This is a genomic window from Pseudomonas sp. 3MAES_34.3B, from assembly GCF_058145875.1.
Map to the genome: position 1 here is coordinate 1,485,867 of NZ_CM176960.1, position 227,952 is coordinate 1,713,818.

195 protein-coding genes, 2 tRNA genes and 2 pseudogenes (2 of these 199 running past the window's edge) are annotated in these 227,952 nt (G+C 62.9%); 100 read left to right on the forward strand and 99 right to left on the reverse strand.

All coding sequences use genetic code 11. From position 1 onward, the window contains the following. The 4 genes from AC3Z8Y_RS06630 to AC3Z8Y_RS06645 form a co-directional block, all read left to right on the forward strand. Window positions 1–41: the final stretch of a type II toxin-antitoxin system HigB family toxin gene (locus AC3Z8Y_RS06630; RefSeq protein WP_490088973.1), read on the forward strand. Its footprint begins 268 nt before the window's first position; the window shows 41 of its 309 coding nt (coding positions 269–309); its start codon lies off the left edge, out of view; the stop codon is at window positions 39–41. Continuing rightward, window positions 31–390: a helix-turn-helix domain-containing protein gene (locus tag AC3Z8Y_RS06635; RefSeq protein WP_490088974.1), complete on the forward strand. Its 360-nt coding sequence runs from the start codon at window positions 31–33 to the stop codon at window positions 388–390. The genes AC3Z8Y_RS06630 and AC3Z8Y_RS06635 overlap by 11 nt, the downstream gene beginning before the upstream one ends. Window positions 391–664: 274 nt before the next feature. Then, the gene (gene hepT, locus AC3Z8Y_RS06640) at window positions 665–1,087 is read left to right on the forward strand and encodes a type VII toxin-antitoxin system HepT family RNase toxin (protein ID WP_490088975.1); all 423 of its coding nucleotides are present in this window, start codon (window positions 665–667) and stop codon (window positions 1,085–1,087) included. Between the two features lie 106 nt (window positions 1,088–1,193). Beyond that, window positions 1,194–1,931 carry an RHS repeat-associated core domain-containing protein gene (locus tag AC3Z8Y_RS06645; RefSeq protein WP_490088976.1) on the forward strand — a complete coding sequence of 246 codons (738 nt, stop codon included), beginning with the start codon at window positions 1,194–1,196 and terminating at the stop codon, window positions 1,929–1,931. A 63-nt stretch (window positions 1,932–1,994) separates the two neighbouring features. Here AC3Z8Y_RS06645 and AC3Z8Y_RS06650 read toward each other — a convergent pair whose 3' ends face one another. Next, window positions 1,995–2,612, reverse strand: coding sequence for a biliverdin-producing heme oxygenase (locus tag AC3Z8Y_RS06650; RefSeq protein WP_490089950.1), 618 nt, complete (start codon window positions 2,610–2,612; stop codon window positions 1,995–1,997). Window positions 2,613–2,797: 185 nt separating this feature from the next. Between AC3Z8Y_RS06650 and tig the strand changes: the two genes are divergently transcribed. The 6 genes from tig to AC3Z8Y_RS06680 all read left to right on the forward strand — a co-directional run bounded on the left by tig (window position 2,798) and on the right by AC3Z8Y_RS06680 (window position 11,234). Beyond that, window positions 2,798–4,111: a trigger factor gene (gene tig, locus AC3Z8Y_RS06655; RefSeq protein WP_490088977.1), complete on the forward strand. Its 1,314-nt coding sequence runs from the start codon at window positions 2,798–2,800 to the stop codon at window positions 4,109–4,111. An 88-nt stretch (window positions 4,112–4,199) separates the two neighbouring features. After that, window positions 4,200–4,838 (forward strand): ATP-dependent Clp endopeptidase proteolytic subunit ClpP, encoded by a 639-nt coding sequence (clpP, locus tag AC3Z8Y_RS06660; RefSeq protein ID WP_181114818.1) that lies wholly within the window; start codon window positions 4,200–4,202, stop codon window positions 4,836–4,838. 106 nt (window positions 4,839–4,944) lie between these two features. Continuing rightward, entirely contained in the window at window positions 4,945–6,228 is a 1,284-nt protein-coding gene (gene clpX, locus AC3Z8Y_RS06665; RefSeq protein WP_181114816.1) for an ATP-dependent Clp protease ATP-binding subunit ClpX, read from the forward strand. Window positions 6,229–6,390: 162 nt separating this feature from the next. Then, window positions 6,391–8,787 carry an endopeptidase La gene (lon, locus tag AC3Z8Y_RS06670; protein WP_490088978.1) on the forward strand — a complete coding sequence of 799 codons (2,397 nt, stop codon included), beginning with the start codon at window positions 6,391–6,393 and terminating at the stop codon, window positions 8,785–8,787. A 147-nt stretch (window positions 8,788–8,934) separates the two neighbouring features. Continuing rightward, entirely contained in the window at window positions 8,935–9,207 is a 273-nt protein-coding gene (locus AC3Z8Y_RS06675) for an HU family DNA-binding protein (RefSeq protein WP_490088979.1), read from the forward strand. Between the two features lie 152 nt (window positions 9,208–9,359). Beyond that, complete coding sequence (locus tag AC3Z8Y_RS06680; protein WP_490088980.1) at window positions 9,360–11,234, forward strand: SurA N-terminal domain-containing protein; 1,875 nt, start codon at window positions 9,360–9,362, stop codon at window positions 11,232–11,234. A gap of 65 nt (window positions 11,235–11,299) precedes the next feature. Here the strand turns inward: AC3Z8Y_RS06680 and fabI are convergent, their stop codons facing one another. The 8 genes from fabI to gloB form a co-directional block, all read right to left on the reverse strand. Beyond that, window positions 11,300–12,094, reverse strand: a complete 795-nt coding sequence (fabI, locus tag AC3Z8Y_RS06685) for an enoyl-ACP reductase FabI (RefSeq protein ID WP_181114807.1) — start codon at window positions 12,092–12,094, stop codon at window positions 11,300–11,302. Window positions 12,095–12,113: 19 nt separating this feature from the next. Continuing rightward, entirely contained in the window at window positions 12,114–13,724 is a 1,611-nt protein-coding gene (locus AC3Z8Y_RS06690) for an ABC transporter ATP-binding protein (RefSeq protein ID WP_490088981.1), read from the reverse strand. Between the two features lies 1 nt (window position 13,725). Continuing rightward, a complete protein-coding gene (locus tag AC3Z8Y_RS06695) occupies window positions 13,726–14,745 on the reverse strand; it encodes an ABC transporter permease (RefSeq protein ID WP_181118918.1) in 1,020 nt (339 codons plus the stop codon). Further along, window positions 14,745–15,818 carry a microcin C ABC transporter permease YejB gene (locus AC3Z8Y_RS06700; protein WP_490088982.1) on the reverse strand — a complete coding sequence of 358 codons (1,074 nt, stop codon included), beginning with the start codon at window positions 15,816–15,818 and terminating at the stop codon, window positions 14,745–14,747. The genes AC3Z8Y_RS06695 and AC3Z8Y_RS06700 overlap by 1 nt, the downstream gene beginning before the upstream one ends. Next, window positions 15,818–17,623 carry an extracellular solute-binding protein gene (locus AC3Z8Y_RS06705; protein ID WP_490088983.1) on the reverse strand — a complete coding sequence of 602 codons (1,806 nt, stop codon included), beginning with the start codon at window positions 17,621–17,623 and terminating at the stop codon, window positions 15,818–15,820. Before AC3Z8Y_RS06705 ends, AC3Z8Y_RS06700 begins: the two co-directional genes overlap by 1 nt. Further along, on the reverse strand, window positions 17,620–19,449 hold the full coding sequence (locus AC3Z8Y_RS06710) for an extracellular solute-binding protein (RefSeq protein ID WP_490088984.1): 1,830 nt from the start codon (window positions 19,447–19,449) through the stop codon (window positions 17,620–17,622). Before AC3Z8Y_RS06710 ends, AC3Z8Y_RS06705 begins: the two co-directional genes overlap by 4 nt. An 82-nt stretch (window positions 19,450–19,531) precedes the next feature. Then, complete coding sequence (locus tag AC3Z8Y_RS06715) at window positions 19,532–20,947, reverse strand: transglycosylase SLT domain-containing protein (RefSeq protein WP_490088985.1); 1,416 nt, start codon at window positions 20,945–20,947, stop codon at window positions 19,532–19,534. A gap of 98 nt (window positions 20,948–21,045) precedes the next feature. Further along, window positions 21,046–21,825 carry a hydroxyacylglutathione hydrolase gene (gloB, locus tag AC3Z8Y_RS06720; RefSeq protein ID WP_490088986.1) on the reverse strand — a complete coding sequence of 260 codons (780 nt, stop codon included), beginning with the start codon at window positions 21,823–21,825 and terminating at the stop codon, window positions 21,046–21,048. A gap of 77 nt (window positions 21,826–21,902) precedes the next feature. Here gloB and AC3Z8Y_RS06725 point away from each other — a divergent pair, with 77 nt between their 5' ends. From AC3Z8Y_RS06725 to dnaQ, 3 genes are read left to right on the forward strand one after another with little or no spacing between them, the layout of a single operon-like run. Next, on the forward strand, window positions 21,903–22,661 hold the full coding sequence (locus AC3Z8Y_RS06725; RefSeq protein WP_490088987.1) for a methyltransferase domain-containing protein: 759 nt from the start codon (window positions 21,903–21,905) through the stop codon (window positions 22,659–22,661). A 30-nt stretch (window positions 22,662–22,691) separates the two neighbouring features. Beyond that, window positions 22,692–23,162, forward strand: coding sequence for a ribonuclease HI (rnhA, locus tag AC3Z8Y_RS06730; RefSeq protein WP_490088988.1), 471 nt, complete (start codon window positions 22,692–22,694; stop codon window positions 23,160–23,162). 2 nt (window positions 23,163–23,164) lie between these two features. Beyond that, window positions 23,165–23,902 carry a DNA polymerase III subunit epsilon gene (gene dnaQ / locus AC3Z8Y_RS06735; protein WP_490089951.1) on the forward strand — a complete coding sequence of 246 codons (738 nt, stop codon included), beginning with the start codon at window positions 23,165–23,167 and terminating at the stop codon, window positions 23,900–23,902. 19 nt (window positions 23,903–23,921) lie between these two features. On the opposite strand, the gene AC3Z8Y_RS06740 is transcribed toward dnaQ, so the two are convergent. Further along, window positions 23,922–24,137, reverse strand: coding sequence for a hypothetical protein (locus AC3Z8Y_RS06740; protein ID WP_181114781.1), 216 nt, complete (start codon window positions 24,135–24,137; stop codon window positions 23,922–23,924). 301 nt (window positions 24,138–24,438) lie between these two features. Between AC3Z8Y_RS06740 and brnQ the strand changes: the two genes are divergently transcribed. Further along, window positions 24,439–25,755, forward strand: a complete 1,317-nt coding sequence (gene brnQ / locus AC3Z8Y_RS06745; protein ID WP_490088989.1) for a branched-chain amino acid transport system II carrier protein — start codon at window positions 24,439–24,441, stop codon at window positions 25,753–25,755. A 103-nt stretch (window positions 25,756–25,858) separates the two neighbouring features. Further along, window positions 25,859–26,833 carry a hypothetical protein gene (locus AC3Z8Y_RS06750; RefSeq protein WP_490088990.1) on the forward strand — a complete coding sequence of 325 codons (975 nt, stop codon included), beginning with the start codon at window positions 25,859–25,861 and terminating at the stop codon, window positions 26,831–26,833. Between the two features lie 57 nt (window positions 26,834–26,890). Here AC3Z8Y_RS06750 and AC3Z8Y_RS06755 read toward each other — a convergent pair whose 3' ends face one another. Continuing rightward, window positions 26,891–27,160 (reverse strand): hypothetical protein, encoded by a 270-nt coding sequence (locus tag AC3Z8Y_RS06755; RefSeq protein WP_490088991.1) that lies wholly within the window; start codon window positions 27,158–27,160, stop codon window positions 26,891–26,893. 204 nt (window positions 27,161–27,364) lie between these two features. On the opposite strand from AC3Z8Y_RS06755, the gene htpG reads away from it, so the two are divergent. Together htpG and AC3Z8Y_RS06765 are read left to right on the forward strand one after the other, a co-directional pair. Continuing rightward, window positions 27,365–29,269, forward strand: coding sequence for a molecular chaperone HtpG (htpG, locus tag AC3Z8Y_RS06760; RefSeq protein WP_490088992.1), 1,905 nt, complete (start codon window positions 27,365–27,367; stop codon window positions 29,267–29,269). 74 nt (window positions 29,270–29,343) lie between these two features. Continuing rightward, window positions 29,344–30,078: a dienelactone hydrolase family protein gene (locus tag AC3Z8Y_RS06765; RefSeq protein ID WP_490088993.1), complete on the forward strand. Its 735-nt coding sequence runs from the start codon at window positions 29,344–29,346 to the stop codon at window positions 30,076–30,078. Here AC3Z8Y_RS06765 and AC3Z8Y_RS06770 read toward each other — a convergent pair. The 4 genes from AC3Z8Y_RS06770 to AC3Z8Y_RS06785 all read right to left on the reverse strand — a co-directional run bounded on the left by AC3Z8Y_RS06770 (window position 30,075) and on the right by AC3Z8Y_RS06785 (window position 34,996). After that, on the reverse strand, window positions 30,075–30,953 hold the full coding sequence (locus AC3Z8Y_RS06770; protein ID WP_490088994.1) for a pirin family protein: 879 nt from the start codon (window positions 30,951–30,953) through the stop codon (window positions 30,075–30,077). The genes AC3Z8Y_RS06765 and AC3Z8Y_RS06770 overlap by 4 nt on opposite strands. Window positions 30,954–31,086: 133 nt before the next feature. After that, a complete protein-coding gene (fabB, locus tag AC3Z8Y_RS06775; RefSeq protein ID WP_490088995.1) occupies window positions 31,087–32,307 on the reverse strand; it encodes a beta-ketoacyl-ACP synthase I in 1,221 nt (406 codons plus the stop codon). A gap of 11 nt (window positions 32,308–32,318) precedes the next feature. After that, the gene (fabA, locus tag AC3Z8Y_RS06780) at window positions 32,319–32,834 is read right to left on the reverse strand and encodes a 3-hydroxyacyl-[acyl-carrier-protein] dehydratase FabA (RefSeq protein ID WP_181114762.1); all 516 of its coding nucleotides are present in this window, start codon (window positions 32,832–32,834) and stop codon (window positions 32,319–32,321) included. A gap of 254 nt (window positions 32,835–33,088) precedes the next feature. Further along, window positions 33,089–34,996: a response regulator gene (locus AC3Z8Y_RS06785; protein ID WP_490088996.1), complete on the reverse strand. Its 1,908-nt coding sequence runs from the start codon at window positions 34,994–34,996 to the stop codon at window positions 33,089–33,091. Window positions 34,997–35,224: 228 nt separating this feature from the next. Between AC3Z8Y_RS06785 and AC3Z8Y_RS06790 the strand changes: the two genes are divergently transcribed. The 8 genes from AC3Z8Y_RS06790 to AC3Z8Y_RS06825 all read left to right on the forward strand — a co-directional run bounded on the left by AC3Z8Y_RS06790 (window position 35,225) and on the right by AC3Z8Y_RS06825 (window position 41,223). Further along, a complete protein-coding gene (locus AC3Z8Y_RS06790) occupies window positions 35,225–36,250 on the forward strand; it encodes an NAD(P)H-dependent glycerol-3-phosphate dehydrogenase (RefSeq protein WP_490088997.1) in 1,026 nt (341 codons plus the stop codon). Between the two features lie 9 nt (window positions 36,251–36,259). After that, entirely contained in the window at window positions 36,260–36,610 is a 351-nt protein-coding gene (locus tag AC3Z8Y_RS06795; RefSeq protein WP_490088998.1) for a DUF4389 domain-containing protein, read from the forward strand. Next, window positions 36,607–37,080, forward strand: a complete 474-nt coding sequence (gene sixA, locus AC3Z8Y_RS06800) for a phosphohistidine phosphatase SixA (RefSeq protein ID WP_490088999.1) — start codon at window positions 36,607–36,609, stop codon at window positions 37,078–37,080. The genes AC3Z8Y_RS06795 and sixA overlap by 4 nt, the downstream gene beginning before the upstream one ends. 14 nt (window positions 37,081–37,094) lie before the next feature. Beyond that, window positions 37,095–37,550, forward strand: coding sequence for a hotdog fold thioesterase (locus AC3Z8Y_RS06805; RefSeq protein WP_490089000.1), 456 nt, complete (start codon window positions 37,095–37,097; stop codon window positions 37,548–37,550). Between the two features lie 95 nt (window positions 37,551–37,645). Then, on the forward strand, window positions 37,646–38,440 hold the full coding sequence (locus AC3Z8Y_RS06810; RefSeq protein WP_490089001.1) for an alpha/beta fold hydrolase: 795 nt from the start codon (window positions 37,646–37,648) through the stop codon (window positions 38,438–38,440). Then, complete coding sequence (locus tag AC3Z8Y_RS06815; protein WP_490089002.1) at window positions 38,437–39,291, forward strand: alpha/beta fold hydrolase; 855 nt, start codon at window positions 38,437–38,439, stop codon at window positions 39,289–39,291. The genes AC3Z8Y_RS06810 and AC3Z8Y_RS06815 overlap by 4 nt, the downstream gene beginning before the upstream one ends. A gap of 49 nt (window positions 39,292–39,340) precedes the next feature. Next, window positions 39,341–40,186: a DUF4892 domain-containing protein gene (locus tag AC3Z8Y_RS06820; protein WP_490089003.1), complete on the forward strand. Its 846-nt coding sequence runs from the start codon at window positions 39,341–39,343 to the stop codon at window positions 40,184–40,186. Beyond that, entirely contained in the window at window positions 40,183–41,223 is a 1,041-nt protein-coding gene (locus AC3Z8Y_RS06825; RefSeq protein ID WP_490089004.1) for an AI-2E family transporter, read from the forward strand. Before AC3Z8Y_RS06820 ends, AC3Z8Y_RS06825 begins: the two co-directional genes overlap by 4 nt. A gap of 43 nt (window positions 41,224–41,266) precedes the next feature. Here the strand turns inward: AC3Z8Y_RS06825 and xopAW are convergent, their stop codons facing one another. From xopAW to AC3Z8Y_RS06840, 3 genes are all read right to left on the reverse strand, one after another. Then, window positions 41,267–41,917, reverse strand: coding sequence for a XopAW family type III secretion system calcium-binding effector (xopAW, locus tag AC3Z8Y_RS06830; protein WP_490089005.1), 651 nt, complete (start codon window positions 41,915–41,917; stop codon window positions 41,267–41,269). A 99-nt stretch (window positions 41,918–42,016) separates the two neighbouring features. Next, window positions 42,017–43,132, reverse strand: a complete 1,116-nt coding sequence (locus tag AC3Z8Y_RS06835) for a sensor histidine kinase (protein WP_490089952.1) — start codon at window positions 43,130–43,132, stop codon at window positions 42,017–42,019. Next, a complete protein-coding gene (locus AC3Z8Y_RS06840) occupies window positions 43,129–43,893 on the reverse strand; it encodes a response regulator (RefSeq protein ID WP_490089006.1) in 765 nt (254 codons plus the stop codon). Before AC3Z8Y_RS06840 ends, AC3Z8Y_RS06835 begins: the two co-directional genes overlap by 4 nt. 398 nt (window positions 43,894–44,291) lie before the next feature. Between AC3Z8Y_RS06840 and kdpA the strand changes: the two genes are divergently transcribed. Genes kdpA through AC3Z8Y_RS06865 form a run of 5 tightly spaced genes read left to right on the forward strand, consistent with a single transcriptional unit; the run spans window position 44,292 to window position 52,026 of the window. After that, window positions 44,292–45,986, forward strand: coding sequence for a potassium-transporting ATPase subunit KdpA (kdpA, locus tag AC3Z8Y_RS06845; RefSeq protein WP_490089007.1), 1,695 nt, complete (start codon window positions 44,292–44,294; stop codon window positions 45,984–45,986). A gap of 9 nt (window positions 45,987–45,995) precedes the next feature. Beyond that, complete coding sequence (gene kdpB / locus AC3Z8Y_RS06850; protein ID WP_490089008.1) at window positions 45,996–48,041, forward strand: potassium-transporting ATPase subunit KdpB; 2,046 nt, start codon at window positions 45,996–45,998, stop codon at window positions 48,039–48,041. 21 nt (window positions 48,042–48,062) lie between these two features. Beyond that, the gene (gene kdpC, locus AC3Z8Y_RS06855) at window positions 48,063–48,629 is read left to right on the forward strand and encodes a potassium-transporting ATPase subunit KdpC (RefSeq protein WP_490089009.1); all 567 of its coding nucleotides are present in this window, start codon (window positions 48,063–48,065) and stop codon (window positions 48,627–48,629) included. Window positions 48,630–48,661: 32 nt separating this feature from the next. Further along, window positions 48,662–51,307, forward strand: a complete 2,646-nt coding sequence (locus tag AC3Z8Y_RS06860; RefSeq protein ID WP_490089953.1) for an ATP-binding protein — start codon at window positions 48,662–48,664, stop codon at window positions 51,305–51,307. Between the two features lie 2 nt (window positions 51,308–51,309). Then, window positions 51,310–52,026 (forward strand): response regulator, encoded by a 717-nt coding sequence (locus AC3Z8Y_RS06865; RefSeq protein WP_490089010.1) that lies wholly within the window; start codon window positions 51,310–51,312, stop codon window positions 52,024–52,026. Here AC3Z8Y_RS06865 and AC3Z8Y_RS06870 read toward each other — a convergent pair. Continuing rightward, the gene (locus AC3Z8Y_RS06870; protein WP_490089011.1) at window positions 52,008–53,099 is read right to left on the reverse strand and encodes a patatin-like phospholipase family protein; all 1,092 of its coding nucleotides are present in this window, start codon (window positions 53,097–53,099) and stop codon (window positions 52,008–52,010) included. The two genes, AC3Z8Y_RS06865 and AC3Z8Y_RS06870, sit on opposite strands and share 19 nt — an antisense overlap. Window positions 53,100–53,254: 155 nt before the next feature. Between AC3Z8Y_RS06870 and AC3Z8Y_RS06875 the strand changes: the two genes are divergently transcribed. The 6 genes from AC3Z8Y_RS06875 to AC3Z8Y_RS06900 all read left to right on the forward strand — a co-directional run bounded on the left by AC3Z8Y_RS06875 (window position 53,255) and on the right by AC3Z8Y_RS06900 (window position 59,056). Next, entirely contained in the window at window positions 53,255–53,533 is a 279-nt protein-coding gene (locus AC3Z8Y_RS06875) for a hypothetical protein (protein WP_181118935.1), read from the forward strand. Between the two features lie 79 nt (window positions 53,534–53,612). Then, window positions 53,613–54,530 (forward strand): AAA family ATPase, encoded by a 918-nt coding sequence (locus AC3Z8Y_RS06880; protein WP_490089012.1) that lies wholly within the window; start codon window positions 53,613–53,615, stop codon window positions 54,528–54,530. After that, complete coding sequence (locus AC3Z8Y_RS06885; protein WP_490089013.1) at window positions 54,500–55,483, forward strand: DUF58 domain-containing protein; 984 nt, start codon at window positions 54,500–54,502, stop codon at window positions 55,481–55,483. Before AC3Z8Y_RS06880 ends, AC3Z8Y_RS06885 begins: the two co-directional genes overlap by 31 nt. After that, window positions 55,480–57,477: a transglutaminase TgpA family protein gene (locus AC3Z8Y_RS06890; protein WP_490089014.1), complete on the forward strand. Its 1,998-nt coding sequence runs from the start codon at window positions 55,480–55,482 to the stop codon at window positions 57,475–57,477. Before AC3Z8Y_RS06885 ends, AC3Z8Y_RS06890 begins: the two co-directional genes overlap by 4 nt. Window position 57,478: 1 nt before the next feature. After that, window positions 57,479–58,219: a CHAD domain-containing protein gene (locus AC3Z8Y_RS06895; protein WP_490089015.1), complete on the forward strand. Its 741-nt coding sequence runs from the start codon at window positions 57,479–57,481 to the stop codon at window positions 58,217–58,219. A gap of 27 nt (window positions 58,220–58,246) precedes the next feature. Further along, complete coding sequence (locus AC3Z8Y_RS06900; protein WP_490089016.1) at window positions 58,247–59,056, forward strand: acyl-CoA thioesterase; 810 nt, start codon at window positions 58,247–58,249, stop codon at window positions 59,054–59,056. Between the two features lie 2 nt (window positions 59,057–59,058). Here AC3Z8Y_RS06900 and AC3Z8Y_RS06905 read toward each other — a convergent pair whose 3' ends face one another. Together AC3Z8Y_RS06905 and AC3Z8Y_RS06910 are read right to left on the reverse strand one after the other, a co-directional pair. Beyond that, window positions 59,059–59,280, reverse strand: coding sequence for a hypothetical protein (locus AC3Z8Y_RS06905; protein WP_490089017.1), 222 nt, complete (start codon window positions 59,278–59,280; stop codon window positions 59,059–59,061). A gap of 144 nt (window positions 59,281–59,424) precedes the next feature. After that, window positions 59,425–60,243: a TatD family hydrolase gene (locus AC3Z8Y_RS06910; RefSeq protein ID WP_490089018.1), complete on the reverse strand. Its 819-nt coding sequence runs from the start codon at window positions 60,241–60,243 to the stop codon at window positions 59,425–59,427. Between the two features lie 138 nt (window positions 60,244–60,381). Between AC3Z8Y_RS06910 and AC3Z8Y_RS06915 the strand changes: the two genes are divergently transcribed. After that, window positions 60,382–61,779 (forward strand): MltF family protein, encoded by a 1,398-nt coding sequence (locus AC3Z8Y_RS06915; RefSeq protein WP_490089019.1) that lies wholly within the window; start codon window positions 60,382–60,384, stop codon window positions 61,777–61,779. 225 nt (window positions 61,780–62,004) lie between these two features. Further along, a complete protein-coding gene (locus tag AC3Z8Y_RS06920; protein WP_490089020.1) occupies window positions 62,005–62,316 on the forward strand; it encodes a class I SAM-dependent methyltransferase in 312 nt (103 codons plus the stop codon). Between the two features lie 7 nt (window positions 62,317–62,323). Here AC3Z8Y_RS06920 and greB read toward each other — a convergent pair whose 3' ends face one another. From greB to AC3Z8Y_RS06935, 3 genes are all read right to left on the reverse strand, one after another. Beyond that, window positions 62,324–62,797, reverse strand: a complete 474-nt coding sequence (gene greB / locus AC3Z8Y_RS06925; RefSeq protein ID WP_490089021.1) for a transcription elongation factor GreB — start codon at window positions 62,795–62,797, stop codon at window positions 62,324–62,326. An 81-nt stretch (window positions 62,798–62,878) separates the two neighbouring features. Further along, a complete protein-coding gene (locus AC3Z8Y_RS06930; protein WP_490089022.1) occupies window positions 62,879–65,386 on the reverse strand; it encodes an ABC transporter permease in 2,508 nt (835 codons plus the stop codon). After that, entirely contained in the window at window positions 65,386–66,069 is a 684-nt protein-coding gene (locus AC3Z8Y_RS06935) for an ABC transporter ATP-binding protein (RefSeq protein WP_490089023.1), read from the reverse strand. Before AC3Z8Y_RS06935 ends, AC3Z8Y_RS06930 begins: the two co-directional genes overlap by 1 nt. 10 nt (window positions 66,070–66,079) lie before the next feature. Between AC3Z8Y_RS06935 and AC3Z8Y_RS06940 the strand changes: the two genes are divergently transcribed. The 3 genes from AC3Z8Y_RS06940 to AC3Z8Y_RS06950 all read left to right on the forward strand — a co-directional run bounded on the left by AC3Z8Y_RS06940 (window position 66,080) and on the right by AC3Z8Y_RS06950 (window position 68,094). Then, window positions 66,080–66,685, forward strand: coding sequence for an arylesterase (locus AC3Z8Y_RS06940; protein ID WP_490089024.1), 606 nt, complete (start codon window positions 66,080–66,082; stop codon window positions 66,683–66,685). A gap of 54 nt (window positions 66,686–66,739) precedes the next feature. Beyond that, window positions 66,740–67,036, forward strand: coding sequence for a hypothetical protein (locus AC3Z8Y_RS06945; RefSeq protein WP_181114704.1), 297 nt, complete (start codon window positions 66,740–66,742; stop codon window positions 67,034–67,036). Between the two features lie 95 nt (window positions 67,037–67,131). Beyond that, window positions 67,132–68,094, forward strand: a complete 963-nt coding sequence (locus AC3Z8Y_RS06950) for a L,D-transpeptidase family protein (RefSeq protein WP_490089025.1) — start codon at window positions 67,132–67,134, stop codon at window positions 68,092–68,094. 66 nt (window positions 68,095–68,160) lie between these two features. On the opposite strand, the gene oprI is transcribed toward AC3Z8Y_RS06950, so the two are convergent. Then, window positions 68,161–68,412 carry an outer membrane lipoprotei OprI gene (oprI, locus tag AC3Z8Y_RS06955; RefSeq protein WP_181114699.1) on the reverse strand — a complete coding sequence of 84 codons (252 nt, stop codon included), beginning with the start codon at window positions 68,410–68,412 and terminating at the stop codon, window positions 68,161–68,163. A gap of 453 nt (window positions 68,413–68,865) precedes the next feature. Between oprI and AC3Z8Y_RS06960 the strand changes: the two genes are divergently transcribed. Further along, the gene (locus tag AC3Z8Y_RS06960; RefSeq protein ID WP_181114696.1) at window positions 68,866–69,147 is read left to right on the forward strand and encodes a GNAT family N-acetyltransferase; all 282 of its coding nucleotides are present in this window, start codon (window positions 68,866–68,868) and stop codon (window positions 69,145–69,147) included. A 65-nt stretch (window positions 69,148–69,212) separates the two neighbouring features. Here the strand turns inward: AC3Z8Y_RS06960 and AC3Z8Y_RS06965 are convergent, their stop codons facing one another. Further along, window positions 69,213–70,289, reverse strand: a complete 1,077-nt coding sequence (locus AC3Z8Y_RS06965) for a 3-deoxy-7-phosphoheptulonate synthase (protein WP_490089026.1) — start codon at window positions 70,287–70,289, stop codon at window positions 69,213–69,215. Between the two features lie 210 nt (window positions 70,290–70,499). On the opposite strand from AC3Z8Y_RS06965, the gene AC3Z8Y_RS06970 reads away from it, so the two are divergent. After that, complete coding sequence (locus AC3Z8Y_RS06970; RefSeq protein ID WP_181114691.1) at window positions 70,500–71,000, forward strand: universal stress protein; 501 nt, start codon at window positions 70,500–70,502, stop codon at window positions 70,998–71,000. Between the two features lie 117 nt (window positions 71,001–71,117). Then, window positions 71,118–72,092, forward strand: a complete 975-nt coding sequence (gene cysB, locus AC3Z8Y_RS06975) for an HTH-type transcriptional regulator CysB (RefSeq protein WP_490089027.1) — start codon at window positions 71,118–71,120, stop codon at window positions 72,090–72,092. Window positions 72,093–72,150: 58 nt separating this feature from the next. Here cysB and AC3Z8Y_RS06980 read toward each other — a convergent pair whose 3' ends face one another. Then, window positions 72,151–73,425, reverse strand: coding sequence for an OmpP1/FadL family transporter (locus tag AC3Z8Y_RS06980; protein WP_490089028.1), 1,275 nt, complete (start codon window positions 73,423–73,425; stop codon window positions 72,151–72,153). A gap of 538 nt (window positions 73,426–73,963) precedes the next feature. Next, complete coding sequence (locus AC3Z8Y_RS06985) at window positions 73,964–74,188, reverse strand: hypothetical protein (RefSeq protein ID WP_490089029.1); 225 nt, start codon at window positions 74,186–74,188, stop codon at window positions 73,964–73,966. Between the two features lie 882 nt (window positions 74,189–75,070). Between AC3Z8Y_RS06985 and AC3Z8Y_RS06990 the strand changes: the two genes are divergently transcribed. Continuing rightward, window positions 75,071–76,600 (forward strand): DNA recombination protein RmuC, encoded by a 1,530-nt coding sequence (locus AC3Z8Y_RS06990; protein WP_490089030.1) that lies wholly within the window; start codon window positions 75,071–75,073, stop codon window positions 76,598–76,600. On the opposite strand, the gene AC3Z8Y_RS06995 is transcribed toward AC3Z8Y_RS06990, so the two are convergent. After that, the gene (locus AC3Z8Y_RS06995) at window positions 76,556–80,041 is read right to left on the reverse strand and encodes a hybrid sensor histidine kinase/response regulator (protein ID WP_490089031.1); all 3,486 of its coding nucleotides are present in this window, start codon (window positions 80,039–80,041) and stop codon (window positions 76,556–76,558) included. The genes AC3Z8Y_RS06990 and AC3Z8Y_RS06995 overlap by 45 nt on opposite strands. A 175-nt stretch (window positions 80,042–80,216) precedes the next feature. Here AC3Z8Y_RS06995 and AC3Z8Y_RS07000 point away from each other — a divergent pair, with 175 nt between their 5' ends. Beyond that, window positions 80,217–82,091: an MFS transporter gene (locus AC3Z8Y_RS07000; protein ID WP_490089032.1), complete on the forward strand. Its 1,875-nt coding sequence runs from the start codon at window positions 80,217–80,219 to the stop codon at window positions 82,089–82,091. An 86-nt stretch (window positions 82,092–82,177) separates the two neighbouring features. On the opposite strand, the gene AC3Z8Y_RS07005 is transcribed toward AC3Z8Y_RS07000, so the two are convergent. Next, a complete protein-coding gene (locus AC3Z8Y_RS07005) occupies window positions 82,178–83,110 on the reverse strand; it encodes a bile acid:sodium symporter family protein (RefSeq protein WP_490089033.1) in 933 nt (310 codons plus the stop codon). A 39-nt stretch (window positions 83,111–83,149) separates the two neighbouring features. Next, window positions 83,150–84,070: a recombination-associated protein RdgC gene (rdgC, locus tag AC3Z8Y_RS07010; protein WP_490089034.1), complete on the reverse strand. Its 921-nt coding sequence runs from the start codon at window positions 84,068–84,070 to the stop codon at window positions 83,150–83,152. A 162-nt stretch (window positions 84,071–84,232) separates the two neighbouring features. Here rdgC and AC3Z8Y_RS07015 point away from each other — a divergent pair. Both AC3Z8Y_RS07015 and AC3Z8Y_RS07020 read left to right on the forward strand, forming a co-directional pair. Then, window positions 84,233–84,308 (forward strand) — tRNA-Val (locus tag AC3Z8Y_RS07015). Between the two features lie 14 nt (window positions 84,309–84,322). Further along, window positions 84,323–84,399, forward strand: a tRNA-Asp gene (locus AC3Z8Y_RS07020). 86 nt (window positions 84,400–84,485) lie between these two features. Here the strand turns inward: AC3Z8Y_RS07020 and AC3Z8Y_RS07025 are convergent. Then, window positions 84,486–85,430, reverse strand: coding sequence for an EthD domain-containing protein (locus tag AC3Z8Y_RS07025; RefSeq protein WP_490089035.1), 945 nt, complete (start codon window positions 85,428–85,430; stop codon window positions 84,486–84,488). Window positions 85,431–85,621: 191 nt separating this feature from the next. On the opposite strand from AC3Z8Y_RS07025, the gene AC3Z8Y_RS07030 reads away from it, so the two are divergent. Both AC3Z8Y_RS07030 and AC3Z8Y_RS07035 read left to right on the forward strand, forming a co-directional pair. Beyond that, window positions 85,622–86,380, forward strand: a complete 759-nt coding sequence (locus AC3Z8Y_RS07030; protein ID WP_490089036.1) for a class II aldolase/adducin family protein — start codon at window positions 85,622–85,624, stop codon at window positions 86,378–86,380. After that, window positions 86,377–87,306 (forward strand): 2-hydroxyacid dehydrogenase, encoded by a 930-nt coding sequence (locus AC3Z8Y_RS07035; RefSeq protein WP_490089037.1) that lies wholly within the window; start codon window positions 86,377–86,379, stop codon window positions 87,304–87,306. Before AC3Z8Y_RS07030 ends, AC3Z8Y_RS07035 begins: the two co-directional genes overlap by 4 nt. A 35-nt stretch (window positions 87,307–87,341) precedes the next feature. Here AC3Z8Y_RS07035 and AC3Z8Y_RS07040 read toward each other — a convergent pair whose 3' ends face one another. Then, window positions 87,342–87,584 (reverse strand): hypothetical protein, encoded by a 243-nt coding sequence (locus AC3Z8Y_RS07040; protein WP_181114666.1) that lies wholly within the window; start codon window positions 87,582–87,584, stop codon window positions 87,342–87,344. A gap of 185 nt (window positions 87,585–87,769) precedes the next feature. Between AC3Z8Y_RS07040 and AC3Z8Y_RS07045 the strand changes: the two genes are divergently transcribed. Both AC3Z8Y_RS07045 and AC3Z8Y_RS07050 read left to right on the forward strand, forming a co-directional pair. Then, a complete protein-coding gene (locus AC3Z8Y_RS07045) occupies window positions 87,770–88,360 on the forward strand; it encodes an RHS repeat-associated core domain-containing protein (RefSeq protein ID WP_490089954.1) in 591 nt (196 codons plus the stop codon). A gap of 114 nt (window positions 88,361–88,474) precedes the next feature. After that, window positions 88,475–89,230, forward strand: a complete 756-nt coding sequence (locus AC3Z8Y_RS07050; RefSeq protein ID WP_490089038.1) for a YkgJ family cysteine cluster protein — start codon at window positions 88,475–88,477, stop codon at window positions 89,228–89,230. 76 nt (window positions 89,231–89,306) lie between these two features. On the opposite strand, the gene AC3Z8Y_RS07055 is transcribed toward AC3Z8Y_RS07050, so the two are convergent. Next, window positions 89,307–91,502, reverse strand: coding sequence for a TonB-dependent receptor (locus tag AC3Z8Y_RS07055; RefSeq protein ID WP_490089039.1), 2,196 nt, complete (start codon window positions 91,500–91,502; stop codon window positions 89,307–89,309). 205 nt (window positions 91,503–91,707) lie between these two features. After that, entirely contained in the window at window positions 91,708–92,364 is a 657-nt protein-coding gene (locus AC3Z8Y_RS07060) for a TIGR02466 family protein (protein WP_490089040.1), read from the reverse strand. Window positions 92,365–92,523: 159 nt separating this feature from the next. On the opposite strand from AC3Z8Y_RS07060, the gene AC3Z8Y_RS07065 reads away from it, so the two are divergent. From AC3Z8Y_RS07065 to estP, 3 genes are all read left to right on the forward strand, one after another. Further along, window positions 92,524–93,360 (forward strand): aldo/keto reductase, encoded by an 837-nt coding sequence (locus AC3Z8Y_RS07065; RefSeq protein WP_490089041.1) that lies wholly within the window; start codon window positions 92,524–92,526, stop codon window positions 93,358–93,360. Window positions 93,361–93,383: 23 nt separating this feature from the next. Further along, window positions 93,384–93,926 carry an RNA 2',3'-cyclic phosphodiesterase gene (thpR, locus tag AC3Z8Y_RS07070; protein WP_490089042.1) on the forward strand — a complete coding sequence of 181 codons (543 nt, stop codon included), beginning with the start codon at window positions 93,384–93,386 and terminating at the stop codon, window positions 93,924–93,926. 135 nt (window positions 93,927–94,061) lie between these two features. Further along, window positions 94,062–95,972 (forward strand): esterase EstP, encoded by a 1,911-nt coding sequence (estP, locus tag AC3Z8Y_RS07075; RefSeq protein WP_490089043.1) that lies wholly within the window; start codon window positions 94,062–94,064, stop codon window positions 95,970–95,972. 106 nt (window positions 95,973–96,078) lie between these two features. Here estP and AC3Z8Y_RS07080 read toward each other — a convergent pair whose 3' ends face one another. The 4 genes and pseudogenes from AC3Z8Y_RS07080 to ppnN all read right to left on the reverse strand — a co-directional run bounded on the left by AC3Z8Y_RS07080 (window position 96,079) and on the right by ppnN (window position 99,852). Further along, the gene (locus AC3Z8Y_RS07080; protein ID WP_445674410.1) at window positions 96,079–96,942 is read right to left on the reverse strand and encodes a methyl-accepting chemotaxis protein; all 864 of its coding nucleotides are present in this window, start codon (window positions 96,940–96,942) and stop codon (window positions 96,079–96,081) included. Continuing rightward, a pseudogene (locus AC3Z8Y_RS07085) lies at window positions 96,937–97,722 on the reverse strand (MCP four helix bundle domain-containing protein); the annotation flags it as partial. The gene AC3Z8Y_RS07080 and the pseudogene AC3Z8Y_RS07085, both read right to left, overlap by 6 nt. 135 nt (window positions 97,723–97,857) lie before the next feature. Next, window positions 97,858–98,427 carry a GNAT family N-acetyltransferase gene (locus tag AC3Z8Y_RS07090; protein ID WP_490089044.1) on the reverse strand — a complete coding sequence of 190 codons (570 nt, stop codon included), beginning with the start codon at window positions 98,425–98,427 and terminating at the stop codon, window positions 97,858–97,860. 51 nt (window positions 98,428–98,478) lie between these two features. Next, entirely contained in the window at window positions 98,479–99,852 is a 1,374-nt protein-coding gene (gene ppnN, locus AC3Z8Y_RS07095; protein WP_490089045.1) for a nucleotide 5'-monophosphate nucleosidase PpnN, read from the reverse strand. Between the two features lie 245 nt (window positions 99,853–100,097). Between ppnN and AC3Z8Y_RS07100 the strand changes: the two genes are divergently transcribed. Continuing rightward, entirely contained in the window at window positions 100,098–100,859 is a 762-nt protein-coding gene (locus AC3Z8Y_RS07100) for a substrate-binding periplasmic protein (RefSeq protein ID WP_490089046.1), read from the forward strand. A gap of 100 nt (window positions 100,860–100,959) precedes the next feature. Here AC3Z8Y_RS07100 and AC3Z8Y_RS07105 read toward each other — a convergent pair whose 3' ends face one another. Next, a complete protein-coding gene (locus AC3Z8Y_RS07105; RefSeq protein WP_490089047.1) occupies window positions 100,960–101,358 on the reverse strand; it encodes a helix-turn-helix domain-containing protein in 399 nt (132 codons plus the stop codon). A 250-nt stretch (window positions 101,359–101,608) separates the two neighbouring features. Between AC3Z8Y_RS07105 and AC3Z8Y_RS07110 the strand changes: the two genes are divergently transcribed. Both AC3Z8Y_RS07110 and AC3Z8Y_RS07115 read left to right on the forward strand, forming a co-directional pair. After that, entirely contained in the window at window positions 101,609–102,637 is a 1,029-nt protein-coding gene (locus AC3Z8Y_RS07110; protein WP_490089048.1) for a chemotaxis protein CheB, read from the forward strand. Between the two features lie 170 nt (window positions 102,638–102,807). Next, a complete protein-coding gene (locus tag AC3Z8Y_RS07115) occupies window positions 102,808–103,980 on the forward strand; it encodes a GGDEF domain-containing protein (RefSeq protein WP_490089955.1) in 1,173 nt (390 codons plus the stop codon). 52 nt (window positions 103,981–104,032) lie between these two features. Here AC3Z8Y_RS07115 and AC3Z8Y_RS07120 read toward each other — a convergent pair whose 3' ends face one another. Beyond that, window positions 104,033–106,150, reverse strand: a complete 2,118-nt coding sequence (locus AC3Z8Y_RS07120) for a TonB-dependent siderophore receptor (protein WP_490089049.1) — start codon at window positions 106,148–106,150, stop codon at window positions 104,033–104,035. A 160-nt stretch (window positions 106,151–106,310) separates the two neighbouring features. Continuing rightward, entirely contained in the window at window positions 106,311–107,165 is an 855-nt protein-coding gene (locus AC3Z8Y_RS07125; protein ID WP_490089050.1) for a DMT family transporter, read from the reverse strand. A gap of 538 nt (window positions 107,166–107,703) precedes the next feature. Here AC3Z8Y_RS07125 and AC3Z8Y_RS07130 point away from each other — a divergent pair. Beyond that, window positions 107,704–108,453, forward strand: a complete 750-nt coding sequence (locus AC3Z8Y_RS07130) for a 3-oxoacyl-ACP reductase family protein (protein ID WP_490089051.1) — start codon at window positions 107,704–107,706, stop codon at window positions 108,451–108,453. A gap of 11 nt (window positions 108,454–108,464) precedes the next feature. Here the strand turns inward: AC3Z8Y_RS07130 and AC3Z8Y_RS07135 are convergent, their stop codons facing one another. From AC3Z8Y_RS07135 to AC3Z8Y_RS07145, 3 genes are all read right to left on the reverse strand, one after another. Next, window positions 108,465–108,929 carry a GNAT family N-acetyltransferase gene (locus tag AC3Z8Y_RS07135; RefSeq protein ID WP_490089052.1) on the reverse strand — a complete coding sequence of 155 codons (465 nt, stop codon included), beginning with the start codon at window positions 108,927–108,929 and terminating at the stop codon, window positions 108,465–108,467. A gap of 155 nt (window positions 108,930–109,084) precedes the next feature. After that, window positions 109,085–109,639 (reverse strand): nucleotidyltransferase family protein, encoded by a 555-nt coding sequence (locus AC3Z8Y_RS07140; protein ID WP_490089956.1) that lies wholly within the window; start codon window positions 109,637–109,639, stop codon window positions 109,085–109,087. 61 nt (window positions 109,640–109,700) lie between these two features. Next, entirely contained in the window at window positions 109,701–110,441 is a 741-nt protein-coding gene (locus tag AC3Z8Y_RS07145) for a hypothetical protein (protein WP_490089053.1), read from the reverse strand. Between the two features lie 573 nt (window positions 110,442–111,014). On the opposite strand from AC3Z8Y_RS07145, the gene AC3Z8Y_RS07150 reads away from it, so the two are divergent. Together AC3Z8Y_RS07150 and AC3Z8Y_RS07155 are read left to right on the forward strand one after the other, a co-directional pair. Next, window positions 111,015–111,815 (forward strand): DUF1206 domain-containing protein, encoded by an 801-nt coding sequence (locus AC3Z8Y_RS07150; protein ID WP_490089054.1) that lies wholly within the window; start codon window positions 111,015–111,017, stop codon window positions 111,813–111,815. Window positions 111,816–111,909: 94 nt separating this feature from the next. Next, window positions 111,910–112,803, forward strand: coding sequence for an NAD-dependent epimerase/dehydratase family protein (locus AC3Z8Y_RS07155; protein WP_490089055.1), 894 nt, complete (start codon window positions 111,910–111,912; stop codon window positions 112,801–112,803). Between the two features lie 4 nt (window positions 112,804–112,807). Here AC3Z8Y_RS07155 and AC3Z8Y_RS07160 read toward each other — a convergent pair whose 3' ends face one another. Further along, window positions 112,808–113,326 carry a P-loop nucleotide/nucleoside kinase family protein gene (locus AC3Z8Y_RS07160; protein WP_490089957.1) on the reverse strand — a complete coding sequence of 173 codons (519 nt, stop codon included), beginning with the start codon at window positions 113,324–113,326 and terminating at the stop codon, window positions 112,808–112,810. Window positions 113,327–113,484: 158 nt separating this feature from the next. Then, window positions 113,485–115,467, reverse strand: coding sequence for a M10 family metallopeptidase C-terminal domain-containing protein (locus tag AC3Z8Y_RS07165; protein WP_490089056.1), 1,983 nt, complete (start codon window positions 115,465–115,467; stop codon window positions 113,485–113,487). Window positions 115,468–115,717: 250 nt separating this feature from the next. On the opposite strand from AC3Z8Y_RS07165, the gene AC3Z8Y_RS07170 reads away from it, so the two are divergent. After that, window positions 115,718–116,626, forward strand: coding sequence for a LysR family transcriptional regulator (locus AC3Z8Y_RS07170; RefSeq protein ID WP_490089958.1), 909 nt, complete (start codon window positions 115,718–115,720; stop codon window positions 116,624–116,626). Window positions 116,627–116,677: 51 nt separating this feature from the next. On the opposite strand, the gene AC3Z8Y_RS07175 is transcribed toward AC3Z8Y_RS07170, so the two are convergent. Continuing rightward, the gene (locus AC3Z8Y_RS07175; protein ID WP_490089057.1) at window positions 116,678–117,688 is read right to left on the reverse strand and encodes a zinc-binding alcohol dehydrogenase family protein; all 1,011 of its coding nucleotides are present in this window, start codon (window positions 117,686–117,688) and stop codon (window positions 116,678–116,680) included. 116 nt (window positions 117,689–117,804) lie between these two features. Then, entirely contained in the window at window positions 117,805–118,848 is a 1,044-nt protein-coding gene (locus AC3Z8Y_RS07180; RefSeq protein WP_490089959.1) for a DUF1615 domain-containing protein, read from the reverse strand. A 164-nt stretch (window positions 118,849–119,012) separates the two neighbouring features. Here AC3Z8Y_RS07180 and AC3Z8Y_RS07185 point away from each other — a divergent pair, with 164 nt between their 5' ends. Beyond that, window positions 119,013–119,513 carry a GNAT family N-acetyltransferase gene (locus AC3Z8Y_RS07185; RefSeq protein WP_490089058.1) on the forward strand — a complete coding sequence of 167 codons (501 nt, stop codon included), beginning with the start codon at window positions 119,013–119,015 and terminating at the stop codon, window positions 119,511–119,513. Here AC3Z8Y_RS07185 and AC3Z8Y_RS07190 read toward each other — a convergent pair. The 5 genes from AC3Z8Y_RS07190 to AC3Z8Y_RS07210 all read right to left on the reverse strand — a co-directional run bounded on the left by AC3Z8Y_RS07190 (window position 119,497) and on the right by AC3Z8Y_RS07210 (window position 126,480). Beyond that, window positions 119,497–120,627: a M14 family metallopeptidase gene (locus AC3Z8Y_RS07190; protein WP_490089059.1), complete on the reverse strand. Its 1,131-nt coding sequence runs from the start codon at window positions 120,625–120,627 to the stop codon at window positions 119,497–119,499. The genes AC3Z8Y_RS07185 and AC3Z8Y_RS07190 overlap by 17 nt on opposite strands. A gap of 126 nt (window positions 120,628–120,753) precedes the next feature. After that, window positions 120,754–122,055, reverse strand: a complete 1,302-nt coding sequence (locus AC3Z8Y_RS07195; RefSeq protein WP_490089060.1) for an MFS transporter — start codon at window positions 122,053–122,055, stop codon at window positions 120,754–120,756. Window positions 122,056–122,166: 111 nt separating this feature from the next. After that, complete coding sequence (locus AC3Z8Y_RS07200; protein ID WP_490089061.1) at window positions 122,167–123,114, reverse strand: LysR family transcriptional regulator; 948 nt, start codon at window positions 123,112–123,114, stop codon at window positions 122,167–122,169. 151 nt (window positions 123,115–123,265) lie between these two features. Further along, window positions 123,266–124,627: a DUF1329 domain-containing protein gene (locus AC3Z8Y_RS07205; protein WP_490089062.1), complete on the reverse strand. Its 1,362-nt coding sequence runs from the start codon at window positions 124,625–124,627 to the stop codon at window positions 123,266–123,268. Between the two features lie 23 nt (window positions 124,628–124,650). Beyond that, entirely contained in the window at window positions 124,651–126,480 is a 1,830-nt protein-coding gene (locus AC3Z8Y_RS07210; protein WP_490089063.1) for a DUF1302 domain-containing protein, read from the reverse strand. 412 nt (window positions 126,481–126,892) lie between these two features. Here AC3Z8Y_RS07210 and AC3Z8Y_RS07215 point away from each other — a divergent pair, with 412 nt between their 5' ends. Then, the gene (locus tag AC3Z8Y_RS07215; RefSeq protein WP_490089064.1) at window positions 126,893–127,894 is read left to right on the forward strand and encodes a WD40/YVTN/BNR-like repeat-containing protein; all 1,002 of its coding nucleotides are present in this window, start codon (window positions 126,893–126,895) and stop codon (window positions 127,892–127,894) included. Beyond that, window positions 127,891–130,269: an efflux RND transporter permease subunit gene (locus AC3Z8Y_RS07220; protein WP_490089065.1), complete on the forward strand. Its 2,379-nt coding sequence runs from the start codon at window positions 127,891–127,893 to the stop codon at window positions 130,267–130,269. Before AC3Z8Y_RS07215 ends, AC3Z8Y_RS07220 begins: the two co-directional genes overlap by 4 nt. 53 nt (window positions 130,270–130,322) lie before the next feature. Here AC3Z8Y_RS07220 and AC3Z8Y_RS07225 read toward each other — a convergent pair whose 3' ends face one another. After that, entirely contained in the window at window positions 130,323–131,171 is an 849-nt protein-coding gene (locus AC3Z8Y_RS07225) for a flagellin domain-containing protein (protein WP_490089066.1), read from the reverse strand. A 205-nt stretch (window positions 131,172–131,376) separates the two neighbouring features. Between AC3Z8Y_RS07225 and AC3Z8Y_RS07230 the strand changes: the two genes are divergently transcribed. Then, the gene (locus AC3Z8Y_RS07230; RefSeq protein WP_490089067.1) at window positions 131,377–132,582 is read left to right on the forward strand and encodes an aminotransferase class V-fold PLP-dependent enzyme; all 1,206 of its coding nucleotides are present in this window, start codon (window positions 131,377–131,379) and stop codon (window positions 132,580–132,582) included. Continuing rightward, complete coding sequence (locus tag AC3Z8Y_RS07235) at window positions 132,579–133,274, forward strand: tRNA (adenine(22)-N(1))-methyltransferase (RefSeq protein ID WP_490089068.1); 696 nt, start codon at window positions 132,579–132,581, stop codon at window positions 133,272–133,274. The genes AC3Z8Y_RS07230 and AC3Z8Y_RS07235 overlap by 4 nt, the downstream gene beginning before the upstream one ends. Window positions 133,275–133,365: 91 nt before the next feature. On the opposite strand, the pseudogene AC3Z8Y_RS07240 reads toward AC3Z8Y_RS07235, so the two are convergent. The 3 genes and pseudogenes from AC3Z8Y_RS07240 to AC3Z8Y_RS07250 form a co-directional block, all read right to left on the reverse strand. Beyond that, window positions 133,366–133,911: pseudogene (locus AC3Z8Y_RS07240) on the reverse strand (GNAT family N-acetyltransferase); the annotation flags it as partial. A gap of 105 nt (window positions 133,912–134,016) precedes the next feature. Further along, window positions 134,017–135,423, reverse strand: a complete 1,407-nt coding sequence (locus AC3Z8Y_RS07245) for a heavy metal sensor histidine kinase (protein WP_490089069.1) — start codon at window positions 135,421–135,423, stop codon at window positions 134,017–134,019. After that, on the reverse strand, window positions 135,416–136,090 hold the full coding sequence (locus tag AC3Z8Y_RS07250) for a heavy metal response regulator transcription factor (protein ID WP_490089070.1): 675 nt from the start codon (window positions 136,088–136,090) through the stop codon (window positions 135,416–135,418). Before AC3Z8Y_RS07250 ends, AC3Z8Y_RS07245 begins: the two co-directional genes overlap by 8 nt. A gap of 134 nt (window positions 136,091–136,224) precedes the next feature. Here AC3Z8Y_RS07250 and AC3Z8Y_RS07255 point away from each other — a divergent pair, with 134 nt between their 5' ends. Both AC3Z8Y_RS07255 and uraH read left to right on the forward strand, forming a co-directional pair. Then, window positions 136,225–136,695 (forward strand): GlcG/HbpS family heme-binding protein, encoded by a 471-nt coding sequence (locus tag AC3Z8Y_RS07255; RefSeq protein WP_490089071.1) that lies wholly within the window; start codon window positions 136,225–136,227, stop codon window positions 136,693–136,695. Between the two features lie 37 nt (window positions 136,696–136,732). Then, window positions 136,733–137,140, forward strand: coding sequence for a hydroxyisourate hydrolase (gene uraH, locus AC3Z8Y_RS07260; protein ID WP_490089072.1), 408 nt, complete (start codon window positions 136,733–136,735; stop codon window positions 137,138–137,140). Between the two features lie 36 nt (window positions 137,141–137,176). On the opposite strand, the gene AC3Z8Y_RS07265 is transcribed toward uraH, so the two are convergent. Both AC3Z8Y_RS07265 and AC3Z8Y_RS07270 read right to left on the reverse strand, forming a co-directional pair. After that, on the reverse strand, window positions 137,177–138,280 hold the full coding sequence (locus AC3Z8Y_RS07265) for a Rieske 2Fe-2S domain-containing protein (protein ID WP_490089073.1): 1,104 nt from the start codon (window positions 138,278–138,280) through the stop codon (window positions 137,177–137,179). A gap of 27 nt (window positions 138,281–138,307) precedes the next feature. Then, complete coding sequence (locus tag AC3Z8Y_RS07270) at window positions 138,308–139,261, reverse strand: PDR/VanB family oxidoreductase (RefSeq protein ID WP_490089074.1); 954 nt, start codon at window positions 139,259–139,261, stop codon at window positions 138,308–138,310. Window positions 139,262–139,429: 168 nt separating this feature from the next. Between AC3Z8Y_RS07270 and AC3Z8Y_RS07275 the strand changes: the two genes are divergently transcribed. Further along, entirely contained in the window at window positions 139,430–139,888 is a 459-nt protein-coding gene (locus AC3Z8Y_RS07275; protein WP_490089075.1) for a MarR family winged helix-turn-helix transcriptional regulator, read from the forward strand. A 3-nt stretch (window positions 139,889–139,891) separates the two neighbouring features. Here the strand turns inward: AC3Z8Y_RS07275 and wecB are convergent, their stop codons facing one another. Further along, window positions 139,892–141,016: a non-hydrolyzing UDP-N-acetylglucosamine 2-epimerase gene (gene wecB / locus AC3Z8Y_RS07280; RefSeq protein ID WP_490089076.1), complete on the reverse strand. Its 1,125-nt coding sequence runs from the start codon at window positions 141,014–141,016 to the stop codon at window positions 139,892–139,894. 2 nt (window positions 141,017–141,018) lie between these two features. Then, entirely contained in the window at window positions 141,019–142,230 is a 1,212-nt protein-coding gene (locus tag AC3Z8Y_RS07285; protein WP_490089077.1) for a glycosyltransferase family 4 protein, read from the reverse strand. A gap of 158 nt (window positions 142,231–142,388) precedes the next feature. Here AC3Z8Y_RS07285 and wecC point away from each other — a divergent pair, with 158 nt between their 5' ends. From wecC to AC3Z8Y_RS07315, 6 genes are read left to right on the forward strand one after another with little or no spacing between them, the layout of a single operon-like run. After that, window positions 142,389–143,648, forward strand: coding sequence for a UDP-N-acetyl-D-mannosamine dehydrogenase (wecC, locus tag AC3Z8Y_RS07290; RefSeq protein WP_490089078.1), 1,260 nt, complete (start codon window positions 142,389–142,391; stop codon window positions 143,646–143,648). Further along, the gene (locus tag AC3Z8Y_RS07295; protein WP_490089079.1) at window positions 143,645–144,949 is read left to right on the forward strand and encodes a nucleotide sugar dehydrogenase; all 1,305 of its coding nucleotides are present in this window, start codon (window positions 143,645–143,647) and stop codon (window positions 144,947–144,949) included. Before wecC ends, AC3Z8Y_RS07295 begins: the two co-directional genes overlap by 4 nt. Beyond that, the gene (locus AC3Z8Y_RS07300) at window positions 144,949–146,178 is read left to right on the forward strand and encodes a DUF4136 domain-containing protein (RefSeq protein ID WP_490089080.1); all 1,230 of its coding nucleotides are present in this window, start codon (window positions 144,949–144,951) and stop codon (window positions 146,176–146,178) included. The genes AC3Z8Y_RS07295 and AC3Z8Y_RS07300 overlap by 1 nt, the downstream gene beginning before the upstream one ends. Continuing rightward, the gene (locus AC3Z8Y_RS07305) at window positions 146,175–147,905 is read left to right on the forward strand and encodes a hypothetical protein (RefSeq protein ID WP_490089081.1); all 1,731 of its coding nucleotides are present in this window, start codon (window positions 146,175–146,177) and stop codon (window positions 147,903–147,905) included. The genes AC3Z8Y_RS07300 and AC3Z8Y_RS07305 overlap by 4 nt, the downstream gene beginning before the upstream one ends. Continuing rightward, entirely contained in the window at window positions 147,905–149,089 is a 1,185-nt protein-coding gene (locus tag AC3Z8Y_RS07310; RefSeq protein WP_490089082.1) for a glycosyltransferase, read from the forward strand. The genes AC3Z8Y_RS07305 and AC3Z8Y_RS07310 overlap by 1 nt, the downstream gene beginning before the upstream one ends. Beyond that, the gene (locus AC3Z8Y_RS07315; protein WP_490089083.1) at window positions 149,077–153,273 is read left to right on the forward strand and encodes a glycosyltransferase; all 4,197 of its coding nucleotides are present in this window, start codon (window positions 149,077–149,079) and stop codon (window positions 153,271–153,273) included. The genes AC3Z8Y_RS07310 and AC3Z8Y_RS07315 overlap by 13 nt, the downstream gene beginning before the upstream one ends. Before the next feature lie 81 nt (window positions 153,274–153,354). Here the strand turns inward: AC3Z8Y_RS07315 and AC3Z8Y_RS07320 are convergent, their stop codons facing one another. Together AC3Z8Y_RS07320 and AC3Z8Y_RS07325 are read right to left on the reverse strand one after the other, a co-directional pair. Beyond that, window positions 153,355–154,842, reverse strand: a complete 1,488-nt coding sequence (locus AC3Z8Y_RS07320; RefSeq protein WP_490089084.1) for an NAD-dependent succinate-semialdehyde dehydrogenase — start codon at window positions 154,840–154,842, stop codon at window positions 153,355–153,357. 93 nt (window positions 154,843–154,935) lie between these two features. Then, window positions 154,936–155,541 carry a TetR/AcrR family transcriptional regulator gene (locus tag AC3Z8Y_RS07325; protein ID WP_490089085.1) on the reverse strand — a complete coding sequence of 202 codons (606 nt, stop codon included), beginning with the start codon at window positions 155,539–155,541 and terminating at the stop codon, window positions 154,936–154,938. Between the two features lie 153 nt (window positions 155,542–155,694). On the opposite strand from AC3Z8Y_RS07325, the gene AC3Z8Y_RS07330 reads away from it, so the two are divergent. After that, window positions 155,695–156,759 carry a catalase family peroxidase gene (locus tag AC3Z8Y_RS07330; RefSeq protein ID WP_490089086.1) on the forward strand — a complete coding sequence of 355 codons (1,065 nt, stop codon included), beginning with the start codon at window positions 155,695–155,697 and terminating at the stop codon, window positions 156,757–156,759. Beyond that, on the forward strand, window positions 156,756–157,292 hold the full coding sequence (locus AC3Z8Y_RS07335; protein WP_490089087.1) for a cytochrome b: 537 nt from the start codon (window positions 156,756–156,758) through the stop codon (window positions 157,290–157,292). Before AC3Z8Y_RS07330 ends, AC3Z8Y_RS07335 begins: the two co-directional genes overlap by 4 nt. 35 nt (window positions 157,293–157,327) lie before the next feature. Here the strand turns inward: AC3Z8Y_RS07335 and AC3Z8Y_RS07340 are convergent, their stop codons facing one another. The 5 genes from AC3Z8Y_RS07340 to AC3Z8Y_RS07360 all read right to left on the reverse strand — a co-directional run bounded on the left by AC3Z8Y_RS07340 (window position 157,328) and on the right by AC3Z8Y_RS07360 (window position 163,977). After that, complete coding sequence (locus tag AC3Z8Y_RS07340; protein WP_490089088.1) at window positions 157,328–158,026, reverse strand: SLATT domain-containing protein; 699 nt, start codon at window positions 158,024–158,026, stop codon at window positions 157,328–157,330. Between the two features lie 155 nt (window positions 158,027–158,181). Continuing rightward, window positions 158,182–159,270, reverse strand: coding sequence for a lipocalin-like domain-containing protein (locus AC3Z8Y_RS07345; RefSeq protein WP_490089089.1), 1,089 nt, complete (start codon window positions 159,268–159,270; stop codon window positions 158,182–158,184). Next, entirely contained in the window at window positions 159,260–161,740 is a 2,481-nt protein-coding gene (locus AC3Z8Y_RS07350) for an FtsX-like permease family protein (protein WP_490089090.1), read from the reverse strand. The genes AC3Z8Y_RS07345 and AC3Z8Y_RS07350 overlap by 11 nt, the downstream gene beginning before the upstream one ends. A gap of 1 nt (window position 161,741) precedes the next feature. Beyond that, the gene (locus AC3Z8Y_RS07355; RefSeq protein ID WP_490089091.1) at window positions 161,742–162,410 is read right to left on the reverse strand and encodes an ABC transporter ATP-binding protein; all 669 of its coding nucleotides are present in this window, start codon (window positions 162,408–162,410) and stop codon (window positions 161,742–161,744) included. Window positions 162,411–162,492: 82 nt separating this feature from the next. After that, window positions 162,493–163,977 (reverse strand): calcium-binding protein, encoded by a 1,485-nt coding sequence (locus tag AC3Z8Y_RS07360; RefSeq protein WP_490089092.1) that lies wholly within the window; start codon window positions 163,975–163,977, stop codon window positions 162,493–162,495. 229 nt (window positions 163,978–164,206) lie between these two features. Between AC3Z8Y_RS07360 and AC3Z8Y_RS07365 the strand changes: the two genes are divergently transcribed. The 3 genes from AC3Z8Y_RS07365 to AC3Z8Y_RS07375 all read left to right on the forward strand — a co-directional run bounded on the left by AC3Z8Y_RS07365 (window position 164,207) and on the right by AC3Z8Y_RS07375 (window position 168,148). Next, the gene (locus AC3Z8Y_RS07365; RefSeq protein WP_490089960.1) at window positions 164,207–166,258 is read left to right on the forward strand and encodes a hybrid sensor histidine kinase/response regulator; all 2,052 of its coding nucleotides are present in this window, start codon (window positions 164,207–164,209) and stop codon (window positions 166,256–166,258) included. Between the two features lie 67 nt (window positions 166,259–166,325). Continuing rightward, window positions 166,326–167,849 carry a M10 family metallopeptidase C-terminal domain-containing protein gene (locus tag AC3Z8Y_RS07370; protein ID WP_490089093.1) on the forward strand — a complete coding sequence of 508 codons (1,524 nt, stop codon included), beginning with the start codon at window positions 166,326–166,328 and terminating at the stop codon, window positions 167,847–167,849. 113 nt (window positions 167,850–167,962) lie between these two features. After that, entirely contained in the window at window positions 167,963–168,148 is a 186-nt protein-coding gene (locus tag AC3Z8Y_RS07375) for a hypothetical protein (protein ID WP_181116312.1), read from the forward strand. A gap of 20 nt (window positions 168,149–168,168) precedes the next feature. Here AC3Z8Y_RS07375 and AC3Z8Y_RS07380 read toward each other — a convergent pair whose 3' ends face one another. Beyond that, on the reverse strand, window positions 168,169–169,332 hold the full coding sequence (locus AC3Z8Y_RS07380; RefSeq protein ID WP_490089094.1) for an MFS transporter: 1,164 nt from the start codon (window positions 169,330–169,332) through the stop codon (window positions 168,169–168,171). A 491-nt stretch (window positions 169,333–169,823) separates the two neighbouring features. Between AC3Z8Y_RS07380 and AC3Z8Y_RS07385 the strand changes: the two genes are divergently transcribed. Further along, on the forward strand, window positions 169,824–170,771 hold the full coding sequence (locus AC3Z8Y_RS07385) for an IS110 family transposase (RefSeq protein ID WP_490086267.1): 948 nt from the start codon (window positions 169,824–169,826) through the stop codon (window positions 170,769–170,771). Between the two features lie 366 nt (window positions 170,772–171,137). On the opposite strand, the gene AC3Z8Y_RS07390 is transcribed toward AC3Z8Y_RS07385, so the two are convergent. The 9 genes from AC3Z8Y_RS07390 to AC3Z8Y_RS07430 form a co-directional block, all read right to left on the reverse strand. After that, complete coding sequence (locus AC3Z8Y_RS07390; RefSeq protein WP_490089095.1) at window positions 171,138–171,899, reverse strand: hypothetical protein; 762 nt, start codon at window positions 171,897–171,899, stop codon at window positions 171,138–171,140. Window positions 171,900–172,022: 123 nt separating this feature from the next. Further along, a complete protein-coding gene (locus tag AC3Z8Y_RS07395; RefSeq protein ID WP_490089096.1) occupies window positions 172,023–172,499 on the reverse strand; it encodes a nuclear transport factor 2 family protein in 477 nt (158 codons plus the stop codon). Between the two features lie 23 nt (window positions 172,500–172,522). Next, window positions 172,523–174,568: a pyridoxamine 5'-phosphate oxidase family protein gene (locus tag AC3Z8Y_RS07400; protein WP_490089097.1), complete on the reverse strand. Its 2,046-nt coding sequence runs from the start codon at window positions 174,566–174,568 to the stop codon at window positions 172,523–172,525. A 53-nt stretch (window positions 174,569–174,621) separates the two neighbouring features. Next, window positions 174,622–175,248 (reverse strand): glutathione S-transferase family protein, encoded by a 627-nt coding sequence (locus AC3Z8Y_RS07405; RefSeq protein WP_490089098.1) that lies wholly within the window; start codon window positions 175,246–175,248, stop codon window positions 174,622–174,624. Between the two features lie 169 nt (window positions 175,249–175,417). After that, complete coding sequence (locus AC3Z8Y_RS07410; RefSeq protein ID WP_490089099.1) at window positions 175,418–176,320, reverse strand: LysR family transcriptional regulator; 903 nt, start codon at window positions 176,318–176,320, stop codon at window positions 175,418–175,420. Between the two features lie 3 nt (window positions 176,321–176,323). Next, the gene (locus AC3Z8Y_RS07415) at window positions 176,324–177,238 is read right to left on the reverse strand and encodes a LysR family transcriptional regulator (protein ID WP_490089100.1); all 915 of its coding nucleotides are present in this window, start codon (window positions 177,236–177,238) and stop codon (window positions 176,324–176,326) included. A 115-nt stretch (window positions 177,239–177,353) separates the two neighbouring features. Beyond that, window positions 177,354–178,409 (reverse strand): alpha/beta fold hydrolase, encoded by a 1,056-nt coding sequence (locus tag AC3Z8Y_RS07420; RefSeq protein WP_490089101.1) that lies wholly within the window; start codon window positions 178,407–178,409, stop codon window positions 177,354–177,356. 61 nt (window positions 178,410–178,470) lie between these two features. Continuing rightward, window positions 178,471–179,685 carry a cytochrome c biogenesis protein DipZ gene (locus AC3Z8Y_RS07425; protein ID WP_490089102.1) on the reverse strand — a complete coding sequence of 405 codons (1,215 nt, stop codon included), beginning with the start codon at window positions 179,683–179,685 and terminating at the stop codon, window positions 178,471–178,473. Between the two features lie 71 nt (window positions 179,686–179,756). Then, window positions 179,757–180,020: a DUF2790 domain-containing protein gene (locus AC3Z8Y_RS07430; protein ID WP_490089103.1), complete on the reverse strand. Its 264-nt coding sequence runs from the start codon at window positions 180,018–180,020 to the stop codon at window positions 179,757–179,759. Between the two features lie 221 nt (window positions 180,021–180,241). Between AC3Z8Y_RS07430 and AC3Z8Y_RS07435 the strand changes: the two genes are divergently transcribed. Continuing rightward, window positions 180,242–180,985 carry a response regulator gene (locus AC3Z8Y_RS07435; protein ID WP_490089104.1) on the forward strand — a complete coding sequence of 248 codons (744 nt, stop codon included), beginning with the start codon at window positions 180,242–180,244 and terminating at the stop codon, window positions 180,983–180,985. Next, on the forward strand, window positions 180,982–182,307 hold the full coding sequence (locus tag AC3Z8Y_RS07440) for an ATP-binding protein (RefSeq protein WP_490089105.1): 1,326 nt from the start codon (window positions 180,982–180,984) through the stop codon (window positions 182,305–182,307). Before AC3Z8Y_RS07435 ends, AC3Z8Y_RS07440 begins: the two co-directional genes overlap by 4 nt. A 13-nt stretch (window positions 182,308–182,320) precedes the next feature. Here the strand turns inward: AC3Z8Y_RS07440 and AC3Z8Y_RS07445 are convergent, their stop codons facing one another. The 3 genes from AC3Z8Y_RS07445 to AC3Z8Y_RS07455 all read right to left on the reverse strand — a co-directional run bounded on the left by AC3Z8Y_RS07445 (window position 182,321) and on the right by AC3Z8Y_RS07455 (window position 185,317). Further along, entirely contained in the window at window positions 182,321–182,911 is a 591-nt protein-coding gene (locus AC3Z8Y_RS07445) for an NADPH-dependent FMN reductase (RefSeq protein ID WP_490089106.1), read from the reverse strand. 138 nt (window positions 182,912–183,049) lie between these two features. Beyond that, window positions 183,050–184,222: a zinc-dependent alcohol dehydrogenase gene (locus tag AC3Z8Y_RS07450; protein WP_490089107.1), complete on the reverse strand. Its 1,173-nt coding sequence runs from the start codon at window positions 184,220–184,222 to the stop codon at window positions 183,050–183,052. Window positions 184,223–184,396: 174 nt separating this feature from the next. Next, the gene (locus AC3Z8Y_RS07455) at window positions 184,397–185,317 is read right to left on the reverse strand and encodes a LysR family transcriptional regulator (RefSeq protein WP_490089108.1); all 921 of its coding nucleotides are present in this window, start codon (window positions 185,315–185,317) and stop codon (window positions 184,397–184,399) included. A gap of 108 nt (window positions 185,318–185,425) precedes the next feature. On the opposite strand from AC3Z8Y_RS07455, the gene AC3Z8Y_RS07460 reads away from it, so the two are divergent. The 8 genes from AC3Z8Y_RS07460 (at window position 185,426) to AC3Z8Y_RS07495 (ending at window position 195,058) form a co-directional block, all read left to right on the forward strand. Then, the gene (locus AC3Z8Y_RS07460) at window positions 185,426–186,616 is read left to right on the forward strand and encodes an MFS transporter (protein ID WP_490089109.1); all 1,191 of its coding nucleotides are present in this window, start codon (window positions 185,426–185,428) and stop codon (window positions 186,614–186,616) included. A gap of 130 nt (window positions 186,617–186,746) precedes the next feature. Beyond that, window positions 186,747–188,150, forward strand: a complete 1,404-nt coding sequence (lpdA, locus tag AC3Z8Y_RS07465; protein WP_490089110.1) for a dihydrolipoyl dehydrogenase — start codon at window positions 186,747–186,749, stop codon at window positions 188,148–188,150. 281 nt (window positions 188,151–188,431) lie between these two features. Further along, complete coding sequence (locus tag AC3Z8Y_RS07470; protein WP_490089111.1) at window positions 188,432–189,649, forward strand: hypothetical protein; 1,218 nt, start codon at window positions 188,432–188,434, stop codon at window positions 189,647–189,649. Window positions 189,650–189,708: 59 nt separating this feature from the next. Beyond that, window positions 189,709–190,797 (forward strand): hypothetical protein, encoded by a 1,089-nt coding sequence (locus AC3Z8Y_RS07475; protein WP_490089112.1) that lies wholly within the window; start codon window positions 189,709–189,711, stop codon window positions 190,795–190,797. A 55-nt stretch (window positions 190,798–190,852) separates the two neighbouring features. Then, window positions 190,853–191,560 (forward strand): hypothetical protein, encoded by a 708-nt coding sequence (locus AC3Z8Y_RS07480; RefSeq protein WP_490089113.1) that lies wholly within the window; start codon window positions 190,853–190,855, stop codon window positions 191,558–191,560. A gap of 53 nt (window positions 191,561–191,613) precedes the next feature. Then, on the forward strand, window positions 191,614–192,840 hold the full coding sequence (locus tag AC3Z8Y_RS07485) for a hypothetical protein (protein ID WP_490089114.1): 1,227 nt from the start codon (window positions 191,614–191,616) through the stop codon (window positions 192,838–192,840). A 33-nt stretch (window positions 192,841–192,873) separates the two neighbouring features. Then, a complete protein-coding gene (locus tag AC3Z8Y_RS07490; RefSeq protein ID WP_490089115.1) occupies window positions 192,874–194,181 on the forward strand; it encodes a hypothetical protein in 1,308 nt (435 codons plus the stop codon). Next, window positions 194,171–195,058 carry a hypothetical protein gene (locus AC3Z8Y_RS07495; protein WP_490089116.1) on the forward strand — a complete coding sequence of 296 codons (888 nt, stop codon included), beginning with the start codon at window positions 194,171–194,173 and terminating at the stop codon, window positions 195,056–195,058. The genes AC3Z8Y_RS07490 and AC3Z8Y_RS07495 overlap by 11 nt, the downstream gene beginning before the upstream one ends. On the opposite strand, the gene AC3Z8Y_RS07500 is transcribed toward AC3Z8Y_RS07495, so the two are convergent. Next, window positions 195,039–195,716 carry a DUF3313 domain-containing protein gene (locus AC3Z8Y_RS07500; RefSeq protein ID WP_490089117.1) on the reverse strand — a complete coding sequence of 226 codons (678 nt, stop codon included), beginning with the start codon at window positions 195,714–195,716 and terminating at the stop codon, window positions 195,039–195,041. The genes AC3Z8Y_RS07495 and AC3Z8Y_RS07500 overlap by 20 nt on opposite strands. A gap of 273 nt (window positions 195,717–195,989) precedes the next feature. On the opposite strand from AC3Z8Y_RS07500, the gene AC3Z8Y_RS07505 reads away from it, so the two are divergent. The 4 genes from AC3Z8Y_RS07505 (at window position 195,990) to codA (ending at window position 200,413) form a co-directional block, all read left to right on the forward strand. Beyond that, entirely contained in the window at window positions 195,990–196,433 is a 444-nt protein-coding gene (locus AC3Z8Y_RS07505) for a hemerythrin domain-containing protein (protein ID WP_490089118.1), read from the forward strand. A 253-nt stretch (window positions 196,434–196,686) separates the two neighbouring features. After that, the gene (gene codB / locus AC3Z8Y_RS07510; RefSeq protein ID WP_490089119.1) at window positions 196,687–197,952 is read left to right on the forward strand and encodes a cytosine permease; all 1,266 of its coding nucleotides are present in this window, start codon (window positions 196,687–196,689) and stop codon (window positions 197,950–197,952) included. Then, on the forward strand, window positions 197,949–199,172 hold the full coding sequence (locus AC3Z8Y_RS07515; protein WP_490089120.1) for a PucR family transcriptional regulator: 1,224 nt from the start codon (window positions 197,949–197,951) through the stop codon (window positions 199,170–199,172). Before codB ends, AC3Z8Y_RS07515 begins: the two co-directional genes overlap by 4 nt. Next, the gene (codA, locus tag AC3Z8Y_RS07520; RefSeq protein WP_490089121.1) at window positions 199,169–200,413 is read left to right on the forward strand and encodes a cytosine deaminase; all 1,245 of its coding nucleotides are present in this window, start codon (window positions 199,169–199,171) and stop codon (window positions 200,411–200,413) included. The genes AC3Z8Y_RS07515 and codA overlap by 4 nt, the downstream gene beginning before the upstream one ends. A 95-nt stretch (window positions 200,414–200,508) precedes the next feature. On the opposite strand, the gene AC3Z8Y_RS07525 is transcribed toward codA, so the two are convergent. The 7 genes from AC3Z8Y_RS07525 to AC3Z8Y_RS07555 form a co-directional block, all read right to left on the reverse strand. Next, the gene (locus AC3Z8Y_RS07525; protein WP_490089122.1) at window positions 200,509–201,240 is read right to left on the reverse strand and encodes a GntR family transcriptional regulator; all 732 of its coding nucleotides are present in this window, start codon (window positions 201,238–201,240) and stop codon (window positions 200,509–200,511) included. A gap of 81 nt (window positions 201,241–201,321) precedes the next feature. Beyond that, complete coding sequence (gene frlD, locus AC3Z8Y_RS07530; RefSeq protein ID WP_490089123.1) at window positions 201,322–202,110, reverse strand: fructoselysine 6-kinase; 789 nt, start codon at window positions 202,108–202,110, stop codon at window positions 201,322–201,324. Window positions 202,111–202,163: 53 nt separating this feature from the next. After that, window positions 202,164–203,192, reverse strand: coding sequence for a fructoselysine 6-phosphate deglycase (gene frlB, locus AC3Z8Y_RS07535; RefSeq protein WP_490089124.1), 1,029 nt, complete (start codon window positions 203,190–203,192; stop codon window positions 202,164–202,166). A 20-nt stretch (window positions 203,193–203,212) separates the two neighbouring features. After that, window positions 203,213–204,583, reverse strand: coding sequence for a fructoselysine/psicoselysine transporter FrlA (gene frlA / locus AC3Z8Y_RS07540; protein WP_490089125.1), 1,371 nt, complete (start codon window positions 204,581–204,583; stop codon window positions 203,213–203,215). A 428-nt stretch (window positions 204,584–205,011) separates the two neighbouring features. Further along, complete coding sequence (locus AC3Z8Y_RS07545; protein ID WP_490089126.1) at window positions 205,012–205,179, reverse strand: hypothetical protein; 168 nt, start codon at window positions 205,177–205,179, stop codon at window positions 205,012–205,014. 198 nt (window positions 205,180–205,377) lie between these two features. Beyond that, window positions 205,378–205,749: an FxLYD domain-containing protein gene (locus AC3Z8Y_RS07550; protein ID WP_490089127.1), complete on the reverse strand. Its 372-nt coding sequence runs from the start codon at window positions 205,747–205,749 to the stop codon at window positions 205,378–205,380. Between the two features lie 310 nt (window positions 205,750–206,059). Next, on the reverse strand, window positions 206,060–212,272 hold the full coding sequence (locus tag AC3Z8Y_RS07555) for a putative Ig domain-containing protein (RefSeq protein WP_490089128.1): 6,213 nt from the start codon (window positions 212,270–212,272) through the stop codon (window positions 206,060–206,062). Window positions 212,273–212,780: 508 nt separating this feature from the next. Here AC3Z8Y_RS07555 and AC3Z8Y_RS07560 point away from each other — a divergent pair. The 3 genes from AC3Z8Y_RS07560 to AC3Z8Y_RS07570 are packed head-to-tail and all read left to right on the forward strand — an operon-like array spanning window position 212,781 to window position 217,118. Further along, complete coding sequence (locus tag AC3Z8Y_RS07560) at window positions 212,781–214,079, forward strand: ATP-binding protein (protein ID WP_490089129.1); 1,299 nt, start codon at window positions 212,781–212,783, stop codon at window positions 214,077–214,079. 22 nt (window positions 214,080–214,101) lie between these two features. Further along, window positions 214,102–215,679 carry a tannase/feruloyl esterase family alpha/beta hydrolase gene (locus AC3Z8Y_RS07565; RefSeq protein ID WP_490089130.1) on the forward strand — a complete coding sequence of 526 codons (1,578 nt, stop codon included), beginning with the start codon at window positions 214,102–214,104 and terminating at the stop codon, window positions 215,677–215,679. A gap of 29 nt (window positions 215,680–215,708) precedes the next feature. Continuing rightward, window positions 215,709–217,118, forward strand: a complete 1,410-nt coding sequence (locus AC3Z8Y_RS07570; protein ID WP_490089131.1) for an MFS transporter — start codon at window positions 215,709–215,711, stop codon at window positions 217,116–217,118. A gap of 36 nt (window positions 217,119–217,154) precedes the next feature. Here the strand turns inward: AC3Z8Y_RS07570 and AC3Z8Y_RS07575 are convergent, their stop codons facing one another. The 9 genes from AC3Z8Y_RS07575 to AC3Z8Y_RS07615 form a co-directional block, all read right to left on the reverse strand. Continuing rightward, complete coding sequence (locus AC3Z8Y_RS07575; protein WP_490089132.1) at window positions 217,155–218,066, reverse strand: bestrophin family protein; 912 nt, start codon at window positions 218,064–218,066, stop codon at window positions 217,155–217,157. Window positions 218,067–218,184: 118 nt separating this feature from the next. Then, a complete protein-coding gene (locus AC3Z8Y_RS07580; protein WP_490089133.1) occupies window positions 218,185–219,924 on the reverse strand; it encodes an ABC transporter ATP-binding protein in 1,740 nt (579 codons plus the stop codon). Further along, entirely contained in the window at window positions 219,924–220,871 is a 948-nt protein-coding gene (locus AC3Z8Y_RS07585) for an acetamidase/formamidase family protein (protein ID WP_490089134.1), read from the reverse strand. The genes AC3Z8Y_RS07580 and AC3Z8Y_RS07585 overlap by 1 nt, the downstream gene beginning before the upstream one ends. Before the next feature lie 97 nt (window positions 220,872–220,968). Further along, a complete protein-coding gene (locus AC3Z8Y_RS07590) occupies window positions 220,969–222,576 on the reverse strand; it encodes an ABC transporter substrate-binding protein (RefSeq protein ID WP_490089135.1) in 1,608 nt (535 codons plus the stop codon). 25 nt (window positions 222,577–222,601) lie between these two features. Next, window positions 222,602–223,528 (reverse strand): ABC transporter permease, encoded by a 927-nt coding sequence (locus AC3Z8Y_RS07595; protein WP_490089136.1) that lies wholly within the window; start codon window positions 223,526–223,528, stop codon window positions 222,602–222,604. After that, window positions 223,528–224,376, reverse strand: a complete 849-nt coding sequence (locus AC3Z8Y_RS07600; protein ID WP_490089137.1) for an ABC transporter permease — start codon at window positions 224,374–224,376, stop codon at window positions 223,528–223,530. Before AC3Z8Y_RS07600 ends, AC3Z8Y_RS07595 begins: the two co-directional genes overlap by 1 nt. Then, window positions 224,373–224,957, reverse strand: a complete 585-nt coding sequence (locus AC3Z8Y_RS07605) for an ANTAR domain-containing response regulator (protein WP_490089138.1) — start codon at window positions 224,955–224,957, stop codon at window positions 224,373–224,375. Before AC3Z8Y_RS07605 ends, AC3Z8Y_RS07600 begins: the two co-directional genes overlap by 4 nt. After that, on the reverse strand, window positions 224,954–226,099 hold the full coding sequence (locus tag AC3Z8Y_RS07610; protein WP_490089139.1) for a transporter substrate-binding protein: 1,146 nt from the start codon (window positions 226,097–226,099) through the stop codon (window positions 224,954–224,956). Before AC3Z8Y_RS07610 ends, AC3Z8Y_RS07605 begins: the two co-directional genes overlap by 4 nt. A gap of 226 nt (window positions 226,100–226,325) precedes the next feature. Further along, on the reverse strand, window positions 226,326–227,522 hold the full coding sequence (locus AC3Z8Y_RS07615; RefSeq protein ID WP_490089140.1) for an MFS transporter: 1,197 nt from the start codon (window positions 227,520–227,522) through the stop codon (window positions 226,326–226,328). 94 nt (window positions 227,523–227,616) lie between these two features. Here AC3Z8Y_RS07615 and AC3Z8Y_RS07620 point away from each other — a divergent pair, with 94 nt between their 5' ends. Beyond that, window positions 227,617–227,952, forward strand: the 5' end (the start) of a protein-coding gene (locus AC3Z8Y_RS07620; RefSeq protein WP_490089141.1) for a LysR family transcriptional regulator. Its footprint extends 567 nt past the window's final position; only the first 336 of its 903 coding nucleotides appear in the window; it begins with the start codon at window positions 227,617–227,619; its stop codon lies beyond the right edge, outside the window.

Genomic DNA, 227,952 nt, shown 5'->3' on the forward strand with positions numbered 1-227,952 from the left:
GATACGACGAGATAGACGTGGAGACGATCAATGAATATTAAGCCAATCCGCAGCGATGAAGACCTCCAGGCGGCTTTCGCCCGGCTCGAGCATATCTTCCAAGCCCAACCTGGATCCGCTGAGGCCGATGAGATGGAAGTGTTGGTTACGCTCGTGGAGGCCTACGAAAACAAGCATTACCCCATTCATGTGACCGATCCGGTCGAGGCGATCAAATTTCATATGGATCAGCAAGGGCTGACGCCGCGTGATCTGGAACGTTTTATAGGCCCAAGTGGGCGAGTATCCGAAATCCTAGGTAAAAAACGCCGGCTTAGCCTTGGTATGATCAAGCGTCTGCATGATGGCTTGAAAATCCCTTATGAATCGCTTCTCGCAGGCGTGGCATGAGTATTTCATAAGGGCACGGGCGTAAACCTCCGCCAGGCGCGCTGGATTTAGGTTCCAGCGGCGCAATCTGTAAGAGTTCGAGTCTCTTCGTCCGCACCATGTAACAAAAAAGCCGTCCTTTGGGGCGTTTTTTTGTTTTTGGCTCTTTATAAATGGTCGAAGATCCAGCCGATTGCAGTGATGGTCATCCTGCCAGTTCACTTCTTCATGCGGAGCGGAAGCTTTGGCTTCTGAATCACTTTCGAGCGATCACGCGGCTGGTCGCTTCTTTCTGATGAAAACAGCCTCAATCGAGCGGTGCGTGGCCAGGGCTCTTGAGGAATACACCAAAGGGCCTGATAGCTTTGCCGGTGACGTGACCCGGCAGGATGCGGCTGCGCTGAACATTATTCGCGCCTGCGAAGCAGCGCTCAGCATTGGCCATTACCTGATTCGCCGCGAACGCCTCGGCGTGCCCCAGAGCGCACGGGACGTGTTCGACCTCTTGGCCCGTGGTGGGTGGATAAGCGCCGAGTTAGCGCCTTCCATGAAAAACATGGTCGGCTTCCGGAATATCGCGGTTCACGAATATCAGAAGCTTCAGCTTCCCATCATGGTGGCCATTATTACCCGGCACCTGGATGATTTCGTTGCGTTCAGCTCCGCTGTTCTGCGTAGAGATGGAGGTATATTCGCCGGAGAAAAGCTTGGTGGCTAGCTGGAAAGGTGAATTGGCAAGGCTCTTCAGACCTGGCTGAATATCAGGATGACAGGCAGGGCGAAAGGGGGCAGATTAATGGCCAGTCGATTTGGGGCCCTCTGCTATGACTATCCTGTTTGGCTGTTCCGTAGATGCCACGCCAGTGTTTTCCAAGAGTCGCGCACGTGCCGTGAGCGCTTATGAGCCGTTTGGCTTCACGCTGAGAGTGCAGGCAGCGTCCCGTTACAAGGGGGAATACTGTGAGCCCAAGGCTGGTGTATATGCCTTGGGGTCCGGATATCGGGCTTACCACCCGGAACTCTTACGCTTTTTAAGCCCTGATGGCTTATCGCCGTTCACCATCCTGAACAGCTACTGCTTTTGTAACAATGATCCGATCAATATGTCCGACCCTTCGGGGCAGGCGCCTGTTTCTTCGCTTGCCAAGGCAGCGATGAAAGTGAGCGCGCGCCGTCGCTTGGGAGTCTTCCGGCTCAAAGTGGCTGCGCAAGATAGCAGAGCCCGTAGAGGGTTTAATGTCAAGCCCGAGGAGAACATCCGCTCGCGGGCTATCAACTTGCTACATGGCTATCTCCGCCGCAAGCACCCGGAGGTCAAGGATCTTGATCGTCTGGAGGTGGAGGCTCTGCATCTTGAGCGTCTTGTGTATAGGACAACCTCACCAAGGCCCCAAGATGTTCGAAGGCTGTATGAAAAGTTTGTTCATACAATAAATGAGGTCAAGTCGGATTCCATTTTGAGGTATGAATACATGAAGCCTTTGGAGCAAATCTACGTTGCCCGTCAATACTCGCTTCGTAGACGCGATACTGCATTGTTCGAGGAGTTCACCCGGGCATGATCAGTGCAGTGGCAATGTGACAAGAGCCTTATCCCAGCTGGGCAGGCGCTCTCAATGGTGGTCTCAACGCCCTTCGCTCATCCACCGCTCAAACGTAACAAACCCTTCCCGCGCTGCATTGGCCGCCGCTTCGATGTCCGCGGGCGCGGTGACATCCCGAGCCAGATGGGCCAGAAAGCCTTTCCACATGAGGCCGGTATCGGCCGCGTAGCCGTGCAGCCAGCGCAGCGGCATAGGCGCCAGCTGAGGCGACAGGCGTTTATAGAGGTAGGCGCCGCCCAGGGTTGCGCCTTCGCACACGTAGGCCAGGCCGTACGCTTCGGCGAGGCTGGCAGGGCGGGGCGCGTAGGGGCACTCCGGGTGCTGTGTGTCGCCGCCCAGGTCTTCGGCCAGCCAGGCGCTCTTCTGTGCCCTGGCCGCAGGTGCGAATTCAGCGGGCCACGGTAAATCACCGGCATACAGATGGCGCTCAACCGGGCGCATCCAGCCGATCACCCGAGCGGCATATATAAGGTAGTCGGCGCCCGTGAAGCCTGGCGAACTCAGCGGCGAGGCAGCGTCGAGCGCGGCATGCAGGTCGCGGGTAGCCTCTCGCAGCGCGGCGAGGGCGGGGGAGGTATCCGAGGCGATGATGGTGCTCTCCGGGAACGGGCGAATGCCCAGAGGATAACAGCCTCGCAGGCGCCGGCATACCGCTGCGCGGAAGGGCCCGAAGGCTCTGGCTGGGGCTGCTCGCCAGCGGTTTTGGGACGCTGTGTTTCAGGTGGTGCGGGTGGGGTGACTTCTGCCAGTCGAGTGACTAGAATGCTTGCCCTTGATCTGGGGTCGGGAATCGCCGGCTATCGTCTGTGCAACGAGGAATATCCATGCAAGTTTCTGTTGAAAACACTTCGGCGCTCGAACGCCGCATGACCATCGGCGTGCCTGCCGAGCGCATCGAGACCGAAGTCAACAAGCGTCTGCAACAGACTGCCCGTCGGGCAAAAGTGCCGGGCTTCCGCCCTGGCAAGGTGCCCATGAGCGTGATTCGCCAGCGCTACGAAGCCGCAGCGCGTCAGGAAGCCCTCGGCGACCTGATCCAGGCGACCTTCTACGAAGCCGTGGTAGAGCAGAAGCTCAACCCTGCTGGCCAGCCTTCGGTAGAGCCGAAAGTCTTCGAAAAGGGCAAGGACCTCGAATACGTCGCCACTTTCGAAGTATTCCCTGAGTTCACCGTTGCCGGTTTCGAAAGCATCAACGTCGAGCGCCAAAGCGCCGAAGTGAACGACGCCGACGTCGACAACATGCTGGACATCCTGCGCAAGCAGAACGTTCGCTACGAAACCGTCGAGCGTGAAGCGCAGAACGAAGACCAACTGAACATCGACTTCGTCGGCAAGATCGACGGCGAAGCCTTCTCCGGCGGTTCGGCCACCGGCACTCAGCTGGTGCTGGGCTCCGGCCGCATGATCCCGGGCTTCGAAGATGGCCTGGTGGGCGCCAAGGCCGGCGAAGAGCGCGTATTGAACGTGGCCTTCCCCGAGGACTACCAGAACCTGGACCTGGCCGGCAAGGCCGCCGAGTTCACCGTCAAGGTCAACAGCGTTTCCGCCCCCACCTTGCCTGAGCTGACCAACGAGTTCTTCGCCCAGTTCGGCATCAAGGAAGGCGGCATCGACGGCTTCCGCACCGAAGTTCGCAAGAACATGGAGCGCGAGCTGCGCCAGGCGATCAAGGCCAAGGTGAAGAACCAGGTCATGGACGGTTTGCTGGCCAGCAACCCGATCGAAGCGCCGAAGGCCCTGCTGTCCAACGAAATCGACCGTCTGCGCGTGCAGGCCGTTCAGCAGTTCGGCGGCAACATCAAGCCGGACCAACTGCCCGCCGAGCTGTTCGAAGAGCAAGCCCGCCGTCGCGTGGTGCTCGGCCTGATCGTGGCTGAAGTGGTCAAGCAGTTCGAACTCAAGCCGGACGACGCCCGCGTGCGTGAGCTGATCCAGGAAATGGCATCGGCCTACCAGGAGCCGGAGCAGGTAGTCAGCTGGTACTACAAGAACGACCAGCAGATGAACGAAGTCCGTTCGGTTGTGCTCGAAGAACAAGTTGTGGATACTGTTCTGCAGAAAGCTAGTGTGACTGACAAAGCGGTCTCTTACGAAGAAGCGGTAAAACCGGCCCAGGCGGCGCCTGAAGCCGCGTAAATCGGCCCAGCTTCGGAATAACCATAAGCCAGCCTTCGCGCTGGCTTATGCGTATCTAAGGCATGACTAATTGGGAGTGAGTGCAGGCATGTCCCGCAATTCTTATATTCAGAGCTCTGACATCCAGGCCGCTGGTGGCCTGGTCCCGATGGTTATCGAGCAGTCCGCGCGTGGCGAGCGCGCCTACGACATCTACTCACGCCTCCTCAAGGAGCGGGTGATTTTCCTGATCGGGCCGGTCGAAGACTACATGGCCAACCTGGTGGCAGCGCAATTGCTGTTCCTGGAAGCCGAAAACCCGGACAAGGACATTCACCTTTACATCAACTCACCCGGCGGCTCGGTAACGGCTGGCATGTCGATCTACGACACCATGCAGTTCATCAAGCCGGACGTATCCACCATCTGCATCGGTCAAGCGTGCAGCATGGGTGCGTTTCTGCTGGCTGGCGGTGCGAAGGGCAAGCGTTACTGCCTGCCCAACTCCCGCATGATGATTCACCAGCCGTTGGGCGGCTTCCAGGGCCAGGCGTCGGACATCGACATCCATGCCCGGGAAATCCTGTCCATCCGTGCCCGTTTGAACGAATTGCTGGCCTATCACACCGGCCAAAGCATTGAAACCATCGAGCAGGACACCAACCGCGACAACTTCATGAGCGCCCCGCGCGCGGCCGAGTACGGTCTCGTTGACTCGGTTCTCGACAAGCGGCAAATGCCCGCGTAATAGGCGTGAATCCTGTGTGGCGGGGCGTTCCCGCCATTCGCGGGCTTGAAAAAGCCCGCAATTGCCTTCATCTTGTGTTTCAAGCCTACAGGATTGGATAGATCGAATGACTGACACCCGCAACGGCGAGGACAACGGCAAACTGCTCTATTGCTCCTTCTGCGGCAAAAGCCAGCATGAAGTACGCAAATTGATTGCCGGCCCCTCGGTCTTCATCTGTGACGAGTGCGTCGACCTGTGCAACGACATCATCCGCGAGGAGGTGCAAGAAGCACAGGCAGAGAGCAGCTCTCACAAGTTGCCGTCGCCCAAGGAAATCAGCGGCATTCTCGACCAGTACGTCATTGGTCAGCAGCGTGCCAAGAAGGTCCTGGCGGTCGCGGTGTACAACCACTACAAGCGGTTGAACCAGCGCGACAAGAAAAACGACGACGTCGAGCTCGGCAAGAGCAACATTCTGCTGATCGGGCCCACCGGCTCGGGCAAAACCCTGCTTGCCGAAACCCTGGCTCGCCTGCTCAACGTTCCCTTCACCATCGCCGACGCCACCACGCTGACCGAAGCTGGCTATGTGGGTGAAGACGTCGAGAACATTATTCAGAAACTGTTGCAGAAGTGCGACTACGATGTGGAAAAGGCCCAGATGGGCATTGTCTACATCGACGAAATCGACAAGATTTCCCGCAAGTCGGACAACCCCTCCATCACCCGTGACGTGTCGGGTGAGGGTGTGCAGCAGGCATTGCTCAAGTTGATCGAGGGCACCGTGGCCTCGGTACCGCCGCAGGGCGGGCGCAAGCATCCCCAGCAGGAATTCCTGCAGGTGGACACTCGCAACATCCTCTTCATCTGCGGCGGTGCGTTCTCCGGGCTTGAAAAAGTCATCCAGAACCGCTCCACCAAAGGCGGCATCGGCTTCAACGCCGAGGTTCGCAGCCGTGAAGAAGGCAAGAAGGTTGGCGAGTCCCTGCGTGAAGTAGAGCCGGATGACCTCGTGAAGTTTGGCCTGATTCCCGAGTTCGTAGGTCGCCTGCCGGTGCTGGCGACGCTCGACGAACTCGACGAAGCGGCGCTTGTTCAAATCCTCACCGAACCGAAGAACGCGTTGTCCAAGCAATACGGCAAGCTGTTCGAAATGGAAGGCGTGGACCTCGAGTTCCGTGCCGATGCGCTCAAGTCCGTGGCCCGCAAGGCCCTGGAGCGCAAGACCGGTGCCCGTGGCCTGCGGTCGATCCTCGAAGGCGTGTTGCTCGACACCATGTATGAAATTCCTTCCCAGAAGGATGTCAGCAAGGTGGTAATCGACGAAAGCGTGATCGACGGTACGTCCAAGCCGCTGTTGATCTACGAGAACAGCGAGCCGCCTGCCAAGGCAGCACCCGATGCGTGATTCGCGCATTGCCGGCTTTTTGGGCTGAGCGATAGCAGAAAGGGCCTTCGGGCCCTTTTTTTGTCCGAGTCCGATGCTTGTTTTTTCCCGAGGCTACCCCCAGATTAGCCTCAGGCTTATTTTCATCTGTGAGCGGCTCTGCGCCGCTGAAGAGGCGAAACCATGAAGACGACCATCGAATTGCCTCTCCTGCCATTGCGTGATGTGGTGGTCTATCCGCATATGGTGATCCCACTGTTCGTGGGACGCGAGAAATCCATCGAAGCCCTCGAGGCCGCGATGTCGGGCGAGAAGCAGATCCTTCTGCTGGCCCAGCGCAATCCCGGGGATGACGATCCGGGCGAAGATGCCCTTTATCGAACCGGTACCGTAGCCACCGTATTGCAGCTGCTCAAGTTGCCCGATGGCACCGTGAAGGTGCTGGTGGAAGGTGAGCAGCGCGGCACTGTCGAGAAATTCCTCGAGGTTGACGGGCACGTGCGCGCCCAAGTCAGCCTGATCGAGGAAAGCGCAGCGCCGGATCGCGAAGCCGAAGTGTTCGTGCGCAGCCTCCTGTCGCAGTTCGAGCAATATGTACAGCTGGGCAAAAAGGTCCCGGCTGAAGTGCTGTCTTCGCTCAACAGCATCGACGAGCCCGGGCGCCTGGTAGATACCATGGCCGCGCACATGGCGCTGAAGATCGAACAGAAACAGGAAATCCTCGAGATCATCGAGCTGTCGGCCCGCGTAGAACGCGTGCTGGCTCTGCTGGATGCCGAAATCGACCTCCTGCAGGTCGAGAAACGCATCCGTGGCCGCGTGAAAAAACAAATGGAACGCAGCCAGCGCGAGTACTACCTCAACGAGCAGATGAAAGCCATCCAGAAGGAGCTTGGCGACGGTGAGGAAGGCCATAACGAAGTCGAGGAGCTGAAGAAGCGCATCGAGGCTGCAGGGCTCCCCAGGGACGCCATGGCCAAGGCGACCGCCGAACTCAACAAGCTCAAGCAGATGTCGCCGATGTCTGCCGAGGCCACCGTGGTGCGGTCTTACATCGACTGGCTTGCCCAAGTGCCGTGGAAAGCCCAAAGCAAGGTGCGCCTGGACCTCGCCCGCGCCGAGCAGATCCTCGATGCCGATCATTACGGCCTTGAGGAAGTGAAAGAACGGATCCTCGAATACCTTGCCGTGCAAAAGCGTGTGAAGAAAATTCGCGGCCCGGTACTGTGCCTGGTGGGCCCGCCCGGGGTGGGCAAAACCTCTCTGGCAGAATCCATCGCCAATGCCACCAACCGCAAGTTTGTGCGGATGGCCCTGGGCGGGGTGCGGGACGAAGCGGAAATCCGCGGCCACCGCCGGACCTACATCGGCTCCATGCCCGGCCGGCTTATCCAGAAGATGACCAAGGTGGGCGTGCGCAACCCGCTCTTCCTGCTCGACGAAATCGACAAGATGGGCAGCGACATGCGTGGGGACCCCGCTTCGGCATTGCTCGAAGTGCTGGATCCGGAGCAGAACCACAGCTTCAACGACCATTACCTGGAAGTGGATTACGACCTTTCCGACGTGATGTTCCTGTGTACCTCCAACTCGATGAACATCCCGCCAGCGCTGCTGGACCGCATGGAAGTCATCCGGCTGCCCGGCTACACCGAAGACGAGAAGATCAACATCGCTACCCGGTACCTCACGCCCAAGCAGGTAACTGCCAACGGCCTGAAGAAAACCGAACTGGAAATCGACAACCAGGCGATCCGCGACATCATCCGCTACTACACCCGTGAAGCGGGTGTGCGCAGCCTGGAGCGGCAAATTGCCAAGATCTGCCGCAAGGTGGTCAAGGAACACGCTCAGGCCAAAAACGTGGCCGTGAAGGTGACGCCCGAGTCGCTTGAGCACCTGCTGGGTGTACGCAAGTTCCGTTACGGGCTCGCGGAGCAGCAAGACCAGATCGGCCAGGTCACGGGGCTTGCCTGGACCCAGGTGGGTGGCGAGCTGCTGACCATCGAAGCGGCAGTGGTGCCTGGCAAGGGCCACCTGATCAAGACCGGCTCGCTGGGCGATGTGATGGGTGAATCCATCACCGCGGCGCTTACCGTGGTGCGCAGCCGGGCGAAAAGCCTGGGTATCGCGCTCGATTTCCACGAGAAGCGCGACACGCACATCCACATGCCTGAAGGCGCCACGCCCAAGGATGGTCCAAGCGCGGGTATTGGCATGTGCACCGCAGTCGTGTCGGCGCTTACACAGATCCCGGTGAGGGCTGATGTGGCAATGACAGGGGAGATTACCCTGCGCGGCCAGGTACTGGCGATTGGCGGGCTGAAGGAAAAACTGCTCGCCGCGCACCGCGGGGGAATCAAGACGGTGATCATTCCTGAGGAAAACGTGCGTGACCTCAAGGAAATTCCTGACAACATCAAGCAGGATCTGCAAATCAAGCCTGTCAAATGGATTGACGAGGTCCTTCAAATTGCGCTGCAATACGCGCCGGAGCCCTTGCCCGACGTGGCTCCCGAGATAGTTGCAAAGGATGACAAGCGCGACGCTGACGCGAAGGAAAGGGTCAGCACGCACTAGGCAGGCCATTTGCACGGGAAAGCTCCCGGACAGAATTTCAGAGCCGCCTTGAAAAGCGGCTCGTTTTGTCGGCAGCGTGTCCGGCAACACACAGTATTCAAAAAAAATATCCAGAAATAACTCAAGATAGAGATAAGGGGACTTAGAGTGAACAAGTCGGAACTGATCGATGCCGTCGCTGCATCCGCTGATATCCCGAAAGCCGTTGCAGGTCGCGCGCTGGACGCTGTGATCGAATCCGTTACCGGCGCGCTGAAAAGTGGCGACTCCGTTGTGCTGGTCGGTTTCGGTACCTTCCAGGTCAAGGAGCGCGCGGAGCGCACCGGTCGTAACCCGCAGTCGGGCGCAGCGATCACGATCGCCGCAGCCAAGATCCCGGGCTTCAAGCCTGGCAAAGGCCTGAAAGACGCGGTCAACTGATCACCGAGCGGGCGCGACCGGCCACGGTGGCCAAGGTCGTCCGGCTCCGGTGGCGCTGTTCGGCAAGTGACGAGAAGGCGCATCCTCGGATGCGCCTTTTTCATATCGGTTCTGGGCGGTCGGAGATGTAACTGGCCGTTGCTGGGGGAAGCATGCTTCAAAACATCAGGGACAATTCACAGGGGTGGATTGCCAAGACAATCATCGGCGTTATTGTCGTGCTGATGGCCTTGACGGGTTTCGACGCGATCTTCCGCGCCACCAGTCATAGCCAGGACGCCGCCAAGGTAAACGGCGATACCATTACCCAGGCCGAGCTTGGCCAGGCGGTCGAGATGCAGCGCCGCCAGCTCATGCAGCAACTGGGGCGCGAATTCGACCCGTCCCTGCTCGACGACAAGATGCTGCGCGAGGCCGCCCTCAAGGGCCTGATCGACCGCAAGTTGCTGCTGCAGGGCGCGCACGATGCGGGCTTCGTATTCACCGACGCCGCAGTGGATCAAGTGATCCTGCAGATGCCGGAGTTCCAGCAGGACGGCGCCTTCAGCGCCGAACGCTTCGACCAGTTCATTCGCCAGCTGAGCCTCTCGCGGATGCAGTTCCGTCAGATGCTCGCCGAGGAAATGCTGATCAGCCAGCTGCGCGTCGGCCTGGCGGGCAGCAGCTTTGTGACCGAAGACGAAGTAGCAGCCTATGCGCGCCTGAACAAGCAAACCCGCGACTTCGCCAGCCTGACCTTCAAGGCCGATCCGTCGGCGATCAAGGTCAGTGACGAGGACGTCAAAACCTACTACGGTGCCCATGCCAAAGAGTTCATGAGCCCGGATCAGGTGGTGATCGACTACATCGAGCTGAAGAAGTCTGCCTACTTCGATCAGGTGAAGGTCAGCGATGCCGACCTGCAGGCTCAGTACCAGAAAGAGATTTCGAACCTCGCCGAGCAACGCCGTGCGGCTCACATTCTCGTGGAAGTGAACGACAAGGTAACCGACGAGCAGGCCAAGGCCCGCATCACTGAAATCCAGCAGCGCCTGGAGAAGGGTGAGGACTTCGCCAAGGTCGCCAAGGAAACCTCCCAGGACCCGGGCTCTGCCGCCAATGGTGGCGACCTGGGCTATGCCGGCAAGGGCGTGTACGACGAGGCCTTCGAAACCGCCCTGTACAGCCTCAAGGCGGATCAGGTGTCGGCGCCGGTGCGTACCCAGTTCGGCTATCACCTGATCAAGCTGCTGGGCGTGGAAGCGCCTCAGGTGCCTACCTTCGCCAGCCTGAAGGACAAGCTCACCCGCGAACTGAAAACCTCGCAGGTCGAGCAGCGTTACGTGGAAGCGAGCAAGAAGCTCGAAGACGCCGCTTTCGAAGCTTCCGACCTGGCACAGCCCGCGCAGGACCTGGGCCTTACCGTGCAAACGTCCGAACCGTTCGGCCGTGACGGCGGCGCCCAGGGCATCACCGCCAACCGTGCCGTGATCCAGGCTGCGTTCAGCAAGGAAGTGTTGGAGGAGGGCGCCAACAGCAGCGCCATCGAGCTGGATCCGGACACCACCGTGGTAATTCATGCCAAGGAGCACCGCAAGCCCGCTCAGCTGGCCCTGGAAGCGGTTGCCGAGCCAATTCGCAAGGAGCTGGCCCGCGAGCGTGCCGCAGAGGCGGTGAAAGCCAAGGGTGAAGCGCTGCTCGCAGACCTTCGCAGCGGCAAGGCTGCCCCGACCGCGCCACAGAATGGCCAGGCCTGGAAAACCGTGGAAGCCGCCAGCCGTACCCAAGAAGGTTTCGACGCTGCCGTATTGAATGCGGTATTCCAGATGCCCAAGCCTACCGAAAAGGGTAAGCCAACCTTCGCCAGCGTTGCATTGCGCGATGGAAGCCTCGTGGTACTGCGCCTTAACGGGGTAAACGAAGGCGCGATGCCTACGGATCAGGAGAAGGCCTCCTATCGCCAGGCGCTGGCTTCGCGTCAAGGCCAGATAGACTTCGCCGCGTTCCGCAAGCAGCTTCAGGAAAAAGCCGAGGTGAAGCGCTACTGATAGCGCCCGCCCACAAAAAAGGCCGCAGATCGCGGCCTTTTTTGTGGGCGGGATAAACCAACCGATTACTCGGTGAGGTCACCCATGGCCGTGGTGTTGAAACCACCGTCCACGTACATGATCTCGCCGCTTACGCCAGAGGCCAGGTCCGAGCACAGGAAGGCGCCGGCGTTGCCGACTTCTTCGATGGTCACGTTGCGGCGCAGTGGGGTTTGCGCTTCGTTGGCGTCCAGCATCTTGCGGAAGTTCTTGATGCCCGAGGCCGCCAGGGTGCGGATCGGGCCGGCCGAAATGGCGTTCACGCGGATGCCTTCCGCGCCCAGGCTGCGGGCCAGGTAACGTACGCCGGCTTCCAGGCTGGCCTTGGCCATGCCCATCACGTTGTAGTTGGGCATGGTGCGCTCGGCGCCCAGGTAAGACAGGGTGAGCAGGCTGCCATTGCGGCCCTGCATCAGCTCGCGGCCAGCCTTGGCCAAGGCCACGAAGCTGTAGGCGCTGATGTCGTGGGCAATGCGGAAGCCCTCACGGGTGGTAGCGCTGGTGAAGTCACCATCGAGCTGGTCACCCGGCGCGAAACCGACCGAGTGAACGATGCAGTCCAGGCCGTCCCACTTCTGCGCCAGCGCTTCGAACACCTTGGCGATTTCGTCGTCGTTGGCCACGTCGCACGGGAAGCACAGCTCGGGGCCCGAGCCCCAGCCACTGGCGAATTCTTCGACACGACCCTTGAGTTTGTCGTTCTGATAGGTGAAAGCCAGCTCCGCACCTTCGCGATGCATCGCTGCGGCGATACCGGATGCGATGGACAATTTGCTCGCAACACCGACGATCAGTACGCGCTTACCGGCGAGAAAACCCATGTGTTCGTTCCTCTTCTAATTAATCGACAGCGACCGGGGCCATGAAGGCAGCTTCCAGTAGCTGTTGTGTATAGGGGTGTTGCGGCGCGGCGAATATGGCCGCTGCCTCCCCTTGTTCTACGACCTGGCCCTGCTTCATGACCACCAGTTGATGGCTCAGGGCCTTGACCACGGCCAGGTCATGGCTGATGAACAGGTATGTCAGGCCATGCCTGGCCTGCAACGATCGCAACAGTTCCACCACCTGCCGTTGCACGGTTCGGTCCAGCGCGGAGGTAGGCTCGTCCAGCACGATCAAGGCCGGCTGCAGCACCAGCGCCCGCGCGATGGCGATTCGTTGCCGCTGGCCCCCGGAGAACTCGTGAGGGTAGCGGTGACGGGTGTCCGGGTCCAGCCCGACCTCCCGCAGCACGGCAACAATAGCCGCCTGCTGCTCCTGCGCCGTGCCGATGCCGTGAATGCGCAGCCCCTCTCCGACAATCTGCCCTACGCTCATGCGCGGGCTGAGGCTGCCAAAGGGGTCCTGAAACACCACCTGCATCTCTCTGCGCAGCGGTCGCACTTCGCCGCGGTCAAGCCCTTGCAGCTCCGTGCCGTGGAAGCGAATGCCTCCTTGGCTCTGGATCAGGCGAAGGATCGCCAGGCCCAGCGTGGACTTGCCCGAGCCGCTTTCTCCCACCACGCCGAGCGTTTGCCCGCGGGGCAACGAAAAACCAATGCCGTCTACTGCCTTGATGTGGTCCGTGGCGCGGCGCAACAGGCCTTTACGCACGGGGAACCACACACGCAGGTCCCTCACTTCGAGCAATGGCTCGGCCGCAGGACTCGCAACCGGCTTGCCGGCGGGTTCGGCAGCAAGCAGTTCACGGGTGTACGGATGCTGCGGCTCGCGAAACAATTGTTCACATGCTGCCTGTTCGACGATGCAACCGCGCTGCATGACACATACGCGGTGGGCAATTCTTCTCACCAGGTTCAAATCATGGCTGATCAACAGCATGGCCATACCCAGACGCGCTTGCAAATCCTTGAGCAGATCGAGGATGCGCAGCTGCACCGTCACATCGAGGGCCGTGGTAGGTTCATCGGCAATCAGCAGCTCGGGTTCGTTGGCCAGGGCCATGGCAATCATCACCCGCTGGCGCTGCCCGCCGGACAGTTCATGAGGCAGCGCGCGCAGGCGCCGGGCAGGCTCGGGAATGCCCACTAGGGCCAGGAGTTCGAGGATGCGCTCGCGGGCTGCGGCGCCGGTCAGCCCCTTGTGCAGGGCGAGCACCTCGGCGATCTGCTTCTCGATGGGCTGCAGCGGGTTGAGCGAGGTCATGGGCTCCTGGAAGATCATGGCGATGCGGTTGCCGCGGATGTCCTGCAGGGTTCGCTCGCTGGCGTGCAGAAGGTCCTGGCCGCCGTAGCGGATTTCCCCGCTGGGGTGGCGGGCGAGCGGATAGGGCAGCAGGCGCAGGATGGAATGCGCCGTCACGGATTTGCCCGAGCCGCTTTCCCCCACCAGCGCCAGGGTTTCGCCCTTGCGGATGTCGAAGCTCACGCCGGCCACGGCGCGCTGTACCTGCTCGTTGCCATGGAACTCCACGGCCAGGTCGCGGATTTCGATCAAGGTATCGGTGGTCATGTCATTTCCTTGGATCGAATGCGTCGCGGGCGGCTTCGCCGATGAATACCAGCAGGCTGAGCATCAGGGCCAGCACGCAGAACGCACTGATACCGAGCCAGGGCGCCTGCAGGTTGGCCTTGGCCTGGCCCACCAGCTCGCCCAGCGAAGGCGAGCCTGCGGGCAGCCCGAAGCCGAGAAAGTCCAGCGCGGTCAAAGTACCGATGGCGCCCGTGAGGATAAATGGCAGGTAGGTCATGGTCGACACCATGGCGTTCGGCAGGATGTGATGGAACATGATCGGCCCGTCGCGCATGCCCAGCGCCCGGGCGGCGCGCACGTACTCCAGGTTTCGCCCGCGAAGGAACTCCGCGCGCACCACATCCACAAGGCTCATCCAGGAAAACAGCAACATGATGCCGAGCAGCCACCAGAAGTTGGGCTGTACGAAACTGGCCAGGATGATCAACAGGTAGAGCACTGGTAAGCCGGACCACACCTCCAGAAAACGCTGCCCGGCCAGGTCCACCCAGCCGCCATAAAACCCTTGCAGCGCGCCGGCCAGCACCCCGATCAACGAGCTGAGCAGGGTAAGGGTGAGGGCAAACAGTACCGAGATGCGAAAGCCATAGATCACCCGGGCCAATACGTCGCGCCCCTGGTCATCGGTGCCCAGCCAGTTTTGCGAGGACGGCGGCGCCGGCGCCGGGACCTTCAGGTCATAGTTGATGCTCTGGTAGTTGAAGGGGATAGGCGGCCACAGCGTCCAGGCGCCTTGCCGCTCCAGCAGGTCGCGTACATAGGGGCTTTTGTAGTTAGCTTCCAGCGGAAACTCTCCGCCAAAGGTGGTTTCCGGGTAGCGCTCGAACGCGGGAAAATACCAGGCATCGTTTACATGGATCAGCAGCGGCTTGTCATTGGCGATCAGCTCGGCACCCAGGCTCAGCACGAACAATACGCTGAACAGCCACAGCGACCACCAGCCGCGCTTGTGCGCTTTGAAGCGTTGCAACCGGCGGCGATTCAACGGAGAAAGGGCCATCAGTGCTTCCTGCCTTCGAAGTCGATGCGGGGGTCCACAAACGTATAGGTCAGGTCTCCAATCAGCTTCACCAGCAAGCCCACCAACGTGAAAATGAATAACGTGCCGAATACCACCGGGTAGTCGCGGTTGATTGCCGCCTCAAAGCTCATAAGCCCCAGGCCATCGAGCGAGAAAATCACCTCGATCAACAGCGAGCCGGTAAAGAAAATGCCAATGAATGCCGAAGGAAACCCTGCCACTACCAACAGCATCGCGTTACGGAACACGTGGCCGTACAGCACGCGCCGCTGGTTCAGGCCCTTGGCGCGGGCGGTGATCACATACTGCTTGCCGATCTCGTCCAGGAAGCTGTTTTTCGTGAGCAGGGTCATGGTGGCGAAGTTACCGATGACCAGTGCGGTGACCGGCAACGCCAGATGCCAGAAGTAGTCCAGCACCTTGCCGCCCAGGCTCAGTTGATCGAAATCATTGGACGTGAGCCCGCGCAAGGGGAACCAGTGCAGGTAGCTCCCACCCGCGAACAGCACGATCAGGAGGATCGCGAACAGGAAGGCCGGCACGGCGTAACCGATCACGATCGCCGAACTGGTCCACACGTCGAAGGCAGACCCATGGCGGGTAGCCTTGGCTATCCCCAGCGGAATGGACACCAGGTACATGATCAGGGTGCTCCACAGCCCCAGCGAGATGGACACCGGCATCTTCTCCAGAATCAGGTCGGTGACCTTGGCATCCCGGAAAAAGCTATCGCCGAAGTCCAACCGGGCGTAATTCTTGATCATGATCCACAGGCGCTCCGGCGCCGGCTTGTCGAACCCGTACAGCCGTTCGATTTCAGCGATAAGGGCAGGGTCGAGCCCCTGAGCCCCCCGGTAGGTCGCACCGGCGACTGCAACCTCGGCGCCACCGCCGCCGATACGGCTGGTGGCCCCTTCGAAGCCTTCGAGCTTGGCGATCATCTGCTCCACGGGCCCCCCGGGCGCAGCCTGGATGATCACAAAGTTGATCACCAGGATGCCAAGCAGGGTAGGGACAATCAGCAGCAAGCGCCGCAGCAGGTAAGCAAGCATCAGTTTGCCTCCGTGGCAGGCTTGGCCCACCAAGTGTTCAGCCCGATGTCATACCGTGGCGGGGTAGCTGGGTGAGCAAAGCGGTTCCAGTACGCAACCCGCCAGCTGTCCAGGTGCCAGTTCGGAATGAGTATTGCGTTCCATAGCAGCACACGGTCCAGGGCGCGGGCATGGGTCACCAGGCTGACGCGGGTGTCGGCATTGATCAGTCCGTCCAGCAGGGTGTCCACGGCGGGGTCCTTCAGGCCCATGAAATTACGGCTCCCGGGATTGTCAGCCGCCGCGCTGGACCAGTAGCCCCGCTGTTCGTTGCCAGGCGATGCCGATTGCGGAAAACTGGCAACGATCATGTCGAAGTCTCTGGAACGCAGCCGGTTGACGTACTGCGACACGTCTACCCGGCGCAGCACCAGGTCGATGCCCAGGTCCTTGAGGTTGCGCTTGTAGGGCAGCAACACCCGTTCGAAGTCAGGCTGCATCAACAAAAATTCGATCACCACCGGTTTGCCCTGGGCATCGAGCATGTGGTCCCCCTCGATGTGCCAGCCGGCTGCCTGCAGCAGGCGATACGCTTCGCGCTGTTGGTCGCGAATGATCCCGCTGCCATCGGTCACCGGGTTGCGCCATTGTTCGCTGAACACCTGCGGCGGCACCTGGCTTCGCAAGGGTTTGAGCAGCTTGAGCTCCGCGGCGCTGGGCGGGCCCTCGGCGGCCATCTCGGAATTTTCGAAGAAGCTGCCATTGCGGATGTAGGCGCCGTTGAACAATTGCTTGTTGGTCCATTCGAAGTCCAGCAGTAGCGCCAGCGCGCGACGAACCCGCACGTCGGTGAACAGGGGCCGGCGCTGGTTGAACACGAAGCCTTGCATGCCGCTGGGGCTGCCGTTGGGGATTTCCTCGCGCACCAGGCGGCCGTCTTTCACGGCAGGCACGTCATAGGCCGTAGCCCAGTTCTTCGCGATCATCTCCTGCCAGTAGTCGAACTGCCCGGCCTTGAGCGCTTCCAGGGCAACGGTTGAGTCGCGATAGTAGTCGTACACCAGTGTGTCGAAGTTGTACTGCCCACGGTTCACGGGAAGGTCCTTGGCCCAGTAATCCTTTACCCGCTCATAGCGCACGGAGCGGCCGGCCTGTACCTCAGCCACTCGATACGGCCCGCCGCCCAGCGGAATGTCCAGGTTGCCGCGCTCGAAGTCCCGGCCCTCCCAGGCATGCTTGGGCAATACGGGCAGTTGACCTAGAATCAGGGGGAGTTCGCGGTTGGCGTTGCCCTTGAACTTGAACAGCACCTGCAGCGGCCCTTCGACCACCACCTTGTCCACGTCGGCGTAATAGCTGCGGTAAAACGGGGCGCCGTGAGTGGTCAGCGCCTCGAACGTAAACGCGACATCCTCGGCCCGCAGCGGGTGCCCGTCATGGAAGCGCGCTTCGGGACGAAGGTAGAAGCGCACCCAGGTATGGTCGGGGGCTTTCTCGATCCGTTGCGCCACCAGCCCGTACTCGGTCATCGGCTCGTCAAGGCTTTGCACCGCCAGCGTGTCGTAGATCTGCTCCACGCCCGTGGCCGGCACACCCTTGTTGATGAACGGGTTCAGGCTGTCGAAACCACCGATGGCCGCGCGGCGGAAGGTGCCGCCTTTGGGCGCGTCGGGGTTCACGTAGTCGAAATGGGTGAAACTGGCCGGGTAGTGCGGGGGCTCGTCGTAGAGCGTGATCGCGTGCTCGTTGCCAGCCTGTGCCAGGCTTGCCGTGCTCAGCCAAAGCAGCGCACAGGCCATGCGAGCCATGGCGGGGTAAAACGTCATCGGTCGTTCTCCAGAGGCTTGAGCCACCAGGTGTTCAATGCCAGGGCGTAGGGCGGGGTAGGAAGGTGCTCGAAGCGGTTGCGGTAGGCGAGGCGGTGATAGTCCAGGTACCAATTGGGCACCATGTAATGCTGCCATAGCAGTACCCGGTCCAGTGCCCGGGCGGCGGCTACTTGCTGCTCGCGACTATGCGCCGCCAGCAACTGATCAAGCAGCCGGTCCACCACCGGATCGCCAACACCGGCGTAATTCTTGCTGCCCTTGATGCCCACCTGGCTGGAATGGAAATACTGCCATTGTTCAAGGCCCGGGCTGAGCGTTTGTGGAAGGGTCATCAGGATCATGTCGAAGTCGAACTGGTCCAGCCGCTGTTTGTATTGCGCGCGGTCGACAGTGCGCAGTCGTGCTTCGATGCCCACGCGGGCAAGGTTTTCCACGTACGGCTCGAGGATGCGCTCCAACGCCGGGTTCACCAGCAGCAACTCGAGCTGCAATGGCTGGCCTGCGCGGTTTCTCAGCTGGCCGTCGCGATAACTCCAGCCCGCCTCGGCCAGCAGGGCCATGGCATTGCGCAGGGTATCTCTTGGAATACCATTGCCGTCGGTACGCGGCACCTCGAAGGGCTCGGTGAACAGGCGCGCCGGCAAGCGCTCTCGCCAAGGGGTCAGCAATAACCACTCCTGCCCGGTGGGCAGCCCGCTCGCTGTGAATTCGCTGTTGGGGAAATAACTGGCCGCCCTCTGGTAGGCGCCGCTGAACAGCGCACGGTTGGTCCACTCGAAGTCGAACAGCGTGCCCAAGGCCTGGCGAACCCGCACATCATTGAACCGGGCGCGTCGGGTATTGATGAACAGCCCCTGGGTCTGTGTGGGGATGCGATGGCGTATCTCCTGCTTGACGATGTCGCCATTCGCTACCGCAGGAATGTCATACCCGGTGGCCCAGTTCTTGGCCTGGTGCTCGATGTAAATATCGAATTCACCCGCCTTGAACGCTTCGAACGCCACATTGCTGTCTCGGTAGAACTCCACTTCGACACGGTCGAAATTGTACTTGCCGCGGTTCACCGGGAGGTCTTTGCCCCACCACCGGCGCACCCGCTCGAACACCAGGCGGCGCCCGGGCACTACTTCAGTGATGCGGTAAGGGCCGCTGGTCACCGGCGGTTCGAAGGTGGTGGCCTGGAAGTCCCGGCCCTTCCAGTAGTGACGCGCCAGTACTGGCATCTCCCCCAGGCGAAGGATCAGCAAAGGGTTCCCGCTGCGCTTGAACACGAAACGCACCCGATGCGGGCCCAGTTGGTCTACCCGCTGTACTTCCTGCAGGCTGGTGCGGTATTGGGGGTGGCCTTGCTTGAGCAGGGTGCGATACGAGAAAACGACGTCGGCCGCGGTAATGGGCTCGCCGTCACTGAAGCGCGCTTCCGGTCGCAGGTTGAACACCACCCAGCTACGGTCGTCGGCGTATTCCACCGAGCGGGCAATCAGCCCATAACTGGAGGTGGGTTCATCCCCGGAGGGGTCGTATTGCCCCGTACCCACCATCAACGGCTCGCTCAGCTCGCTCACTCCATATTGCAGAAAGTTGGCAGTGGAGGCTGGGCTAGTGCCCTTGAAGGTATAGGGGTTGAGGGTATCGAAGGTGCCGGATGCCATGATCCGCAGCGTTCCACCCTTGGGCGCGGCCGGGTTCGCCCAGTCGAAGTGGGTAAAGCTGGCAGGGTATTTGAGCGTGCCGAATTGCGCATAGCCATGGCTTTCGATTCGCGTAGCCATGGCCGGGCCAGCGAACGCCAGGCCAAACAGAAGAAGGGGGAGAACGCGCATCAGGTCACAGCTTCGAAGTGGCCAGGCGCGTACATTACCAGACTCGATGCGGCCTCGACAGGTGACCGGCCGAGGCTGGAACTCAGCGATCGATGTAGACGGTAAGCGTTTGGCCTGGGCGCAGCGCCTTGCCCAGGCGTGGGTTCCAGCGCTTGAGGTGCTGCGGTTGAACCTTGAACCGCTTGGCCACGAGCGCGTAGGAGTCGCCCTTGCGAACGGTGTAGCGGGTGCTGCGCTTGTCGCTGGCGGCTGGGGTGGCCGCCTTGGCGCCACCCTGCATGACCAGCATCTGGCCAGCCTTGAGGCGCTTGCCGGTGAGCTTGTTCCAGCGCTGAAGGTCACTCACGCTGACCTTGTTCGCCTTGGCAATGGACGAGAGGTTGTCGCCCGAGCGCACCCGGTAATCCCGGCGCGGCGACGGGGTAGCGCTGGCAACCTGTTCGAACACTTGCTCGCGCGGGCGCAGGGTCAGCAATTCCTCGGGCTTCATCGACGACAGGCTGTCGGCCAGCAGCTGGGCCTTGGCGGTAGGTACCAGCAGGTGCTGTGGCCGATCCAGCGTCATGCGTTTCTTGAAAGCGGGGTTGAGCTGATACAGCTCGTCTTCGTCGATGTCGGCAAGGGCAGCCACGCGGGCCAGATCAAGCCGCTGGTTGATTTCCACCACCTTGAAGTAGGGCTGGTTGGCGATGGGCTCGAGGTCTATCCCGTACGCCTGGGGCGATGACACCACTTCCGAGAGCGCCAGCAGCTTGGGTACGTAGTCCCGGGTTTCCTGCGGCAACGGAAGGTTCCAGTAGTCCGTGGGCAGGCCGAGTTTTTCGTTGCGCTCGATTGCCCGGCTGACCGTGCCTTCACCGGCATTGTAGGCGGCCAGCGCCAGCAGCCAGTCGCCGTTGAACATGTCGTGCAGCTTGGAGAGGTAATCCAGCGCCGCATTGGTGGACGCGGTAACGTCGCGCCGGCCATCGTAGAGGTTGGTCTGGCGCAGGTTGAAATATCGCCCCGTGGACGGGATGAACTGCCACAGCCCTACTGCGTTGGCCCGTGAAAGCGCCATGGGGTTGTAGGCGCTTTCGATGACCGGCAGCAGCGCAAGCTCCAGGGGCATGTTGCGCTCTTCGAGCCGCTCGATGATGTAGTGCAGGTACAGGCTGCCGCGATCGGCGGAGGTGAGGAGGAATTCCGGGTTGCTGACGAACCACAACCGTTGCTGCTCGACCCGTGGGTTTACATCGATGCCGTCTTGCAGCTGGAACCCATCGCGCATGCGTGTCCAGAGGTCCTGCGGCGGCTGCTGCTTGTTTCGCTCCACTTGGAACACCGGCCTGGGCTTGACCCGTTTGGCCAACGAGGCCGATGGCGCGGGTGCCGGGGCGTCCTCCAAGTGCGCCGCGCTCTGGCAGCCCACCAGCGCGGCGGACAGGGCCAGGGCAATGGCCTGACCAAGCCGGGTAAAGGCGCGGGAGGATGGCGTGCGGGGAGTGGAGGGAGACATTGGCGGCGATGTTATCCGGGCAAAAATGTGCGGCGATTCTAGAAAGGGGGGGTAGGGCGGTCAACCTTTCATCCACACGCCGCCTCACGCGATCCTGCTCAGAACGTATCCTTCCAGGCCCTGATCGCCGCGAAAACCGCGGCTTCGCTGGGAAGCGGAGCGCTCGCCCGCTGGTCCATTTTTTCTTTAACGGATGTTTCCCCAGCGCGCAAAAACGGGTTCGTGGCCTTTTCCAGGCCGATGCTGCTGGGCAACGTGATCTCGTTGCGCTCGCGCAGCGCCTGCACCTGAGCGAACCGCTGGGCGAGTGCAACGTTGTCCGGCTCTACTTCCCGGGCAAAGCGCAGATTGCTCAACGTGTATTCATGGGCGCAGTACACCAGCGTGTCGTCCGGGAGTGCCGCCAGGCGACCGAGCGAAACGTGCATCTGCTGCGCAGTGCCTTCGAACAGCCGCCCGCACCCGCCGGCGAACAGCGTATCGCCGGACAGCACGAACGGTTGCGAAGCGCTTCGGTGAACGAATGCGATGTGCCCGGCGGTATGCCCCGGCACGTCGACTACCTGCAGTGTGAGGCCCAGCACGTTGAGCTCGGCCTGATCTTCGAGGGCCAGGTCCAGGGCGGGGATGGTTTCCCTGGCAGGCCCGGCCACTCGGGCGCCTGTACAGGCCTTGAGCGCGGCAACGCCGCCGGTATGATCGTGATGGTGGTGAGTGACCAGGATGTCGCTGAGGGTCCAGGCTGGATGGGCGTCCAGCCAACGCTCCACGGGCCCGGCGTCGCCCGGGTCCACGACCGCGCAGCGGAGGTTGGAATTATCCTGCAACAGCCAGATGTAGTTATCGGAGAACGCGGAGAGAGCTGTGATCTGTATCATGGCGAGATTCGCTACGCTTTGAGATAGGTTGCATAGTAGGCCTGGACGATCCCGGCGAGAACCCGGAGGGAGCGGCAATGACAGACAAGCCATTCGCGCAGGCGGATCAGCAATGGGTCGAGCTTATCGGCCAGGCCAGGGAGTGGTTCGAAGGCCCGCTGGGCCAGCTGTTGTTGCGCGAGGAGCACGCCGTGCTCAGCGCCGAGCTGGGCAAGTTCTTCGGTGGCTACCTGGTTCACTATGGCCCGCACGCCGATGCGCCGCCTGTCGCTGCCCGCATACAGAACCACGTTCGGCTGGGCGCGCCCTGGCCGGGGGTGCACATTGCCTGCGAGGAGCAGGCCTGGCCACTGGGCGAGCATGCGGCCGATCTCGTGGTGCTGCAGCATGGGCTGGATTTTTCCCTCTCGCCCCACGGGCTGCTTCGCGAAGCGGCACGGGCGGTGCGCGCTGGCGGTCACCTGGTGATCGTGGGCATCAATCCTTGGAGCCCCTGGGGCGCCAGGCACCTGTTCGCCAAAGGGGCGCTGCGCAAGGCCCGCTGTATTTCCGCTTCCAGGGTAGGGGATTGGCTGAACCTGCTGGGCTTCGCGCTGGAGAAAAAACGCTTCGGATGCTATTGTCCGCCGCTTGCCTCGCCTGCCTGGCAGGCGCGCATGGCCGGTTGGGAGCGGGTCGCCGGGCGCTGGCAAAGCGCTGGCGGCGGCTTCTATGTGTTGGTGGCGCGCAAGCTGGTAGTCGGCTTGCGCCCACTGCGCCAGGCACGAAGAGAGCCCATGGGCAAGTTGCTCCCCCTGCCGCTGGCCAAGCTCAACCGGCGCGATGGCGGGCAGTGAGCGGTTCACGTTTTCGGTACAGGTCGATCAATGAGCGATGTTGTCGAGGTTTACACCGATGGAGCCTGCAAGGGCAATCCCGGCCCGGGCGGCTGGGGTGCGCTGCTCGTCTACAAAGGTGTGGAAAAAGAGCTGTGGGGCGGTGAAACCTCCACCACCAACAACCGGATGGAGCTCACTGCCGCCATTCGCGCGCTCGAAGAGCTCAAGCGGCCGTGCCAGGTCAACCTGGTAACCGACTCCGAATACGTGATGAAGGGCATCCAGCAATGGATGCCCAACTGGAAGAAACGCGGCTGGAAAACCGCTGCCCGCGAGCCGGTGAAGAATGCCGACCTCTGGCAGGAGCTGGACGCGCAGGTGGCTCGCCACCAGGTCACATGGCAGTGGGTACGCGGCCATAACGGCCATCATGGCAACGAGCGGGCAGACGACCTGGCCAACCGTGGCGTTGACGATGTGCGCAGGCTGCGCCAGGGCCAGCAGGGGGTGGCGCCATGAACATGCCCGTAACCGCGCAGCGGATCATCGTACTCGACACCGAAACCACCGGCATGCCAGTGACCGACGGCCACCGTGTGCTGGAAATCGGCTGTGTCGAGGTGGTGGGGCGTCGGTTGACCGGGCGTAACTTCCACATCTACCTCCAGCCGGACCGCGACAGTGACGAAGGCGCGATCGGGGTTCACGGCATCACGTCCGAGTTCCTGCGCGACAAGCCACGTTTTGCCGAAGTGGCGGACGAGTTCTACGAGTACATCCGGGGCGCCACCCTGGTCATCCACAACGCAGCGTTCGACGTTGGTTTCCTTAATAACGAGTTTGCCCTGCTGGGCCAGGCCGATCGCGCCGACCTGAGCCAATACTGCACCATCGTCGATTCCCTCGGGCTGGCACGCGCGCGCCACCCTGGCCAGCGCAACAGCCTGGACGCGTTATGCAAACGGTATGGCATCGACCTGAGCGAGCGTTCGCTTCACGGCGCGTTGCTGGACGCCGAGTTGCTGGCAGACGTTTATCTGGCAATGACAGGCGGCCAGACCAGCCTGTCATTGGCCGGCAACGGCGACAGCGAAGAGGGTGGGAGTGAACAGGGTAGCCAGGTTCGCCGGTTGCCGGCCAACCGGCCGCTGGGGCGCGTTATCATGGCCACCGAGGCGGAGCTGGCCGCTCATGTAGCGCACCTGGAGCGAATCGCCAAGGCGGCGGGTGGCGCGGCACTGTGGGTAGAAGAGGCCTGAAACCAGCCCCCTTGACCGCTTAGGGAATACGTACGATCTCGATACCGCTCTGCACCAGCATGAAGCGGTCATCACCCAGGTGATTCACGCGGTCGCCAATGGCCAGGCGATACGTAAGTGGCGAGGCTTCGTCCGTGCTTCCATCGGGCAGAAAGGCATTCTGGAAAGCTTGAACAGGGTACACGCGCCCTTCAGCGTCCCTTGCGTGAAACTGGGCCACCATCTGTGCTGCCATGGTTACATCCTCCGAGCGGTGCGGCGCAAGTGTCTGACACCATAGACCCTTGTTTTGCCTTAAGGTTTTACATTCAGTAAAAATTTGCTGCGGCGGAACGCCGCACAATCCCGGTGCGCCGGTCGCGCCGCTGCCCTGAGCGGGTGCATTCATCCCGCATTTTCGCTATCCTTCGCCCCCTTCCAATAGCCCCACAAGGGCCTCTGGAAGCGTCTGCCGAACCCGGTGGCCTCCCTTTCCCTCGACCCTGCGGGAAACCTCCCTATCCTTCGTTCGTTCGTCTGCAGTATGGTCCCGCAAAATGAAAGTGCTTAAAGGCCAGGATATTCTGGCACTCGGTTTCATGACATTCGCCCTCTTCGTGGGCGCTGGCAACATCATTTTCCCTCCTATCGTCGGTTTACAGTCCGGGCCCTATGTGTGGCTTGCCGCGCTGGGCTTTCTGGTTACCGCCGTGGGCCTGCCTGTGCTCACCGTCGTGGCGCTGGCCAAGGTAGGCGGCAGCATCGACGCGCTCAGCAGCCCTCTGGGGCGCGTTGCTGGCGGGTTGCTTGCGGTGGTCTGCTACCTGGCGGTAGGCCCGTTGTTCGCCACCCCGCGCACCGCCACCGTGTCTTTCACCGTGGGCCTGGCCCCGCTGACCGGTGATGGGCCGTTGCCGCTGCTTATCTACAGTGTGGTGTATTTCAGCGTGGTCGCACTGGTTTCGCTGTACCCGGGCCGCCTGCTGGACACGGTGGGTCGTTTTCTCGCTCCGCTCAAGATCCTGGCGCTCGCCGCGCTGGGGATCGTGGCCTTCCTGCATCCGGCCGGCCCGGTTGGGGAAGCCACCGCCGAGTATCAGGCCGCTCCGTTTTCGCTGGGGTTCATCAATGGCTACCTGACCATGGATACCCTGGGCGCGCTGGTGTTCGGCATCGTGATCGTCAATGCCATTCGTTCGCGTGGGATCGAGTCGCCGCGCCTGGTGACTCGCTATGCCGTGATCGCCGGGCTGATTGCCGGCATAGGTCTGGTGCTCGTTTATCTGAGCCTGTTCCGCCTGGGTTCGGGAAGCCACATCATCGCCACTGGCGCGGCTAACGGCGCTGAAGTGCTGCACGCGTACGTGCAACATACCTTTGGTGACCTGGGCAGCACGTTCCTGGCAGTGCTGATATCACTGGCCTGCCTCGTCACCGCGGTTGGCCTTACCTGCGCCTGTGCCGAATACTTCAGCGGCTTGCTGCCGCTGTCCTACCGCACCCTGGTACTGCTGCTGGCGGCGTTCTCGCTGCTGGTGTCCAACCTTGGGCTAACCCGGCTGATTGCTGTGTCCATTCCGATCCTCACGGCAATTTATCCGCCGTGCATCGTGCTGGTAGCGCTGAGTTTCGTACAAAACCTCTGGCGCTCGCCTGTTGGCGTGGTAGCGCCCGTGGCTGTCGTTTCGCTGCTGTTTGGCGGCATTGATGCATTCAAGGCTACGCCATGGGCCGAACACCTGCCGGCGGCACTGGCAAACCTTCCGCTGAGCCAGCAAAACCTGGCCTGGTTGATCCCGTCCGTCGCTACGTTGGCCCTCGCGGCGGTGTGCGATCGGGTGCTTGCCGGCCGCGCCGAGCGCGCCGAGGGCTAACCCCCCCTTACAAGGCCTTGTTTACCGCAAGCCTTACCCTTGGCCGAAGACGAGTGCTACGCTGCTACAGCGAACCGGCAACCGTCGGGCCCAGGGAGGGATCATGAGCGATGCCATCGGTGGTTATTTCGAGCTGGAGGTTCCCTCTGGCGAAGCGTTGTACCCTACGGCGCTGGGGTACAACAGCGCACGTTATGCCTTCGAGGCGCTACTGCTACAAAGCGGCACACGGCGCCTTCATCTCCCCTGGTACACCTGCGGCACCATGGTCGAGGCCGCGCAGCGCAGCGGTGTGGAGCTGCGCCGATACACCCTCGATAACCGGCTGCAGCCCACCGAGCTGCCCTCGCTGGATACAGGCGAAACGCTCCTTTACGTCAATTACTTCGGCTATAAAACCCCCTTTATCGAAGCCGAGCTGGCCCCGCGGTATACGGGGCAGCTGATTGCCGACCATGCCCAGGCCCTGTTCGCAAGCCCTCCCAAAGGGGTGCCTACGCTGTATTCGCCGCGCAAGTTCATGGGTGTGCCTGATGGCGGCTGGCTGCTCAATGGGCCTGCTGCCCTGCAACCGCCTGCAGCTACCCACAGCAAAGGCCGCTTCGGCGCATTGCTCGGCCGGCTCGAAGACGGCCCCGAGCCTTGGTACGGCAGTTATGTTGAAGTGGAGCGAGGTATTCGGGAGGAGGGTATGCGCGGCATGTCTTCGTTGACCGCCCGGCTGCTGCAAGGCGTCGATTATGCAGCCATTGCGGCGCGGCGGCGGGCCAACCTTGGCTGCTTGCACACGGCGTTTGCAAAGGTCAACCGCTACGAAATAGCACTGCATGACGGGCTCGCACCCATGTGTTATCCGCTGCTGCTCGACAGCGCGGCGCAAGCAGATCGGGTGCGTGGCGAACTGGCACGGCAACGGATTTATATCGCGACGTACTGGAAGGATGTGCTGGAAGCAGGCGGGAGTTGCGAGGTAGCCAGGCAGTGGGCTGAATGCATGCTGCCCTTGCCGATTGATCAGCGGTACGGGGAAGGCCACATGGCGCGGCTGATCGACGCAGTGAACCAGGCGCTGGTGTAAAGCCCGGCCGCCTGTGTTGCTTGAGGCGGGCCGGGTTGCAGGGCAGGCCGGAGCGTATTACTGCTTTGGAGCAGCTTCTGGAGCAGGGGCGTTGCCGTTGGCCGGGGTGCTTTCCTCGGTAGCCTTCTGATGGGCTTCGGCGGCGTCCTGGTTGGCCTTGGCGTTTTCCTTGGCCGCGTCGTTCATGTGGTCCTGAGCTTTGTCCATTTGCTGTTGGGCGTTTTCTTTATGGTCCTGAGCGTCCTTGGCTTTGTCGGACGCGTTATCGCAGGCGGCAAGGCCCAAGGTCGCGGCCAGCATCAAGGCATAAGCGAAAGTCTTTTGCATGGGGTGTTTCTCCTTATGGTTAATCATCACGTGCCTTCGAACGCAGCCGGGTCCGTTAAGTTCCTCCTTTACGGGGCATCGGGCATTGCCCTCCTGGCCCTTGAAATCGGCCACGCAGCCCCCATCTGCTGAACATCCCGCCCGTTAGCCGGGCAGTCCGCGCCGCCTGGCGGCTTGTGCCAATCAGCATTGGAGTTCGAACAAATGAGTGTGGAAACTCAAAAGGAAACCCTGGGCTTCCAGACCGAGGTGAAACAACTGTTGCACCTCATGATTCATTCGCTGTATTCCAACAAGGAGATCTTCCTTCGCGAACTGATCTCCAACGCTTCCGACGCAGTGGACAAGTTGCGCTTCGAAGCCCTGGCAAGGCCTGAATTGCTCGAGGGCGGCGCGGAACTGAAAATCCGTGTGACCTTCGACAAGGACGCGAAAACCGTGACCATCAATGACAACGGCATCGGCATGAGCCGTGACGAAGTCATTGCCCACCTCGGTACCATTGCCAAGTCCGGTACTGCAGACTTCATGAAAAACCTCACCGGTGACCAGAAGAAGGACTCGCACCTGATCGGCCAGTTCGGTGTGGGCTTCTACTCGGCCTTTATCGTCGCCGACCAGGTAGAAGTGTTCAGCCGCCGCGCCGGCGCACCCGCCAGCGAGGGCGTGCACTGGTCGTCCAAAGGCGAGGGTGAGTTTGAAGTCGCCACCGTGGAGAAGGCCGAGCGTGGTACCCGTATCGTGCTGCACCTGAAAGCGGACGAAAGCGAGTTCGCCGATGGTTGGCGCCTGCGCAACGTGATCAAGAAGTACTCCGATCACATCGCGCTGCCGATCGAGTTGCCCAAGGAGCAGGCGGCCGCCGAAGGCGAAGAAGCTGCCGAGCCGGCCTGGGAAACCGTGAACCGTGCCAGCGCACTCTGGACCCGCCCTCGCACCGAGATCAAGGACGAGGAGTATCAAGAGTTCTACAAGCACATCTCCCATGACTTCGAGAACCCGCTGAGCTGGAGCCATAACAAGGTTGAAGGCAAGCTGGAATACAACTCGCTGTTGTATGTGCCGGCGCGCGCGCCATTCGACCTGTATCACCGCGAAGCCCCGCGTGGCCTCAAGCTGTATGTGCAACGCGTGTTCATCATGGACCAGGCTGAGTCGTTCCTGCCGCTGTACCTACGCTTCATCAAGGGCGTAGTGGACTCCAACGACCTGTCGCTGAACGTTTCCCGGGAAATCCTGCAGAAAGACCCGATCATCGACTCGATGAAGTCCGCGCTCACCAAGCGCGTGCTGGACATGCTGGACAAGCTGGCCAAGAACGACCCCGAACAGTACAAGGCCTTCTGGAAGAACTTCGGCCAGGTACTGAAGGAAGGCCCTGCCGAAGACTTCGCCAACAAGGAAAAGATCGCCGGCCTGCTGCGCTTCGCGTCCACCCATGACGAGAGCGGGGAGCAATCCGTTTCCCTGGCCGACTACCTGAGCCGGGCCAAGGAAGGGCAGGACAAGATCTACTACCTCACCGGCGACAGCTACGCGCAGGTCAAGAACAGCCCACACCTGGAGGTCTTCCGCAAGAAAGGCATCGAAGTGTTGTTGCTCACCGACCGCATCGACGAATGGCTGATGAGCTACCTGACCGATTTCGACGGCAAGGCGCTGACCGATGTGGCGCGCGGCGACCTCGACCTGGGCAAATTGGACAGCGAAGAAGACAAGCAGGCCCAGGAAGCGGTAGCCAAGGAGAAGGAAGGCCTGGTAGAGCGCCTGAAAACCGCCTTGGGCGACACCGTGAGCGAGGTGCGTGTATCGCACCGCCTGACCGACTCGCCGGCCATCCTGGCCATTGGTGAGCACGACATGGGCTTGCAGATGCGTCAGATCCTCGAGGCGAGCGGGCAGAAGGTTCCGGATTCCAAACCGATCTTCGAGTTCAACCCGTCCCACCCGCTGGTGGAAAAGCTGGACCACGAACCCGATGAAGACCGCTTCGCGGACTTCGCCCACATCCTGTTCGACCAGGCTGCATTGTCTGCCGGCGATAGCCTGAAAGACCCGGCTGCGTACGTGCGGCGCCTGAACAAGCTGTTGATCGAGTTGTCAGCTTAACGCCTGTGTGATGGAAGCCCGCTACGGCGGGCTTCTTTTTTTAGACATACCTTTGGGGCAATCAGGAGCAATCAATGAGCACCATCACCGTTGAGTCGTTGGTTTATCAGGTAGACGGCGCGGCTTACGAAAGCCGGCTGGTTTTCGATGCCGATATCAAATCACCGCGCCCGGGCCTGGTCATGGCACCGAACTGGATGGGCGTTTCCGAAGGTGCGGAGCGCATTGCCCAGGCTGTTGCGTCGCAGGGTTATGTGGTGCTTGTGGCCGACCTGTACGGCCAGGCCGTACGCCCCTCGGATGCCGACGGCGCGCTGGCTGCCATGATGCCGTTGAAAAACGACCGCGGCGTGCTGCGCACTCGCATGCAGGCGGCGCTCAAGCAACTCACCGAGCAAAGCTTCGCGACCGTGGACAGCGCTAACCTGGCCAGCTTCGGCTTCTGTTTCGGCGGTTGCTGTGCGCTTGAACTGGCCCGCGACGGCGCTCCGCTGAAGGCCGCGGTGTCGTTCCACGGTACCCTGGATACCCCGAACCCGGCCGATGCGAGCAATATCAAAGGCGCGGTGCTGGTGATGCACGGGGATGCAGACCCGCTGGTACCCAAGGAGCAGTTGCCGGCGTTCACCGAAGAAATGAATGCGGCCAACGTAGACTGGCAGTTGATCAGCTATGGCGGTGCTTATCACTCGTTCACTGACCCTGAAGCCAACAACCCGGGCAAGCAGATGTACGACAAGAAGATTTCGGACCGCGCGTTCCAGGCGATGCACAACCTGTTCGCTGAAGTGTTCCAGCCCCAGCTTTAATCGCGGCGTGACGGGCTGGGCAGCTCGATGCGCCCGGCCTCGCCTGGTACTTCCGGCCAGTCCCCAACGGCCCAGCGAGCACGAGCCTGTTCTATCAGGGCCGGGTCGCTGGCCACGAAGTTCCAGTTCATGCGGCGAGCGCCATCCAGGGGCGCGCCACCTATCACTGCCAGGCGTGCGCTGCTGGTAGTGCTCAGGCTGGCTTCCACGCCTTCCTCCAGCACCACCAGGGTGTGCGCCTGCAAAGGGTCGGCACCCAGGTAGGCTTCGCCTTCAAGCAGGAACACTGCCCGCTGCGAATGCTCGTCGGGAATCAGCAGCGAGCTGCCCGCCGTCATCTCTACGATCGCATACAGGGTAGGGGAGAGCACCGGCACTGGGGAGATCTGCCTGAACCCGTGGCCCGCCACTAGCGTGATGCGCACGCCGCCTTCCTCATGGGAGGGCAGTTCATCGGCCTCGAAATAGTAATAGGTCGGGCCGTCCTGTTCCTTGGCCTTGGGCATGGCCAGCCACACCTGCAGGCCATGTAACCGGCTGCCGGTTTGCAGCAGGTCGTCAGGGGTGCGCTCGATGTGGGCGATCCCATTACCTGCGGTCATCCAGCTCACCTGACCAGGCGCCACGCGCTCCTCGGAGCCGAGGCTGTCCTTGTGCAGCAGTCCGCCCTCGAACAGGTAGGTGAGGGTAGAGAGGCCGATGTGCGGGTGCTGGTGGATGTTCATGCCCTGCCCGGGCGGGTAGTCATGGGGCAGGATGTAATCGAAGAAGACAAAAGGGCCCACGCTGCGGCATTGCGCGGAGGGCAGGGGGCGCAGGATGGGTTGGCCGCCGACGCTCTCCTGCCGAGGGGTGATCACTAACGCAATGGCCATGATGGCTCCCGATGAAGCCTGCGAGCTGCAAGCTGAAAGTGGCAAGCAGTGTAGCGCACAAACAAACGGCGCCCCCATGGGAGCGCCGTCATCATGCTGCTTTTGCTTTTAGCTTCTACTTGCAGCTTGCCGCTTATTTGCCTTCCCAGCGCTTGAGCACCAGGGTGGCGTTAGTGCCACCAAAGCCGAAGCTGTTGCTCATCACGGTGTTGAGCTGCACGTTCTCGCGGGTTTCCCGCAGGATCGGCATGTCGGCCACGGCAGGGTCCAGCTCGTCGATGTTCGCCGAACCTGCGATGAAGTTGCCTTCCATCATCAGCATGCAGTAGATGGCCTCGTGCACGCCAGCGGCGCCCAGCGAGTGGCCCGACAGGCTCTTGGTAGAGCTGATAGGCGGAGCCTTGTCACCGAATACTTCACGAATGCCCTTGATTTCCGCCACGTCACCTACCGGCGTGGAAGTGCCGTGGGTGTTCAGGTAGTCAATCGGGGTATCGACCGTCGCGAGGGCCTGCTGCATGCAGCGAATCGCGCCTTCGCCGCTCGGGGCTACCATGTCGTAGCCGTCGGAGGTGGCACCGTATCCGACCACTTCGGCGTAGATTTTAGCGCCACGGGCCAGGGCGTGCTCCAGCTCCTCGACAACGACCATGCCGCCGCCGCCAGCGATGACGAAGCCGTCACGCTTGGCGTCGTAGGCGCGGGAGGCTTTTTCCGGTGTTTCGTTGTACTGCGAAGACAGGGCGCCCATGGCGTCGAAGAGGAACGACTGGGTCCAGTGTTCTTCTTCACCGCCGCCGGCGAATACCACGTCCTGCTTGCCGAGCTGGATCTGCTCCATGGCCGCACCGATGCAATGCGCGCTGGTGGCGCATGCCGAAGCGATGGAGTAGTTCAGGCCCTTGATTTTGAAAGGCGTGGCCAGGCAGGCCGATACCGTGCTGCTCATGGTGCGGGTGACCCGATACGGGCCAACGCGCTTCACGCCTTTTTCGCGAAGGATGTCCAGCGCTTCCATCTGGTTGAGCGTGGAGGCGCCCCCGGAACCGGCAATCAAACCGGTACGCGGGTTCGACACTTGATCTTCAGTGAGGCCGGAATCGGCGATGGCCTGCTGCATCGCCAGGTAGGCGTACGCGGCGGCATGGCCAACGAAGCGGTAGACCTTGCGGTCGATCAGTTCTTCGAGGTTCAGGTCTACCGAACCGGAGACTTGGCTACGCAGGCCCATTTCGGCGTATTCCGGGTTGAAGCGGATGCCGGGGCGGTTTGCGCGCAAGTTGGCGGAAACGGTGTCTTTGTCATTGCCCAGGCATGAAACGATGCCTAGACCCGTGATAACGACGCGGCGCATGCGAGTAACCCTTAGAAGTTTTCGGTGGACGTGAACACGCCGACACGCAGGCCGTCGGCGGTATATATCTCGCGGCCGTCAACACTGACCGTGCCATCGGCGATGGCCATGTTCAGCTTGCCCTTGAGCACGCGCTTGATATGAATGTTGTAGGTCACTTTGCGGGCTTCAGGCAACACCTGGCCAAAGAATTTGACCTCGCCCGACCCCAGGGCACGGCCGCGGCCCGGCAGGCCTTGCCAGCCCAGGAAGAAACCGACCAGCTGCCACATGGCATCCAGGCCCAGGCAACCGGGCATGACAGGGTCGCCTTCGAAATGGCAGGCAAAGAACCACAGGTCGGGGTTGATATCCAGTTCGGCGACCAATTCACCCTTGCCGTACTTGCCGCCTTCCTCGCTGATGTGGGTGATGCGATCCACCATCAGCATGTTAGGGGCGGGCAATTGCGCGTTACCTGGGCCGAACAGCTCGCCGCGACTGCAGCGCAGCAGGTCTTCCCGAGTAAAGGCGTGTTGTTTGGTCATGCGAGCTCCTCAATGGTCCCTGCCGGGCAGGGGGCAAATCATCCCGGCCGGCTAAAAAAGGGGCGTGTTTCCCCAGGCCGGCAGCCTAGTCATAGACTAATGCGTTGTGGTTAAAGTCACAGGATGGCGGTCTGATCCCTGCCCATCCGTTCGAATACGTGACCCGCTGACGCAGCGCGCCGTAAGGCGTGCAGTTCAAGGCGCCGCACTGTACCACCGTTGCGCGCCGCTTTGCAGAGGCGATACTGCGCCACTTACGCCAGCCAGCGCTGCAGCAACTGCTGCAGATCAGTACGCTTGAACGGCTTGGCCAGGTAATCGTCCATGCCGGCCTCCAGGCAGGCTTCGCGGTCACCCAGCAGGGCATTGGCAGTAAGCGCAATGATGGGGAGCCCATTGCGCTCTGGCAAGCGCCGAATGCGCCGGGTGCTCTCATAACCATCCACAATGGGTAACCGGCAGTCCATCAATACCGCGTCGAAGGTCTGCTGGCGCACGCTGTCGACCGCCTGCGCTCCATCACCCACCACGCTCACCTCGTAACCCAGGCTGCGCAGCATGGCCTCGATGACTGTCTGGTTGACCGGGTTGTCCTCCACCAGCAATACGTGATGGTTCTGACCCCCTGCCGGGGCATTGGTTCGTGGCACAAGGGTATTGCTCTGCTTGGCCGGGGCCGGCTTGTGGCTCAAGGCCAGCGGCATTTCGAGAGTGAACACCGAGCCGCTGCCTTCGTTGCTTTGGGCACGCAGGGTGCCACCCATGCGTTCGGCGAGGTTGCGTGCAATCGGAAGGCCAAGCCCCGTGCCGCCATAACGCCGGGAAATAGAGCTATCGGCCTGCTGGAACGCCACGAACATACGCTCGAGCGCTTCGGGGTCGATCCCGATGCCGGTATCGGCCACCTGGCAACTGAGCCAGATCAGCCGCTCGTCCAGCACCTGGCAACGCGGTTCCACCTTCACGCTGCCGTGCTCGGTGAACTTCAATGCGTTGCCGATGAGGTTGACCAGGATCTGGCGGATACGGGTTGGATCGCCCAGCACCTGCCATTCATTGAAGCCTGGGTCTGCATCAAGGGTAAGGGCGAGCCCACCTTGTTGCGCACTGTGCTGGAAAGAATGCACGCATTCGCTGAACAACTCGCCGAGGTTGAAAGGGATGTGTTCTAGTTCCAGCCCTGTACGCTCGATGCGCGAGAAATCGAGAATGTCGTTGATCACCTTGAGCAGGTGCTCGGTGGACTGCGTGGCAAGTACGGCGTATTCGTGCTGCTCGTCGTTGAGCGGGGTGGTTTCGAGCAGCTGCAACATGCCTAGCACACCGTTCATGGGGGTGCGCAATTCGTGGCTCATCATTGCCAGGAATTCGGTCTTGGCGTTGTTGGCCCGTTCCGCCTCTTCCCGGGTATGGATCAACTGTTCCATGGCCTCGCGCTGTTCGCGGCTGGCCTGCTCCAGCCCTTGGGCCAGGTCATTGATATGCTGCGCCAGGGCGCCCAGTTCGCTGTTTACCTCCACGGGCAAGGTCGCCTTGAAGTCTCCTTGGCGAATCGCCTTCACTGCCGCGCCCATGTTGCGAATAGGCTGCGACAGCCCGCGGGATAGGCGCCGTGCCATCAGGAACGTCGCGGCCAAGGTGAACAGCGCGAGCACGCCGGCCTTGATAAGAATTTCCTGCTGCCGCTCATTGAAGGCATCGTCGGACATGCCTACCACCACCCGCCCCAGGTAGTCGTCCGCGTGATCAGCGCCGCTCACGCTGCGCTTGAATTCACCACTGGTGGCGTACCGCTGCAGCCGGATAGGGGCCTGGAACACCTGCACAGGGGTCACGGACGCATTGCCGTTGGCGGGTTGCTCCAGGTACACCACGATGTCGTCGTCCCGGTCCTGCACTTCAAGGAAGCGCACGTGCGGAATGCTCAAGGTAGCCCGAAGCAGCCCGTCGAGGACTTCGGTGTTATCGGCCAGTACCCCATACTCCGCCGCCGGTGCCAGCTGATTGGCGATCAGCTGGCCGGTATGGGTCATTTCCTGGCGCAGGTCCTGGATTCGTACGTAGGTAAAGAAGCAGATCAACAGCAACGTCAGCAACAGGGCCGGGCCCAGGCTGATGATCTGTGTTCTGGCGTGAATGTCCCCGCTCCAACGTATGTTCACGGGCGGGCTACTCTGTTGCGAGGGCGTGGCATGCTGATCGCTATTTAATGGCATCGGCTCGGAAGCGGGCATCTTACCCGGGATCCGGAACATTTCCAGAGTTGCCGGCGTCCTTCCAGGTTTCCGGCGATAGTCGGCGCGGCCAGGTCAGCGGCGCCGGGGGGTGGCTCTGCAAGTATCGCTCCGTATAATGACGAACCGTCTACTCAGGTCCCAATGGAAGTCTATATGTCTGAACAGCAACCGATCGCGGTACTCGGCGGAGGCAGCTTCGGCACTGCAGTGGCCAACCTGCTGGGCGAGAACGGCCATCGGGTACGGCAGTGGATGCGTGACCCCGAGCAGGCCGAAGCCATGCGTACCGCGAGGGAAAACCCCCGGTACCTGAAGGGAATAAAGCTCCATCCCGCCGTTGAACCCACCACTGATTTGCCGGGCGTGCTGGAGGGCAGCGAGTTGCTTTTCGTGGCGCTGCCGTCCAGCGCCTTGCGATCGGTGCTGGCCCCCCATGCCGGGGTGTTGGCGGGAAAAATGCTGGTCAGCCTTACCAAGGGTATTGAAGCCAACACCTTCAAGCTGATGAGCGAAATCCTCGAGGAGATCGCACCGGCGGCGCGCCTCGGGGTGATCTCCGGCCCCAACCTGGCGCGCGAGATCGCCGAACACGAGCTCACCGCCACCGTAGTCGCCAGCGCGGACGAAGCCCTGTGCCGGGCCGTCCAGGCAGCACTGCACGGGCGGCGGTTTCGTGTGTACGCCAGCAGTGACCGCTTCGGCGTGGAACTGGGCGGCGCGTTGAAGAACGTGTACGCCATCATCGCCGGGCTGGCGGCCGCCCTGAACATGGGTGAAAACACCCGTAGCATGCTGATCACCCGGGCGCTGGCGGAGATGACCCGGTTTGCCGTGAGCCAGGGCGCCAACCCCATGACGTTCCTGGGCCTGGCCGGGGTGGGCGACCTCATCGTTACCTGTTCATCGCCCAAAAGCCGTAACTACCAGGTAGGCCATGCGCTGGGCGAAGGGCTTACCCTGGAAGCCGCGGTTACCCGCCTTGGGGAAGTGGCCGAAGGGGTGAACACGCTCAAGGTGCTCAAGGCCCGGGCCGACGAGCTGCAGATCTACATGCCGTTGGTCGCGGGCTTGCATGCGATCCTGTTCGAGGGGCGCACCCTTGAACAGGTAATCGGAGCGCTGATGACCGGCGACCCCAAGACCGACGTGGACTTCATCCCCGATAGCGGCTTCGCCTGAGGACTTACCATGACTACGCCCCCCCGTTTCCAGCCCGAGCAGGAATCGATCGCCCTGCGCATTGTGTGGATGCTGCTGTTCCTGTTGGTGTGGCAGGTTGCCCAACTGGTGCTTGGCGCCGTTGTGTTGCTGCAGTTGTTGTATCGCCTCATCTATAGCGCACCCAATGCTGGCCTGATGAGCTTCGGCGACAGCCTCAGCCAATATATGGCCGACATTGGCCGTTTTGGCTGTTTCCACAGCGAACGCAAACCCTGGCCGTTCTCCGAGTGGCCAGCCGCGCGGCCGGCCGAAGGGGAGGTGCAGCATTCGGTGCCGCCAGCGCCCACCGACGTGCGTGACCGGGAGCCTCATCTGTGAGCGAAGCCCGTCTGAAAACCGTATGGATCCTGCGCCATGGTGAAGCGGCCAACACGGCCCCGGATCCGGCCCGGGCGCTTACCCGCACCGGCCGTGAGGAAGTGCTGCGCAGCGCCGCGCACCTGATGGCCGAGCCGTTGCAGAAGATTCTCGCCAGCCCTTACACCCGGGCCCAGGAAACCGCTCGGCTGGTGCAAACTGCATTGGGCCAGAGCGTGGCGCTGCAAACGGTGGATTGGCTTACCCCCGACAGCGACCCCGACCGCGTGGTGGCCGAGCTCGACCGCCTTGGCCTGGATCAGGTGTTGCTGGTGAGCCACCAGCCGCTGGTAGGCATGCTGCTTGGCTTGCTGGACCGAGGCGAGCGTGCAAGCGTGCATGCCATGGGCACCGCAAGCCTGGCCCGGCTGGAAGGCCCCGCGCCCCTGGCCGGCCTGATGACCCTGCGCAGCCTGCGCCATAGTCACTGACAAGGACCTCACCCATGAGCCTGTGGCAAACACTGCCTGACCTGGACGCCCTCAACGCCCGCCAGAAAAACACCATTGGCGAGCTGCTGGATATTCGTTTCGAAGCCATCGGCGAAGATTTCGTGACCGCCAGCATGGCGGTGGACGCGCGCACCCATCAGCCCTTCGGCCTGCTGCACGGCGGCGCCTCGGTGGTGCTGGCCGAAAGCGTCGGCTCCATGGCCAGCATGCTGTGCGTGGACACCAGCCGCTTCTATTGCGTGGGGCTGGAGGTGAACGCCAACCACCTGCGAGGCGTACGCAGTGGCCGGGTCACCGCCACAGCGCGCCCGGTGCACATCGGCCGCACCACCCATGTGTGGGATATCCGCCTGGTGGATGACCAGGGCAAGCCCAGCTGCATCTCACGGCTTACGGTGGCGGTGGTGCCGCTGGGTCAGGTGCCACCGGCGGGGCAAACCCAAGGCTGACCTGTACGCCCTTGCCGATGGCCGATTCGCGCGTTGTAGGCCGAGGCAGGGGCTGGCCACAATCGGCGAGTCATCCGCCCACCGAGCCTGCGTCCATGCCCGAAACGCTATTCTTCGCCCATGCCAACGGCTTTCCTTCGGCCACCTACGGCAAGCTGTTTTCGGCGCTGGCGCCCGAGTTCACCGTCAAGCACCTTGAGCAGCACGGGCACGATCCGCGCTTTCCGGTGCAGGACAACTGGGCTGCACTGGTAGACGAGCTGCTGCACCATCTGGAAGGCGAACCCGAGCCGGTGTGGGGGGTAGGCCATTCGCTGGGCGGGGTGCTGCACTTGCATGCTGCGCTGCGCCAACCCAGCCGTTATCGCGGCGTGATCATGCTGGATTCGCCGCTGCTGGGCAGCAGTGACCAGTGGCTGATCCGCGCCGCCAAGCGCTTTGGGTTGATCGACCGGATCACCCCCGCCGGGCGCACGCTGGGCCGCCGGGAGCGTTTCACCGATCGAGACAGCGCACTGGCGTACTTTCGTAGCAAGGCATTGTTTCGCGGTTTCGATCCCGACTGCCTGGAGGCGTATCTTCAACATGGGCTCAAGCCGGACGGGGAAGGGCTGCGGCTTGCCTTCGATCCCGATACCGAAATTCGCATCTACCGCAGCGTGCCCCACATAAGCCCGGGTCGGCCAAGCCGCCTGGCATTACCGTTGGCGGTTATCGGCGGCGAGGCGAGCCGCGTAGTGTTGCGCCACCACGCCCGCAATGCCCGCCGGCTGCCGCGAGGGGAGTTCCACCTGGTGCCTGGCGGGCATATGTTTCCGCTGGAGCGGCCCCTGGAGACCGCTGAACTGATCCGCGCAGTATTGCGCCGCTGGAAGGCCGAAGCCGCATGACAGACCTTTTCAATGAAATTCGGGTGCGCCTGCCCCACATCGAGTTAGCCGGCAGGCTGCACGGGCCGGAAGACGGCGTACCGGTAATTGCCCTGCATGGCTGGCTGGACAACGCCAATTCCTTCGCCCGCCTGATACCGCGCCTGCCGGGTTTGCGCGTGCTGGCCCTGGACCTGGCCGGCCATGGGCTGTCCGAACACCGCCCTGCCGGCGGGCTGTACCCTCACTGGGAATACGCCCGGGATGTGCTACAAGTCGCCGACCAGCTGGGCTGGGAACGCTTTTCGCTGATTGGCCATTCCATGGGTGCGATCGTGGCCGCACAGCTGGCCGCTGCCATCCCTGAGCGGGTGGAGCGGCTGGTGTTGATCGAAGGCGTGGTTCCCCCCGAAAGCCCTCCCGACCATCCCGCGCAGCGGCTGGGCAAAGCCTTGCGCGAGCAACTGGCGCACGGCACCCGGCGCAAACCGTTCTATGCCAGCGTGGATCAAGCCGTGCGTGCCCGCAGCCTGAGCGGGCTGCCCGTGTCTGAAAGCGCGGCTCGCCTATTGGTAGAGCGTGGCCTGCAACCCGTGGAAGGTGGTTTCACCTGGCGCAGCGACAATCGCCTTACCCTGACCACGCCGCTGCGCCTGGAGCGGGCACAGGCCATGGAAATGGTGCAGCGGATCGAATGCCCGACCCTTTTGCTGCTGGCCGAGGCGGGGTTGTTGACCGGGCTGGGTGATTTGCTGGAACGCCTGCCGTTCGAGCGGGTCCGTTTGCCAGGGGGGCATCATTTGCACCTGGATGATGACGAGGGGGCTGGCCTTGTAGCAGCCTGTATCAATCGTTTCTTTACCCCGCCTTGACTTGATGGCATGGACTGCCGACCCTTGCCCGGTTAACAGGGAGTCCTCAATGCCGTTTCCTTCTACTCGACTTGCCCTTGCCCGCATTCGCAGCGGGCGCCGTTTGCTGTGGTTGCTCTGCCTGCTGCTCTGTGGGGCTACCGCCCACGCCGATGTCGCAGCCAATGCGATGGCAGCCCTCCAGCCCGAAGACGGCCAATTGCTAGACCAGCGAGGCCCCGAGGCCGCCGAACGCTTGTATCCGCTGGGCCCGCTTCGGCGGATCGGCGGGGCGTTGCGCATGGAGGGCCGCTTGCAGGCCCATGGCGAACTCGCCTCGGCCACCTGGGAACTGCCCGCCGAGCGTAACGCCGCAGACGTGTTCAAGGTCGCGCGGCTGGCGCTTCAGGGCGAAGGGAACCGGGCGCTGTTCTGGTGCGAGGGCCGCGAGTGCGGCGAAAGCAACCTCTGGTCCAATGACATTCTCGCCAATACCCGGCTGCTTGGCAGTGACGACCAGCAGGGGTTCCTGCTCGTTCGCCAGGCACGTGAGGGCACCGACACCCTGGTCGCGGTCTACTGTGTACTGCGCGGCAACCGCCGCGTTGCCCTGCATGTCGAAACCTTCGCGCCAGCGGCGCCATTGGGGCAGGTGCTGCCTACCCCCGGCACTGTGTTGCGCGAATTGCGAGAGGCTGGAGAGGTATCTTTCCCTGAATTGGCCCCACCCCCGGCTGCGGACTGGGTCGCGCTGCTGGCACGTGTGCTCAGCCTCGACAGCGCGGTGCGCCTGCGCCTGAGCGGGGTTGCGGCGGATCAGTGGGCAGCTGCTATGGGCAACGCGGGGGTGCGGGCGAATCGCCTCAGTATCGGGGATGCTGCGGGCCAAGGGTTGAAGATGGAGATTGTTCGATGATCAGCACCGATCGGTTGTTGATGCAGATTGCCCTGCTGCTGATGCTGGTGGCGTGCATCTGGGTGATGCTGCCTTTTGTTTCAGCGCTGTTATGGGGGGCGATCCTGGCGTACGCCAGCTGGCCGCTGATGCGCCGGCTCACCGCTGCCCTGGGTGGCCGGCCCACCCTGGCGGCGGCCATCCTCACTGGTGTCTGGATACTGCTGGTATTGCTGCCGCTGGTGTGGCTGGGCTTCAACCTGGCGGATCACGTGCGTGACGCCACCGCATTCGTGCGCGACGTTCAGCTTGAAGGGCTGCCGCCGCCGCCGGACTGGGTCGCCAACCTGCCGTTGGTGGGCGATCGGCTGGGGCGCTTGTGGGCAACCATGGATGCGCAGGGGGCGGCGTTCTTCCAGGGGCTGCGCCCTCACCTTGGCCAGGTGGGCAACTGGTTGCTCGGCCGCAGCGCACGGTTGGGCAGCGGGCTTATCGAGCTGGCCCTGGCCCTGGTTTTCACTTTCTTCTTCTACCGCGACGGGCCGCGCATCTCGACATTTGTGCTGCGCCTGCTGGAGCGGCTGATGGGAGAGCGCGGAAAATATTACCTGGACCTCGTGGCAGACACCGTGCAGCGGGTCGTCAACGGCGTGATCGGTACTGCTGCCGCCCAGGCGCTGCTAGCGCTGATCGGGTTCATGATCGCCGGCGTACCTGGCGCGCTGGTGCTGGCTATCGGCACCTTCCTGCTCAGCCTCATTCCCATGGGCCCGCCGCTGGCGTGGATACCCGCCGTGGGCTGGCTGGTGTGGCAGGAGCACTACGGCATGGCGGTGTTCCTGGGCCTGTGGGGCATGTTCGTGATCAGCGGCGTGGACAACGTGCTAAAGCCCTACCTGATCAGCCGCGGCGGCGACCTGCCAATTGTGATCGTGCTACTGGGGGTGTTTGGCGGGCTGTTGGCGTTCGGCTTTATCGGCCTGTTCCTCGGGCCCACCTTGCTGGCGGTTGGCTACCGCCTGGTGACGGATTGGGCCCGGGAACCAATCAGCGTTTGATAGTTCACGGTCGCGACCAAGGCCGGCTGCTACTCAAGCGCCGTCAGGCGGCGGTGCTGAGGGTGCTGCCCACGCCGCTGGTGCTTTCCAGGCCGTACCGCCGGCTGAGGTTGGCGATCATGCGATTGACGGTGTCGGTGCTGGTCGATGTGCTGGCGCTTTGGGTTGTATCAGTGCTCATGCTCTGCTGCGGGGGCGGCGGGGGCGGGGCCATCGCGGCGGTCAGTTCATCCGTGTCGATTACCCCGTCGCCATCGCTGTCCAGGGCGGAAAACAGTGCGCTACTGTCGCTGTCGGTGCTCATGGCCGCGCTCAATTCGTCGCTGCTGAGCACGCCGTCTTCATCGCTGTCCAGGCTGGACATGAGGTCTTCGGCGTCTTGGCTCGCATTCATGCCGGGCGCCGGCGGGGCCATGGAAGACAGCTCGTCCAGGCTGAGGCTGTCGTCGCTGTCACTGTCCAGGTCGCTGAAGGATTGGCTCAGGCTTACCAGCACGCCGGCCTTGCCTGGGTCGTCGCTGGTTTGAGCGTTGGTCAGCGCGGTCTGTAGCTCGTCAGTGCTGACCTTGCCATCCTCGTCGGTGTCGAGGCTGGTTAGCAATGCCTGCTGGAAGCTGGTTTTGTCACTGCTGCTGCTTTTGCTCGAAGACGAGCTGTAATAGTAACTGGAGGAACTACTGACGCCACTGATCATGGACATGCTCCGCTGTGGTGGGCCGGTGCGGTTCACCGGCGCCTACACAATTGCAACGGATAATGTCTGGGGTATGTGGCCTGTGTATCGCCGCCGATATCAATCCCTTGGCAAGCGCACCACGGCCGTGAGTCCACCGCCGGGCGTTTCGTCCAGCGCCAGGCTGCCACCCAGCCGCTGCGCGGCTTCCCGGGCGATGGTCATGCCCAGGCCTACACCACCGGAGTTGCGGTTGCGCGACCCTTCCAAGCGGAAGAAGGGCTCGAATACCGCTTCGCGCTTCTCGGCGCTGATGCCCGGGCCATGGTCGATCACCCGGATTACCACATGCCCTGGGCTATCGATCAGTTCTACCAACGTGTGCCCGCCATACCGAAGGGCGTTATCCAGCAGGTTGCTCAGGCAGGAGCGCAAGGCCATCGGCTGGGTTTTCAAAGGGGCGCAGATACCGCGCGACTCTGCAGGCAAGCCGTTGTCCTGGGCGTTCTCGCACAGCGACTCCACCAGCGCCTGAACGTCATACCATTGCAGGGCTTCGCTGGTGCGCCGCTCGTGAAGGTACGTCAGGGTGGCGTCCAGCATCCGGATCATATCGTCCAGGTCCTGGCGCATCTGATTTTGCAGTTTTTCATCGTCGATCTGCTCCAGTCGCAGCTTGAGCCGCGACAGCGGTGTGCGCAGATCGTGAGACACGGCGCCCAGCATACGGGCACGCTGCTGCACCTGTTCGCGGATGCGTTGCTGCATCTGGTTGAACGTATACGCCGCCTTTCGCGCTTCGATGGGGCCCGTCTCTTCCATGGGCGGGCTGTCGAGGTTCTCGCTGAGCCGCTCGGCCGCTTCGCTGAAACGGCGGATCGGCCGCGACAGCCAGCGCGCACCCCACCACGCCGCGATCACCAACATGATGATCTGGAACGTCAGTGGCACCACAGGCCCCTCGAAGAATGGCCGCTCGTGAGGAGGCTCGAAGGGGCCCGGGCCGCCAGGGCCAGGGCCGCCGAACTCTTCGGGCCGAGGCGGTTGGTCTGCCATGGGGCCGGGCGCGGTGCCCGGCTGTTGTTGCGTCATCGGCGCTGGCGGACGTGGGCCGCCGGGTGGCCCGGGAAAGCCGTAATAGTGGAACCACATCACCGCAAGGACGTGCGCAAGAATGATGGCAACTACCGAGACGCCGAACAGTCTCGCGAACAGCGTATCGGCCTTGCGCATCAGCCGATTTCCCGGGCGTCGAACAGGTAGCCCTCGCCGCGAACGGTCTTGATCAGCTGGGGCGCCTTGGGATCGTCCCCCAGCTTTTGCCGCAAGCGCGACACCAGCAGGTCGATGCTGCGATCGAACGCTTCGATGGAGCGCCCCCGCGCGGCGTCCAGCAGCTGTTCACGGCTGAGCACCCGCCGTGGCCGCTCGAGGAACACCCACAGCAAGCGGAATTCGGCATTGGACAGCGGTACCACCAGGCCTTCGGCGGAGGTGAGTTGACGCAGCACACTGTTCAGCCGCCAGTTGTCAAAGCGCACGTTGCCGCGTTGCTCGGTACGGTCGTCACGCACCCGGCGCAATACGGTTTGAATGCGTGCCACCAGCTCGCGGGGCTCGAAAGGCTTGGCCATGTAGTCGTCAGCGCCCAGCTCCAGCCCGATGATGCGGTCGGTAGGCTCGCAGCGGGCGGTGAGCATCAGGATCGGAATGTCCGATTCCGCTCGCAGGTGCCGGCACAGGGACAGGCCGTCTTCGCCTGGCAGCATCAGGTCCAGTACCACCACATCGAAGGCCTCGTTCTTCATGGCCTGGCGCATGGCTTCGCCGTCGCTTACCCCATATCCCAGGATGCCGAAGCGGGCGAGGTAGTCGATCAGCAGTTCACGAATCGGCACATCGTCGTCGACGATCAGAGCACGGGTATTCCAGCGCTTTTCGTCGTCCATGGCACTCAGCTTGTCTCGATCAGGGGCGGGGCTCAGGGGTGTGTTCATTCGGGATCGTCTCGGGCCAGGTTGGGCGGCGATAGCTGTAGGGGCCGCGCAACGCGCTCGCCAAAGGTCGGCCAATACGGACCAAAGCGGGGCCGAAGTGGAACCGATGCAGAGCGTGTGCGGGATGGCGGCAGCTTAGGGGCACTGCGTGTCGCCTCGGTTTCTTAAATGTATCGGCCCCGATACAAAAACCTGAACGCCACCGGTCGGTAGCCCGACGCAACGCAAACTTTACGGCGATTTTACGCGGGGGCAGGGCTGTGGGCCTCGTTCCTTTACGCCTTGGCGTCCGACAATGATCACCTCGATCACACATTGGCGAAGGAATTATCAGATGGACGGGAGAGCAGGGTGCTCGTGCCGCGAACTGGGATGGGCAAGCCACCGGGAGCGCCATTATGCACAGTTATGACTATTGGCTCATCCTGGGCGTGGCGGTGTTGGTGTTGGGACCTGCGCCATGGCTGGGGCGGTTCTACTATCGGATCATGGAAGGCGAGCCCACCACGCTGGGGCGGCTGCTGGGCGCGGTCGAGCGGAGCTGTTATCGGCTAGTGGCGATCGACCCCACACGGCAGCAAGGCTGGCAAGCCTACCTGGGCGCGGTGATCGCGTTCAATCTGGCCGGCCTGGTGTTGCTGTTCGGGTTGTTGATGCTCCAAGGGGTGCTGCCACTTAACCCGCAGCAGTTGCCGGGCCTTGAGTGGACGCTGGCGTTCAACACAGCGGTGAGTTTTGTCACCAATACCAACTGGCAGGCCTACAGCGGGGAAGCTTCGCTCAGCTACCTGAGCCAGATGGCCGGCCTTACTGTGCAAAACTTTGTAAGCGCCGCCACGGGCCTGGCCGTGCTGGCCGCGCTGTGTCGCGCAATTGCCCGGCGCAACGCGGCGACCGTCGGTAACTTCTGGGTGGACCTTACCCGCGCCACGCTCTATGGGCTGCTGCCCCTGTGCCTGGTGTTCGCGCTGGTGCTGGTGTGGCAGGGCGTGCCGCAAACCTTTTCCAACTATGTACCCGCGCTCACCGTGCAGGGCGTCGAACAGCTTGTTCCACTCGGCCCGGTCGCGAGCCAGATCGCCATCAAGCAACTGGGCACCAATGGCGGTGGGTTTTTCGGCGTGAACTCGGCACACCCGTTCGAGAACCCCACGGCCTTGAGCAACCTGTTCGAGCTGGCGGCGATCTTGAGTATTCCTGCCGCGCTGGTGTTCATGTTTGGCCATTACGTGAAAGACCTGCGCCAAAGCCGGGCGATTCTGGCCACGATGCTGATTTTGCTAGCGCTTGGCGCCGGCGTGGCGCTATGGGCCGAATACCAGCCCAACCCGCAGCTGCTGTCCCAACTGGCAACCACAGAGCCTTCGCTTGAGGGCAAAGAGGCCCGGTTCGGCACCACGGCGACCACGCTATGGGCCGTGGTCACTACGGCCGCTTCGAACGGCTCGGTGAATGGCATGCATGACAGCCTCAACCCCCTGAGCGGGATGGTAGCGATGGTGAACATGATGCTGGGCGAAGTGATTTTCGGCGGCGTGGGCGCCGGCATCTACGGCATGCTCCTGTTCGTACTCACCGCTGTGTTCCTCGCGGGCTTGATGATCGGCCGCACGCCGGAATACCTGGGCAAGAAGCTCCAGGCCCGGGAAGTGCGCCTGCTGGTGGTCAGTTTGCTGGTGATGCCGCTGGCGGCGTTAGTGCCGGCGGCCGTTGCGGCCTTGCTTCCAGGCACGCCCTCCGCGCTGGCGAACCCAGGCGCCCACGGGTTCAGCGAGCTGTTGTATGGCTACGTATCCGCCGCGGCCAACAACGGTTCGGCGTTCGGCGGCTTCAGCGCCAACACCGCCGTCCATAACCTGCTGCTGGCCGCGGCCATGCTGGTGGGGCGCTTCGGTTACATCGTGCCGGTGATTGCCCTGGCCGGTTGCCTGGCAGCGAAGAAACCCGCGCCGGTTGGCATAGACAGTTTCCCTACCCACGGCCCGCTGTTCGTTACCTTGCTTACCCTCACCATCCTGCTGGTGGGCGGGTTGACCTTCCTCCCTGCGCTCGCGCTGGGCCCGATCGCCGACCAGCTCACCCACGCCTTTTGAGAACCTGCCATGAACATGCCGCTTGAAACCGCCGTGGTGGCTGCAGCGCAGCCGGTCGCGAGCACCCACCTCAAAGGGCTTTGGCTGCCTGCCCTGGGCCAGGCTTTTCTCAAGCTCGACCCACGCCAACTACGCCGGGCGCCAGTGATGCTGGTGGTCGCGCTCACCGCCGTGGCCACTACCGTACTGTGCCTGATGCCGAACGCGGCGGTGAGCACCAGCCTTGGCGCCCAACTGGCGCTGTGGTTGTGGTTTACCGTGCTGTTCGCCAACTTTGCCGAGGCCCTCGCCGAAGGCCGGGGCCGTGCCCGGGCCGACAGCCTGCGCAGCGGCAGCCAGGGCTTGCTGGCCCGCCGCCAGGATGCCGCGGGCGCCTTCCAATCCGTGCCAGCCGGCGTATTGCGCGTGGGTGACATCGTGAGGGTGGACGCTGGGGAAATGATCCCGGCCGACGGCGAAGTCATCGACGGCATCGCTGCGGTAGACGAAGCGGCGATCACGGGTGAATCGGCACCAGTGATCCGTGAATCCGGTGGCGATCGTTCCGCCGTGACCGGCAATACCCGGGTGGTATCGGATTGGCTGCTGGTGCGGGTGTCCAGCAACCCTGGAGAATCCACGGTCGACCGCATGATCGCCCTGGTGGAGGGCGCGCGTCGCCAGAAGACCCCCAACGAGATTGCCTTGGACAGCCTGCTGATCGGCCTCACCCTCATTTTCGTGATGGTGGTCGCCAGCCTGCAGCCCTTCGCGCTGTATGCAGGCGGGGACCTGCCAGCGGTGTACCTGCTGGCGCTGTTGGTCACCCTTATTCCCACCACTATCGGCGGGCTGCTGTCGGCCATCGGCATTGCCGGCATGGATCGCCTGGTGCGCCTTAACGTGATTGCCAAGTCCGGTCGGGCCGTGGAGGCGGCGGGCGACGTGCAGGTGCTGCTGCTGGACAAGACCGGCACCATCACCTTCGGCAACCGCCGCTGTACCGCCCTGTTGCCCGCCCCTGGCGTAAGCCGTGACGCCCTGGCTACCGCCGCTGTGTTTGCCTCGCTGGCCGACAGCACGGCCGAGGGCAAATCCATTCTTCAGTTCGTGGGTGGCCAACCGCCGCTGGCCGCAGGCGGCACAGGCGTGCCGTTCAGCGCCGAAACCCGGCTTTCGGGCATGGACCTCAACGGCATGCGCTATCGCAAGGGCGCGGTGGATGCCGTGCTGGCGTTCGTCGGCAGCAGCCGTAGCGAGCTCGTTGCTCCCCTGGCTCGGGAAGTCGATCGCATTGCTCAACGGGGTGGTACGCCGCTGCTGGTGAGTAGGGACAACAACCTGCTGGGCGTGATTGAGCTGACGGACGTGGTAAAGCCCGGCATTCGCGAGCGTTTTGCGGCCCTGCGCGCGCTGGGTATCCGCACCGTGATGGTGACGGGCGACAACCCGCTGACTGCCGCCGCCATTGCCGCCGAGGCCGGGGTGGATGACGTGATCGCGGAAGCGACGCCGCTGAGAAAGCTCGAACGCATCCGGGCCGAGCAGGAGCAGGGCAGGCTGGTGGCCATGTGTGGTGATGGGGCCAACGATGCGCCGGCTCTGGCCCAGGCCGACGTGGGCGTGGCCATGAACGAAGGGACTCAGGCGGCGCGGGAAGCGGCCAACATGGTGGACCTGGACAGCGACCCCACCAAGCTGCTGGACGTGGTGCGCGTGGGCAAGGAGTTACTGGTCACCCGGGGCGCGCTGACGACCTTTTCGGTGGCCAACGACGTCGCCAAATATTTTGCCATCCTTCCAGCGCTGTTCGCCGGCATCTACCCGCAGTTGAACGTGCTCAACATCATGCAGCTGGCCAGCCCGCAGAGCGCGATCCTGTCCGCCATCGTCTTCAACGCCCTGATCATCATCGTGCTGGTGCCGCTGGCGCTTCGAGGCGTGCGGGTACAAGCCCGCAGCGCGGCGCACCTGCTGCGTCGCAACCTGTTGATCTACGGGGTAGGCGGGCTGGTGGTGCCGTTCGTGGGTATCAAACTGATCGACCTGTGCCTCACCGGGCTGGGCCTGGTGTAACCCGCTATTGGAGGATTCACCATGTTGTCGTTCGTGCGCCCCGCCGTGGGCTTGTTGTTGATCATGACCGCGCTTACCGGTGTGGCTTACCCACTGCTGGTGACCGCAGTGGCCCAGCTCGCTTTTGCGCCCCAGGCGCAAGGCAGCCTGGTGCGCGATAGCCACGGCCAGGTGCGCGGCTCCGCGCTGCTGGGGCAAAAGTTCGAGGGCGCCGGCTGGTTCCGGGCTCGGCCGTCGGCAGGGGATTTTGCGACTGTTTCCAGTTCGGCCAGTAACCTGGCGGCCACCAACCCGGCGCTGGCTACACGCATTGCCGATGCCGCCAAGGCGCTGCATGACCCTTTGGCTGGCCCGGTACCGCTGGCCTTGCTGACTACCTCTGCCAGCGGGCTGGACCCGGACCTGCCGCCCGCGGCTGCGCTGTATCAGGTGCCTGCGGTGGCGCGCGCCCGGGGCCTGGCCGAAAGCGATGTGAACGCGCTGGTGGCGGATCAGGTCCGCCAACCGGTGTTCGGCCCACCGGTGGTGAACGTGTTGGCCTTGAACCTGGCGCTGGATAGGTTAACGTCGCCTTCCCGACAGCCGTGAGCGCCGCCCCGTTATGAAGTGCCGCCATGACCATTAGCGATGCCGCCCGCGCGGACGCCTTGCTGGCTGCGCTCCCGGAGCTTGGCCGGGGGCGCTTGAAAGTGTTCCTGGGCGCCGCCGCTGGCGTGGGTAAAACCTACGCCATGCTACAGGCGGCCCAGGCTCGGCAGCGCCAGGGCGTGAACGTGGTTGCCGGGGTAGTGGTCACCCACGGCCGGGCGCAAACCGAAGCGCTGCTGACCGGTTTGCCTCGGCAGCCGTTGCGTAAGGTGCAGTACCGCGACCGCTGGCTGGAAGCGCTGGACCTGGACGCCCTGCTGCAGGCGCGGCCGCGACTGGCGTTGATCGACGAACTGGCCCACGACAACGCACCGGGCAGCCGCCACGCCAAGCGCTGGCAGGATGTGCAGGAGTTACTGGCAGCCGGCATCGACGTGTATACCACGGTGAACGTTCAGCACCTGGAAAGCCTCAACGACCGCGTACGCGCAATCACCGGCGTGCGTGTGCGCGAAACCGTTCCGGACTGGCTGGTACTGACCGCCAGCGAACTGGTGCTGATCGACCTTCCACCGCATGATTTGCTGGAGCGGCTGCGCGAAGGCAAGGTGTACGTGCCCGAGCAGGCCAGGGCGGCCATCGAAGCGTTTTTCACGCCTCACCACCTGGCCGCCTTGCGTGAGCTGGCCTTGCAAACTGCGGCCGCGCAGGTCGATGCCGCCCTCGACCGCGATGGCGGTGGGCAGTCGCTACGTACCGCAAGCTTGCGCGGCCGCTTGCTGGTAGGCATTGCAGCAGACAACCAGGCCGAGCGCCTGATCCGCCATGCCAGCCTGGTTGCCCAGCGCCGACACTTGCCCTGGAGCGTGGTGCATGTGGAAAGCGGCACCCCTAAGGACGAAGCTTGCCGGCAGCAGCTGGCCCAGGCTCAGCAACTGGCTGAGCGGTTGGGGGGTGAGGTCGTGCTACTGCGCGGTGCCGACCTTGCCCGGACGCTTCTGGAGCATGCCCATGAACGCCACGCCAGCCTGCTGCTGGTAGGGCAATCCGGGGAGCGGCGCCGTTGGCGGCGAGGTGTCGCCGTGCGGTTGTTGCAAGGCGCCCCCGGGCTTGAAATCAGCGTGCTGGAGCGGGACCAGGCCTCGCCCGCCGGCAAAACGCGTGCAACGCTGAACCCCCAGCCGGCAGGGCCTTACCTGCTGGCGATGGCGGCCGCTGCCGTGGCCAGCGTGCTGGCCTATGGCATTGCCGGGTGGCTGGCGTTGCCCAACGTATCGCTCATCTTCCTCACTGCTGTGCTGTTGATAGCCGTACGTAGTGCCACAGGGCCGGCCCTGGTGTGCGCCGTGGCTTCGTTCGTGATGTATGACCTGTTGTTCATTGCGCCGCGCTATTCGCTGATGATCCAGCGCGGGGAGGACGTGCTCACGCTGCTGTTCTTCCTGGTGATGGCGACGTTGACCGGGCAGCTCGCGGGGCGCCAGCGCCGGCAATTGCAAGCGCTGCGCGAAGCCCAGGCTGAAACCGCCGAGTTGCTGGACTTTTCCCGAGGCTTGGCAGCCGCCAGCGATCATCAGGCCGTTGCGGCGGCGGCCACCGGGCATCTGGCGCGCTGGGCCGACGTGCGCGCCAGCCTGCTGGAGCGCGGCATCGATAACGCCTTGCAGGCCAGTGGTGATTTACCGGTAAACCTCAGCGCCACGGAGCGCGCAGCGGCCGACTGGGCCTGGCAGCACGGCCAGGCGGCAGGGGAGGGCAGCGGAACTCTGCCCGGCAGCCGCTGGTGGTGGTGGCCGCTGGTAGCCGACGGCCGCACCCTCGGCGTGGTGGGGTTGGCCGCTGTCGAGGGTGGGAGCATCAGCCGGCAACGGCGCCAGTTGGCCATGGCTCTTGCACAGCCTCTGGCCCAGGCGCTGGCCCGCGCCAGGCTGGCCGAGGAACTGGAAGCGGCGCGGCTGCACGGCGAAACCGAGCAACTGCGCAGCGCCTTGCTGGCATCCGTTTCCCATGACCTGCGCACACCGCTCACGGTCATGCGCGGCAGCATCGAAAGCCTGCAATCGTTGGGGGAGGTGCTGTCCCCTGTGGACAGCGCCGAGCTGCTTGAAACCACTCGGCTGGAATGCGAGCGCCTGGACCGCTATATCCAGAACCTGCTGGACATGACCCGCCTCGGCCATGGCGCGCTGACGCTCGCCAGGGACTGGATCGCCGCCGACGAGCTGATCGGGGCGGCGCTGCAGCGCTTGCGCTCGGTACTGGCGCCGTTCGCAGTCGAGGTTCTGGCCCCAGCGACGCTGCCATTGCTGTGGATACATCCGGCGCTCATAGAGCAGGCTTTGATCAATGTGCTGGAAAACGCCGCACGGTTTTCCCCGCCAGGCGGGCGCATCCTCATCGAAGCACTTCAGGACAATGACCGGCTATGCCTGACGGTGAGCGACCAGGGGCCCGGCATTCCGCCCGAAGAGCGTGAGCGGATCTTCGACATGTTCTACACCGCCGGCCGGGGCGACCGTGGCGGCCAGGGCACGGGCCTGGGGTTGGCAATCTGTCAGGGGATGGTAGGCGCGCACGGGGGGCAGGTGCTGGCAGGCGATGCCGAGGGTGGCCAGGGTACCCGCATCGCCCTATGCTTGCCGCTTCACCCGCCACCTGGCCCGCACAGCGAACCCTGAACATGCCCGACCTCGCCACTGTGCTGATTGTGGATGACGAGCCACAGATCCGTAAATTCCTGCGTATTGCGCTGGGCGCCCAAAATTACAAAGTGCTGGAAGCCGAGACCGGGGCCCAGGGCCTGGAACAGGCCGCGCTCGGCCGCCCCGACCTGATCGTGCTGGACCTGGGCCTGCCCGACATGGACGGCCAGGCGGTGCTGGCGCAACTGCGCGAATGGACGCAAACCCCCGTGCTGGTGTTGTCGGTACGGGCAAGCGAGGCGCAGAAGGTCCAAGCGCTGGACGCTGGCGCGAACGACTACGTTACCAAGCCGTTCGGTATCCAGGAGTTTCTGGCGCGGGTGAGGGCCTTGCTGCGCCAGGCCACGCCCGGGCAAGGCGAGGCGGCGACGGTACGGCTTGGCGAGCTCAACGTAGACCTGGCCGGGCGCCGGGTAACCGTGGCCGGTGCAACATTGAGCCTTACCCGCAAGGAATACGCAGTGCTGGCACAGCTGGCGCGGCACCCAGGGCGGGTTATCACCCAACGGCAGCTGCTGACCGACATCTGGGGGCCGTCACATGCCGAGGACACCCACTACCTGCGCATCGTGATCGGCCATTTGCGCCACAAGCTCGGCGACGACCCGGCCAGCCCCCGCTACATCCAGACCGAGCCCGGGGTGGGCTATCGCCTGCTGGAGGCCACGGCCGCCGATCAGGCCTTGCCTTCGTAGCGGTCGAAGGCGTCCTTGGCCATGCGCCTGCCCAGGGCGATCAATTCCGGCGCCTTGTAGAACTCGAAGAAGCGGCACACACGCTTAGGCACCTCGATCAGTACATCGGGCGGGTACCCGGCGATCTTGTACTGGGACAGTGAGGTTTGCATCACCTCGAAACTCTGGTTGATCAGGTCCAGCAAGGACGCAGGGCCTACGGTGTCCACCACCACTGCGCCGGTGGCCGACGAGGGAACGGTTTCGTCCACGCCGGCCCGGCCGCGGCGGCGTTTGGGGCGGGCTTCCATGACCGGGTCACCCATGCTGTCGGCAAGGCTGGCTGCCAAGTCGTCCGCCAGGCCGCCGGTAAACCACGGCTCGGGCGAGGCGCTCACCGGGGCCAGTACGTTGCGCTCCATCTGCAGCACCGCTTCAGCCTGGCGACGGCGCAGGGGCATGCGCGAACCGAGGGAATCGAGCAGGCGATCGAAACGGTTGCGGAACGCCGGGGGGCGTTCGATCACGGGCATCTCGAACGGCAAGGTTCCCGCGCCGTTGAGGTTGACCGCAACCACCAGGTCGCAATGGCTGGCGACCACGGGCACGATCGGCAGCGGGTTGAGCAGCCCGCCGTCCACCAGCATCCGGTTGCCCATCATCACCGGCGTGAACAGGCTGGGGATGGCCGCCGACGCGCGCATGGCCTGGTGCAGGCAGCCTTCCTGGAACCAGATTTCCTTCTGGTGGGTGAGGTCGGTGGCCACGGCGGTATAGGGAATGCGCAGGTCTTCGATGTTCAGCTCGCCCACAATGCGGCGGATCTGCCCGAATACCTTGTCGCCGCGGATCGCCCCCATCCTGAAGCTCACGTCCACCAGCCGCAGCACGTCGAGGTAGTCCAGGCGCTCGATCCAGTGGCGGTACTCCTCCAGCTTGCCTGCTGCGTAGATACCGCCCACCACCGCGCCCATGGAGCAGCCGGCAATGCAGCTGATGTCATAGCCGCGGCGCTCGATTTCCTCGATGGCGCCAATGTGCGCATAGCCCCGCGCGCCGCCCGAACCCAGTACCAATGCCACGGATTGTTTCATCAAGCCCCCTTTGGATAGGTTTCCCGCGGACGATGTGCTAACAATGCACCGTTCGTCGGCCAGGAACAATCCGCCGGCCCCGCGTGCGGCAGGCACTTTTCAACCGCCGCACCGTCTTATCTGCACGTTGCATGAATTCTGGAGTGTTCGAATCGATGAAAGCCTGGGTCTGTCTGCCTTTGCTCGCTGTACTGTTGACCGGCTGCGCCGCCAAAACCGCCTACCGCGAAAGTTGCGCCACCCAGCTCGACGCCGCCTGGCACGAACTGGACCTGGCCAAGGCCGAAGGGTTTGCCGGGACCGTAAGCTACTCCAAGGCACTGTCGCTGTTGACCGGCGCCAAGACCCAGCAGCAATTCGAAGCATTCGAAGGCTGTAGCACCAAGGCCGAGAAAGCGCGGTTCTACATTCGTGAATCGAGGGCGGGCCGCTAAGCAAGTGCGGGCCGGCCCCTCCTTGCCTGACTGACGTACGCGTTCGGGCCGCCATACCGCCAACGCGAGAGGGGTGACCATGGCTGATCCACTGGAGGCGTGCCTGGGGGCCGTCAATGAAGTACTGCTGGGCAAGCACACTCAGGTACGGCTCGCGCTGGCGTGCCTGATTGCCGATGGTCACCTGTTGATCGAAGACCTGCCCGGCATGGGCAAGACCACGCTCAGCCACACCTTGGCCAAGGTGCTGGGGCTGAGCTTTCAGCGCATTCAATTCACCTCCGACCTGCTGCCGGGTGACATCCTGGGCACCTCAGTGTTCGACAAGGACAGTGGCCGGTTCGCCTTTCATCCCGGGCCCATCTTTGCCGAGCTGGTGCTGGCTGATGAAATCAACCGTGCCACGCCTAAAAGCCAGAGCGCGTTGCTGGAGGCTATGGAGGAAGGCCAGGTCACCATCGAAGGCGCCACGCGGCCCTTGCCGCAGCCGTTTTTCGTGATTGCCACGCAAAACCCCAGCAGCCAGGGCGGCACCTTCCCCCTGCCTGAATCCCAGCTGGACCGCTTTCTGATGCGTCTGTCGCTGGGCTACCCGGCCCATGCTGCGGAGCGGGCGCTGTTACTGGGCGAAGCACGCCGGGACATGTTGCCGCGGCTGGCGCCGGTGCTGGACCACGGGCAATTGGCCCAGGCACAGGCCCGGGCCAAGGCGATCAAGGTCAGTGAGGCGCTGGTCGACTACGTGCTGCGGCTGGTCGAGGCTACGCGTACCCAGCCGCGCTTTGCCGTAGGGCTGTCGCCCCGAGGCAGCCTGGCGCTGCTGTCCGCGGCCCGAGCCTGGGCCTTGCTTGATCATCGTGACTTCGTGATGCCCGAAGACATTCAGGCGGTATTGCCCGCGGTGGCCGGCCACCGCTTGCGGGAGCGAGCCGACCCGGGTGGGCACAGTGGCGGGGCGTTGGTGCAATGGCTGCTCAGCGAGGTGCCGGCGCTGTGATCGAGCGCTGGCACGGGCGCCTGGCGCAATGGCAAGCGCGCCGGTCGCCTGCGGCGCCTCGTGTCACCCTGGACCACCGGCGTATCTACATCCTTCCCAGCTCGGCGGGGTATGGCTACCTGCTCACCACCGGGCTGGTGCTGCTGGCGGCCATCAATTACCAGAACAGCATGGCCTACGCCCTGGCCTTTACCTTGGGCGGATTATTCGTGGTCGCCATCCTTCATACCTACCGCAACCTGGGTGGGCTGGAGCTGTCCGGCGAGCCGCCTGCCTCGGTTTTTGCCGGAGAGCCCGCGTATTTCGGGCTTGCCTTGCAAAGCCACGCGCGCGAGCACCTGGGTATTCAGGTGGGCTGGGGCGCCGGGCGCATGCAGCGGTGCAATATTCCCGCGGAGCAAGGCCAGCGGCTGACCTTGTCGTGGCCAACGGAGCGCCGTGGCTGGTTATCCGCGCCGCGCATCCGCCTGGAAACCGGCTTTCCCCTCGGGCTGATACGGGCGTGGAGTTGGGTCGACCTCGGCCAGCGCGCGTTGGTGTATCCCGCGCCGGTGCCGGGGCCTTTGCCGCCACGCAGCGGGCCGGCGAGCGATGCCGAAGACCATGGCTGGCATGTGCTGGATACCGGTGTGGACGATTTTCAGGGCTTGCAGGAATACCGCCCCGGTGACTCCTGGCGTCGGCTGCACTGGAAGGCCTATTCAAAGAACCAGGCCCTGCTGATCAAGGCCTTCGCCGAGGTGCGCGGCCGCGATCCCGCGCTGGACCTCGACGCCCTCGACGGGCCCCTCGAAGAACGCTTGTCAGTGTTGTGCCATTGGGTGCTGGAGCTGGCGAGAGAAGGTCGGGCATTTTCGCTGCGCCTGCCCGGCATCGCCCTGGCCACCGCCGCCGATGAACCACATCGTGAAGCCAGCCTGCGGGCATTGGCACTGTATGGGGCTGCACCATGAAACACAGCCCGGCCATGAACACGCCAGTGATGTCCTGGCGCGGATTGCTCTGGTTGCTGTGCGCCGAGGCGCTGGTCATGGTGCCGCTCTGGTTGAACGTACCGCCGTGGCTGCTGGGGCTGTGGCTGGGGTGCAGCCTTTGGCGGGCATGGCTCACCCGCCGGCGCAAGGCAAGCCCGGGCTGGTTGGTAAAGGGCGCGCTGCTGGTGGCAACCGTTGCCGGGTTATACGTGTCGGTGGGCACGGTCATCGGGCTGGAGTTCGCCGCGGCCCTGCTGGTGGCCGCATCAGTGCTCAAGCTGCTGGAGGTCAACACCACGCGGGATGCACGGGTGGTGGTGATGCTGGGCTTCTTTTGCCTGGGCGTGGGGTACCTGTTCGACGCCAGCCTGGCCTGGGCCTTGTACAGCCTGCTGCCGCTGAGCGCGCTGCTGGCCACCCTCGTTGCGCTGGAATGCCCCCCGGGCCCGGTACTGATGCCCCTGCGCCGGGCTGGCGGCATGCTGGCCCAGGCGTTGCCACTGCTGGTAGTGCTGTTCGTGTTCTTCCCTCGTATGGGGCCGTTGTGGTCGCTGCCCATGCCGGGTGACCGAGCCCGCACGGGGCTCAGCGACACGGTGGCGCCCGGCGACATCGCAGAGCTCGCCCAGTCGGCGGAGCTGGCCTTTCGCGCGGCATTCGATGGCCCGCTACCGCCGCGCCAGGCGCTGTACTGGCGCGCGCTGACGCTCGACCGCTTCGATGGTACCCGCTGGACCCAAAGTGACCCCGGCGCGGTGCGCCAGCCTGCGGCTTGGCAACCCAAGGGGACGGCGTACCGTTATCGGGTAATCGAGGAAGCCAGCGGCCAGCCTTGGTTGTTCATGCTGGACACCGGCCGGCTGGAGGGGGCGGGCGCGCGCCAGGGGTATGATTTTCGCTGGCAACGGCCGAGAGTGATCGACCAAACCTACAGCTATGAAGCCAGTGGCTGGCCACAGGCTGTGCGCGAGCCAGGCCTTAGCGAGGCGGCCCGCCGCCAGGCCCTCGCGCTACCTGCGGGCGGCAACCCCCGTAGCCGCGAGCTGGCCGCCAGCGTCGCCGCCAGTACCACGGATCCCGCGCAGCGCGTGCGGACAGTGTTGCGGTTGTTCAACCAGCAGGACTATCACTACACCCTGCGTCCGTCCCCGCTGGGCAGCGACAGCATCGACGGCTTTCTTTTCGACACGCGCCGGGGCTTCTGCCTGCACTATGCCGGCGCTCTGACGTTCCTTCTGCGAAGCATGGGCGTGCCTGCGCGCATCGTGATTGGCTACCAGGGTGGGGAATTCAACCCGCGCGGCAATTACCTCAGCGTACGCCAATACGATGCCCATGCGTGGGTGGAGTATTGGGCGCCGGGCACCGGCTGGGAGAGCGCCGATCCCACCGCCGCCGTGGCACCGCAGCGGGTGGAAGCCGGGCTGGCCGAGGCCCTTGCCGCCGATGAACCGTTCCTGGCGGCGTCACCCTTTTCCGCCCTGCGTTACCGCAACTTCGCCTGGCTGAACGAACTGCGGCTGGGCTGGGAGAACCTTAACTACGGCTGGGAGCGCTGGGTGCTGGGTTATCAGGAGAACCAGCAGCGGCAATGGCTCAGCCAATGGTTCGCCGGCGCTGTGGATTGGCTGTTGCCGGTGGGCGGGGGCGCTACGCTATTGATCATGGCCCTGGCCATATTGCGGCCCTGGCAGCAACGCCTCGAGCCCCAGTTACGCCAGTACCGGGCCTTCGAAAAAGCGCTGCGGCGCCATGGCCTCGTTCGCGCGCCAGCGGAGGGGCCTCAGGCGTTCGCCACGCGGGCAAGCCAGGCGCTACCGGAACAGGCGCCCTACATTCAAGCCTTTACTCAAGCCTTCAGCCGGCAGCGCTATGGTGCCGAGCCGCTGGCCGGGCAGGAGGCCCTGGCCACGCTGCGCGCACTCAAGCGCCAACTGCCCCGCTTGCGACACTCACAACATGATCGGAGTTGATATGTCTTCTACCCTGGACCGGGTGATTGCCCGGCTGATTGCCACTCAGGTGCGGTTGTTGGCGTGCCAGGCACGGCTGGCCGTGGCCACTGACAGCGAAGCGCTGCATGACCTGCGTACCGCGACCCGCCGCTTGCGCAGCCTGCTGCGGCCATTGCGCGGGCTACCTGGGATCGACCGCCTCGAAGAGGCCGCGCGAGCCCTGGGCAACCTCACTACGCCGCTGCGTGATCAGGAAGTGTTGGCCAGCCACCTGCCGCACGCGCCGCAACCTTCCGAAGCGGTGTACCCCGGCGTGGCCGAGAGTACCGAACTGGGCCAGCTGCTCAGGCTGCTCGACGCCATCGTCCCGTTGCTGCGGACCTCGGCCAGTTATGGGGTGGGCGACAAGCTAGACCGCACGCTGAAGAAGTCTCTCGGCAAACAGTGGCGCAAACTGGCGAAGGCCATGAAAGATCCCGGCCACGACCGCCATCGTCTTCGCTTGCTGATCAAGCGGGTACGTTACGGCGGTGAAGCGTATCCCGAACATGATCCGGTTGCCCAAGGCTTGGCCAAGGCGCTGAAGAATGCGCAAGGCGCCTTGGGGGACTGGCATGACCGTGTTCAGTGGCTGCATCAGGCCGATGCGCAGCCGGCGTTGGCCAGCTATCGGCCCCAATGGCAAACGGAGCTGCACAAAGCCGAGGGTTTGGCGGATAAGGCCCTTGCGCGCCTCGAGCGGGCCATGGCAAAACGCTGACTTGCGTGAGCGGCCGAGGGGCACCAGATGGAATTTCGTGAACTGTTGCACGCCGTGCGGGAGAACGCCGGGGCGGTATGCATCCCGCAGGATTGGTCACAGGGCCGGGCCGGTTTCGGCGGGCTGATGGCGGCCTTGCTTTATGAAGCCATGCGGCTGCGGCTGGCAGAGCAGGGGCTGGGCGACCGTCCGGTGCGCTCGCTGGCGATCAGCTTCGTGGCGCCGGCGGCCTTGGATGTGCCCACCTCATTCGAGGTGGAGGTGCTGCGCTCGGGCAAGTCTGTGGTGTCGGTGCTGGGCAAGGCCGTGCAGGCAGGGGGCGTGGTCACGCTGATCCAGGGCAGCTTCGGCGCCGCCCGGGCCTCGCGGATTGCTGCGAGCGCCATGCCTGCGCCAGAGCTCAAACCGCTGGAGCAGTGTGTTTCGCTGGAATACATCGAAGGGCTCACACCCCAGTACCTCAAGCACCTGCACATGCGCTGGGGGATCGGCGGCTTGCCCTTCAGCAATACGCCGTCACCGGCAATCGGAGGCTGGGTTCGGTTAAGGGGAGAAAGCCAGCCTTCCACGCTGGACGAAGCTCATCTGCTGGCGCTGGTAGACGCCTGGCCACCCGCCGTATTGCCGCATCTCGCGGCACCGGCGGCCGGCAGCACACTCACCTGGACGATCGAATTCATGCAGCCCGTGCGTCACCTGGACGGGCAGGGCTGGTATCGGTATCGGGCGTTGATCGAGCATGCGGCCGATGGCTACGGCCATACTTCGGCCGCGTTGTGGAGCGCCGAGGGCGAACTGCTCGCCCTCAGCCGGCAGACGGTAACGGTATTCGGCTAGTGTCAGTGCGCGTCGCCCTGGTGTGGTTTGCTCAGGGCGGCGACCAGGCAGATCGCGCCGATCACCACTTCCAACGCATTGGCGGTGGCGAACCCCAGGCCCACCAGGGCCAAGGCGATAACCAGTAATGGCAAGGTAAACATCGAAGCCGAAGTACCGCCGGTGTCCAGGGTACAGTTCCCGGGCATACGGCCCGCGGTACGGCAAGCGAGGCGTCTAAGCATGGCGTGAACTCCAAATGGATGCGAATGATTCTGGATACAAGATTAGTCCAGCGCTCAGGTTCGAGCGAATCGTCCTTTCCTATGGGCCTTATAGCTGCTGCTTAAGTTTCAACCATTCGCCCAGTGGCATGCCTTATGGCCGCTTTACCCTTGGGCTGCCGGCGCCTCGGGGAGTGTGAAAAAGGCCCTGGCACAGGCGCTGGTGTGCGCGGCCAGCTCGGCTTCACTTTCGCCGCGATGCCGCGCGACTTCCCGCACCACCTCGGTAAGGAACGCCGGCTCATTGCGGCCATTCTTGGGCTTCGGGCGCAGGGTGCGTGGCAACAACCAGGGCGCATCGCTTTCAAGCATCAGCCTGCCGCGCGGGATGCTGCCCACCAGCGGGTGCAAATGGCTGCCGCGGCGTTCATCGCAGATCCATCCCGTGATGCCGATATGAAGGTCCAGGTCGAGGTAACCGAACAATTCGTCACGACCTGCGGTGAAGCAGTGCACTACCGCCGCCGGGAGGCGATCTCGCCATTCCCGCAGGATGGGCAACAACCGCGCCGCGGCATCGCGCTCGTGAAGGAATACCGGCAGGCGATGTTCAGCCGCCAGGGCAAGCTGCTCCTCGAGCGCGCGTTCCTGCTGCGGGCGAGGGGAAAAGTCCCGGTTGAAATCCAGCCCGCATTCGCCCACCGCACGCACCCGCTCATGGCGCAGTAACCCTTCGATACGGCGACGGGTATCGGCGTTCCAGGCCTTGGCATCGTGAGGGTGGACCCCGGCGGTGCTGAACAGTGCCTGGCCCGACGGGTCCAGCCGTTCGGCCAGTTCAATGGCCTGCTCGCTCACGTCGGCGCTGGTGCCAGTGATGACCATTTGCACCACGCCCGCTTCGGTGGCCCTGCGTAAAAGCTCAGCATGCTGCTCGTCGAATGCCGGGTTGGTCAGGTTGACGCCGATGTCGATGAGTTGCATGGTGGCTCCTTTCAGGCTGAGGCCGGAAAGCATACCAAAGCTACACCCTTATAAATAAAACCCGACGCTGGCAAGCCGGCGCGGTTTTGGTAGCCCCCAGCGGTACGGAGGGGGCGGGCTTTTTACCTCGGAGCACATATGAAAGGTCCCGCTGTTGGCCGGGCGTTGCGCCTGGCCACACTCGCGCTTTTCGTTTTCGCCGGCGCCGCTGCGCTGGCAGAGCCCCACCACGCCACACCCCCGGCACGCGATCTGAATCAGATCCGCCAGGCCAAAGTGTTACGGGTGGTGGTCAACCAAAGCCGTAACAGTTCCACCACCGTTGCGGGTGAAGCGATCGGTGTGGAAGACCAGCGCCTCAAAGCCTTCGAGGCGTACCTTAACGGCCAGCCCGGGCGCCATCCTCAGGTGCGCCTCAAGGCTGTGCCCCGGCCCAAGGGGCAGTTGCTGGCGGCGTTGCAGCGGGGCGAGGCCGATCTTGCCGCGCCCGGCGAGGCGCTGCCGCTTCCCGCCAGTTCGCACACCGTTACCGCGGCTACCACTGTCGCCGACACGGCGCTGGTACTGGTGCAGCCTCGGCGGCATCGCGCAATCACCACGCTCGACCAGCTTGCGGGCAAGCGGCTGGTGCTGGTTGCCGGAAGCGCGGCAGAGGAGGCGGTCAATCGGGCCAATGCTCAGTTGGCGGCGCGGCACCGCCCGCCGATCACCGTGGAGTGGGCCGATGCAAGCCTGGGCGTGGAAGACGTTCTGGACATGGTCAGCGCGGGTGTGTACGCCGTCACGTTGGTGGAGCAACCCATCGCCGAGCGCTGGGTGAAGCTGATGCCAGACCTGCGCATCGACCGCCGTGTACCGTTCCATGCACCTGCCCCCATGAGCTGGTATGTACGCGAAGACGCACCGCAGCTCAGCGACAGCGTGCGCGAGTTCCTGGGGCAATACCGCGCGCCGGCGAACCAGGACAAGGCGCTGCTCGATGCCTGCCGCGCGCTTTACCAAACCCAGAACCCTTTGCAGCACGACGATCGCGCCCGGCTCGAAGCGCTGCGGCCGGTATTGCAACGCAATGCCCGGCAGCAAGGCCTGGACTGGCTGGACCTGGCGGCGCTGGCGTACAAGGAATCGGACCTGGAACCCGATGCCAAGGGTGGCAGCGGCGCCAGCGGGCCGTTGCAGATCACCCCGGCGGCAGCGCGCCGCGTGGGGGTGAAAAACGTGAGCGAACTGGACGACAACGTGAAGGCCGCGGCGCGCTACCTGGCATTGATCCGCCGTAATTTCTTTAACGAGAAGGGTATGCAAGAGCGTGAGCGGATGGCGTTCGTGCTGGCGGCCTACAACATGGGCCCGGAACGCGTGCAACGCTTCAGGGCCCAAGCGAAGCAGCGCGGGCTAGACCCGAACCGCTGGTTCTTCCAGGTAGAGCGCGTAGCCACGGAGAATGTAGGCCTGGCGCCGGTGCGTTACGTGAACAACGTGAACAAGTACTACCTGGCGTTCGACCGCGCACGCGAGTCCCTCGAGCCGAGGTAGCCTGTTCGCGAGCTGCGCCTGCGGCTTCGCTGGCTCCTACAAGAGGCGCAGCGTGCCCCGCCGTTGACACCTGCCACCACGGCTACTAGGATCCCTCCATGCGCCGATTTAGACAGCTACTTGCGGGGCGCCTGGGCTTTCACCAAAGCCTGAAATACCGCTAAAGCGCTGGCTCGGTGTCGCCTCGCACCTGCCCGCGAAACCCGTGAGGCGGAGTCCGTATCCATGAGTTGTCCGCGCCCAATCGTTTGCCTTGCCCCCTTGCCGGGCTCTTCACTGGCTTCACATATCCCAAGCATTCTGCTGGTAGGTGGCCATCAACCTACGCTGCTGCGTTGCCTCGATGGTTGGCCCCGCCGCAATGGAAAATCGGCACCGTTTTCCGTCCGCTTTCTGGAGCCGGGCCAGCCGCTGGAACAGTTCGCCGATAACCGTTTCGATCTTGCCGTGGTGCAGTCGCCGCCTGCGGAGCAGGCCCCTGCCGTGATCGCCGCGCTCACCCGGGTGGCAAGGCAAGGGCTGCTGACGTTCAGGTGAACGGCCCTCAGGGCGTGTATTCGATCCGGTTGATGATCCAGCACACTTCACCAGTGGGCGTGGGTACCATCACCTCGTCGCCTTCTTCTTTTTTCAGCAGGGCCCGGGCCATGGGCGCATCGATGGAAATGTAATCGTTGCGCCCGTAGATTTCGTCGTAGCCCACGATGCGGAAGCGGCGCAGCTCGCCTTCCAGGTTTTCCACCTCCACCCAGGCACCGAAAAACACCCGGCCTTCCTGCTCGGGGGCGTAGTCCACTACCCGGATGTCTTCCAGCCGCTTGCGCAGGTAGCGCACCCGGCGGTCGATCTCGCGCAGCAGCTTCTTGTTGTATTGGTAATCGGCGTTCTCGCTGCGATCGCCGAGCGAGGCGGCCCACTGCACCTTCTGGGTGATTTCCGGGCGGGTGACGCGCCACAGTTGGTCCAGCTCGGCTTTCAGCGTGTCGAACCCCGCGCGGGTAATGATGTTGGTACTCAAGCAACCTCCTGGCATGCGCTGTTGCGCGCCACCCTACCACAGGGCTTCAGGGGCCGGCACCCGAAGCCCTCCGGCGGTTGATCAGCCCTCGCGCAGCACCTGCAGCGGGCTGGCATTGAGCGCCCGACGCGTACCGAATACCCCTGCGATACCAATGACCAGCGCGCCGGCGAGCGGCAACGACAGCAGCCAGGCATGGGGGTGCCAGGTGAGGTTCAGGGCGAAGCGGTAGAGCGCCCAGCTGGCGGCTTCGGCGGCCACCGCGGCCAGCACGCCGCTGGCCAGCCCCAGCACGGTGAACTCGATACGCCGTGCCCGGACAAGCAACGCTCGGCTGGCCCCAAGCGCCCGGAGGAGGGCGCCCTGATGAATCCGCTCATCCAGCGTGGCTTGCAGGCCCGAAAACAGCACGGCCAGCCCCGCCGCCAGCACGAACACCAGCACGTACTCGACCGCTAGGGTGACCTGCGCCAGTATGCTGCGCAGTTGCTCGAGGAGCGCCTGCACTTGTAACAGCGTCATCGCCGGGAAGGCGCGGGCGAGGGCGACGACCTGGGCATCCTTGCCCGGTGCCAGATAAAAGCTGGTGAGGTAGGTGACTGGGAAATCCTGCAGGGTACCGGGCTCGAAGATCATGAAAAAGTTGGGCTGGAAGTTGTCCCAACTCACCGCTCGCACACTGGCCACGCGGGTATCCCTGACGGCGCCGCCGACGTTGAAGGTCAAGGTATCGCCCACGCTCACGCCCAGGCTTTCGGCAAGCTTCTGCTCCACAGACACGCCCGGCAACGCACCGGGTGCAGGTGCCCACCATTGGCCGGCCAGCAGCCGGTTGCCCTCAGGCAGGTCGGCCGCCCAGGTGAGGTTGAGGTCACGCTGCACGGCGCGCTGGCCCTGGCTGTCTTCAGTCACCACGTCAGCCACGGGCTGGCCATTGATTGCAGTCAGCCGCCCGGGAACGATGGGGTAGAGCGGGGCGGCCACCGCGCCATACTCCCGCAGGCGCGCCGCGAACGCATCGCGCTCGTCGGGCAGTATGTTCAAGGCGAAGTAGTTGGGCGCGTCGGCGGGAAGCTGGCGCTGCCACGAGTCCAGCAGTTCACCGCGCAGCAATCCCACCAGCGCCATGGCAAAAAGGATAAGGCCGAAGGCAAGCGCCTGCCCCGCTGCGGCAAACGGGTGGCGCAACAGCTGCCCCACGCCAAGCCGCCAAGGCAGGGAAGCACCCGCCAAGGCGGTGCGCAAACGGCGTAGGCCCAGCACCAGCAGCCCACCTAGCAGCAGCGCCGCGAGCGCGCCGGCGCTCCCGAGGGCAACGGTGAGCAGAGGGTCCAGGCTAAGCCGCCACATGATCAGCCCCAACGCGAGCAGTGCGCTGCCGTAAACGGCCCAGGTGCTGGCCGGGAGCGGCAGCAGGTCGCCCCGTAATACCCGCAGTGGCGGCACCCGGCCAAGAGCAGCCAGCGGCGGCAAGGCAAAGCCTGCCAGTGCAACCATGCCGGTCGCCATGCCCGCCAGCGCCGGCCAGGGCCCGCCGCCGGGAATTACACTGGGCAGCAGCCCCTGTAGCAGGGCAAAGATGCCGAACTGCGCCAGCCAGCCTACCGCTGCTCCCGCGGCCGCAGCGGCAAGGCCCAACATCGCCAGCTGCAGCGAGAACACCCACAACACGTCCCGCCGCGACAACCCCAGGCAGCGCAGCAGCGCGCTGGCGTCGTAACGGCGAGCGGCGAAGCGGGCGGCCGACAATGCCACGGCAACACCCGCGAGCAATATCGCGACAAGGCTGGCCATGTTCAGGTAGCGCTCGGCCTTGCTGAGTGCGCCGCCGACCTGGCGGTTGCTGTCCCGGGCATCGCGCAAGGCCTGGTTGGGGTTCAGCCCTACCTTGACCAGCTCGCGGTATTGCTCCAGGTTTTCGGCATCCCCGCGCCAGAGGTCGCGGAAGGTTACCCGGCTGCCGGGCTGCACGACCTTCGTGGCCGCCAGGTCGTCCAGGTTGATCATCACACGCGGGGTAAGGCTGTAGAAATTACCGGCGCGGTCTGGCTCGTAGGTGAGCACCCGGGCTAGCGTCAGGCGCTTGGAACCGATGTCCACGCTGTCGCCGATCTTCAGCCCGAGCGCGCTGAGCAGGCGGGGCTCTACCCACGCCTCGCCCGGGGCCGGCGCGCCGCCTTCGTCCTCCTCACCATAGGGCTGGGCGGCGCTGCGTAACTTGCCTCGCAGCGGGTAATCACTGTCCACGGCCTTCACGCTGGACAGCTCAATGGCCTGGTCGGTCGCGACCACGCTGCTGAATTCCACCACCTGTGCGTGATCCAGCCCCAGTTCCCGCCCGGTACGCAGTTGTTCCGGCCGGGCCGGCGTGCTGCCTTGCAATACCAGGTCTGCGCCCAGGAATTCGGTCGCGCGCAACTGCATGGCGGCATTCAGGCGCGCACCGAAGTAGCCGATCGCCGTACTCGCTACCACCGCCACCAGCAAGGAAAAGAACAGCACCCGTAGCTCACCAGCGCGCGCATCGCGCCGCAGTTGCCGCGCGGCAAGGCGCCAAAGGTGGCCCAGCCCCAGCCTGCCGGGCGCCATCAGTTGGCCCCCGAGGCAACCAGTTGCCCCGCCTCCAGGCGTATCCAGCGCCGGCAGCGGTGGGCCAGGCGCTCGTCGTGGGTCACCAGTACCAAGGTGGTCCCGCGTTCACGATTGAGCGTGAACAACAGTTCAGTGATCTTCTCGCCAGTGTGGGTGTCGAGGTTGCCGGTGGGCTCATCTGCAAACAACACGGCGGGTTCGGCGGCGAACGCCCGGGCAATGGCGACCCGTTGCTGCTCGCCCCCGGACAACTGCCGTGGCCAGTGGCCAAGGCGTTCCCCCAGCCCTACCCGGCCCAACAGGGCGCTGGCCTGGGCGCGCGCGTCGGCACGGCCATGCAACTCAAGCGGCAACATCACGTTTTCCAGTGCGGTGAGGGTTTCGAGCAGCTGGAACGACTGGAACACGAAGCCTACGTGCTCGGCCCTTACCTGGGCGCGCTGGTCCTCGCTGAGCCCGTTGAGGGCCCGGCCCGCCAGTGTTACTTCGCCTTCGCTGGGTTGATCCAGGCCGGCCAGAAGGCCCAACAGAGTAGATTTGCCCGAGCCAGATGCGCCCACGATGGCCAGGCTGTCGCCCGCGGCCAGTTCGAGTGAGAGCGCGTGAAGAATGTGCAAATCGCCTTCCGTGCCGGAAACCACTTTGCTAAGGTTCCGCGCTGTGAGAATGCTTGCGCCCATGGAGATTCCGATGCGTATGTGGAAAGTGGCCGCCGCGCTGTGGGCGGTCTGCATGGCTGAGACCGCTGGCGCAGGGACCTTGCTGGTGCTGGGGGATAGTATCAGCGCCGGTTTCGGCCTGGATACCTCCAGGGGGTGGGTTGCCCTGCTGCAGCAGCGGTTGAAAGAAGAAGGTTATGCCGACCAGGTGGTCAACGCTTCGATCACCGGCGACACCAGTGCCAACGGGCGCGCGCGGCTGGAGCCGCTGCTTGCGGCGAACAAGCCGGACCTGCTGATCGTGGAGCTTGGCGGCAATGATGGGCTGCGCGGGCAGCCGCCAGCGCAATTGCAACAAAACCTTACGTGGATCATTGATCGGGCCCAGCAAAGCGGTGCTCGCGTGTTGCTGCTGGGTGTTCCGCTACCTCCCAACTACGGGGCGGCTTACATCAATGCGTTCAGCCGGGTGTACCAGCAGGTCGCCAGCGAGAAGCAGGTGCCTTTGGTGCCCTCTTTATTGGACGGTGTAGGCGGTGTCGCGCCCCTGATGCAGGAGGACGGCATCCATCCCCGCGCCGAGGCACAGCCGCGCTTGCTGGAAAATGTATGGCCAAGCCTCAAACCCCTGTTGTGAGACTTTTCTCCGGGCAGGCTTTGAGCTAAGGTTGCGCCCCCTTCCGGAGCCCCTATGCCACGTCCTGCCTGGTCCCTGCACGCCTACCAATTGATCGAACCTGACGAACAGCTTGACCTGTTCGCCTGTCAGGAGGTGCGGGTGCACGTGGCCGCCCGGCAACTGGAACTGGGCGGCTCCATTGACCGTACCCTGTGCGGTGGCTTGCTGCCGGCCCAGCCGCGCTGGCAGAACGTGGCAAGGGGCATCTTCCGCGATACCCGGCTGTGCCCGTTGTGCCGCGCCATTCTTTTTGCCCAGCGCAAGGGAACCCGGCCCGTGTGGCCGGGCCTACAGAACGACTACGATTAAGCCTGCCGTTGGGCTGCGGCGTTCCCGCCGCGCTGGGGCCAGGTGTACAATCGCCGGTTTGTGCCTTGGTTCATTGCATTTAAGGATTTTCCAGGATGTTGCCGCGCTTCCCAGCCTTTAGCCGTTGCCTGTCCCTGGCCGCTGTCCTCGTGGCGGGGCCCGCGACAGCGCTGGAGTTTCCGCTGCCCCCGCCGGGGGAAGATATCGTCGGCCAGGTGCAGACGGTTGCCGCCAAATATGAAGACACCTTCGCTGACCTCGCCCAAACCTATGACCTGGGCTACAACGAGATGCTCGCGGCCAACCCCGGCGTGGATGCGTGGCTACCCAAGCCCGGGACGGAAATCGTATTGCCCACGCGGTTCATTCTGCCGCCTGGCCCGCGCGAGGGTATTGTCATCAACCTGGCCGAATACCGGCTCTACTACTACCCGAAAGGGCAGGGCACAGTGCGCACCTACCCGCTGGGTATCGGGCGCGAAGGCTGGGGCTCGCCGGTAGCGACCACCAGGATCATCGCCAAGACGGCCAACCCGTCGTGGACGCCGCCTGCCTCGGTCAAGGCCGAGCACGCCGCCGATGGCGATCCGCTGCCGAACGTGGTGCCGCCAGGCCCGGACAACCCACTGGGGCCCTTCAAGTTCTCCCTGGGCCTGCCTGGGTACCTGATTCATGGTTCGAACAAAAAGTTTGGCATCGGCACGCGCACCAGTCATGGCTGCTTCCGCATGTACAACGAGAATGTGCTCGAACTCTCCACCCTGGTACCGGTAGGTACTCCGGTGCGCATCATCAATGAGCCTTACAAGTTCGGTGTCGCCAGTGGGCAGGTTTACCTGGAGGCGCACACGCCGCTGGATGCCCAGGGCGCCCCGTCGGGTGAAGACAAGCACACCGCGGTTATCAATGCCTTGCTCAATCGCAAGGACCTCACCGGTGTGGTCAGTGTGGATTGGGACCGGGTGCGGGACGTGATCGGTGCCGAGGACGGGTTACCGGTAGTTATCGGTGCCCCCAGTGGCCCGGCGTTGAGCACGGCGCCAGCGCAGCCACTGTAAAAGGGTGGCAATAAAAAACCGGCCTACATGCATAGGCCGGTTTTTTTTTGCTGCTATCCCGAAGGATTACTTGCGGCTAGCCTTGTCGAGCATGCGCAGAGCGCGCTCGTTGGCTTCGTCTGCGGTCTGCTGGGCTTTCTGAGCGGCGGCCAGAGCTTCGTCAGCTTTGCGATACGCTTCGTCGGCACGGGCTTGTGCACGAGCGGCAGCGTCTTCGGTAGCGGTCAGGCGAGCTTCGGATTCTTTGGACGCGCTGCTGCAGCCGGTAGCCAGAACGGCAGCCAGAGCCAGAGCAGAGAATTTCAGAACGTTGTTCATCGTGTTCCCCTTCAAAGGACTTTCTATTTAGTAGCCATTTCTCGAGGTCGAGAAAATAGCCGGCGTACATAGTACTCATTACTTGTAGTAAGTAAACTGGAACTGCGCAAGAACGGTTAAAAAATCTATCGGTTCAACGCCGACGAAAAGGCTGATGGCGTAGTTGCGGCTCAGGATCCATATCAATGGCGCAACTAGGAGATCAGCAGTTACACCTTATCCAACTTGCCACTAGTTGGAACTTGCAGCGAATTTTACGGTCTAGGCCCAGTCCAAACCTCAAGCGTTCGACAGCGTGATGCCAGGTGAACCGTTCACGGGCTGCGGGCTGTCGAATGCCGAAGCGGTCCCGCCAAGGTTGCGAGCGCAACCGCGCGATTGCGACAGCAGTTCCAACAATGATGAAACAGCGGTATGGTAGGGGTCTAATTCCAAGACCCGCGAGGATTCGAAATGAGCGAGGCGTTGTCCATACATCATGACCAGGCAGGTCATCAGTTCGAGACCAACGTGGACGGCCATCGTGCTTACCTGACCTACATGGATCTGGGCAAGCAGACGCTGGATATCTACCGCACGTTTGTCCCCAATGCGTTGCGGGGCCGGGGGATAGCCGCCGCCCTGACCGAAAAGGCCCTGGAGTACGCCGACAGCATGGGCTACACGGTCATTCCTTCCTGCTCGTATGTAGAGCGGTATATGGAGCGCCACCAGCGGCGGGCCGCCAAGCTGTAGGCGAGCGGCATACATGAAAACGCCGGGTTATCCCGGCGTTTCATCGTGGCCAACCCAGAACTGCCTCAGCCGCGCTGGCGACCCGCCAGAAGTGGCTTGAGCTTGTCTCGCATAGCCCGAATGCTTTGCTCGGTCGTTTCCCAGCCGATACAGGCGTCCGTCACCGATACGCCATATTGGAGCTCGGAAAGGTCCTTGGGGATCGCCTGGGCGCCGGCATTGATATGGCTTTCAACCATCAGGCCGATGATCGACGTGTTGCCCTCGACGATCTGGTTCGCCACGTTCTCCATCACCAGAGGCTGCAGCGCCGGATCCTTGTTGGAGTTGGCGTGGCTGCAGTCGATCATGATGTTGGGGCGGATGCCGGCCTTGTCCAGCGCTTGCTCGCACAGTGCCACACTCACCGAATCATAGTTGGGCTTGCCGTTGCCGCCGCGCAGCACCACATGGCCATAGGCATTGCCCTTGGTGGTAACGATGGACACGCCGCCTTCCGGGTTGATGCCCAGGAAGCGATGGGGCTTGGAAACGGACTGCAAGGCGTTGATCGCAACGGTAAGCCCGCCGTCGGTGCCGTTCTTGAAGCCAACTGCCGAAGACAAGCCGGAGGCCATTTCGCGGTGGGTCTGGGATTCGGTGGTGCGGGCGCCGATGGCGGACCAGCTGATCAGGTCCTGCAGGTATTGCGGCGAAATCGGGTCCAGTGCTTCAGTGGCCGTGGGCAGGCCCATCTCAGCCAGGTCCAGCAGCAGCTGGCGCCCGATGTGCAAACCATCGGCGATCTTGAAGGAGTCGTCCAGGTAAGGGTCGTTGATCAGGCCTTTCCAGCCAACGGTGGTACGCGGCTTCTCGAAATACACCCGCATCACCAGATACAGCGTGTCGGACACTTCCTCGGCGAGGGTTTTCAAGCGGCGGGCGTAGTCGTGCGCGGCGTCGATATCATGGATCGAGCAAGGGCCGATTACCACGAACACGCGGTGGTCGTTGCCGTCCAGAATGTTGCGAATCACATCCCGGCCCTTGGCCACGGTCGCTTGCGCTGCGTCGCTGAGGGGGATGTCGCGCTTGAGTTGATCGGGGGTGATCAGCGTCTCGTTCGAGGCGACGTTCAGATCGTTGATCGGTAAATCGGCCATGGTGGTACTCGTTATCAGGCAGGTCAGGCGCGACCGGGCGAGCGGTAGGCGCGGGGGTGCCGAACCTTAACGCGTTCTGCGGCCCTTCGACAATGCCTTGGGCTGCCCTTTGGACGAGGCGGGCCGCGGGCGATGGGATACCTGCCGCTTTACCGTGCCGCTGCTAGACTTGGCCGTATCGCCGCCGACGAGGGTGGCGCGGGAGCGCAGATGATTCGTTCGATGCTGTACGCCACCGACCTGGGCGCCTACGCGCCGCTTGTGTTGCAACATGCGCTGGCCCTGGCGCGCAAGTTCGAGGCGGAGTTACACGTGATCCATGCCGTGGAGCCGATGGGCAGCTTCGCAGAGTCGGTACTGCAGAGTTACCTCGATGCCCCTACGCTGAGCGAGCTGCATGGCAGGGGGGTAAGCGTAATGATGGCCAACATCGAAAAGCGCGTACTGGACAACTTCTGTGAAGACCTCGCAGACGGTGAGCGGGATCTGGACCTGATCCAGGCTGTGCGGGTACGCCAGGGGGATCCGGCTGAGGTTATTCTGGACCAGGCTCGCAGGCTGCAGGTCGACCTGCTGGTACTCGGCAGCCATAGCCGGGTCACCGAAGCGGAGCTGCCGCTGGGCCGAACCGCAGCGCGAGTGCTGCAGCTTGCCGAGGTCCCGGTGTACCTCGTGCCACTCACCCAGGCCCCGGGGCGGCGAAAAACATGAAACAACTTTTCAAAATGTTCTAGATTCTGGCCCAGACCATCAATATAGTTATAACCCTTGCCGTCACCCCCTTACTTGCAAGCGGGGAACGGAGCATTGGGCCTTGGGGGGTCGCGAATGAAGCTTCAGCAGCTGCGCTATATCTGGGAAGTCGCTCACCATGATTTGAACGTCTCCGCCACGGCGCAGAGCCTTTATACCTCTCAACCCGGTATCAGCAAGCAGATCCGCCTGCTCGAAGACGAACTCGGTGTGGAAGTGTTCGCCCGAAGCGGCAAGCACCTGACGCGCGTGACCCCCGCCGGTGAGCGAATCATCACCACGGCGGGCGAGATCCTGCGCAAGGTCGAGAGCATCAAGCAGATCGCTCAGGAATTCTCCAACGAGAAAAAGGGCACCCTGTCCATTGCCACTACCCACACCCAGGCCCGGTACGCATTGCCCCCGGTAATCAGTGCGTTTATCAAGCAGTACCCGGAAGTTGCCCTGCATATGCATCAGGGCTCACCGATGCAGATCGCCGAAATGGCCGCCGACGGTACGGTGGATTTCGCCATCGCCACCGAGGCGCTGGAGCTGTTCGGCGACCTGATCATGATGCCGTGCTACCGCTGGAACCGCTGCGTGGTAGTGCCGCAAGGCCACCCGTTGACCAAGCTGCCCAAGCTCACGCTCGAGGTATTGGCCGAGCACCCTATTGTGACCTATGTGTTCGGGTTCACCGGGCGTTCCAAACTCGACGAAGCTTTCAGCCATCGCGGCCTTACGCCCAAGGTGGTGTTCACCGCCGCCGACGCGGACGTGATCAAGACCTATGTGCGGCTGGGCCTGGGCGTAGGGATCGTTGCCCATATGGCCGTTGACCCGAAACAGGACAGCGACCTGGTGGTGCTCAATGCCGACCACTTGTTCGAGGCCAGTATCACCAAGATCGGCTTCCGCCGGGGCACCTTCCTTCGCGGTTTCATGTGCGACTTCATCGAGCGTTTCGCCCCGCACCTCACGCGCGAAATCATGGCCAAGGCGATCGCCTGCCACAACAAGCAAGAGCTTGAAGAGCTGTTCGACGGGGTAGAACTGCCCGTTCATTGATGCGCGCATCTGCCATAAAAAAACCGCCCGGAAGGGCGGTTTTTGCATTGCGGGCTGCTTAGAACTTGTAGGTAAGCGAGCTGCCGAAGCCGTGAGCGCTGTTGTGGTACGTAGCGCTGTAGGCGCCTTTTGTAGCGCTGACCAGGTTCACGTCCACGCTTTCTTCCTTGAGGTAGGAATAGGCGAAGTCCAGCGTGAGATTGTCAGTCGGGCTGAAGCCGGCACCCAGGCTGAAGATACGACGGTCACCCGACGGAATGCGTGGCGAACGGTCGGCGTTATTGGTGGGGGACTGGTCCACCGAGAAGCCGGTGCGTAGTGTCCACTGCTTGTTCACTTTGTACGCAGCGCCAATGGCATGAGCCCAGGTGTCGTGCCAGTTCTGTTCTTCAGTGATGGTCCCCAAGCCAAGACGTGCGGCTACTCCAGTTACATCGCTGTTAACGGTGATGTTTTCCAGTCGGCTCCACCGAGTCCAGGTGCTCCCACCGTAGATTGTCCAGCGGTCGTTCAACTCATGAGTGAACGACAAATCTGCCGACTCGGGAGTGGTGAGATCGAGAGAAGCGTCCTCTTTGAAATTGACAAGAACCCCCGGGAGAGGCCGCACGTTACGAGCTTTGGTATTACCGTCAAGCTTGTAGTCAACTTTGGAATGGTAGGTCAGCCCCAAGCGCGTCTTGTCAGTCGCCTGCACCAAAATGCCTGCATTGAAGCCGACTGCCGTATCGTCGCCTTTGATCTTCACTTCGCCATCGCCGCCTGAGATCGGGTTGTTGGCGTTAATGGTACGAGACGTCAGCTCCCCTTCAATACGGTTGAACGTTGGCCCGATACCGATGGACACCTTGTCATTGAACGCGTAACTGATGGTGGGCTGGAAGGTAATGACCTTCACAACACTCTTATCTGCCCAGTAACGGCCTGCATAACCGCTTTCATAATCGGTTGCCAGGCCAAACGGGACGTATACACCAAAACCGACAGCCCACTGGTCGCTCAGCGGCTTGACGTAATAGCCCATAGGCACCCCAACCAGCGGCACCATATCGCCCTTGTTGCTTCCGCCCAGGGTAGAACGACCATGGTCAATATCCGTATCCGCATAGATACCTGCGGCGCCTACGGTAAATTGCTCACGCTTGAGGAAGGCCATGCCCGCCGGGTTGCCGGCTACGGTGCTGGCGTCCTCTGCCGATGACGATCGACCCGCGAAGCCCACGCCCATGCCGCTGATGCTTTGCTCATTGATGGCAAAGCCGCTCGCGAAGAGCTGAGTGGAGGCAAGCGTGACTGCGAGGCCGAGGCTCGATCTGATCATGACTTTTTTCATTGTTGTTGTTACTCCGTGGGTGATCACCGCCGCAAATTACCAATAAAACCCACACGGCGCCATAGCCCTGTATCAGGCAAGATAGAGCCTTTTTGTAGGACAATCCGATCATTGGGCTGTCTGGCCGGTCAGTTTCGCGCCAAGGGGTGCAACAAGGGCGTCACGTTTTGACAACGTTTTTTTGACGAACACTCGCCCAAGGCTATCCGCTCAGGGCTGGAAGGGGCATGCCAGCTGGGTTTGACCCCACTGACAGGTTTCTTGACGTTGTAGGAAGGCACGTTTCAGCATTTTGCGAAGCGGCAGAGCGCAACGCGACGGGAGGGCGCTTGCCGGTCGGCATAATCCCGCGATTTTTTTGTAACAAGGGAGAAAAACAGGCGGGCCCCACGCGTGGCAGCGATCAATCGGACGGGGTCCGCCTGGGAGCGGCCGGCCGCTCGCCGTACGCTCAAGTTAAAGCATAGCTTTAACTTTGCCGCGTAAAGTGACGTCTGTCGGAAGGTTTGCAGGTGGGGCGTTGAGCGGATCTGCCTGCTCAGGCGACCAGGGACTGGCGGGCGCGCTCGATCACAGCCTGCAGCGGTGCGGAAGCCGCATACTGCTCAGGGTAGAGACGTTGGGTGTGGCGTGCCACGCCGTGCTCATTCACTACGGAAAAGCTGAAGCTGTCATTGCGAGCGGCAAGGATTACGCAGCGCAGCGGAGCGAATGCCTGGGACAAGGTATGGATAGCGGATTGGGTCTGGGTATTGAAAGTCATTATTGTGTTCCTGCGATTGACACGGATCAGAACCGTGCGGCATTGAATTTGTTCCGGCCCGCAATAACGTATGTGCGGGAAACCTGCCAGAACAGTACAGCTCGCCTGTGACGTCAATATGAACGCATGGTAGGCGGCGGTAAGTACGCAAGACGAGAGGCGCCACGACCCAGGTTACTGAAGGTCGGGGAAAGCCTGGGGAAGCAGACAGCGGGGCGTGACACGAGGGACGCTTGGCGCTGGCCTGAAGGCCGAGTGGGGTCCGAGAAAACAGCGGGATGCAGGGCCAATGGGGCCTGCGATAAAGCTGGAGGGACTTGAGCGGCCGAAATTGCTTTCAGCTTTTGTACAAACTGCGGCGAAACCTACAGGTAAATAGCGAGCTTGGCAACCTTCCACCACCAAACCCGACGAACGGCAAACCCTTTTGGCGTTTTCCTTGCGTCGTGTCAGTAGCTATCTCGGTGCGGGGGCTTGCGCCACCCCAAGGCGTTGTGCACATCATGACGCAAGATTGTCATATTCCCGACGGGCGCATTGGCCAAGGTTCCGTACCCTTCGTTTATTTTTTAAGTCAATGAAAAAAAACAGTTTTTAGAGCTGGTGAAAAAATGGACAGTTTGTCTGCAGGCCCCGGTTTATCGGGCTTTGCGGACGCCCGGGGGGTGTTGTCCACTGAGTTATCCACAGCTTCTGTGGATTGTGAGCGCAGATTGCTCTAGGCCGATGTTCCCAGCGAAACGAAGCAAGCCTGCGCTTTGGTCGATTACCACTGTCAATGCCATTACTGTAACTTTTCGGCATAAACCTGAGCCCGGGTAGAATGCTTCAGCCACGTTCTCGCGCTTGGCGCGCGCGTCATCCTTTTGACCGAATTTTCCCATGCCTGATGAAGCCCTTCACCTGTTTATCGCCGCCTTGGTTGCGGCCGTTCCGTTCATTGGCGTTGCCTGGCATTTCCATCGCACCGCTCAGGCTGCCCGTGAAGCCTTGCCTTTGCTGGAAGAGCGTTTACGGGTAGCGCAGCTCAGTGAGCAAGTACTGGAACAGCGGGTGCAAACGCAGGCCTTGGAACTGTCGTCGCTCGGCGAACAGCAAGCCGGCGTTCGCGCCGAGCTTGCCGCAGCCGGCCGTGAACTTGAGTTGTTGCGCATGGAGGTGGACAACGGTCGCGATGCCGCCCATGCGTGGGCGCATGAGCGCGGGCAGCGTGAAGGCGAGCTGCGCCAGTTGGAGGCCCGATGCGCTGGCTTGAGCGCGGAGCTGCAGGAGCAACGGGAAGGGCACGAACAGCGTTTGCAAGACATGCAAAACGCGCGCGATGAGCTGCGGGCACAGTTCGCCGAGCTGGCGGGGAAGATTTTCGAGGAGCGCGAGCAGCGTTTCGCCGAGAACAGCCAACAGCGGCTCGGGCAACTGCTCGATCCGCTGCGCGACCGCATCCAGGCGTTCGAAAAGCGAGTAGAGGACAGCTACAACAATGAGGCGCGTGAGCGATTTTCGCTGGCCAAGGAGCTCGAACGCCTTCAGCAACTCAACCTGCGCCTTAGTGATGAGGCCACCAACCTCACCCAAGCCTTGAAGGGACAGAAAACCCAGGGCAATTGGGGCGAACTGGTGCTCGAACGCGTGCTGGAACATGCCGGCCTGCAAAAAGGCCGTGAATATCGCACCCAGGTGAACCTAAAAAGCGCTGACGGTGAGCGGTTCCAGCCGGACGTGCTGGTCACTCTGCCAGGCGATAAACAAGTAGTGGTCGATGCCAAGGTCAGCCTTACTGCGTGGCAGCAGTACATCGCCGCTTCCGAAGCGGACGTGGCGCAGGGCGCGCTCAAGCAGCATGTGCACAGCCTGCGCTCGCATATCAAAGGCCTGGCTGGCAAGGATTACAGCCGGCTCGAAGGGCTGCACAGCCTCGATTTCGTGCTGCTGTTCGTGCCTATCGAGGCGGCGTTTTCGGCAGCCTTGCAGCACGATCCCGGCCTGTTCCAGGAGGCCTTCGACAAGCAGATTGTGGTAGTGAGCCCTACAACGTTACTGGCCACCTTGAAGGTGGTCGACAGCTTGTGGAAGCAGGAGCGCCAAAGCCAGAACGCTCGCGAAATCGCAGAGCGTGCCGGCTGGCTGTATGACAAGTTCGTGCTGTTCATCCAGGACCTGGATGAGGTAGGGAACCGCTTGCAACAGTTGGACAAGGCCTACGCCAGCGCACGTAACAAGCTGACCGAAGGGCGCGGCAACCTGGTAAGCCGCAGCGAGCAGCTCAAGTTGCTCGGCGCGCGGGCCAGCAAAAGCCTGCCGGCGGACCTGCTCGACCGTGCGCTGGCGGCGGCCGAAGAGGGCGCCGCTGGCCCGCTGGAGAACGACTCAAGCCCGCGCCAGATCGTGGCGGGTGAGGTACCGACCCAGTAACGCGCGCAATGCGGCGGGTTTCAGCGGCTTGGGCAGGTAATCGAGGCCGGCGGCGTGAACCTGGGCAATGGTTTCGGCCCGCCCATCGGCACTGATCACCACGCCAGGCAGCGGCGCGTTGAGCTGGGTGCGCAACCAGCCGACCAGCGCTGTCCCGGTCTCGCCGTCGTCCAGGTGGTAGTCCACCAACGCGAGCGTGGGCAGGGCGCCTTCAGCCAGCAGGGCCGCGCAGGCGGTGCGGTCGGTAGCGGTCCACACGGTGCAGCCCCAGCGGGTGAGCAGGCTGGCCATGCCCGTAAGGATGCTGGTTTCGTTGTCTACGCACAGTACGCGCAAGCCGCTCAGCGGTTGCGTGGCGGGTAGCGTGGCCCGTTGCGGCGCCGCTTCGGGCTCGGCAACTGGGATGGTCACGCTGAACACGCTGCCGCGGCCTGGCCAGGAGCGCACTTCAAGGCGATGCCCCAGCAAGCGGCACAGCCCATCGGCAATGGCCAGGCCCAGCCCAAGCCCTTTTTCGGCGCGGGTCTGGTGGCTGTCCAGGCGTTTGAACTCCTCGAAGATCACCTCCAGTTTGTCATCGGGTATCCCTGGGCCACGGTCCCACACCTCCAGCCGTACCGCCTCGCCCTGCCGGCGCACGCCCAGCAGCACCGGCCCTTTGCCGTAGCGGAAGGCATTGGTGAGGAAATTCTGCAAAATGCGCCGCACCAGCTTGATGTCGCTGTCTACCCGCAATGTGCTGCTACGTAAGCGGAAGCTCAGGCCTTGTTCCTGGGCCAGGGCCGTGAATTCGGTGCCCAGCGCGCCATACAACTCGCTGATGGAAAACGCATTGCGGTTCGGCGTGACCCGCCCGTTTTCAAGGCGGGAAATGTCCAGCAAATCGCCGATCAGGTCCTCGGCCGAGCGCAACGCGCTGTCCATGTGCCGAACCAGTTGGGCCGCGTCCGCCGGGAGGTCGGCGCCCTGGTGGCCAAGCGCAGCGCAGAACAGCCGGGCCGCGTTCATTGGCTGCATCAGATCATGGCCTACGGCAGCGAGAAAGCGGCTCTTGGACCGGTTGGCCGTTTCTGCGTGTGCCTTGGCCTCGATCAGTGCGTGGTTGAGCGCCGACAGTTCGCCAGTACGTTCGGCTACGCGCAGCTCCAGGCTTTCGTTGGCGTGCTTGAGTGCACGCTCCGCCTCCCGGTAGGCGGTGATGTCGGTGAAACTCATCACAAAGCCGCCCCCGGGCATGGGGTTACCGATAAGCTCGATCACCTGGCCGTTGGGGAATACCCGCTCGGAGGTGTGCGCGCGGCCCTGGCGCATGTAATGCAGCCGGCGCGCCACGTGTACTTCCGCCTCCCCGGGGCCGCAGAAGCCGCGCTCGGCGTTGAACCGGATAATCTCTGCAATGGGGCGCCCCACCGCGATCAGCCCTTCGGGGTAGTTGAACAGCTCGAGGTAGCGGCGGTTCCAGGCCACCAGGCGCAAGTGCTGGTCGACCACGCTGATGCCCTGGGTGATGTTTTCAATCGCGCCTTGCAACAACGCGCGGTTGAACTGCAGCACCTCCGAGGCTTCGTCGGCAATCCGAACCACGTCCTCCAGCTGCATGTCGCGGCCTTCGATGGCGGCTTTCACCACGGCCCGGGTGGAGGAGGTGCCCAGGGTACCGGCCAGCAGCCGTTCGGTATGGGCGATCCATTCCGGGTCGGCGGTCTGGGTGGGGTTGAAACCCTTGCCCTGGCGGTAGGCAAAGCGGCTGAAGCTTTGTTGTGCGCGCTCTTCGCCCACAAAGCGGCTCGCCAGCTTCAGCAGGTCGTCCAGCTGTACGGCCAGCAATCCCTTGCTGTTAGGGCGCAGGCTTTGCTGGTGGCCCACGAAGCGCCCCGCCTGCCAGTGTTCGGACACCCGGGTGCGCGACAGCACCGACACCCACACGAACAGGATGAAGTTACCCGCCAGCGACAGCACTACCCCTTGAGTGAGCGGGGAAATAGGCAAATGCAGCGGGTTATCGTGCAGCCAGCTCAGCGCCGGGAACGCCGCCAGGGGCCAGCCCAGGCTGTGCGCGGCAATGGGCAATACCAGGGCGTAAAACCACAGAAAGCTGCCCGCCGCCAGGCCCGCGAACACCCCACGGCGGTTGGCCTGTTTCCAGTACAGCGCGCCCACCATGGCCGGCGTGAGCTGGGCCACGGCGGCAAAGGCGATCTGACCGATGGTCGCCAGGCTGGCGGTGGAGCCCAGCAGGCGGTAGCTGACGTAGGCCAGCAACAGGATCGCCAGAATGCTCACCCGCCGTGCCGACAGCATCCAGTGGCGGAAGGCCTCGAACGGGCGTTCGGTGCGCTGGCGCCGGAGCAGCCAGGGCAGCAGGATGTCGTTGGAGACCATGGTCGACAGCGCCACGCTTTCCACGATCACCATTCCGGTAGCGGCCGAAGCACCGCCAATGAACGCCAGCAGTGCCAGGGCCGGGTGCGCTTCAGCCAGGGGAAGGCTGATCACGAAGGAATCGCGGATCACCGCATCGGGCAGCAGCATGCGCCCGGCCAGGGCGATCGGCACCACGAACAACGCAGCCAGCAGCAGGTAACCCGGGAACACCCAGCGCGCCAGGCGAAAGTCCCGCGGCTCGATGTTTTCTACCACCGTGACCTGGAACTGGCGCGGCAGGCAGATCATCGCCATCACCGCCACCCCGGTCTGCACCAGCATCGAGGGCCAGTTGATCGTTTCGCTCCAGTAGTTTTCCAGCGCCGGCGCCAGGCGCGCCTGGGCAAGCAGGTCGCCGAAGCCGTCGTACAAGCCATAGGTGATGAAAGCGCCCACCGCGAGGAACGCGAAGAGTTTGACCAAGGCTTCGAAGGCAATGGCCAGCACCATGCCGCGGTGGTGCTCGGTCACGTCCAGGCTGCGGGTGCCGAACACGATGGTAAACAGCGCCAACACCAGAGACACCACCATGGCGGTGTCCTGTACGCGCGGGCCGGTGGCATCGGCACTGGCACCGATCAACAGGTTCACCCCCAGCACGATGCCTTTGAGCTGCAGGGCAATATACGGGAGCATCCCGATCAGGCAGATAAGCGCCACCACCACCGCCAAAGGTTGGGACTTGCCGTAGCGCGCCGCGATGAAGTCGGCGATGGAGGTGATGTTTTCCTGCTTGCTGATCAGCACCATCTTTTGCAGCACGCGAGGCGCCAGCAGTAACAGCAGGGCAGGGCCCAGGTAGATGGGGAGGAAGGCCCAAAGCTGCTCGGCGGCCTGGCCCACCGCGCCGAAGAAGGTCCAGCTGGTGCAGTACACAGCCAGTGACAGGCTATACACCCACGCCCTCAGGCGAGGCGATAACGTGGTTTGCCGACGGTCGCCCCAATAGGCGATGGCGAACATGACGGCCATATAGGCCAGGGCGACCGCGGCGATCAGCCCACTGGAAAGCGACATTGCGGCTCCATGGTGGCAATAAGCGCAAACGGGGAGTCTGGCATGGCCGAGGCGGTTCGTCAGGGGCGACCATGGTCTATCCCGCACCCGCACGCTCCTGCGTGTGGCTTTTTTCAGAGACGGGCGTTCCAATAGGGCAAAGCCAGCGACTGGCCCACCATGAGAACCAAGGACGATGAGTTCACAGCTACAGCTGTTGCGTACACGGCGTTTTTTGCCGTTTTTCCTTACCCAGGCGCTGGGTGCCTTCAACGATAACGTATTCAAGCAATCGTTGATCCTTGCCATCCTTTACAAGCTCAGCATCGAGGGGGACCGAACCTTCTGGATCAACCTCTGTGCCCTGCTGTTCATCCTGCCCTTCTTTCTGTTCTCGGCACTGGCCGGGCAGGTCGGCGAGCGCTTCGCCAAGGATCGGCTGATCCGCGCCATCAAGCTGGCGGAAGTGGTAATCATGGGGGTTGGCGCGGCCGGGTTCTTCTACGGCCAGTTGCCGTTGCTGCTGCTCACCTTGTTTGCCATGGGTACCCATTCGGCCGTGTTCGGCCCGGTTAAATATTCCATCCTTCCCCAGGCCTTGAGCCCCAGGGAATTGCTGGGCGGTAACGGCCTGGTGGAAATGGGTACCTTCCTGGCCATTCTGGGCGGGACGATCAGCGCCGGGGTGCTGATGGCCGAACGGATATACGCGCCGGGGGTAGCCATCGCCATCGTGGCGGTGGCGCTGATGGGCTACCTGGCCAGCCGCGCCATTCCACCGGCCGCGGCATCCGCCCCCGGCCTGCGAATCAACTGGAATGTGCCAGTGCAAACCTGGCGTACCCTGCGGCTGGGGCTGGGGCAAACCCAGGCTGTGTCGCGCTCGTTGCTGGGTAACTCCTGGTTCTGGTTCGTAGGGGCCATTTACCTCACCCAGATACCCACCTACGCCAAGGTGTGGCTGCATGGCGACGAAACCGCAGTCACCTTGGTGCTTACGGTATTTTCGGTAGGTATCGCCGCAGGCTCCATGCTCTGCGAGCGGCTGTCGGGGCGGCAGGTGGAGATCGGCCTGGTGCCCTTCGGCTCGTTTGGCCTCACGCTGTTCGGCCTGTTGTGGTGGTGGCATTCGGGGAATGTGCCGGCGCCTGAGCACGGCGAAAGCCTGGGCTGGCTCCAATTGCTGGGAACGGCAGCGGTATGGCCAGTGCTGCTGGACATCCTCGGGCTGGGGATTTTCGGCGGCTTTTATATCGTGCCCCTCTATGCGTTGATCCAGTCGCGTACGCCCGAGCACCAACGCGCCCAGGTGATCGCGGCCAACAACATCCTCAATGCGTTGTTCATGGTGGTATCGGCCATCGTGGCGGTGGCATTGCTCAGCGGGGCGGGCTTGAGCATCCCGCAGTTGTTCCTGGTGGTGTCGCTGATGAACATCGCCGTCAACGCCTACATCTTCAAGATCGTGCCCGAGTTCAGCGTTCGCTTTTTGATCTGGCTGCTGAGCCACTCCATGTACCGGGTACGCCATGAAGGGCTGGATAACATTCCCGACGAGGGCGCTGCGCTGCTGGTGTGCAACCATGTGTCATTCGTGGACGCGCTGCTGATCGCTGGCGCGGTGCGGCGGCCGGTGCGTTTCGTGATGTATTACCGGATCTACAACCTGCCGGTGCTCAACTTCTTCTTCCGCACCGTTGGCGCCATTCCTATCGCCGGGCGCTCCGAAGACCTGCTTATTTATGAGCGCGCGTTCCGCGATATCGCCGGCTACCTGGCCGCAGGTGAACTGGTGTGCGTGTTCCCGGAAGGCAAGCTCACCACCGATGGAGAGATCGACGCCTTCAAAAGCGGCACCACCACCATTCTGGGGCAAACTGCTGTGCCGGTGATCCCGATGGCACTGCGTGGGTTGTGGGGCAGCTTCTTCAGCCGCGCGCCACACAAGGGGCTGTTCCGCCGCTTCTGGTCGCGGGTAGCCGTGGTCGCCGGTCCGGCGATAGGGGAAGGAGAGCAATTGCCAGGGCGGTTGCGGGAGAAGGTGCAGGCGTTGCGAGGGATGGAACGGTAGTGCGGCTCCGCCCGCATCCCACGAGGGTCATGTAGGCCCTGTGGGGGACGGGCGGAGCCGCCAGGCTAAGCTCGCGAATGGGCGGATCACTCCGTCCCTTTCATCCTCCGGAAGAAGGTAGAAAGCAGCGCCCCGGAGATGTTGTGCCACACGCTGAACAGCGCGCTGGGCACGGCGGCAATGGGTGAGATGTGTGCGGCGGCCAGCGCCGCGCCCAGGCCGGAATTCTGCATGCCCACTTCCAGCGCTAGCGACTTGCGCTGGGCCAGCGGCAGCCCGCACAGGCGGCCGGTGAAATAGCCCAGCAAGTAACCGAAGCCGTTGTGCAGCATCACCACAGCCATGATGAGCAGGCCGGATTCGGCGATACGTGCCTGGCTGGCAGCCACCACTGCGCACACGATCATCACGATGCTTACCACCGAAACGAGCGGCAATACGTTTACCGCCACGGCCACCGCGGCGCCCAGCAGGCGCTGGGCGATCACGCCGAGCACGATCGGCAGCATCACGAATTGCAGGATGGACCAGAACATGTCCCAGAAGCTCACCGGCATCCATGCCGACGCCAGCAGCCAGATGAGCGTGGGTGTGAGCAGCGGGGCGAGCAGCGTAGTGACCGCCGCGATGGCCACGGACAGCGCCAGGTCGCCCTTGGCCAGCCAGGTCATCACGTTCGAGGAGGTGCCACTGGGGCAGCAGCCTACCAGGATCACACCCACGGCGATGTCGGGCGGCAAGTGAAATGCCTGGCACAGCACCCACGCCACGCCCGGCATGATCACGAAATGCGCGACTACACCAAGCCCCACCCGCCAAGGGTGGCGCAACACCTCGGCAAAATCGTCCAGGCGCAGGGTAAGCCCCATGCCGAACATCACCAGCCCCAGCAACGGCACGATTGCGCCTTTGAGCCCGATGAACCAGGCGGGCTGCATGAATGCCAGCAGGGCGAACAACAGCACCCAGATGGCAAAGGTATTCCCCACGAAACGGCTGAAAGCGGCCAGGGCGCGCATGACGTGTCCTTCTTATAGTAATGACCGGGTAAGGGTGGTTCAGATGCCTTGCGGCATTTCTTCGCCGCCCAGCGCCTCGAACAGCGCCGGCAGGAAGTCACCGAAGGTGAGCATCATCAGGGTGAAGCTGGCGTCCAGTTGGCTCAGCGCCTCTTCGCCGCCGTCTTCCTCGGCCTGATCCTGCAACAGCTCCTCGAAACGCAGCCGCTTGACGACCATCTTGTCGTCCAGCACGAACGACAGTTTGTCCTGCCAGGCCAGGGCCAGTTGGGTAACCTGCTTGCCGGTATTGAGGTGCAGCTGGATTTCATCGCTGGTGAGGTCCTGGCGCTTGCAGCGAACGATGCCGCCGTCTTCGCCGGTGTCACGCAGTTCGCACTCGTCCAGCACGAAGAAGTCTGCCGCCGCCTGCTGGCTTTTCACCCAGTCGGTCATGGTGGCGGTAGGGGCGATCTTCACCGACAGCGGCCGCACCGGCAGCGAGCCCATCACTTCGCGCAGGGTAGACAGCAGGTCTTCGGCGCGCTTGGCGCTGGCCGAGTTCACCAGGATCAACCCTTGCTTGGGGGCGATGGCAGCGAAGGTGCTGGAGCGACGGATAAAGGCGCGTGGCAGGAAGGCCTGGATGATCTCGTCCTTGATCTGGTCGCGTTCCTTCTTATAGACCTTGCGCATCTGCTCGGCCTCGATCTCTTCGACCTTCTCCTGTACTGCGTCGCGGACTACGCTGCCGGGCAGAATGCGCTCTTCCTTGCGGGCGGCGATCAGCAGGAAGTCCTGGCTTACATGCACCAGCGGCGCATCCTCGCCCTTGCCGAACGGTGCCACAAAACCATAAGTGGCCAGTTCCTGGCTGGCGCAGGCGCGCGCCGGCTTGCTGGCCAATGCGTCTTCCAGCGCTTGAGCGTCGAACGGCACATCCTGGGTGAGGCGGTAGACAAGCAGGTTTTTGAACCACATGGGCGGGTGTCTCTGTTAATACACAAGCCGCGCATTATTCGCTCTGTTTCACCTCAGGCCAAGCGTGGGCTAAGTCTTTGGAAGGGCAGGAAAAACTTTTTAAAAAAACGCTTGCCAGCAGGGAAGGCCGTCCGTAGAATGCGCGCCACACCGAGAGACAAAGGGTGATTAGCTCAGCTGGGAGAGCATCTGCCTTACAAGCAGAGGGTCGGCGGTTCGATCCCGTCATCACCCACCACTCGTGTGTATCGCGCAGCGGTAGTTCAGTCGGTTAGAATACCGGCCTGTCACGCCGGGGGTCGCGGGTTCGAGTCCCGTCCGCTGCGCCATATTTGCTTCAAGGGCCCACTGAACACCCTTGAGCTACTGAAGAAGGCGACCTTAACAGGTCGCCTTTTTTATTGCCCGCCGTTTATCATCCGCGTGCCCGCGAGCCATTCGACCCGTTGTCATGGGCGAGGAACAGCCCCGCGGCCTCCGGTTCGGTCTGGTTGATCGCCCCCAGCTGATGTATCAGCTGCGCCGAGCGGCTGCCGCGCAAGCCCGCCAGCGTGAGTTCACCGTCGCGCACATAGGTGAATACGCCGCTCACCGAAAACGCCGTTACATACCGAACATGCTCTGCCAGCCCGCTCGCCGCCTGGCGAAACGTCGGGGACTCGAGCAGCCGCCGCCGCGCCAATGCGGATTCGAACACCACTTCCAACATTGCCAGGTGCAGGCGCGCCGCCGGCGATTCATGTCGCACGTTCGGGGAAGGGGGGCTGGGGCGGGCGTTATCGTAAGGTACAGGCAGGTGCAGGCGTACCTTCATCACGGCGGGGTCCGCCACAAGCGCGGCGGCCACTTGCTCACGCAGGAAGGCCTTGAACGCATCGCTGTCACCCGCCTCGCCATGGAAATGGATATGCAGGCGGTCCAGGGGCACGGTTTCGTTGGGGCAGGGGTCAGCCAGGTAATCCACGAAAGTGGTAGAGCCTTCAGGCAAGTCGTAGCACAGGGTTTCCTCGAACACGTTCTGCTCGTCTACGAACAACACTTTGCTCGCCGCCTTGAAACGTTGCTGATCAGCCGCCGAAGCAAAGCCAATCTCTACTGCGCCATCCAGTACATAGCCCGGCAACGGTGCAATCCCTTCGATCAGGGGCCATAAATGCGCATCGTGCTCGCGGGCGAAGTGGTACTGCACGTACCATCCCAGCCCGGGGATGCGGGCGCACAAGGGGCCGTGCACGTCACGCCAGTACGCCGCGAACAGCTCATGGGGAACCTTGGGGTGGCGTAATACGGTGGTGTACGAGTTGATGGCGATGCTGTGGTCGCGCAAGGACGAGTCCAGTGCGGTAAGTGGGTTGTCCATATAGGTTGGTCCCTGTGTGCTTCCCTGAACCATAGGACACAGGCGCAGCGGTGTTCTCACGGGCTTTGCGCTTATTTCCCGACGTGAGGTAGGCCTATGGCCGTGCCCCCGGGCCGCTACGCTTGGACTGTTGCGCTGGCGCGAGCCTTGCAGCGGGTTTGTTCTTTGCGTGCCGTGCCTGGAGCCCCTACATGAGCTGCCCCGAAAACATCGATCCAGTGGAATGGACCCTGCGCTGCGAACTGGCCGCGCTGTACCGGCTGATCGCGCATTTTCGCATGACCGACTTGATCGATACCCACATCAGCCTGCGGGTGCCGGGCCCGGAGCATCATTTCCTGATCAACCGATACGGCGTGCTGTTCGACCACATGCGCGCCAGTGACCTGGTATTGATCGACCGCGACGGCCACCGGGTAAACCCGGCCTACAAGGATCACAACGTCAACGAAGCAGGCTTCGTGATTCATTCGGCCATTCATATGGCTCGGCCGGATATGAACTGTGTGATCCACACCCACACGGCCGCTGGCATGGCGGTGTCGGCCCAGGCTCAGGGCCTGCTGCCCATCACTCAGCACGCGCTGAAGTTCTACGGCAAGCTGGCCTATCACACCTATGAAGGCGTGGCGCTGTGCCTGAGCGAGCGGGAGCGGCTGGTGCGCGACCTGGGCCCGCATCGGGCAATGATCCTGCGTAATCACGGCCTGTTGGCCGGCGGCCGTAACGTGGCCGAAGCCTTCCATGAAATCCACTTCCTCGAGCGTGCCTGCCAGGCACAGGTGCAAGCGCTGGCAGGTGGTAGTGAGCTGATCTACCCCTCCGAGGAGGTATGCCGCCTGACCGCCAGCCAGTTCACCGACGATGAAGAAGGCATGGCGTTGATCCAGCTGGCCTGGGATGCCGCGCTCAGGTTAATTGCGCATCAGCGGGAGGACTATTGCTCATGAGCGGGGTGGTATTGCTAAGCGGTACCGCCGACCTGGCCGAACTGCGCCCGGCGATCCAGGCATTGGCGCCCGAGCTGCCCGTATACCTGCATGGAGAGCCAGGGGCCGAGCATGCCGAGGTCGCCGCCTGCTGGTGCCCCGCGCCCGGGAGCCTGGGCAATTACCCGCGGCTGCGCTTGGTGCAATCCATCGCCGCCGGGATCGACAACGTGCTGCGCGACCCCAGCCGGCCTGCGGATGTGCCGGTGTGCAGAATCGTGGATACCGACCACCGCCAAGGCATGACCGAGTACGTGACCTGGGCCGTGCTGCACTATCACCGCCATCTCGATACGGTGGTCGCCAACCAGGCGCGGGCGCTGTGGGCCGAACCGCCGCAGCACCCGGCCAGCGCTCGAACCGTGGGTATCCTCGGGCTGGGCGCTCTGGGCGCGCATGCTGCTTCGGCGTTGGTGGGGTTGGGCTTCAAGGTGCGTGGCTGGGCGCGGTCGGCCAAGGCCATTGAAGGGGTTACCAGCTTCGCCGGGCCGGCTGAGTTACCGGCATTTCTGAGTGGGGTAAACATCCTGGTGTGCCTGTTGCCGCTTACCGAAGAAACCCGCGGCCTGCTGGATGCAAGCGCCTTCGAACATCTGGCCTATAGCGCGGCCTTGATCAATTGCGGCCGCGGCGAGCATGTTGTGCTGCCGGATCTACTAACCGCCCTGGAGAGTGGGCAACTACGTGGCGCGGTGCTGGATGTGTTCGAGCACGAGCCGTTGCCAACGGATGATCCGCTATGGCGTACGCCGGGAGTGATCATCACCCCGCACATGGCATCGTCGGCATCGGTCGAAGGTATCGCCCGGCAAGTTGTAGCCAATGTTCAGCGGCTTCAAGCGGGGGAAACATTGCTGAACCAGGCAGATCCTGAGGCAGGGTACTGAAGCAGGGTACTAGGGCGGGGTACCGAAACGCTTGCTCACACCGTTTTGAACACTTCAAGCGGGGCATGGGAGCCCTTGCCGCGCAGTTCATTGATGGCATGAAGCAGGATAACCACCAGCACTTTGTCGTTGTGCCACTGGCGTGATTCCAGGCTGCGCTGCACCTTGGCCGGTATCTGCGGGTCCACCAGGGTCAGCAACACCTGCTCGCCGCGGGCTTCTACCGTATGTTTCACCGGCGGGTCCAGCCGTTCGAGCAGCAAGTGCAAATCTTTCATCGGCTATCTCCAAGGCGCCTACCTGACAGTTCTGCCAGCTATACAGGGCCAACCAACTGTACAAACTATGTGAAGCATAGCCCCTTCGGAGTAGCCCCATGCCTGATACCGCCTTGCAATTACTGGCAACTGACCCGCGGCAGTCTGTGTTGATGCGGCTGGGCACTTCCAGATCTGCGTCATTTATGCCTTTTGGCTATTCGCCGGAGCAAGGTCGGCCTGTTGGCTATGGCGGCCTGCACCTGGAGCCCGATGGGGTGTTTCTGTTAGGTAATGGATATCGGGCGTATTCCCCAACCCTGCTTCGCTTTACCAGGCCGGATGACTGGAGCCCGTTTGGGGCGGGTGGCACGAACGCTTATGCATATTGCAGGGGTGAGCCAATGAACCATGACGATCCGAGAGGCGAATCTGCTCACTTACTATTCTGGATCGCCAAATATATGAAACGGGTCGGCTTACCATTCGAGCTGCCATCACAGTATCCGATTACCACGCGATTGGCCTCTGAGACGGGCGGGAAGGCATTGCCAAACAAACCTCTTATCGCAATTAAGATGGATGGTTCGGAGGTGCCTTCGCCTTCTAGGCCGCGCGGCGCAACTCCGCCAAGGTCACCTGTGCCTGATCCTATACAGGAACGTTCTCGCGCCCGGTCGCGGTCCAAGTCTCCAATCGATAGGACTGCGGACCGTACGGACTCATCTGATTCCGACGACGAATGGGGCGGCCCAGGGAACTACCCTCGAATCGTATCGGGTAGGACTATTACTTGAGAGCCTGACAGTTCTACCTTGCGTGTACCAACTGGCACACAATCTGCTCTACCTACCTCCATCTCCGCCCAGTCGCCGGTTTCCCGGCGCGGGCTCAATTGGCTGAGGTAGCGCATGCGGTTTTCCTGTGTGGGTTGTGGCAAGTGCTGTAACGATCATCACGTTCCGCTCACCCTCGATGAGGCAAAGCAGTGGGCGGCTGACGGGGGCACGTTGATCGTGCTGACCGAAGGCTTCCTGGACGATGAGCGCCTGGCGCTTGACCCGGCCCTGCAACATGCCCAGCGCCGTTCGCTGCGTGTGCCGTGCGGCAGCACCCATGCCCATGTCGCGATTACCTTTGCCGCATTCAACGTAGGGCCCTGCCGCAACCTGGACGAAAACCTAATGTGCCGGATCTACGACCGCCGGCCATTGGTGTGCCGCATTTATCCGGCTGAGATTAACCCGCACATTCCGCTGCGCGCCGAGAACAAGGACTGCCCGCCGCAGGCGTGGGAGCAGGGGCCGGTGCTGATCCATGGCGGCAAGGCGGTGGCGACTGAACTGGAGCAACTGATCGAGCGCTCGCGCCAGGCAGACCGTGACGACATCGCCGCCAAGGCGGCTATCTGCAAGCTGCTGGGTATTCGCACCATGGCGTTGAAGGGCGAGGGCTTTACGGCGTTCATGCCGGACATGCGACACTTTGGGCAGGCAGCAGAGCGCGTGGAGGCATTGGGGTTGGCGGCATCGGCGGCGGATCAGCCTTGGTCGCTGCATGCGCCGAGCGAGGAGTTGGTTGCACGCCTGGAAGACACCGGCGCGCTGATCGCCGCCGCGCTGGAGCAGCAGAACTCGGCCTACATTCCGCTGCGCAAGGCGTCCTGACGGGCAGTAATGTTCGCAGGCTCCGCCAGCTCCCACACACCGCGTTGTAGGAGCCAGTGAAACTGGCGAACAGGGGTTAGAAGTCCACCGTACCGGAGAACTTCACCAGGCGAGGCTCGCCCTGGGTCAGGTAATCGCTGCTGCCGTAAGCCGAGGCCCAGTAGTTCTTGTTCATGATGTTTTCAACGTTAACCCGCAGGGTTACGTCCTTCTCGCTGACCCTGAATTTGTAGCGCGCGCCAGCATCGAAGCGGTTCCAGGTAGGTATGGTCAGGGTGTTTTGCGCGTTGGCATACTGACCGCCGGTGCGCAGCATCCGGGCGTTCAAGGCCACGCCTTCCAGGCCAGGCACATCCCAGTCCACGCTCGCGTTCATCTGGAATGAAGGCACGCCTTTGGCATGCTTGCCATCCGTGGTGTCGTCGCCGGTATCCTGCAACTCAGTGAAGATGCGCGTTGCGCCGGCCATCAAGCGAAGGCCTTCGATGGGCTCGCCGAAGACATTTAGTTCGATGCCCTTGTTGACCTGATCGCCTTGCGCTAAGAACTCGCCGTTCGTAACGTAACCATCGGTTGGCTTCTCGATGCGGAATACACCGAAGGTAGCGCCGTAGGTCTGCCAGTCGAACTTCACGCCGGCTTCGACTTGCTTGGTACGCCCAGGCGCGAAGACTTGGCCCTTGTTAACGGTAACCGTGCTGTCGGATGGCGCGGTCGGCCCCTCAGCCAAACCTTCGATACGGTTCGCATAGAAGGAAACACTGTCCCACGGTTTATAGACAATCCCGTAAACAGGCGTAGTGATCGACTCGTCGTAGGTGGCATTTCTGTCGCCGGTATAGCTCGCCAGCGTGCCGCCTTCGTACGAATAGCCTTTAACGATCAGCTCCTGGCGTCGCAGCCCAGCGGTCAACAGCACAGTGTCATCGAAGAAGCCGAAGGTATCGGATATCGCCACGCTTCGATTATTCGTACGGCCTGTAACGGACAAATCGCCCAGGTCCCCACCGGTGAACCAGGCATTGGTCGGCTTGGACAGCGCGGTCGGATGATAGATGTTGGTAACACCACCGTTGCCGTTATAGAACTCGAACGCACTTTCCTGGCGAGTCCATATCTCGGCCGCGCCAATAGCGACCTGATGGCTGACCGGCCCGGTCTGGAACTTGCCATTCAAACCCGCCAGCAAGCTTATGTTGTCTTCATCGTGAGGAATGATCGACCCGCCAATGGTGGCCGCGCCCGTAGCGGCGTTGGTCAGTGTAGGCGTGGCATAAAACCCGGTTTCCCGCGTATGTTTGCCGCCGCCCGCTACGTAGGCCGTCCAGCTGTCGTTCAGGTCGTATTCGCCACGCATCATGGCGAAGGTGTCTTCGGTTTCGGTATAGCTCCAGTCCTGCCCGTAGTTCTTGCTGGCATCGGGCGCGTTAGGAATGCTGGTAAGGCCAGAGCCCAACTGCACCGAGTTGCGGCTGTGGTTGATCCGCTGCTTCTGGTACCCGAAATCAGTCGACACGCGGAAGCGGTCGCCGCGGTAATCCAAGCCAGCCACGAACAACTTGCTGCGCTGGTCCTGATCGTCGATTGCCGTTTCGCCTTCACGCTGGCTGAGGTTCAGCCGGGCACCGAACCGGTTGTCTTCGCCAAAGCGCTGGCCAATGTCCAGGTGTTCACCGATACGGCCATCGGTAGTGATGTCTTGGGTATAGCGGCGGATCGGAGTATCGCTTGCGCGTTTTGATACCAGGTTTACCGCACCGCCCAAACCGGTACCCGTAGGGGATACACCGTTAAGGAAGGAGTTCGGGCCTTTGAACACTTCGACGCGCTCCAGCGCATCGGTCGACAAAATCTGCCGCGGCAGCACACCGTACATCCCGTTGTAGGAGATATCGTCGCCGTTCAGTTCCAGCCCACGGATCACAAATATCTGTGAGTTGTTCGCATACCCATACGCCTGCCGCACCGACGCATCGTTCATCAGCACGTCGCCCACGTCCTCGGCCTGCTGGTCCTCGATCAGTTTCGAGGTGTAGCTGGTCATGGTGAACGGTACGTCCATGATGTCCTTGTTGCCCAGAATGCCCAGCTGGCCGCCGCGCGCGACCTGGCCGCCGGCGAATTCCGGTGGCAGCGGGTTCTGTTCTTCGGTTTTTTGTGCGGTAACATCGATAGCGCCGAGGTCCACTGCTTCATCGGCGGCATGGGCAGCGAAGGCAACGGAACAGCACAGGGCAAGCAGGGTAGGGCGGGACGGGAAACGAACGGCCATCGGATGGTTCCTGGAACGGGTCAGGTCAGGGAAGTGCCTCCATGGCAATAGGAATGAATCTCAGGCGCGAATGCTATCAGCAGTCATTGCAAACTGTTATCGGTTTTTTCAACTTTTTTTCACATTTGTGAGTGGATTAATCCGAATAGCACGCACAGCCGTACAACGCCGTGGCGGTCAATTGCCAGCTAGTGTGCCGAGAGGGTCAGAGCCCGAAGTTGAAGGCGATCGACACTCGCGGGCGGGTGCCTTTGAACGGCCTTACACTGTGCAACAGCCAGGAGGGGAACATCACCAGCGTGCCGCTGCGGGCCGCTTCGGTGGTCGCACAGCCCGCGGCCACACATTCCTCGATGCGCATGCGCAATTCGGGCCGGTAGGCCGAGGCGACCAGCCCACGAGGGTCGAGGAATTCAAGATCGCCGCCCACGCTCGGGTCCTCGGCGCGGCCGCCGTCGTCCACCCAGTACACCGCCGACCAGAACGCGCCGGCATGGCCATGCACGCCATTGCTGTCGCCGGCGCGGTTGATGTTGGCCCAGGCGTTGAAATGCCATTCGAAGGTGGCATGTACCAGTGTGTTGTCGGCAGTGTGCACAGCGGTGAGGCTGCGGGCCATGTCTTGAGCGAACCCCAGCAGATACGCGCCGGCTTCCCCCGACCAGCTGGCGAAATCGCCCTGGGATTGCCAGCCGCCCTGATTGCTGTGCTGCACCCCGCGTGAGCGCGCTTCCTCGGCAAAAATCACGGCGCTGAGGTGTTTGTTCAGGGTTTCAGCGTCCGGCACCGGGCAGCTCACCAAAGGGGTAGGGAACAGCTTGCGGATCTTGAGGGTGCTTTCGTCGAAAGAATGCTGGGTCATTTCGGCCGCCATACCGCTGGGGAAACATCAGGTCAGCATTATTCTGGTGGCTGTTATGGGGTTACGCAACCTGCCTGCGCCGTAGTGAATTTGCGAACCCAACGGGCTTCGGCGCTGTCGTTAACCCATCGCGCCATCAATTTCGAGTGAGGAGCCGCCATGAGCAAGTCCGTACCTTTATTGACCCTGAACGACGACAAGATGATGCCTCAGTTGGGGCTGGGGGTTTGGAAAGCGTCCGACGACCAGGCCCGCCAGGCTGTTCACCATGCCTTTGAAGTGGGCTACCGCTCCATCGATACGGCGGCTATCTATGAGAACGAGCGCGGCGTGGGCCAGGGCCTGAAAGATGCCGCGCTGCCGCGCGAATCCTACTTCGTCACCACCAAAGTATGGAATGCCGACCAGGGCGCGCAGCCTTCACGCGACGCTGCGTTGCGTAGCCTGGATCGGTTGGACCTAGAGTACGTCGACCTTCTGTTGATTCACTGGCCGCTGCCCCAGGCAGATCGTTATCAGGAAACCTGGGAAACCTTGATCGCCCTGCGCGATGAAGGCCGGGCGCTGTCCATCGGCGTATCCAACTTCAACCCTGCCCATCTGGAGCGGCTGATTCGGGGGACGGGCGTTACTCCGGCGGTGAATCAGGTGGAAGCCCACCCGTATTTCCAGCGTGCCGACCTGCGCGAGGTGCACCGTTCGTTGAATATCCATACCGAAGCCTGGAGCCCGCTGGCTCAGGGCAAGGTGGCCCAGGATGCAGTGTTGCAAGCCCTTGCCGCCAAGTACGGAAAAACCCCCGCGCAGATCACGCTGCGCTGGCACCTGGATAGCGGCAATATCGTGATTCCGAAATCAGTGACACCCGAGCGCATCCGCGAGAATTTCGATGTGCTCGAATTCGAGCTCACCGACGAGGACCGGGCCCAGATTGCCGCGCTGGACAGGGGTGAGCGCCTGGGCCCGGATCCGGAAACCTTCAACATGGGGGCCTGAAGTACAACAGGAGCACTGCCGCCATGCCTCATCCACGCGAACCGGGCGAACCCTTCAAGCGGCTGTTCTTCGCGTTGGCATGCCCGCCTAAGCAACGCCAGGCGATTTCACGCTGGCGCAAGGAACTACCGCTTGGTAACGGCCGACGCGTGCCTGCGGATAATTTTCACCTTACCTTGCTGTTCCTCGGGGAAGTGCCGCTGCCTCTGCTGCCTGCGATTCTGGCTGCGGCAGGTGGCGTGAAGCCCCCGGGGGAGCCGCTGCGCGTGCCTCTGGATCGGCTCGATGCCTGGCGCCGCTCGGGCGTACTGCTGCTGGCGCCCGAGCAACCTCCTCGGGCGCTGCTGCGGTTGGCCTACGATCTGCAGCAAGCCATGCAACCGTTGGGCTTGTTGCCTGAGCACAGCGATTACCGCCCACACCTTACCCTCGCACGGGATTACCGGACCGAGGTACCCGAAGCCCCCAGTGCGCCGGATTTTCTGATCAAGGCCACCCACTTCACGCTATTCGAATCCCGCAAAGGCACTTATGTACCGTTGCAGGAGTGGCCGCTGGTGGTTTGAGCGGTATCGGCCACGCATTCAAAAACATTCGTTCGGATTCAATGAGTTGAGATTTAAATCCATCGGGGTGTAAATCTTTGCGAATTAGTACTATCGTCCATGCTGTAACAATAAAAATACAAGGACGATACCTCCATGAACAAAGCGTTTCCTCTCGCCTGCGCCACTGCATTAGCCCTGGCCGTTGCTTCGGCGCCTGCCTGGGCGACCCCCTCGCCTTACTCCACCATGGTGGTGTTCGGCGACAGCCTCAGCGATGCCGGGCAATTCCCTGACCCGGGCGGGCCGCTGGGTTCTGCCACCCGCTTTACCAACCGAACCGGGCCGACCTATCAGAACGGCAGCGGCGAGCTGTATGGGCAGGTTTCGCCAACGTTGCTTGGCGACCGTCTGGGCCTGGGCTCCACTGAGCTGGGCGCGTCCACCTCAGTGGTCAACCAGGCGCTGGGGCTGGCCGATGGCAACAACTGGGCGGTGGGCGGCTACCGTACGGATCAGATCCTGGATTCCATCACGGGCCAGTCCACGGTGGAAACCGGTGGCATTGTGTTGCGACAGCGCCCCGGTTACCTCGCCAATGGCAACCGTGCAGACGCCCGGGCCCTGTATTACCTCACCGGGGGCGGCAACGACTTCCTGCAAGGGCAGGTGACCTCGGTCGCCACCGCAGCCGCCGCCGGCGGGCGCCTCGCCGATAGCGCGCTGGCGCTGCAGCAGGCAGGCGCGCGCTACATCATGGTATGGCTGCTGCCCGACCTGGGGCTTACCCCGTTCAACTACGGCACGGCGAACCAGGCGGGCGTTTCGGCACTGAGCAGCGTGTTCAACCAGGCGCTGGTATCGCAACTGGCACTGATCGACGCCGAAGTGATCCCGCTGAACGTGCCGCTGTTGCTGTCAGAAGTCGTCGCGGACCCTTCCCGCTACGGCCTTGCCACCGGCGAGAACCTGGTAGGCACCTGCTTCAACGGCAATGGCTGCACGGCCAACGCCAATTACGGGCTGGGCAGCGCCGCGCCAGACCCTACGAAATTGCTGTTCAACGACAGCGTACACCCCACCACCACGGGCCAGAAGCTGATCGCCGACTATGCGTACTCGCTGTTGTCCGCGCCATGGGAACTGACCCTGCTACCCGAAATGGCCCATGCCGGGCTGCGTAGCCATCAGGATGCCTTGCGAAACCAGTGGCAACAGCCGTGGCAGCCTGTAGGTGGCTGGCAGGCGCTGATCGACACCGGCGGCGAGCAACTTACTTTCGACAACCAACATGGCGGCGCCAAGGGCGATGGCAATGGCTACACGCTTACGGTAGGCGGCAGTTATCGCCTGAACACCGCATGGCGCATGGGGGTTGCCGCGGGTTATTACCGGCAGCGAATGGACGCCGGCGTGGCGGATTCCGACTACAGCCTCAATAGCTACCTGGGCACGGCGTTCGCCCAGTACCAGCAAGGGCGCCTGTGGGGTGACCTTGCCGCCACCGGTGGCTCTCTGGACTACGACAGCCTCAAGCGCACCTTCGACCTGGGTGTAGGGCAGCGTTCGGAAAAAGGCGACAGCCAAGGTGAGCTGTGGGCGGTAAGCGGTCGGCTGGGTATCCAAGTAGCGCCCGTCGATAGCCCATGGCGGGTATCGCCATTCGTAAGCGCAGACTACGCCAGCGTGAAAGTGGACGGGTATTCCGAGCGCACCGAGCGCGCCACCGCACTGGATATCGGCGACCAGCGCCGCGACTCGAAACGCCTTGGCCTTGGCCTGAAAGTGAGCCGAAGCCTGGGCGATGCCACGCAGCTGTTTGCCGAAGCGGCCCACGAACGGGAGTTCAACGACGATGCCCAGCAGCTGGACCTCGCACTGCGCAGCCTGCCCGCCAATGGCTTTACGCTGCAAGGTTACAGCGCCCAACGCAACCTGGACCGCGCCAGCCTCGGCCTGCGCCATCAACTGGCGCCGGGCCTGAGCTTGAGTGGGATGTACAACTGGCGCCGCACCGACGCCAGCCAGCAGCAAGGCCTCAACCTGGGCCTTTCCTTAGAGTTTTAAGCGGCCGCTACGCGCCCCAAGCTGCAAGCCACACGCTAAAAGGCCCACGGCTTTAGTTTGTAGCTTGCCGCTTGCCGCTTGCAGCTTGCAGCTTGCCGCTTGCCGCTTAAAGCTTGAACCGAGCAACCATGCGGCTGAAGGAGGTGGCCAGGCGGGAGAGGTCCTGGCTGGACGCGTTGGTCTGGTTGGCACCAGCGGCGGTCTGGCTGGACAAGTCCTGGATGTTCACCAGGTTGCGGTCCACTTCGCGTGCTACCTGGGCTTGTTCTTCCGCCGCGCTGGCGATCACAAGGTTACGCTCGTTGATACCGGCCACCGCTACGGTGATACGTTCCAGGGCCTGGTCCGCGGCTTCGGCCAGTTGCTGGGTGTTCTGTGCCAGTGACTGGCTGTTGCCCATCGCGCGCACTGCCTGGTCGGCCGTGGCTTGTACAGTGGCAATCATGGTTTCGATTTCGCCGGTAGACGTCTGAGTGCGCGCCGCGAGCGCCCGTACTTCGTCCGCCACCACCGCGAAGCCTCGGCCCTGCTCACCAGCGCGCGCCGCTTCGATGGCCGCGTTCAAGGCCAGCAGGTTGGTTTGCTCGGCAATGCCACGAATCACGTCCACCACGTTGCCGATATTGCGCACCTGATCGGCCAGGGTGTGCACGGTTTCGGTCGAACCGTTAAGTTCGCGGGCCATGCCGTTGATCGCGCCCACCGCTTGCTGCACCTGGCTACGGCCGGTCTGCGCTTCCTGGCTGGTGCTGCGCGAGGCTTCAGAGGTGGACACCGCATTGCGGGCCACTTCTTCTACCGCGCTGGTCATCTCGGTCACGGCCGTGGCGGCTTGCTGGATCTCGTCGTTCTGGCGAGTGAGGCCTCGGGTGCTTTCCTCGGTCACCGCGCTCAGTTCCTCGGCCGCCGAAGCCAGCTGGTCGGACGCCTTGGCAATCTCTTCGATGGTGTTTTTCAGGTTGGTCTGCATTGCGCCCAGGGCAGTGAGCAGCATGCCGGTTTCGTCGGTGCGGTCGGCGCGAATGGGAACGGTCAGGTCACCGTCTGCCACTCGGCGAGCGGTCGAGACCGCCAAGGTGATCGGCCGCACGATGGCGCGGGTGATAAGCATGCCCAGCGCGATGGCCATGATGAATGCGATTGCGATACCGGCAATCAGCAGGTAGGTGGCCCGCTGGGAGGTGGCGCGCGAGTCGGTGGCGGCTTCCTCGATCTGGCGAACGTTGGAGTCGTTGATGGTGGTCACTTCGCCGAGCACCCGGCGGTAGCCCTCCAGCACGGGCCCGTTCAGCGCCTGGCGCGCCACCTCGATGTCGCCTTGGTCGATCAAGCTGATCGCCCTGTCCACGGCGGCCTGGAACGTGGCCCAGTCGGTCTGCTGCATGGCGTCGCCGGCGGCGCGCTCGTCATCTGCGAGTGGGGTGGTGCGGTAGGTCAGGAATGCCTTCCAGGCGTCGTCGCGGCTGGCGTTCATGGATGCGATCAGCTCGCGGCGAGTTTCCACCGGCGCCTTGGCTGCCACCAGCGACAGGTAGCGGTACAGGTCGCGGTTTTGCGCGATCAGGCTGGCGCGTACCTTGTTCACGTTGAGAATCGAGACCACGTTGTTGGAGAACACGCCGTCCAGATTGTCGCTGACCTGGCCGATGCCTCGGCCGCCGATGATGCCCACGATCAGCGTAAGCAGTGCACAGAAAACGAACGCGGTTAGAAGTTTGGTCGCCAACTTGGCGTTGTTGATAAAGCCCATGGTGGTTCAGCCCTTTTCCGTGCCTGAAATCGAACGCGCAGGCACTGCCTGCCGATGGCCATAAGCATCGGCGATCCTCGGGCAAATTAAAGCGCAGCGGCCGTGCGCCCGACGTGCGGGCGCCCGGTGATGGCGTTAGCGCCGGCGGGGGCGGGATACCACTGACTCGATATTCTTGCGGCCGATCAGGGGCGTGGGCGCCGCCTCGGCAGGAGCAGGGGCTAGCCATTTGAACATCACCAGGCAATCCACCAGCCCCTCGCGGGCGTGGCGGTAAGCCCTCGGCAGCCGGCCGACGATCTCGAAGCCCAGCTTCTGCCACAAGGCAACGGCCACCTCGTTGGTCGCCACTACCGAGTTGAATTGCATGGCCAGAAAGCCGCTGTCGCGCGCCAGGGTTTGCGAGTGCTCGCACATCAACCGCGCCACGCCCCGCCCGCGGGCGGCTTCGGTGACCATGTAGCCGCAATTGCATACATGGTTGCCAGGGCCAGCGGCGTTGGCCTTGAGGTAATAGCTGCCGAGCAGCACGCCATCTTCTTCAGCCACGAAGGTGTGCAGCGGCAGGTCGAGCCACAGGGCTTGGGCCTGAGCTTCGGTCAGGTTGGGGTCGTATGCGTAGGTTTCCTGGGCGCTGACCACCGCCTGGAAGGTAGGCCAGAAGTGCGGGAAATCTTCTGGCTGCATGGGGCGGATCGAAATCATGAGGTTTCCTGAAAGCTGACGCAGTGCCCGACGGGGCACTGCGTTTAAAGTTTATTGCACAACCCGGTAGCAGGGCACGTAAGCGTCCCCGCCGGGAAGCTTCATCCGGTGCTGCGCCACGAAGGCTCGCAGCAGTTTATCCAAGGGCTGCATGATCGCCGGATCCCCGTGGATCTCATACGGGCCATGGGCTTCGATCAGGCGGATGCCGTGCTCTTTCACGTTACCCGCCACGATTCCCGAGAATGCCCGTCGCAGGTTTGCCGCCAGCTGGTGAGGGGGAATGTCGCGGTTAAGCTGCAGCGCGGCCATGTTCTCGTGGGTGGGGTCGAACGGGCGCTGGAAGCCTTCTTCGATCCGCAGCAGCCAGTTGAAGTGGAAGGCATCGGCGCGCTCGCGGCGGAACAGCTTCACGTCCTTGAGGCCTTGGGCCATTTGCCGGGCTACCTCGGCCGGGTCGTCGATGATGATGGTGTACAGCGCCTGGGCGGCCGGCCCCAGGGTAGCCCCAATGAACGCATGCAACTGCTCGAAGTAGTTGGCCGCGCTGCTTGGGCCGGTGAGCAGCAAGGGGAAGGGCAGGTCCCGGTTTTCCGGGTGCATGAGAATGCCGAGCAGGTACAGCAGTTCTTCCGCGGTGCCCGCGCCGCCCGGGAACACAATGATGCCGTGGCCGACACGCACGAACGCTTCCAGGCGCTTTTCGATGTCCGGCAGGATCACCAGCTCGTTCACGATGGGGTTTGGCGCCTCGGCGGCAATGATCCCCGGCTCGGTCAGGCCCAGGTAGCGGCCCCCGGTAAGCCGTTGCTTGGCGTGGGCAATGGTGGCGCCTTTCATTGGGCCTTTCATCACACCCGGGCCGCAGCCGGTACACACGTCAAGCTTGCGCAGGCCCAGCTCATGGCCCACCTTCTTGGTGTATTTGTACTCATCACCATTGATGGAGTGGCCACCCCAGCACACCACCATTTTCGGCTCCACCCCGGCGCGCAAGGTGCGGGCATTGCGTAGCAGGTGGAACACGTAGTCAGTGATGCCCACGGAATTGCTCAAATCGATCCGTTGGCTGTCCAGCTCGCTTTTGGTGTACACGATGTCGCGCAGGGCGCTGAACAGCATCTCCCGTGTACTGGCGATCATCTCGCCGTCCACGAAGGCGTCGGCCGGTGCGTTGAGCAGTTCCAGGCGAACGCCGCGGTCCTGCTGGTGAATGCGTACCTCGAAATCCTTGTAGGCATCGAGGATGGTCTTGGCGTTATCCACATGGGCGCCGGTGTTGAGAATAGCCAGGGCGCATTGACGGAAAAGCGTGTAGATGCTCCCTGAGCCCGCTTCGCTCAGTTGCTGCACTTCGCGTTGCGAGAGGGTTTCCAGGCTGCCCTTTGGGCTGATCGAAGCGTTGATTACGGCTCGTGCGGTCATACTCGGTTCCCTTTGAGCGACCCCCGGGGCGTATGGCTGGCCGGGGCTCGGCAGTTGCACTGGAGTCATTGAACCGAGCCTTGCGGTGGAAAGCAAACCTTCGCTGCATGTCGGTGCCCCTCAAAGTGCTATTAAAGCGCCATTGGGCAGGATCTTTCCGCCAGGGGCTGGCGTGCAGTCACCGCACAGCCTATCGTCGGCGCAGGCGCTTTCAGCCATGGGCTGGCCACGCGCGGGAGACGTACATGCGCACACTGTTATTCAGCGGTTGCCTGATGGTTTCACTGTTGCTTCCTGCAACGGCTTGGCCCGCGCCGCTGCGGCTGGTGGGCGATCTATGGCCACCCTATGTGGATGCTTCGCTGCCCGGGGGCGGGGTAGCTACCAGCGTGGTCACCGCAGCGCTGACCCGTGCGGGTTACCCCTGTGAGTTTCAGCAACTACCCTGGGCGCGGGCGGTGCAAGGCATTGGGGATGGGCGCTACGACGTGCTGGTCACGGTGTGGTACAACGACGACCGCACCCGCATCGGCGAGCATTCCGAGGGATACCTGGCCAATCGCATTCTGTTCTGGCGCCAGCGGGGCGCTGCGGTCGACTTCGATGGAGACCTCGATGGCCTGGCGCAATACCCCATCGCCGTTGCCCGGGGCTACGCCTACAGCCCGGCCTTCACCCGCAACAGTGATTTGCTGAAGATACCGGTGAAAAACTTCGCCATGGCGACTGAAATGCTCGCCGCCGGGCGGGTAGCCCTGGCGGTGGAAGACGAGCGCGTGGGCCGTTATGTGCTGGAACGGCAACCCGCGTCGATTCAAAGCCAGGTAGAGCCGCTGCCTACGCCGTTGGCCGAAGCCGACCTGCGTATTCTGGTAAGCCTTAAAACACAGGACCACGGCAAGATCATCAAGGGTTTCAATCGGGCCATTGCCGAGATGCGCGCCGACGGCAGCCTTAAAGCGCTCACGGCGCAGAAGGGCGCGGGGCAGGGCGCAACGGTGCAATAGCCGTTTGCGACGTGACCCCGGCACGGCATACTGGCTGCGTCATCACGGCATGCGTGTGCAAAGCCCGCCAAGGAATGGGTGCTCGAGGGCCATGCCAGGGCTATCCGAGGAACGTCTGCGCAGTGACGCCGAAGCGATTTGCCAATGCCTTGACTTGCCTGACGCTCAGCTTTCGTTTGCCGGAGAGCAGCTGCGACACAGTCGACTGATTGCCCAACTCTGGCAGGTCGCGCTGGGTCAACTCATGCTCTTCCATGAACGAACGTAGTACATCAATGCCAGACGCGCATGGCATAGGCCGTACTTGGTGATCGTAGGCTTCTATAAGGGTCGCCATGAGGCTGACCATGCCATCCAGGGGATGGTCATTGTCGTAGCCGGTAATTTCCTGGAGCTTGTCCAGAGCATCCACCAGCGCGTCGTACTCCGCCTCGCTGCGCGGCGGGCTGAGCAAAGGAGCAACGAATACCCAATGCTTTAGTGCGTGTTTATCTCGCATTTGGGGCCTTGTGATCTGGTTGTTGACCGGTTTGCAAGCTAATGCTTGATTGGATGAAATGCAAAAGCGGACTGTAACGTCTGGGCCTTCTAGCTCCAGATACCATAGGCACCGAACACCACCTTCACGCAGCGGTCCAAATCCTTGCCAGGCGAGCCAACCTGCAGTTTGTCGCACTACACCCTTGGCTGGCCGGCACCCAACGGGCGGGGGCTCCCGCTTTGGCATGGCTTGAAGGAACGTGAGCAGCATGGATAAACCTGGCAAGGCACGGAAGGTCGTTGTAGTCGGGACGTCTGCGGGGGGCGTGGATGCGCTGCAGCAATTTTTCCAGGTCATCGACCCTGATACCCATGCCGCCTTCCTGGTGGTGATGCATATTCCTCCCCAGGCCAGGAGCAACCTTGACCGCATCCTTTCCCGGGCCACCCGGCTGCCGGTGATCGCGGCCTATGAGGATCAGGCGCTCAAACCCGGCACGGTGTATGTGGCGACGCCCGATCGCCACCTCATGGTTGATGCGCAGGGGGTGCGCGTTACGCGAGGGCCACGGGAGTGCAGGGCTCGGCCGGCCATCGACGTGTTGTTCAGGTCGGCCGCCGTCGCTTATGGGCGCAACGCCATCGGGGTGGTCCTCACCGGAGCCTTGGACGATGGCACCGCCGGGCTATGGGCAATCAAGGACCGCAACGGTTTTGCACTGGTGCAGGACCCCGCCGAAGCCATGCACAGTTCCATGCCGCAGAGTGCCATCGACCATGTGAAGGTGGACTTCGTTGCCCCGGTACGCTCGCTGGCCGAGCGAATAGGCGAGCTGGTCAGCGAGAAGGCGCTCACCCATGATCCAGTGCCGAACCCGGCGAATGAACACTTGGTGATCGAGAACCGGATCAGCCTGAGCGGCAGAGGCTTGGAAGAAGGCGTGTTCGGGCTCGGCCAAGTGTCCAGGTACACCTGCCCGGAATGCCATGGAGCACTGGTCGAAATCAGGGAAGGGCGGATCATCCGCTTCCGCTGTCATACGGGCCACGCCTACTCCATGAAAACCCTTATCGGCGCGATCAATGAAAGCGTTGATCAGGGCTTGTGGGACGTGCTGCGGGCCTTGGAAGAACGCATTCTACTGCTGCGGCAGATGGCTGAGCTTGCCAGCGAGGCGGGGCACACCGCCGACGCTGCCTATTGCCTGGAGCAAGCGGACCGTGCGCACGCGAGGCTCGAGCCATTGCGCGAAGTGGTGCTGGACCTGGAAATTTTCGGTTCTCCAGCTGCTGACTGACCTACCGTCGAATCCACATCAGCAGTGCAAGGCGCGGGCTCGGCGGTGACGGCTGGCTTGCCTGCGCGTCGCCGCCTGCCGTCGGCCAGAGGCTAACCGGCGCTCTGAAAACCAGGCGCGACGGCTTACAATCCCCCTCTTTTTTGTCGACTTCAGGCCCGCCCGTGTTTATCGCGCTCGACCCTCCAACCATGCTTACCATCTCGATCGCCCTCGCGGCCGCCGCCGGGTTGTACCTGGCGGTGGAATGGCGCAGCGTGCGTCAGCCTTCGTTACTGTTCTGGAGCAGCGGGTTCGCCACCATTGCCGTGGGGTCCACGCTGGCCCTGCTTCGCGGCGGCGGCCTGTTACTGGTCGGCATCTGGTTCGCCAATGGCTTGCTGGTGGTGGCGCATTGGCTGTTTCTGCTTGGGGTGGCCCGCTTCACCCAGGCGCGGCTGTCACGGGCCTGGTATTTGATATTCGTGGGCTGGGCAGGGCTGTTGTTGCTCCCCGAAGACCCTTCGTGGTCCAAACTGATGCTCGCTGCCAACTCCCTGCTGGTGGCCGTGCTGATGTTCAGGGCTGGCCTGCTGCTGCGCCCGCATGGGAAATCCCTCACGGTGGGCGCGGTACAGTTGCGTTACGTGCTGTTGGCCCACGGCGTGTTTTATTTCGCCAAGGCGCTGAGCGCGGGTATGCCCGGTACCGTGATCGACCTTACGGCGTTTCGTGGCGAGATCATTCAGATCTCACTGGTGGAAGGCGCGATGGCGATCATGTTGATCGCGCTGTCGATGACCGGAACCGAACGCTATCGGCGCGAAACCCGCATTGCCCGCCTGGCCGCGCGGGACCCGCTCACCGGCTTGTATAACCGCCGCGCGCTGGATGTTCAGGCCCCCCGGTTGCTGAACACCGCCAGCGCTGCAACGCCAGGGGCGGCGCTATTGATCGACATCGATAACTTCAAACCGGTCAACGACCTGTATGGCCACAGTGCCGGCGACCGCCTGCTGGTGTCGTTGAGTGAAATGATCCGCGCGGTTTTGCCCCAGGGTGCGCTGGCGGCCCGGCTGGGTGGGGATGAGTTCATCATCCTGCTGGCTGGGGCGTCACAGGCACAGGTGCTGTCGTTGGGCGAGCAATTGCGTGAGCGGTTCCAGAAGTTTGCCGGCGAGGCTTTCCCTACCGCTGAGGCGGTTACCCTCAGCATCGGCGCTAGCCTGTTCGTGCGGCCACCTGCAAGCCTGGCGGCACTCATCGAACAAGGTGACGCTGCGCTTTATGAATCCAAGCGAGGCGGGCGTGACAGTTTGCGATTGGCCGACCCGGCGCCCGAGGGGCAGGCGCCGGTGGCCTGAGGCGCTTCGCCGTGGCCCATGAGGCAGGCCAAGGCGAAGCGGGGCGGGAGGGTCAGTACTTCCAGCTGACCGAGGCGGTAACATTGCGAGGCGCCGCATAGTTGCTGGCGGTGCCGCTGTAGAGGGAGGTGAAGTACTTGCGGTCGCTGATGTTGTTGAGGTTCAGCGCAGTGCTCCAGTGCTCGTCAATGTCATACCCGGCCATCAGGTCGACCACGGCGTAGGCATTCTGGCGAATCAGGCTGATGCTGTCGTTCTGGATGCCGCTCTGCCAGCTTACGCGGGTGCCCACGGTTGCCTTCGGCATGAAGGGCAGGCGGTAGGTGGCCAGGCCGTGGAAGCTGTGCGTGGGCACGAACTTGCGGGCCTTGTCGCCGTCTTCATCGTCGATGCGTACGTAGGTATAGCCGGCCAGCACGTCCAGGCCCGGGTACACCTCGCCGGAGGCTTCGAGTTCGATGCCGTGGCTTTTGTAGTCCACTGATTCGTAGAGGTACTGCGAGCCTACCTGTTCATAGGCACCTGCCACGTTGCGTTGCTGGGTCTTGAATACGGCGGCGGTAAGGTCCAGCCGGTTGTCCATCAGGCGGCCCTTGATACCGGCCTCAAGGCTTTTGCCTTCCAGCGGGTCGAGCAATTTGCCGTCCAGGCCCAGCGTGCTGTATTGCGGATTGAAGATCTCGGTCCAGCTGGTGTAAACAGCCCATTGTTTGCTCAGGTCGTATACCAGCCCGGTGTACGGGGTGACCTTGCCATGTTCTTGCATGGAATGGTCTGCGCCATAGCTCTCGCCCGAGCCATCAGCGCTAAGGATGCGCGCGCCGGCGATCCAGTGCAGGTTGTCAGCCAGGCTGAAACGGGCACCGGCGAATAGGCTTTTCTGCCGGTCCTCGAAGTTCTGGGTGTTGGTATCGCTGGTGTACACGAAATCAGGTTTTGCCGCAGTGCCGGCCAACACGCCGGCGAAGGACGTGTAGTAGTAACCGTAGTCGTCCACCACAGCGCGTGAGGGGTCGTACTCGCGGGCTTTCTGGTGGGTACGGCCATAGCTCGCGCCAATGGTCAGCTCGTGCTCGCGGCCAAACAGGCTGAACGGCCCCGAAGCCTTGGCCTCGCCGATGAGCTGGTGGGACTTGCCGGAGGTGTCCGCAGCATACATGTAGGCGTCGTCGCCGGTCACGCCGGCAACGTACAGCATGTTCATGTCCTGGTACTCGGTGATCCCGGTCGCCGTCACGGTCGCGTTCCAGCCGTTATCGAACTCATGCTTGAGCTCGGCGAAGGCACGCTGGGTATGGATATTCCAGTACGTCCACGGCTGGCCAACACTGGAGCTGCGGCCACTGTAATGGATGGCGTTGTTGCTGCTGTCTACCAGCGGCAGGTTGCCCCAGGTACTGCCGTTCGAATCGCTGTTGTGCTGCGTGAAGCCCACGGTCAGCGTGTCGGCGTCAGAGAGGTCAAAGGCCAGCAACCCGGCGGCAACGGTTTTTTCATGGCTGTAATGGTCCAGCCAGGAGTTGCCCTTGTCGTGGGCATAGATAAAGCGCCCGCGCACATTGCCGGTAGGGGTGAGAGGGCCCGAGACGTCCACGTCCACGCGGCGGTTGTCCCATGAGCCCACGCTGGTGTTGATCTGGGCCTGGAACGTTTCGGTGGGGCGCTTGCGCACGTAGTTCACCGTGGCCGAAGGGTTGCCCGTGCCGCTCATCAGGCCGTTGGCGCCGTGCAGGATGTCTATCTGCTCGAACTCGGCCATGTCCAGGTCGCCGTTCTGGATCGTTTGGGTAAAGGGCATGCCCATGCCATCGAACTCGAAGGTGCCGATGTCGAAGCCGCGGGAGGTGAACTCGGTGCGGTCGGTTTCGCTTTGCTCCACGGTGACGGAAGGCGCCGCACGGATGGCGTCCTTCACGCTGTTCATCTTGAAGTCGTCGAGCTGCTTGCGCGTGATAGTGGTAATCGCTTGCGGCGTTTGTTGCTTGGTCAGCCCCATCTTGGTGGTACTGGAGGAAGGCTGGCCCTGATAGCCCTGAGGCTCCCCTTCGCTGGCCGCGACCGTGTCCTCGATTTGCGTAGTTGGCAATGTGACCACATCGGCGGCGTGGGCGAGCGGCAACGCGGTGCATGCACTGGCTAACAGCAAGGTGGCGGGGAGACGAGGTTTCAAGGTCGCGGTTCCTGGAGGTGAATGGAAGCGCACGATTCTGAATGAAAATGTAAATGAGAACTAGACGCAGCGGTAACAAAGTGTCGACATTTTTTTCACATTGGCACGCTTAACAGGTCAGGGCTGCACATGCACCGCACATGCAGCCCCCCAAACCGCATCACTTGCTGCGGAAAACCACTGCCAGCCCCAGCAGGATAAGCACCATCCCCGCCAGGCTCATGGCGGCAAGCGCGTTGCCTAGCACCAGGTAGTCCAGCACAACGGTAACCACCGGAACCAGATAGAACAGGCTAGTGACGTTCACCAGGTTGCCACCCTGAATCATGCGGTAGAGCAGCAATTGCGCCCCTACCGAGATCACCAGCCCCAGCCACATCACCGGCACGATAAAACCGATGTCCAGGCTGACCGCTACGCGCTGGAAGGGGCTGAACCCCAGGCACAGCAGCAAGCTGACCACGTATTGCAGCGGCATCACCTCGGCAGGGTGCTGGCTGACACGCCTTTGGAGGATTGCCCCGGTGGTCATGAAGCCCAACGCCATTAGCGCAAATATGCACCCCAACACCGATACATGCGCCGCCATCACGCTGTCGTACACCACCAATACCAGCCCGGTGAGCGCCACCAGTAGCCCTGCCAGCCTTGCCGGCGACGCGCGACGCTCAAGCAGCAACAACGTAAGAATGGGCTGTATCCCAAGCAGGGTAGCGATCACTCCGGGGGTGATGCCGTAGGCCATGGCTTTGAAGTAACAGATGGAGTAGCCGCCAATGAGCATGAAGCCGGTGGCCGCTACCGAGGTTCGGGTGCCAGGCGCGGGCAACCAGCGCCCGCGAATACCACCTATCAGCAACAACGCGAACAAGGCCAGGCTGAAGCGCACGATCAGCAGCCCGAAAGGCGAACCGTGGTCCAGCCCCCAGCGGCTGAAGATCGCGGCGCTGCCCCACAGCAGTACGAAAGAACCCATGGCGCCATAACTGGCGAGGGTTGAGCGGGAAATACTCATAAAGTGAATCACCTGTGTTCAGAACAGACAGGCTCCAGCACCCCAGAGGGGCAGCGTTTCAAGGGCTCGAAGGCTGGAGCTGTGACAGTCGGCCGGTCAGGCCAGCGCAACCCGCCGTGGCGGGGCAGGGGATACGCAGGCGACCGCTGCTACAACACAAGTGGCAACCACACAGCTGCCCGGCTGCCGGGAGGCGGCGGGGTTCGCGAAGGGCGCGATGTGGGTGGTTGAGAACATGGAAGGGTTACCACAGTTAAGTGAGCCGAACATAACAGAGCCGCTTGGCGGCTGTAAATATACCAAGCGCACAACGTGCAGCCGGAGGCTGCCCGTCACGCTGTGCAACTTGCTGCTAGGCTGCAAAAGCCATGCACCTCATTGCCCATCCGGCATGCATGCCCTGAGATTGTCTGATCCTCGCGCTGCGCACAGCCGTTACTGCCTTCCTTTCGCTGTTTCTCGCTCGAGATCCGGTTCGTTCATCCGCACAGGTTCACCCTCGGCTGCCCGGGCTTACCGTTATTCAAAGGAGATCATCATGCAAATCAGCCACACGCTCAGTGAAAAGGTAGCCCTGGTGCAGGGCGGCTCCCGAGGTATCGGGGAAGCGATCGTTCGACGCCTGACAGAGCAGGGCGCAAGCGTGGCCTTTACCTACGTAAGCTCGGCGGAGAAAGCCCAGGCGCTGGCGGCAAGCATCAACGACGAGGGCGGCAACGCGCTGGCCATCCGTGCCGATGCCGCCCGGGAGGAGGAGGTGCGGGCGGCAGTGGAAAAGACAGTGGCCAGCTTTGGCCGCCTCGACATTCTGGTCAACAACTCGGGCGTGCTGGTGTTGGGGTCTGTCGAAGACATCAGCCTGGAAGACTTTGATCGCACCCTGGCGGTGAATGTGCGCAGCGTATTCGTGGCCAGCCAGGCAGCCGCTCGCCACATGAAGGAAGGCGGGCGCATCATCAACATCGGCAGTGTGAACGCGGACCGCATGCCCTTTCCCGGCGGCAGTGTGTATGCCATGAGCAAGTCGGCGCTGGTGGGGCTGGTGAAGGGGATGGCCAGAGACCTGGGCCCCCGCGGGATTACCGTGAACAACGTGCAGCCCGGCCCCATCGACACCGACATGAACCCGGCGAATGGGGACTTCGCCGAAGGCATGCTGGCGCTCATGGCCCTGGACCGCTATGGCCGCGCGGAAGAAGTGGCCGCGCTGGTAGCGCACGTTGCCGGGCCGGAAGGCGGCTATATCACCGGCGCTCAGCTAACCATCGACGGCGGTTTTGGCGCCTGATCATCGGGGGCCTAGTCGTCGATGTGTCGTGACATCAGCCAGTGCGGCTTGCCCCACGCCTGGAACGGCTCCAGCGTAACCCAGCCGCGTTTGGCGTAATACGCCTGGCGGTCATGGGTATGAAGGTAGAGCGTGCTCACGCCGGTTGCCTTGGCGTGGCGGCAGATCTCCTCGATCAGCTCCCCCGCCAGCCCACGTTCACGGGCGGCGGGGTGGCTGTATACGCACGCCAGCCAAGGCCCCAGATCCGCACGGCCCGGCAGGTCATCGGTCGCAAGGCACGCCCCACCCAACAGTCGCTCGCCTTCAAGTGCGATGAGGCACTTCCAGTCGCCGTTGTGCTGACCTTCGGTGAATTCCTGCTGCCACGCTTCCAGAGGCAAGGGCTCGAATTCATAGGTGAACTGCTCGTACAGCCACTGCGCCATCGTGTTGCAGTGTTCCATATGGTCTTCGAGCCAGGCCAGGGTGTGCATGGTGAGTTCCTTTTGTCTGAACAGAGGAGCCTAGCCTTTTCGCGAGCTTCGCCCGTCTCCCACAAAGGCCGCGCCGACCGGAATGGGTTCGGCGGTGCGCCGGTTCGCAGGCTTCGCCTACTCCTACAGGTCAGGGGCAGGCCGGGGACGGGCACTCATCCCAGGTACACAAGGCGGGGCCAAAGGGTATGCCACTGCTTCGACTGAATGCGCTTGAGGTAGATCCCATACTTGTCGCCTTCGAACCGAGGCGTCGGGCGAACGATCAGCGCAAAAAGGTCGTCCAGACCAAGAGGGGCGGCGACTTCGACACTGCCTTCCCGATTCAACCTCACCCCAACAGCGGTGGCTGTTTCCGGCCAGCAGGTCATGGCCTGAACGGCGCTCGCGTAAGGGGCATCGTGATTGCGCAGGTGCATACGCGCCTGGTTTTTCACAGACCAGTCCACGGTGCTATCGAGCGTGCACAGCCTGGCCTCAAGCTCAACGTCTCGCTCAGCTTCATGGTGATCAGAATCGAACCAGATAACGTCGACATCACTTCGCAGTGGGGACGATGGTCGGCCGTGCAGGTGATCCCACACGGCACTTCGAACGAACCCGGCGCCTACCCAGCAATCCGGTAGGTCCAAAGCCTGGACCTGCCTTAGAATCTGCATCCTTACAGGGTCGCGCTGTATCAGTGAGATGAGGTCGGAGGTTGTCACAATGCTGCCTTTCATTACTGCAGCGGCGGGGCCGGCCACGCACTCACGAGGCTTTCCCTGCCCACTACATCGGGCTGAACGACGACGCGGCGGAGCAATAGCGTGCGCGTGCGGCGCCGTCGCTGTTTTTAATACATTGGTCCTTGAACCAGCGTTTGGCGCCCTTGCGGCATTCCCGGTAGTCGATGGACCCGCGCCGGTAGTTGCTGCACACGCTGGAGTGATCGATGTCGTTGCCATTCTCCTGCCATGTTGCGAGATACTCCGATTGGCCATCCCAACCCGTTATCAAGTGGTTTTCAGGCGCTACCGCGTGGGAGGCCGTTGCGCCACGCTCATGGGTGGTATGGAACCGCGCCAGATAATCAGCAGATACCATGCCCTGGGCAGCCGCGATTGCAGCCTTGGCGCGAGGCACTTCACCAAACCGACAACGCAGCACCTGCTCATCTATTTCGGTGCTGTTGCCGAGACAATCGGAGAGCGGCCTTGGAGCGGCCAGGGTCACAGGCTTATCCGCAGGGGCAACGGAAGCAGGTGCAGAGTTTAGCATCCGTTGATTCACCGGACCGATCCCACTTGGCAAGGGAACGGCGGATGAAACAGAGTGGGGGTAGTTAGCCACCCGGTTCCAATTCAAGCCAAGCATGCCCAAGCATATGAGCAGAAAAACCAGCACGATCAGCCCGGGCCCCCGGGATCGTCGAGGGCGTGGGGCGATGGATTCGAACGCTTCGAGGTCGCGCCCGCGAACGGGGCTGACTTTGGTCGGCGTCATTGCACGCTCAGGCAACAAATCAGTCACAGCGCCCTCGCTTCTTGTCGTGCTTGGAACATGTTTTCTGGCTGCCCCCCCTCTGCCACTGCTTACGCGCTTGTTCCTCCCTCCAGGATTCACAGCTTGAAAACCCGCGGGCCCAGCCTTTGGCATAGGCGCCCTGAAGGTGGGTGCGAGGGTCGGCGTCGCGCGCTGCGTAACCCAGGTCCCGTTTACGCGCCTCGCACCCCGATGAATAACCATCGCTGTAAGCGCCTGGTGGGATTGGCCGGTAAAACAGGCAAGACGCCTGAAGCGTACAAGCGAAAACGATGAGCGTCTTTGCGACGGTGCGAAGCGACATGGGCCATCCGTTTCAGGCAAGGGGCGCTCACGCTATCGGCCTGTTTCCGCTGCGCTTGAGGGTTAGTTCGCGGGCTTCACCTACGGCTCGCCCGGCTCAAACCAATCCCCTGCGCCTCCAACGAACGGATGAATATTCGGGATAGTCCTACAGGCCACTGAAGCAGTCCCGCTGAAAATCGTAAGGCAGACGAGCCAAATCGAACCCCTTCACACCCATCGGGTCTGCCGTCTATCCATTGCATAGAGCCAGGTACCATGTCCCCGCAACACACCCTCGTCCTCTTGGCCCGAAGCGGCTATGCCGCCCGGGGCGTCATCTATCTGATCATGGGCTTCTTCGCCTTGCTGGCCGCCCGCGATTCGGCCAGGCCGAAAGACAGCCACGGCACGTTAATGGAGGTGTTGACTCACCCGCTCGGCGATGTGCTGGTGGGGTTGGTTGTTATAGGTTTGCTCGCCTTCGCCGGCTGGCGGGTGGTGCAAGCGGTTCGCGATGTGGACCACCATGGCACGGGGCTCAAAGGCGTGGCCATTCGGTCAGGCTTGCTGGCCGGGGGCGTGGTTAACGGTGCGCTGGCATTGTTTGCCCTCGGGCTGTTGGTGGGTAAATCGAAAAGCTCCGGCGGGGGCGATCAAACCCGCGACCTGCTTGCCCATCTGCTTTCCTGGCAACACTCGAACCTGCTGGTTTATCTCATCGCGCTGGTGCCGCTGGGCGTGGGCATTGCACACATCATCAAAGGCTGGAAAGCCTCGTTCGAGAAGTACTTCGAGGCCCACGAAGCCATGCAGTACGTGCGCCCGGTCTCGCGGTTCGGCCTGATCGCGCGGGGTGTGGTGTTCATCGAGATTTCGCTGTTGCTGCTGGTAAGCGGTTCGAGCTACCAGGCCATGGACCCGCCAGGGATGAAAGAGGCCCTCGCGGCCTTGCAGAACCTTCCGGCCGGCGGTGTGCTGCTGATGCTCATGGCCCTGGGGTTGATCGCGTTTGCCGTGTACAGCTTCGCCGAGGCGGTATGGCGCAAGATCAATATGGATGTGCCAGGCGTTTCATGACTTCAGCGCAAAATTCATTTGGCAATACCCGCCTTTTTAGCCACAAACCCAAGGCACATACTGGCCCCATCATTCATTACACGGGAGTCAGCCCTTGAATATCTTCATTACCGGCGCTGCAGGGTTTATCGGCGGTTCGATCGCAACAGGCCTTGCCCAGCGCGGCCATCAGGTTACCGGGCTGGTACGCAGCGCGAAGCAAGCCGAGGAGCTCAAAGCCCTCGGGATCGTTCCAGTGATCGGTACCCTGGAGGACAGCGCGCTGCTCACCGAGCAGGCGCGTGCAGCCGATGGCGTTATCAATGCTGCCAGTAGCGACCATCTTGGCGCAGTGGAAGCGTTGATCGAAGGGCTGAAGGGTTCCAACAAACCCTTCCTGCACACCAGCGGCTCCAGCATCGTGGGCGATGCCTCCGGCGGCAAAGGCGGCGGGCAGGTTTACTACGAGGGCCAGTTGCCTGAGGCAACGCCAGACAAAGCGGCCCGCGTGGCCATCGACAACCTGGTGATCGCTTCGGCCAACGAAGGCGTACGGTCGGCGGTGATCTGCAACACGCTGATCTACGGGCATAGCCTGGGCGTGAAGCGGGACAGCGTGCAGCTACCGCGGCTGCTCAAGCAGGCCCGCAAAAGCGGCGTGGTACGCCATGTGGGCCCGGGTGAAAACGTGTGGTCCAACGTGTTCATCGAAGATGTAGTCGAGCTATATGCCTTGGCACTGGAGAAAACCCCAGCCGGCACCTTCTATTTCGCCGAAAGCGGCGAGGCGTCGTTCGTGGACATGACCACTGCGATGGCCGAGGCCCTGGGGCTGGGTAAATCGCAAGACTGGCCCCTGGCTGACGCCGAAGCGGAATGGGGCTATGAAATGGCTAACTATGGCCTGGGCTCCAATAGCCGGGTGCGTGGCAAGAATGCTCGCGAATTGCTGGGCTGGGCGCCCAAGCGTACGTCGGTGATCGAGTGGATTCGCAACGATATGGTGTAAGGCGTTAACCCGGCGGCACTGCTGAGCGCGTGATGTGCTCAAGCAGCGCCGCTACTGCCGCGCAGGGTGACAGTTCGGCTGTGTCCAGCGTGAAAGGCGTCTTCAGCCATGGCTCATACTCATGTTCCAGAACAGATAGCCAACTGGGCGGAACCAGCCCTGGTACATCTGCGTGGCGGGTTTCAACCCTCCGTCGATGTTCGGCCTTGTCGGAACACACGACCTGAACGTCAAGCAGCCTGGCCGCGCCCTTCGTTGCGACAAGGGCCCAGGCGTGCCGGCTCTCAGCCACCGGGTTCACACAATCAACCACCACGCTGTTGCCTAGTTGCAGGTTGCCCAGCGCGACGTCGTTGGCCACCTGATAGCCGCTTGAGCCAACGTCCCCAGCCAGCACACCCGCGTTTCGAAGCGCCTGTTCGATGGTGTCGATGCGCAGGTATACCGAGCCTGTTTGTTGAGCGATGGCTTTGGCAATAGTGGTCTTGCCAGTGCCGGGGAGGCCGCTGAAGACAATAAGGATCGGTGTGTCCATTGCCAGAAAAGGGCTCGTTCGAAGGGGACAGATTCGGGAAAGCGGGCCCTTGCCCCTGTCCGTATTCACAAAAATATCAGACGCCCACACGCCAGGCCCGGCAACATCATGCCGGCCCCGGCGTGCTGATTACGAGCCGGCCCTGTTCAAGCGACATGCTCAGCCATGGGCGTACCCAGCAACGCCACCGCCGTGTCAGTGGTCGGCGCGCTGAAAATCACATCCGCGGCGGCCAGGTCGGCATGGTTACCGGTCAGGGACACTTCAAAGCGGTGGCCGTCGGCGGTGGCATCCAGGCTTTTGAGGTAGGTACGGCTGCCATCGCCGCTTACCTGCACCTTGAGCGTGCCGTCGTGGCCGTTGCCAAGGCCAATAAAGCCCAGCGTGGAAACGTCCAGCCTGTCGGTACCGGATACAAAGTCTGTAATCAGGTCGCTGAAGACGGCGGTGTTGGTACGATAGCTGTCGTTCACGTTGGCAAACCGGAACACGTCGTCACCGCTGGCCCCGGTAAGGGTGTCGCGGCCGGCTCCGCCTACCAGCACATCATCGCCGAAACCGCCGTTCAACTTGTCATTACCCCCAAGCCCATTCAGCACCTCGGTCGCCGCCGTGCCGGTGAGGGTGTTGGCGCTGGCCGTACCGTTGAGAGTGAGGGGGGAAAACAGCACATTAGTGGTGGTAAGCCGATCTTCATACAGCCCGTTCAAGGTAAGTTCGAAGCGGTTGCCATCGGCGTCGGCGTCATAGCTTTTGAGGTAGGTACGGTCGCTGTTTTCGTTCTCCACCACCACCAGGGTGCCGCCGTGGCCATTACCAAACCCGGTGAAACCAAGGGCCGCCAGGTCGATACGGTCCTGGTTGGCATTGAAGTCCAGGATCAAGTCGCTGTGGGAGCGGTAGCTGTCGCTGATATCGTTGTAGCGGACCACGTCGGCGCCGGTGCCCGTGGTAACGCTGTCGGCGCCAGCGCCACCGTCGATCAGATCGTTGCCCTTGTTGGCAGAGATATTATCTCGAACGTCGCTGCCAATGATCACGTCGTTGCCGTTCGTACCGATCACGGTTTCGAAGCCATTGACGAGGGTACCGAAGCTACGATCCAGGCTGCCGTCGGCGTTCAGCCTCACCACCCCGTAGTCGCCATCGGTGCCGCCGCCCAGCAGGATCTTGCCGTCACTTTGCACCGCAACGGAACGCACGCTGTCGTCCTCCAGGCCCACCGCGAACGCCGCCTTGCCGTCACTGCTGAAGGTGGTGTCGAGGCTGCCGTTGGCGTTCAGGCGAACAACACTGAAGTCACGGTTGAAGTCCCCGGTATCACTGGAGCCGGCCAGCAGTAGCTTGCCATCTGGCTGCACGGTAACGGTGTAAGCCCAGTCGATGCCCGAGCCCACGCTGTAGCTCACGTGGCCGTTGCTGCCGAAAGTGGTGTCCAGGCTACCGTCGGTGTTGTAGCGGTACAGCCCGAACTTGTCGTTGTCCATGCCTGGCACAAGGATTTTGCCGTCGGCCTGCACGTTCATGGGAAAGTCGAAGGAACCGGTGGTTGTGGTGGGGCCGGTAAACTCAAGCACGCCGGTGCCATGGAAGGTGGTATCGGGTGTTCCATCGGCATTGAGCCGGGCCACGGTGTAGGTGCCGCCGTCGCGCCCGGAAATCAGTATCTTGCCATCGTTGAGTACGGTGGTGCCTGTGTCGGTGTAGCTCACTTCGCCGCTTACCTGGGCCGCGCCGTTGCTGCCGAACGAGGTGTCCAGGCTGCCGTCGTTGTTATAGCGGGTCACTTCAAGGCCGAGGTCTGTGCTGTCTGCGGTCACATGCGTGACGAGGAGCTTGCCGTTTTTCTGCACGGCCATGCTGTACTCGTCACCGAGCATGATCTGCTCGGCAATGACCTGCTTGCCGTCGTCACCAAAAGTGGTGTCCAAGGTGCCGTTAGGGTTCAGCCGGGTAACGGCGTATTGATAGAATTCACCGAAGTTGTGGGTGAAGCCTGCAACCCATATCTTGCCGTCCGCCTGTACCGCCACGGTTCGGCCAGGGTCGTTTTCGTTGGCGATGTCTATTTGGGTGTTGCCTGTGGCGGAGCGGATCACTCGCACGCCGTCGGAGCTTGTGGTAGTCATGTCATACAGTCCTTTGCCCGAAGAGGGGGCCGCGTCGACCGCCGGAAGGCACTGCATTGGTGTTGCGGTGCATCCAAAGTAGCTTGAATTGGCCGAACCGCCAGCGAAGCGGCACTGCGCAGCGGGCAGCGAGCTTTTCGGGCCACGGTCGTAGCGTGTGGCCGTTTATCCGCTGGCTGGGCAAGGCGCACGTTTCCCCTTACGCTGCAACGCCTCGTGCCTTGATCAGCCTGCCGTGAACGTGAAAAAAATAATCCGCATCGATGACCTGCAGGTGTTTGCCACTACCGCCGAAGCGGGCAGCTTTTCGGCGGCGGCACGCTTGCTGGGTATCTCCCCGGCGCTGGCAAGCGGGGCTGTGCAGCGCCTTGAGGCTTGCCTGGGGGTAAGGTTGTTCGTGCGCTCCACCCGCCGGCTGCGGTTATCCGACGATGGCCAGCGCTACCTGCCCCATGCCCGCGCGGCGTTGGAAACCCTGGAAAACGCAGAGCTTGCCCTTACCCTGGGGCGCGACGAGATCTCCGGCACGCTGCGCCTGTCGATGCCCTCGGATATCGGGCGCAACCTGCTGTTGCCATGGCTGGACGAGTTCCAGCGGCTGCATCCCGGCGTGCTGCTGCAATTGCAGGTGAGTGATCAGGTGGCCGACCTGTTTGGCGAGCACCTGGACGCCAGCATTCGCTATGGCCAGTTGGCCGACTCCAGCTTGGTGTCGCTGGCATTGGCGCCTTTCAACAGGCGAACCCTCTGCGCATCGCCAGCCTACATTGCACGGCATGGGTTACCCGCAACGCCAGAGGCATTGAGCGAACACAATTGCCTGCGCTATGTGATGGGCGAGCAGACTTTCGAGCGCTGGAGCTTTCACACGCCGGTTGGGGTGAAGACCGTCCAGATCAGCGGCGATCGCATCAGTGACGATGCGGACATCGTCAGGCGGTGGGCCGTCGCGGGCTTCGGGATCGCCTACAAGTCCGGGCTCGATGTGATGGATGACGTGCGCAGCGGGCGCCTGGTGCGCATATTCCCGCCGGATTACGGCCAGCCCGCGCCCCTGCAACTGGTTTGCCCGCACCGCGCGTCACTCAGGCCGGCGGTGCAGGCGTTGCGGGCGTTTCTGGCAGGGCAATTCGAACGCTATGTCGCGCAGGCCACGTAGGAGGCCTCCGGCCCCGCCGCTTCCCACAAGGGTCCGCTGTAGCCGTTCCAATCAGAACCCTTCGAGCACGATCTTGCCCTTGGCCTTGCCGCTTTCGATCAGCGCATGGGCACGCTTGAGGTTATCGGCGTTGATGGCGCCGAAATGCTCGCCCAGGGTGGTCCTGATAACGCCTGTGTCCACCAGATTGGAAATGCGCTCCAGCAGCTCATGCTGCTTGATCATGTCCTCGGTGTGGTACAGCGAGCGGGTGAACATCAGTTCCCAGTGCACTGATAGAGATTTGCGCTTGAAGGGCATCACGTCCAGCTGGGCCGGGTCGTCGATCAGCGCCAGCTTGCCTTGAGGGCGCAGCACGTCAACGATCTGCGCCGCATAGGTGTCGGTGTGGGTGAGGCTGATCACATAGTCCACCGAGCTTTGGCCAATCGCGCCCAGTTGAGGCGCCAACGCAGCCGAGTGATCGATCACATGATGGGCACCCAATTCGGTTACCCACTGCTGGGTCTGCGGCCGTGAGGCCGTGCCGATTACCGTAAGGCCAGTGAGCTTGCGTGCCAGTTGCACAAGGATTGAGCCCACACCACCGGCCGCGCCGATGACCAACAGGCTTTTGCCCTGACCGCCGTTTTCTTCGATGCCGAGGCGATCGAACAGCAGCTCCCAGGCGGTGATGGACGTCAGCGGCAACGCCACGGCGCTGGCGTTATCCAGGCTGCGGGGCTTGTGGCCAACGATGCGTTCGTCCACCAGGTGAAATTGGCTGTAGCTGCCGGGGCGATCGATCGCGCCGGCGTAGAACACTTCATCGCCTGGCTGGAACAGCGAAACGCCTTCGCCGACTTCGCGCACGATACCTACCGTATCCCAACCCAGTACCTGCGGTTGCTCCCCGCCGCTGATGCGCGCCCGTACCTTGGTGTCGACCGGGTTGACCGCGATGGCTTTCACCTCTACCAGCAGGTCACGCGCGCCGGGAACGGGTTTGGGCAGGTCCATTTCGAAAAGGGACTCGGGGTGTTCGATCGGCAAGGCCGGTTGCTTGAAAACAATGGCTTTCATCTGTGGCTGTCCTGATGAGTGTTGACCTGAACTAAGGCTAGCGCCGCAATCCGTTTAGAAAAACCCGGTGCTTGCGGGAATACTTTCGCCGTTTCGTTGAAAATAAACGGCCAGTCTCATTCTCGCGCCACGCAGCGGGCGCGGCGCTCGTCCACGCGTTTGGCAAACCAGGCGGTGGTCAGGTGCCGGGTGATCTTCGGGCTTTCCAGTGTAATCCCCGGCAGGATCGCGCGTGGCACCGGCCGCCCGGCAACCTGGTCGGCCAGATCGAACACCCGCCGATAAACACCTGTGTCCTCGAAACCGGGCGCTTCGCCTTGCTCCAGCGCCCGGCGAATGGCGCTGTCGCTCATGTTCAGGCGTGAACCCAGCGAGCGCACGGCCAGTTCTGTCTGGCCTGCGGCAGAGGAGCCGTAGTCGATCAGGTCCCCGTCGAGCGTAAGCCGCGCTTTCACCAGGCGGTTAAGGGCAGCCTGGAAGGCCGCGTTACGGCTGGCATAGTGGCCGGCGTTAAAGTCGGCGAAGCGATACAAGGGCTCCGGGTAGTTGACGGGGTAGCCCAACAAGTGCGCCGTGCCGAAATACACGCCGCCACGCCGGCTGAACACTTCCTGGCGAATCGAGCCCTGGCGGGGGTAGGGGTAGCCGCGGGCGTGCTGCTCGGCGAATGCGACCGCCACTTGCATGGGGCCTGCGGTATGCACCGGGTTGAGCGTTCCGAACAATTGCTGCCCCAGCGGCACCATGCCGATAAAGTCCTCGAAGGCGTCGCTCAGCTCACGCTCCGTGCGTGCACTGGCAATGCGCTTGGCATAGGTATCACCCGTGGGCGACTTGATAGCCAGCGCGGCATCCACCAGAAACCCCGGAACATGCAGGCGGCCGGCACGGCGGTCGATTTCTTCCCGGGCGATACGGCCCAGGCCCGGTACCTGGGGGTCTACTTGAAAGTTGGATTCCTGTTCGATCACTGCGATCACCGAACACAGGTTTTGCGCGGTAGGTTCGAGCCCCTGGGTTTCGAACGCCGTTTGAATGTCCGTCGCCCAGCCTTGGCGATTGCCAACTGAAGGCGGCAGCAAGCGCTCCAGGGTGCCACGTACCTGCTCGGGTGTCGGGGGGGAGGGTTGTGGTTGGTGGGAACAGGCCGCCAGCGCCATCACCAACGTCGACAGCGTAATCCGTTTCAATACGTTCAATCAGACACCTCCCTGCGAAGGGAGGGAGCATACAGGCTGAACGTTGCTGGAGCATTGATCGACGCAAGCGCAGCCGCCACTATCCACGCTCCGGGCATGGCCCTTCGCAGATGGGTGCGTCGTACATGGAAGGATTCGTTATTCGCCAATTGATGGCCACCGATGCCGAAGCGTTACTGGCCTTCGAGCTGGAGAACCGTGAATGGTTCGAAACCCACATCGAGGCGCGGCCGCTGGCGTTCTACTGCCTGGAGGGTGTAGCCGTGCATATCGACGCGTACCTCTCAGGGCTGGCCGCCGGTACCTGGCACCCGTTTGTAATAGAGCAGTCCGGCGGGCGGATCGTGGGCCGCGCCAACCTGAAAGACATCGACCTTGCTGCAAAGCGCGCAGAGGTGGGCTATCGGATTGCCCGAAGCGTATGCGGGCAAGGGCTGGCGACCCGGGCCCTTGAACACCTGATCGCACAGGCACGCATACGCTGGGGCCTGAGGCAGCTTGTGGCGTATGTATATGATGAAAACGTTGGGTCGAGGAAGGTGCTTGGCCGGTGTGGCTTCACCCTTGCCCAACCCGACGTTATCGACGATGCAGGACGAGAGCTTCGATTCACCCGCGCGCTGTAACTGCGGCGAGGCGGTTTTCACCGCTGTCGTCCAATGGCCCGGATAACCCGCGAATCGTCTGTTGGCACACGATCCTGGCCTGCTCCAGTACCTGCCACTTCCAGCTGTCGGTGTCCACGTAGAAAGCATCCCGCATTGCCTGTTTGATCTCGCGGCGCAAGGGTTCATCGGCGTCAGGGTTGGTTTGCAACCACTGCTCGGCGCGCAGCGCGGTCAGCACCTGCGGGCCTGGCTGCGTCCCGTATTCGAGGGTCAGGCCGTTGTACTGCGCTTGTGGGCATTCTTCCATCACGGCCAGGTCGAGCGTGCCTTCGAGCAGGGCCGAGGTGGAGCTGCCATCGAAGCTGTTGGTGACATCCGGCCCCCACCAGGCTTGGGCACGGGCGAGGTCCTGCTCGTGAGCCAGCCCTTTGTAGATGCGCTCACCCACGCCACTGGGGCCTAGCCCGGTATGAATGTCAATCCAGCCGATGCGCTTGCATTGCTGCCCATGCTCACGAAGGATTTCACGCACTCGCAGGTTGCTCCATGCCGGCTCAGTGCCGCTGAAAAACAAACCTTGAGGGTGGCTGTGTTGCCCCCGGGATATGGCCGATTGCAGGTTCTTCTTGCCGTGCCGCGCCACAAACAGCATCAGCTTGACGGTGGTTGCAAGGTCAGCAGGCCACCGAGGAGGCACCAGCAACTCGGCGATGGCGCGATAGCCTGGGTTATCTTCCAGGGGCTTGTTGAAATCCAGGAAGTTCCTGTTCAGGTCGATGTTCTCGTGGGTAGCCCGGCGCCACCAGGAAAACCCGTAGGGGTTCAAGGCGTGGATGTACAGTATCGCCAGGTCAGGGCGCTGAACAAGGCTGTGCCAGGTGTCGTCGCCGAGCAGGTCCACCTGCACTGCCGAACCACAGAAGCCCTCGATACCGTGACAACCACTGCTGACGACCATGAGGTTGCTAGCGCTCGCTGGCCCCACGCGGCATACATCGATCGCCAGGGGCTCATTGTCGCGGCCTTTTAACGGATGCAGATAAGACTGTACAGCCAGGCCACGCTGGGCGCAGCCATGCAGGAATTTCTCCCGCGCCTGTGCGTAGGTTACAGAGAAAGCGGAAAGGTCCATGGTACTTCCTGTTGGTGAAAGGGCGTCAGCCGAAAACGGTCTGCACTCCGCGCATGAGGGCCGGCGGCGCTCATGGGCGGTTAGCGGATAGTGTGCTTCGGGGGCTTTGGGTTGGCGGTGCGCTGGCTAGAGCACGCTGGTGGCCGCCTCGACCGGGAGGGCGTCGGCCGGGTTTGCCCGGGCCGTCATGCGGGCACGGGTTATCGCCGGCGTGATCAAGTAAAAGCCAATGAGCGCGCACACCACGGTTATCGCCCCCATCACCTGCACGGAGATTTCAAAGCCTCGCGCAATGTCACCGCCAAGGATCCCGACCAGCCTCCCCACGGCCCAGGGTGCGACCATCCCTGACAGGGTCATGCTGCCGACGTGTATGGCCAACACGGCGCCGCGCTGGCGCTCCGGGGATAGGTGAGAGCAAATCGTCATCCCATACGCGAACAGCGCATTGAGGAGCACGGCCCCTGCCATGTAGGCGCCCAGTTTTCCGGGCACGCTGGTGAACACAGTGCCCATGGCGCAGAAGGCCAGCCCGCCGAGCACACAACACATCATCGGCGGCAGTACCAGGCGGCGATGCAATGACGCGCCTTTGCTTGAGAGCCTTCGGGACAGGGCGGCCATCGCCAGGTTGAGCACGATGATGCCCAAGGTTGCGCTGAACATCAGATAACCCGCCTGCATTGCGCTCAGCCCGAGCCCCTTTTGCATGTACACCGCTGACCAGCTGAAAGACAGCGCATTGGGCAGGTAGGCCAGAAAGCACATCACGCACACCCATACAAACGTGCGATTGAGCAATAAACGCCGGTAAGGCAGCGCAGGTTCGGCGCAGGGCTGGTTTTCTGCCTGGGCTTGTCTGCCCTCGGCGCCGAACAGCAACCAGGCGATAACCCATGCCAGGCTCAGGCCTGCCAGCGCCAGATAAGCCACGCGCCAGCCGAAGTGGCTGATGATAAAGGGTAGGGTGAGCGCGCCGAGCAGGCCCCCGAGCATGATCGAGACCTGAACCAGCGCCGCCGGCAGCGCGTGCTCGGCCGGTGCGTACCATTTGAAGCACGCATGTTGGGTGACCGCAGTACCTGGCCCGCAACCGGCGCCCAGGAGCAGCCGGCTGGCGGTCAAGGCGCCCAAGCTCCCCGCCACCGTCACCAGCAACTGGGCAGTACTCCACACCAGGGCCATCACGGCCAGGATCCAGCGTGCCGGATAACGATTGGCGAGAAACCCCACCAGCGTGCCTGAAAGCGAATACAGGAAGAAAAACGAACTGCCCACCAGGCCGAACTGCTCGGGGCTGAGCTTGAGTTCGTCCATGATCTGTACGCCCGCAAAGGCGAAGATGGTCTTGTCGAGAATGCTGATCACCATGACGGCCATGAGCAAGGCGACCACCAGGGCCCGATACGGTACAGCTTTCTCTGACATGGGCAGGCTCCTTATCCTATAGCCGCAACCTGCGGCTACGATAGGGTCAAGCTTGCCTCAGGCGCACACCGCTGAATAATCACCTCTGCGTATGCTTATCGGTGTTGGTTATCAAGGTAGCGCGCCGGTGTAGCCGAATGCGGCGGGCGTGTCATCCGGCTGCGGCCGGTGCGGTCCCTTGTAGGCATAGATCAGCTCATCGGCCAGGGCTTTGGCCTCCCTCGTCATCAATTCCTGATCGCGGCATACCAGAGAGATGTTCATCGGCGGAATGCTCTCGGCAATGTCCAGCACCTCAAGGTTCTGGAGGAGCATACGGGTGTGTTCGAGCACACGCAGAGACCAATAGGAGATCGCGTCGCTGGTAGTGGCCAGTTCGGAGAACAGCACTACCGAAGCGCATTCGATAACGCTCTTTGGCGGTGCGATCCGGTTCTGTTCGAAGAGGGTCCCGACCTTGGACTGCTCCAGTGAATCCTGCAACAGCCAGTCCTGTTCCTGAAGCTCGATCAGTGAGCGTGCATCACGCAAAGGATGCCCCTTGCGCACTGCCAGTACCGAGGGCTGTTCGTACAGTAGCTCCCATTGGAAGCCATCGGTATTACGCGGTTCAGGCAGGGAGGTGAGGGCCATGTCCAACAGGCCCTCGCGCAGGCCCTCCATCAATTTGGAAGGGCGCAGTTCGTGAATCTGCACCTGCACCCTGGGGTAACGTTTGCGGTAACGGTTGAGGCTGTTGACGAATTGTCGACCTGGGGTAACCGGTGACACACCGATCGACAGCTTGCCGTCCATTACACCTTTGAGGGTCTCGATCTCTTCACGCGCACGGCGCACTTCTTCGAGTATCAAACGGGCACGTTTGACCAGACGGTCGCCGTATTCGGTGACAGTGATGCCGCGGTTGGAGCGCAACAGCAGGGCCACCCCCAGCTCGGCTTCCAGCTCTTTGATGCCCTTGGATAGGGCCGGTTGAGAAATATGCAGCAAGCGGGAGGCCTCCTGGATACTGCCGCTTTCACAGATCGAAACGAGGGCACGCAGCTGATGCAACTTCATAGGAATCCAATCGACTTCACACGCGGGAAAACCAATGCATAGCAAGAAGCGGGCCCCTGGCGTCCTTCGATCAATAACCGGTCACCGCAAGGCTTACAAATAAAAAAGGCGACCTCGTAGGTCGCCTTCGATTTCAACCGCGCCCGTGACCTTAACGGATCCCCGTGGCGCGCAGTGCCGATGGGGTAAAGTCCCGGCTGCTGACGGGAACGTTGAACGTGTAGCCATTCTTTTCTTCGTTATGCAGCGAGTTCACAGCGTACCGCCCGGAAAGAATGTCGTAGTGGGTTTCAGCGGCGAAGGTCGGCACCTTGTAGTTGTAGAAGAAGCTCGCATGACCTTCTGACACCCGCCACAGGGTCCCATGGCTGTCGTAGGCATCCGCCTCAGCGCCTTGCCAGCTGTCTTCGTCGATATAAATATCGCGCCGTGAATAAATATGCCGCTGGTCCGGCTTGAGCGTAGCCTGCACGTGCCACACCCGGTGCAGTTCGTAGCGGGTGACGTCCTGGTTGATATGGCCGGCCTGAATGATGTCGGTGTACTTGAGCTTCGGTGATTCCAGGCGGTAGCTGTTGTAGGGGATGTACAGCTCCTGTTTGCCTATCAGCTTCCATTCAAAGCGGTCGGGCGCGCCGTTGAACAGGTCGAAATCGTCAAGTGTGCGCATGCCTTCGGCTGCCGGGCTGTCATAGGCAATCTGCGGCGCCCGACGTACCCGCCGCTGCCCGGCATTATATTGCCACGCCATGCGCGGCTCTTTTACCTGATTGACGGTGTCGTGTACCAGCAACACGCCCCCGGCCATGCGGGCGGGGGAAAGAAACTCTTCTTTATAGAAGCTCAGGATGTTGCTCATTTCTTCCGTGTTGTAATCGCTCACCCCTGTGGGGTACGCCAGCTCCTGTTTCACCACGTTGGGGGTGAAGGCGCCGTTGGGCTGTGGGGACGCCTGAACCACGATGCGCTTGAGCGTATCGCCGCGATACCGGCCAATCAGGTTCCAGATCACCTCTAGGCCGTCCTTCGGGATAGGGAAGGGCGCCGCGCCGGGATGGTAATGGTCCAGCCCGTTACCGCCTTCCACCAAGGTGGTTTCGGCCGCATTCAAGCGGGTCGCCTGCAGGCTTTTGTCAGGCAGGCTCACGCTTCGATGGCTGGGGTAAACCGGTATGCGGTAGGTGTCGGGGTACCGTACGAACAGCGCAAGCTGCCCGGGTGTGAGCTTATCCTTGTACTGCTGGGCGTCCTTGGCGGTGATGACGAACAACGGCTTTTCACCCGCGAACGGGTCGGCAAGGAAGCCGTCCGCATCAGGTGTGCCTGCATTCGACGCGATGCCGCCAGTCCAGGCCGGAATGCTCCCGTCGGTGTTGCCGGCCTGCTGAGCGCCCACCGGCGTGAGATCCTTGCCCAGGCGTGCCACCTGATCGGCCGGCACCGCTGCCATCACCTGGGCGGTCAGCAAGCTCAAGGCGAAGCCGCTGATGCGAACTAAGTATGGGTGTTTCATGGTTAACCTCGTGCGCTGCAAAACTAGAAACTCATGCCCACGCTGAACGCGACAAAGTCACGATCGGTGTTGGTGTTGTAATCACCGCCAAAGAAATTCGTGTAGCTGAGGCTGGCGGTGTATCTGGAAAGGTAATCGGCATCCACGCCCACACTGACGGCCTTGTTCCCCTCGGTGAACGTGGGGCCATAGCCGCTCACGTCATGGGAAAAGGACACATTGGGCTTAAGGTTCACGCCAGCGATGGCGTCGTTGAATTCCAGTACCGCCCGCAGCCGGTAGCCCCAGGAGTTCTGGGTATAAAAGCCATCGTCGTCGCATTCGCCGGGGTTTGCCGAATTCAACAACGTGCAGATCTGGTTGCCGCTGGCGCCCCCGAGCAGGGCTGCAACGCCGGCCGCAGACAGTTCGCCGTTGCCGTACACACTGCTGCGGCCAAAGCGCAGGTCTGATCCGTCGGTGCTGCCCAGCCCGCCGATGTGAGCGAAGGCAGCCTCGCCCATAAGCGTCAGGCGGTCGGCCGTCAGCACTTGATCGAAGGTTCGCACCGCGCTGACTTGTGCTTGCGTATAGGGCATGCGCTTGTAGCCTTCGATGACCGAACCATAGGCCGAACTTGCCCAACCGGTGCTGAAGACAGGCAGGCCGGCGTTGACCAGGCTGCTGGTGGCCGCCGAACCCAGCGTGGCGGCCGTGGACACATCGGTGCTGTTAAGCGACATCGGCATGTTCGGCCGGTAGCTGATTTCGCCAGAAACGGCCGTAGCACCGATGTTGGTAGCGAAACTGAGCCCATACAGGTGGATGTCTTCGGGATATTCCAGGTAATAACGCGCTGTGCTCACGCCCCCCTGGCCGCTCAGCCCGCCAACCGGGTCTCGCAGCGCGCCAGTACCGACCACCCATGCGGTTTCGGGCGTGCGGCTGTGATAGTTCAAGGCATAGGCGCCAAACTCGGTCTCGTTGAGTTCCGGAACGGTCCACCGCAGGGCAACGCCGTACTGGCCACTGTCACGGGCGTCCTGGTCGCCAAGCCGGGGCACATAGCCGTAGCTCGCCGCGCCGGTGTTCAGGTCGCTACCGTTTACGGTCATCCCGGTGTTGCAGCCATTCGCCGCCACGTCGCTGGCAAAGAAGGTGCCGCAGTTGTCGAGTACGGTTTTCTGCCAGGTGAGCTGGTAGAACGCCTCGACCGAGAGGTTATCGCTCAGCCCCTGGGTTACGTAGAGCATGTTGACCGGGATCAGGCCTTCCTTGATTTCCGACCCGGGGCGGCGCAATGCTGATACGTCGGCGGGGTTGATGCTGTTGATACCGTTGCCAATAAAGGTACTTTCGCCCCAGCTAACCACCTGCTTGCCGACCCGAACACTCCCGGGCAGGTCGTCGATTTCGTAGTTGTGATACAGGAACGCATCCAGAATCTGCGCCCCGGACGCTTTGGCAGCGCTGTCACGGCCACTGTCGTCGATGTCGTAAAGGTGCTGGCTACCATCCTTGAGCTCAAAGTCGTACCAGTATTTGCCCCGCACGAACACGCCGCTGTCGCCCCATTTCAGCTCAAGGTCGTGCACGCCTTTGAAGATGGTCGAGAAGGCATCGCCCTTTTTGAAATTCAGGCGACCATCGTCGGAGGTCCGGCTCGAAGCGGTCCCTCCATTTGCCACGCCAATGAAAGCCTTGTCCGGGTTCGCTGTGCTCCAGCTGGAGCCGAAAGAAAGCGAAGAGTCGAAACGCCCTTCGATTTCCCCGAAGTTGAAGGTCTCGGCGTTGGCAGAGAGCGTGATCGACAGCCCTATCCCCAGCGCCAGGGCATGAGGGCGCAAGGCCCGCGTGGTGTCTGTGATGTCCATGGTCGTTCCCCTTACCGCTTGTTCAGCACGTCCGAACCCAATGCCCGTTCGCAGGTTTGTGACGGCCTGTGTCTCCAGGCTTGAGCGCATGGTAGGGAGGGATCGCGGTTCTGCCTTCAAGGAAATACTTATGCCTATAGCTAATGGAAATGGGCCCTCCGGATAGCGCCTTTCGCGGTTGCCAGCGGGTGCATCAGGACGGGGCTGTATCGGCATAGATGCACTTGCGTGGTGCGCAATGTCCGCAGGCTATTCCCGCCGCTTATAGCCATCACTACTCGGTTGAGGCAGGCAGGACGCAGCGCACAGGAGAATAGGGCCTTCATGGCGCGCGATAGCTTCACAAGCGGGTAAGGATCAACAAAGGGAGAACGACGCCTATGGCGATTGCCAGGGGCGGAGGGGCATTGATATGAAATTGGGTTTGCAATTACAGGCAGGCGTGGCGGCAGCGCTGATAGTGGGCGCGCTACCGTTTTCCAGCCAGGCGGCTACCACTGCGCCCACCGTCCAGGCACCTCAACGCCTGATCGGCAGCCTGATGGTAGACGCGGTACGGGCCGGCAATCGGCTGGTGGTGGTCGGTGATCGCGGCAACATCCTGTATTCGGACGATCAGGGCCAGCGCTGGCAGCAAGCCGACGCGCCCGCCGGGCCATTGTTGACTGCGGTGTACTTCGTTGACGAAACCCATGGTTGGGCAGTGGGGCATGACGCGCGGATACTGGCCACGGATGACGGTGGCAGTACCTGGGCCCTGCAGTTCAGTGACCCGAAACGGGAGGCGCCCTTGCTGGACGTCTGGTTCGAAAACCCGCAGCGAGGCTTCGCGGTGGGCGCCTATGGCGCGCTGTTGGGCACCGTGGATGGCGGTGAACACTGGGAAGACGTAAGTGGCCGGATCGACAATCCCGACAACTATCACTACAACGGCATAGCCTCGGTAAACGGCGCGGGGCTGTTCGTGGTGGGCGAAGCCGGCAGCGTGTTCCACTCCGGCGACCAGGGCCTCACCTGGCAAACGCTGGCCAGCCCCGGCCCCGGCTCGTTGTTCGGGGTAATTGGCACCGGCCGCCCGGGAACGTTGCTTACCTTTGGCCTGCGCGGCAGCGTATTCCGCTCCAGCGACGCGGGAAGTACCTGGCAACGCGTAGACGTGCAGAGTGACCGCGGCCCTCTGACTGCAACCTTGTCCGGGGCCACTGCGCTCGCGGGCGGCACACTATTGATCGTGGGCAGTGCTGGCACCGTGTTACGCAGCCAGGATGACGGGCAACATTTCAACGCGGTCGATCGGCCCGATCGCCTGGGGCTTGCGGCAGTGGCTGGGCAGGATAACTCCGGGCTTGTTCTGGTGGGGCAGGGTGGAGTGCACCTGGCTTCGGCCACGGGTGTGGAGGCGCGCCAGCCATGAGCCGCCATGAACCCCTTCCGTCTCGTCCCATGCAGGAGCGGGCGAGTTTTCTCGAACGGCTGATCTTCAACCATCGCCCGATGGTGATTGCCGTCTGCCTGGCCATCAGCGTGCTTCTGTTCTGGCAGGCCACGCTGATCCGCCCGGGCAGCAGTTTCGAGAAAATGCTGCCACTTACGCATCCTTTCATCGTGAAAATGATGGAGCACCGCGCGGACCTCGCCAACCTTGGCAACAGTGTTCGGGTGTCAGTGGAAGCCACCGACGGCGACATCTTCAGCAAGGCGTATATGGATACGCTCCGGCAAGTCAGCGAGGCACTGTTTTACATGCCGGGGGTGGATCGCTCCGGTATGAAATCACTGTGGAGCGCCAGCGTGCGCTGGACAGAAGTGACCGAGGAGGGGTTCGCTGGCGGTGAGGTCATCCCCGAAGGCTATGACGGCTCCGTGAGTAGCCTGGATCAACTGCGCAGTAACGTGCTGCGATCCGGTCAGATAGGGCGGTTGGTGGCAAACGACTTCAAGTCCAGCATCGTCGAGGTTCCGCTACTCGAATCCTATCCCGCGCCCGATGATAGTGGCCGGCAGCTTAAGCTGGACTACCAGCAGTTTTCCCATCAGATCGAGCAACGGGTTCGGCAGACCTTCGAACACGAGAACCCCCATGTGCGTATCCATATCGTTGGTTTCGCCAAAAAAGTGGGAGACCTGATCGACGGGTTGGGTATGGTTTTGGTGTTCTTCGCCGCCGCCTTCCTGATCGCGCTGGTGTTGCTGTATGGCTTCACTCGGTGCCTGCGCAGCACGGCGGCAGTATTGGCTACTACCTTGGTGGCGGTCGTGTGGCAGCTCGGGCTGATGCATGCGCTTGGGTTCGGCCTCGATCCCTATTCGATGCTCATTCCCTTCCTGATTTTCGCGATAGGCATTTCCCACGGCGTACAAAAGATCAATGGCATTGCCTTGCACGCCAGTGACGCGAGCACTGCGTTGATTGCCGCCCGGCGTACGTTCCGGCAGTTGTTTCTGCCGGGGATGATCGCCATTCTGGCTGACGCGGTGGGGTTTATCACCTTGCTTATCATCGACATCGGCGTGATACACGAGTTGGCAATCGGTGCTTCCATCGGCGTCGCGGTGATCGTATTGACCAATCTTATCCTGCTACCTGTTGCTATTTCCTACTTGGGCATCAGTGAAGCGGCGATCAAACGCAGCAAACACGACGCCGCGCGTGAGCATGCCTTCTGGCGGCTGCTGTCGGCATTTGGCAGCCCAGCGGTAGCGCGGGTGTCGGTCCTTCTGGCGCTGGTCGCCCTTGGTGTTGGCCTCTGGTATGGGCATGGCCTGAAGATTGGGGACCTGGACCAGGGTGCCCCCGAGCTGCGACCGGATTCGCGCTACAACCTGGATAACCGCTTCGTTATCGACCACTACGCGACCAGCTCTGATGTGTTGGTGGTGATGGTGGAAACGCAGCCCGAAGGGTGTTCTACCTACCCAACCCTGGCGGCTATCGATGAACTGACCTGGGGCCTGGAAAATACCCCCGGTGTGCAATCGGTTGTTTCGGTCGCAACCGTGGCCAAACAGGTGATCAAGGGTTTGAACGAAGGAAACCTGAAATGGGAAACTCTCTCACGCAACCAGGATGTACTTAACAGCGCAGTCTCCAAGGCAGACGGCCTGTACAACGGCAATTGCTCCCTGGCGCCCATGCTGGTGTTCCTCAATGATCACAAGGCAGAAACCCTGCAGGGCGTAGTTGCCACCGTGAAAGCGTTCGCCCGCGATCATGATCGTGAGGGCCTGGCGTTCCGGCTGGCTGCAGGCAACGGCGGCATTGAAGCTGCCACCAACGACGTGATAGGCGCCAGCGAGCTGTGGGTATTGTTGCTGGTGTACCTGTGCGTCGCCGCCATGTGCCTGGTCACGTTCCGGTCCTGGCGGGCCACGTTGTGCATCATCCTGCCGCTGGCGCTCACCTCTGTTCTGGGCAATGCGCTGATGGCGATCATGGGCATTGGCGTAAAGGTCGCGACTCTGCCGGTGGTTGCCCTCGGAGTAGGCATTGGTGTGGATTACGGCATTTACATCTACAGCCGGCTGGCGGGCTTCCTCCAGGCGGGCTTGCCGTTGCAGGAAGCTTATTACCGAACCCTCTGCTCTACGGGCAAGGCCGTGCTGTTCACCGGCCTGTGCCTCGCGACCGGGGTGTGTACCTGGACGTTTTCGCCCATCAAGTTCCAGTCGGACATGGGCTTGATGCTTACCTTCATGTTGCTATGGAACATGGTCGGTGCGTTGTGGCTATTGCCTGCACTTGTACACTATGTGGGGCCGGTCGCCGCCGTAGGCGGGGGCCGGGACTGAAAACGAAAAAGCCCCGCTCGAAAGCGGGGCTCATCGTCAACCAGTGGCCGATATTACTGAAGCAGCTTCAGTACAGCGGACGGGATCTGGTTGGCCTGGGACAGGATCGCGGTGGACGCCTGTTGCAGGGTTTGTTGCTTGGTCAGCTCAGCGGTTTCAGCGGCGAAGTCAACGTCCTGAATGGTCGAACGAGAGGCGGTAGCGTTCTCGATGATGTTGCTGATGTTGCTGATGGTGCTTTCCAGACGGTTCTGCTTGGCACCCAGGTCGGCACGGGTGGTGTTCACAGTGTTCAACGCGGCGTCGATGGCGCTGATGGCCGAGTCGATCGCGCTGTGTGCGGCGCTGGTGCTGCCGCCGGTGATTGCAACGCTGGCAACACCCAGGCCGGAGGCCGAAGCGTTCAGGCTGATGCCCAGGTCGATGTGCTGGTCGTCACCGGTCATGGCGCCTACCTGGAACTGCAGGCCCGAAGCCGAACCGTCAAGCAGCTTCATGCCGGTACCGAAGGTGGTCGACGTGGAGATACGGGTCAGTTCGTCGCTCATCTGGCTGAATTCAGATTGCAGAGCGGTACGGTCCGAAGTGCTGTTGGAGTCGTTGCGGGACTGAACAGCCAGTTCACGCATACGCTGCAGGATGCTGGTGGTTTCTTGCAGTGCGCCTTCAGCGGTCTGGGCGATCGAGGTAGCGTCGTTGGCGTTTTTGGTCGCAACGGTCAGGCCTTTGATCTGGGTGGTCAGACGGGTAGCGATCTGCAGGCCGGCGGCGTCGTCTTTGGCGCTGTTGATTTTCAGGCCCGAGGACAAGCGAGTCATCGAGGTGCTGGTGGCGGACGAAGCCTTGTTCAGGTTGTTCTGTACGGTCAGGGAAGCAATGTTGGTGTTAACGGTCAACGACATGACGAAATCCTCAGGGCAGCGGTGATGTACTTGGCTTCCGGCCCTGGCGGCGCCGGGTGTGGCCTGGATAACCTTCGAAGTAGTTATCGTCGCTTTCGGCGTTTGCTTAAGGGTGAGCGGGTGCCGTTGATCGGATGCAAACGGGCTTGCGCATCCTGCCGCGCGAGCCGATGCTTCGAACCCTCATTGTCAGGAAGGCAGGCGTATGGCAAACACGGTGAAGACCCCGGACCAACTGGCTACGGATGAAGCCTGGTGGGCCGACATTGCGGCGCGCTATCCGGAACGTGATGGGCCGATCAACCTGGAAAACGGCTATTTCGGGCAGATGACGCACAATGCCCTTCACGCCTATGAAGGCGCCATCAGGGAGGTCAACCGAAGGAACGCCGTACAGGTTCGGCGCGAGTTCGACGAGTACCAGCTGCTCGACATTCGCCTGCAACTGGCAGAGCTTATGGGCCTGCCTGCAGCGAGCCTGGCGTTCGCGCGCAGTGCCTCCGAGGCGCTGTATTCCCTGATCCGGAACTACAGCCGGCTCAAGCCGGGGGATCAGGTATTGATCAGCGACCTGGATTACCGGTCGGTACAGGGCGCGTTCAGCTGGCTGCAGGCCGCCAGAGGCGTGGAGCTGGTCAGGATCGCTCATCCCCACCCGCCCAGCCATGACGCCCTGGTGCAGGCGTACATCGACGCGTTCGAGGCGCACCCCCGGCTCAAATTGATGGCGATTACCCACGTAACCCATCGCACCGGGCTGGTAATGCCGGTGAAGGCGATCGCCCAAGCCGCCAAGGCACGCGGCATTGACGTGATCTTCGACGGCGCCCATTCGCTGGGCCAGCTGGAGGTGAACCTTGCGGACATCGGCATCGAGTTCGCGGGTTTCAACTTGCAGAAATGGATCGGCGCGCCCTTGAGCCTTGGGGTTATCCATGTACGCGAGGAGCGGCTGGGTGACTTCACACCGGACATGGGCAACCCGAGCTTTGGTGCCGATGACGTTCGGTGCCTGGCACCCTATGGCACGCCCAACGTGCCGGCGCTGATGGCGCTTCCCACTGTGTTTGCCGAGCACCAGACCATCGGCGGCTGGGCGGTGAAAGGTGCGCGCCTGCGCTACCTGCGCAACCTCTGGGTAACCGAAGCCCGCAAGCTGCCCGGCATCGAAGTACTCACCCCGGATGATCCCCGGTTGTATTGCGGCATCACGGCGTTCAGGTTCGTTGATGCAGCGGACCAGCAGGCGCAGGTAGAGCGGTTGCTCAATGAGTTCAACGTGTTTACCGTGCTGCGCGAGGGGGCGGCGTGCGGCCCCTGCATCAGGGTAACGCCTGGCTTCACCACCACCGAGAGCGATATGAAGCAGTTGATCGAAGCCCTGCGGGCGATGACAAGGGGCAACGGTTGAACGAACATACATTGTCCATGCGGCTGGAGCGTGTGGCGGCGCTGGTGCCGGCCGGGGCTCGCCTGGCCGACATTGGTTCGGACCATGCCTACCTGCCCGTGGCTTTGATGCGACGCGGTGTGATCACGGCAGCGGTGGCGGGGGAGATCGCGGCCACTCCGTTTCGCGCGGCTGAACGCACCGTGCGCGATAACGGCCTGGGCGAGGGCATCACCGTGCGCCTGGCTGATGGGCTGGCGGCCATCGAGCCGAATGACGCAATCTCAGCCATCACGTTTTGCGGGATGGGCGGCGAGACGATTCGCGACATCCTTGAAGCAGGCAAGGCGCGTTTGAGCGGCGCCGAGCGCTTGATCCTGCAACCCAACGGCGGCGAACAGCCCTTGCGTGAGTGGCTGATGGTCAATGGCTATTCCATCCTCCACGAAGAAGTGCTGCGGGAAAACCGCTTCGACTACGAAATCATCGTGGCCGAACGCGTTGGCCCTGTAGCCTACACGCCCGAAGAACTCTACTTCGGCCCATTGCACCTGCGGGCGCGCAGCCCGGCATTCCTGGCGAAGTGGCAACGCAAGCTGCGCCTCCAACAGCGCACCTTGGCCAACTTCGCCCGGGCGAGGCAGGCGGTGCCCGAGGATAAACTGCAAAGCGTCACACGCCAGGTGCGCTGGATCAAAGAGGTGCTGGCGTAACGGGGTTGAATCGAGCACCTTCTGGAAGCCGTTCGCGAGCTACGCCTGCGGCTCCGCCGGATGGCCGGCGCCGTTGCTCCTGCAGCGGCCGCGAATGTTCGCGCAGCCATTCTTCGCGGGTAAGCTCCCAGGTTTCCTTGAGCATCGGGCCGCCTACAAAGCTTCCCTCGCATACATCGACCTTGCGCATGCCCTCGCGCTCCGAAACTCTGCGGGACGCATGGTTGCCCGCCGCCTTGGGCACCTGCATCAGCGGGCGCTTCAAGGTTTCGAACCAATAGGCGTTGATCACTTCGCAGGCCTCGCGTATGTAACCTTTGCCCTGCCAGGGCGGGCTGAGCCAGAAGCCTCTGTGGTTACCGGGCTGATCGTACAGGCAGATGCTGCCGATGCTGTGAGCGGGGTCTGCGGCAAGGCGAAGCATCCAGTGCCATTCCTGGCCAGCCTCAATGGCCGGAAGGGCAACGTCGCGCACGTACGTCAGCGCGCCGTCATCCGGGTAGGGCCAGGGCACCCGGCTGTCCAGGTAGCGCACCACGTCCCAGTGAGGAAAGTGGCGTTGGATATCGGGCGCATCGCTCAGTTGCAGAGGGGTGAGCAGCAGACGCTCCGTGTGAAAAGTGGGGTGGCTTTCCATTGCGCGGGTTCCTTCGCGAAAGGGGCAGTTCGATGCCCACTTTCGCAGAACCCCTGCCTGTATTTCAAAGGTTGGGATAAAGGCCCTGCGCCGGACTTGCATCCTTCAGGGGCCTGCGGCTGCGGGGAAATGCAACGAAGCCTCGGTAACCCCGTGCTCGCTGCGCAGGGCCGCATGCCCGTCGTGCAACGCCATGATCGACTGCACGATCGCCAGGCCCAGGCCGCCCGAGTCACCAGGGTCGGTACGGGTTTCGTCGGCGCGGTAGAAGCGCTCGAACAGCCGCGGTATCACGGCGGGTGGCAGTGTTTCCCCCCGGTTCATCACCACCAGGCGGGTTTCGTCGCCAAGCCGCTCGCTGCGCAGCTCCACCGTGCTACCTGGGGTGGCATGTTTTACCGCGTTGGCGAGTAGGTTGCCCAACGCCCGCTGCAGCAGTGGAAGGTCTGCCTGGAGCGCGCCGCTCATGGTGTTGTGCAAGCTAAGGTTGCGGTCCTCGGCCAGCGCTTCAAAGTACTCGCACAGCTCGTCGCCCAGCTGCTGCAAGTCCACCGGCTGGCGAACGATGGGGCAGTCCCCGTGATCGGCCCGCGCCAGGAACAACAGGTTGGCGACCATCCGGTTGAGCCGCTCGAATTCCTCTACGTTGGAGGCAAGCAGGTCTTGGTATTCGGTGACCGAGCGGGCCTGGTTGAGCATCTGGCCGTTGCTGGTGAGCAAGGTGTGCAACGGCGTACGCATTTCGTGCGCCAGGTCTGCGGAAAACTGTGACAGGCGGGCGAAGCTGTCATCCAGGCGATCCAGCATGCCGTTGAGGGCTTGCACGGGCTCGTACAATTCCTGAGGTATTTGCGCCACGCTCAGCCGTTGCCCAAGGGTACGCGGGCTGATGCCGGCCACTTGCACGGCAATCGCCCGTACCGGCCTCAAGGCGCGGCGCAACACCAGCACGCCCAGCAACAGCGCCAACAACGCGCCAAGGCCCACCGCGGCGTAGATCCGCAGGCGGTAGCTGGCCAGCATCGCGGTGCGTTCATCCAGGCGTTTGCCAACCGTCACCCGCAGCCGTTCACCGTTGCGCCCCGTGCCATCACCCGCCAACAGCAGCAAGCCGCTGTCGCTGTCGGGCTGCCATGTAACAACATGCTCTCGGCGCGGCGCCTGGTTTACCGCCAGCGCCTGCAGAGCAGGGATGGCGTCTGCATGCGGGTTGATGGCGATGATATCGGCCTGGGCATCCCTTCCTACCAGCAACAGGCTGTCCCGGTTGCCCAGCATGTTCTGATACAGCCGTGGGCGCGCCTGCAAGGCACTGAGGTCATCGCTGTCCTGAAGCAACGCCCGCACTTGCTCCAGCCGGCCCATCAGGGCCATGTCGTCGCGGTAGGCCAGTTCGGCTTCCAGGCTGCGGTACAGGAACCACCCCGAGAAGGCGAGCACCCCGGCGCAAGTGACCGCCACGCCAAGCGCGGCGCGCCAGATCAACGATGCCCGACGGCCAGGGTCACTCATCGCTGGCCTCCAGCTGATAGCCGATGCCGCGCACGGTATGAATGAGCTTGGGGGAAAAGGGGTCGTCCAGCTTCGCCCGCAGCCGCCGTACCGCCACGTCCACCATGTTGGTATCGCTGTCGAAATTGAGGTTCCACACATGGGAGGCAATGAAGGTGCGCGACAACACCTCCCCGCGCCGGCTGACCAGCAGGTGCAGCAAGGCGAACTCCTTGTTGGTGAGGACGAGCCGCTGGCCGCTGCGGGTTACCCGGCGGCGCATCACGTCCAGCTCCAGGTCGGCGACCCGGTACTGTTCCAGCTCACGGGGCGGGCCGCGGCGTAGCAGGGTGCGCACGCGGGCGAGCAGTTCGATAAAGGCAAATGGCTTGACCAGGTAGTCGTCCGCGCCGCGCTCAAGCCCCTTGACCCGGTCTTCCACGGAATCGCGCGCGGTGAGAAACAGCACGGGTGTGTCCCCGCGCTGGCGCACCAGCTTGAGCAACTGCCAGCCATCGAGGCCCGGCAGCATTACGTCGAGAATGATCAGGTCGTAATCGGCCTCTTCGATGAAGTGGCGGCCATCGAGCCCGTCGAGCGCAACGTCCACGGCGTAGCCGGCCTCGGTCAAGCCCTTGGCCAGGAAATGCGCCGTCTTGGGCTCGTCTTCTACCAGTAATACACGCATGGCTACCTCGCTTGCAGTACGCATAGGCTATGCGGACTAGGCGCCGTTTCCCATTACAAACTTGTAATCCGTGTGACGGAATCGAGAGCGGGGCAGGGGGTTAGGGTAGGTGCAGCCCAACCAAGGAGCCTGCAATGACCCCTATCAAAACCCTTTGCCTCGGCCTGTTGACGCTGGTTGCCGCCCAGGCCCAGGCGGCCTTGCCCCAGCAGCCGGAACTGGACCTGGCCACGGCTCGACGCCTTGCCGACGCTGCGCCGTGCACTGCTGCAATCGCCGCGCTGGACCGTGGCGGCAACCTGTTGCTGATCCAGCGCGACCGCAACACCGGGCCGCATAACGCGGACGCCGCCCGGCGCAAGGCGTACACCGCCCTGTCCACCAAAACGCCCACCCGAGCCCTGGCCGAGAAAGCCGCACAAAACCCTGAAACCGCCAACCTGAATACATTCCCCGAGCTGCTGCTGCTCGGCGGCGGCGTGCCGCTGTACCAAGGCGCGGACCTGGTCGGTGCGCTCGGTGTTGCCGGTGCCGGCGGGCCTGCCCCGGACGAGCGCTGCGCAATGGACGCCGCCGCCAAGGTCGGCCTGGCCACTCATCCCTGAACCTTTGTTTCCACCTTCACTACAAGGAAGCCTCAGCATGAAACTTCGCACCCTGGCCTGCTCCCTGGCCCTGACCAGCCTTGCCGGCCTCGCCAACGCCGCGCCGAACCCACTGAGCGTTCACGTGCTCAACCTGCAAACCGGCACCCCTTCGGCGGGCATCCAGGTCACCCTGGAACGCCACACCGGTGCCAGCTGGCAGGCGCTGGCCCAAGGCACCACCAACGAACAGGGCCGCATCCCCGAACTGTTCCCGGCCAACATGGCGATCGACAAGGGTGAGTACCGCGTGGTGTTCAAGACCGGCGAGTACTACCAGAAGCTGCACCAGGACACCTTCTTCCCGGAAATCCCGGTGATCTTCGAAGTGCGCCAGACGGACCAGCACTACCACATCCCGCTGCTGCTCAGCCCGTACGGCTTCAGCACCTATCGCGGGTCGTAGTCACCATTTGTTGTGCGGGCGCCAGCTCGCGAAGGATCACGTGTCCAGCTTGGAAGCGCGTTCCTGAACGCCCTGGCGAAGCTGTTCGATGATCCGTCGCGCGCGGTTGGCGCCCACGTCCACGTGGATGTCCACCATCGGCAACTGGCCGAAATCGAGCATGTTCCTGTACTGCGCCTCGATCACCACCTTGTCTTCGTCGAAGGTCATCCTGGTCTGGTCTACAACCTTGGCCTTGACCTCGTCATGGTTGCTTTGCGGGTTGGTGGCCATCGTCCAGAAGTAGTGGCTGGTGGTGTCGGTTTCGGGTGTTACGCCATGGAAGCCGCGCATATGGAAACCGCCCCGGGCCGGGTCATCGAGCGAATCGGTACCTACGTCCACGGCACCGGTCCAGATACGCAGGTGGCTGACGCAAAATTCGATCTCCTGCCAGCGGTCTACGTTGCCTTTGAAGGGGTACGCCGCGGTATAGGTGGGCGGTGGGACCGAGTCGGGCAGATGGCGGGTTACCCGCACGGAGCGCTCGTCGCTGGTTACCCGCACCTGGGCATTCATGTGGATGCTGGCGTTGCCGCCGATGGTGCGCAGGTGCACGTAACCCAGGTGGCTCAGGTCCAGCAGGTTGTCGTGGATAAGCTGGTAGGGGGCATCGTAGTGGTACACGTCGCCGTCGAACAGGTAGGCGGGGTTGGTGTGGAATTCATACGCCGGCGGTTCATGGTCGGGAGCCGGGCGAGACGCGCTGCCAAACCAGATCCAGATGATCTTGTTCCGTTCGCGCACGTGATGGGCGCCAACCCGGGCCTTGCTGGGGACCTTGGCCTGGCCGGGTACCTCCAGGCATTGCCCGGCCCCGTCGAACAGCAGGCCATGGTAGCCGCAGCGCAGCCCGCGTGCTTCCAGCGTGCCCTGGGACAACGGCAGCGCCCGATGGCAACAGCGATCGTCGAGCGCCGCTGGCGTGCCGTCAGCCGTACGGAACAGCACAATCGGCCTGTTCAACAATGTGCGGGCGAGGGGCTTGTGCTCAAGCTCCCACGCCAGGGCGGCCACATACCATTGATCGAGCGGGAACGCGGGCAGGGCCGCGGGCGTACCCGCGTCATAAGCCAGCGGTTGGGCGGTTGAAGCGCTCATGAACATCTCCTGTATCGGTTTTTATTGTCAGAGGTCCAGCACCAGGCGAGGGCTGCGCGCGCGGGAGCAACAGACGGCGAAACGGTCGTTCGCCGCGTGTTCGTCGGCGGTCATGAACTGGTCGCGGTGGTCCGGCTCGCCTTCCAACAGCGGCGTGATGCAGGCGCCACAGATGCCTTGCTCACACGAGCTGTCCACGTCGATGCCATTGCGCAGCAGCACCTCCAGTACCGTTTCGTCGCAGGGTACTTCGAGCACTTTTCCGGACCGGGCGAGGTGGATGTCGAACGGAGCGTCCCCTGCCTGAACCTGCGGGGCGGCGGCAAAATCTTCCCGGTGGATCTGATGGTCGGCCCAGCCGCAGGCCTTGGCGCTGGCTTCCACGAACGCCATGAAGCCAGCCGGCCCGCAGGTGTACAGCTGATCGCCAGGTTGTGGCGTTGCCAGTACGCGCTGCGCATCGAGCCGCTGCGAGGGTGGGCCATTGTCCACATGGACGTGCAGGTGATGGGCAAGCGTTGAGGCCTTCAGGTGGTCGACAAAGGCCAGGCGGCCCAGGTCGCGGCCGCAGTAATGCAGTTCGAACGTCTTGCCGGCCGCTTGCAGCACATGGGCCATTGCCAGCAACGGCGTGATGCCGATACCACCCGCTAGCAACAAGTAACGGGTGGCGGTAAGGTCCAGCTCGAACAGGTTACGGGGCAGGCCGACCGATAACTGTGTGCCTTCTTCAATCCGTTGATGCAGGTGCTTCGAGCCACCCCGCGAGGCTGGCTCCTCAAGTACTGCAATCATATAGCGGTGGCGCTCGTGGGGCGGGTTGCACAGCGAATACTGGCGGATCAGCCCGGGGCCCAGGTGCACGTCGATATGCGCGCCAGCGGTAAACGGCGGCAGCTCGGCTTGATCGAGGGGCACCAGTTCGAAGCTGCACACGCCTTGGGCTTCGATGATTTTGCGGCTTACGCGAACTTCAAGCATGAGTGGACCCCCACAGGGATAGCGGGCGCGGCATGGCAGTCAACCTCGGATTATTATTGTTCGGCCCGGTGCGTTTATGATGCGGCTCGGGTCATTGCCTGGAATTCATCCTATCTCATTTAGTTGCGGTGTCAACCAATTGGTCGCGCCGTTCAGGAACCTTTCGTCATGCCTCATGCCCCCCTGGACCTGGAGCGCTATGTTCCGGCCCTGCTGACGTTCCTTACCAACAAGCTGTCCAGCAGCGCCTCGGCGTGCTACCGCAAGCACTACGGTATCGGCATCGTGGAATGGCGGGTGCTGGCCATGTTGGCGGTGGAAAACCACATCACCGCCAACCGGGTAGGGCAGGTGATCGGGTTGGACAAGAGTGCGATCAGCCGCTCGTTGCAAGCGCTGGAGCGGGACGGGTACGTGACCAGCGAAGTCGACGCAAAAGATGCGCGCCGCTACACCGTGTCCCTTACCCCGAGTGGTCGGCAATTGCATGACCGGGTGCTGGAAACGGCGGTGCGGCGCGAAGAGGTGTTGTTGGCGGACCTGTCGGAGCACGAGGTCGATACGTTGATCGACCTGCTGCACCGCATGAGCCGCCAGCTCGAGAAGGTGAACGCGGTGGAGCCGTGACTGCTAGGTCGGCGGCAAGCGGGTGAGTGTCGCGAAATGCCGGAGCAGCACCTCGACGATCCGCTGCGCGCTTTGTCCATCGCCGTAGGGGCTTACCGGCTGCGCAAGGGTGTGGTGCAGGGGGCGGTCGTCGAGCAGCGCCTGGGCTTGTTGCACAATCGTCTGTGGCGCGGTGCCCACCAGCCGCGCCACGCCCAGGGCAACCGCTTCGGGGCGTTCGGTTTTCTCCCGCAGTACCAGCGTGGGAATGCCCATCGCAGGCGCCTCCTCCTGAATGCCGCCCGAGTCGCTGATCACCAGATAGGCGCGTTGCATCAGTGAGGTGAACACCGGGTAAGCCAGCGGTTCGCATAGCTGGATATTGGCCACGGCATCGAGCAGCGGGTACACGGTGTCGCGCACGGCGGGGTTAGGGTGCACGGGGAACACGACATGGATATCCGGGTTGCGCTCGGCCAGCGTGCTCAATGCACGGCACACGCCGTGGAGCACCTCGCCAAAGTTCTCGCGACGGTGCAAGGTCACCAACAGCAGGCGCTTGCCCCTGGGCAGCTCCAGGTGGGCGGGCAGCGGCGCGCGCTGGACCTGCGCCATCGCGTCGATACCCGTATTGCCGGTGAGGTGAATGGTGTGTGGCGCGATACCCTCGCGCAGCAGGTTGTCCACCGCGCATGGCGTGGGCGCGAAGTGCCAGCGGGCCAGGCGGCTGGCGAGCTGGCGGTTGCCTTCCTCGGGGAAGGGCGCGCCAAGGTCGTGGGTGCGCAGCCCGGCTTCCACATGGCCGAAGGGAATGCCCAGGTAAAAGCTCGCCAGGCCGGCGCACACCACACTGGTGGTGTCGCCCTGAGCGAGCACAACGTCGGGCAACACCTTATGCAGCACCGCGTCCAGACCCTCGAGCAGGCGCGCGGTGAGCTGTGCGAGGCTTTGCCCGGGCCGCATGCAATCGAGCGCGATGTCCACGTCGATGCCCAGGGTCGACAGGGCCTGGTCGAGCATCTCGCGGTGCTGCCCGCTGATCACTACCCGGCACACTGCTCCCTCGGTGGCGCGCAGTGCACGGATCACGGGCGCCATCTTGATCGCTTCAGGGCGTGTGCCGATCACGCACAGTACCGTGGGGGCCATGGTCATTCCTTCCATTGAGTGGACGTAGGCAGCCCTGGGGTAGCGGTAGCGGCGGCAATCACTTCGCCGGCCATCCGTTGCATGATGCTGCCGCGGTCAAAGCGCCGGGTGAAGGCGCGGACGTTCGAACGCCGCAGGGGCAGCGCCTCGAGTGCAGCCACCGCGCCTTGGCAATCGTTGGGGGTGAAGAGCGCGGCGTTCGAATGGTGTTCGCGAATGAACCGGCCTGCCCAGCCCCCCGCACCTGCCCACAAAGGCTTGCCGGAGGCAATGTACTCGAACAGTTTGGAGGGCAGCACCAGGTCGCAGCTTCGCCACGTGGCCAGGTGCAGGAACAACACGTCGGCGCGCTGGTAAATGCCTGGCAACTGCTCTCTTGGCACAGGTGCCATCAACTCCACGTTGTTGACGCCGTGGCGCAACAGGGCTTCGCGCAGGGCTTTGACACCGTTGCCGTCGCCATACAGGCGAAAGTGCACCCCGCAGCCCAGCCGCGCGGCAAGCGGCGGAACGATGGCATGCAATGCCTGAGCGGCGCCGATATTGCCCGCGTATACCACTTGCAGCACGGGGCCAGGGGCGCAGGCCTCCACAGGTGGCGGTTCGGGTAGGCGGAAGAGTTCATCCACCCCATTGGTATGGAAGGAAAACACCTGGCCGGGGTAGCGGCGGGTGAAATGCTCGGCAAAGCCGCCGGAGTTGAGGTTCACCCGGCAGGCCGTGGTGAGCGGATAGCGCTCGATGCGTTCCAGTAGCCAGCGCAAGGGGCCACGCAGCAGGCGTGGGAACAGCTCCGGCAGGTTTTGCGAGAAAATGTCCCGGATATCCAGGTACAGCGGCGCGCGTTGACGCCGCGCAATACGCGCGCCCAGCACGGCGGTCATGATCCTCGACGAAGTGGCCACTACCAGGTCGTACTGCTGCGCCTGGGCCGCCGCCTGCGCGCCTTGGAAGTACCGTAACGCCGCGTGGGCCTGGCCAAACAGCCCGCCCCGCCGCCGTGGTAGCTCCAGCCGGCGAAGGGTGAGCCGCTCGCCGTGCTCCAGCGCGGGCGCTTCGGGGTGGAAGGTCGAATAGCGGTTGGGGCAGGTGGTGATGATGTCCAGCTGCAGCCGCTCGCCGGAAGCCAACAACGCCTGGGCCAACGCCTGGGATCGAAATGAACAGGCACTCAGGTCCGGCGGGTAGTGGAACGACAGGAACAGGATTCTCACACCAGCCCTCATACAGATGGATCAACGGTGCATGTGCATGCCCCCAGCGTAGGTGATGTGCTGGCAAGCCACCACCTGAACGGGTGCAAGCTGCTGAGAGGCGGCTATGCTCAGCAGGGATGGAGCACGAAGTACCTGGCCGTAACGGGGGCGAACGGATGCACAAACGGGTAACCCTGGTAGGCCTTGGGTATGTGGGCTTGCCACTGGCGGCTTTTCTGGCGTCCCGAGGTTTCGCGGTAAAAGGGGTGGACACTGACCCCTATGTCGTCGCCCGCGTGAATGCGGGTGATACCTGTACCACTGAACCTGGCCTGGACGCGTTGGTGCGCCAGGCCGTGGCCAGCGCAACCTTGCAGGCCAGCGTGAGCATGGTGCCCGGCGAGGTCTACCTCATCGCTGTGCCTACGCCCCTGACCGCGCAACGTACCCCCGACCTGCGCCATGTGTACGACGCCATCGATCGCATCGCGCCGCTGTTGAAGGCGGGCGACCTGCTGATCATCGAATCCACCTGTCCCGTCGGCACCACCGGGCAGGTGGCCCAGCGGCTGGCCAACCGGCGGCCCGATCTGCATTTTCCCCCGGGCACGGCGGCACAGGTGCACATCGCCTATTGCCCGGAGCGGGTATTGCCCGGCAATGCCCTGCGTGAACTGGCCGGCAACGAGCGGGTCATCGGCGGCCTTGGCGCCGGCTGCGCGGAGGCGGCGGCGAACTTCTATCGCACCTTCGTGGACGCACCCTGCCTGACCACCGACAGCCGAACGGCCGAAATGTGCAAGCTGGCGGAGAACAGTTTTCGCGACGTCAACATTGCCTTTGCCAACGAACTGTCGATGCTGTGCGAACGCCTTGGCGTGGATGCCCGTACCTTGATCGGGTTTGCCAACCGTCATCCGCGGGTGGCCATTCTCGAACCGGGCCCTGGTGTGGGCGGGCACTGTGTGGCAGTGGACCCGTGGTTTCTGCATCAGGCGGCCCCCGACCTGGCGACCCTGATCGGCACGGCGCGGCGGGTGAACGACAGCAAGCCGGCGTGGGTGGTGGCGCAGGTGGAACAGGCCGTGGCGCAATTGCGGGAGGAGGGCGTGAAAGCGCCCCGCATCGCCTGCCTGGGCCTGACCTTCAAGGCCGATATCGATGACCTTCGCGAAAGCCCGGCGCTGGCGATTGCCAGCCAGCTGGCCCAGCGGTTCCCGGACTGCGTGTATGCCGTCGAGCCCCATTTGCACACACTACCGTTGCCCCTTGGCCACCTGGTGCGGCTGGTGGACGCGCGGCAGGCCCATGAATGCGAAGTGCTGGTGCGGCTGGTGAACCATCGACAGTTTCGCGAGCAGCCGGTGCAACTCGCCCCGCGCCAGCGCCTGGTCGATGCGTGCGGCAACAGCCCACTGCCCGGAGAACACTCATGAAAACCCGCCTGCTCGCCCGCCTGAATGCCCGCAGCGCCGTGATCGGGGTGATTGGCCTGGGGTATGTGGGCCTGCCGCTGGCACTGCGTTATGCCCAGGCAGGTTACCGTGTAATCGGCCTGGACACCGATCAGCAACGGGTAGATTGCCTGAACACCGGCCACAGCTACATCAGCCATATCGCTGACGCTCAGGTGCACGCCGGGCTGGAGCAGGGGCTGCGGGCAAGTACAGCCTTCGCTAATGTCGCGGACGTGGATGCGCTCATCATCTGCGTGCCCACCCCCTTGACCCGCTTGCGCGAACCCGACCTCAGCCACGTGCTGGGCGCCCTGGATCAGAGCCTGCCGTACATCCGTGCCGGGCAGGTGATCTCGCTGGAAAGCACCACCTATCCTGGTACCACCGAAGAGCAGCTGCTGCCACTGCTGGCCGGGACCGGGCTGGCGGTAGGCCGTGAGGTTTTCCTGGTGTACTCGCCAGAGCGTGAGGATCCCGGTAACGCGCTGTTCAGCACGCGCTCGATTCCCAAGTTGTGCGCTGGCGCGACCCCCGATTGCCGCGACGTTGGCGTGGCCCTCTATGCCGGTGTGATCGATAAGGTGGTGCCGATGTCCAGCACCCGCGCGGCCGAGATGACCAAGCTACTGGAAAACATCCATCGGGCCGTGAACATCGGGCTGGTCAACGAAATGAAGATCGTGGCGGACAAGATGGGCATCGACATCCATGAAGTGATTCGCGCCGCCGCCACCAAACCCTTTGGCTTCGTGCCCTATTACCCCGGCCCCGGCCTGGGGGGTCACTGTATACCGATCGACCCCTTTTACCTCACCTGGAAGGCCCGTGAGTATGGGGTGCACACGCGCTTTATCGAACTGGCGGGCGAGGTGAACGCGACCATGCCCGAGTACGTGATCAACAAGCTCATCGGCGCGCTGAACGCGCGGAAGAAAGCCGTGAATGGCAGCTGCATTCTTGTGGTGGGCATTGCATACAAGAAGAACGTGGATGACCTGCGCGAGTCGCCCGCGTTGTTCATCATGGAGCGGCTGAGCGAACTGGGTGCCTCGATCGCCTACAGCGACCCCTACATCCCGCACTTTTCCGGCACCCCGCGATGGCCGGTGCGGCTGGGCTCACAACCGCTGGATGCGCAAACATTGGAAAGCTTCGACTGCGTACTGATCGCCACGGACCATGATTGCATCGACTACCGCGCGATCGCCCGGGCGGCCCCCTTGATTGTCGACTGCCGGGGGCGGTACGCCGAGCCGGCCCCGCATATTTGCAAAGCCTGATGGCTTCCACCCCCCGCAACCCTGGCCTGCCTCGTGCGCACGCCCCACCGTGGGCCAAAGCCATCAACACGGCCTTGCTGGCGCGGCTGCGCGGGCGCCTGGCCGCGGCGATGGCCAGGGGCCGAACGTGCCTGGGGCCACGGGGGCAGGTGTATATGTTCCTGCCCATCAATGGCGCGGGCCTCGGGCACCTCACCCGGTGCCTGGCCATCGCCCGCCAGTTGCGCCTGCGACAGCCCGACGCCCAGGTGATTTTCGTGACCACCAGCATTGCCGTGCCGTTAGTGCAGCAGTTCGGGTTCATTTGCCACCACATCACGCCCTTCAGCCTTTCAGGGCTGGACGTTCGTGCCTGGAACGGGCTGCTGGCCCACACCCTGCACCGGCTCATGGCGCTGTATCGCCCGTCGGTGTTCCTGTTCGACGGCAGTGCTCCCTATGCCGGGTTGCGCCGGGCAATGCGTCGGCATCGGGCGGTGCGCTATGTGTGGTTGCGCCGTGCCGGCTACAAGGCCCACGTGGACCTGGCCAGCCTGGGGCGCGATCAACGGCTGTTTGAGCGTATACTTGTGCCCGCTGAAGCCTTCGCTGCACCGGCCTGCGCCGACGATGGGCGCGTGACGCCTATTGCCCCGGTGCTGATGCTTGCCCCCACTGAGCGCCTTGCGCCCGCCGATGCCGCCCGCGCGCTGGGTGTGGAGGCTGATTTCGCGACCGGCAAGCGGTTTGCGTATGTGCAACTGGGGGCCGGCAATATCGACGACCCACGGGGCCAGCGGGAGGCCATTGTGGCCCATCTGGAGGCGCTGGGTTTCGCGGTTGTGGTGGGCGAGTCGCCAATCGCGCTGGGCGTTCAACCGTTTGCCATTCGCCGCCAGGGCACGGCGCGCCAGGTGCGGGATTACCCCAACAGCCGCTACTTCGCGCTGTTCGAGTTCGCCGTGCTCGCAGGTGGCTACAACTCAGTGTGCGAGGCCGTTGCCATGGGGTTGCCGGCGATCTTTGTGCCCAACCCGCATACCGTGGCCGACGATCAACTGGCGCGGGTGATGGGCGCGTGTGCCAGCGGTATTCACGAGGTACTCGCCACCCCGGCGGACACATTCCCCCAGGCCCTGGCGCGTTTGCTGGCGCGCCTGCGGCAGCAACCGGCACCGGCGCCCCTGGCATTCGAGGGCGCCCGGCAGGCCGCCGAGTTGCTGCTGGCCCTGGCAGAGGCGCGTGCATGAACACTCATGGCGTGCTGGCCTGGTTGCTTGCTCTGGGGCAGCGTATTTTCGCAGTGGCGCCACAGGCGACTGTACGTTGCGCGCTGTGTTCGGTGGCCAGCCAGTTGCTGATGGCCGTAGCGGCCTTTCTGCCCTTCAGGGCGTTGTCACTGGCCGTGCAAGACGTGAACGCGGTTTACATCTGGCATGCCGGGCCTATGGAACGCAGGGTGCTGATCATTGTGTTGTGCCTGCTGGCGTTTGCCTGCTACGCCTTGCACCTGCTGTGCAAGCGCCACTCGCAGCAGTGCGTGGCAGACGGCGCGAGCGCCCTGATGCAACACACCCACAAGCTGGGCCTGTTCGACAAGCAGGACGCGATTGCCGAAGACGGCTACCGGCAATTTTCCCAAGCCCTGGCCAGCCTGGTGATCGGCCTGGTGTGCCTGGGCCTGTTGGCCGGCTGGAACCGCCCCCTGCTGTGGGGTGTGGTGGCCTACATGGGGTTGGTGCTTCCGCTGGTGCCGTGGGTGCTGCGCTCGGCACGCCGCCGGCAATGGCTGGACCAGCGCCTGGAGCCGGTACTGGAAACCCTCGGCGGGCTGGGCTTCATCAGCAGCTTCGTGTACCTGGTAATAGAGTTTATCGGCACCCGTCACGCACTGATGCTCGGCGTGGGTAGCTTGATCGTCGTGCGGCAATATTTCCGCAGCCTGGTGGGGCTTCTGCGCGCGGGTGTAGCGTTGTGGCAAAAGCGGCTGCAACTGAGCGCCTTGTTTTTCCACCATCAGGTGCTGATCGAGGACAGCCAGGCCGAGGACTTCTGGCAGCTGTTTGCGCCCCAAAGGCGTGATGCCGAAGTGCGGGACGTACTGCGGCGAGTGCTCGGTGATCGGTGTGCGGTTGAACATATCGGGTGGCGGGCGTCGGGCACCCTGGATATCGTGGCGCTCACGGTGAACGTAACCCTGGACGGGCAGCCCCGCGTCCTCTGCCTGCGGCTGTTCAACCACACCCGCGTTGGCCTGGCGCGGCATGAGGCGGCGCTGTTGTGCACTGCGGTCGACCTGCCGCCGTCCGGTTTTATCGGGGCTGCGCACCTGCGCAGTGGCACCCATTGCCACGTGTTCGACATCACCGGCTACCACGTGGTGGAAGGCAAGGCGCTGGCTGCGGCCATGACCCAACTTCGCCGCCAGTTGCTCTACCGCGAACCCTCGGCGGAACTGGTGAGTACTTACGGCCGCTCCAAGTCCTACCTGTGGCAACGGCTCACGCCTGACATGGCTACCCGCTTGCGGGACGTGCTCGGTGCCAACGAGCACGACGCCCGGCTGCTGCAATTCGAGCACGAGCTGCCAGGCATCGTTGCCCAGTTACGCCGCTTGCCCCTGGGTTTTGCCCAACCCGGCACTGGCAAGCACACCGTGCTATGCAATGCGCGAGGGCGGGCACTGCTGTGCAGTTGGGACCGTTGGCTGCTCGATAGCCTGGGTGTCGATTGGCCCGCCGACAACGACGCGCGCCTCGATCAGCTGCAAGCCGCGATGGCCGATGCCGCCGCGCAGCGCAGCGACCTGCCCCTTGCGGTTATTCCCGTGGCCCGGCTGTGTGCGCTGCTCGGCGCCTTCGAGCAGCGTTACAAACGGCAGGACTATCAAGTGGCGCTGCACCTGCTGGTACGCGCGATGGAGCAGCACCAAGCCCTGGATAGGAAACCCGCGCCCACCCGACAAGGAGTGCTGTGATGGCCAGGATTGCCATGCTGGTATGGAACGACTTTCGTCACGATGCGCGGGTGCTCAAGGAAGCGCAAACCCTGGTGGGCGCGGGTCATGAGGTGACCGTGCATGCATTGATGGCGCCCGGCATAACCCCGGCCGAGCAACAATTAGCGCCCGGCTTTTATGTCCGGCGCCTGCCGCGCTCGCCATGGGAAGCCGCGCGGCCGGGGCGCACCGGGCGGCTGGGCCTGGCCTGGAAGGTCGCCACGCGTGTGCTCACCCACCTGCGCTTCGGCTGGCGGCTGGCTCGGCAGCCGGTGGACGTGGTGCATGCGCACGACGTGAATGTGTTGCCTACCGCCTGGCTGGCCGCGCGCCTGAGCGGGGCAAGGATCGTCTACGACGCCCATGAGATCAGCACCAGCCGCGAGGGTTACCGCGGCATTCGGCGCCTGGTGGGCGGGATAGAAAAGCACCTGATGCCACGGGTCGATGCCACCCTGACCACTACCACGGCCCGGGCCAAATTCTTCGCCCGCGCCTATGGCGTAGCGCGCCCGCTGGTGTTGCAGAACCGGCCAAGGCTAAGCGCCTTGCCAGGTAGCCAATGCCTGCGCGAGCAGCTGCGATTGCCCTGTGCCTGGCCGATCATTCTCTATCAAGGCGGGTTGCAGCAGGGGCGGGGCCTGGAACGGTTGGTGATGGCCATGGCCCAGGTGCCGCACGCCTACCTGGTGATGATCGGGGGCGGGCGCCTGGAGCCGCGGCTACGGCAGCTCGCCGAGGCGCCGGCCCTTGACGGCCGGGTGCACTTCATTCCCACCGTGGCACTGGCCGAGTTGCCGGTCTACACCGCGGCCGCCGACATCGGCGTGCAACCCATCCTCAATACCTGCCTGAACCACGCCACCACCGATTCCAACAAACTGTTCGAATACATCATGGCCGGGTTGCCAGTGGTGGCCAGCGACCTGCCGGAGATCCGCGCCGTGCTGCGCCGTTATCAGGTGGGCGAAGTGGTGAACCCGGGCGTGCCGGAAGCGTTGAGCGACGCTCTGCGCCGCCTTGTGCAGGAGCCCGAACTGCGCCGGCGCTACCGCGATAACGCATTGCTGGCGCGCCAGCACCTCAATTGGGAAAGCCAGGAGGCCGGTTTGCTAAACCTCTATGCCACAGTGCTCGGGGAACCCTTGCCATGCCGGCCCTGAGCACCGTGGCACGCTGGTTGCCGGCGCGTTTCTGGCGCCTGCTCGGGCGGGGCGCGCGTGCGCTGCGCCGGCACCACGTGGCGGCCTGGGCGTTCCGCGTCGCGGCCCGTATCGCGCCACAACGCGCGGCGCATCACCACGACCTCGGTACCGCGCTGGCGACACTCAAGCGCAATCAGGCGGCAATCCAGGCGTTTCGCCAGGCACTGCTCCTGGACCCCACCCTGGGGCGCAGCCACCGAGCGTTGGGGCGCATGCACCGCCGGCTGTCTCAACACGCGGACGCCGCCCGCGCCTTTTCCCAGGCCGTGACGTTGCTGGCAGACGATGCGGAGCTGTTTCACGACCTGGGCGCCAGCCTGTCAGAACTCGGGCGGCATGATGGCGCTGCCCATGCGTTTGCCGAGGCCGTGCGCCTGCGGCCTGGCCACCCGGGCTGGTACCGGTCGCTGGGCCGCGCCTTGCGTGCGTGCGGCCAGCATGGCGAAGCGGCCAACGCCCTGGCCGAGGTCAGCGCGCGCCGGCCAGGCGACGTGCAGTCGCACTTCGAGCTGGCCCGTGAATGGCTGGCGTGTGCCCGCTACGATCGAGCCCTCGAACCCCTGCACCACGCCCTGAGGCTGCAACCGGGCCATGCCGACAGCGCGCTCGCCTGGCGAACGTGCCTGGCGGCACTGGGCTGGCGATTACCGGCCACCCTCCCTACCGAAGACCTGCCGGCGATCGAACAGGTAACACTGAGTGGGGGCTGGCGCGCCCGGGTGATGGCCAGCCCCCATGAATGGGTATGCCTGAGCGCGGAGGACGCGCCGGAGGCCAGCGTGCTGCAGGCGTTGGCTCGGCGCGTGGAGGAGGGCACGGGGTTGGCAACCGTGGGGGATGACGCCACCGGGCCGCTGCTGTGCCGCACCGCGCTGCTGCAAGCCTGCCTGCCTGGCCTGCCGGATACTTTGGAGCCCCACGACCTCGGCCCGTGGTTACGCACGCGCCTGCGCCATCGCTCTCTGTGCGCCCCCACGGCGCTGCCCACGCCACGAATGCCGCCAGCGGGCAGCTTGGTGTGGGTTATTCACAGTGATGCCACCCATGCCCAAGGCCTGGCAAACAACTACCAGCAGCTGGGTTACCAGCCTCGCCTGATCGCCTGCCATGACCTGCCGCCCAGCCTTGAAGCGTTACGTCGGCAGGCGCTGGCCCAACTGCCGGTGGTGGTGCATGACATCAGCGGCCAGGCTTCCCTGCTGGGCGTTGCATTGAGTGGCTTGCGCGTTACCCTGATCAGCGAAATCGGAGCGCCTCAGGCCTCCGCTGGCCTGGGTTACCGCAGCACGGGGGCACCTGCTGCACAGGGGGAGATCGACTACCTGCAAGCCAACCTCGGCGAGGGCGACTCTCTGGCGCGTGTGATCCGCGCGGCGCATTACCGGGTGGGCTGTGTGGTGGGGGGCGGCATCGGCAATATGGTGCAGTGCTCGCCGGCCATTCGACACCTGGCCAGCACCCTCGATCAACCGGTGGACCTGCTGCTGACCGAAGACGCGCCCGGTTGTATTCAGCTGTTCGCCGGTGCGCCCTGGGTGGCCACCGTGTTCTCGAGGGCCGCCGATGCTCAGGCGGTGGCGTTTGATCTGCTGGTGATTCTGGACCCCTTCAGCCATGAGTTGCCGCCGTTGCAGGCCGACCGCCTGGCGGTGCCACGCCTGACCCTGCCCCTGGCCGCCATGCAACACGTGCACGAAGCCGAATACCACCTCAAGGGGCTGCGGGACACGCTAGGCATCCCTTATGAGGCCGGAGACATCGGCCAGTATTTTGTTGGCCGCCATACCCGGCAACCGGGGCTTTCCCGCCGGGTGGGCCTGCACGCCGGCTGCAAGGCGGGGCGCTGGCGGGCCAAGCGCTGGCCGTATTTCGAGCCGTTGGCGCGGCAACTGACTGCCGCGGGGCTGGAAGTCGTCTGTATAGGTGGCCCCGAGGAAGCAGTGCCCGGCACGCTGGATTGCACTGGCCAGCCGTTGCAGGCCAGCATCCAAACCATTGCAAGCTGTGGCTATTTCATCTCCAACGACAGCGGCCTGATGCACATTGCCGACGCGCTCGGCATACCCCTCACGAGTGTATTCGGGCCGTCCTCGGTAACGAAGAACGGCCCCTTGGCCGGCTCCAGCCAAGTGGTGCAGTTGCACAAAGCCTGCGCCCCTTGCCAATTCGATACCGCGCGTTTGAAGGGCTGCAAATGTATCGGGGACATCAGCCTGGAGGCGGTGTGGAGCAAGGTTGTACTGCATTTGCGCAGCCTTCCGGCCTTCAGCGACCTGCGCCTGGGCCTCTCGCCAACACCGCCCGCGGTAGCCGCTACGCTGATTTATCCGCCCAGCCCGGCGCCGACAGGCTACTCCACTGAACACATGCAGCAGCTGTTGGCCGCCCACGCCTGGCACGAAGCCCGGGCACTGCTACACACGGCGCTGAACACGGTGCCCCTGCTGCGATCGATGGGCGATGAGCCGTTCCGGCAACTGCTCCACTTCACCTGGGTGCTGGCGGCCCAACCCCAACTGGTGGCCGTGGCGGCCGGCCTGGCCCAGGCCCACCCCCGCAGCGTACTGGCCTTGTGCGAATGCGCCGCGACTGTGCTTGCGCCGCCGCAGCTCGATGCGCTGATCCTTGAGTGCGCCCGGGCGGTGCTTCCGGCCAGCGACCCGGTGCCAACCATGCGTGTGCTGCTCGCCGGCTGCAATCACGCATCGGCGTCGGCGCTGACCGCACTGCTCAGAGCCGTGGATGAGAGCCAGCACAGGCCGCTGCTGCATGATCCCTCGGTGGCCGCCGGGGTAGGCACCGCGCTGCTGGGCACCGCGCTAGGGTTCGAACTGCCCCGTAGTGGCCTGGACGACAGCCAGTTCCGTGTGCACGCCCCGCTGGAGCGGCTGATCGAAGACGCCCTGCTGCGCCAGGATCGGCCGGCCTTTATCCATTTCGTGAACACATTTCTCGATCAACAGCGCGGCGCCGAAGACCTCACCCGGCTGTTGAAGAACCTCACCCAGAACACCCGGCAGTTGCAGCTCAGGGCGGGGGAGATCCGCTACGGCCGCTTCGATCCCCATCAGGATAATCTGCTGCTGGCCATCCACCTGCACGACGCCGACGCAGTGGCCTCGAGCGCCCGCTACTGCGTACCCAACGCCACGGCTACTGTGCTGTGGAGCGCCCGCCAGCATGACTATGCCGCCCTCAACGCCACACTGGCACGATGGCTGGCCCTTGCGGGCGCCGCCCCGATGACCTTCCATGGCCGGGACCGCCTGGCGCTGTTTCAAGGGTGCGTCGACAGCCCACCACTGCCCGCCGCGCGTGACCATGGGCTGGCCTCGGTCATTCTGTGCGTGCATGCCCCTGAACCTGAACTGCTGGGCCTGGCCGTGGCCTCGGTGCTCCGGCAGACGTACCGGCAGCTGGAGCTGATCCTGGTCGACGACGGGAACGACCCCGTCGACGCCGCGCTTATCGAAAGCTTCGTCGGCCCGCGCGTGCGGGTGGTGCGCAGCCCGCAAAATGTGGGCGTGTACCGATGCCGCAACCTTGGCCTGGCGGCCGCGCGAGGGGCGTTCATCACGTTTCACGACGCAGACGATATTGCCCACCCGCAACGGATCGAGCTTCAGCTGGCAGCGCTGCTGAACACGCCCGGATGCCAACTCTGTTATGCCAGCCATATACGCTTCGATGCCCAGGGCGGCCTGCAGCTGGAAATCAACCCCGACCGGCTTAGCCTGCTGGGCGATGGTCCGGTCACGGCATTGCTGCGACGGAGCACGTTCGACGCCGTGGGGCCGTTCGAGGACGTGCGTACCCGCGGCGACATCGAGCTGCGCCAGCGCATACGCAAATGTTATGGCCCCGGGGCCGTGCTGCAACTCGAGGTCCCGTTGCTGTACTGCGCAGGGGGCGCTACTACCTTGTCCAACCGTTCCATGGCCCGCCATCGCCAGGCGATCCGCTTGCTGCGGCGTGCCTTCCATTGGCGGGCGTGGCCGACGGTAGTCGACGGTGCCTTGGTGGCCGAGCCGGTTGGGGCGCTCGCGGTGCCTTATGGGCTACGCGGTGGCCCGCAGCCGCCAAGCGCACCCGAAGGTGGCTGTGCGGCTGCGCAGAGGCAGGCGAGCGGGGAGCGGGTGTGAAAATGAACCGCTGCCGGGAATGCGGTGCCTGCCAGGCAAGCCTTTTCCAGGGAGGCGGGGGCGTATGGCGACACCCCTGTATCAGAGGCCGCCAAGGCTCACGTACTTGAGGTGCAGGTACTCGTTGATGCCGTGGGATGATCCTTCCGAGCCCAGGCCGCTGTCCTTCACACCGCCGAAGGGTGCGACTTCGGTGGTGACCAGGCCTTCGTTGATGCCCACCATCCCGCTTTCCAGCGCCCGCGACACGCGGAACACCCGGGCCAGGTCTCGGCTGTAGAAATAGGCCGCCAGGCCGAATTCCGTGCCGTTCGCGGCGTCAATCGCTTCCTGTTCGGTACTGAAGCGGAACAACGCAGCCACCGGGCCGAAGGTTTCTTCGCGGGCGATGACCATGTCAGCGGTGGCGTCCGCGATCACTGTAGGTTCGTAGAAGGTGGCGCCCAGCGACGACCGCTTGCCGCCTGCCAGTATCCGGCCGCCCTTCGCCTGCGCATCCTCGACCTGGCTTTGTACCTTGGCCACGGCCGCCTCGTTGATCAGCGGACCTTGCTGCACGCCCTGCTCGAAACCGTTGCCCACCTTGAGCGCCTGAACACGCTCGGCCAGCCGGCGGGCGAACTCATCGTAGATGCCGTCCTGCACATAGAACCGGTTGGTGCAAATGCAGGTTTGCCCGCTGTTGCGGTATTTGGAGGCCAACGCGCCTTCAATGGCCTTGTCCAGATCGGCGTCGTCGAACACGATGAAGGGCGCGTTCCCACCCAGTTCCAGCGAGAGCTTTTTCATGGTCGCGGCGGACTGCTGGTACAGCAGCTTGCCGATGCGGGTGGAACCAGTGAAGGTCAGCTTGCGCACCCGGGCATCGGAAGTGAGCTCATTACCGATAGCGGCCGCGTCGCCGGTCAGCACGTTCACCACGCCAGCGGGCACGCCTGCCTTTTCCGCCAGCACGCCCCAGAGCAAACCGCAGAACGGGGTGAATTCGGAGGGCTTGACCACGATGGTGCAGCCCGCCGCCAGGGCAGGCGCCACTTTGCGAGCGAGCATGGAGAACGGGAAGTTCCAGGGGGAGATAGCCGCGACCACCCCTACCGGTTCCCGGGTGACCTGAATCTGCCGGCCCGGCCAGGGTGACGGAATGATCTCGCCATTGACGCGGCGCGCTTCCTCGGCGAACCACTGGATGTAGTCAGCGCCCAGCTTGATTTCAGCCCGGGCTTCAGCCAGCGGCTTGCCTTGCTCCAGCGTGAGCATGGCGGCGAGCGTATCAAGGTTGTCCCGTACCGTGCGCGCCATGGCCTGCAAGCGCTCGGCCCGCTCCGCGGCTGTGGTCAGCGACCATTGGGCGAAGGCGGCGTGAGCGGCACTGATGGCGCGCTGTGTGTCCGCCGCGCCTGCCCAGGCGATAGTGCCGATCGGCTCGCCCGTGGCGGGGTCTTCAACGGTGTGAGTAGCGCCGTTATCCGCCGGGGCCCATTGCCCATCGATGAAGTTGGCTTGGCGCAGCCAGCCGTCAGCCTTGATCTGTTCGAGCGTGTTCGTTGCGTTGATCACGTGAGTAGTCATGGGATGCCTCCATTGATAATGAAATGATTAGACCGGTCGTCTAAAGTCAGGGCTCAAAAAAAGCACTCGTCAGAAGTGCTTTTCCTGAGTGTATCAGCCAGCAGCGCGCAGCAGCTGACGGGTTGCCACCATCGCCGTGTCGAACGGCAGGGTATTGCGGTTGATCTTCACCATCACGCTGGCGCCCAGCCACATCTGGTACAGGCTTTTGGCGATGTCCTCGGGTGCGTCATCCACCTTGAGCGAGCCCTCGGCCAGCCCGGCTTCGATGGCCGCCGCTAAACGCTCGGTAATGCCCGCCGTGCCGCGTTTCAAGGCCATGCGCATGGCTTCGGACAAATCAGCCACTTCAGCGCCCAGTTTCACCGCCAGGCACTTGCCCTGGCAGTCGAAGAACGATTGGTTGGCCTGCCAGCTCTCGAAGTACTTCAGCAAGCGCTCGGCCATGTTCAAGCCAGGCAGGCTCAGCGTTTGGTCGATTTCGGCGAGGTAGCCCTCGAAGTAGTCTTCGAGCAGCGCTTCGCCGAAGGCGTCCTTCGAGCTGAAATAGTGGTAGAACGAACCCTTCGGAACGCTGGCGGCAGTCAATACCTCGTTGATGCCCACCGCGGAAAACCCTTTGCCGGCCATGATGCGTTGGCCATGGGCGAGGATGCTGTCCCGAACGTCGCTGGTATGGAGTGCGTTTGATGTTTTCATGGCAGCGACATTACGCTTGATTAGACCAGTCGTCTACAGCTTTTTTGAAAATGTTTTCGGGTGGTCAGCGAATAACTGTTTGATAGCGAGCCGGGGAATAAACCAGCCTTGTGGGGCGTCCGGCTGCTGATCCCACTCAGCCCGGAGCCTTAGATGACGTCCAGACCCCCACCCCTCGGTACCGCCGCCACGCTGGCACGGTTTGGCCTGATCGCGCTGCCGGTGCTGCTACTAGGTATCACCTTCGCCTACGTGCGCGGCTGGCTGGACCCTGCTCGCCTCACCCCGGTCAAGATCGTCGATACCCTGCAAGCCAGTGGTGGCGACCATCCAGGCTACCGCCGCAACCACGCCAAAGGGGTATGCGTAACCGGTTGGTTCGAGAGCAACGGGCAACTGGCGCAAGTATCCAAGGCCGAAGTGTTCGCACCCGGGCGCACCCCGGTGGTGGGCCGGTTCGCCTTGCCGGGCGGTAACCCGTACGCGCCGGACAACAGCGTGCCCATCCGCAGCCTGGCCTTGCGCTTCACCCAGGCCGATGGGCAGCAGTGGCGTACCGGGATGAACAGCATGCCGGTGTTCCCGGTGGGCACTACCCAGGCCTTTTTCGACAGCCTGCAAGCCAGCCGCCCGGACCCCGCCACCGGCAAGCCGAACCCGGCGGCGCAGCAGGCGTTCTTTGCCAGCCATCCGGAAACCGCGGCCTTCCTGGCATGGGTAAAAACCGCCAAACCGTCCGCGAGCTTTGCCACCGAGCGCTACGACGGCCTGAATGCGTTCTATCTGGTGGCCGCAGACGGCACGCGCCAGGCGGTACGCTGGCGTGTGGTGCCTGAGGGCATTACGCCGGCGGCGAGCGCAGGGGAGGGCGCCGACTACCTTGCGCGGGATATTGAGCAACGGCTGGCCGCCGGCCCACTGCGCTGGACCTTGCAGATGACCTTCGCCAACGCTGAGGACCCCGTGGATGACGCCAGCAAGGCATGGCCGGCGGACCGCCGTACGCTCGAAGCGGGCACCCTGGTGCTGGACCGCGCCGTGGCCCAGAACGACGGCCCCTGCCGCGATATCAACTATGACCCGACCGTGTTGCCCCAGGGTATCGAAATCTCGGGCGACCCCTTGCTGCCGGCCCGCTCGGCGGCGTATGCCGATTCGTACCTGCGCCGCACCGGCGAGGTGAACAGCTTGCACGCTGCCCAGGAGCCTCGCCCATGACCAAGCCTCTTGAACACTTTGTGCCCGTGGCCCGTTGGCTGCACTGGGCGATGGCGGCAGGCCTGCTGGCGATGCTGTTCATCGGCGCCGGCATGGTCGCGTCGGTGTCGGCACGCCACGAGCAGCTGATCGAGCTGCACAAGCCGCTGGGCATTGCCCTGCTGGCGCTGGCAATCGTTCGCCTGGCCGTACGCCTGTCTACCCGCCAGCCGCCGCTGCCGGCAGATCTGCCCGCCGTTCAACGCCTGGCGGCAAAGGCTTCGCACTGGTTGTTGTATGGGTTGATGCTCAGCCTGCCGCTGCTCGGCTGGGCCATGCTGTCCGCTGCGGGCGACCCCGTCAGCCTTGGCGCGGGTATTCAATTGCCGCCGCTGCTCGCCCCGGATGCCGCCACCTTCGCGCTGCTGCGCACGGCCCATGGCTACCAGGCGTACCTGTTGTTTTGCACGGTGCTGGTTCACCTGGCGGCGGCGCTGTACCACGGCTTGATCCGCCGTGACGGGGTGCTGCGCAGCATGGCGCGCGGGCGATAGCGGGAAGGGTTGGGGGCCGGGTGCGCCCCCGGCCGTTACCCCTTGCCCGCAGGCAGGAACGACAAGATAGCGCTGCAGTGGTCGCCGAACATGTCCACGATAAACACACCTTCCAGGACGATAAAGGCCACGGGAATCACATAAGGGATTAACAATATCAACACGGTGACAAACCAGTAGATCAGCCGACGGTCCCTGGGATATGCGTAGTAGTCCGGCATGGAGAGCAGCGCGAGGCGATAGTCCACGTTCGTATGGTTTTCGGCGTCTTCGGCAATGCGGGTATAGATATCCGAGTAATCGCGATGAGCGTAGAACAGCTCGTTGGCGTTTGGAACCGTTGTAAAGGCTAAGTAGCCGGAAATTTCCCCTGCCAGGCGCTTTAGTTCTCGGCCGCATTTGTTCAGCAGGTACGTACGTAGCTCGTATTGCGCCACACTCGTAACCGCCGAAAACACCAGCACCGCGGTTGCCAGAAATACTTCCATTGCGTTCAGTATGTGCTCGCTGAACGCCGCGTGGGCCCCAGACAGTTTATGCAGCGGGATAATGATCAAACCAAGGGACAGTAAAACTGTGGCGTAAAAGGAGAACCTCGACATCACATTGATGCGGCTGGCAGCGCGATATCGGCACCTGGAAGTCAGCAGTGCGCGGATGCGCAACTCATCGAGGGGGGTGTCTTCCGGAGCATGCCATGGCCTGCCCAACCAGGTATTGAAGCAATTACTCATGATCTGAACCCTCTGCCGTTAGCGGTTGCGTAAACCAGATCAGTCGATCTAGCCGCCGCTGCCCTTGCCTCGCGGGAGGGATCGGAGCCGGCACAGGTGTGCTGAAAACATCGGTTGATAGTTCATTAAAGCAGAGCGCGAGGCGCGGGGTACCCTCAATACCCGGTCATCTCCAGGTACCCCACGCCCTTGTGGCTGCCGCTGAGCGTGATCGGCCCTTCCCAGTAGGGGATACGCAAATTCATCCAGGCCTTGGGGTTCAGTGCGGCGGCGGTGATGTCTACGCCCTTGCCGGGGATTTTCACTGCCCAACGGGTAGGCATGTCATGGCCTTCGACCCGGGTGGTTTCGCCGGGCACCAGCACAATGTCTTTACTGGCCAGAGGTTCGGTACTGCCATCGGCGTTGATCCAGGTGCCCGTCAGGTAAGGCGCGCCTTCCTTTTGCCGCATGCGGTAGAGCATCACCTGCGCGCCGTTATCCAGATGCACGGAGAACCAGTCCCAGCCGGTCTGGTTGGCCGTGAGCGGCTGGCTACTCCACTCGCGGTCCAGCCAGGCCGAGCCCGACACCTGGTAGGTTTTGTCGTCGATGGTGACGCTGCCCTCGGCCTGAAAGAAGGGCTGGCTGTAGTAATACGACGCTTGCCCTTCCTCGGATTTCTGGCTGAAACCCTGATTGCCTTGCAGCACCAGCGGGCGGCTTGAGGTGAGGTGCAGGCGGTAATTGAAACGAGGGCCTGCCGCCGTCAGCTGCATGCTGGTCAACGGGTCAGGCATGCCCGGTTGGCTGTTCAACGCCCAGTCATCAATCCATGCAGCAAAGGGCTGTAACGCCACCCCTGCCTGGCCCACGCCGCCACGGGCGTACCGCTCGGCGGCGTAGTGCCGGTTGGCGGCAGTCACGGCCGCATGGCCCATCCACAGGTTGCGATTGCTCCAGCCTGTGCTGGCGCCGGCCACGCCCGCCGCGCGGGGGAGGGCGTTGCGGAACAGCGTCCATTGCACGCCCAGTTCCTCGCCTTCGGTGCTGGTGAGGTTGGCCGTGATGTACCACCATTCGATACGAAAGCCATCATGCGGGCCGTGGTCCTGAGGGAACTCGAAGCGTTTGCCTGGGGTAACCTGGGTGTAGCTCGCAGCATCATCGGCCAGGCCCGCGAAGCCTTTTTCGGCCTCGGGCTTGTTGTCGCAGCCGGCGAGTGCCAGCAATGCCCAGGCGCACAGTGCCCATTCAATCTTCATTGGCAAAGGTCCTGAGGAGGTCGGCGGGCTGGGTGCGGAACAGCCGGTACAGCGGCCATGCCGAGGCAAGCAATGTGGCCAGCAATGCCAGCGCCAGCAGCTGCAATACCTGCAGCGGGAAGATCCGCAGCGGCAGGCGCCAGCCGAAGGCCTGAACATTGATCACCGCATCCAGGCACCAGGCCAGTAGCCAGCCCAACGGCACGGCAAGTACCAGCGTGAGCACCGCGAGCAGCCAGGTTTGCGCCAGGTTCAACAGCATCAGCTGGCGCCGTGTAACCCCCAGCGCCCACAGCGGTGCAAGCTGCCCGAGCCGGCTCTGGCTCTGGGTGAGCAGGCTGATGAACAACGCCACGCCGGCTACCCCCAGGGTGAGGCTGTTGAGCGCGGCGGTTGCGGCGAAGGTGCGCTCGAACACCTGCGTGGACCAGGCTTTCAGCTGGCCCTGTTCGATCACATGGCTGTCGTCCAGCGCAAAGTGCGCATGCAGCTGCTCAAGCAGTGGGGCCACTTTCTGCGGGGCGATCCGCAGGTTGAAGCGGTTGGGCATAAGGTCGGGCCAGTGAGCGAGCAAATGGGCCGCATTTACCAGAATGTGCCCCTTGGGGTTGCCGTAGTCTGCGTAAATGCCGACCACCCGCAGCGCCCAGTCGCCTTCAGGGGCGGGCAATGTCACGGTGTCACCGATACCCACCTTGAGCCGCCTCGCCAACTGCTCGCTGAGCATCACTGCCTCGGCGTTCGCCAGTTGCGCCCAGGCATCGCCGCTGGCTGCCTCCAGCAGCGGCCAGTGTTCGCGGTAGTTGGGGTGGTCGATAATGCCGTACAGCTCTGCCGGCCAGCCCTGCAATTGGAGGGACACTTGCCAGTTGGGGAGCACGGCGTCGATGGACGCCTGTTGGTTCAGCCAGCGCTGCATCGGCAACGCTTGAGCCGCATCGGCGGGGTTGATGTACAGCTCGGCGGTGAGGCGTTGTTCCAGCCAGTCGCTGAAGGTTTGCCGAAAGCCGGAGGTCATGCTGCCGGCGCCGATGTTCGCGGCCATGGCCAGCAGCAGCGCCATCAACGCCAGGCTGAGCGCTGGCAATTGCTGTCGGCAGTCGGCCAGAAACCATTGCCCCAGCACCGAACGGCTTCGCCCCAGCAAACCCTTGAGTAGCCCGTTGAGCAATACCGGCAACCCGAGCGCGGCGCCCAGCAACAGGCCCGCCATCAGCACAAACCCCAGGGCCAGGCTGTTACCCCACAACGCAGCCGCCAGTGCCGTTACCATCCCCAGCCCGGCAAGCCAGCCCTGGCGGCGCAGCCAGCGTGCATGTTCTTCATGCCAGGCCTGCGCATTGCCCAATGCCAGCAGGGGCAGGCGGGCGGCGCGCAGCAAGCTGTTGCCCCCGGCCAGAAACGCCCCCAGCAAACTGACCCCCAGGCCGCTCAGCCACCACAACGGGCTGAGGGTGAGCTGCCCCGCGACCTCCGCACCGTACAAACCCCTCAGGCTGGCGGCCACATCGGGCAACAACAGGCTGGCCAACCAGTAGCCGCTGACCACGCCGGCGATGCCACCGAGCAGCGACAAACCACCCAGCTCGAGCGCCAGGCAAAGGATCAACGCCCGCGCGCTCACGCCGCAGGCCCGCAAGTTGCGCAGCAAACCGCGACGCTGCTCCAGGGCCAGGCCGATCGCGGCGTGCACAATGAACAGCCCTACCACGAAGGAGAGGAAACCCAGCGCGTCGAGGTTCAGATGGAAGCTCTCGGTAAGCCGGCTCAGGTCGTTTTCTTCGCCACTCTGCTTGAGCACCAGTTGCCCTGCGGCGTTATCCGGCAAGGGCGGGAGGTGCAGGGCAAAATCCCTGGGCGCCAGCAGGTAGGACACTTGATCCGGCAGGTTCAGTACGTGCTGGGCGAACCCGATGTCCATCAACAGCAGCCCGGGTGCCATATCCGCTTTCGTCCGCAGCGGCGGCAAGGGTTGGCCGGCTTCATTCAAGGGCTGGTCACCTTCACGCAGGCCCAGCGCGTGCAGTGTTTGCGGTGCGATCCAGGTCACCCCCGGCGGGGTGAAGAACTCGACGATCTCCCCAGTATCCAGCGCTTGCCCTGCCAGCGCCGTGCCACTGGGCATCGACACCGGTTCGATCCCCATCAGTTGCAGGCGCTGATCAGGCGTTTCTTTGAGAACGATGCGCCCGCGCAGTACCGGCGACACAGGCCAGCCTGCGCGCCGCAGTGTCACGAACAAGGCTTGCGGCACAGTCACTCCCTTGGCCGGGACCAGGCGGGCTTGTGGCGCACCGCCGATCAACTGGCTGGCCTTGGCGTAGCTGTCCCGGGCCTGACTGTTGAGCGCCTGCACACCGGTCAGCAGGCTCGTGGCCAGCCACAGGCCAGTAAGCACGCTGAAAAATTGCACCGGATGGCGGCGCCAGTGGCTGATCAATGCGCGCAGCGCCCAATAGCACACGCGCATCTCAGCGCCCGTCCCCGGTGGCAAGCCGCCCGTGATGCAGCACCGCCTGCCGCGACAAGCGCCCCGCCACCCGTGGGCTGTGCGTAACCATCAACAGGCTGGTCGGGCTGTCGGCGAGCAGGTCCAGCAGCAGTTGCAGCACGTCGTCACTGGTGGCTTCGTCGAGGTTGCCGGTGGGCTCATCCGCCAGCAGCAGGGCAGGGCGCGAAGCCAACGCCCGACCGATGGCAACGCGTTGTTGTTGCCCGCCGGAAAGCTGCTCCGGGTAACGCTTGAGCAGTGGGCCTAGCCCCAGCCGCTCTACCAGCTGGGCTTGCCACGGGGTATCCAACCGGCCCGCCAGCCGCGCCTGAAACGCCAGGTTGTCCTCCACCCGCAGGCTGCCGATCAGGTTGAACTGCTGGAACACCAGGCCGATTTGCGTACGCCGCCAGTTGGCCAGCTGGGCCTCGCCCATACGGTCCAGCCGCTGGCCGGCGACTTCGATACTGCCGCTGTCCACCTGGTCCAGGCCCGCCACCAGGTGCAGCAGGGTGCTTTTGCCGCTGCCGGATTCGCCCATCAACGCCAGGCTCTCGCCTTGGCTCATCTGTAAATCTGCGCCGCGCAATACGGGCAGCGGGCCCTGGGCGGTAGGGTAGCTTTTGAACACAGCCTGAACATGGAGCATTGGAAGGCGCTCGAGGAATGAAAAAGCTGAGGATAGAGCCTGGCTGCGCTTTCATCGGGAGATGCAGCCCACCTGGTTAACATCAAACCGGCGCAGGCCCATGAGGGTCCACGCCAAGGATGGAAATCGGCTGTTCATCCACATACAAGCCGTCCAGCGCGATCGACACGGTGGTGTGTTCTCCTGCCAAGGTGATCTGGAAATACCGGCCCTGATCATCCGCCTCCCGTGAATGCAGCAGGGTCTTGTCGGTGGCCTTGTCGTAGTCCAGCGCGAGCGTGCGGCCGGTTCCATCGCCCAGGTCGTCGAAGCCCAGGTCCAGGGCGTAGAGGATGTCGCCCTTTTCGTAGTCGGTAATGGTGTCCGAGTAGTCGGCCGTTGCGGTACGGTAGCTTTCCGCGATGCTGTAGAACACGAAGTCGTCGCGCCCTTCGCCGCCGGTCAGGGTATCCGCGCCCTTGCCGCCGGCCATGGAATCGTCGCCAGTGCCGCCAGTGATCCTGTCGTTGCCGGCAAAGCCCAGGATCTCGTCCCGCGCATCACCACCCACGATGGTTTCGGCTTTGTCGGTGCCCACGATTTCCTGATCGTCCCGCGTCAGGGTATTAACCACTTTGTCGCCTGTAGTATTGGCGAAGATCACCGTATCCCGGTTCAGGTCGCCGGCAAGGTTGCCGTTGAAAAACACCTCGAAGTGACTGCCCGCGCTGTCGGTTTCCATTGACTTGAGCGCGGTCTTGTCGCCGGCAGCGTTTACCGACAATTTCAGTGTGCCGTTGAGGCCATTTCCGAAGCCTGTGAAACCCAGAAGAGACAAATCCAGCGTGTCACCGTCCGCTGCGGAAAAGTCTGTGATCAGGTCCCGGCCACCGGTTCCGCCAGGCACGTCGGCTCGCACACTGTCGCCGACACTCCGGAACACAAAGGCATCGGCCCCAATGCCACCTGTGAGGGTATCCCCACCGGCACCTCCGTCGAGGCGCTCATCGGCGCTGCCGCCAACCAGTGTGTCCCTTCCCTCGTAGCCAGCCAGCGTAGCGTCCTGATCGCTCCCGGTAAGTTGGTCGGCATGGGAAGTACCCGCGAGCAGGGTGACAAAGTTGGCATCGCTGAAGGTGTAGTCGTGGCCACCAAACCCCAACTCGAAACGCTGGCCGAGTGCGTTGGCATCGAAACTTTTGAGGTAGGTGGTATTCGTGGTTTCGTTGTACATCACCTTCAGCGTATGGCCGTGGCCGTCGCCGATGCCGGTATAGCCGAGCGCGGTCAGGTCTAGCTTGTCGTGGGTGGTATCGAAGTTGTAAACGGAATCCCAATGAGCGGTTGTGGCGTCCCGGTAACTGTCGGTTACGCTGTTGAACCGCAAGATGTTCACAGCACTGATCGCGTTCAGTCCGTCGCGGCCGCTTCCTCCGATCAGTACCGATACGCTATCGGAGCTGAATCCGCCGTTGAGCTCATCATCCCCCGCACCGCCGTACATCACGTTGCGCACCCCGAACACGTCTACAATAGCGTCGTCCTTGGGGGTGCCGTACCAGTACACGGTGTCTTTGTAGGTAGCCATGGAGCCTCGCTTGATAAAGAGTGGTGGGGTTACAGCCCGGATTGTGAAAGCGCTGCCGGTTAATCCTTGAGGTGCCTTGTAGCATCGAGAAAACACTGGAAAAATCAGCCGCGAACCTGCGGTAGCTACACCAGACACTAGTCCGACGTTCAGCCATGCCGCGCGGTTCGAAAATCCTGGTATCCCTCAATCTCTTCCAGACAAAGCGGCTTGCTTCATTAAGGTCACCATAAACATGGGTATTACTCCGCCACGCCTGTTGGAAGACCAAGCCAGTGAAGGTTCGGCAGCCGACGCATTCGAGCGGTTGCGCCTCGCGCTGGATGCCGCCGCGATTGTCGGTACCTGGATCTGGGATGTTCCTAATGATCGAGTGACTGCGGATGAGCGGTTCTCCAAGACCTTTGGCATCGCGGTGGAGGATTGCCGTCGCGGCCTGCCGCTCAGTGAAATGTTCGTTTCAATTCACCCCGAGGATCTCCCAAGGGTAAAAGCCGCTGTCCAGGAAGCACTGATCAAGCGGGCACCTTACCGGTGCGAGTATCGAATCCGTGGAACAGACCAGACCTACCGCTGGATAGAAGCGCTCGGGCGGGTTGATACCGATGCCCAGGGCGCGCCCACGCTTTTCCCTGGAATACTGCTCGATATCGAAGCCCGCCGCGCGGCTGAAGCGGAACGTGACCGCGCCACGGCCTTACTGCGGATGTTTACCGAGGCGGTTCCAGGCGTGGTGTATGCCAAGGACCGCGAAGGCCGCATGTTGGTGGCCAATCGGGGTACAACCGCATTGATCGGCCGGCCCCCGGAGGAATACCTGGGCAAGACCGACGCCGAATTTCTCGCTGATACCGAGCAGTCCCGGATCATTACCGAGACCGACCAGCGGATCATGTCCACGGGTGTGGCGGAGGTTATCGAAGAACAGGTCAGCCAGCCTGACGGTACGGTGAGCGTATGGTTATCCACCAAGGAGCCCCTGCGCAGCGACACGGGCGAGGTGATAGGGCTTATTGGCTCGTCGGTGGATGTTACCGACCGCAAAAACGCCGAAACGGCTATCCACGAGCTCAATGCCACTCTGGAACAGCGCGTGAAGGAGGCGATCAAGGAACGCGAAGAGGCCCAGGAGGCCTTGCGGCAGTCCCAGAAGATGGAAGCGGTGGGCCAGCTGACGGGGGGCATCGCGCACGACTTCAACAACTTGTTGGGCGGTATTTCCGGTTGCCTCGAGATGATGCAGGCCAAGCTTGCCCAAGGCGAGTTCAAGGAGCTGGATCGTTACGTGAGCGTTGCCCTCGGGGCAGCACAACGAGGGGCCGCCCTCACGCATCGCTTGCTGGCTTTCTCAAGACGGCAAGCCCTGGCCCCCAAGCCGACAAACGTGCATGCCCTGATTACCGGGCTTCAGCCCTTGGTAGAACGCACTGTAGGGCCCTCGATCCAACTGCAGGTTGCGAGCAGCCAGCCCCTTTGGCTGGCCCTGATCGACCCCGGCCAGCTTGAGAATGCGCTGCTGAACCTGTGCATCAACGCGCGGGACGCCATGCCCAATGGCGGGCGCATTTCCATTGGGTGTGATAACGATGTGGTGGACGCCGCCGCTGCCCGGCAACTGGATCTGCCGGAAGGTCAGTACCTTCGAATCAGCGTGAGTGACACCGGTATCGGTATGCCTGCTTCGCTCATCGACAAGGCGTTCGAGCCCTTTTTCACCACCAAGCCAATGGGCAAGGGCACCGGCCTGGGGCTTTCGATGGTGTATGGCTTCGCCCGCCAGTCCGGGGGCCAGGCGCGTATCACGTCCACGCCAGGCCGCGGGACCACCGTAGCGTTGTATCTGCCGCGCTTCGAGGGTGAGTTGGAACCAGCGCAACCGCTCAAAAGCGGCGAGCCATTCCTCCCCGCCAGTCAGGCCCTCACCGTGCTGATCGTCGAAGACGATGCGGCGCTTCGCATGCTCCTGGCCGAGGTGGTTCATGGCCTTGGCTATGCCGCTATCGAGGCCACGGACAGCGTAGCGGGGATGCGCATTCTTGAATCTGATGTGCCGATCGACCTGCTCATCTCCGATATCGGCCTTCCGGGCGGGCGCAATGGCCTGGAGATGGTCGCTCACTCGCGGGAAAAGCGCCCTGAACTCAAGGTGCTGTTCATTACCGGCTATGCCGACGACGTCACCGGGCATATCGGCCGGCTGGAGAAGAACATGCGGCTGATGGTCAAGCCCTTCGGCCTGGATGCCTTGCGCGACCGCTTGAAGGAACTGTTCAAAGCCTGAGGGGTAACCTGGCGTAGCGCTCGGCCATGGCTAAGATCAAGGTTCTACCTCACCGCAGGGCTGAACCATGGCAACCACTTACAGCGCCCCCGGCAGCATGATCGTTGACATTGCCGGGCACACCGATAACGCACAGGGCGTGGCTGTACTGGCTGACGGCAGCCTGCTGATCGCCGGCTTCAGCCAGTACAGCGACGACCTGGACGACGGCCGGGATTTCTCCCTCGTGAAGCTGCTGGCCGATGGCGCTGTGGACACCACTTACGGCCATGCCGGTCGGCTGGTTATCCACAAGCAGATCCCGCTGGAAAAGGACTACAGCCTGGACGTGCAAGCGGACGGCGGCGTTGTTACAGCGCACGAAGGCCACGACGCTACTCCGATCGTTCAACGTTGGGGGGCGGACGGCAAGGCCGATGCGGTGTTCGACGCCAACGCCCAGGCCAGCTTGCCCGTGGGGTTCGGTGAAACACCTTTGGTGGAAGCTCAGGAGGGCGGAGGCCTGTTGGTAGGGGCGGTGGAGGGCGACACCCTGGCCGTGGCCCAGTTGAACGCCGACGGTACCCGGGACACGAGCTTCGGCACGAACGGCCTGCTCACGCTTCAGGCTAACGGTACCTTTCTGTTTCTGGAAAACATCGTCACCCTGGCCGATGGCAGTGTGCTGGTCCAGGGCGCCTTGCACGGGCAGAACAGCCTGACCCACTACACCGCCAGCGGGGAACTGGACACGGCATTCGGCGATAACGGGGCTGTGGCGCTGACCGACCTCGCCAGCTACCGCGCTGACGTGGCCGTGCAGGCTAACGGCAAGATTGTGATCGCCAGCACCAGCGCGTTCGACGACTTTGCCGTGCTGCGCCTGAACGCCGACGGCAGCACGGACGCCAGCTTTGGAAACGACGGCCTGGCGAGCATCGACCTTCCTGGCGATTATGCACAGGCCAGCGGCATCGCCGTGTTGGATAACGGCCAGCTGTTGCTCACCGGGGATGCCTACGCCAATGGCGGCAGCGATTTCGCCACGGTTCGGCTGAATGCCGATGGCAGTCTGGATACCACTTTCGGCAGTGCCGACGGCAGCACCAGGCTTGTGGGCTCATCTGGAATCGATGTGTTGCAAGGCTTGGGCAGCGACGAGATTCTGCGCGGGTTGGCCGGGGATGATGTGCTGCAGGGCAACCTGGGCCGAGACCTGCTGTCCGGTGGGGCAGGGGCCGATGTGTTCCGCTACGCCAGCGTGGCCGACAGTTTCCGCACCACAACCGGCAACAGCAGCGACCGCATCCTCGATTTCGATGCCAGCCAGGACCGGATTGATCTCAGCGCTCTGGGGTTCACCGGCTTCGGCGATGGGTATGACGGCACTGTCGCGATCCGTACCAACGCGGATGACAGCCGCACTTACCTGAAAAGCTTCGAGGCCGACGCCGAAGGCCACCGCTTCGAACTCACGCTCAACGGGGATGTGTCAGGCGCGCTAACCGCAAGCAATGTGCTGTTCGCGCCGTCGGCGGCTGCGCCCATGGCGGAGGTTGAAGTGTCGTTGCTCGGCGCGGTGGCGCCGGACACTCATACGTCAATCAGCTGATCCACCGCTTGTATATCAGCCCCGCCTGTCGGCCATCCGGCACTTGGGCCCGCGAGCGCCGCTCCGATTGATAAGCGCAGATGCACTGCGTGTAACTCAAAAGGAGCGTCGTTATGGCGATCGAGCACAACACACCCGATACGGGTGAGGGCCACGATTCTGGCCTTGAGCAAGCCGATTCCGAGCCCAAGCAAGGAACGGGCGAACGCCTGGAGGATTGGAACCCGCCGCCCGGCAACCCGGGCTCGGATCAGGATGCCCAGACCGACCGGGATAACGGTGGCGCCAAAAGCGAATAACCGCCCGTACCTCCGGCAGCCTATTGCGCGGCTTGGAGTTGCCGCCGCGCCTGCCGTTGATAACCCCATGCACCGGCAACAAACACCAGCGCCAGGCCGCTGAGCGCGAGAGGCACCCCCTGTGGCCCGGCGCTCATCAAGGCGCCGCTGCCCAGTGGCCCCAACAGGCTGCCCAGCCCCCAGATCAGGCCGGCACTGGCGTTGGCGGTCACCAGCTCCGGCCCTTGAAAGCGCTCGCCAATCAGCGTGATGGCCAGGGTGTAGATCCCTCCGGCCACAGCGCCCAGTAGCAACAGCGCCGGCCATAGCCAGTTGCCGCTGCCCATCAGCCACGGCAGGCCCGCGCCGAGGCCAAGCACCAGCAGGCCGCACCCCAGGTACAGCCCGCCGCGTTCACAACGGTCAGACAGCCAGCCCAGCGGCAACTGAAAGGCCGCGTCTCCGGCAAGGATCACGCTGCTCATCAACGCCGCCACCGCCAGGCTATGCCCGAGCCCCGCTGCGTACACCGGAAACATCGACAGCACTACGCTATCGAAGAAGCTGAAAAACAGCACACCCATGCACAGCGCGGGCGCTACGCGCACGAACCCCAGCACCGAGAAGCCCCCCGCCTTCTGCTCGTGTACCGCTGCGCTGGCGGGCATGATGAATGCAACCAGGCCCAGGGCCACGGCCAGGCTTGCCAGTACCAGCGCATTCACCCAAGGGCCGTCCGCACCCAGCCACGCCACGGTCGCCGGGCCCAGCATCTGGAACGCGGTGAAACTGGTCGCGTACAGCGCCACCACCCGGCCACGCACGTTATCGGCGCTGATTTCGTTCACCCAGGCTTCGCCGAGAATGATCACCACGCCCATCCCGATGCCCATGCCCAGCCGCGCCGCCGCCAGCCACCATGGCCAGTTCGCCAATGGGTCGATGGCCGCCACGCTGGCCGCGCACAAGCCCAGTGCGAGGAGGTAGATACCACGCCGGCTCAGCCGCCGGCACAAGCCATCGACCATGAACGCCGAGATCATCATCCCCACCGCCGGCATTGCCGCCAGCAAGCCGATGGCAAGCGACGGCGCCTGCGCCTGATACATGCGCAACGCCACCACCGGCAAGGTTGCGCCCATCCCCAGCCCCACCACGGACACGGCGAGGATCAAAACACCCAATACAGTTTTATTGCGGTTCATGCGGTTCCCACACGGCAAGCGAACGAATACCGGCGCAGGGTGCGCCAGCCGAAGATCGACGCTAAAGGGCGGGCGGGGAGAAGGTGAACGCGAACAGCACGCTACGGCGCCGGCTGAGGCCGGCATCGTTGTGCCAAACACGGAAGGCGAGAAGCTCGATAGAAGGCATGGCGCGCTAAGGGGCCAGGGCCCATTGGACAAAGGGCGAGCAGTGTAGCCTTTGGGGGGGGGCGGGGCAATTATTCGCGAGCTCCGCCTACGGCTGCGCCGGATGGCCGGCCCCCCGTCTTGTATGGTAGTACTTGAAGGGAGGAGGAGGGACAACGCCCGATTCTGACTGTTAGCCGCAGTACAGACCGTGGGAGATATCGCCCCTCCTCCTTTCACCCAAGCGCCGATAGAGAATGCTTTGGCTCGACCAACGATAGGAACAAGCTTGCGCCTCTGGGTGGCCCTTCAAGTGCTTCAGACCATATCCCGGAGATAAGCTCATGGCAATGCGCGCTTGCGTCTTACAACCGATCGTGGGCGTCGATGTCGCCAAGGCCGAACTGGTGATCTATCACGCTGCCGAAGAACAGCTCGTCACCATCCCCAATACCAAGGCCGCCATCAAGAAATGGCTCAAGGCGTTGCCAGCCAATGTGGCAGTCGCCATTGAAGCCACCAACATTTACCACCTTGAATTCTGCGACCTGGCACACGAATCGGGCTGCACTATTTACATGGTCGGCGGGTATGAACTCAGCCATTACCGTAAAGGGGTGGGTGTCCGTGCCAAAACCGACCCGCTGGACGCTCGGCTGTTGGCGCGCTACCTCAAGAACGAGGGCGATGACCTGCATCCCTGGGTGCCACCTACGCCGCTTTACCGCAGGCTGCTCAGCCTGTTTCGCCGGCGCGCCGCGTTGGTTGCCGCGCGAGTCGCCCTGGTACAGAGCTGGTCGAACGAGCCCCTGCTGAAAGCCGCGTTCGCAAGCCATGTGAAAGCGATGTTGAAGCTCGAAGCGCTGGTTGAGAAAACCATCAAGGACCTCCTCACGGAGGTCGGCTTGCTTGGTCAAATAAAACGCTGCATGAAAGTGGAAGGCATCGGGTTTCTGACTGCCGCCCGCCTGATGGCCAGCTTTCAGCGAGGCCACTTCAGAAGTTCTGATGCGTTCATCGCGTTTCTGGGAATCGACCTGCGTGTTTCGAGCTCCGGCCAGAAGGATGGCCGCCGCTCGTTAAGCAAGCGCGGCGACTCGGAAGTCCGCCGGTTGCTGCATAACGCGGCCATGGCAGCGAGCCGCACTGGCGCCTGGAAGGCCTGGTACGAAGCACGCAAGGCTCGAGGCTTCAGCACAACCGCAGCATTGGTGATGTTGGCGCGCAAGCTTGCCCGGGTAGTGTTCGCTTTGCTCAAGGACCAGAGTGAGTACCAGGCCAAAGCGGTGTAAAGGGTGAGGTAAGCCGCAAAGGGAATGAGCTCGGCGGTGCGCCAATTCACAGGCTTCGCCGGACGGCCGGCCCCCAGCTCCCACAGGGGCCGCGCTTGCCTTGCTGATAGGCCTGCCTTTGCCTTGGCGGGCGCAAGTGTGACCATGCGCGCGATATCGAAGTCGCCAGCGCGGGTGGAGCCTTGCGCCTGGATGGCAGGGACTTGCCGTTTGAAGCCCGGTTCATTCGAAGACAAGAGCTGCAAAAAACCTAGGCATCAACCATAGAATCTCCCACAAGGGCGGTGCGGTGAGTTCCCCCTGTGGGAAGCAACTGTCTGAGCTGTTTTTCTCAAGCGCCTTCTGCCAAGGTGTAATGGCACGCCGTCACTGGCTTTTGAAGGCTGGCGCGGCCTTGCGCCATGGTGCGTACGGCGTCCACACCGTGCCGGTGGCCAGGCCGTTATCGCCAACTAGAAACCCCGGCATGTTTGCCAGGTTTATTCCCAGGCAAGCTTTTTGAAGGTTGGCCACAAGTTGAGGGTTCTGCTTGAAAGCCTCTTTCCGAGTTTCAGTGGCCGTGATCTTTGCAGTGCACGCGAGCACTCGCCCTTCGCGGTCAGCTACATAGCGAAAGCCCGCTTCACCGACGCTTCCGAACGCCACCCGGGAGATGCCGTTGTCCCAGAAATACTGATTCTGGGTAAACATCGGGAACACCACGGCTTCAAGGTAGGCGCGTTGTGTGGGATTACGGTCCGGGTCCATCTGTACGTTCACCGGGGCGCGAAGCCTGGACTTCCCGTCTGCGCTGAAGGCCTCGGGGGGCAAAAGGGGCAGTACCGCGGACCAACAGGCTTGCTCGGCTACTGTAACCAGCCCGGGCGCGCCTTTTATCGATTTGCCCTTACAGCTCAGTAAACGGTTATCGCGGTCAATGACGAGGTCCAGGGCAACGGTGCCGTTGAGCCAGCCCTTGTTGGCCGCCAGCGTAAGTGGGCCCAAGGCTCCGCTGACTCCCTTCTGGATATCCGATACCTGCGCGGCACTCAGGGGGCCTGTGGGCGCGGTGGAGCAGCCTGATAGTACGGCAATGAAAGCACCCAGCACGCCAGCGGTGCCGAGGTGGAGCGAACGAACGGTGCGCATTGAAACCTCCTTGGAAAATGCCGCGCAATTTTAGGGACGCGCGGCATTCACACTCAAGGCGCTTTTACCTGTCGACCGGAAATCTTTCATCGAGCCTAGCCCGAGACCGAATGCCCGAGCGCATCACAGCCCCAGCTCAGACAACCCCGGATGGTCATCCGGCCGGCGCCCGAGGGGCCAGCGGAATTTGCGCTCCGCCTCGGTGATGGGCAGGTCATTGATGCAGGCGAAGCGGTGGGCCATCAGGCCGTTGTCGGCGAATTCCCAGTTCTCGTTGCCATAGGAGCGGAACCAGTTGCCGGAGTCGTCATGCCATTCGTAGGCATAGCGCACGGCGATGCGGTTGTCGGTGAAGGCCCACAGTTCCTTGATCAGCCGGTACTCCAGCTCCTTGTTCCATTTGCGTCGCAGAAAGGCCTCGGCTTCGGCACGGCTGGTGGCGAATTCCGCGCGGTTGCGCCAACGGGTATCGGGGGTATACGCCAGCGCGACTTTGCCGGCGTCGCGGCTGTTCCAGCCATCCTCGGCCAGGCGCACCTTGAGGATGGCGGTGTCGCGGGTGAACGGCGGCAGCGGTGGGCGGGTTTCGGTGTCGGCCATCGGGGGCTCCTTGTCAGCGTGTTTTATAGATCCAGCACCAGCGGTTCTCCATTGCCTTGGGCCGGCACGGCGCAGCAGATCAGCACCTGATCGGCAGGCGGCATCTGCGCTGGCGGGGTAGGGTAGTTCACTTCACCACTGATCAACCGCGTGCTGCACGTGCCGCACGAGCCGCCGCGGCAGCTGAACTCAGGGTTGAGCCCGCGGCTTTCGGCCAGCTCCAGCAAGGTACCCCCGCCAGGTATCCAGCGAGCTTCGGCGGCAGAGGCTTTGAACTGCACCGGTACCGGGCTGGTAGCCGCCGGTGGTTGGGCCAGCGTGGGTGGAGGCTCGGTTGCCGAGCGGCGCAGCGCCGAAGGGCCAAAGGCTTCCGCATGAATGCGCAGGTCCTGGATGTTGAGGCTGCGCAGGCCGTCGTACATCGCTTGTAAAAAGCCTGCGGGGCCGCACAGGTAGAAGTCGTAGTCATCCAGCGGCAACCGTGCCTTTACCTGTGTGAATTCCAGCCGCCCGGCCAATTGGTAGTCCCGGTCCAGCACGGCCAATTCACCCGGGCTGCTCAATATGCGATGGATGTGCAACTGGCCGGCCGAGCCGAGTTGAAGCGCCGCGAGTTCCTCCCGGAAGGGCAGCTCATCGAGGCTGCGGGCGCTCTGGAACAAGTGTACGGGGCGGGCACTCTGCCGCTGTTGATTGTGCGCCACCAGTGCCTTGGCCATGGCGATCATGGGCGTGATACCCACCCCCGCGCCTAGCAGCACCACCGGCCGGTCGCTGTCGACCAGCGTAAAGCCGCCCACCGGGGAGCGTACCTCCAGCCGATCGCCCACTTGCACTCGATCATGCAGATGGCTCGACGCCGGGCCTTGCCGTTTGATGCTGATGCGGATGTGTTCCTCACCGGGCGCGCTGGAAATGCTGTAGGTCCGGATCAAGGCGCCCTGGTTGGTATGGATGCGCATGGGCAGGTGCTGGCCCGGGGCGAAGGGAACAGCTGTACCGCCGGGCGGTGTCAGGTAGATCGAGCGGATGTCGCTGCTTTCCTGTTCCACTCGTGCTACCTGCCACTGTTGCCATTGCCCACGCTGTGCCTGCTGCTGTGCGCGCTCTTCCGTTTCCGCCCAGGTGCCGGTGGCCAGGCTGGTGGGGGCGTAGTCATGAAACAGCCAGCGCAGGTTGATCGCCGCTGGCCGCACAACCACCTGCTCCACCTCGACCGTCCACAGCCGCTCGGCGCCTTCGAACGCCAGGGTCAGCGGGCTGTCCAGCAGCAACTCGGTGCGACCGCTCAGTTGCAGGAGGTCGCCGCTGGCGAAGTCGATGAACAATAGCCCTGCCACCGGGTTTGCCTGCAGGTTACCCAAGGTGTTGAAGAACAGGTTGCCCGCGTAGTCCGGCACTGTCAGGCGATTGCCGTCTACCTTGATAAACCCGGCGCGCCCGCCACGGTGAGACACGTCCACAGCGCGGCTGCGATCCTCATTCTCCACATAGCTGGCGACGAAGAACGTGTCGGCTGCTCGGATCAACGCGCGGGTCTGGTCGTTGAGGGCAACAGCGTGTACCGCCTGTGGCCTGTCGCTGATCGCCCCGGCAACCCGGCTGTAGGCCCGTTCCTGAATGTATTTGGGGCAGTTGCCGTAGGATTGCTCCACCGCCACCTGCAGCCCGGCGGCCGAAGCGTGCTGGATGCTCCCGTTTACCCGGTTGCGTCGGCGGCTGTGCAGTTCGATGCCCAGCATGCCAATGGCCTGGCCGGCTTGCAGGCCGGGGGTGGCGGGGTCTTGCGGGTCCAGCTCGGTAGCCAGGTTCAAGTGGTGTGGGTCGGCGCTGGTGATAAATCCTTCCGGCCCCTCTAGCAAGGTGGCCCACGGGCGCCGGTTGGCGTCCACAGCGCCCACCACCATAAAGGGCAGTTGCTGATAAAAGGCCCTGTGTTGGTCGGGCATGTAGTCCCGGATGACCCGGCGGCCGAGTTCTTCCATCCGTTCGGATGCATTGAACGTCTGCTGAAGCTGTTTCTCGCCGGCATGCCAGGGCGATGCTGGTGGTTGGCGCAGTGTGTCCATGGCTCACCTCCTTGAACAGGTTGCCGGCGGCCCCGGCGGTCAGGCGTTCGTACTCAAGCGGCCAGCAAGCCCGCGGCAGTGGGCGCCATGGGCACAAAGCCGGGAAGGGCTTCGATGCGCGCCAGCCACGCCCGTACATTCGGGTAAGGTTCCAATGACACATTGCCTTCAGGGGCGTGGGCGATGTAACTGTAGTTGGCGACATCGGCGATGGTGGGTTCAGCGCCGGCCAGGAAGGGGCGGTCAGCCAATTCGCTGTCCATCAACTTGAGCAGGGTATGGGCGCGGGCAATCACTTCGTCGGCATTGAAGGCCGCGCCGAACACGGTAATCAAGCGTGCCGCCGCGGGGCCGTACGCCACCTGGCCGGCCGCCACCGACAGCCAGCGCTGAATCCGCGCTTCGGCGAGCGCGTCCTCGGGTTGCCAGCTGCCGCTGCCGTAGGTTTTCGCCAGGTACACCAGGATCGCGTTGGAGTCGGCGAGCAAGGTGCCGTTGTCATCAATCACCGGCACTTGCCCGAAGGGGTTGATCGCCAGAAACGCTGGCTGCTTATGCTCGCCGCGGGCCAGGTCCACGTCTACCAGGTCTGTGGGCACGTTGAGCAATGACAGCAGCAATTGCACGCGGTGGGCATGGCCGGAAAGCGAGTGGCGGTACAGTTTCACTGGGTTTGGCATGCTCGTGGCTCCGTAGGGTAGGGAAGGGCTGGCAGCGCACTGGCAAGCCCGGCTGGGCGGCTACGCTGGTGCAGCCATGCTGCGCCTATCCCTGCCCCGGCAGAATCACCACGGTTGGCAATCCATAAGTCCACTTTGCGGAATAATCACCCGCCGGGGCTGTTCTGCCTCAGCCCGAAAACGCTGGGTGGGCGCGCAGCAACGGGGTGGCGAAGTCGATGAAGGTGCGCACCCGGGCTTCGGCGCGGCGGCCGTGGCGGTAGATCAGCTGAGCGGGCACGCCCATGCCCGGATAGCCCGTAAGCACCTGAACCAGCTCGCCGCTGCGCAGCTCTTCGTGAGCCTCGTAGCTAAGGCAGCGCACCAAGCCTGCGCCCAGGGTGGCGGCACGGATGGCCCCCCGCTGGGTAGTGCAGCTCAATACGTGAGCGGGTTTGGCCGCGCGGCTGGTGCACCTCGAGGAAAAACGCCACTGCGCGTCGTAGCCCGCTGAGGTAACTATTGCCGCGCGATGGGCTTTCAAATCCTCGGGCGTAGCAGGGTGCCCCCACCGGGCGAGGTAGGCAGGCGCGGCACATACGATAGGCCGAACCTCACCCAACGGGATGGCAAACTCGGAAGAATCAGGCAAGTGGCCTACCACGATGGCCACGTCGATGCCGTCTTTGAGTAGCCGGGGCAGCCCCTCGCTGGCCTGGATCGCCAGGCCCACCCCGGGGAAGGCCTCCAGATAGGCGACGGCGATGGGCGTGAACACCTGCAGGTCAATCAGCAGTGGCAAAGCGACAGTCAATTGGCCCTCTGGCCGGGCGTGGATACCCGCCGCGGAGCGTTCCGCGATCTCGGTTTGCGCCAGGATCTGCCGGCAACTCTGCGCGAACTGCTCGCCTGCGGGGGTCAGGCTTACCCCACGCGGCCCGCGTAGCAACAGGGTGTTTTGCAGGCGTGCTTCAAGCGCGGCGACACTGCGCGCCACGGTGGCGAGCGATAGCTCCAGTTGCCGGGCCGCAGCCGCGAGGCTACTGCCCCGGGCCACGGCATCGAACACCTGCAGCTCGCGATAACGGCCCATGGCTCAGGCCGCCGGCACTGTGTGCAAGGCCGCGTCGGCCAGCAGCCGGCGGGTGCAATGGTCCACGAAGGTACGCACCTTGGCGAGCAGGGGCCGGTCACCGTGAAAAAGAATGTGCACAGGCAGCGCCGCTGTCTGGAACGGTTCAAGCACGATCTCCAGCTCGCCGTTTCTCACAGATTCCGCCACCTGATAGGAGAGCACCCGGGTGAGCCCCCAGCCCAGGCGCGCCGCATTGATGGCCGCCTGGTTGGAGCTTACCAGCAGGCGCGGCTCTGGGCGCAGGGCCAGGGCACGGCCGTTGTCCATGAACTGCCACTCCGTCAGCAGGTTACTGGCCGATGACATCACAATCGGCAGCGCCAGCACCTCCTCGGGTAGCTGCGGCCGGCCCACCCGGTCGAGAAACGCCGGCGCGGCGCACACCACCGGGCGAATTTCACCTACCTTGATCGCCTGCAAACCCGTGTCGGCCAGCCGCCCGATGCGCACCGCCACGTCGATGCCTTCGTCCACCACGTTCACCAGCCGGTCGAGCAACAATGCATTGATCGTCACCTCCGGATGCTGGGCCAGATACTCGGTGATCAGGGGTACAAGAAACAACTCGCCGAACATCACCGGCGCCGTCACGGTGAGGTTGCCCCGGGCGCGAATGCGGCTGCCGGTGGCCAGCTCTTCGGCTTCTTCAAGATCCAGCAGGATGCGCTTGCAGTCTTCCACATAGCGCCGCCCGGCCTCGGTCAAGCGCAAACCGCGCGTGTTGCGTGCCAGCAGCAGGGTACCCAGCCGATTTTCCAGGCCGGCAATCACCCGGGTCACGCTGGGCGGTGACATGCCCACCAAGCGGGCCCCGGCGGCGAAGCTCTCCGCTTCCACCACCGCCAGCAGCACTTTCATTTCCTGGAATCTGTCCACGCGCAGTACCGGTTGGCTGAGGGGAACGCTCTCAGCGTAGCGGTTAAGGGCAGGGCAGGGAAATCGAAGGCGGGTAAGCGTGTAACCGTTTCGATTGCCTCTGCCGGCGCCTTGCCTATTTGCCCTGAAGGCGGTCTGCGTCAACGATCGCCTGGGCAAAGGCCTGCGGCGCTTCCTGTGGCAGGTTGTGGCCCACGCCGCCTTCGATCAGCCGGTACTGGTAGCTGCCGGTGTAGCGCTTGGCATAGGCCTCGGCGGGTGGATGCGGCGCGCCGTTGGCATCGCCCTCGAGGGCTATCGTGGGCACGCTGATGGAGGGGAAAGCAGCGAGTTTTTTCTCGAGTGGGGCGTAACGGGCTTCACCTTTTTCAAGGCCCAAACGCCACCGGTAGTTATAGACCGTGACGGCCACATGGTCGGGGTTTTGCAACGCCGCCGCGCTGCGATCGTAGGTGGCGTCGTTGAAATTCCAGCGTGGCGAGGCGGTCTTCCAGATGAGTTTGGCGAAGTCATGGGTGTTCTGTGCATAGCCCTGGCGGCCGCGCTCCGTCGCAAAGTAAAACTGATACCACCATTGCAGCTCGGCCGCCGGGGGCAGCGGTGCCTTGCCTGCTTGCTGGCTACCGATCAGATATCCGCTTACCGCCACCAGCGCTTTCACCCGCTCTGGCCATAGCGCGGCCACGATATCGGCGGTGCGCGCGCCCCAGTCATAGCCGCCGAGCACCGCGCGCTGGACATGCAGGGCATCCATGAAGTCGATCAAGTCAGTGGCCAGGGCAGCCGGCTCGCCATTGCGCAGCGTTTTGGCCGAGAGGAAGCGGGTGTCGCCATAACCGCGGGCATAGGGTACCAGTACACGGTAACCCTTCGCCGCCAATGCCGGCGCCACGTCGGCGTAACTGTGAATGTCGTAGGGCCAGCCATGCAGCAGGATCACAGTCGGGCCATCGGCAGGGCCAACCTCGGCATAGGCTACATTCAGCAACCCGGCCTTTACATGCTTGAGCGGGCCCAGGTCGGTATGGCTGCCCACGGTAACGGGCGCAATCGGGTTCGAATCGGCCTCGCTGGCCAGGGCATTGTTCTGCAGCCCCGCTTGAAGCATGGCGGCAGCCATTACAGCTACGGCAGTCAGGTGGCGGCGAAGCCTACGGGTGCATGTGTGCATGATGGAGTTCCTCTGGGTTCCAGCCGCCCTGTGGCACGCCGGATAAGGGAGTGGGCACGTTTTATCGAGCAGCGGACGCGCGCTCGGCCAGCAACCTCTGGATTGCCTTTTCCTGGGTGTCGTAAGCCCCTTCTCCGAAGTGGCTGTAGCGCACCTGGCCATTGGCGTCGACGAGGTAATGGGCGGGCCAGTACTGGTTGCCGAAGCTTTTCCACACTGCGTAGTCGTTATCCACAGCAACCGGGTAGGTGATCCCCAGCTGCGCCACCTGTTGCCGTACATTGGCCAGGATCCGCTCGAACGGGTACTCCGGGGTATGCACACCGATCACCACCAGGCCGTCCTTGCTGTAGCGCTCGGCCCATTGCTTCACATAGGGCAGGGTGTGCTGGCAGTTGATGCAGTCGTAGGTCCAGAAGTCCACCAGCACCACTTTTCCACGCAGCGCTTCTGGGGTGAGTTCTGGCGAGTTCAGCCATTGCACCGCGCCGGCCAACGACGGCATCTGGCCCATCAGCGCCAGGTCCGGCTCGTTCGCCGCCATGGCGGCATTTGTGAACCGATCCACAACAGCCGAGACGCTGCGCAGCACACCGTGCTCGATGCGGTCAGAAAAGGCTGAAGAGGTGCCTGCCAGCACCGCTCCCGTGCCGCCGCCGGCAATCCCGAGCGCCGCCAGCAACACCAGGCACCCCACGCCTCGGCGCACCCACCCCATCACAGGAAGGGAAAACCGCAGGTGCCGCGCCATGCGCTTGCCGGCCAGCATCACAAGGCCCAGCGACACCGCACTACCCACCCCATAGGCCAGCAGCAAAGCACTGGTTTGAGCGTTGGGGCCGCCGAGCATGGCGCCACTGAGGATGATCCCCAGAATAGGCCCGGCACAGGGCGCCCATAGCAGGCCGGTGGCCACGCCGATCAACACCGACGTGAAGGGGCTGGCCGATAAAGATGCCGCCGGGGCCAGCCGGTTGCCCAGCGCCACGAACGGCTTCGCCAGCCAGGTGCCAAGCCGGGGGGCGAGCAGCGACAGCGCGAATACGACCATCACCGCCAGGGCGATGTGGCGCCCGGCGGCATTGGCCCGCACCACCCAGTTGCTGCCGACCACCGCCAGGCTCGACACCGCGGCGAAGGTAAGCACCAGGCCGCTCAAGGTGAACACGATGGAAGCGCGGCTCTGGTGCAGCCGGGCGAAGAGGAACGGCACAACCGGCAGAATGCAGGGGCTGAGGATGGTCAACATCCCGCCCAGGAAAGCAATGATGAACATGGCGTTCTCCAACTTTGGTGAAAGCAGGGGCCGCCATGGCAATGCTGGGGCGGCGCTTCATGGCCTCGTACTTATTGCTGGTTGGTGCAGCCCGGGGTGCCGCCCAGGTAATCGAGCACATGCTGCTGGCCTTGGGAATCCTCATAGGCCATGTGATAGGTGGTCACGCCGCAAGCGGGGCCGTCGTCCACGGTCACCGAATTCACGTGCTTGATATCCACGTGGGTGCCGTAGTGGTAGCTCTGGTGAGGGGTTTGGGTGTCGGCGTGGGCCATGACCGCGCCAAGCGACAGGGCGACGGTGAACAGCGAGGTAGCGAAGGCTTTAATGTTCATTGAGTGTTTCTCCGAGAGTGATGAGGTAGCCGTTCAAGCCTCGTTGCGGCTTGTTGAGCACATTTCACTCCCCGGAGGTATCTCGCTTGTGTCCGCTGCGGCCCTTTAATGTTGCGCCGAGTATCTGCCCGGCAGGCTGATACATAACGCTACAAAGCGAGCTGTCAGCCCACAGCGCTGCCGGTAGACTGCCAGCACCCCACGACTGCAAGGGCCCGGTGATGGACGCCAAGGTTGATCACGTTCTGATCGTCGATGACGACAGAGAGATTAGAGAGCTGGTAGGCAACTACCTGAAGAAGAACGGCCTGCGCACCACCCTGGCGGCCGACGGGCGCCAGATGCGCGCGTTTCTGGAAACCGCGCAGGTCGACCTCATCGTGCTCGACATCATGATGCCCGGTGACGATGGCCTGGTGCTGTGCCGGGAATTGCGCGCCGGCAAACACCGCGCCACGCCGGTGTTGATGCTCACCGCCCGGGACGACGAAACCGACCGGATCATCGGCCTGGAAATGGGCGCCGACGACTACCTGGTGAAGCCGTTCGCGGCCCGTGAGCTGCTGGCGCGGATCAACGCGGTGCTGCGCCGCACGCGGATGCTGCCGCCCAACCTGGTGGTGAGCGAGCAGGCGCGGCTGCTCAGCTTCGGCGACTGGCGGCTCGATACCACGGCCAGGCACCTGCTCGATGCGCAGGGCACCGTGGTTGCCTTGAGCGGGGCGGAGTACCGCATGCTGCGGGTGTTCCTGGATCATCCGCAGCGCGTGCTCAGCCGCGAGCAACTGCTCAACCTTACCCAGGGCCGCGAAGCCGACCTCTTCGACCGCTCCATTGACCTGTTGGTCAGCCGCCTGCGCCAGCGCCTGCTCGACGACGCCCGGCAACCGGCGTACATCAAGACCGTTCGCAACGAAGGGTATGTGTTCAGTTTTCCGGTGCAGTTACTGGAGAACCCATCGTGAGGCGTTGGGTGCCATGGCCACGCACGCTGGCGGCCCGGCTGTCGCTGATTTTCCTGACCAGCCTGCTGTTGGCCCAGGGGCTGTCCTTCGCGCTACAAACCTACGAGCGCTACAACAGCGCCAGGTCCTTGATGCTCAGCAACTTCGAGCATGACATCGACACCTCGGTCGCGATTCTGGACCGGCTGCCGGCGGCCGAACGCGCCAGCTGGCTATCGCGGCTGGAGCGCTCCAATTACCGCTACCAGTTGGGCGCGGGGCAGGCGGGCACGCCGATGGGCGCTGATGACGAACCTATGTCGGTGAAGTCGATCAAGGCAACGGTGGGCGCGCGCTACCCGGTGGCCTTCGAAACGATCGAGGACTCACCCCCGCATTACCAGGCCCACCTGCGATTGAGCGATGGCGAGCCGCTGACCATCGACGTGCGGCCGTCCATCATGCCGCTGTCGCCTTGGTTGCCCTTGTTGCTGGCCGCGCAGTTGGCCCTGCTGGTGGCGGGTACCTGGCTGGCCGTGCGCACCGCGATCCGCCCCCTTACACGCTTGGCCCAGGCCGCGGAAAGCCTGGACCCGAACCAGCCTGCGGCGCCTCTGGAGGAGCGTGGCCCCACGGAAGTGGCACATGCCGCCATGGCCTTCAACGCCATGCAGCGCCGGATCGCGGCCTATGTGAAAGAGCGGGTACAGCTGCTCGCTGCGATCTCCCATGACCTGCAAACGCCCATCACCCGGATGAAACTGCGGGTGGAGTTCATGGACGACAGCGTCGAAAAGGACAAGCTCTGGAGCGACCTCACCGAAATTCAGCACCTGGTGAAGGAAGGCGTGGCCTTCGCCCGTAGTACCGAGCCCTCCCGCGAGCCCGCCATCCGCCTGCAGCTCAATGCGTTCCTCGAAAGCCTGGTATTTGATTACCTCGATACCGGTAAGGCGGTTGAGCTGTCGGCCCCGTATGAGCTGGTGATCACCAGCCGCCCCCAGGCCCTGCGCCGGCTGCTGACCAACCTGATCGACAACGCGCTCAAATTTGCCGGTGAAGCCCAGGTGCAGGTCCAACAACACCCTGGCGGCCGCCTCGCCATCCAGGTACTCGACCGGGGCCCGGGTGTACCGGAAGAAGCATTGAGCGACGTGCTCAAGCCGTTCTACCGCCTGGAAAGCTCGCGCAACCGTGACACCGGCGGCACCGGGTTGGGCTTGGCTATCGCCTCGCAACTGGCTGGCAGCCTGGGTGGCCAGTTGCGGTTGTGCAACCGGGCGGGCGGGGGGTTATGCGCGGAGGTGGAGTTGCCTGGAGGGCCGGGCCAGTCGGCTGCGTGACTGGCCCGCTTCTTCAATAGGGCGTACCCCCCGCCCGCTGCTGGCGCAGGGCCTGCATGTACCACTCGAACTCATCCAGAAAGCGGTTCATCTGGCTGGTGATGCGCGGCTCGGTGGGCTGGCCGTCATCGCCCAGGGCGGTGCCGATACGCGGGATGGCGAACAGGCTGGGGATGCTGGGCATGCCCAATTCGCCCACGATCGCACGCAGTTGCATGGCTGCCCGCACGCCGCCATAGCCGCCCGCGGAATAGCAGGCAATTGCCGAAGGCCGCCAGAAATACTCCTCCAGAAAATGGTCGAGCAGGTTCTTCAGCGCGGGCGGCACGCCGTGGTTGTATTCAGCGCTCACCAACAGAAAACCATCGGCCCGGCGGTACAGCGTTGCCAGGCGTTCGAGGTCTGCCGGCGCCGACCCTTTGGGGTACTCCTTGTACATCCGGTCCAGCAGGGGAAGGCGGGTTTCCATCGGGTCCACCAGCACCGCTTCATGCCCCCGTGCTTCCAGTGCCGCTAACAGCAGGCGCGCCGGCTTGATGCCCTGGCGGTCGGTACGCACGGAGCCAAGCAGTACCGCGATGGTGAGTTGTTCGGTATGGGGCATGGTCTGGGCCTTCAAGGAGCTTGGGTCTATCCAGCCTAGCTCAGCGCCTGTGTTGCATCCCAAACGGGCAACGGGTACGGCTGGCAAGCCGCCCCCAGGTCACGGGCCAGCTCGCGACCCAGGGTGACAACACGCGGATCAGGGCTTGAGCACTACCTTCACGCAGCCGTCTTTCTTGTCGCGGAAGGTCTTGTACATGTCCGGGCCGTCTTTAAGGCTTACGGTGTGGGTGATCACGAAGCTGGGGTCGATCTGCCCTTCCTGGATACGGTTGAGCAGGTCATCGGTCCAGCGATTGACGTGAGTCTGCCCCATCTTGAAGGTCAGCCCCTTGTTCATCGCGGCGCCGAACGGAATCTTGTCGATCAGGCCGCCATACACGCCGGGGATGGACAACGTGCCAGCCGGGCGGCACACATACATCATTTCCCGCAGCACGTGAGGGCGGTCGGATTCCATCATCACTGCCTGCTTCACTCGGTCGTAAACCGAGTCGAAGGAACGGGTAGCGTGGGATTCCATGCCTACCGCGTCGATGCATTTTTCCGGGCCCTTGCCACCGGTGAGTTCGGCGAGGCGGTCCAGCACGCTTTCTTCGTCGAAGTTGATGGTGATGGCGCCCCCAGCCTTGGCCATCGCCAGGCGCTCAGGCACATTGTCGATGCATACCACTTGCTTGGCACCGAGGATCACCGCGCTGCGCACGGTGAATTGCCCTACGGGGCCGGCGCCCCAGATAGCGACGGTGTCGGTAGGTTGGATATCGCATTGCACAGCCGCCTGCCAGCCGGTCGGGAAGATGTCGCCGAGGAATAACACTTGCTCGTCGGTAAGCCCGTCGGGAATCACCACCGGGGTGAAGTCTGCGTAAGGCACGCGCACGTATTCAGCTTGCCCACCCGGGTAGCCTCCAGTCAGGTGGGTATAGCCAAACAACCCCGCCGTGGTATGGCCGAAAGCTTTATCGGCCAGGTCTTTATTACGGTTGCTGCGTTCGCAAACGGAGAAGTTGCCCCGGCGGCATTGATCGCATTCCCCGCAGCAGATCGTGAAGGGAACGACCACGCGATCGCCGATCTTCAGCTTCTTGTTTTCCGAGCCGACTTCCACCACTTCGCCCATGAACTCATGGCCCATGATGTCGCCATGCTTCATCCCGGGCATAAAGCCGTCGTACAGGTGCAAGTCCGAGCCGCAGATCGCGCACGAACTGACCTTGATGATGGCGTCCCGCGGGTGTTCTATCGTGGGGTCGGGTAGATGGTCATCACAACGGATGTCTTTTTTTCCATGCCAGCGTAATGCTTTCATTGGTAAACCTCCTGGGTTGTGGTCGGTACGGCGGCCAAGGGAGCAGGGCTCGAGACCACCTTTTTTTTCGGTAGAAAGGCCCTCCGATAAGTTCCAACCCAGTACCGCTTGCGGTGTTGCGGGGTGATGGATGGTTAGTGCAGCGGTTACTCCCCGCTGCGCTGGGCGCCCTGTTCACCGCCGGCCCGTGGGCGTGAGGTTGGCACCCAGATACGCTATCAAGGCGCTCACCTTCGGCAGTGCCTCGCGGCTTTTCAGCCATACCAGGTTCATTGGCTGCCCCTGCGTCGCCAAGTGGGGAAGCACCTCCACAATGCGCCCGCTCTCCAGATGGGTATGCACCAACCACAGGGGCAGCTGAGCGATACCAAGCCCTGCCAGCACGGCCATCACTTCTCCCTCTCCATCTCCTACGGCGATATGGGGGTGCATGATTCGGCGCTCGATGTCACCTTGCTGGCGCCCTTTGAAGTACCAAGGGATCGCCATTCCGTCATTCAACCCGTAGCCCACACACAAGTGCCGGTCCAAGTCCGCTTCCGAGTCGGGATGGCCATGGCGCGCGAGGTAATCCGGCGAGGCGCAAAAGATGAGCTTTGGCGTGCCGAAGAACCTGTGCCCTACGGCAGCGGGCCAGGCGCCGGCCCCACCGATCCGGACCACGATGTCGATATTCTCGTGCACCAGGTCAACGTAGCGATCAGAGAAAGAAATATGCGGTGACAGCCGTGGATGCTCCTTCATGAATTCGATGATCAGCGGCAGTACATGCAACCGGCCATAGGAGGCGGGCAAGTCGATGCGAACCTTGCCCTGCGGTTCGGTGTGCGTTGAAGTCATGGCGACTTCGGCTTCTTCCAGGTCCGCCAACACGGCGGCGCATGTACGGTAAAAAGTCTCCCCGGCTTCGGTGAGCGACAGCCGCCGGGTAGTGCGTTGGAACAGGCGGGTGCCTAGCCGTGCCTCCAGCCGCGCGATCCCTTTGCTGACTGCGGAACTGGTAAGGCTCAGCCGCTCGGCCGCTGCGGTAAAGCTGCCCAGGTCCGCAACGATCACGAACACGTCAATGCCCTTCAGGCGTTCGGATGAGAACATTGAAGCTCCAATTGATGAATCCAGTTCCAATCACTTCGTAAAAAACAGCCGAGATCACCCCATATTTCTCCAATAGGCTATGCCAAAACCTGTTCGGAGTTAAGTTGTATGCAATCCTCAGTCACAGCAGAGGCCACAACGGCCGCCGCGGACACCTCGCGGTCAGGGGTTCAGATCCTGATCATGGCGGTCGCCGCCTTTATCATTGTGACAACCGAGTTCCTGATCGTGGGGCTGCTGCCCGCGCTCGCTCGGGACTTGAACATCTCCATCGCCCTGGCAGGGCAGGTGGTCACCTTGTTCGCGTTTACGGTGATGCTGTTCGGGCCGGTGCTCACGGCAAAGCTGGCCCACGTGGAACGCAAAAAGCTGTTCACCGTCATCCTCATGGTGTTTGCCGCCTCCAACGTTCTGGCAGCGGTGTCCACCAATATCTGGGTATTGGCGCTTGCGCGTTTCATCCCCGCCTTGGCGCTGCCGGTGTTTTGGGGTACCGCCAGCGAAACAGCCGGGCAGCTCGCAGGCCCTGGCCAGTCGGGCAAGGCCGTAGGCCGGGTGTACCTCGGCATTACCGCAGCGCTGGTGTTCGGCGTACCGCTGGGTACCCTGGCGGCAGATGCCGTGGGCTGGCGGGGAAGCTTCTGGATACTGGCGGCCATTGCGCTGTTCATTGGTGCCTTGATGCACTTGGTAATGCCGACACTACCCGTGTCTGCCAGCACCAACCCCGACCAGAAGCAGACCGCGATCCTGCGCCAACCGCGATTCCTGGCGCATCTGCTGTTGTCGATCCTTACCTTTACCGCGTTGTTCACCGCCTACACCTACCTGGCCGACGTGCTCGAGCGGCTGGGCGGGGTGCCTGCCAGCCAGGTGGGATGGTGGCTGATGGGCTTCGGTGCAATCGGCATGGTGGGTAATCACCTCGGTGGCAGCATGGTCGACCGTAAGCCGCTGGCCGCCATGGTGGTGTTCCTGGTGCTGGCGGGTGCCGGCATGCTGGCGGCGGTACCGTTGGCGCCGTATCACCTTTGGCTGATCGTCGCGCTGGTTGCCTGGGGCATCGGTTACACCGCGCTGTTTGTGGTGTGTCAGGTTCGGGTCATGCAGGCCGGTGCGCAGGCACAGGCGCTTGCGGCAACCATGAACATTTCAGCGGCCAACGCAGGCATCGGCCTGGGCGCGATCCTTGGTGGTATCGGCATCGGCCACTATGGTTTGGGCTCGATTGGCATCATTGCCACCCTGATCGCCGCCATGGCGGTGGTGGTGGCGCTGTTGATGATGCGTCGCGCGTAACTATCTTGTGCTCAGAAGGGCAGAGGCCACCTTTGCCCTTTGTATCGGTGACTTTCCCCGACAGTAATTTGTGTGCTCTTATAGATTACAGCTGACATATGACCGTCTGCGGCAACTGGCGAGGGTGCGCATGAGCAACTATGATCTGGTGATTATCGGGGGCGGCCCTGGTGGCTACAACGCGGCCATTCGCGCCGGGCAGTTGGGGATGAAGGTTGCCTGCGTAGAGGGTCGCGAAACCTTGGGCGGCACTTGCCTAAACGTCGGATGTATCCCTTCCAAGGCGCTGTTGCACGCCTCCGAAGCCTATGAAGATTCCACCACGGGCGCCTTCGCTCAAATGGGCATCGTAGGGCAGGCCACCCTCGACCTCGAACGCATGATGGCCCACAAGGCCGAAGGCGTGAACGGCCTTACCAAAGGGGTGGAGTTTCTTTTTCGCAAGAACAAAGTGGACTGGATCAAGGGTTGGGGCCGGCTGGACGGCAAGGGGCGGGTACAGGTCACTTCCACCGATGGCACTGAACAGCTGTTGCTGGCCAGGGAGGTGATCATCGCGACCGGCTCGGTGCCCACGCCGCTTGCCGGGGTGAACATCGACAACAAGCGCATTCTCGATTCCACCGGCGCGCTGTCGATCCCAAAAGTGCCCGGGCACCTTGTGGTGATCGGCGCTGGCGTGATCGGGCTGGAACTGGGGTCCGTGTGGCGGCGGCTGGGTGCAAAAGTCACCGTGGTCGAGTACCTCGACCGGATATGCCCGGGCATGGACGATGAAACCGCCAAGGCCTTCCAGAAGGTGCTGGCCAAGCAAGGCATGGCCTTCAAACTGGGCCACAAGGTGACCTCGGCCACCGCGAGCGATTCCGGCGTGACCCTAGCGCTTGAGCCTTCCGCGGGCGGCGATGCGATCCCGCTCGACGCAGACTATGTGCTGGTGGCCATCGGGCGCAAACCCTTCACCGAGGGGTTGAACCTCGAAAGCGTTGGGCTCGAGCCAGGGCAGCGCGGCGTGCTGGGCCACGATGGGCACTACGGAACGGGCGTTGACGGCGTATGGGTGATCGGCGATGTAACAACCGGCCTGATGCTGGCCCACAAGGCCGAAGACGAAGCGATCGCCTGCGTAGAACGCATCCACGGCAAGAAGGCAGGGGTCAACTATGACGCTATCCCGAGCGTTATCTATACCCGGCCGGAGGTGGCCACGGTGGGCAAGACGGAGCAACAACTCAAGGCTGAAGGCCGTGCGTACAAGGTTGGCAAATTCCCGTTCCTCGCTAACAGCCGGGCCAAGGTGAATCACGAAACCGAAGGCTTCGTGAAAGTACTCGCCGACGCAGAAACGGACCGCGTGCTTGGCGTGCACATGATCGGGCCGTCGGTGAGCGAAATGATCGGCGAGTACTGTGTGGCCATGGAGTTCTCGGCTTCCAGCGAAGACATCGCCTTGACCTGCCACCCACACCCCACCCGCTCGGAAGCCCTGCGCCAGGCTGCGATGGATGTGGAAGGGTGGGCAATGCAGGTGTAGTGATGGGCTGGGCGTAGAAGCCACGATGGCCAACCGCCCGGACCTGACCCCCGGCCCAAGCACCTCGTGGGCTTGCGCCGAGCGGCGTTACTTGCGAAGCCAGGGGGGCCTCGTTCAACACGGCCCGGAATATTGATTTGATCAGGGGGCTTTAACGAAGCGGACCAGGGCAGGGCCCTGTCGGGGCGACTTGGACAGCAAGCCCTCAAAAAAGTTCTAGCTATCGTTTTGCTAGTATGCCAAGATTTTTGGCATCCGATAGTCATGGACCGACTTGTGTAATGGCGTTTTTTAATGTCTTGCAACGCTGGCTGTTTTCTCCCCATGGACGACCAAGGCAAGCCTGGGCACTCCCCATCGCGCTTCTATTCCTGGCGCCCGCTACCCCGAGCTTTGCTGGCGAGCAGGCGAACGTTTATTTCGCAGGCTTCGCGCAAGCCGGTAACGCTGCCCAAGCGGATACCGCATTTCCGATTACCGCCCAGCTATTGAAAGAGCGAGGCCCGGACGGCACCAGCCGCCTGGAAGCCGAACTCTGGAAGCAGATTCAGACCGCCAGCCACCCTCAGCTCAACGTGAAGCGCAGTCTCGCTTCGGGCGTTACGCCGGGCGACTCCACCACCATGGCAGTGGTGCTTGAATGGGAAAACGTTTCCAGCGAAACGGTAGCGGGTCGAACCAAACTGGTAGCGGACCTGCACGGGCAGGTCATGGTCTTTGATTTCGATAGCAAGAAGATCATTGGGTCATACCCGATCGCCGTTCAACTGGTTGATGTGTTGAATGGCCCAGTCACACAACAGGCCCGGGTGGATTTGATCCGCGCGCTTTATTACGGCTCTGCCGGCCATGGCCTGTTCAGCCAGGCCGCGAAGCGGTTGGCATCGGTAACCGCCAGGCCTTCGACCGGCAACTACATCCAGGTGGTATCCGTAGAGCTGGAAGACAAAGCCAGGCAAACCCTTGGCGAGTACAAGGCGGACCCGGGTGTATTCATCTCTCGTGTAGCGGATGCATTCGGCGAACGGCTGTTCGAAAACAACCATATCGCCTACGTGCCCTATTCGAAGGGCTCGGCGATCGGATCGAAGATGGCAGCTCGCTTTGCCAATGGCGAAGTGTTCCAGTTGGAACTGCCGACACCGGACTATCGCATTTATCTGCGCGTACGTGGTTTCAAGAAAGCCGTACTGGACTCCAACAATATCGAGGCCGCCTGGGGCTATGCCGCTTATTCCAACGTAGCCATAAAGAGCTATGACGACGCAACGGTCTATCTTGATGCGCCTTTCAAGTTCGCTGTAACCAAAAACGTGATCGCGGGTACCCCAGACCAGGACGACTGGTCTGCCTTCCAGGAATCCATGCTTGCGCTTATCGACCAGACCACGCTTCAAATTGCCAAGCCAGACCGTGCCTGGCTGGATGAATGGTCCAGCGGCAAGCCTGCACAGCTGCAGTTGGAACAACTGTCGAGGGTTGTGCAGCGCGCCCGTTAGCTCCAACTCCAAGTAAGCGCCGAAGTAACGGCCGTGGAATATTTAAAAAAGGATAAGTAATGAAAGGAATGTGGGTTAGCGCCTTGCTTGCGTCGTGTCTGCTCGCGCCTGTGGTTCAGGCTGGCCAGGTACAAGGCCGCGCCGAGGTGCCGTTTTCAAGCGGGCTGTTTGCCAAGGGGCCAAGCGCTGAAGTTCGCCAGGCTGGAATCAAGGCGGCCAAATTCAATGCGTGGAATCGCTACACCGCCAGCTTCAATCCTGCACGTATGAAAAGCTATAAAGCCCTGGAGGCCGACATCCTCGCTCATCTTGATGAATACGTTATTGATTACAGTATTCTCGATGAAGCGGCGAACAACGATGCCCATGTGTTCTCTGTTTCCATCCGGGCAAACATCAACGATGCGGCAGTCGACGCACGCCTCAATGCCGCAGGTTCTGATTCAGCGGGCGCTGGCGGCGGGCAGATGTTCAGCTTCGTGTTCGTTGCCCGCGACACGGCCACGCTCAAATCCTTCCAGGATCGGAACACGTCGATCACCAGCAACGAATCCGAACTCACCGCCAGCAAAAGCGGGGCAATGACCAGCGCTGGCGCTTCCCTCAGCGAATCATCGGCCTCGATGAACAAGGTCACCACCGGCGGGAGCACCTTGCGCCAGGCCGATGATCGTACCTACCGCGTTCGCTCGGGCGCCGACATCGACGCCGCCCTTGTCGAGACGTTGTCCGGTTATGGCTTTGAGGTCGTAGGTTACCCGGATGTGTATTCGAACTGTGGTGGCCCGGCACCTGAGGTGTTGAGCAAGGAATTCGCCGCCGCCGACGAAATGACTCCGGCATCCAGAGCAGCGGCGATCGCATCCGCGCGCAATTGCCAGGTGAAGTACTTCTCGGTAGGAACGCTGGACGTAGGCCTCAGCGATGTCGACCCGGTCACCGGCAACAAGCGCGTTTATGTCTCGGTGCGCGGTCAAGCCTGGGACATTTCGACCAAAATGCCGCGTCGGGTGGCCTCGGTTGGCCCGATCCAATACGCCGGGCTAGGCCCGGACGCCGAAGTGGCGGCTCGCAACGCCCTGCGGCTGGCCGCGGAGCAATCCGCAAAAACCATGGCGGATCAGCTCAACGCCAAAGGCGCCCGCTGATAAACGCAACAGGTTGCATTGAACACCACGCACAGCAGTACCCAAGGAGCGACACATGACTGTTAAAAAAATGGCGGCCCAGTTCGGGCTGACCGGCTGCATCGCCATGGCTGCGGTATTCGCCAGCTTGCCGGCCCAGGCCGCGTTTGCCTTGCCCGGGGTTGCACTTCCCGGCAGCGGTAGCAAGGCCAGCAACGTGGACGTTGGCGGATTGCTGTCCCAGCAGAAGGACCTGATGGGCCGCTTCAACCAATCCATGAACAACATGCTTACGGCTCAGGCGCTCACCCTGCAGGCTGGCGGATTGAAAGACCAGGCCGATGCCATCAGCGCCGCGGCCAACAACTACAAGCAAGGCGCCGTGCAGAGCAAAGACCAGCTGGAGCGTGATACCCAGTTGTCGAAGAATGCCACCGAAACCATCAACGGCTTGATCAAGAAGAATGCTTCGCTGTCGGCCGAGGGCCAAGCCAAGCTGGTGTCGGCTGTGCCGCACTACGCCGTAGGCATGTATGAAGGTACCAAGCTGCCGCAGTCTTTCAAAAGCTGGACCGAATCCGCGAAAAGCGGCGTAAGCAGCCTCACGGCAGACCCACTGAACGCTGGCAAGCTCACCAGCGGCCTAGGTGACGTGACCACTGTGGCAACGAACCTGCCCACCTTGGTGAGCACCTGGACTGCGACCTCCAAGGCCTTCCTCAGCTATGCGAAGTCCAACAAGGTCGATACCAAGGACCTGAGCAGCAAAATGGGCGACATCTGACCCGGCAGCGTCATGAAGGTGGCTTCGGCCACCTTTTTTATGTGAGTGAAAACATGAAGTCGAAGCTATGGATTGGACTGATCGGCCTGCTCAGCTTGCTCGCGGCGCCTGGTGCGTTCGCGGCGGGCAGCGTGGAGCAGGTGACCGTGCAGGCCGAGGGCACAGGCGGTGCGGTGAGTACGGCAACGGCAGCGGCATTGACCTCGGCCATCGCCCAGGTCAACGGGGCTGAAATGGCTTCTTCGGCTATCACCACCGAAGTCACAGCCACCCTGGACACCGCTGATGGGGCCCAGTTTGCTTCGGCCAGCACGGCGGTCGAGGCTGTCGCTCAACGCACCAAAGGGGTGGTGCAGAATTACCGCGTAATGTCGCAGGTTGAAAGTGCCGGCGTATGGACAGTAACCGTCGAGGCGACCATCTCCAGGTATGCCCACTCGGCGCAGGCAGACCGCTTGCGTATGACCGTACTCCCGTTCCGCGCGCAGCGTACCGAGAGCGCCAAGGTTGGCGAGCAATTCGCGACCGAGCTCACCGCACAACTCACCAGCAGCCGAAAGTTCGCCATGCTGGATCGCGCGTTCGAATCCGAGCGCCAGTCGCAGATGTCGTTGATTGCTTCGGGCGGTGCCCCGATCGAAGAGTTGGCCAAGCTGGGCAATCGCTTGGGCACCGATTACATGATCGTGGGTGTGATCGACGAGGCTGGCACCACCACACAGTCCACTGAATTGGCGGGCAGAACCCTCAGCACCAGCACCACTCGCTTGAGCGTGAGCTATCGGGTGATAGACGCGCCTACGGGGCAGATCAAGCTGGCAGACAGCTGGACCGGCACACAACCGGGCGGTTCGCTCGGTGGACTGGCAAACAAGGCTGCCGACGCCATCAGCCGGCAGATCGTGGATGCCATCACGCCGATCAGGGTAGAGAGCGTACTGGGTAACGAACTCTTCCTGGGGCAGGGCGGCAAGTCGATCAAGGTGGGCCAGAAGTACCGATTGCTCATGGCAGGTGAACCTATCGTCGACAGCTATACCAAGGAGAGCCTTGGGCGCCAGGAACTGGACGTGGGGATAATTGAAGTGACCGAGGTGCAAAGCAAGATCGCCAAGGCCAAGGTCCTCAAGGCCAGCGTGGACGTGGCGCAAAAATTCCCTACCAGTACCTTCATCGTGCGCCTGTTGGCCGAAGCGCCAAAGCCCGCTGCTTCCGCTGCACCCTCGAAAATGCCCAAACCCCCTGTAGCCCTCAAGACACGATCAGACAGCGACTGGTAGACCCGTGTCGTACCAACAAGGAAGCCCTGCGTCATGGAAACCTGTTTCAAACAGCTGGCTGTAGCGATTACGTTGAGCACGGTCATGAACGGTCTGGCACAGGCCGCACAACCGATGTCTCTGGATGATTTCGTTCCGCCGGTAAGCGGCGGCGCGGACAAACCCTCATCAGCGGCCTCCCAGGCCGGTGATGTGGTAACTGCAGACAACCTGCAGGATGGCCTTGGTTATGCCTACCAGCAGTTGCTTGCGGACGACGGGCAGGGAATTCTCACGGTCAAGACCAAAACCGGCATGGGGGTAATCTCCGCGTCCACCGTCAACTACACCCGGTATGAAAACCTCAATGCCACTCTACTCAGTAAGCGTGGGGCGTATTTCAAAGCCTTCAACGAAGCCCAGGGCCAGTTGATCAAGTATTTCGAAGGGCTGGAAAGCAATTGCAACAGTGCCGTAAGCGCTCACGAACTTACCCTGGACACGGGCAAGGAGTCGCTTGCTAACGTTGCCTCGGGCAGCAGCGAAACTTGCAAGGAAACCGCCAAGGGAATGTTGGCCGGCTACGTGACCTATAGCGTCAACGACAATGACAAGGACGACGCCGTGACCCTGACGCTGGCAAGCAGCACCAAAACCCGCGGTGCGATGAACCGTATGAATGGGGCCGTTGTATCCTCGTCGGAGCCTAAAAAGGCCTTCGAGTATATCGCTCGGGAAATCTCCCTGGGTGTAGTGCCGCCTATGGGCGCCAAGTTGATCAACGACCCGGAGACGGGTGAGTCGATCGTCATCGGGTTTGGCAGCAGCATCATTCGTCAGAACGCGGACAAGCGGGTAATGGCGTCGATGGCCAAGATGGCAAACGAACAATCCAGGCAGCGCGCCAACAATTCGCTCGTTGCGTTTTTGAACGGGAGCGAGGTTTATTGGCAAGGCGGCTTCGATGAGAAGCAGATCGAATCAGGGCAACAGTTCGACGTGCCAGTGGATGCAAATGGCAAGGCCCAGGCGCCGGTTGCCTTCGCCGACACTCGAAATACTTTCCTGAATACGGTCAGCCATTCCGAAGACTTCAAGAGCTTCACGGGGGGTAAGTTGCCCCCTGGCGTAATAACCAAGACTTTCGCCTCCGAAGACGGCTACTGGTCCAATACCATTGCTATCTACCGTCCTTCCGCCACCCTCGTGGCTCAACAGGAAGGGCGGGAAAATCGTCAGGCGGCAGGCGCAGCTGCGCAGGGCACATCAAGCCGGCCGGTTCAGATCGAAGGCGGCGTAGCGCCAGGCGCCGCTAATCCCAAGGGGCCGACGGGATCTGTGGTCAGGGACAATGATTTCTAGCCGCGCCTACGTGCAAAGGCTGGTCCGGTTTGCGGCGCCGTGCTTGCTGTTGGCGATGCCCATTGGCGCGGTAGCAGAGGCAGCATTGAACGGCGCAAATACCTTGCGGGGCTTTATTCAAGCCAACCCTGAACTGCAAGCGGTGTTCGGGCGTTCATCGATCGATGCCGTGTCGCCTGCGCGCGCCTCGGCCACTGCCGATGTGGGAACAGCCCGCCACGCGGTGGTCCTTTACCCGGAAGCTTTGCAGGGCAGCACAGGCGAACAGTTTTGCCATGCTGCACTGGCAACGCCTGAACGTGCGCATTGGTTAGCGCAACTCAGGGTTTTGCCAGGCAGTGACGATCAAATTGCAGACCTGCTCGACCAGGCGTACCCGGTAAAAACCTTGCTGCGGCGGGTGCAATTCCACTCGATCACTGCACCTTCCGGTTGGCGCGCCGCTGTGTGTGCTGTCAAGCGGGAGGACCTCACCCTGGTTTTCCCACCCCGGCCTGAGCTGGCAAGCGTGCGAGCCGCTACCTACATCGCTGGAAAGCAGCTATTTGCCTCGGGCCAGTTAGATGAAGCCTTGGGCCGTTTCAAGGCACTGAAGTCAGATCCGGATAACTACCCTGATGCGCTGCTGTTTATTGTCGCCATTCTGGACGAGCGAGCTCCATCCATTGCCGAAACGCTTCGGCGTGACCATGTTCGATTGGCCGCGGTGACCGACCCCGATGCATTGAATGCCTACATTCAGGCATCGGTCGCTGGGGGCTACCTGGCGGATGCTCGAAACGCGCGTGACAGGTGCGGTGAACTGGCAGACAGATGCCACCTGACCAGCGATGGCGTTGGCAAATGCATGTGTGTAACTAGTGACCAGCCGCCTTGAGCTTTTCAAAGCTCAGGCGCAGGTCGGTGGCCCAGCCGTCGAGCACAGGCTTCACGGCTTCCAGGGTGAGTTGGGTCTTGTCATTCTCGAGTGCCTGGCCGGCCCCTTTGCGCACTACCTGGGCTAATACCTTGTTGCTGTCGGCATCCAGAACCACAGCCTCGGTCGCTATTTCCACATTCTGGTCACGGCCGCCGGAAGCGGTATTGACCGCAGCGGCGACCAGGGCGATGGGTATGACTTCATAAGGCTTGAGGCCCTCGGTGCTGGTGGAAACAGCAGTGATTGCCGGTCGGATAATCAGCGTATGTGGCCCAGGTGCGCTGGCCAGCGGTATCTCTTTCCCGAGTTCACGCTTGAGGGCTGTGTCGTAATAGGCACTGATTGATTGAAGGGCCTGTGCCGAGATCACTGGGCTGGGCTGGGGCCGGGGGTAGAACTGGCTGGGCTCGATGTAAACCTGGGTGTATTGGGCGGGGTTCACTGTAGGGTCTATCCAGCGCATTACCGGTGCGCCGGTAGCGCTTTCAGCCGGCTTGAGGCGGCTGTAGTCTTTCAAAAACCCCGAATACTGGCTTGGGTCGACCTGGGAACTGGCACAACCCGCCAGCCCGATTACAGCACACCACAGCAGCGTATTGAGCGCCGGTAGTTTCATCACATATCTCCAGTTCATGGAGCCCTGGCTCTGAAGTAGGGCAAGTCGCCGTATTCCATCAAGGATGCTCGCATGGCTGGGTTGCTGGCCTTTGCCGACGTCCAATCGAAGCGAACGCGTCGCATGTCAACGCAGTTTAGATGCGTCGCCAGAAAGCGCTGTAAATTTTATTTGCGCCCCCTCAATGATGGCGCTTATCGCTTTGTTGCCTGCGAACGCCACGTATCAGGCCCGGTCTAACGCCTCGCCATCAGAGGCATAACCAAGGTTGATATGAATATTTTCGAAGCTTTACGCGAAAGTCACGACCGCCAGAGGGGCTACGCAGAGTCGCTGCTGCAAACCCATGGCGACAGCAGCGAACGCAAGGAAGCCTACCAGCGGCTGAAGGCCGAGCTTCAGGCGCACGAAACGGCAGAAGAACGCTGCTTTTATATCCCGTTGATGGCCCATGACAACGGCGTGGACCTCAGCAGGCATGCGATCTCCGAGCATCACGAAATGGACGAGATGATGGAGGAGCTGGACGCCACCGAGATGTCCAGCCCCAGTTGGCTCGCTACGGCCAGGAAGCTCTCCGACAAAGTGCATCATCACTTGAAGGAAGAAGAGCACAAGTTCTTCCAGGCGGCGGGCAAGCTGCTTGATCCTCAGCAAAAAGAAGCGCTGGCGGGCTTGTACCTGGCCGAGTATGAAGCCCAGCTGGAGACGGCCTGAAGGTTCGTCGTGCGCCTGTTAGCCAGGCTGCGGGGTTCGGACGAGGTCCTCAATTGGTGCGGTATGAGCTCAAGGCAGGGCACCCCGCACAGCTGAAATGTGTTTTAGCCAAGGAAAATGTGCTTGTTGCACAGTGTTCTCGGTCGGTACTGCCTCGTTCTATCGATTTTTCAGGCTTTTCCAAAAACGGCCTGTGATTTGCTCTCTTCTCGATGCGCTTCGTTACCCATCACGCACCCGAGAGGAGAACAGAATGAGCTCACCTGGAGATTTCCCGTTAAGCGAGGCTCCCGCGTCTGCCAGGAAAGGGCTGCTGTCCATTTCCATGGTGCTGTTCAGTTTTACTTTTTTCACCGGCACCATGTTCGCCGGTGGCAAGCTGGGCATGGCCTTCGCCTTCACCGACATGCTGTGGATTGCCTTTATCGGCAATAGCCTGCTGGCGCTCTATGCGGCAGGCTTGGCGTTCATTGCCTCGCGCAGCGGCTTGAACACCGTATTGATGGGGCGCTTCTGTTTTGGCGAAGCGGGCAGCCGGCTTTCGGATTTCCTCCTGGGTTTCGCCGAGCTGGGCTGGTACGCCTGGGGTACCGCGACCGTTGCGATCGTGCTGGTGAAGATACTCGGCCTTACCGAGGGCCTCACCACACCCCTGATGGTGCTGTTCGGCTTTGGCTTCAGCATTACCGCCATCGTGGGCTATAAAGGCCTGGATGTGCTCTCGCGGGTGTCGGTGCCCTTGATGTTTATCCTACTGATGGTTTCCATGTACATCGCCACAGGCCATGTCGGCGGTTTTCAGGGGCTTGCCGCTGTTATCCCGCATGAGACGATGACGTTCTCCGCCGCCGTGACCATGGTGTTCGGTACCTTCGCCAGCGGCGCCACCCAGGCCACCAACTGGACGCGCCTGTCGCGCACGGGGCGTGTGGCGATTATCGCAAGCGTGGTGAGCTTTCTGATCGGCAACGGTTTGATGGTGGTCGCCGGCGCCTGGTGCGCGATCGTGTACCAGCAGGCCGATATCGTTGAGGTGATGATCCTCCAGAGCTTGTCCTTCGCGGCGGTGATCATGCTGTGCCTCAACCTGTGGACGATCCAGGGGCCAACCATTTACAACGTCTCCGCCGCGGCGTGCCATCTGCTGCGCAGTGAGCGCCGTCGCACCATGACCCTCCTGGCGGCCGCGCTGGGCGTGGTGCTCGCGATCGGCGGCATGTATGAAATGCTGATCCCGTTCCTGGTATTGCTGGGCTCGATCATCCCGCCGGTGGGTGGCGTGATCATGGCGGACTTCTGGTACCGTCACCGCGGTAAATACCCGTTGTTGGCTACTGCCAGCCTGCCGCGCTACAACGTCAAGGGCCTGGTTGCCTATGGCATAGGGGCGGTGCTTGCGTACTGCTCGCCCTGGGTCGCCCCGTTGGTAGGCATTGCGGTGGCGGCGGTGTGCTACATCGGGCTGCTCCAGTTCACCGGCCGTCGTGCTGAAATGCCGGCCCTGCAGGGGGATCAATGAGCCTCACGGTTGCAGAAATCCTCAAGCTGCCTGGGCTGGAAGAGCTGGCCTTGCGTGCCGGGGCCAACCAGTTGCACCGCAGCGTGCGCTGGCCCTACGTGGCCGAGAACGAGGGTATTGCCGAGTGGGTGATCGGCGGCGAACTGGTGTTTGTCACGGGCATCAACCACACCCGTGATGAAGCGAACCTCCTGAGCCTGGTCGAGGACGGTGTTGCCGCAGGCATTGCAGGCCTGGTGATCCTCACGGGAGGAACGTTCATTCAGCGCATTCCGCTGGCGGTGATCGAGCGGGCTGACCAACTCGGCTTGCCGCTGATCGAGCAGCCCTACCTATTGAAAATGGTGGTGGTCACCCATGCAATCGGTACCGCATTGGTGCACATGGATCAGGCGCAGCGGTCCCGGCACGACATTCTCAGCCAGTTGCTCAGCGGGGATTACCCGAGCCTGGCCATCGCCCGGCAACGCGCCGAGCACGCGCAATTGCCCGTCGATGGCCCGCGTCGTCTGGTGGCGCTGCGGTTGTCGTCGGTGGCTATGCTGTTCGAACGCTACGCCCCGGCGGTAGCAGAGCAGCGCTTGCAGCACATCCGGCAGGCGTTGCGCGCTGAACTGGAGGCCTGGAACCGCGCCTTCGCCGCGCCGCTGCCGGTGGTGCAGCAGGGCGACCTGTTTATCGTGTTATTGCCTGACGCCGATACTCTGCGTGCCGACCTGTTGAAGCTTTACAGGGCGCTGGCTCCGGTGATCGGTGACCTCACGCTGTTCATGGGGGTGGCGAACCCCGTCGGCGATTGCGGCCAGTATCGCCAAGCCCTGAACGAAGCGCGCCAGGCGCTGGATGTGGCCGAACATCTACAGCCTGCCAATGGGTTCTGCGACTTCAGCGAACTGGGGGTGTTGCGGTTGTTACAAGCCATCGGGGACCGCTCGGTGATCGACCACTTCGTGCAACGCACCCTTGGCGCATTGATAGAACCCTCACGCAAGCACCCCTTTACGCTGATCGAAACCCTGGACGCGTTGCTGCAGGAAAACGGTAACGCCCTGATGGCTGCCGGGCGGCTGGGCATCCACCGCAATACCCTCAACCAGCGCCTGGAACGTATCGAACAACGAAGTGGCCAGTCGTTGGACGACCCTCTTTTCCGAATGAATGCCTCTGTCGCGCTGCTGGTTTGGCACACGACCGAAGCCCCGACCAAGGAGTTAGCATGAATATTCTCAACGCCCGCCTGCGTGGCAAAACCGGCTTGTTTCGCATCGAGCTCGACGGTGATCGCATTGGCGCCATCGTTCCACAGCCCGCGGTAGTCCAGGCCAGCAACGAAGCCGAAGTGGACGCCGGGCAAAACCTGGTCACCGCGCCCTTCGTGGAGCCGCATATTCACCTCGACGCCACCCTGACGGCGGGCGAACCGGCCTGGAACATGAGCGGTACCTTGTTCGAGGGGATCGAGCGCTGGGCCGAACGCAAGGCGGTGGTGACCCACGAAGACACCAAGGTCCGTGCGCGCCGGACCATCGACATGCTGGTAGACCACGGCATCCAGCATGTACGTACCCATGTGGACGTCACCGACCCTTCCTTCGCCGCGCTCAAAGCCATGCTGGAGGTGCGTGAGGAGGCGCGACACCTGATCGACCTGCAGATCGTGGCGTTTCCCCAGGAAGGCATCGAGTCCTACAAGGACGGCCGCGCCTTGATGACCGAGGCGATCGCCATGGGCGCGGACGTGGTGGGGGGTATTCCGCATTTCGAAAACACTCGGGATCAGGGCGTGACGTCGGTGAAGTTCCTGATGGACCTGGCCGAGCGCACCGGTTGCCTGGTGGACGTGCATTGCGATGAAACCGACGACCCGCAATCGCGTTTTCTCGAAGTGCTGGCCGAAGAGGCGCGGGTGCGGGAGATGGGCGAAAGGGTAACGGCCAGCCACACCGTAGCCATGGGCTCGTACGACAACGCCTATTGCTCCAAGCTGTTCCGGCTGCTCAAGGCCTCGAAGATCAACTTCGTCTCCTGCCCCACGGAAAGCATCCATTTGCAGGGGCGTTTCGACACGTACCCGAAACGCCGTGGCGTTACCCGGGTGGCCGAGATCGACCGCGCCGGCATGAACATCTGCTTCGGCCAGGATTCGATCGTGGACCCGTGGTACCCGCTGGGCAACGGCAATATCGTGCGCATCCTCGAAGCAGGCCTGCACATCTGCCACATGCTCGGCTATGAAGACCTCCAGCGCTCGCTGGACCTGATCACCGACAACAGCGCACGCACCCTGCACCTGGGCGAGCGCTACGGGCTTGAGGTCGGCCGCCCGGCGAACCTGGTGATCCTGTCCGCGCCGGACGACTACGAAATGATCCGCAGCCAGGGGCAGGTGCTGACCTCGATTCGCGGTGGGAAAGTGCTGATGCAGCGCACCCCGGCGCGGGTGGAGCGGTTCGGGGGTTAAATGCGAGGGTAGCAGCAGGGCCGGGCCACCGCCGAACCTGCGGGCCTCGCGGCCCGGTCGCCGCCAAGGCGTGCTGCTACAGAACGGCGGCTTCACTACCTGTGTGTATTGTCGATGGTCAAACTCACCCGATTGGCGCGGCAATACAGTTCGGAGCAGTGTACGGGGCGGCCGTCCTGGTCGTAGGCGGTTTTGCTGATGCGGAACAGCGGCTCGCCGAGCTCACAGCCTAGCCATTTGGCTTCTGCCTTGGTGGCGGTGTAGATATCTATGAGCTTGCGGTCGCTGCGCACGTAGGTTTCGTAGCCTTCATCGAACAGCTGGTACGTGGAGCGCCCGGGTTGGTAACGCTGGTCGAACTCAGGGTAGCGAGCCAGAGGGATGTAGGAATGGTCGATGAATAGCGGCTCGTCTTCGAGGTACATCACCCGCACCAGCTTGAACAGGCGCCCCCCGTCAGGCACGTCCAATCGCTGGGCATAGTCGTCAACAGGGATCAGCTCCTGCTTGATCACTTCTTCGCGAGTGTTCTTGCCCTGGGCCACGCCGAAATCGGTGAAGCCGCTGACGGTGAGCAGGGCGTTTTCCACCTTTCGGCCTTGCACAAAGGTGCCTTTGCCTTGCAGCCGGGTGAGCACGCCGCTTTTCACCAGGTCGGTAATGGCCTTGCGCACGGTGATCCTGCTCACGCCGTGCAGTTCACAGAGTTCGGGCTCTGTGGGGATCTGCCCGTCCACCGGGTACACGCCCTGCTCGATGGCTTCGAGTATCCGCTGGCGGACCACCGCATAAAGCCGCTGGGACGAGTTGCGTTGCAAGCTGGGCATGGACCATCCTTGTTGGATCACGAACACAACGGCCAGTATAAAGGCCGGCGCCCTTGCTGCCAGTTTTTCCCCGGCTGGCGTTCAGCCCCAGGCGCCCTGGCACTGCAAGGTCAACGCTGCGCCACAGGCGCCTTGCCTCATCGCCTCCTCGAGGGCGGCACCCTTGGCGACTGCGCTTAGAAAACCGGCAATAAAAGCATCGCCGGCGCCCATGGTGTCGACGATGTTCACAGGTATCGCGCACTGATGGTAAAAGCGCTCACCGTGACAGGCCAGGCTACCTCCGGCGCCGAGCGTGGCAATCACAGTGCCTGCCCCCATGCACGCCACTTCGCGCAGGCGGGCGCGCAGTTGAGGCGTGTCCTCTTGCGCCGAGGCGAATGCGTAATCCAGGCTTGGCGGTAACGTGCCCCATAGTGGGCTGTCCCACTTGTCGGCGAAGTCAAAGCTGATGATTTTGTTCCACGCTTTAAGCGTGGGCAGGTAGGGCTCTACATGGCCCCAGATGCCGGCGTGCACCATGTCGAACCCCGCGATCCAGGCCAGGTCTTCATCGGTCAGATAAAAACTGCTCATCACGCCTTCCAGGTAATCGCCCAGCACGCGATCACTGCCGCGAAGCTCCACGAACGTTTGCGCGGTGCTGCCAGGCTTGCTGTGCACGTGGCTCACATCCACCCCTTCAGCCGCCATCTCGCCGCGTAATTGCCAGCCGTATTGATCCTCGCCCACCCAGCCCACATAGGCGGGACTTACCCCATGCCGGCTGCAGTGCACCGCGACATTGACCGCATTGCCCCCCGAAAACCCCCGGCCCAAGGCCGGGTACACGTCGATACAGTTATCCCCAACCGTTACCAGGCTTTTCATCACTGTTCCCCCTGCGGAAAAGAGACGGGGCGACCCACGCCGCCCCGAGCCACCTAGTACTGCACCAAGCCACCGTAGTAGCGGCGGTCGTCCGGGTTATGGTCCTTGTAGATCGAGAGGTAGTAGCACAGCCATTCCATCGGCACGAACATCAGGAACGGCGCCAGCCAAGGGTGCAAACCGTGGCTGATTTCGGCGTAGTCCACCACGATCACCGCGTCGGTGTATTGCTTCACGAATTTGATGGCGCGTTCAGTGGTATGGCGGCTTTCATCGGTACCCAGCAGGAACAGGAATGGCACGCCGGGCTCGACCACTTCCAGCGGGCCATGGCGGAACTCACCGCTCTCCAGCACGCTGCCGTGTGTCCAGGTGAATTCCATCAAGGTCACGATCCCTTCCTTGTAGGCCAGCGGCCGCAACGGGCCTGCCGCAACGGTGTAGATCATGGGCCAGGCGGCGGCGCGCTCGCCCAGCGCACGGCCTTTTTCTTCCCAACCCCGCACCAGTTCCCCCAGTACCATTGGCAGTTGCTGGAGCTCGCGGGCAATCCGGGCCACGTCGGGGTGAGGGGAGGGCTCCAGCCGGTTGATCATCTCCAAGGCCACGGTGTAGCAAAGCAGCAGGTGGATTTCCCAGATGCAATCGGCCTCATAGGCCAGTACCTGTTCCGCCACTTCGGTGATGGGGCTGTCGGGGCGCTTGGTGAACGCTGCGGTCAGGGCGCCGCGCGCCTTGGCGATCCGCAGGGCCTCGATCACCTCTTCGGTCTTGCCGTAATCCGACACACCGATCACCGCGCAGCGCTCGTCCAGCCGGTAAGGGGTGTTGTCGCAGAATTCCCAGCCCGAATAAGCCATGCACTGCAAACCCGAATAACGGTCCACCAGATGTTTGGCGGTTTGCGCGGCGTTCAGCGGCGAGCCACAGGCCACGAAATAGAAGCGGTCCACGCCGCGGGCGAGCATCTGCTCGACGATGGCCTTGACCTTGGGTACGTCCACGGCCAGCACCTTTTGGACCTCCTGAACCATGTTCTCGGTGACCAGAAAATCCACGGTGCTTTTGTCGATATCCAGCATGTCGTTCTCTCCAGGGGTGATCAGGTCGGTTGTACTTCGAGGGCGGCAAGGCGCTTGTTCCGCCGCTCCCAATACGCGTAGGCAGGCAGGCCGGTCGCGATCACCACAAGTGCGCACACCAGGCCGGGAACCGGCGCCCATACGAATGTGGAAGCCACCAGAATCAGGCTCGACGCCAGGGCGAGGAAGGTCATCAGGCCAAAGGCCGGGGTGCGCCACAGGGGGTTGTAAGCCGGTTGGCGGCGGCACCAGATGATCGAGCCAAACGTGAGGGTGTTCTTGAAGCACATCACCAGCGTGAAGTAGCCCAGCAGCGCGGTGAGGTTAGAGGCATAGATGAACACGATACCCAGCGCGCATTGCAGCACGATGGAGTAGTCCGGCGTGTGGAAGCGCGGGTGTACGTGGGCGAAGCACTTGAAGAAGAGGTTGTCCTTGGCCATGGCGTACTCCAGCCGTGGCTGGTACATCACGCAGCTGGACAGCGAGCCGAGGATCACGATGATTGCCGTGACCGCGATGAATATCCCCGCCACGTTGCCCAGGGCAGGCAGGTAGGTCACCGCGTCGGACAACGGCGTTTCAGACCCCAGCAGCCGGTCGAAGGGCATCATTCCGGTGATCACCAGCGCCAGCAACGAGTAGAGCACCAGCACCAGCAGGCAGGAGCCAATCAACGCCCGTGGCATGGTCTTGCCCGGCTGTTTGATCTCGCCCGTCATGTAGCAGATCGAGGCCATGCCGGTATAGGACCAACTGGTCGCAGAAATGCCGGCCAGTAGAGCCATCAAGCCCGCACCTGCACTCAAGGCGGGCCCGGAGGCTACGGGAGCAGTAAGGTTTGCCCCGTTGATATAGAAAATCCCCAGGCCGATGACGAGGGTAAAGGGGATGATCTTGGCCACGGTGATAAGCGTCTGAAAGGTTGCCCCACCTTCTACTGAACGCAGGTGCAGCAGCATGAAGCAGAGGATCAAGGCAGTGGCCAGCAGCTTACCCGCCAAGGGGCTCACGGGCAGGATGAAGTTCAGGTTGCTCACAATGGCCAAGGCCATGATCGACAGCGAAGGCGCGTCGTTGGCCCAAAAACTTGTCCAGCCCGACAGAAACGCCAAGGGCCTGCTGCCGGCTTTCTTCAGGTAGATGTAGTCGGCGCCATTCTCGGGGTATGCGGTAGACAGCTCGGCGTATACGCACATCTGCGGGATAACGATCAGCCCGCCAATTACAAAGGCAAGGATGGTGAGCAGCGGTGTGCCTGCCGCCTTCGCTACCTCACCCACCGAAACGAAAATACCCGAACCCACCGTCGTGCCCACCGCGATCGCCAGCACAGGCCAGAAGCCCAGCTTGCGCGCGAGTTCTTTGGAATACCCTTCTGAGACCTGCATATGCCCACCCGATTGTTTTCATTATTGGGGGCCGCCGTGACAGGCGGCAGTGACACGCACTGTAAACCCAGTCAAATACGCTCACTCAAAAGCATGACGATATATAACGTATTTATGATGAATGTAGCAGGCAGGCGCAAGGGCGCAAATTTATTTTTGCTGAGGGAACGTAGGGGTTCCCAGGCTTCGCTTGGTCCTACAGCCCCGCTGTGAAGAGGGATATGGGGATCGACGCGGTGGGAGTAGGCGGCAGCCTGCGAACAGGCATTGCGCCTGTTGTATGCAATTCCCAGGCTTCGCCTGGTCCTACGAGCCCCGCCTGAACGCGGATATTGGGATCGACACGGTAGGAGTAGGCAGCAGCCTGCGAAAAGGGCGTTGAATCGGATGTGACCACGCATGGCGAAGCTTCTCAGGCGCTGACTGAACTAGTCAGCAGCAGCGACATTCGCGTGGTGCTGACGAGAGGCGTCACTGTCCGTAGCCGGGGCGGCGTTGGCCATTACTTGCTTTTTCTTGTATTCGCAGACGTAAACGCGCGTGGGGTCGTTCTGGTACAGCGTGATGTTTCGCTTGGCATCTTCGCACTCGCGCATCTGCTCTTCACGTGCAGAGCCAGCGCTGGGTTTATAAGCTATTTGTCGTGGCTCGCAATGGCCAGGGGAAGCGCAGAGGCTGACGTACATGAGCGCGGCTAAAGGCATGGTCATTCATTCCATTGTTTACGACGGGGATCTTCCAAAGATCCTTGTCTGAGCAGGCCTGATCGTCAGGTCGCTGAAGGTGCACGCGGATTACTGCGTCACTACGGTGCCGGGGTAAGGAACGACAGAGCCCGTTACGCGCATACCCGAATCGCGCGCGCGAACCGTAGTCCCGGAAGATGAATCACCGTGTTGAACGGGTTGCCAGATACGCCAGGCCTGGCCTGCATCCATATCCGGGACTTCTACCGTTTCCCGGGCAACAACCTTGCCTTTGCGAGTGATTTCGAGGTCCAGGTAGCCGCCCTTTACCATATGGTCCGAAGCGTTGACGACGGTTCCGACGATGCTTGTAACGTGCCCGGCATCCACCAACTGCACGTTGCGTAACCTCAAGTCGGCTGCACCGGCTGAAGACACAAACGCACTTAAAGCCAACAGCGCCACTATTTTCGAGTTCACGTCCTCCCTCCTTGGGAATCGAATGGTGGCACGATGATACCCATCCGCAAGCCGTCTGCGTAGGGGTTTTTGACGCTTTATTAAAAAGTTCAAAATACAGTCAATAATTTGTCGAACGCGCGTTTGATCTGTCGACGGCTATATGGCGCTGGGCCATTAGTGTCAGGCGGAGAGAAGGCAGGGATAAGGCGGAGAATGGGAAGCGTCACGACACGCCACTGCCGCAAGCGGGCAGTGGGTGGTACAAACAGGCAGTCCGTTCCCAGGCTGGCAGCGGATGGCCGACCCGGGAACGGACGCGCCTGGCCTGCTACGCCATGAAGTCGCTCTGGTGCAACGTAGTGACGCCCACCAGCTGAATTTCGAACTCGGCGCTAGCGTCGGCGTTTACACTGCCGTACAGGATGCCGTTTTCAAGGCGCAACTGGCCGGCTGCGTTGTGGCTGTCGAACGCCGCGCTGCCGATGAACGTGAAGCCTTCCTTGGCTGAGGTGGCCGTGTCGCCATCAAGGCCGGTGAGGTCGATCTTGTCACCTTCGGTGGTTTTGAAGCCCGAGATCACATCGCGCAGGCTGCCCAGCCCCAGGTCGCCCAAGGCATTGAACTTGTAAACGTCCGCGCCCGTGCCGCCGGTGAGGGTATCCTTGCCGGCGCCGCCGATCAGGGTGTCGTCACCGGCGCCGCCATTGAGTTCATCGTCGCCGGCGCCGCCGTCCAGCACGTTGGCCGCCGTACTGCCGGTAAGCTTGTCGTTGTACAAGCTGCCGATCACGTTCTCCATGTACTTGATCGTGTCCAGCCCCGAGCCGCCAGTGTTTTGCTGGGCAGTGGTGTTCAAGGCAAGGGTAATGCCCTGGGTGGCGTAGGCGTATGAAACGGTGTCGATCCCGTCTCGGCCGTCCAGCACGTTGTTACCAGCGCCGGCCACGAAGGTGTTGTCCAGCGCATTGCCGATACCGTTGGCCGCGCCGATGGTATTGATCACCAGGTTTTCGACGTTGCTGCTTAGTGTCCAGGTGGCGAGGCTGCTGTACACGGTGTCGATGCCGCCAGTGGCGCTGTCGCTGTTCTTCTCTACGGTGGTGTCGTCAGCGTTGTCCACGTAGTAGGTGTCCGAGCCATCACCGCCGGTCATGCTGTCGGCACCGGCCTTGCCATCCAGTACGTTGGCGGCAGCGTTGCCGGTGATGAAGTTGCGCAGTGCGTTACCAGTGCCGTCGATGGCCGAATAGCCGGTGAGCACCAGGTATTCCACGTTGTTGCCCAGCGTCCAGCTCACCGAGGCCTGCACGGTGTCGATCTGGCTGGTGGAAGCGTTGGTTTCGATCACCACATCGCCGGGGTTATCGACGATATACACATCCTTGCCGTCGCCCCCGGTCATGGTGTCCGCGCCGAGGTCGCCGTCCAGCGTGTCGTTGTAGGCGCTGCCTACCAATGTGTCGTCCAGGTCGGTACCCAGGATGTTGCCGCCTTTCTGGGCGGCCACTTCGTCGTACACATCCTGCGCGGTGCGGTTGTCGGTGGCGTCGCCCTGGAAGCCCAGGTCCGAGGCGATGTAATCCGCCAGCCGCTGGCCCACGATTTCGGCGGACTCTTCATGCAAGTGCCACACGTCGTCCGGGTAGGTCACGGGGTCGGCTTCCTGGCGCAGTGGCAGGTCGGTGTAGTCCACCGCCAGGTCCACGTCGGCGCGCTCCGCCGCGATTGCTTCCTGAGTCGCCCGCACGGCCACCAGGCCGTTCTGGATCTGCGCGATCGTGGTTTCGTCATAGCCCCGCACCCGCGCGGCGTCCGCGTCGTAGTGCCCGGTTTCCATGATGTACACCTTGAAGTCGCCCAGTTGCGCATGCAGGTAATCGAACACCGCCAAGGTGGCGGCTTTGTACGCAGCAGTGGCGGCTGCGACATCGGCCGACCGGCCGATTTCACCGGCGGCCTCTTCGCCTTGGCCCCAGATGATGCCCATGGTCACATTGTCTGTGGCCGTGAGGCTGGCCAGCTGTTCTTTCAGCAGGCCTACGGCGCGCAACAGGGCAGGGCCCGGCTGGTTGGTGTCGGTCAGCCACCACGATAGCCGCAACTGTTCCTCGTTGCCGGTCGACAACCCGTTCACCGTGCTGCCGCCCACGGCGATGTCGATCCCGTTGCCATCGGCATCGGTGAACTGGCTACGCACGTCGTAGGTGGTGTACTTGGTCAGGTCCTTGACCAGTTCGGTGATGCCGGACTGGTCGTCGTCATCGGTCATGCGCAGCATGCGCGCGTTGGATTGCCCCAAGGTTGGGAGGAAAAGAATGTCTTGCTGGGCCCGTTCGGCGAACACGAAATCGCTGGCGCTCAGGGTCGACGACAGGTTGCCGTTGAGGGTGATTTCGAAGCGGTTGCCGTCCGCGTCCGCCTCGCCCGACTTGATGTAGGTCTTGCTGTTGTCGGCGCTGGTGGTGATGTACAGCGTGTGATCGGTGCCGGTGCCCAAGCCAAGAATGCCCAGCGCGCTCACGTCGATCTTGTCCACGCCCACGGTGAAATCGGTGATGGTATCGCTGGCGGTGATACCGCCGGTGTCGTAGTCGCGGTAGCTGTCGGTGAGTGCCGAGAAGCGGAAGGTGTCCGCACCGTCGCCACCGGTAAGCGTATCGCGGCCCGCACCGCCATCCAGTATATCGGCGCCGGCGTTGCCTTTAAGGGTATCGGCGCCGCCCAGGCCCAGGATCAGATCACTGTGAGTGGTACCGTTCAGGGTTTCCGCCGAGGCGGTGCCGGTGATGGTTGTAGGGAGCGCGGCGGCCACGGTAAGGGCGAACACGTCACTGGCGGATGCGCCCTTGGGGTCGGTGGCGGTGACCAGCACGTTATAGGCGCCCGCGGCGTCGTCCACCGGTGTGCCGCTGAAGGTCAGGGTGCTGGCGTCGAACGTGAGCCAGGCGGGCAGGGCGGTACCGTCCTGCAGCGTGGCCTTGTAGGTCAGGGTATCGCTGTCGGCGTCGGTGAAGGCCGTTTGCGACAGGGTGTAGGTGTAGGGGCTGTTTTCGGTCGCTGCGCTGTCCTGCAGCGGGTCGGTGACTACCGGGGCCGCATTGGCGGGTACCGAACCACTGTTGAAGATCACGTTCGCCGCCGTGAGGGTGCCGGTGTAGTTGCCCTGCAATGCGAGTTCGAAGCGGTTGCCGCTGGCGTCGGCATCGTAGCTTTTCAGGTAGGTGCGGCCATTGCTGCTGTTGTACTGCACCAGCAGGGTACCGTTGTATCCGTTGCCAAGCCCCTTGAAGCCCAGGCCCGCGAGGTCGAGCCTGTCCTGGCTGACATCGAAGTCCGTGATCAGGTCGCTGTAGCTCGTGCTGGCGGTGCGGTAGCTGTCCGTCAGGTTGGTGAAGCGGAAAATATCCGCGCCCGTGCCGCCGGTGAGGTTATCCGCGCCTGCGCCGCCAACCAGAATGTCGTTGCCGCCAGCGCCATTGAGGGTGTCCACCCCGGCGAGGCCGAGCAGTTGCTCGTTGGCCGCGGTGCCGGTGAGCGTGTCCTTGCCCGAGGTGCCGGTGATCACCTTGGTGCCGGTATCCGGCGTGTCCTGCACGGCCAGGGCAAAGGTATCGGTGACGGTCCCGGTTTTGCCGTCGCTGGCGGTCACGGTCACGTTGAAGGTACCGGCGGCATTCAAATCCGGGGTGCCGCTGAAGGTACGGGTGGCCGCGTCGAACGTCAGCCAGCTTGGCAAGGCGCTGCCATCGGCCAGGGTGGCGGTGTAGCTCAGGGTGTCGTTGTCGGCGTCGGTGAAGCTGGTGGCCGGGATCACGTAGCTGAACGGCGTGGCTTCCTTGGCGCTTTGATCGGCGAGCGGGGCAGCCACTACGGGCGCGTGGTTGACCGGCGTGTCCTGCACGGCCAGGGCAAAGGTATCGGTGACGGTCCCGGTTTTGCCGTCGCTGGCGGTCACGGTCACGTTGAAGGTGCCGGCGGCATTCAAATCCGGGGTGCCGCTGAAGGTACGGGTGGCCGCGTCGAACGTCAGCCAGCTTGGCAAGGCGCTGCCATCGGCCAGGGTGGCGGTGTAGCTCAGGGTGTCGTTGTCGGCGTCGGTGAAGCTGGTCGCCGGGATCACGTAGCTGAACGGCGTGGCTTCCTTGGCGCTTTGATCGGCGAGCGGGGCGGCCACTACGGGCGCATGGTTGACCGGAGGCGTGGCGCCGAGGATGAAGTCCGACGCCGTGAGGGTGCCCACCAGGTTGCCGGTGAGGCCCAGCTCCAGGCGCTGGCCGCTGGCGTCGGCGTCGTAGTTCTTGATGTAGGTCTTGTTGGCACTGGCGCTGTACTGCAGCAGCAACGTGCCGTTGTAGCCGTTGCCCAGGCCGGTATAGCCCAGGCCGGAAAGGTCGATTTTGTCCACGCCCACGGTGAAGTCGGTGATGGTGTCGGCGTAGCTGGTGCTGGCGGTGCGGTAGCTGTCGGTGACGGTGGTGAAGCGGAAGGTGTCCGCCCCGGCGCCGCCAGTGAGGGTATCGCTCCCGGCGCCGCCGATCAGCACGTCATTGCCTGCGCCGCCTACAAGCGTGTCCTTGCCAGTGGTGCCAGTGATCACCTTCGGCGTGGTGTCAGGCGCGGCAGGGGTGTCTTGCACGGCCAGGGCAAAGGTATCGGTGACGGTGCCGGTTTTGCCGTCGCTGGCGGTTACGGTCACGTTGAAGGTACCGGCGGCATTCAAATCCGGGGTGCCGCTGAAGGTACGGGTAGCCGCGTCGAACGTTAGCCAGCTTGGCAAGGCGCTGCCATCGGCCAAGGTGGCGGTGTAGCTCAGGGTGTCGTTGTCGGCGTCGGTGAAGCTGGTGGCCGGGATCACGTAGCTGAACGGCGTGGCTTCTTTCGCGCTTTGGTCAGCCAGCGGGGCGGCCACTACGGGCGCATGGTTGACCGGCGCCGCGGTGGCGAAGATAAAGTCCGCTGCCTTGAGCGTGTTCAGCAGGTTGCCCGTCAGTGCCAACTCGAAGCGGTTGCCGTTGGCGTCAACTTCAAGGGATTTGACGTAGGTTTTGTCGCCTGCGCTATTGAGCGCGAGGTAAACAGTGCCGTTGCGGCCATCGCCCAGGCCGGTGATACCCAGCGCCGACAGGTCGATGTGGTCTTCGCCAGCGGCAAAGTCGCTGATCAGGTCCACCGAGGTAACGCCGCCGGTGTTGTAGTTGCGGTAACTGTCCAGGCGGTCCGCAAATACGAACGTGTCGGCCCCGGCACCACCGGCAAGGGTGTCCACGCCAGCGCCGCCGTTAATGATGTCGTTGCCTGCGCCGCCGTTGATCTTGTCGGCGCCGGCCAGGCCCATCAGCGTGTCGTTGCCCGCGGTGCCGACCAGCGTGTCGTCGCCGGCGGTGCCCAGCGGGGCGGTATCCGGCGGGGTGGTGCCTACCGTGGTGCCGTCGCCGTAGGTCAGGGTCGAGCCCTTGGTGGTGTTGGCGATGCTGTTGTCGGTGATGGTATTGCGGTCCGTACCGTCTTCGTTACGCTCGGCCACCCCATAGGTGGAATTGGCGCCGCCGGTAATGGTGTTGTCGGTAATGAGGTTGTCGCTACCCGGGAAGAACTTGCCCGACACGCCGGCAGTGTCGTCGTAACTCTGGATGACGATTTCCGGTACCGGGGCATTCAAACCGTTATTGGTCAGGGTGTTGTCGTCGACGGTGACGTCCGTGCTGCCATAGATGCGCACGCCCGAGCCGCCGTTGTCATGAATGTCCACGCCGGTCACGGTTACGTCGCTGGACAACTTCACCAGCACGCCCTCGGCGCCGTTGCCATACACGCTACCGCCTTCGATGCTGACGTCGTACGGTGAAGGGATGTTCTCGCTGCCGCGCTGCACCACGATCCCGTTGCCACCGTTATCGTAGGCAACGTTGTCGGTCATGGTGAAGCTGTTGGTGCTGGTAACGATATTGAACCCATGGCGGTCGTTGTCGTACGCCACGTTGTTGATATAGGTGCTATCGACGATGTAGTCCGCCACAAAGCCGTCCAGGCCGTTGCCATGGGATATGCAGTTCTCGATCAGCAGGTTCACGGTCTGTTCGTGGGGGTCGAAGCCATACCCCGAGCAGTTCATGATTTCCACGCCGCTGAGGGTGACGTTGCTGTCGTGGCCATCCTGGCCAGGGATGTAGCCGTTGAACCAGCCGTCGATCTTGCCGGTGGTGTTGTCCCGGTTGCCATCGATGGTTAGGTTGCTCAGGCCGAAATCATGGGTTTCTTCGCCGTAGGCTGAACGGATCACGCCGGTGATCTTGGTATCGGAACCGTCCGCCACTTTCACCGTGGTCAGGCCCGCGCCGGCGCCTTCCATGTACACGTTGCTCTTGAGCATCAGGCAACCGTCGGAAGGTTCCTCCCCGGCCGAGACGATAAAGGTCCCGGTTGGCACAAATACCGTTCCGCCCCCAGCAGCGGCTGCCGCGTCAATGGTTGCCTGGATAGCCGCGGTGTCGTCCGTGACGCCATCACCTACCGCGCCGAAGTCCTTTACGTTGAAGATCATGTGCTTGGTCCGCCCGGGGAGGAAAATAGTGATCAATGCCAAAATGTCGGCAATTGGTACCGACTTTGTATGACAGAGTTCACACACGATTTTTGCTTATTAGACGGGCGCGTCAAAGAAATCGCGAAATTGGGCATTTAGCCATTAAAGCGACGGTATGCTGGCGACGGTTCTCCCGTTATCACCATTCGAAAGAATTGATAAGTCATAAAGCCGTCACTTCAGTCGGCTTTTTGGCGGTTTGGAGACGATGTCAAATCTTGAACGTGACAGCGGCCTCACTGGCCTCGCTCTGACCAGTCAGCCCTGGAGCAATATGTCCGGACTGACATGCAATATCTGCCCCTTGCCGGGCGCTTTGATGGAAAATCCGTGTCTTACTTCCAGGCATCAGCACGGTAAAGCCCTTGCGCCAACCCTACATTCTGATGGAACACCCGCCGTTCGACGCCCCGGGTCGCACCTTGTGGGTCGCAGGTGATGCCTTCGACTGGAAAATAACGGAATCATGATCCTGCGCCATTTCACTACGATTCGCGGGCAAATCCTGGCGGTTGTCGCAGGCTCGTCGGTGCTCACCTTTCTGCTGTTCCTGGCCTTGCTTTTCTATCCAGGTGGCCCACCGAGCCCACCTTGGCCCTGGCAAACCACCTACCGGGTCGCCGCCGTGGTGCAAGCGTTGCGCGTCGCCCCAGCTGATGCGCGTGTGCATGTGATTGAAGGTGCGCAGGCGATGGGCTTAAGCATGCGCTTGCTGCCTGCCGCCACCCCTTGCACAGCCGATAACTTGAATTCCCGTGACCTGCAGGCTGCCCTGCAGGCAGAGCTGGGCCCTGCCCAGGCGATCAGCGCGCACGCCTGCACCGCAGCCCCGGGCCAGGCCGATATTCAGATACTGGTGCCGATCGGTGAGAGCACGCTGGACGTACGCACTACCCGCGTCGAACGTGAGCCGCCGCGCCTGTCCTTTCCCTTTTTCGGCGCGCTGCTGTTTCTTTGCGTGGGGGTAGCCACTTTGTCCGCGTGGGCGGCGTGGCGGGTGGTGCGTCCGTTGCGGCGCCTGTCGGACCAGGCCGAAGCCTTCGGTCGGGACATCGTGGTGGCGCCCATCGTAGAGGAGGGGCCTCTGGAAATCCGTCGTGCGGCCCATGCTTTCAACCTTATGCAGGAGCGGATCACCGCCTCCATCGAAGGCCGTACGCGGATGCTGGCCGCGGTCAGTCACGACCTGCGCACGCCGCTTACGCGCATGCGCTTGCAATTGGAAACCGACCGTAGCGAGATCTCGAAGGAAAAGCTTATTCGGGACATCAGCCTGTTGCAGACCATGGTGACCTCGGCCCTGGCGTACCTGAGCAGCGGTTCGCAAACCGAGAAAAAGGAATGGCTGGACCTTGGCGCGTTGCTGTCCACGCTGTGCGACGACTACGAAGACGCCGGTGCGCGCATTACCTATGACGGGCCCTTGCACCTGCCGTTCCTGTGCCGCCCGGAGGCCATCCAGCGCGTGCTGTGTAACCTGATCGACAATGCGTTGGGCTTTGCCGGACAGGTCATGGTCAGCGCGACGGCTGAAGCGGGGGTAATCACCCTTGAGGTGGCCGATGACGGCCCTGGTATCGCGCCGGAACGGCTCAAGGATGTGATCGAACCATTTTTCCGCCTTGACCCCTCGCGCAACAACAGGCCAGGCAGCGTGGGGCTGGGGCTGTCGATCGTCAATGACATCGTTCAGGCCCACAACGGTACGTTGACGTTGTCCAACCGCGTGCCCCAGGGGCTGCTGGCGCGCATTGTGTTTTGCTGATTGCATGAGAAAGGATAGCCCCATGAGACTGAACATCGCAGGCGCATCGGTCGCCGCCGCCCTTTTCAGCCTGTTGCTGGCCGGCGGTGCCCGGGCCAATGAGGCATGCAGCGCGCTCGCGGCCCAGGCACTGCCTGATACAACGATCACCAGCGCTCGGTTGGTGCCCGCCGGGCAGTACGTGATGCCCGAAAATCCCCTGTCGCGCCTTGGCGCCGTGCCAGGCATGAACCCCGCGGGGCGCATTGCCAACGGTCCCAACCCGGCCTTCTGCCGCGTCGCCGCCACCTTGAAGCCCAGTAGCGACTCCAACATCAAGGTGGAGGTGTGGTTGCCCGTCTCCGGCTGGAACGGCAAGTTCCTGGGTGTCGGCAGCTTCGGCTGGGGCGGGGCGCTGATGTACCCCGGTATGCTGACAGGCCTTGAACAGGGCTACGCCGTAGCGGCCACCGACACTGGGCACGACGGCACTACGGAAGCCGGCAAGGGTGGGCGCTTCGCACTCGGCCATCTGGAGAAGCTGGTGGACTACGCCTGGCGTGCCGACCACCTGATGACCATCAACGCCAAGTCGCTGATCCACGCCTACTACGGTCGCGCGCCGTCGCGCTCGTACTGGGTGGGCTGCTCGCTGGGCGGGCTTGAAGGGCTGATCGAGGCCAAGCGTTTCCCCGGGGACTACGACGGTATCGTAGCCGGCGCGCCACCTAATCCAATCGTCAAGTTCAACGCCGCCCAGTTGTGGACTGGCTGGCTGATCAACCGTGACCCTGACTTGCAGATGAGCAAGGAAAAATTCGCCATGGTCAGCCAGGCGGCGCGCAAGGCCTGCGCCACACCGGTCGGCGATCGACAGGGCTTTATCGAAGACCCTCAGCGTTGCGACTTCGAGCCTGAGCAGCTGCAGTGCAAGGGCGCCGAGACCGCGGATTGCTTGACAACCCGCCAGGTAAAACTGATGCGGCAGGTCTACGCCGGGCCCGTCAACCCGCGTACCCATGAGGTGATTTTCCCGGGCCCGGCCAAGGGCAGCGAAGCGCAATTGGGCGAATTCGCCGACGGTAAGCCGTTCCCGGTCGCCCTGGACCTGTTCCAGTACGCCGCCTTCCAGGACGCGAACTGGGACTGGAGCACCCTGGACTGGGACAAGACGGTCAATGCCGCGGTAGCCAGGCTTGGCCCCCTGATGCACGTGGACAGCGACCTCAAACCCTTCTTCGCTCGCGGCGGCAAGCTGTTGATGTACGTGGGCTGGAACGACTTCCACAACCCCCAGGAGCTGATCGGTTACTACCAGGCGCTGATGCGCGAAGCCGGCGATAAAACACGCGCCTCCTCGCGGCTGTTCACCGTGCCCGGTATGGGCCATTGCTTCGGGGGTGAGGGCTGCGACACCTTTGACAAGCTGGGCAATCTCGATACCTGGGTAGAGCAGGGCGTGGCACCCGAGCGCATCGTTGCTTCGCGGGTCACCGACGGGAAAGTGGTCCGCACCCGGCCGCTGTGCGCCTACCCGCAGGTCGCTCGCTACGATGGCAGGGGCGCCATGGACGAAGCCCGGAGCTTTGCCTGTGTGGACCCTGCGGCAGCGCGCCCCTGAACTCGGACATGACACAGGAGTAGCCGTACATGACGATGATGACACCGATCACCCAGGAGCCGTCGGCCGGCCAGCTGCGCGGCATGAGCCTGTTGGTCACCGGCGCAATCTTCATGGAAATCCTCGACGGCGCGATCATTGCGCCGGCGCTGCCTGGCATGGCCGCCTCGTTTGGCGTCAAACCCATTGAACTGAGCGTGGGCATCAGCGCCTACATGTTGGCGGTCGGTACCTGCATACCGGCCGCAGGCTGGGTCACCGACCGTTTTGGCTCGCGCACGGTGCTGGCGCTGGCCATCGTGTTCTTTACCCTCACCTCGGCGTTATGCACCTTGGTCGACTCCTTGTGGGCGTTCACCGGGCTGCGCGTGCTGCAAGGGTGCAGCGGTGCGTTGATGGTCCCGGTCGGGCGCCTGCTGGTGATGCGTTACACGCCCCGTGAGCGGTTGATGCAGGCGCTGTCCAGCATGGTCTGGCCGGCTTTGACCGCACCCGTGATCGGCCCGCCGCTGGGTGGTTTCATCACCACCTACTGGGGGTGGGAATGGATCTTTCTACTCAACGTCCCGCTGGGCATGGTTGCTGTGTTCGCGGTCTGCCGGATCGTCCCGCAGATAAAAGGCGCCGAGCTCAAACCCTTTGACTGGCCGGGCTTCGTGCTGTGCGCCAGTGGGACCTTTGCGTTGCTCAGTGGCCTTGAGCAAGTGTCTATCAACGTGAGCCCTGCCAACGTCGGGTTGAGTGGCTTGGGCCTGATCCTCTTGGCTCTGGCGTTCCGGCATTTTCGCCGGGCCGCGCATCCCATGCTCAATCTGGCCGCGTTCCAGGTGCCATCCTTCCGCGCGGTGATGCGCGGAGGGACGCTGTCTAAAATGGCGATCATCAGTACGCCGTTCCTGTTGCCGTTGATGTTGCAGGCCGGGTTGGGGTTCGATGCTTTCCAGGCGGGTTCCCTGACGCTGATCCTGTTCGCGGGCAACCTGGCGGCCAAGGCCATTACCACCCCCACGCTAAAGACCTTCGGCTACCGGCCGGTGCTGCTGTGTAACGGGGTGATGGCCGCGGCCGGCATCCTGGGGTGCGCCATGCTGGGCCCTGAAACGCCGATATGGCTGATGGGCGTGGTGCTGTTCTTCTGCGGGGCTACGCGGTCGATGCAATTCACCGCGATGGGCACCCTGACCTTTGCGGACATCAGCAAGGCACAGATGGCCGATGCCAACGGGCTGATGAATGTCATCAGTCAGGTCAGCATGGCGGCAGGCGTCACGCTGGGGGCGATCTTCGTCCGGAGCGCTCAGGCCCTGGGTGGCGAAAGAGGGGCATTGTTCGACTATCGCGTCGCGTTCGGCCTGATGGCCCTTATCGCGCTGGTGGGCCTGGTCGATCTGGTGCGCCTGGACAAAACCGCCGGGGATACCTTCGTCAATCGAGGTTAGGGGAGCGCACAGGGATTCGAATGCCCGAAACGCCGGTTACAGCAACACCCCATCCACCGCCTTCAACCCCTCCGGCGCGGGCTCGTCGAGCAATTCCAGCACGGCAATCTCCAGGTTCCGGCACATGGCATCCAGCGGCAGGTCGTTGGGCAAGGTGTCGAACGGGTCGGAGATCTGGTCGCCCAGTGCGTCCAGGCCGAAGAAGGTGTAGCTGAGGATGCACACCGCCAAAGGGGTGAACCAGCCGATGCTGTCGACCAGGCAGAACGGCAGCAGGAAGCAGTACACATACACCGTGCGGTGCAGCAGCAGTATGTACGGATAGGGGATGGGCGTGCCTTTGATGCGCTCGCACCCACCCAGTACGTAACTCAACCGTGAAAGTTGCTGGTCGATGTTCATCTGGGCGACGTCGCTGGCCTGTATGTGGCGGGCGGCGCCCAGGTACTGCTGGCCCAGCCGGCCCAGTTGCGCGCTGGCGGGGTTTTGCTTGGCCAGCAATGCGGTGTCCACTTCCAGGCGGGCGAGCAGCGCCTGGTCGGCGTTCTCGCCCCTGAGCTGGAATTTGAGCAGGTACCCGAAGCCCACCAGGCCCAAGGCAAGCGCCTTGCGAGGCGCTGCGCTCAGGGCTGGCATCAGGCTGAGTGTCTGGCGGGTGAGGTTACGGCTCACGATCAGCAATTCGCCCCACAACGTGCGAGCTTCCCAATAGCGCTGGTAGGCCACGGTGTTGCGAAACCCCAGGAAGATCGCCAGCGTAAGCCCCCATAGGGTGAACGGGGTGGCGGTAAGGATGAACTTGAAGCTGAAGAAGGTGCCATGCACCGCCACCACCCCGGCGCTTACCAGCACGGTAAACAGCACCTTGCGCCAGATGGCCGGGATGATGGAGCCCTTGAGCGAGAACAGCAGGGTGGCGGCGGAGGGGTTTTGCGGGCGAATGATCACGGTGGTAGAGCGCTCCGGTGGTTGGCCCGAGGGGCCTGACTGCCCGGAATGTTAGCGGCTTTTCTGTCGCCCGGCCGCGCTTGAAGCCGCACAGCCCCTCCCCATGCCCGGCACACCCTCACTCCATCGCCACCCAGTGATCGGCCCCCACCGGTGCGAAGCGCTGCGGCGGGGCAATGAAGCCGGCGTCCCTGATGGGGTTGGGCGGCACGAACTCCTTGAGCAGGCTTTTGAAGTCGCGCCGGCGGCCCACCTGCGGCACGGGCACCGCGGCCAGCAAGCGCTGGGTGTAGGCATGCTGGGGATTGTGCAGCACTTGGTCGCGGGCACCAATCTCGACGATCCGCCCGGCATACATCACCGCCACACGGTGGCATATCCGTTCCACCACTGCCATGTCGTGGGAGATAAACAGGTAGCTCAGGCCGTGCTCGGCGCGCAGGCGTTCGAGCAGCTCCAGCACCTGCGCTTGTACCGACACGTCCAGCGCGGAAACGGATTCATCGGCGATGATCACCTTGGGGTTCAGCGCCAGTGCCCGGGCGATGCAGATACGTTGGCGCTGGCCACCGGAGAACTGGTGCGGGTAGCGCTCCATGGAGGCCGCGGGCAGGTCTACCTGTTGCAGCAACTCGGCGACGCGTGCCCGCCGCTCGGGTTCTGGCGTGCGATCGTGAATCAACAGGGGCTCGCCTACCAGGTCGAACACGGTCTTGCGTGGGTTGAGCGCGGCGTAGGGGTCCTGAAACACCATCTGTACGTCGCGGCGCACCCGTTGCAGTGCTTCGCCGGTGAGGCCGTTGAGTTCCTGCCCCAGCAATTTGATGCTGCCCTGGTAGGCCAGCATGTTCATCACGGCTTTGCCGGTAGTGGATTTGCCGCAGCCGCTTTCGCCCACCAGGCCCAGGGTTTCGCCCTCGCGCAGTTCGAAGCTCAGGCCCTCCACGGCGTGCACGGTGCGTGGCCGTTCGAACCAGCCATGGCGCAGGGCGAAGCGTACATTCAGGTCTTGTACGGCCAGCACCACCGGTTTTTCGCAGAGCGCGGCCGGCGGTGGGGCAGTGCCCAGCACCGGCACGGCGGCCAGCAGCTTGCGGGTATACGGGGCCTGTGCAGCGGTGAACACCTGCTCCAGGCTGCCGTGCTCTTCCACGCGGCCCTGGTTCATCACCACCACTTCGTCAGCCATCTCGGCCACCACGCCCATGTCGTGGGTGATCAGCAGCAAGCTGGTCTTGAATTGCTGTTGCAGTTCGCGCATCAGCTCCAGGATCTGCGCCTGGATGGTCACATCCAGCGCGGTGGTGGGTTCGTCAGCGATCAGTACTTCGGGCTGGCACAGCATCGCCATGGCGATCATCACCCGCTGGCGCATGCCGCCCGACAGTTCATGAGGGTATTGGGTCAGGCGCTTGTCTACCTGGGGCATGCGCACCGCTTCCAGCATCTCGCGGCAACGCCTGCGTATATCCGGGCGCCCCATGGCTTCGTGGCGGCGCAGGGTTTCGGCCAGCTGGTGGCCCACGGTGAGCAGTGGGTTGAGGGAGGTCATCGGCTCCTGGAAGATCATGCCGATACGCTTGCCACGCAAAGCCTGCATGTCACGCTCGGGCAGGCTCAGCAGGTCCTGGTTGCCGAACAGGATCGCGCCCCCCGGCACGCTCGCGGCCTTGGGCAGCAGGCCCATGATCGCCAGCGACGACAGCGATTTACCACTGCCCGATTCCCCGGCGATGCAGAGGGTACGCCCCGGATACAGCGCGAAGCTCAACTCGTCGACCACCCGCCTGCGCGAGGCACCGCCGCCCACGTCGATGCTCAGGCGGTCCACGGCAAGGCTGGGTACGGGCGCGGCCATCAATTGAACACCACCTTCGGGAAGTAGAACGACACCACCCAGTTGGGCAGGTCGACGATTTCGCTAATGCGCAGGTCGCCGCACACCGAACACAGCATGTAGGCCTGTTCGGCGGGCATGCCATGCTCGCGGCACAGCCAGTCCACGGTATTGGCCACCGCCTGGCGGGCGGCCTGCATCAGGTCCGGGCCGATGCCGGTGAAGGCTTCGTAGCCGGCGCTGTCCAGGTGGCGAGTCACCGGGCCTGGGGTGCTGAAGCGGGGGGTAGCCAGCGGCGTCTGCTTGATCAGGTCCAGTTTCACCACCACGTCCATGGCGCTCTCGATCGCCGTGCCGCACACCTCGCCGTCACCTTGCGCCGCATGGGTATCGCCGATGGAAAACAGCGCGCCTTCGACTTCCACCGGCAGGTACAGCACGCTGCCTGCGGCCAGGTCACGGATGTCCAGGTTGCCGCCTACACGGCGCGGCGGCACGATCGAGTGCAGCCCGGCCTCGGCGGGCGCCACGCCCACGGTGCCGGCGAATGGCTTGAGCGGCACCTTGGCGAATTCACCGAACGCTGCGGGCGTCAGGGTTTGCGTGTCGTAGTGCCACAGCGCCAGGGCGGGCGCGGGGAATTGATCCGCCAGCAGGCCGAAGCCAGGAATGTTGGCCGTCCAGCCGAAGCCGCCCGGCTTGAAGCTGTCCAGCGTGATCTTGAGGATGTCACCGGGCTGAGCGCCTTCCACGAAGATCGGCCCGGTGACCGGGTTGATCTGGTCGAACGGCAGGGTGCTCACGTCCGCCACCTGGGACTGCGCCGTGAAGTAGCCGTTGGAGGAATCCCGGCAGTTCATTTGCAGCATGGCCCCGGGCGCCACGCGTTCCACCGGGGTGAAGCTATTGTCCCAGCCGAAATGACTGTTCACGCTGTGGATGGTCTTGACCAGGCAGTTCTGGCACATGGAGCGGTCCTCGATACGATGATGGCAGTGGCCTGTGCGCGGGGCGATCCCGACTCAGGCCACGGCAAGCTTGCGGCTTGCGGCTCACAAAAAAGGCTTACTTCACCCAGATGTAGTCGTAGTTCACCGGTACGTGTACCGGGTCTACATAGAGCGCGTCGTCCCCGCCCAAGCGCTTGGAGCGCACGGTGAAGCGCTGCTCGTTGAAGATCGGCACCCAGGGGGCGTCGGCCATCACGTCGGTGAAAATCTTTTTCCAGGCTTCGGTGCGTTCGGCCTGCTGCTCAGGGGCTGCCATGGCGTCGGCCTTGGCGGCGCGCTCATCCAGCGCCTTGTTGCAGTACAGCGCCCAGTTCCAGCCACCGTCCACCGCGCCGCTGCAGCCCAGGATCGGGCCGTAGAAGTTGGACGGGTCGGGGAAGTCCGCAATCCAGGCCATGCCGCCCGACCACACCATCGGTGCCTGGTCCTTCGAGCTGCCGGCCGCGATCACGTTGGCCTGGGCCAGGGATTTGATCTGCACGCGGATGCCCACCTTGGCCAGGTCCTGCTGGATCGACTGGGCGATGCGCGGCTGCGGGTCGGTGTTCATCACGTACAGCTCGGTGTCGAACCCTTTGGCGAAGCCGGCGTCGGCCAGCAGCTTCTTGGCGCCCTCCACGTCGTAGGGCAAGCCTTTGTATTGGGTGTCATAACCGGGCATGGCGGGCGGCAACGGCTGGTTGGCGGGCACCGCGCGGCCATTGATGATGCGCACGATGCGCTCTTTGCTGATGGCCATGTTCACGGCCTGGCGCACCTTGAGGTTGTCGAAGGGCGGCAGCGTGGTTTTCAGCGTGACGTACCCGGTTTGCAGCTGGTTGCCGGTGACCACAAGGGATTTGGACGCCGCGTCGTTCTTGAACTGCAGGAACTGCGCGGGTGGCACGCCGTCGCCGGCGATGTCTACCTCACCCTTCTGCAGGCGCAGCAGGGCCACGGTGGGGTCCTGGCCGATTTCGAAGGTGATCTTGTCTACGTACGGCAGGCCCTTCTGGAAGTAGTCCGGGTTCTTGACGAGTTCGAGCTTTTGCCCCAGCTGCCAGTTGGCCAGGCTGAACGCGCCGCTGCCCACCGGGTGCTTGCCGAAATCGGCGCCCCATTTCTCCACGGCTTCCTTGGGCACCACCGAGGCGAAGTTGATGGCCATGATGTGCAGGAAGGTCGCATTGGGCGCGCTGAGGGTGATGGTGAGGTGCTGGTCGTCGATCACCTTGATGCCGCTGAGCGCCTCGCTCTTGCCGCCGGTAACGTCCTCGTAGCCCACGATGGAGCTGAAGAACCCGGCGCCGGGGCTCTGGGTTTTCGGGTTGACGGCACGTTCCAGCGAGTACTTCACGTCGCTGGCCACCAGTTCGCGGCCGTTCTGGAATTTCACGCCCTTCACCAGGGTGAAGCTGTACACCGTGCCGTCGGGCGATACGCTGTAGTCCTCGGCCAGGCTTTTCACCAGTTCGGTGGTGCCGGGCTTGTAGTCCATCAGCCGGCCGAACAGGCTTTTGATCATCGACCAGTTCTGCCAGTCGTAACCGATGGCAGGGTCCAGGGTGGCCACATCGTTCTGGTAGGTCACCACCACATTGCCGCCACTTTTAGGCGTTTCGGCCCACAGCGGCGTGGTGAACAGCGTGGCCGCGATGGCCAGGGTCAGCGCTTTGATCTTCATGTTTGCCCCCGTTTTATTGACAGATTCAGTGCCGCTTGATGTCGATGCGTGGGTCCACCAGCGGGATTACCAGGTCCGCCAGCAGGTTGCCCAGAACAATGGCAACCGCCGACAGCGTGGTCACGCCGACGATCACCGGGATATCCACTTGCTGGATCGACTGCCAGGCCAACTGGCCGATGCCCGGCCAGCCGAATACCGACTCGACCACCACCAGGCCGCCCATGAACACGCCGATATCGATCCCGATCATCGGGATCACCGGCACGATGGCGTTGGGCAGTACGTGAACCAACACCACACGGGCCCGGCTCAGGCCCTTGGCCCGCGCGGTACGAATGAAATCCTGATGCAGCACTTCGATCATCGAAGAGCGCACCATGCGCGAGTACCAGCCGCTGCCCAGCAGGCCCAAGGTCAGTGCCGGCAGCATCAGGTGGCTTACGCCGCCATAGCCTCCCAGCGGGAACCAGCCCAACTGCACCGCGAAGAAGTACAGAAACAGCATCGCGGCGATGAATTGCGGCGCGGACACGCCCACGAACGAGAACGCCATCAGCAGTTTGTCCGCGAAGCTGTCGCGCTTGAGCGCCGCGAGCATGCCCAGGCTGATCCCGATCAACAGCTCAAAGCCGATGCCCGCCGCCATCAGTTCCAGCGAAGGGCGCAGCCGTGCGCCGATCAATTCACTGACCGCAGTGCGCTGGATGTACGAGCGGCCGAGATCGCCGTGCAGCAGGTTGCCCAGGTAGCTCAGGTACTGGTGATAGAAGGGTTGGTCCAGCCCCAACTGCGCGCGAATCGCCGCGACTACTTCCGGGGTGGCGCTGCGGCCGGCGATCTGCCGGGCAGGGTCGGCGGGCAACAGGAACAGCAACAGGTAAGTGATCAGGGTCACGCCCAGCAGAATGAGCAGGGCATAGCCCACCCGGCGGCAAATGAACGGCAGCATCAGCGACGCCCCTTGAGGGTGGGGTCGAGTTCGTCGCGCAGGGCGTCGCCGACCAGGTTGAACGCAAGCGACAGCAGAATGATCGCCGCGCCCGGAATGAACACCAGCCAGGGCGCCGAGGTGAAGTAGGTCTGGCTCTCGAAGATGATGTTGCCCCAGCTCGGCGTGGGCGGCTGTACGCCCACGCCCAGGTACGACAGCGTGGCCTCCAGCAGCACCGTGGTGGAAATGCCCAACGTGGCCCATACCAGAATGGTCGGCAGCAGGTGCGGCAGCAGGTGGGAGAACAGAATCCTCAGCGAGCTGGCGCCCAGGGTGCGTTCCACCGCCACGAAATCACGGGCGCTCAGGGCCACGGTTTCGGCGTAGATCACCCGCGCGATCTGCACCCAGTTCACCATCGCGATCACCATGGCTACGATCCACACGCTGGGCTGGAAAATCGCCGACAAGGCAATTGCCAGCAGCAGGGCGGGGAAGGCCATCATCAGATCGGTCAGGCGCATCAGCGCACTGCCCAGCCAGCCACGCACGAAGCCTGCGGTAAGCCCCACCAGTGTGCCGATCAGCACGGCCAGCCCGTTCGCCAGCACGCCGATGAACAACGACGTGCGCGCCCCGAAAATCAGCCGTGAGAAAAGATCGCGCCCCAGCAGGTCGGTGCCCATCCAGTACGGCGTGGCAGGTGCCAAGGGCGCGCCTTCCAGCGACAGGCCCTCGACGAATTGCTCATCCGGGTCGAAGGGCGTAAGCCAGGGCGCCAGCACGGCCAGCACCACCACGGCGGTAATGAACAGCAGCGAGATGGCCACGGTCGGCCGGCGCAACAGCGCCTTGAGGGTGTTCATGCCCGGCCCTCGTCGCGTGCCGCAAGGATGTCTGCGCACAGGGCTTCGATGGGCCGGTTGAGCTGCATCGACAATGTGCGCAAGCGTTCGTACGCGGTGGCCTCGTCGATGCGCTGAGTCACCATCAAACGCGCCAGTGCCTGCCCCAGCAGCGGCCGTTGCGCCAGGCGGTGGCGCAGCGTTGCCAGCTCCTCGGCGTCCACCCGCTGCCGGTCGCGCAGCCCCACAGCCATCATCAGTGTTGTGTACACCGAGCCCTGGCTGATGGGCTTGTTGAGCAGGGCGGTGGCGCCCAGCTGCAACGCTCGCTGGATCTGCGACAAGGTTTCATGTGCGGTGAGCGCAACGATGGGGATGGCCGCCGCGTCGAGGGCCTGCACTGCCCGAGGGCTGGCGAAATGTTCCACTTCGAGAATGGCGGCGAAGCAGCCGGCGGTGTCGCAGGGCGCGTCCTGTTCCAATGCGTGACTATGGATGCCCAGGCGCTGCAGGCTTTTGCCAAGGCTGGCCTGGCTGCGCTCATCACAGTCGATCAACAGCAGGTGGCCTTGCCCCAGGTTGGGAAATGCGCGTGCTTTCATTTGACGATCCTCAAATGCGGTGCCCCGCGAACGTGTCGGTCGGCCACGCCCGCGTGTAGATCTGTAACGGTGAGGTAGGGGTCAGCGGACAGCGGTTGCGCCGCCGAATGCACGATTTCGAAGCTGCCTTCGCGCAGTTCGGCAATGTGGCTGCCCAGCGCGCTGTGATGGTTGCGTGGCGATACGCTCAAGGTGCCCAGCACGCTGGCCATGGCGTGGCCGTAAAGGTAGTTGCAAATGGCCGTGGGGGCTGGATCGCCGCACGCGTGCAAGGCGTCGGCGAACAGCCGCAGGGCGGCATAGGCGCCGGTGTAGTAATGCGAGCAGCGGCGCGGGCCATGAACCTGCTGCCGGGTATGGAACGCAGGGTCGAGCGCTTCGAAAAACGGCCCGCACGACAGCAATCGCAGCGCGTGCATCGGCCCCACGGCGTCCAGCTCGGCTTCGGTGAGGTTGCAACTGAGCACGGGCAGGCGTAGTCCCTGTTCGGCGCAGGCGTGGTCCAGTTGCCGCAAAAACGCGTAGGAAGACTCGCCCACCAGGTTGTTCAGCACGAACGCCGGGCGCTCTCGCATCAGTGTTTGCACCAGCGGCGCGAAGCCGGTCGCGCCCAGGTGCCAGTATTTCTCTCCCAGCACCTGGGCACCGTTGGCTTCCAGCACTTCCCGGGCGATACGGTTGCTTTCCCAGCCCCATACATAGTTGGAACCGAGCAAAAACGCGCGCCGCCCAAAGTGGGCCAAGGCATAGCGCAGCAATGGCAACAGCGTCTGGTTGGGGCAGCCGCCCAGATACAGCACGCTCTCGCTACTCTCGTAGCCTTCATAGGGGCTGGAGTACCACAGCAGGGCGCCGTGCTGGTCCAGGTCCGGAATGATCTCCTTGCGGCTGGCCGACAGCGTGGTGCCGAACACATGCTTCACCCCGGCGGCCAGCAACCGCGCTACACCGCGGCTGTACTCGGCGGGTTCGCCTTTAGGGTCCACGCAAATGGCCTGCAGCCGAACATCGCGGTGTGCTTCGGCGTTGAGCTCGGCAAGGGCATCCTCCAGGCCCTGCAATGCGCTGCCGCCCATGCGTCGATAGGTGCCTTCGGTGGAAAGCAGAAAGCCGACAGTGACAGCGGGGCGAGCATCGAGCATGACCGTGATCCATAAAAAAAGCCCGATCTACCCGGCAAAGGGTTGATCAGGCTTCGGTACCTGGCGCAGCAGGCTGCGCGGATGTAGCAAGGCTTAAGGAGGTGAGTCCGGCTTGCGGGGTTGGTGAAATACCATGAAATATCTGTGCCAGTCTGTAAAAGGGCTGTTTTTCGGTTGGAACCGGGCGGCTTGGGAGGGCTGCTGCCCCTTGTCAGTGCCCCCTGCGTTACCTTGCCTCACCAAGGCGCACCGTTTCGCCCATTTGCTCATGCCGTTGTTCCCGGCCCCGCCAGGCAAACGCCACGACCATCACCAGGCCCAGCGCGGCCATTATCGCGCCAGCCACCGAGATCGCCGCATACCCCAGACCCGCGTCGATCACCGCGCCGCCCAGCGCCGCCCCGATCGCGTTACCCAGGTTGAATGCCCCAATGTTCACGGCGGATGCCAGGTTGGGTGCATCCTTGGCGGCCTCCATCACCCTCATCTGCAACGGCGGCACCAGGGCGAAGCTCGCGACCCCCCATACCAGCACCGCCAGCGCGGTCGGCAGCGCCCAACGCGTGAGCACCGAAAACGCCAGCAATACCAGTACCAATACCGCCAACGAGACAATCAGGGTACGGTCCACGGAGCGGTCCGCTGCCTTGCCACCCCAGATATTGCCCAACGTCAAACCCACGCCAAACAGCACCAACATGCCGGTGATAAACGTTGTGGAAGCACCCGTCTGGCTATGAAGGATAGGTGCGATGTAGGTGAACACGGTAAACATCGCCCCGGAGCCCACCACCGTCAGCGCCAGTGCTGCCAGCACGGGCCCGCGACCCAGCACACGAATCTCGGCCAGTACGCCGTCGCTTTTGGGCAGCGGTACATCGGGCAACGCGATCCACAGCGCTGCCATCGCGATCACCCCAAGGCCAGCGATCCCTGCGAATGCAGTGCGCCATCCCAACAGCTCGCCGAACCAGGTGGCCAGCGGCACGCCGCCAATCGTGGCGACGGTGAGCCCCATGAACATTGCTGCTACTGCGCCCGCGCGCTTGTCGGGCGACACCAGGCTGGCGGCCACGATAGAGCCCACGCCGAAGAACGCGCCGTGATTGAGCGAGGTCACCACACGGGCGATGAGCAGGCTTTGATAGTCGGTGGCCAGTGCGGACATCAGGTTGCCAAGGGTGAAAATGGCCATAAGCCCGATCAACAACCACCGGCGGGGGATCTTGCCCGTGGCCAGGGTCATCAACGGGGCGCCAATCAAAACACCCAGGGCGTAGGCGCTGACGAGCAGGCCGGCCGCGGGGATGGACACCCCCAGGTCGGTGGCAATGCTGGGCAACATGCCCATGGGGGCAAACTCGGTGACACCGATGCCAAAGGCACCGATAGCGAGGGCTGTGAGCGGTGGATTGATGTGCATGAGCGTCTCCTTATCTATGCGCCAGATGGTACGATCCAGTGAAAGGGCGCGGTAGACCGCCAAAAAGAGAAGCACTTTTGCGCTGGAGGCACAGATGGATTTCAATGGACGGTCGGGGGAAATGGAGGTGTTCGCCCGGGTGGTGCAGGCGGGCAGCCTGTCGGCCGCCGGGCGTGCGCTGGGCCTGACGCCTTCGGCGGTCAGCCGCATCATCGCGCGCACCGAACAGCGAATCGGCACCCGGCTCCTGCTGCGCACCACCCGTGCCCTTACGCTTACCGCAGAAGGGGAGGCTTACCTGCGCGGTGCGCGGCGCATCCTGGCAGACATGGCGGAAGTGGAAGAAGCGATCGCTGCTCAGGGCGTACCCAAGGGGCGGCTGCGGGTCAGCGCCGCGTTGGGTCATGGCCGGCTTGCCGTTGTACCGCTG

Coding starts and splice junctions, on each gene's coding strand:
- AC3Z8Y_RS06765 (WP_490088993.1), top strand. CDS start 29,344: ATGAGCACCATCACCGTTGAGTCGTTGGTTTATCAGGTAGACGGCGCG.
- AC3Z8Y_RS06970 (WP_181114691.1), top strand. CDS start 70,500: ATGATTCGTTCGATGCTGTACGCCACCGACCTGGGCGCCTACGCGCCG.
- oprI (WP_181114699.1), bottom strand. CDS start 68,412: ATGAACAACGTTCTGAAATTCTCTGCTCTGGCTCTGGCTGCCGTTCTG.
- AC3Z8Y_RS07565 (WP_490089130.1), top strand. CDS start 214,102: ATGAGACTGAACATCGCAGGCGCATCGGTCGCCGCCGCCCTTTTCAGC.
- AC3Z8Y_RS07030 (WP_490089036.1), top strand. CDS start 85,622: ATGAGCTGCCCCGAAAACATCGATCCAGTGGAATGGACCCTGCGCTGC.
- AC3Z8Y_RS07190 (WP_490089059.1), bottom strand. CDS start 120,627: ATGGACCTTTCCGCTTTCTCTGTAACCTACGCACAGGCGCGGGAGAAA.
- AC3Z8Y_RS07380 (WP_490089094.1), bottom strand. CDS start 169,332: ATGAACCGCAATAAAACTGTATTGGGTGTTTTGATCCTCGCCGTGTCC.
- frlD (WP_490089123.1), bottom strand. CDS start 202,110: ATGAAAAGCCTGGTAACGGTTGGGGATAACTGTATCGACGTGTACCCG.
- AC3Z8Y_RS06750 (WP_490088990.1), top strand. CDS start 25,859: ATGAGCGATGCCATCGGTGGTTATTTCGAGCTGGAGGTTCCCTCTGGC.
- AC3Z8Y_RS07245 (WP_490089069.1), bottom strand. CDS start 135,423: ATGAGTGACCCTGGCCGTCGGGCATCGTTGATCTGGCGCGCCGCGCTT.
- AC3Z8Y_RS07180 (WP_490089959.1), bottom strand. CDS start 118,848: ATGGCGCTGGCGGCCTGTTCCCACCAACCACAACCCTCCCCCCCGACA.
- AC3Z8Y_RS07505 (WP_490089118.1), top strand. CDS start 195,990: ATGAATATTTTCGAAGCTTTACGCGAAAGTCACGACCGCCAGAGGGGC.
- kdpB (WP_490089008.1), top strand. CDS start 45,996: ATGAACATGCCGCTTGAAACCGCCGTGGTGGCTGCAGCGCAGCCGGTC.
- AC3Z8Y_RS07295 (WP_490089079.1), top strand. CDS start 143,645: ATGAAAACCCGCCTGCTCGCCCGCCTGAATGCCCGCAGCGCCGTGATC.
- wecC (WP_490089078.1), top strand. CDS start 142,389: ATGCACAAACGGGTAACCCTGGTAGGCCTTGGGTATGTGGGCTTGCCA.
- AC3Z8Y_RS07090 (WP_490089044.1), bottom strand. CDS start 98,427: ATGATTTCGATCCGCCCCATGCAGCCAGAAGATTTCCCGCACTTCTGG.
- AC3Z8Y_RS07210 (WP_490089063.1), bottom strand. CDS start 126,480: ATGGACATCACAGACACCACGCGGGCCTTGCGCCCTCATGCCCTGGCG.
- AC3Z8Y_RS07025 (WP_490089035.1), bottom strand. CDS start 85,430: ATGGACAACCCACTTACCGCACTGGACTCGTCCTTGCGCGACCACAGC.
- AC3Z8Y_RS07185 (WP_490089058.1), top strand. CDS start 119,013: ATGGAAGGATTCGTTATTCGCCAATTGATGGCCACCGATGCCGAAGCG.
- AC3Z8Y_RS07300 (WP_490089080.1), top strand. CDS start 144,949: ATGGCTTCCACCCCCCGCAACCCTGGCCTGCCTCGTGCGCACGCCCCA.
- AC3Z8Y_RS07555 (WP_490089128.1), bottom strand. CDS start 212,272: ATGATCTTCAACGTAAAGGACTTCGGCGCGGTAGGTGATGGCGTCACG.
- AC3Z8Y_RS07420 (WP_490089101.1), bottom strand. CDS start 178,409: ATGCACACATGCACCCGTAGGCTTCGCCGCCACCTGACTGCCGTAGCT.
- AC3Z8Y_RS07390 (WP_490089095.1), bottom strand. CDS start 171,899: ATGCGCACCGTTCGTTCGCTCCACCTCGGCACCGCTGGCGTGCTGGGT.
- AC3Z8Y_RS07035 (WP_490089037.1), top strand. CDS start 86,377: ATGAGCGGGGTGGTATTGCTAAGCGGTACCGCCGACCTGGCCGAACTG.
- AC3Z8Y_RS06940 (WP_490089024.1), top strand. CDS start 66,080: ATGCGTATGTGGAAAGTGGCCGCCGCGCTGTGGGCGGTCTGCATGGCT.
- fabI (WP_181114807.1), bottom strand. CDS start 12,094: ATGGGTTTTCTCGCCGGTAAGCGCGTACTGATCGTCGGTGTTGCGAGC.
- AC3Z8Y_RS06710 (WP_490088984.1), bottom strand. CDS start 19,449: ATGCGCGTTCTCCCCCTTCTTCTGTTTGGCCTGGCGTTCGCTGGCCCG.
- rnhA (WP_490088988.1), top strand. CDS start 22,692: ATGAGCGATGTTGTCGAGGTTTACACCGATGGAGCCTGCAAGGGCAAT.
- AC3Z8Y_RS07205 (WP_490089062.1), bottom strand. CDS start 124,627: ATGAAACACCCATACTTAGTTCGCATCAGCGGCTTCGCCTTGAGCTTG.
- AC3Z8Y_RS07275 (WP_490089075.1), top strand. CDS start 139,430: ATGCCTCATGCCCCCCTGGACCTGGAGCGCTATGTTCCGGCCCTGCTG.
- tig (WP_490088977.1), top strand. CDS start 2,798: ATGCAAGTTTCTGTTGAAAACACTTCGGCGCTCGAACGCCGCATGACC.
- AC3Z8Y_RS07580 (WP_490089133.1), bottom strand. CDS start 219,924: ATGGCCGCGCCCGTACCCAGCCTTGCCGTGGACCGCCTGAGCATCGAC.
- hepT (WP_490088975.1), top strand. CDS start 665: ATGAAAACAGCCTCAATCGAGCGGTGCGTGGCCAGGGCTCTTGAGGAA.
- AC3Z8Y_RS07080 (WP_445674410.1), bottom strand. CDS start 96,942: ATGCAGACCAACCTGAAAAACACCATCGAAGAGATTGCCAAGGCGTCC.
- AC3Z8Y_RS06915 (WP_490089019.1), top strand. CDS start 60,382: ATGAAAGGTCCCGCTGTTGGCCGGGCGTTGCGCCTGGCCACACTCGCG.
- AC3Z8Y_RS07385 (WP_490086267.1), top strand. CDS start 169,824: ATGGCAATGCGCGCTTGCGTCTTACAACCGATCGTGGGCGTCGATGTC.
- AC3Z8Y_RS07330 (WP_490089086.1), top strand. CDS start 155,695: ATGACGTCCAGACCCCCACCCCTCGGTACCGCCGCCACGCTGGCACGG.
- AC3Z8Y_RS07215 (WP_490089064.1), top strand. CDS start 126,893: ATGAAATTGGGTTTGCAATTACAGGCAGGCGTGGCGGCAGCGCTGATA.
- AC3Z8Y_RS07545 (WP_490089126.1), bottom strand. CDS start 205,179: ATGCGCGAGTGCGAAGATGCCAAGCGAAACATCACGCTGTACCAGAAC.
- AC3Z8Y_RS07055 (WP_490089039.1), bottom strand. CDS start 91,502: ATGGCCGTTCGTTTCCCGTCCCGCCCTACCCTGCTTGCCCTGTGCTGT.
- AC3Z8Y_RS07320 (WP_490089084.1), bottom strand. CDS start 154,842: ATGACTACTCACGTGATCAACGCAACGAACACGCTCGAACAGATCAAG.
- AC3Z8Y_RS07060 (WP_490089040.1), bottom strand. CDS start 92,364: ATGACCCAGCATTCTTTCGACGAAAGCACCCTCAAGATCCGCAAGCTG.
- AC3Z8Y_RS07220 (WP_490089065.1), top strand. CDS start 127,891: ATGAGCCGCCATGAACCCCTTCCGTCTCGTCCCATGCAGGAGCGGGCG.
- AC3Z8Y_RS06795 (WP_490088998.1), top strand. CDS start 36,260: ATGACTACGCCCCCCCGTTTCCAGCCCGAGCAGGAATCGATCGCCCTG.
- AC3Z8Y_RS07225 (WP_490089066.1), bottom strand. CDS start 131,171: ATGTCGTTGACCGTTAACACCAACATTGCTTCCCTGACCGTACAGAAC.
- xopAW (WP_490089005.1), bottom strand. CDS start 41,917: ATGATCAGTGGCGTCAGTAGTTCCTCCAGTTACTATTACAGCTCGTCT.
- cysB (WP_490089027.1), top strand. CDS start 71,118: ATGAAGCTTCAGCAGCTGCGCTATATCTGGGAAGTCGCTCACCATGAT.
- AC3Z8Y_RS06810 (WP_490089001.1), top strand. CDS start 37,646: ATGCCCGAAACGCTATTCTTCGCCCATGCCAACGGCTTTCCTTCGGCC.
- AC3Z8Y_RS06885 (WP_490089013.1), top strand. CDS start 54,500: ATGGCTGCTCAGCGAGGTGCCGGCGCTGTGATCGAGCGCTGGCACGGG.
- AC3Z8Y_RS07525 (WP_490089122.1), bottom strand. CDS start 201,240: ATGCCCAGCTTGCAACGCAACTCGTCCCAGCGGCTTTATGCGGTGGTC.
- AC3Z8Y_RS06960 (WP_181114696.1), top strand. CDS start 68,866: ATGAGCGAGGCGTTGTCCATACATCATGACCAGGCAGGTCATCAGTTC.
- AC3Z8Y_RS07585 (WP_490089134.1), bottom strand. CDS start 220,871: ATGTGCCAGAACTGCCTGGTCAAGACCATCCACAGCGTGAACAGTCAT.
- AC3Z8Y_RS07475 (WP_490089112.1), top strand. CDS start 189,709: ATGAAAGGAATGTGGGTTAGCGCCTTGCTTGCGTCGTGTCTGCTCGCG.
- AC3Z8Y_RS06980 (WP_490089028.1), bottom strand. CDS start 73,425: ATGAAAAAAGTCATGATCAGATCGAGCCTCGGCCTCGCAGTCACGCTT.
- AC3Z8Y_RS07425 (WP_490089102.1), bottom strand. CDS start 179,685: ATGTTCATCATTGCTTTCCTGGGCGGGATGTTGACCATCCTCAGCCCC.
- AC3Z8Y_RS07065 (WP_490089041.1), top strand. CDS start 92,524: ATGAGCAAGTCCGTACCTTTATTGACCCTGAACGACGACAAGATGATG.
- AC3Z8Y_RS07450 (WP_490089107.1), bottom strand. CDS start 184,222: ATGAAAGCATTACGCTGGCATGGAAAAAAAGACATCCGTTGTGATGAC.
- AC3Z8Y_RS06740 (WP_181114781.1), bottom strand. CDS start 24,137: ATGGCAGCACAGATGGTGGCCCAGTTTCACGCAAGGGACGCTGAAGGG.
- AC3Z8Y_RS07500 (WP_490089117.1), bottom strand. CDS start 195,716: ATGAAACTACCGGCGCTCAATACGCTGCTGTGGTGTGCTGTAATCGGG.
- lpdA (WP_490089110.1), top strand. CDS start 186,747: ATGAGCAACTATGATCTGGTGATTATCGGGGGCGGCCCTGGTGGCTAC.
- AC3Z8Y_RS07005 (WP_490089033.1), bottom strand. CDS start 83,110: ATGCGCGCCCTGGCCGCTTTCAGCCGTTTCGTGGGGAATACCTTTGCC.
- AC3Z8Y_RS07570 (WP_490089131.1), top strand. CDS start 215,709: ATGACGATGATGACACCGATCACCCAGGAGCCGTCGGCCGGCCAGCTG.
- gloB (WP_490088986.1), bottom strand. CDS start 21,825: ATGATACAGATCACAGCTCTCTCCGCGTTCTCCGATAACTACATCTGG.
- AC3Z8Y_RS06705 (WP_490088983.1), bottom strand. CDS start 17,623: ATGACGTTTTACCCCGCCATGGCTCGCATGGCCTGTGCGCTGCTTTGG.
- rdgC (WP_490089034.1), bottom strand. CDS start 84,070: ATGTGGTTCAAAAACCTGCTTGTCTACCGCCTCACCCAGGATGTGCCG.
- AC3Z8Y_RS06805 (WP_490089000.1), top strand. CDS start 37,095: ATGAGCCTGTGGCAAACACTGCCTGACCTGGACGCCCTCAACGCCCGC.
- AC3Z8Y_RS06965 (WP_490089026.1), bottom strand. CDS start 70,289: ATGGCCGATTTACCGATCAACGATCTGAACGTCGCCTCGAACGAGACG.
- AC3Z8Y_RS06815 (WP_490089002.1), top strand. CDS start 38,437: ATGACAGACCTTTTCAATGAAATTCGGGTGCGCCTGCCCCACATCGAG.
- ppnN (WP_490089045.1), bottom strand. CDS start 99,852: ATGACCGCACGAGCCGTAATCAACGCTTCGATCAGCCCAAAGGGCAGC.
- AC3Z8Y_RS06770 (WP_490088994.1), bottom strand. CDS start 30,953: ATGGCCATTGCGTTAGTGATCACCCCTCGGCAGGAGAGCGTCGGCGGC.
- AC3Z8Y_RS06895 (WP_490089015.1), top strand. CDS start 57,479: ATGTCTTCTACCCTGGACCGGGTGATTGCCCGGCTGATTGCCACTCAG.
- AC3Z8Y_RS07430 (WP_490089103.1), bottom strand. CDS start 180,020: ATGAACATTAAAGCCTTCGCTACCTCGCTGTTCACCGTCGCCCTGTCG.
- AC3Z8Y_RS06865 (WP_490089010.1), top strand. CDS start 51,310: ATGCCCGACCTCGCCACTGTGCTGATTGTGGATGACGAGCCACAGATC.
- AC3Z8Y_RS06690 (WP_490088981.1), bottom strand. CDS start 13,724: ATGACCACCGATACCTTGATCGAAATCCGCGACCTGGCCGTGGAGTTC.
- AC3Z8Y_RS07340 (WP_490089088.1), bottom strand. CDS start 158,026: ATGAGTAATTGCTTCAATACCTGGTTGGGCAGGCCATGGCATGCTCCG.
- AC3Z8Y_RS06900 (WP_490089016.1), top strand. CDS start 58,247: ATGGAATTTCGTGAACTGTTGCACGCCGTGCGGGAGAACGCCGGGGCG.
- codB (WP_490089119.1), top strand. CDS start 196,687: ATGAGCTCACCTGGAGATTTCCCGTTAAGCGAGGCTCCCGCGTCTGCC.
- AC3Z8Y_RS07040 (WP_181114666.1), bottom strand. CDS start 87,584: ATGAAAGATTTGCACTTGCTGCTCGAACGGCTGGACCCGCCGGTGAAA.
- AC3Z8Y_RS07485 (WP_490089114.1), top strand. CDS start 191,614: ATGAAGTCGAAGCTATGGATTGGACTGATCGGCCTGCTCAGCTTGCTC.
- AC3Z8Y_RS07310 (WP_490089082.1), top strand. CDS start 147,905: ATGGCCAGGATTGCCATGCTGGTATGGAACGACTTTCGTCACGATGCG.
- AC3Z8Y_RS07370 (WP_490089093.1), top strand. CDS start 166,326: ATGGCAACCACTTACAGCGCCCCCGGCAGCATGATCGTTGACATTGCC.
- AC3Z8Y_RS07110 (WP_490089048.1), top strand. CDS start 101,609: ATGGATAAACCTGGCAAGGCACGGAAGGTCGTTGTAGTCGGGACGTCT.
- AC3Z8Y_RS06945 (WP_181114704.1), top strand. CDS start 66,740: ATGCCACGTCCTGCCTGGTCCCTGCACGCCTACCAATTGATCGAACCT.
- AC3Z8Y_RS06790 (WP_490088997.1), top strand. CDS start 35,225: ATGTCTGAACAGCAACCGATCGCGGTACTCGGCGGAGGCAGCTTCGGC.
- AC3Z8Y_RS06870 (WP_490089011.1), bottom strand. CDS start 53,099: ATGAAACAATCCGTGGCATTGGTACTGGGTTCGGGCGGCGCGCGGGGC.
- kdpA (WP_490089007.1), top strand. CDS start 44,292: ATGCACAGTTATGACTATTGGCTCATCCTGGGCGTGGCGGTGTTGGTG.
- AC3Z8Y_RS07345 (WP_490089089.1), bottom strand. CDS start 159,270: ATGAAGATTGAATGGGCACTGTGCGCCTGGGCATTGCTGGCACTCGCC.
- AC3Z8Y_RS06995 (WP_490089031.1), bottom strand. CDS start 80,041: ATGTCGCTTTCCAGTGGGCTGATCGCCGCGGTCGCCCTGGCCTATATG.
- AC3Z8Y_RS07130 (WP_490089051.1), top strand. CDS start 107,704: ATGCAAATCAGCCACACGCTCAGTGAAAAGGTAGCCCTGGTGCAGGGC.
- AC3Z8Y_RS07410 (WP_490089099.1), bottom strand. CDS start 176,320: ATGGGCCGTTATCGCGAGCTGCAGGTGTTCGATGCCGTGGCCCGGGGC.
- AC3Z8Y_RS06985 (WP_490089029.1), bottom strand. CDS start 74,188: ATGACTTTCAATACCCAGACCCAATCCGCTATCCATACCTTGTCCCAG.
- AC3Z8Y_RS07195 (WP_490089060.1), bottom strand. CDS start 122,055: ATGTCAGAGAAAGCTGTACCGTATCGGGCCCTGGTGGTCGCCTTGCTC.
- fabB (WP_490088995.1), bottom strand. CDS start 32,307: ATGCGCCGCGTCGTTATCACGGGTCTAGGCATCGTTTCATGCCTGGGC.
- uraH (WP_490089072.1), top strand. CDS start 136,733: ATGAAACTTCGCACCCTGGCCTGCTCCCTGGCCCTGACCAGCCTTGCC.
- AC3Z8Y_RS06715 (WP_490088985.1), bottom strand. CDS start 20,947: ATGTCTCCCTCCACTCCCCGCACGCCATCCTCCCGCGCCTTTACCCGG.
- AC3Z8Y_RS07100 (WP_490089046.1), top strand. CDS start 100,098: ATGCGCACACTGTTATTCAGCGGTTGCCTGATGGTTTCACTGTTGCTT.
- AC3Z8Y_RS06905 (WP_490089017.1), bottom strand. CDS start 59,280: ATGCTTAGACGCCTCGCTTGCCGTACCGCGGGCCGTATGCCCGGGAAC.
- AC3Z8Y_RS07000 (WP_490089032.1), top strand. CDS start 80,217: ATGAGTTCACAGCTACAGCTGTTGCGTACACGGCGTTTTTTGCCGTTT.
- htpG (WP_490088992.1), top strand. CDS start 27,365: ATGAGTGTGGAAACTCAAAAGGAAACCCTGGGCTTCCAGACCGAGGTG.
- AC3Z8Y_RS07395 (WP_490089096.1), bottom strand. CDS start 172,499: ATGGCCGACACCGAAACCCGCCCACCGCTGCCGCCGTTCACCCGCGAC.
- AC3Z8Y_RS07125 (WP_490089050.1), bottom strand. CDS start 107,165: ATGAGTATTTCCCGCTCAACCCTCGCCAGTTATGGCGCCATGGGTTCT.
- AC3Z8Y_RS07615 (WP_490089140.1), bottom strand. CDS start 227,522: ATGCACATCAATCCACCGCTCACAGCCCTCGCTATCGGTGCCTTTGGC.
- AC3Z8Y_RS07560 (WP_490089129.1), top strand. CDS start 212,781: ATGATCCTGCGCCATTTCACTACGATTCGCGGGCAAATCCTGGCGGTT.
- frlB (WP_490089124.1), bottom strand. CDS start 203,192: ATGCTGGATATCGACAAAAGCACCGTGGATTTTCTGGTCACCGAGAAC.
- AC3Z8Y_RS07305 (WP_490089081.1), top strand. CDS start 146,175: ATGAACACTCATGGCGTGCTGGCCTGGTTGCTTGCTCTGGGGCAGCGT.
- AC3Z8Y_RS06890 (WP_490089014.1), top strand. CDS start 55,480: ATGAAACACAGCCCGGCCATGAACACGCCAGTGATGTCCTGGCGCGGA.
- AC3Z8Y_RS06880 (WP_490089012.1), top strand. CDS start 53,613: ATGGCTGATCCACTGGAGGCGTGCCTGGGGGCCGTCAATGAAGTACTG.
- AC3Z8Y_RS07335 (WP_490089087.1), top strand. CDS start 156,756: ATGACCAAGCCTCTTGAACACTTTGTGCCCGTGGCCCGTTGGCTGCAC.
- AC3Z8Y_RS06635 (WP_490088974.1), top strand. CDS start 31: ATGAATATTAAGCCAATCCGCAGCGATGAAGACCTCCAGGCGGCTTTC.
- AC3Z8Y_RS07480 (WP_490089113.1), top strand. CDS start 190,853: ATGACTGTTAAAAAAATGGCGGCCCAGTTCGGGCTGACCGGCTGCATC.
- AC3Z8Y_RS07045 (WP_490089954.1), top strand. CDS start 87,770: ATGCCTTTTGGCTATTCGCCGGAGCAAGGTCGGCCTGTTGGCTATGGC.
- AC3Z8Y_RS07455 (WP_490089108.1), bottom strand. CDS start 185,317: ATGTTCTCATCCGAACGCCTGAAGGGCATTGACGTGTTCGTGATCGTT.
- AC3Z8Y_RS07515 (WP_490089120.1), top strand. CDS start 197,949: ATGAGCCTCACGGTTGCAGAAATCCTCAAGCTGCCTGGGCTGGAAGAG.
- kdpC (WP_490089009.1), top strand. CDS start 48,063: ATGTTGTCGTTCGTGCGCCCCGCCGTGGGCTTGTTGTTGATCATGACC.
- AC3Z8Y_RS07495 (WP_490089116.1), top strand. CDS start 194,171: ATGATTTCTAGCCGCGCCTACGTGCAAAGGCTGGTCCGGTTTGCGGCG.
- AC3Z8Y_RS07200 (WP_490089061.1), bottom strand. CDS start 123,114: ATGAAGTTGCATCAGCTGCGTGCCCTCGTTTCGATCTGTGAAAGCGGC.
- AC3Z8Y_RS07360 (WP_490089092.1), bottom strand. CDS start 163,977: ATGGCTACCTACAAAGACACCGTGTACTGGTACGGCACCCCCAAGGAC.
- AC3Z8Y_RS07135 (WP_490089052.1), bottom strand. CDS start 108,929: ATGCACACCCTGGCCTGGCTCGAAGACCATATGGAACACTGCAACACG.
- AC3Z8Y_RS06755 (WP_490088991.1), bottom strand. CDS start 27,160: ATGCAAAAGACTTTCGCTTATGCCTTGATGCTGGCCGCGACCTTGGGC.
- AC3Z8Y_RS06840 (WP_490089006.1), bottom strand. CDS start 43,893: ATGAACACACCCCTGAGCCCCGCCCCTGATCGAGACAAGCTGAGTGCC.
- AC3Z8Y_RS06680 (WP_490088980.1), top strand. CDS start 9,360: ATGCTTCAAAACATCAGGGACAATTCACAGGGGTGGATTGCCAAGACA.
- AC3Z8Y_RS07445 (WP_490089106.1), bottom strand. CDS start 182,911: ATGCCCCATACCGAACAACTCACCATCGCGGTACTGCTTGGCTCCGTG.
- clpP (WP_181114818.1), top strand. CDS start 4,200: ATGTCCCGCAATTCTTATATTCAGAGCTCTGACATCCAGGCCGCTGGT.
- AC3Z8Y_RS07250 (WP_490089070.1), bottom strand. CDS start 136,090: ATGCGTGTATTACTGGTAGAAGACGAGCCCAAGACGGCGCATTTCCTG.
- AC3Z8Y_RS07255 (WP_490089071.1), top strand. CDS start 136,225: ATGACCCCTATCAAAACCCTTTGCCTCGGCCTGTTGACGCTGGTTGCC.
- AC3Z8Y_RS07595 (WP_490089136.1), bottom strand. CDS start 223,528: ATGCTGCCGTTCATTTGCCGCCGGGTGGGCTATGCCCTGCTCATTCTG.
- AC3Z8Y_RS07405 (WP_490089098.1), bottom strand. CDS start 175,248: ATGCCAAACCCAGTGAAACTGTACCGCCACTCGCTTTCCGGCCATGCC.
- AC3Z8Y_RS07400 (WP_490089097.1), bottom strand. CDS start 174,568: ATGGACACACTGCGCCAACCACCAGCATCGCCCTGGCATGCCGGCGAG.
- AC3Z8Y_RS07490 (WP_490089115.1), top strand. CDS start 192,874: ATGGAAACCTGTTTCAAACAGCTGGCTGTAGCGATTACGTTGAGCACG.
- AC3Z8Y_RS07460 (WP_490089109.1), top strand. CDS start 185,426: ATGCAATCCTCAGTCACAGCAGAGGCCACAACGGCCGCCGCGGACACC.
- estP (WP_490089043.1), top strand. CDS start 94,062: ATGAACAAAGCGTTTCCTCTCGCCTGCGCCACTGCATTAGCCCTGGCC.
- AC3Z8Y_RS07605 (WP_490089138.1), bottom strand. CDS start 224,957: ATGAAAGCACGCGCATTTCCCAACCTGGGGCAAGGCCACCTGCTGTTG.
- clpX (WP_181114816.1), top strand. CDS start 4,945: ATGACTGACACCCGCAACGGCGAGGACAACGGCAAACTGCTCTATTGC.
- AC3Z8Y_RS07265 (WP_490089073.1), bottom strand. CDS start 138,280: ATGAGCGCTTCAACCGCCCAACCGCTGGCTTATGACGCGGGTACGCCC.
- AC3Z8Y_RS06695 (WP_181118918.1), bottom strand. CDS start 14,745: ATGGCCCTTTCTCCGTTGAATCGCCGCCGGTTGCAACGCTTCAAAGCG.
- AC3Z8Y_RS06645 (WP_490088976.1), top strand. CDS start 1,194: ATGACTATCCTGTTTGGCTGTTCCGTAGATGCCACGCCAGTGTTTTCC.
- thpR (WP_490089042.1), top strand. CDS start 93,384: ATGCCTCATCCACGCGAACCGGGCGAACCCTTCAAGCGGCTGTTCTTC.
- AC3Z8Y_RS06990 (WP_490089030.1), top strand. CDS start 75,071: ATGCCTGATGAAGCCCTTCACCTGTTTATCGCCGCCTTGGTTGCGGCC.
- codA (WP_490089121.1), top strand. CDS start 199,169: ATGAATATTCTCAACGCCCGCCTGCGTGGCAAAACCGGCTTGTTTCGC.
- AC3Z8Y_RS07315 (WP_490089083.1), top strand. CDS start 149,077: ATGCCGGCCCTGAGCACCGTGGCACGCTGGTTGCCGGCGCGTTTCTGG.
- lon (WP_490088978.1), top strand. CDS start 6,391: ATGAAGACGACCATCGAATTGCCTCTCCTGCCATTGCGTGATGTGGTG.
- AC3Z8Y_RS07050 (WP_490089038.1), top strand. CDS start 88,475: ATGCGGTTTTCCTGTGTGGGTTGTGGCAAGTGCTGTAACGATCATCAC.
- AC3Z8Y_RS07435 (WP_490089104.1), top strand. CDS start 180,242: ATGGACGCCAAGGTTGATCACGTTCTGATCGTCGATGACGACAGAGAG.
- AC3Z8Y_RS06875 (WP_181118935.1), top strand. CDS start 53,255: ATGAAAGCCTGGGTCTGTCTGCCTTTGCTCGCTGTACTGTTGACCGGC.
- AC3Z8Y_RS06910 (WP_490089018.1), bottom strand. CDS start 60,243: ATGCAACTCATCGACATCGGCGTCAACCTGACCAACCCGGCATTCGAC.
- AC3Z8Y_RS06725 (WP_490088987.1), top strand. CDS start 21,903: ATGACAGACAAGCCATTCGCGCAGGCGGATCAGCAATGGGTCGAGCTT.
- AC3Z8Y_RS07105 (WP_490089047.1), bottom strand. CDS start 101,358: ATGCGAGATAAACACGCACTAAAGCATTGGGTATTCGTTGCTCCTTTG.
- AC3Z8Y_RS06935 (WP_490089023.1), bottom strand. CDS start 66,069: ATGGGCGCAAGCATTCTCACAGCGCGGAACCTTAGCAAAGTGGTTTCC.
- AC3Z8Y_RS07470 (WP_490089111.1), top strand. CDS start 188,432: ATGGCGTTTTTTAATGTCTTGCAACGCTGGCTGTTTTCTCCCCATGGA.
- AC3Z8Y_RS06820 (WP_490089003.1), top strand. CDS start 39,341: ATGCCGTTTCCTTCTACTCGACTTGCCCTTGCCCGCATTCGCAGCGGG.
- AC3Z8Y_RS07375 (WP_181116312.1), top strand. CDS start 167,963: ATGGCGATCGAGCACAACACACCCGATACGGGTGAGGGCCACGATTCT.
- AC3Z8Y_RS07355 (WP_490089091.1), bottom strand. CDS start 162,410: ATGCTCCATGTTCAGGCTGTGTTCAAAAGCTACCCTACCGCCCAGGGC.
- AC3Z8Y_RS06825 (WP_490089004.1), top strand. CDS start 40,183: ATGATCAGCACCGATCGGTTGTTGATGCAGATTGCCCTGCTGCTGATG.
- dnaQ (WP_490089951.1), top strand. CDS start 23,165: ATGCCCGTAACCGCGCAGCGGATCATCGTACTCGACACCGAAACCACC.
- wecB (WP_490089076.1), bottom strand. CDS start 141,016: ATGGCCCCCACGGTACTGTGCGTGATCGGCACACGCCCTGAAGCGATC.
- AC3Z8Y_RS06920 (WP_490089020.1), top strand. CDS start 62,005: ATGAGTTGTCCGCGCCCAATCGTTTGCCTTGCCCCCTTGCCGGGCTCT.
- AC3Z8Y_RS06930 (WP_490089022.1), bottom strand. CDS start 65,386: ATGGCGCCCGGCAGGCTGGGGCTGGGCCACCTTTGGCGCCTTGCCGCG.
- AC3Z8Y_RS06700 (WP_490088982.1), bottom strand. CDS start 15,818: ATGCTTGCTTACCTGCTGCGGCGCTTGCTGCTGATTGTCCCTACCCTG.
- AC3Z8Y_RS07230 (WP_490089067.1), top strand. CDS start 131,377: ATGGCAAACACGGTGAAGACCCCGGACCAACTGGCTACGGATGAAGCC.
- AC3Z8Y_RS07270 (WP_490089074.1), bottom strand. CDS start 139,261: ATGCTTGAAGTTCGCGTAAGCCGCAAAATCATCGAAGCCCAAGGCGTG.
- AC3Z8Y_RS07325 (WP_490089085.1), bottom strand. CDS start 155,541: ATGAAAACATCAAACGCACTCCATACCAGCGACGTTCGGGACAGCATC.
- AC3Z8Y_RS07150 (WP_490089054.1), top strand. CDS start 111,015: ATGTCCCCGCAACACACCCTCGTCCTCTTGGCCCGAAGCGGCTATGCC.
- AC3Z8Y_RS07165 (WP_490089056.1), bottom strand. CDS start 115,467: ATGACTACCACAAGCTCCGACGGCGTGCGAGTGATCCGCTCCGCCACA.
- frlA (WP_490089125.1), bottom strand. CDS start 204,583: ATGCAGGTCTCAGAAGGGTATTCCAAAGAACTCGCGCGCAAGCTGGGC.
- AC3Z8Y_RS07610 (WP_490089139.1), bottom strand. CDS start 226,099: ATGCTCGATGCTCGCCCCGCTGTCACTGTCGGCTTTCTGCTTTCCACC.
- brnQ (WP_490088989.1), top strand. CDS start 24,439: ATGAAAGTGCTTAAAGGCCAGGATATTCTGGCACTCGGTTTCATGACA.
- fabA (WP_181114762.1), bottom strand. CDS start 32,834: ATGACCAAACAACACGCCTTTACTCGGGAAGACCTGCTGCGCTGCAGT.
- AC3Z8Y_RS07590 (WP_490089135.1), bottom strand. CDS start 222,576: ATGAAGATCAAAGCGCTGACCCTGGCCATCGCGGCCACGCTGTTCACC.
- AC3Z8Y_RS07175 (WP_490089057.1), bottom strand. CDS start 117,688: ATGAAAGCCATTGTTTTCAAGCAACCGGCCTTGCCGATCGAACACCCC.
- AC3Z8Y_RS07350 (WP_490089090.1), bottom strand. CDS start 161,740: ATGCGCGTGTGCTATTGGGCGCTGCGCGCATTGATCAGCCACTGGCGC.
- AC3Z8Y_RS06950 (WP_490089025.1), top strand. CDS start 67,132: ATGTTGCCGCGCTTCCCAGCCTTTAGCCGTTGCCTGTCCCTGGCCGCT.
- AC3Z8Y_RS07600 (WP_490089137.1), bottom strand. CDS start 224,376: ATGAACACCCTCAAGGCGCTGTTGCGCCGGCCGACCGTGGCCATCTCG.